The organism is Lacipirellula sp. (genome assembly GCF_965279485.1).
Classification (GTDB): domain Bacteria; phylum Planctomycetota; class Planctomycetia; order Pirellulales; family Lacipirellulaceae; genus Lacipirellula.
This window is the reverse complement of the sequence record NZ_CBDIIC010000002.1, coordinates 55786-286471: the sequence shown is the minus strand read 5'-3', so window position 1 is coordinate 286471 and position 230686 is coordinate 55786. Positions and strand designations below refer to the sequence as shown.

The 230686-nt window shown below is 62.4% G+C and carries 166 protein-coding genes (1 of these 166 cut by a window edge); 62 read left to right on the top strand and 104 right to left on the bottom strand.

From position 1 onward, the window contains the following. Positions 1-432: the 3' portion of a YbaN family protein gene (locus tag ACQY7R_RS08645; protein WP_428305207.1), read on the top strand. The gene continues 282 nt to the left of window position 1, outside the view; 432 of the gene's 714 nt are visible here — the last part of the coding sequence; its start codon lies off the left edge, out of view; it ends in the stop codon at positions 430-432. Between the two features lie 103 nt (positions 433-535). On the opposite strand, the gene ACQY7R_RS08640 is transcribed toward ACQY7R_RS08645, so the two are convergent. Beyond that, positions 536-3154 (bottom strand): hypothetical protein, encoded by a 2619-nt coding sequence (locus ACQY7R_RS08640; protein ID WP_428305206.1) that lies wholly within the window; start codon positions 3152-3154, stop codon positions 536-538. Between the two features lie 230 nt (positions 3155-3384). Here ACQY7R_RS08640 and ACQY7R_RS08635 point away from each other — a divergent pair, with 230 nt between their 5' ends. From ACQY7R_RS08635 to ACQY7R_RS08620, 4 genes are all read left to right on the top strand, one after another. After that, positions 3385-3717, top strand: a complete 333-nt coding sequence (locus ACQY7R_RS08635) for a TfoX/Sxy family protein (RefSeq protein ID WP_428305205.1) — start codon at positions 3385-3387, stop codon at positions 3715-3717. 349 nt (positions 3718-4066) lie between these two features. After that, positions 4067-4543 (top strand): hemerythrin domain-containing protein, encoded by a 477-nt coding sequence (locus ACQY7R_RS08630; protein WP_428305204.1) that lies wholly within the window; start codon positions 4067-4069, stop codon positions 4541-4543. A 166-nt stretch (positions 4544-4709) separates the two neighbouring features. Then, entirely contained in the window at positions 4710-5459 is a 750-nt protein-coding gene (locus tag ACQY7R_RS08625; RefSeq protein WP_428305203.1) for a UvrB/UvrC motif-containing protein, read from the top strand. Positions 5460-5842: 383 nt separating this feature from the next. Continuing rightward, the gene (locus ACQY7R_RS08620; protein WP_428305202.1) at positions 5843-6199 is read left to right on the top strand and encodes a carbon storage regulator; all 357 of its coding nucleotides are present in this window, start codon (positions 5843-5845) and stop codon (positions 6197-6199) included. Positions 6200-6284: 85 nt separating this feature from the next. On the opposite strand, the gene ACQY7R_RS08615 is transcribed toward ACQY7R_RS08620, so the two are convergent. Both ACQY7R_RS08615 and ACQY7R_RS08610 read right to left on the bottom strand, forming a co-directional pair. Continuing rightward, entirely contained in the window at positions 6285-8423 is a 2139-nt protein-coding gene (locus ACQY7R_RS08615) for an esterase/lipase family protein (protein WP_428305201.1), read from the bottom strand. A 391-nt stretch (positions 8424-8814) separates the two neighbouring features. Beyond that, on the bottom strand, positions 8815-9087 hold the full coding sequence (locus tag ACQY7R_RS08610; RefSeq protein ID WP_428305200.1) for a carbon storage regulator: 273 nt from the start codon (positions 9085-9087) through the stop codon (positions 8815-8817). A 458-nt stretch (positions 9088-9545) separates the two neighbouring features. On the opposite strand from ACQY7R_RS08610, the gene ACQY7R_RS08605 reads away from it, so the two are divergent. After that, positions 9546-10385 (top strand): DUF1570 domain-containing protein, encoded by an 840-nt coding sequence (locus tag ACQY7R_RS08605; RefSeq protein ID WP_428305199.1) that lies wholly within the window; start codon positions 9546-9548, stop codon positions 10383-10385. A 12-nt stretch (positions 10386-10397) separates the two neighbouring features. Next, the gene (locus ACQY7R_RS08600) at positions 10398-11333 is read left to right on the top strand and encodes an SDR family oxidoreductase (RefSeq protein WP_428305198.1); all 936 of its coding nucleotides are present in this window, start codon (positions 10398-10400) and stop codon (positions 11331-11333) included. 278 nt (positions 11334-11611) lie between these two features. Here ACQY7R_RS08600 and ACQY7R_RS08595 read toward each other — a convergent pair whose 3' ends face one another. Further along, entirely contained in the window at positions 11612-15241 is a 3630-nt protein-coding gene (locus ACQY7R_RS08595) for a S8 family serine peptidase (RefSeq protein WP_428305197.1), read from the bottom strand. A 550-nt stretch (positions 15242-15791) separates the two neighbouring features. Here ACQY7R_RS08595 and ACQY7R_RS08590 point away from each other — a divergent pair. The 3 genes from ACQY7R_RS08590 (at position 15792) to ACQY7R_RS08580 (ending at position 18280) form a co-directional block, all read left to right on the top strand. Then, on the top strand, positions 15792-16433 hold the full coding sequence (locus tag ACQY7R_RS08590; RefSeq protein ID WP_428305196.1) for a DUF2238 domain-containing protein: 642 nt from the start codon (positions 15792-15794) through the stop codon (positions 16431-16433). Continuing rightward, on the top strand, positions 16430-16897 hold the full coding sequence (locus ACQY7R_RS08585; protein ID WP_428305195.1) for a TspO/MBR family protein: 468 nt from the start codon (positions 16430-16432) through the stop codon (positions 16895-16897). Before ACQY7R_RS08590 ends, ACQY7R_RS08585 begins: the two co-directional genes overlap by 4 nt. 408 nt (positions 16898-17305) lie before the next feature. Beyond that, on the top strand, positions 17306-18280 hold the full coding sequence (locus ACQY7R_RS08580; protein WP_428305194.1) for a DUF4394 domain-containing protein: 975 nt from the start codon (positions 17306-17308) through the stop codon (positions 18278-18280). Positions 18281-18297: 17 nt separating this feature from the next. Here ACQY7R_RS08580 and ACQY7R_RS08575 read toward each other — a convergent pair whose 3' ends face one another. From ACQY7R_RS08575 to ACQY7R_RS08550, 6 genes are all read right to left on the bottom strand, one after another. Beyond that, the gene (locus ACQY7R_RS08575; protein WP_428305193.1) at positions 18298-19239 is read right to left on the bottom strand and encodes a DUF1559 domain-containing protein; all 942 of its coding nucleotides are present in this window, start codon (positions 19237-19239) and stop codon (positions 18298-18300) included. Positions 19240-19257: 18 nt separating this feature from the next. Then, the gene (locus ACQY7R_RS08570) at positions 19258-20508 is read right to left on the bottom strand and encodes a hypothetical protein (protein ID WP_428305192.1); all 1251 of its coding nucleotides are present in this window, start codon (positions 20506-20508) and stop codon (positions 19258-19260) included. Positions 20509-20612: 104 nt separating this feature from the next. After that, complete coding sequence (locus ACQY7R_RS08565) at positions 20613-21341, bottom strand: PEP-CTERM sorting domain-containing protein (RefSeq protein WP_428305191.1); 729 nt, start codon at positions 21339-21341, stop codon at positions 20613-20615. A gap of 102 nt (positions 21342-21443) precedes the next feature. Further along, positions 21444-22166 (bottom strand): PEP-CTERM sorting domain-containing protein, encoded by a 723-nt coding sequence (locus tag ACQY7R_RS08560; RefSeq protein WP_428305190.1) that lies wholly within the window; start codon positions 22164-22166, stop codon positions 21444-21446. A 378-nt stretch (positions 22167-22544) separates the two neighbouring features. After that, on the bottom strand, positions 22545-23153 hold the full coding sequence (gene rpsD / locus ACQY7R_RS08555) for a 30S ribosomal protein S4 (RefSeq protein ID WP_152099600.1): 609 nt from the start codon (positions 23151-23153) through the stop codon (positions 22545-22547). A gap of 469 nt (positions 23154-23622) precedes the next feature. After that, positions 23623-24963 carry a dicarboxylate/amino acid:cation symporter gene (locus ACQY7R_RS08550; RefSeq protein WP_428305189.1) on the bottom strand — a complete coding sequence of 447 codons (1341 nt, stop codon included), beginning with the start codon at positions 24961-24963 and terminating at the stop codon, positions 23623-23625. Here ACQY7R_RS08550 and ACQY7R_RS08545 point away from each other — a divergent pair. The 11 genes from ACQY7R_RS08545 to ACQY7R_RS08495 all read left to right on the top strand — a co-directional run bounded on the left by ACQY7R_RS08545 (position 24952) and on the right by ACQY7R_RS08495 (position 39295). Further along, positions 24952-25146, top strand: coding sequence for a hypothetical protein (locus ACQY7R_RS08545; RefSeq protein WP_428305188.1), 195 nt, complete (start codon positions 24952-24954; stop codon positions 25144-25146). The genes ACQY7R_RS08550 and ACQY7R_RS08545 overlap by 12 nt on opposite strands. A gap of 164 nt (positions 25147-25310) precedes the next feature. Further along, complete coding sequence (locus tag ACQY7R_RS08540) at positions 25311-26309, top strand: substrate-binding domain-containing protein (protein WP_428305187.1); 999 nt, start codon at positions 25311-25313, stop codon at positions 26307-26309. Between the two features lie 66 nt (positions 26310-26375). Then, entirely contained in the window at positions 26376-27935 is a 1560-nt protein-coding gene (locus ACQY7R_RS08535; RefSeq protein ID WP_428305186.1) for a sugar ABC transporter ATP-binding protein, read from the top strand. Between the two features lie 53 nt (positions 27936-27988). Next, positions 27989-29173: an ABC transporter permease gene (locus ACQY7R_RS08530; RefSeq protein WP_428305185.1), complete on the top strand. Its 1185-nt coding sequence runs from the start codon at positions 27989-27991 to the stop codon at positions 29171-29173. A 5-nt stretch (positions 29174-29178) separates the two neighbouring features. Beyond that, complete coding sequence (locus ACQY7R_RS08525) at positions 29179-30234, top strand: aldo/keto reductase (RefSeq protein WP_428305184.1); 1056 nt, start codon at positions 29179-29181, stop codon at positions 30232-30234. Continuing rightward, complete coding sequence (locus ACQY7R_RS08520) at positions 30221-31246, top strand: zinc-binding alcohol dehydrogenase family protein (RefSeq protein ID WP_428305183.1); 1026 nt, start codon at positions 30221-30223, stop codon at positions 31244-31246. The genes ACQY7R_RS08525 and ACQY7R_RS08520 overlap by 14 nt, the downstream gene beginning before the upstream one ends. Then, the gene (locus ACQY7R_RS08515) at positions 31246-32199 is read left to right on the top strand and encodes an N-acetylglucosamine-6-phosphate deacetylase (RefSeq protein ID WP_428305182.1); all 954 of its coding nucleotides are present in this window, start codon (positions 31246-31248) and stop codon (positions 32197-32199) included. Before ACQY7R_RS08520 ends, ACQY7R_RS08515 begins: the two co-directional genes overlap by 1 nt. Positions 32200-32257: 58 nt before the next feature. After that, entirely contained in the window at positions 32258-33559 is a 1302-nt protein-coding gene (locus ACQY7R_RS08510) for a PQQ-binding-like beta-propeller repeat protein (RefSeq protein WP_428305181.1), read from the top strand. 272 nt (positions 33560-33831) lie between these two features. Then, positions 33832-34998: a XylR family transcriptional regulator gene (locus tag ACQY7R_RS08505; RefSeq protein WP_428305180.1), complete on the top strand. Its 1167-nt coding sequence runs from the start codon at positions 33832-33834 to the stop codon at positions 34996-34998. A 118-nt stretch (positions 34999-35116) separates the two neighbouring features. Continuing rightward, positions 35117-36211: a TIM barrel protein gene (locus ACQY7R_RS08500; protein ID WP_428305179.1), complete on the top strand. Its 1095-nt coding sequence runs from the start codon at positions 35117-35119 to the stop codon at positions 36209-36211. Between the two features lie 42 nt (positions 36212-36253). Further along, complete coding sequence (locus ACQY7R_RS08495; RefSeq protein ID WP_428305178.1) at positions 36254-39295, top strand: PVC-type heme-binding CxxCH protein; 3042 nt, start codon at positions 36254-36256, stop codon at positions 39293-39295. Between the two features lie 87 nt (positions 39296-39382). On the opposite strand, the gene ACQY7R_RS08490 is transcribed toward ACQY7R_RS08495, so the two are convergent. From ACQY7R_RS08490 to ACQY7R_RS08480, 3 genes are read right to left on the bottom strand one after another with little or no spacing between them, the layout of a single operon-like run. Further along, the gene (locus tag ACQY7R_RS08490) at positions 39383-41362 is read right to left on the bottom strand and encodes a DUF4129 domain-containing protein (RefSeq protein ID WP_428305177.1); all 1980 of its coding nucleotides are present in this window, start codon (positions 41360-41362) and stop codon (positions 39383-39385) included. A 29-nt stretch (positions 41363-41391) separates the two neighbouring features. Then, complete coding sequence (locus ACQY7R_RS08485) at positions 41392-42699, bottom strand: DUF58 domain-containing protein (RefSeq protein WP_428305176.1); 1308 nt, start codon at positions 42697-42699, stop codon at positions 41392-41394. A gap of 35 nt (positions 42700-42734) precedes the next feature. Further along, positions 42735-43718: an AAA family ATPase gene (locus ACQY7R_RS08480; protein WP_152099587.1), complete on the bottom strand. Its 984-nt coding sequence runs from the start codon at positions 43716-43718 to the stop codon at positions 42735-42737. A 138-nt stretch (positions 43719-43856) separates the two neighbouring features. On the opposite strand from ACQY7R_RS08480, the gene dacB reads away from it, so the two are divergent. Beyond that, on the top strand, positions 43857-45308 hold the full coding sequence (dacB, locus tag ACQY7R_RS08475; protein ID WP_428305175.1) for a D-alanyl-D-alanine carboxypeptidase/D-alanyl-D-alanine endopeptidase: 1452 nt from the start codon (positions 43857-43859) through the stop codon (positions 45306-45308). A 239-nt stretch (positions 45309-45547) separates the two neighbouring features. On the opposite strand, the gene ACQY7R_RS08470 is transcribed toward dacB, so the two are convergent. Further along, positions 45548-46957 (bottom strand): cytochrome c peroxidase, encoded by a 1410-nt coding sequence (locus ACQY7R_RS08470; RefSeq protein WP_428305174.1) that lies wholly within the window; start codon positions 46955-46957, stop codon positions 45548-45550. 863 nt (positions 46958-47820) lie between these two features. On the opposite strand from ACQY7R_RS08470, the gene ACQY7R_RS08465 reads away from it, so the two are divergent. Beyond that, positions 47821-50607 carry a beta strand repeat-containing protein gene (locus ACQY7R_RS08465; protein WP_428305173.1) on the top strand — a complete coding sequence of 929 codons (2787 nt, stop codon included), beginning with the start codon at positions 47821-47823 and terminating at the stop codon, positions 50605-50607. Between the two features lie 665 nt (positions 50608-51272). On the opposite strand, the gene ACQY7R_RS08460 is transcribed toward ACQY7R_RS08465, so the two are convergent. The 7 genes from ACQY7R_RS08460 to ACQY7R_RS08430 all read right to left on the bottom strand — a co-directional run bounded on the left by ACQY7R_RS08460 (position 51273) and on the right by ACQY7R_RS08430 (position 60318). Continuing rightward, a complete protein-coding gene (locus ACQY7R_RS08460) occupies positions 51273-51680 on the bottom strand; it encodes a hypothetical protein (protein ID WP_428305172.1) in 408 nt (135 codons plus the stop codon). Between the two features lie 94 nt (positions 51681-51774). Further along, the gene (locus ACQY7R_RS08455; protein ID WP_428305171.1) at positions 51775-53127 is read right to left on the bottom strand and encodes a cellulase family glycosylhydrolase; all 1353 of its coding nucleotides are present in this window, start codon (positions 53125-53127) and stop codon (positions 51775-51777) included. Positions 53128-53353: 226 nt separating this feature from the next. Continuing rightward, the gene (locus tag ACQY7R_RS08450) at positions 53354-55693 is read right to left on the bottom strand and encodes a DUF4159 domain-containing protein (RefSeq protein ID WP_428305170.1); all 2340 of its coding nucleotides are present in this window, start codon (positions 55691-55693) and stop codon (positions 53354-53356) included. 85 nt (positions 55694-55778) lie between these two features. Continuing rightward, positions 55779-57017: a prenyltransferase/squalene oxidase repeat-containing protein gene (locus ACQY7R_RS08445; RefSeq protein WP_428305169.1), complete on the bottom strand. Its 1239-nt coding sequence runs from the start codon at positions 57015-57017 to the stop codon at positions 55779-55781. Next, on the bottom strand, positions 57014-58168 hold the full coding sequence (locus ACQY7R_RS08440; RefSeq protein WP_428305168.1) for a hypothetical protein: 1155 nt from the start codon (positions 58166-58168) through the stop codon (positions 57014-57016). The genes ACQY7R_RS08445 and ACQY7R_RS08440 overlap by 4 nt, the downstream gene beginning before the upstream one ends. Positions 58169-58529: 361 nt before the next feature. Beyond that, positions 58530-59561 carry an aldo/keto reductase gene (locus ACQY7R_RS08435; protein WP_428305167.1) on the bottom strand — a complete coding sequence of 344 codons (1032 nt, stop codon included), beginning with the start codon at positions 59559-59561 and terminating at the stop codon, positions 58530-58532. Positions 59562-60036: 475 nt separating this feature from the next. Next, positions 60037-60318 carry a hypothetical protein gene (locus tag ACQY7R_RS08430; protein ID WP_428305166.1) on the bottom strand — a complete coding sequence of 94 codons (282 nt, stop codon included), beginning with the start codon at positions 60316-60318 and terminating at the stop codon, positions 60037-60039. On the opposite strand from ACQY7R_RS08430, the gene ACQY7R_RS08425 reads away from it, so the two are divergent. Continuing rightward, positions 60304-60894, top strand: coding sequence for a hypothetical protein (locus ACQY7R_RS08425; protein ID WP_428305165.1), 591 nt, complete (start codon positions 60304-60306; stop codon positions 60892-60894). The genes ACQY7R_RS08430 and ACQY7R_RS08425 overlap by 15 nt on opposite strands. 165 nt (positions 60895-61059) lie before the next feature. Next, positions 61060-62226 carry a hypothetical protein gene (locus ACQY7R_RS08420; RefSeq protein WP_428305164.1) on the top strand — a complete coding sequence of 389 codons (1167 nt, stop codon included), beginning with the start codon at positions 61060-61062 and terminating at the stop codon, positions 62224-62226. 197 nt (positions 62227-62423) lie between these two features. On the opposite strand, the gene ACQY7R_RS08415 is transcribed toward ACQY7R_RS08420, so the two are convergent. The 3 genes from ACQY7R_RS08415 to ACQY7R_RS08405 all read right to left on the bottom strand — a co-directional run bounded on the left by ACQY7R_RS08415 (position 62424) and on the right by ACQY7R_RS08405 (position 66076). After that, the gene (locus ACQY7R_RS08415; protein WP_428305163.1) at positions 62424-63431 is read right to left on the bottom strand and encodes an N-acetylmuramoyl-L-alanine amidase; all 1008 of its coding nucleotides are present in this window, start codon (positions 63429-63431) and stop codon (positions 62424-62426) included. Between the two features lie 54 nt (positions 63432-63485). Continuing rightward, entirely contained in the window at positions 63486-64652 is a 1167-nt protein-coding gene (locus tag ACQY7R_RS08410; RefSeq protein ID WP_428305162.1) for a C40 family peptidase, read from the bottom strand. A 251-nt stretch (positions 64653-64903) separates the two neighbouring features. Further along, complete coding sequence (locus ACQY7R_RS08405) at positions 64904-66076, bottom strand: lactonase family protein (RefSeq protein WP_428305161.1); 1173 nt, start codon at positions 66074-66076, stop codon at positions 64904-64906. Positions 66077-66359: 283 nt separating this feature from the next. Between ACQY7R_RS08405 and ACQY7R_RS08400 the strand changes: the two genes are divergently transcribed. The 7 genes from ACQY7R_RS08400 to eutC all read left to right on the top strand — a co-directional run bounded on the left by ACQY7R_RS08400 (position 66360) and on the right by eutC (position 77751). Continuing rightward, a complete protein-coding gene (locus ACQY7R_RS08400) occupies positions 66360-67673 on the top strand; it encodes an MFS transporter (protein WP_428305160.1) in 1314 nt (437 codons plus the stop codon). 190 nt (positions 67674-67863) lie between these two features. Next, positions 67864-69516 (top strand): DUF1549 and DUF1553 domain-containing protein, encoded by a 1653-nt coding sequence (locus tag ACQY7R_RS08395; RefSeq protein ID WP_428305159.1) that lies wholly within the window; start codon positions 67864-67866, stop codon positions 69514-69516. Between the two features lie 19 nt (positions 69517-69535). After that, positions 69536-70867 carry a DUF1501 domain-containing protein gene (locus ACQY7R_RS08390; RefSeq protein ID WP_428305158.1) on the top strand — a complete coding sequence of 444 codons (1332 nt, stop codon included), beginning with the start codon at positions 69536-69538 and terminating at the stop codon, positions 70865-70867. A 49-nt stretch (positions 70868-70916) separates the two neighbouring features. Continuing rightward, a complete protein-coding gene (locus tag ACQY7R_RS08385) occupies positions 70917-74048 on the top strand; it encodes a glucoamylase family protein (protein WP_428305157.1) in 3132 nt (1043 codons plus the stop codon). Between the two features lie 215 nt (positions 74049-74263). Then, positions 74264-75586 (top strand): MFS transporter, encoded by a 1323-nt coding sequence (locus tag ACQY7R_RS08380; RefSeq protein ID WP_428305156.1) that lies wholly within the window; start codon positions 74264-74266, stop codon positions 75584-75586. Positions 75587-75589: 3 nt separating this feature from the next. Further along, a complete protein-coding gene (locus ACQY7R_RS08375) occupies positions 75590-76975 on the top strand; it encodes an ethanolamine ammonia-lyase subunit EutB (RefSeq protein ID WP_428305155.1) in 1386 nt (461 codons plus the stop codon). Between the two features lie 2 nt (positions 76976-76977). Beyond that, complete coding sequence (gene eutC, locus ACQY7R_RS08370) at positions 76978-77751, top strand: ethanolamine ammonia-lyase subunit EutC (protein ID WP_428305154.1); 774 nt, start codon at positions 76978-76980, stop codon at positions 77749-77751. A 327-nt stretch (positions 77752-78078) separates the two neighbouring features. Here the strand turns inward: eutC and ACQY7R_RS08365 are convergent, their stop codons facing one another. Then, complete coding sequence (locus tag ACQY7R_RS08365) at positions 78079-79269, bottom strand: Gfo/Idh/MocA family protein (protein WP_428305153.1); 1191 nt, start codon at positions 79267-79269, stop codon at positions 78079-78081. A gap of 116 nt (positions 79270-79385) precedes the next feature. Here ACQY7R_RS08365 and ACQY7R_RS08360 point away from each other — a divergent pair, with 116 nt between their 5' ends. Next, positions 79386-80321 (top strand): endonuclease/exonuclease/phosphatase family protein, encoded by a 936-nt coding sequence (locus ACQY7R_RS08360; protein WP_428305152.1) that lies wholly within the window; start codon positions 79386-79388, stop codon positions 80319-80321. A 219-nt stretch (positions 80322-80540) separates the two neighbouring features. Here ACQY7R_RS08360 and ACQY7R_RS08355 read toward each other — a convergent pair whose 3' ends face one another. The 11 genes from ACQY7R_RS08355 to ACQY7R_RS08305 all read right to left on the bottom strand — a co-directional run bounded on the left by ACQY7R_RS08355 (position 80541) and on the right by ACQY7R_RS08305 (position 93766). Then, positions 80541-81623: a PEP-CTERM sorting domain-containing protein gene (locus tag ACQY7R_RS08355; protein WP_428305151.1), complete on the bottom strand. Its 1083-nt coding sequence runs from the start codon at positions 81621-81623 to the stop codon at positions 80541-80543. Between the two features lie 72 nt (positions 81624-81695). After that, positions 81696-82367 (bottom strand): PEP-CTERM sorting domain-containing protein, encoded by a 672-nt coding sequence (locus tag ACQY7R_RS08350; protein WP_428305150.1) that lies wholly within the window; start codon positions 82365-82367, stop codon positions 81696-81698. Positions 82368-82601: 234 nt separating this feature from the next. Beyond that, a complete protein-coding gene (locus ACQY7R_RS08345; RefSeq protein WP_428305149.1) occupies positions 82602-82805 on the bottom strand; it encodes a hypothetical protein in 204 nt (67 codons plus the stop codon). 116 nt (positions 82806-82921) lie between these two features. Further along, on the bottom strand, positions 82922-83335 hold the full coding sequence (locus tag ACQY7R_RS08340; protein WP_428305148.1) for a response regulator: 414 nt from the start codon (positions 83333-83335) through the stop codon (positions 82922-82924). 400 nt (positions 83336-83735) lie between these two features. Continuing rightward, positions 83736-84764 (bottom strand): sigma-54 interaction domain-containing protein, encoded by a 1029-nt coding sequence (locus ACQY7R_RS08335; protein WP_428305147.1) that lies wholly within the window; start codon positions 84762-84764, stop codon positions 83736-83738. 282 nt (positions 84765-85046) lie between these two features. Then, positions 85047-85925: a DUF4041 domain-containing protein gene (locus tag ACQY7R_RS08330; protein WP_428308884.1), complete on the bottom strand. Its 879-nt coding sequence runs from the start codon at positions 85923-85925 to the stop codon at positions 85047-85049. Positions 85926-86929: 1004 nt separating this feature from the next. After that, positions 86930-88684, bottom strand: a complete 1755-nt coding sequence (locus ACQY7R_RS08325) for an FAD-dependent oxidoreductase (protein WP_428305146.1) — start codon at positions 88682-88684, stop codon at positions 86930-86932. 4 nt (positions 88685-88688) lie between these two features. Then, positions 88689-90539, bottom strand: a complete 1851-nt coding sequence (locus tag ACQY7R_RS08320; protein ID WP_428305145.1) for a sodium:solute symporter family transporter — start codon at positions 90537-90539, stop codon at positions 88689-88691. Positions 90540-90596: 57 nt separating this feature from the next. Then, positions 90597-91658 carry a Gfo/Idh/MocA family protein gene (locus ACQY7R_RS08315; protein WP_428305144.1) on the bottom strand — a complete coding sequence of 354 codons (1062 nt, stop codon included), beginning with the start codon at positions 91656-91658 and terminating at the stop codon, positions 90597-90599. Positions 91659-91733: 75 nt separating this feature from the next. Continuing rightward, entirely contained in the window at positions 91734-92669 is a 936-nt protein-coding gene (locus ACQY7R_RS08310) for a hypothetical protein (protein ID WP_428305143.1), read from the bottom strand. A 5-nt stretch (positions 92670-92674) separates the two neighbouring features. After that, complete coding sequence (locus ACQY7R_RS08305; RefSeq protein ID WP_428305142.1) at positions 92675-93766, bottom strand: anhydro-N-acetylmuramic acid kinase; 1092 nt, start codon at positions 93764-93766, stop codon at positions 92675-92677. A gap of 324 nt (positions 93767-94090) precedes the next feature. Between ACQY7R_RS08305 and ACQY7R_RS08300 the strand changes: the two genes are divergently transcribed. The 5 genes from ACQY7R_RS08300 (at position 94091) to ACQY7R_RS08280 (ending at position 100287) form a co-directional block, all read left to right on the top strand. Beyond that, positions 94091-95266: a substrate-binding domain-containing protein gene (locus tag ACQY7R_RS08300; RefSeq protein WP_428305141.1), complete on the top strand. Its 1176-nt coding sequence runs from the start codon at positions 94091-94093 to the stop codon at positions 95264-95266. Positions 95267-95787: 521 nt separating this feature from the next. Next, positions 95788-97038: a DUF4623 domain-containing protein gene (locus ACQY7R_RS08295; protein ID WP_428305140.1), complete on the top strand. Its 1251-nt coding sequence runs from the start codon at positions 95788-95790 to the stop codon at positions 97036-97038. 69 nt (positions 97039-97107) lie between these two features. Then, positions 97108-98637, top strand: a complete 1530-nt coding sequence (locus ACQY7R_RS08290) for a DUF4623 domain-containing protein (RefSeq protein ID WP_428305139.1) — start codon at positions 97108-97110, stop codon at positions 98635-98637. Positions 98638-98697: 60 nt separating this feature from the next. After that, a complete protein-coding gene (locus ACQY7R_RS08285; protein ID WP_428305138.1) occupies positions 98698-99756 on the top strand; it encodes a DUF1559 domain-containing protein in 1059 nt (352 codons plus the stop codon). Between the two features lie 48 nt (positions 99757-99804). Next, entirely contained in the window at positions 99805-100287 is a 483-nt protein-coding gene (locus ACQY7R_RS08280; protein ID WP_428305137.1) for a hypothetical protein, read from the top strand. A 119-nt stretch (positions 100288-100406) separates the two neighbouring features. On the opposite strand, the gene ACQY7R_RS08275 is transcribed toward ACQY7R_RS08280, so the two are convergent. From ACQY7R_RS08275 to ACQY7R_RS08150, 26 genes are all read right to left on the bottom strand, one after another. After that, positions 100407-101675 (bottom strand): PQQ-binding-like beta-propeller repeat protein, encoded by a 1269-nt coding sequence (locus tag ACQY7R_RS08275; protein WP_428305136.1) that lies wholly within the window; start codon positions 101673-101675, stop codon positions 100407-100409. 104 nt (positions 101676-101779) lie between these two features. Further along, a complete protein-coding gene (locus tag ACQY7R_RS08270) occupies positions 101780-101938 on the bottom strand; it encodes a hypothetical protein (RefSeq protein ID WP_428305135.1) in 159 nt (52 codons plus the stop codon). Between the two features lie 45 nt (positions 101939-101983). Further along, positions 101984-102955 (bottom strand): hypothetical protein, encoded by a 972-nt coding sequence (locus tag ACQY7R_RS08265; protein WP_428305134.1) that lies wholly within the window; start codon positions 102953-102955, stop codon positions 101984-101986. 415 nt (positions 102956-103370) lie between these two features. Continuing rightward, positions 103371-103670, bottom strand: coding sequence for a hypothetical protein (locus tag ACQY7R_RS08260; RefSeq protein WP_428305133.1), 300 nt, complete (start codon positions 103668-103670; stop codon positions 103371-103373). 347 nt (positions 103671-104017) lie between these two features. Beyond that, entirely contained in the window at positions 104018-104377 is a 360-nt protein-coding gene (locus ACQY7R_RS08255) for a hypothetical protein (protein ID WP_428305132.1), read from the bottom strand. 391 nt (positions 104378-104768) lie between these two features. Next, positions 104769-105482, bottom strand: coding sequence for a peptidoglycan recognition protein family protein (locus ACQY7R_RS08250; protein WP_428305131.1), 714 nt, complete (start codon positions 105480-105482; stop codon positions 104769-104771). Between the two features lie 177 nt (positions 105483-105659). Then, positions 105660-107609 (bottom strand): AAA domain-containing protein, encoded by a 1950-nt coding sequence (locus ACQY7R_RS08245; protein ID WP_428305130.1) that lies wholly within the window; start codon positions 107607-107609, stop codon positions 105660-105662. 25 nt (positions 107610-107634) lie between these two features. Then, a complete protein-coding gene (locus ACQY7R_RS08240) occupies positions 107635-109254 on the bottom strand; it encodes an arylsulfatase (protein ID WP_428305129.1) in 1620 nt (539 codons plus the stop codon). A gap of 36 nt (positions 109255-109290) precedes the next feature. Continuing rightward, a complete protein-coding gene (locus ACQY7R_RS08235; protein WP_428305128.1) occupies positions 109291-112179 on the bottom strand; it encodes a sulfatase-like hydrolase/transferase in 2889 nt (962 codons plus the stop codon). Between the two features lie 103 nt (positions 112180-112282). Further along, positions 112283-115321: a family 43 glycosylhydrolase gene (locus tag ACQY7R_RS08230; protein WP_428305127.1), complete on the bottom strand. Its 3039-nt coding sequence runs from the start codon at positions 115319-115321 to the stop codon at positions 112283-112285. A gap of 268 nt (positions 115322-115589) precedes the next feature. Then, on the bottom strand, positions 115590-117062 hold the full coding sequence (locus ACQY7R_RS08225) for a DUF1501 domain-containing protein (RefSeq protein WP_428305126.1): 1473 nt from the start codon (positions 117060-117062) through the stop codon (positions 115590-115592). 68 nt (positions 117063-117130) lie between these two features. Next, positions 117131-120376: a DUF1553 domain-containing protein gene (locus tag ACQY7R_RS08220; RefSeq protein WP_428305125.1), complete on the bottom strand. Its 3246-nt coding sequence runs from the start codon at positions 120374-120376 to the stop codon at positions 117131-117133. A 217-nt stretch (positions 120377-120593) separates the two neighbouring features. Next, positions 120594-122891, bottom strand: coding sequence for an ABC transporter permease (locus ACQY7R_RS08215; protein ID WP_428305124.1), 2298 nt, complete (start codon positions 122889-122891; stop codon positions 120594-120596). A gap of 20 nt (positions 122892-122911) precedes the next feature. Further along, entirely contained in the window at positions 122912-124237 is a 1326-nt protein-coding gene (locus ACQY7R_RS08210) for an efflux RND transporter periplasmic adaptor subunit (protein ID WP_428305123.1), read from the bottom strand. A 69-nt stretch (positions 124238-124306) separates the two neighbouring features. Continuing rightward, a complete protein-coding gene (locus tag ACQY7R_RS08205) occupies positions 124307-124804 on the bottom strand; it encodes a MarR family transcriptional regulator (protein WP_428305122.1) in 498 nt (165 codons plus the stop codon). Positions 124805-124883: 79 nt separating this feature from the next. Continuing rightward, positions 124884-126503, bottom strand: a complete 1620-nt coding sequence (locus ACQY7R_RS08200) for an efflux transporter outer membrane subunit (RefSeq protein ID WP_428305121.1) — start codon at positions 126501-126503, stop codon at positions 124884-124886. 400 nt (positions 126504-126903) lie between these two features. Next, entirely contained in the window at positions 126904-129381 is a 2478-nt protein-coding gene (locus ACQY7R_RS08195) for a glycosyltransferase (protein WP_428305120.1), read from the bottom strand. Between the two features lie 18 nt (positions 129382-129399). Next, positions 129400-129657, bottom strand: coding sequence for a hypothetical protein (locus ACQY7R_RS08190; RefSeq protein WP_428305119.1), 258 nt, complete (start codon positions 129655-129657; stop codon positions 129400-129402). 8 nt (positions 129658-129665) lie between these two features. Beyond that, positions 129666-130718, bottom strand: a complete 1053-nt coding sequence (locus tag ACQY7R_RS08185) for a hypothetical protein (protein ID WP_428305118.1) — start codon at positions 130716-130718, stop codon at positions 129666-129668. Positions 130719-130763: 45 nt separating this feature from the next. Next, positions 130764-133901 (bottom strand): hypothetical protein, encoded by a 3138-nt coding sequence (locus ACQY7R_RS08180; protein ID WP_428305117.1) that lies wholly within the window; start codon positions 133899-133901, stop codon positions 130764-130766. 2 nt (positions 133902-133903) lie between these two features. Next, positions 133904-135289 (bottom strand): hypothetical protein, encoded by a 1386-nt coding sequence (locus ACQY7R_RS08175; protein WP_428305116.1) that lies wholly within the window; start codon positions 135287-135289, stop codon positions 133904-133906. 27 nt (positions 135290-135316) lie between these two features. Continuing rightward, positions 135317-136462 carry an efflux RND transporter periplasmic adaptor subunit gene (locus ACQY7R_RS08170; protein WP_428305115.1) on the bottom strand — a complete coding sequence of 382 codons (1146 nt, stop codon included), beginning with the start codon at positions 136460-136462 and terminating at the stop codon, positions 135317-135319. A 114-nt stretch (positions 136463-136576) separates the two neighbouring features. After that, positions 136577-138157, bottom strand: coding sequence for an oligosaccharide flippase family protein (locus ACQY7R_RS08165; protein WP_428305114.1), 1581 nt, complete (start codon positions 138155-138157; stop codon positions 136577-136579). Between the two features lie 47 nt (positions 138158-138204). Continuing rightward, a complete protein-coding gene (locus ACQY7R_RS08160) occupies positions 138205-139923 on the bottom strand; it encodes an alkaline phosphatase family protein (RefSeq protein ID WP_428305113.1) in 1719 nt (572 codons plus the stop codon). A 35-nt stretch (positions 139924-139958) separates the two neighbouring features. Further along, the gene (locus ACQY7R_RS08155) at positions 139959-141650 is read right to left on the bottom strand and encodes an alkaline phosphatase family protein (RefSeq protein ID WP_428305112.1); all 1692 of its coding nucleotides are present in this window, start codon (positions 141648-141650) and stop codon (positions 139959-139961) included. Next, positions 141637-143025, bottom strand: a complete 1389-nt coding sequence (locus tag ACQY7R_RS08150) for a glycosyltransferase family 4 protein (protein WP_428305111.1) — start codon at positions 143023-143025, stop codon at positions 141637-141639. The genes ACQY7R_RS08155 and ACQY7R_RS08150 overlap by 14 nt, the downstream gene beginning before the upstream one ends. Positions 143026-144014: 989 nt before the next feature. Between ACQY7R_RS08150 and ACQY7R_RS08145 the strand changes: the two genes are divergently transcribed. Continuing rightward, positions 144015-144596 carry a sulfotransferase domain-containing protein gene (locus ACQY7R_RS08145; protein WP_428305110.1) on the top strand — a complete coding sequence of 194 codons (582 nt, stop codon included), beginning with the start codon at positions 144015-144017 and terminating at the stop codon, positions 144594-144596. A 75-nt stretch (positions 144597-144671) separates the two neighbouring features. Here the strand turns inward: ACQY7R_RS08145 and ACQY7R_RS08140 are convergent, their stop codons facing one another. Next, a complete protein-coding gene (locus ACQY7R_RS08140; RefSeq protein ID WP_428305109.1) occupies positions 144672-145613 on the bottom strand; it encodes a hypothetical protein in 942 nt (313 codons plus the stop codon). 242 nt (positions 145614-145855) lie between these two features. On the opposite strand from ACQY7R_RS08140, the gene ACQY7R_RS08135 reads away from it, so the two are divergent. Continuing rightward, positions 145856-146803 carry a hypothetical protein gene (locus tag ACQY7R_RS08135; RefSeq protein ID WP_428305108.1) on the top strand — a complete coding sequence of 316 codons (948 nt, stop codon included), beginning with the start codon at positions 145856-145858 and terminating at the stop codon, positions 146801-146803. Positions 146804-146829: 26 nt separating this feature from the next. On the opposite strand, the gene ACQY7R_RS08130 is transcribed toward ACQY7R_RS08135, so the two are convergent. From ACQY7R_RS08130 to ACQY7R_RS08100, 7 genes are all read right to left on the bottom strand, one after another. Then, positions 146830-148689 carry a PQQ-dependent sugar dehydrogenase gene (locus ACQY7R_RS08130; protein ID WP_428305107.1) on the bottom strand — a complete coding sequence of 620 codons (1860 nt, stop codon included), beginning with the start codon at positions 148687-148689 and terminating at the stop codon, positions 146830-146832. 42 nt (positions 148690-148731) lie between these two features. Further along, entirely contained in the window at positions 148732-150198 is a 1467-nt protein-coding gene (locus tag ACQY7R_RS08125) for a DUF1501 domain-containing protein (RefSeq protein ID WP_428305106.1), read from the bottom strand. A 15-nt stretch (positions 150199-150213) separates the two neighbouring features. Further along, positions 150214-153381, bottom strand: a complete 3168-nt coding sequence (locus ACQY7R_RS08120; protein WP_428305105.1) for a DUF1553 domain-containing protein — start codon at positions 153379-153381, stop codon at positions 150214-150216. A gap of 167 nt (positions 153382-153548) precedes the next feature. Further along, positions 153549-154826, bottom strand: coding sequence for a LamG-like jellyroll fold domain-containing protein (locus ACQY7R_RS08115; RefSeq protein ID WP_428305104.1), 1278 nt, complete (start codon positions 154824-154826; stop codon positions 153549-153551). Between the two features lie 92 nt (positions 154827-154918). Further along, positions 154919-157504, bottom strand: coding sequence for a PEP-CTERM sorting domain-containing protein (locus ACQY7R_RS08110; protein WP_428305103.1), 2586 nt, complete (start codon positions 157502-157504; stop codon positions 154919-154921). A gap of 190 nt (positions 157505-157694) precedes the next feature. Continuing rightward, entirely contained in the window at positions 157695-158147 is a 453-nt protein-coding gene (locus tag ACQY7R_RS08105; RefSeq protein WP_428305102.1) for a carboxypeptidase-like regulatory domain-containing protein, read from the bottom strand. Between the two features lie 37 nt (positions 158148-158184). Then, positions 158185-159309, bottom strand: coding sequence for a DUF1559 domain-containing protein (locus ACQY7R_RS08100; RefSeq protein ID WP_428305101.1), 1125 nt, complete (start codon positions 159307-159309; stop codon positions 158185-158187). Between the two features lie 423 nt (positions 159310-159732). Between ACQY7R_RS08100 and ACQY7R_RS08095 the strand changes: the two genes are divergently transcribed. The 3 genes from ACQY7R_RS08095 (at position 159733) to ACQY7R_RS08085 (ending at position 166046) form a co-directional block, all read left to right on the top strand. After that, positions 159733-160815 carry a GntR family transcriptional regulator gene (locus ACQY7R_RS08095; RefSeq protein ID WP_428305100.1) on the top strand — a complete coding sequence of 361 codons (1083 nt, stop codon included), beginning with the start codon at positions 159733-159735 and terminating at the stop codon, positions 160813-160815. A gap of 150 nt (positions 160816-160965) precedes the next feature. Continuing rightward, entirely contained in the window at positions 160966-162777 is a 1812-nt protein-coding gene (locus ACQY7R_RS08090) for a sodium:solute symporter family transporter (RefSeq protein ID WP_428305099.1), read from the top strand. A 5-nt stretch (positions 162778-162782) separates the two neighbouring features. Next, positions 162783-166046 (top strand): glycosyl hydrolase-related protein, encoded by a 3264-nt coding sequence (locus ACQY7R_RS08085; RefSeq protein WP_428305098.1) that lies wholly within the window; start codon positions 162783-162785, stop codon positions 166044-166046. Between the two features lie 61 nt (positions 166047-166107). Here ACQY7R_RS08085 and ACQY7R_RS08080 read toward each other — a convergent pair whose 3' ends face one another. The 16 genes from ACQY7R_RS08080 to ACQY7R_RS08005 form a co-directional block, all read right to left on the bottom strand. Then, complete coding sequence (locus ACQY7R_RS08080) at positions 166108-169719, bottom strand: CotH kinase family protein (RefSeq protein WP_428305097.1); 3612 nt, start codon at positions 169717-169719, stop codon at positions 166108-166110. A 292-nt stretch (positions 169720-170011) separates the two neighbouring features. After that, the gene (locus ACQY7R_RS08075) at positions 170012-170752 is read right to left on the bottom strand and encodes a PEP-CTERM sorting domain-containing protein (protein ID WP_428305096.1); all 741 of its coding nucleotides are present in this window, start codon (positions 170750-170752) and stop codon (positions 170012-170014) included. 88 nt (positions 170753-170840) lie between these two features. Beyond that, the gene (locus ACQY7R_RS08070) at positions 170841-172736 is read right to left on the bottom strand and encodes a PEP-CTERM sorting domain-containing protein (RefSeq protein WP_428305095.1); all 1896 of its coding nucleotides are present in this window, start codon (positions 172734-172736) and stop codon (positions 170841-170843) included. 63 nt (positions 172737-172799) lie between these two features. Next, positions 172800-173735, bottom strand: coding sequence for a discoidin domain-containing protein (locus ACQY7R_RS08065; RefSeq protein WP_428305094.1), 936 nt, complete (start codon positions 173733-173735; stop codon positions 172800-172802). A 98-nt stretch (positions 173736-173833) separates the two neighbouring features. Continuing rightward, entirely contained in the window at positions 173834-174241 is a 408-nt protein-coding gene (locus ACQY7R_RS08060) for a hypothetical protein (protein ID WP_428305093.1), read from the bottom strand. A 57-nt stretch (positions 174242-174298) separates the two neighbouring features. Continuing rightward, entirely contained in the window at positions 174299-175273 is a 975-nt protein-coding gene (locus tag ACQY7R_RS08055) for a DUF1559 domain-containing protein (protein ID WP_428305092.1), read from the bottom strand. A 450-nt stretch (positions 175274-175723) separates the two neighbouring features. After that, the gene (locus ACQY7R_RS08050) at positions 175724-177241 is read right to left on the bottom strand and encodes a hypothetical protein (protein ID WP_428305091.1); all 1518 of its coding nucleotides are present in this window, start codon (positions 177239-177241) and stop codon (positions 175724-175726) included. Continuing rightward, positions 177242-177814: a sigma-70 family RNA polymerase sigma factor gene (locus ACQY7R_RS08045; RefSeq protein ID WP_428305090.1), complete on the bottom strand. Its 573-nt coding sequence runs from the start codon at positions 177812-177814 to the stop codon at positions 177242-177244. Between the two features lie 539 nt (positions 177815-178353). Further along, on the bottom strand, positions 178354-178809 hold the full coding sequence (locus tag ACQY7R_RS08040; RefSeq protein WP_428305089.1) for a hypothetical protein: 456 nt from the start codon (positions 178807-178809) through the stop codon (positions 178354-178356). A 69-nt stretch (positions 178810-178878) separates the two neighbouring features. Then, a complete protein-coding gene (locus tag ACQY7R_RS08035) occupies positions 178879-179841 on the bottom strand; it encodes a DUF1559 domain-containing protein (RefSeq protein WP_428305088.1) in 963 nt (320 codons plus the stop codon). Between the two features lie 173 nt (positions 179842-180014). Beyond that, a complete protein-coding gene (locus tag ACQY7R_RS08030; protein WP_428305087.1) occupies positions 180015-180965 on the bottom strand; it encodes a hypothetical protein in 951 nt (316 codons plus the stop codon). A 27-nt stretch (positions 180966-180992) separates the two neighbouring features. After that, positions 180993-182459, bottom strand: coding sequence for a GDSL-type esterase/lipase family protein (locus ACQY7R_RS08025; RefSeq protein ID WP_428305086.1), 1467 nt, complete (start codon positions 182457-182459; stop codon positions 180993-180995). Positions 182460-182760: 301 nt separating this feature from the next. Next, on the bottom strand, positions 182761-183552 hold the full coding sequence (locus ACQY7R_RS08020) for a PEP-CTERM sorting domain-containing protein (RefSeq protein ID WP_428305085.1): 792 nt from the start codon (positions 183550-183552) through the stop codon (positions 182761-182763). Positions 183553-183842: 290 nt separating this feature from the next. After that, complete coding sequence (locus tag ACQY7R_RS08015; RefSeq protein WP_428305084.1) at positions 183843-184958, bottom strand: substrate-binding domain-containing protein; 1116 nt, start codon at positions 184956-184958, stop codon at positions 183843-183845. Positions 184959-185089: 131 nt separating this feature from the next. Then, complete coding sequence (locus ACQY7R_RS08010) at positions 185090-186898, bottom strand: alpha-L-fucosidase (protein ID WP_428305083.1); 1809 nt, start codon at positions 186896-186898, stop codon at positions 185090-185092. Beyond that, a complete protein-coding gene (locus tag ACQY7R_RS08005; RefSeq protein ID WP_428305082.1) occupies positions 186895-187740 on the bottom strand; it encodes a FadR/GntR family transcriptional regulator in 846 nt (281 codons plus the stop codon). Before ACQY7R_RS08005 ends, ACQY7R_RS08010 begins: the two co-directional genes overlap by 4 nt. A 156-nt stretch (positions 187741-187896) precedes the next feature. On the opposite strand from ACQY7R_RS08005, the gene ACQY7R_RS08000 reads away from it, so the two are divergent. Genes ACQY7R_RS08000 through ACQY7R_RS07970 form a run of 7 tightly spaced genes read left to right on the top strand, consistent with a single transcriptional unit; the run spans position 187897 to position 195005 of the window. Next, positions 187897-188658 (top strand): SDR family NAD(P)-dependent oxidoreductase, encoded by a 762-nt coding sequence (locus tag ACQY7R_RS08000; protein WP_428305081.1) that lies wholly within the window; start codon positions 187897-187899, stop codon positions 188656-188658. Beyond that, the gene (locus tag ACQY7R_RS07995; RefSeq protein WP_428305080.1) at positions 188655-189884 is read left to right on the top strand and encodes an enolase C-terminal domain-like protein; all 1230 of its coding nucleotides are present in this window, start codon (positions 188655-188657) and stop codon (positions 189882-189884) included. Before ACQY7R_RS08000 ends, ACQY7R_RS07995 begins: the two co-directional genes overlap by 4 nt. A gap of 9 nt (positions 189885-189893) precedes the next feature. Next, positions 189894-191522: a sodium:solute symporter family transporter gene (locus ACQY7R_RS07990; RefSeq protein ID WP_428305079.1), complete on the top strand. Its 1629-nt coding sequence runs from the start codon at positions 189894-189896 to the stop codon at positions 191520-191522. A 17-nt stretch (positions 191523-191539) separates the two neighbouring features. Next, entirely contained in the window at positions 191540-192523 is a 984-nt protein-coding gene (locus ACQY7R_RS07985) for a substrate-binding domain-containing protein (RefSeq protein WP_428305078.1), read from the top strand. A gap of 1 nt (position 192524) precedes the next feature. Beyond that, positions 192525-193274 (top strand): SDR family NAD(P)-dependent oxidoreductase, encoded by a 750-nt coding sequence (locus ACQY7R_RS07980; protein WP_428305077.1) that lies wholly within the window; start codon positions 192525-192527, stop codon positions 193272-193274. Between the two features lie 41 nt (positions 193275-193315). Then, the gene (locus ACQY7R_RS07975; protein ID WP_428305076.1) at positions 193316-194176 is read left to right on the top strand and encodes a fumarylacetoacetate hydrolase family protein; all 861 of its coding nucleotides are present in this window, start codon (positions 193316-193318) and stop codon (positions 194174-194176) included. Further along, the gene (locus ACQY7R_RS07970) at positions 194136-195005 is read left to right on the top strand and encodes an amidohydrolase family protein (RefSeq protein WP_428305075.1); all 870 of its coding nucleotides are present in this window, start codon (positions 194136-194138) and stop codon (positions 195003-195005) included. The genes ACQY7R_RS07975 and ACQY7R_RS07970 overlap by 41 nt, the downstream gene beginning before the upstream one ends. A 62-nt stretch (positions 195006-195067) precedes the next feature. Here the strand turns inward: ACQY7R_RS07970 and ACQY7R_RS07965 are convergent, their stop codons facing one another. The 4 genes from ACQY7R_RS07965 to ACQY7R_RS07950 form a co-directional block, all read right to left on the bottom strand. After that, the gene (locus ACQY7R_RS07965) at positions 195068-195853 is read right to left on the bottom strand and encodes a DUF1295 domain-containing protein (protein ID WP_428305074.1); all 786 of its coding nucleotides are present in this window, start codon (positions 195851-195853) and stop codon (positions 195068-195070) included. A 39-nt stretch (positions 195854-195892) separates the two neighbouring features. Further along, complete coding sequence (locus ACQY7R_RS07960; protein WP_428305073.1) at positions 195893-197119, bottom strand: class I SAM-dependent methyltransferase; 1227 nt, start codon at positions 197117-197119, stop codon at positions 195893-195895. Between the two features lie 68 nt (positions 197120-197187). Continuing rightward, positions 197188-198027 carry a DUF1365 domain-containing protein gene (locus ACQY7R_RS07955; protein ID WP_428305072.1) on the bottom strand — a complete coding sequence of 280 codons (840 nt, stop codon included), beginning with the start codon at positions 198025-198027 and terminating at the stop codon, positions 197188-197190. Continuing rightward, a complete protein-coding gene (locus tag ACQY7R_RS07950; protein ID WP_428305071.1) occupies positions 198028-199350 on the bottom strand; it encodes an NAD(P)/FAD-dependent oxidoreductase in 1323 nt (440 codons plus the stop codon). It lies immediately after the preceding gene. A 462-nt stretch (positions 199351-199812) separates the two neighbouring features. Between ACQY7R_RS07950 and ACQY7R_RS07945 the strand changes: the two genes are divergently transcribed. The 3 genes from ACQY7R_RS07945 (at position 199813) to fumC (ending at position 202840) form a co-directional block, all read left to right on the top strand. Beyond that, positions 199813-200454 (top strand): cobalamin B12-binding domain-containing protein, encoded by a 642-nt coding sequence (locus tag ACQY7R_RS07945; protein WP_428305070.1) that lies wholly within the window; start codon positions 199813-199815, stop codon positions 200452-200454. Between the two features lie 81 nt (positions 200455-200535). Continuing rightward, a complete protein-coding gene (locus ACQY7R_RS07940; protein ID WP_428305069.1) occupies positions 200536-200949 on the top strand; it encodes a DUF2177 family protein in 414 nt (137 codons plus the stop codon). 439 nt (positions 200950-201388) lie between these two features. Beyond that, the gene (fumC, locus tag ACQY7R_RS07935) at positions 201389-202840 is read left to right on the top strand and encodes a class II fumarate hydratase (RefSeq protein ID WP_428305068.1); all 1452 of its coding nucleotides are present in this window, start codon (positions 201389-201391) and stop codon (positions 202838-202840) included. A 104-nt stretch (positions 202841-202944) separates the two neighbouring features. Here the strand turns inward: fumC and ACQY7R_RS07930 are convergent, their stop codons facing one another. From ACQY7R_RS07930 to lepA, 3 genes are all read right to left on the bottom strand, one after another. Then, on the bottom strand, positions 202945-203349 hold the full coding sequence (locus ACQY7R_RS07930) for a hypothetical protein (RefSeq protein WP_428305067.1): 405 nt from the start codon (positions 203347-203349) through the stop codon (positions 202945-202947). Between the two features lie 14 nt (positions 203350-203363). Continuing rightward, positions 203364-203708 (bottom strand): hypothetical protein, encoded by a 345-nt coding sequence (locus ACQY7R_RS07925; protein WP_428305066.1) that lies wholly within the window; start codon positions 203706-203708, stop codon positions 203364-203366. Between the two features lie 281 nt (positions 203709-203989). After that, entirely contained in the window at positions 203990-205786 is a 1797-nt protein-coding gene (gene lepA, locus ACQY7R_RS07920; protein ID WP_428305065.1) for a translation elongation factor 4, read from the bottom strand. Between the two features lie 711 nt (positions 205787-206497). On the opposite strand from lepA, the gene ACQY7R_RS07915 reads away from it, so the two are divergent. Continuing rightward, complete coding sequence (locus ACQY7R_RS07915; RefSeq protein WP_428305064.1) at positions 206498-207664, top strand: XylR family transcriptional regulator; 1167 nt, start codon at positions 206498-206500, stop codon at positions 207662-207664. 62 nt (positions 207665-207726) lie between these two features. On the opposite strand, the gene ACQY7R_RS07910 is transcribed toward ACQY7R_RS07915, so the two are convergent. The 6 genes from ACQY7R_RS07910 to ACQY7R_RS07885 all read right to left on the bottom strand — a co-directional run bounded on the left by ACQY7R_RS07910 (position 207727) and on the right by ACQY7R_RS07885 (position 213869). Continuing rightward, positions 207727-208659, bottom strand: coding sequence for a DUF1559 domain-containing protein (locus ACQY7R_RS07910; protein WP_428305063.1), 933 nt, complete (start codon positions 208657-208659; stop codon positions 207727-207729). Between the two features lie 90 nt (positions 208660-208749). Further along, a complete protein-coding gene (locus tag ACQY7R_RS07905; RefSeq protein ID WP_428305062.1) occupies positions 208750-209178 on the bottom strand; it encodes a hypothetical protein in 429 nt (142 codons plus the stop codon). A 186-nt stretch (positions 209179-209364) separates the two neighbouring features. Beyond that, positions 209365-210345, bottom strand: a complete 981-nt coding sequence (locus ACQY7R_RS07900) for a PEP-CTERM sorting domain-containing protein (protein ID WP_428305061.1) — start codon at positions 210343-210345, stop codon at positions 209365-209367. A 103-nt stretch (positions 210346-210448) separates the two neighbouring features. Then, positions 210449-211654 carry a hypothetical protein gene (locus ACQY7R_RS07895; protein WP_428305060.1) on the bottom strand — a complete coding sequence of 402 codons (1206 nt, stop codon included), beginning with the start codon at positions 211652-211654 and terminating at the stop codon, positions 210449-210451. Between the two features lie 479 nt (positions 211655-212133). Then, complete coding sequence (locus tag ACQY7R_RS07890) at positions 212134-212973, bottom strand: sialate O-acetylesterase (protein ID WP_428305059.1); 840 nt, start codon at positions 212971-212973, stop codon at positions 212134-212136. Between the two features lie 17 nt (positions 212974-212990). Then, on the bottom strand, positions 212991-213869 hold the full coding sequence (locus tag ACQY7R_RS07885; protein ID WP_428305058.1) for a 3-keto-disaccharide hydrolase: 879 nt from the start codon (positions 213867-213869) through the stop codon (positions 212991-212993). A gap of 221 nt (positions 213870-214090) precedes the next feature. Between ACQY7R_RS07885 and ACQY7R_RS07880 the strand changes: the two genes are divergently transcribed. Further along, a complete protein-coding gene (locus tag ACQY7R_RS07880; protein ID WP_428305057.1) occupies positions 214091-215461 on the top strand; it encodes a hypothetical protein in 1371 nt (456 codons plus the stop codon). Positions 215462-215470: 9 nt separating this feature from the next. Here ACQY7R_RS07880 and ACQY7R_RS07875 read toward each other — a convergent pair whose 3' ends face one another. From ACQY7R_RS07875 to ACQY7R_RS07855, 5 genes are all read right to left on the bottom strand, one after another. Next, the gene (locus tag ACQY7R_RS07875) at positions 215471-216289 is read right to left on the bottom strand and encodes a dienelactone hydrolase family protein (protein WP_428305056.1); all 819 of its coding nucleotides are present in this window, start codon (positions 216287-216289) and stop codon (positions 215471-215473) included. 74 nt (positions 216290-216363) lie between these two features. Continuing rightward, positions 216364-217077 carry a 3-keto-disaccharide hydrolase gene (locus tag ACQY7R_RS07870; protein WP_428305055.1) on the bottom strand — a complete coding sequence of 238 codons (714 nt, stop codon included), beginning with the start codon at positions 217075-217077 and terminating at the stop codon, positions 216364-216366. A 60-nt stretch (positions 217078-217137) separates the two neighbouring features. Next, a complete protein-coding gene (locus tag ACQY7R_RS07865; protein ID WP_428305054.1) occupies positions 217138-218235 on the bottom strand; it encodes an SGNH/GDSL hydrolase family protein in 1098 nt (365 codons plus the stop codon). Beyond that, on the bottom strand, positions 218232-219635 hold the full coding sequence (locus ACQY7R_RS07860; RefSeq protein WP_428305053.1) for a hypothetical protein: 1404 nt from the start codon (positions 219633-219635) through the stop codon (positions 218232-218234). Before ACQY7R_RS07860 ends, ACQY7R_RS07865 begins: the two co-directional genes overlap by 4 nt. Before the next feature lie 53 nt (positions 219636-219688). After that, the gene (locus ACQY7R_RS07855) at positions 219689-221116 is read right to left on the bottom strand and encodes a sulfatase family protein (protein ID WP_428305052.1); all 1428 of its coding nucleotides are present in this window, start codon (positions 221114-221116) and stop codon (positions 219689-219691) included. A 496-nt stretch (positions 221117-221612) separates the two neighbouring features. Between ACQY7R_RS07855 and ACQY7R_RS07850 the strand changes: the two genes are divergently transcribed. The 7 genes from ACQY7R_RS07850 (at position 221613) to ACQY7R_RS07820 (ending at position 230641) form a co-directional block, all read left to right on the top strand. Next, positions 221613-223016, top strand: a complete 1404-nt coding sequence (locus ACQY7R_RS07850; protein WP_428305051.1) for a neutral/alkaline non-lysosomal ceramidase N-terminal domain-containing protein — start codon at positions 221613-221615, stop codon at positions 223014-223016. A gap of 27 nt (positions 223017-223043) precedes the next feature. After that, positions 223044-226040: a PVC-type heme-binding CxxCH protein gene (locus ACQY7R_RS07845; protein WP_428305050.1), complete on the top strand. Its 2997-nt coding sequence runs from the start codon at positions 223044-223046 to the stop codon at positions 226038-226040. A gap of 116 nt (positions 226041-226156) precedes the next feature. Continuing rightward, positions 226157-227524 (top strand): amidohydrolase family protein, encoded by a 1368-nt coding sequence (locus ACQY7R_RS07840; RefSeq protein ID WP_428305049.1) that lies wholly within the window; start codon positions 226157-226159, stop codon positions 227522-227524. A 146-nt stretch (positions 227525-227670) separates the two neighbouring features. After that, positions 227671-228606 (top strand): glucosamine-6-phosphate isomerase, encoded by a 936-nt coding sequence (locus ACQY7R_RS07835; protein ID WP_428305048.1) that lies wholly within the window; start codon positions 227671-227673, stop codon positions 228604-228606. 571 nt (positions 228607-229177) lie between these two features. Beyond that, entirely contained in the window at positions 229178-229525 is a 348-nt protein-coding gene (locus ACQY7R_RS07830; RefSeq protein WP_428305047.1) for an SIMPL domain-containing protein, read from the top strand. Next, positions 229522-229872, top strand: coding sequence for an SIMPL domain-containing protein (locus ACQY7R_RS07825; protein WP_428305046.1), 351 nt, complete (start codon positions 229522-229524; stop codon positions 229870-229872). The genes ACQY7R_RS07830 and ACQY7R_RS07825 overlap by 4 nt, the downstream gene beginning before the upstream one ends. 175 nt (positions 229873-230047) lie before the next feature. Next, a complete protein-coding gene (locus ACQY7R_RS07820; protein WP_428305045.1) occupies positions 230048-230641 on the top strand; it encodes a hypothetical protein in 594 nt (197 codons plus the stop codon). The last annotated feature ends 45 nt before the right edge of the window (positions 230642-230686 follow it).

Below are 230686 nucleotides of genomic sequence, written 5' to 3'. Positions count from 1 at the left end.
GGCGAAACGCTCTACTGCGTGCGGGCCCAGCAGTTGGCGACCGGTTGGCGCCGCGCGGCGCTCGTTTTGCTCACGGCCGTCGCCCTCCTGCTGGCGGTATTGGGCGTCTTGATTCCTGGGTTGCCGACGACGCCGTTCGTGCTACTGGCAAGTTACGGCTTGATGCGCACCTCGCGGCGGTGGCACAGATGGCTGCTTGATAGCCGGCTGTTTGGCGGCGTGCTGCGGGATTGGCATCTGCACCGCGGGATTGGCGCCCATGTGCGGGTGAAGGCGCTCGCGCTGCTCGTTATCGTCGTCTGCGCGACCTGTTTTTGGCCGACTACGCCGCTCGCCGTGAAGGCGGTCGTGCTCATTGGCGGTATGCTGGGCGGCGCTTACGTGTGGCGGCTGCCGACGGCCGTGATGCCGCGGCGTGCGGAGCGGTCGTAATACATGCCGCTGTTGCGCTTTTAGCCCCGGGCTCCGCCCGGGGGTGGAGTCACGCGCGACGATGTCTAACGGAGTGGTAACTGACCCCCGGCGGAGCCCGGGGCTAGGATGAGAAACGCCGTCGGATAAACAGCGGGGCGGCAACGAGCGCCAGGACCGCTGCAGCGGGTTCTGGGACGACCTGGATGCCGAAGTTCGCGTCGGCGGTCAGGCTGCTCGCGGCGATCGATGCGGTGCGGTAGTAGAGTTTTAGGCCGTTGAGGTCGAGCATCGAGCCCTCGTTGATGACGAGGTGGTCGACGTAGAGGGCATTCGGGAGCGCGCCCCCCTCCTGATTTTGAAACATGTCGACCAGCGAGAGCTGCGCAGGTTCCAGGCCGCCAATGACGAGCGTGTCGAGCGCGAAGTTTTTGTAGAAGCCGGCGAGCGTGGGGCCGCGGTCGGCGCCTGCGGTTTCGAGCGTGGCGACGAGGTCGCTGCCGCCTTCGAAGATGAGCGTTAGGTTGGACAGCCCGGCGAGTTCCTCGGCGTTCGTCGAATGGATGGCGACCTCGTTGGTCGTCAGCGCCGGGTACTCAAAGCGATCGAGTGGTTGCGGGCGGGTGATGTGGATCGTTGTGCCGGCGGCCGCGACGAACTGCGAGCCGCGACCGAACAATAATTCTCCGGCGACGGTGATGCGTGCATCGTCGTTAAGAATCGCCAGCGTTCCGGCAGGTTCAGCGTAAGGCGATGCGCTGCCGACGTGGAGGCGGCGGGTATGGAGGCTGCCGCCGGAGATCGTGTAACTGCTGTTGCGCCCGTTGAGCGCTACGGTTTCAGTGGCGACGACTTCTCCACCAGTTTGAATGAACGAGACGCGTTGATTGGAGTAGAGCTGATCGAGGTCGATCCGACCCGCCTGCAACCGGCCCCCATGCATCTCATACATCGGATGGGCGTCAGAAGTTGTAGTTAGTCGAGGCAGCCGCCCGTCGACTTCCGTGAGAATCGGCGGAGCAGCGCCCAGCGTGTCCGTGGTCGCATGTCCGAAGTTCATCATGTACAAGTAGACGGCGTTCAACTCGAGTGATTCGACGCTGACGGCGCCTCCCCGTTGCGTGAAGTTCGTGGTTAGCTCCTCTGGCGTGATCGAAGTGTACGGAGGCTGGTTGGTTTTAACTTCGATGCGTTCGGCAGTGAGCGTGCCGCCGCTGATTTCATAGCGGCCGTTGTTGACTGCGACCACGTAGGCGTCGACCGTCCCGCCTGTCTGGCGAACTAACCCGGGGATTGCTCCTGGCGTGTGGAATTCAAGGATCGGCCCGCCAGGCGTCGTGGGGGGAAGCGCAGGATGGAGCAGGATTTTGCCGGCGACGTTGATTGTGTGAGTCGCTAACGATCCACCGCGAATTGCCGTGCGATCATCTTCAACGGTTAAGACGCCGCGGCCGAGATTAACTTCGGCGCCGGTTTTCAATTCGAGGCCGAGTAGATTGATCGCAGCTTCTTCCTGCGAACTGGCGAGAAGCTTGCCGGCGACGATAGTGTGATCGGCGATTTGCCCCCAGCCCTCGACGGTGCGGTTGAGTGGAATCGCGAGGTCGTCGCCCGCGAAGTGGACGAGGCCTTGCGTCGAGAATTCGCCGATGCTGGCGAGGTCGAAGTCTCTTGGGAAGATCGTTAGCGAGTTGGCCCCCACGGTGATCTTGGCGTTCTCGGCATGCTGCGGTGCGCCGGCAAAGTTGACGATGGCGGCGCCAGCGTTGAGGGTCGCGCTGCTGCCGGCGAAGTCGATGTTCATGGCTCGCAAGCCTGAGGCGACTTCAAGCGTTCCTCCAGCGAAGTCGTAGCGGCCATGGGCGTCGATGTAGTCGGCTTGGAGCGTCCCGCCGGTTTGGCGACCTGCGCCTGTGGAGTTAATCAGGAGTTGCTCGGTTTCGAGCGAGCCGCCGGTGAGTTCGAAGCGGCCGCGAGAGGGGGCAGGTGTGGGCATGAAGCCCAAGGGGCCCATGCTTGTGACGCTCGTGGTCAACTGCGTGATGCGCGGATACTGAAAATCCGGAAACAACTGGTTGTACGAATTGTCGTATTGCGACGTCAAACCGCCGACGCTTAGGCGATATGCAATTTTCGCGACGCCGCCGCTTTGCCTGAAATAGCCCACGCCCGAAGTCCCGACGTCGGCTTGATAGAGATTCACGCGGCCGCCGCTGAGGTTGTAGTCGCCGCGGCCAAAGTCGTCGGGCGTCAGCAAGGTCCGGGGAGCGAGGGGTGGGTAGAACGAGCGGTCCCCGAGAGTGAGGTGGTCGCTCTGCACTGTGCCGCCAACTTGGTCGATCCGCCCGTAGCCACTCTGGCCGAGGAGGAGGTTTTGCGAGGCGACCGACCCGCCATTGAGCGTCATGAGGCCGACGGAGTTTTTGGCGCCGCCGAGAAAGGCCGAGCGCAGGTCGAGCGATCCGCGGTCGACGATCAGTTCGCCGGCCAGCGTGTTGCCGACCTGGAGTTGCCAGGAGAACGCGTTTCCTCCGTTGATGCGAGCCTTGCCGCCATTGTCGATGAAGGTCGAGTACGCATAGGGACCGGGGACGGGGAAGCTATTGGTCCAGTTGGCGGGCTCAAACCAGTCGCCGACCTCGGCGACGGGGCCGCGCCACGCAGTACCGTCTTGCGCTGCCGCCCGCCCGATGAGCAGCAGGAGCAATAATCCACAGAAAGCGAAGGAGGCTATAATCTTCATGATTCATCCGGAACTGCGGGAGAAGAGCGCCTGGAGTGAGCGAATCTCGGTCACGGGGCGTGCAGAGGCTGCGCGTTTCCCTTCCACCCGCAAAGGCAGATTGCGACGGCAAACCGCACGGAAAAATACGGCAAAAATTATTAGATACTTGCGTGACGGCTGATTGAGACGCAAAAACGACTGAAAATATCTGATTCCGCCGCAATGGTTGGGGAACCCAGGAAAAGACGATGGCCTACGACGAACTGCTCGCCCGCCGCGTGAGGCCGTTTCTGTCTGGGTATCCCGGTTTCTCTGAGAAGCGGATGTTTGGGGGGATGGCGTACTTTCTCGACGGGAATTGGTGCATCGGCATCTTTAAGGAGTCGATGGTCGTGCGCGTCGGGCTGGAAGCATACGAAGCGGCGCTCGCGGAGCCGCATGTGACGATCTTTGGCTCTGACGAGCGGCAGATGCGGGGCTGGGCGATGGTGGGGCCGCTCGGGCTGGAGGACCTTCCATCGATTCGGGCGTGGGTCGAGCGGGGCGTGGCGTTTGTGGAGACCTTGCCGCCGAAGGAGTGAGTGTGGCGGTCGGTGTTGCCAACGGCAACCGGAGGCGGTGTTGCTTGGCCTCATGTCGCTGCGCGACCCCTTCGCGCCTCGGCACTTTTTCGAGACGCTCAATTCCGGGCGTTTTCGATCGATGCTAGCGACTAGGGCTAGCGGCGCCTTATCTTGAACGTATCCGATAACTCGTGACCGTGAGCATGGACGGGACCGCTACGGCAGAGGCTTTTCAAAACTAGGCGTCGTTTTTGCTCCGGCGAAGGGGAGAACGCGACGCTAACTGCGTGGCGCGACGCCGCGTCGAGGGATCTACGGGAATAGATCGCTCGACCGTTGCTCGCTTGCCGCTAAGGAGGAATCGGCCATGTTGTCTCACTCGATGCGGAGCGATGCTCGCGCCGCCGCCCAGGCTGCGTGTCTGGAGCATCAGATTCTCGACCATGTGAAGCAGGCGCTGCGGGTGACGCTGCAGTGGAAGGCCCCGGCGTTTGGGCTGTCGCGTAAACTGTCGAGCGTGCAGTTCACCAGCAAGTCGTTCATGCGGCATCTGGACCGGATGATGGAGCTGGAGGAGGTCGAGGGCTACATGGAGGCGGTGCGGCATGACAAGCCGAACCTCGAAGCGCGTGTGCAGCGACTTGAACAACAGCACGACGAGTTCCGCGACTTGATCGAAGAGCTGCAACCGGAGGTGGCCGCGCTGGCCGCCCTGCCCGCCGCGCGGGCGCAGGTGGTGTGCCATCGGCTGATCGACTTCTTGAACCGCGTTGATCAGCACGACGCCGATGAAATCGAACTGTTGCAGCAGTCGCTCGCTTGCGACGTTGGGGGCGAAGGGTAATCCCCTAGTCTTTCCCATCATGCGACCTTCCAGACGCTGAAAAACAGCGGCCGCGAGGCCGGTCCGCGCGTGGCTCGCCTCCGAAGGGGGAGCAATCTACAATGTGAGTGGCCGAGACGCGTCCTCGGCGACCGCATCGTTCACTCCCTGAGAATTGTCCACGCCCATGCCTCGTTCGTCCCGTTCCAACAATATCGATCGCCTGCTGCGCGACTGGGCTTTCGAGCCCGGCCGGCCTGTCGTACGCCGCGTCGTCGGCGAGGATGGCCGCGAGCTGCTGCAGATGCGCGTTGATATGGGGCTGCTGCAGCTGGAGACGACCGCCCGACCGGACGGAGCGACGCCCGAGGGCTTTCCGACCTATTACGATTACCTCGTGTCGGCAGCTTTTCAGGAAGGAACCGAGTTCGCGCTGAACGCTGAGCGGCAGCAGGAAATCGATCGCGAGTTCGTGCAGTTCTACCACCGGCGGATCTGCTGGTTGAGCCTCAACGAATACGAGCGGGCTGCGGAGGACGCCGACCATTCATTGAAGCTGATGGATTTCAGCACGGCCAACTCAGAAGATCGCGATTGGGCGATGCTGCACGAGCAATACCGGCCGTTCGTGTTGTTCCACAAGGTGCAGGCGACGGCGCTTACGAAGCTGCAGGACGACGAGCCGGAGGCGGCGGTCGAGGTGATTGGCGCCGGGCTGCAATCATTAGCGGCGATCTTCGCCCGCCACGGCGCTGAGGAGCACTACGAGGAAGATCTGTTCGTGGTGAAGCTCCGCGAGATGCAGGAGTCGATCAAGTCGCAGTTCCATCTCGGCCCAACGCTGGCCGAGCAACTTGCTGATGCCATCGCAACTGAGCAGTACGAACTGGCGGCGAAGCTGCGGGATCGGCTGGCGCGGAAGGCGCAGCGGAACTGACGCTCTGTTGGGGAGCTAACCACAAAGGCTCAAAGTCGCGAAGGACGCACGAAGGGGGGAAGGATCATCGCCTTCGTCTTTTGCTTCCCAAGCTTTCTATCTTCGTGAAGTCTTCGAGTCATCCAGCCTTCGTGGTTCGTTTCTGTAGCTTGAGCGCGGCTCGCTTTGCCGTTTTTTCAAGTTCTTGGCAAATGTTCACCGGTTGGGTGTACACGCCCTCACCTTCGGTACTGCCAGCAGCGAACGTAACTCCTTATGCCGATTGCATCTCCCGCTTAACGGGCGACGCTCCTAGTGAATCGGCACGGGTAGTGCAATAGAGCCTTCCGTGTCAAACGCGGCGTGTCGGCCGCAGGAATCTCATCTACAAGGGAGTGTGTCTCATGTTGGTTCTCACCCGGAAGCAAGGCGAACAGATCAAGATTGGCGACAATGTGGTCATCACGGTGGTGCGGACCAAGGGGAAGGGAGTTCGTCTGGGGATTCAGGCTCCGTCGCACGTGCCGGTGTTGCGTGGTGAGATTGCCCGCGCCATCGAGGTCGAAGTGAACCAACAAGCAGAAGTCGCTGAGGAAGCGGTCGACGAACACGATGACGATTGCGACCACGACGCTTGGCCGTCGAGCGAGTTGTACACGGTCGTTCACGCGGCTGGCCTGCGGGTATCGCCGGGCGACGTGATGGGAGCTCGCGGCGGTCGCGGCTTGCTGCGGCAAATGGTGGCGGCCCGCGGGGAGTGAGCGGCGAATCACGACGCGCCTGAGCGGCGCAAAACGCGAGCATCCCCCCAGCGGGCTCGACAGTTGGAATGCACCTTGGGCTGAGTTATTTCGTCACCGTCGCCGGCAACGTTGCCACTGGCCCAGGCAGTTGCGGCGGCGATTGGCCGACGGGCGTCGCGACCTCGGCGTCGGCGTACTGCACCGCCCCGCCGTAGGGGAAGTTCTGCAGATCGGCGATGTGCTGCATCAGCACGCGGCGGACCTCGAGAATGCTCTGCGGGTGGCGGTGGACCGTCATGTGATCGGCGGGGACCACGATCTGCGAGGAGACGTGGTCGAGCTGGGCGCTGGCGAGCGAGACGACGCCGTCGCCCTCGCCCGAGAGCCACATCGACATCTGGTTCGTCACCCCTTCGTGCGGCGCCTGGCCGACGATGTTGTGGTACTTCACCCACGGACCGGCTGGGGCTTCGAGCAGCACTGGCAGGAACGTCGACTTCGGTGAGAGCGAGTCGATGCTGTTGGTGATGTTGATCGGCGCCGTGTTGCGGAAGTACTCGGGGTTGCGCGTGGCGAGTTCGGTCCGGCCATTCATTAGCGCCGTCGGGACGTGAATCAGTTTGCGGCCGAGCCACTTCGTGAAGTCGTTAGAGAACTCGCTGCCGCGGTGCGGCGTGCCGATGGTGACGACGCGGCGGATCGATGGGTTCGGGTCGAAGAAAAACGTCGAGGCCAGCTGGTCGCGGATTTCAGGATCGGCCTGCAATTCGGCGAACGGCTTGTCGCTCATCGTGCGCCAGAACTCGTTGCCACTGTTGACGGTTTGCAGCTTCGAGACGAGACCGCCCATGCTGTGGCCGACGAGGATCGTTTGATCGAGCGCCGGCGACTTGCGACCGGGATCGAGCTTGGCCCGCATTTGCACGAGGTCTTCGCGCATCTCGGCGGCGCTCTGCCAGAAGGGTTGGCCCGACGGGTAGAGGTAGAACCAGAACTGGTAGTGTTCGCGAATGTACGGATCGCTCCGCAGGTCGTTGAACATTTCCATCCAGGTGACGGGGCTCGACCAGAGTCCGTGGACCATCACCACCGGAATGCGGTCGCTGCGGTAGGGCTCGAGCATGTAGAGCCCGCTGACCTTTTGCACCTTCTCGGGCGTGAGCAGGCCGACAGTTGAAAGTTTGCTGTCGTCGAGCGCCGGCTGGCTGAGGTTGTAGGCCAGCGGCGTGCTGAGGTCGGTTTCAAGCGGCACGGTGACGCCGCCGGCGTCGACTTGAGTGGTGTCGAGTGGATCGTAGAGTTCGAGAACCGCGCGTAGTTTACGCTTCGGTTGCTTCGCATCGGCCACGGCGACTCCGCCCATTGTCGCCGACGTGGGAACGACGTCGGCGGATTGCTTCGCGAACATCGGATCGACGCGCAGGAAGGCGGTGACCGCGAACGAGAGATCTGGCGGGTAGAACTGCTCGGCCGGCTCGGGGTTTTCGTGCGGCTTGCGAACGGCGATGAGTGGCACGCCGAGGCCGAAGTTGTGGTAGTGGTTTCGCAGGCCGTTGACTTCGTAGTCGGAAACGAACTCGACGTGATCGAAATCGGCGGAATGCCAGCCGCCGCTCTTCAGCTGAATTTCTAGCTCGCAATCGTGCGCGCACGTTTTGATGCGTCGCGTGGCGCCGGGACGGAGCGGGGCTTCGGTTTGAGCGATGCGCAGTGTTCCTTCGAGGGCGGCGTTGTAGAGCTCGCACGCGCTGCGGAACTGCGGGTCGTAGGCGTTGCTCGCGGTGGGGTAGCCGTTCGCGAAGAGGTACTCGTAGGCGTAGAGCACCGACGAACCGTAGAGTTCAAGTGCGGCGGCTTTGTCGTGAGCGGCGTCGGCCTTCTTGCCGCCGACGTAGGCAACTTCCGCGAGGGCGTAGAGATTTTCGCGGTTCGGCTCGTTGCGGTTGATCGCGTTGAGTTCGACCAGCAACTCTGGCTTGTCGTTGAGTTTCTTCTCAAGGTCGTAACGCCGCAGCAGTTGCAGGGTGCGCGGCGTTGGCTTGGGGCCTTGCTTGGTGACGAGGCCGAGGGTGTCGGTAAGCGGATTGCGCGGCGTCGTGCGAAGCGTGACCCACTTGCTGCTGGTCGATGCACAGCCAGGAGCAAGGAAGATCGCGGCAGCCAACAGGTAAACGGCGAGACAAGTCGACGCGCGCGAGCGCGGACTGAGGCAGGTCACCGTCGGCTGTGCGGAGCACGCCATGGTCGGCATCGACCGGTTGGCAGGTGGCTCGTCGTTCCGCGATCAGGGTGCATCCCTGGCGCGACGCCGGCCCCCAAGAGAGGGGCGGGGAGAGTAGGAAATTCCCGGCAGGAACGTCAAGTTCGGCCTGGAAAAACAGCCTGAAAATCGAGCTCGCGACGCGATCCAAGGAGAGCGTCTCAGCGAGGCATAATCGCGCGCGAATGGGCGCTTTGGGAGAGATCGCTAGACCGCTAACCGCGGATGGGCGGCTAGAGGAACATCAGCGCACAAAAAAAGCCGTAGGCATCGCGCCACACGGCTCTCTTTGTGCAAATTGTCTTGCGAAACGCATCCGCGCCTCCGGGTGAAGTGAGTTGGTAAACCCAGATTCAAGCGGGGGGGCGAGATGCTAGCCCAGAACATGGGGCATCGAGGAGCCCAAGCCGAGGCGTTGGTGCGTGACCACGACCGGCGAACGGACGGGCTCTGACTCCAGTTCGAACTCTTCTTCGTGAATCTCGAATTCCATCGCAGCATCGCGGAGCTCACCGCGGAGGATCCGCACATTGCGCGGGGCCTCGACTGCTAGCGTCACGCGATTGCCGGCGACGCGGCGAACCTCAATGGTGATGTCGTTGCCAACGTGAATCTTTTCGCCAATCTTGCGGCTGAGTACGAGCATCCCTACTACCTCCTGAAACGAACAACAAAAATGGTGCGGCTTCCCTGCGGGCTGCCAAAGTTGTCGCTCCGTTGCGACGGATCGACTAAGTGCAACCGACATGCCAATAGGTATGATTGGTGGGGTTGAAGGTTCACTGTCACTTGAAACGAAGAATTTTCCGGGATTTTTGCATTTCCCCTCAAGCGGGGGTTGCCAAGCGGTGGATCGTTTCGTGCCACGTTGGTCGCAAAACGAGACCAAGGTCTAAGAATGGGATCGAAGTGACGAGTCCTAGCGTCGTCCCTCGGAAGCGCCGAAGCGGAGATTTTTCGGCGTTCGCACGGCTGCGGGCGACTTGGGTTGACCAGCGCTGGTCGACCAGTATACTCCCGCCCCCATCTCCTCCCTCGCCGTGAGAAGTCAGTGCTGGCGCCGATCGACCAACTTGAAACGGCAGTCTGCCGGCGGGAGGTCGCATGACTTCCAGCCTGTCGCGACGGCGATTTTTACAAGCGGCGCTAGCAGCGACGATCGCGACGCCGCTGGCTCGAGCTGCCGAGAAAAGCGAAGGTTGGGCAGATCGGCGAGTCTACGGGCCGTTCGTTTGCACCTCGGCGTTCCCGCTGCAATCGCTCGAAGGAGTGTTTGCTGAGCTCGCTCGGCTCGAATCGGAGCTGCATCGGACGCTAGCAGTCCCCTCGGCGCGGCAGACGGTCGATGTTTTTCTGCTAGCAGACGAGGCGTCGCATCGGAAGTTCCTGGCTCAGCTCTATCCCCAGGTTCCCTACCGTCGGGCGCTTTATGTCCGACGTGGCGGCCGCGGAGCCGTCTACGCCTACCAACACGCTGAGTTGCCGGTCGATTTGCGGCATGAATCGACGCATGCCCTGCTGCACGCGACGCTGCCGGAAGTGCCGCTGTGGCTCGATGAAGGGCTGGCGGAGTATTTCGAAATGCCCGAGGAGAGTCGGCCGCATGGCCATCCTCATCTAGCCCTCGTCCGCTGGAATTTGCGGCTCGGGATGCGACGGACCGTCGAGGATCTCGAGGATCGGCAAGAGGTAGGCGAAATGGGCAGCTTTGAGTATCGTTTCGCCTGGTCGTGGGTCCATTTCATGTTGCATGGGCCGGCGGCCGCCCATCGGACGCTGGTCGAGTACTTGGCCGACATTCGCCGCGGCGACCATGTTGGTCCGCTGTCGGCGCGACTGCGGACGGCGGTGCCCGATCTCGACGAACGGATGGAACGGCACTTCAGCAACTGGCGGCCGACGGCGTCATTGGTCGCTCACCGCAGCGCGCCCATCAGCGGCTAAGAAAGAATCGCAATGAAATACTTGGTCACCGGCGGCGCTGGGTTCATTGGCTCGCATATTGTGACGGCGCTCGTCGAACGCGGCGACGAAGCGCGGGTGTACGACAATCTCAGCACCGGCAAAGTCGAGAACCTCGCCCACCTCGGCAAACGCGTCGAACTGATGCAGGGCGATCTGCTCGATCCGAAGCAGCTCGAGAAAGCGGTTGTCGGCGTCGATGTGGTGTTTCACCAAGCGGCGATGGCGTCGGTGCCGCGGAGCCTGGCCGAGCCGGCCGCCAGCCACGCCGCCTGTGCGACGGGGACGTTGCACGTGCTCGACGCCGCGCGCCGCGGCGGCGTGAAGCGCGTCGTCTACGCAGGTTCAAGCAGTGCCTACGGCAACCAGCCGTTCATCGCCAAGCGCGAGAGCGATCTGCCGGCGCCGATCTCGCCCTATGCGGCCGCGAAGCTCGCCGGCGAAGGGTACTGCCAGGCGTTCGCTGCGTCGTACGGATTGGAGACGGTGGTGATCCGCTACTTCAACGTCTTCGGCCCGCGGCAAGATCCGAACGGCGAGTACTCGGCGGTGATCCCGAAATTCGTTGTGATGATGCTCGCCGGCAAGCGGCCGACGGTATTTGGCGACGGCGGGCAATCGCGCGATTTCACGTACGTCGAGAACATCGTGCTCGGCAACCTCGCGGCGGCGGCCTCGCCCGCGGCGAGCGGTCGCGTGTTCAACGTGGCGTGCGGCAAGCAGTACAGCTTGCTGGAACTGATCGCCAGCATCAATCGCGTGCTGGGGACGAAGATCGAGCCGAACTTCGAGCCGGCCCGCGCAGGCGACGTGCGGGACAGCCTGGCCGACATCACGGCAGCTCGCGACGTGTTGAAGTACGAACCGACGATTGACTTCGACGAAGGGCTGCGGCGGTCGATTGAGTACTACCGCACGTTGGTGAAGTAGTGGGCGAGGTACGCAAGTTGACGCCGGAGCGTTACTGGATCGGAACGCCAGCGGCGTTCAAGCATCCAGTCCGGGCTTGATCGCAGCGCGATCTACCCCGGGAACAATGACGAAGATTTGCTCGCCAACCCTGCAGGGGTTGCATCGATGCGCGGTCGCAGGCGCCATGGTTCAACCCCTTCAGGGTTGGGGCGAAAATGGCGGCCTGTTGACCCAGGGTAGATTGCTTTCGCAATCAACCCTGGGCTGGATGATGTAACGCCGTTGGCGTTCGCAGATCATTGGCCGACGAGTTTGAACACGAAGTCGGTCGTGCGGATGTCGCGGACGTTCACGCCGCCGCTGGTCATGTAGGCGGTGACGTTCTTGAAGCCGTTGGCCGAGTGGTTGAAGCCTAGGCCGCTCAGCGACGCCAACCGCTGCCAGACAAGCAGCGTGTCGTTGCCGGCCGAGTCGTAGAACTCAACTTTGTCCGTGCCGCCGGCGGTCGAGTTGGCGACCGTTTGCTTGAAGCCCTCGGCTTCGTTGTAGAAGTTGGTTCCCGTCATGATCCCGCGGACGGCCCCGGCGATGTAGGTGTCGTTGCCGATCGAGTCGTAGAAGTTCGCGAGATCGTTGCCGCCGAGTTCCGACACGGCGCGAACGCGGTCGAAATTGCGAACATCGTTCGAAACGATCGAGCTGGCGAGCACCGCGCGGTCGGCCCAGGCGTTGAAGACGTCGTCGAGCGCCGAGTCGTACAGCGTGGCCGTGTCGTAGCCGCCGGAGCCGTAGGTGACCGTGCGGTCGAAGCCTTCGGCCTCGCTGTAGTAGCCCGAGCCGGTGAGGATCGCCCGGAGGTAGCCCGCGATGAGCGTGTCATTGCCAGTCGAGTCGTAGAGGTCGGCTTGGTCGTCGCCGCCGGAGGTCGCCCACCCTTTCGCGCGGTCGAAGCCGCGAGCTTCGTTGGAGTAGCCCGTGCCGCTCATCGACGCGGTGGTCGGGCGAGCGACGAAGAGGTCGTTGCCGACCGAGTCGTAGAACGTCGCCGTGTCGTAGCCGGAAGAGGCTTGCGTGACGGTGCGTTCGAAGTTGCGAGCATCGTGCGAGAAGCCGTTGCCCGTGAGCGTGACGCGGTTCGACCAAGCGGTGAGGACGTCGTCGCCGGCCGAGTCGTAGAACTCGACGCGGTCATTGCCGCCGGCGTTCGCGTAGGCGATCGTGGCGTCGAAGCCTTCGGCCTCGTTGTAAAAGCCGGCGCCTTGCATAATGCCGCGGAGCGAGCCGGCGATGTAGACGTCGTCGCCGGCCGAATCGTAGAACGTTGCCGTGTCGTAGCCGCCGGCGGTAGCCCAGGCTTTCACGCGGTCGAAGCCGCGGGCGTCGTGCGAGAAGCCGGCGCCGGTGAAGGTCACTCTGTCCGACCAGGCCGTGAGCGTGTCGTTGCCGACGGAGTCGTAGAAGTCAACGCGGTCGTTGCCGCCGTTGACGGCTTGGGCGATGACGGCGTTAAAGCCTTCGGCCCAGTTGTAGAACCCGTTGCCGCTCATGATGCCGCGCAGCGAACCGGCGATGAAGACGTCGTCGCCGGCCGAATCGTACAGCGTGGCGGAATTGCTGCCGCCGTTCACTGCGTACGCTTTGACATTGCTAAAGGCGGCGACTTCGTTCGAGAAGCCGGTGCCGACCATCGTCACGCGGTTCGACCAGGCGGTGAGCGTGTCGTTGCCGAGCGAATCGTACAGGTAGGCGACGTCGGCGCCACCGCCGCCGCGGATGATCTGATTTTCGATGGCGGCGGTCGCCACGGAGAACGCGGCGCCGACGATCGACGCCGAGGAGGCGTAAACCGTGGCGGTTTCGTTGCCCGTCGTGCCGTTGAACGTGAACGAGTCGTTGCCGTTGCCGCCTTGGAAGGTGAAGGCCTTCGCCGAACTGCCGGCGAACTGATACTGCACGCCGTTGACGGTGACGTAATGGGTCGTCCCGGCGACGAACGAGAAGACGTCGTCGCCGCTGGTGCCGGCGACGGTGACGTTCGTTCCGCTCTGGCTAACAAGATTGACAACGCTTAGATCGATGTCGGTCGCGCTGCCGGTGACGCGGATGAAGTATTCGACGCCGGCGGTCGCTTGAACGTCGGCGCGGGTCGTCGCTCCGCTGTTCGTACCGCCCGCAATCAACTGCATGTTCGCGTTGTAGATCGCGGCGCTGGCGTTCGAGCCGGAGTATTGGCCGAGCACCGACAGGATGCCGGTCCGCGCTGCGGTGACTTTGAACCAGCGATCGCCGCCGATGACGACGTCGTCGTATTGGTTGAAGTCGGCGACGCCCCAATCGGTGAAGGTTGGCTGGACGTTGCCGCCGTTGCCCCCGTTCCCCCCATTGTTGCCGTTGTTCCCGCCGTTATTGCCGCCATTGTTTCCGCCGTTGCCGCTGCCGCCGAGACCCGCGGTGAAAGTGTACCGGCCGATGCCGGCCGTGGAGGTAATCCGGACCGCGTACGTTTGGCCCGCGGTGACGGCGAAGCTAATCGTGTTGCCGTTCTGCGTGGCAATCGTCTGGCCGTTGGCCGCGTAGGCTTGCCAGGACGCGACGAGTTCTTGCTTGGCATTCGTGACGTTGAACGAGACGTTGCCGGTGGTCGAAGCGGTGAATGAGAAGAAATCCGCGTCGGACGTGGTGTTGATGGCACCGTTGACCGTCGACGTGCCGACGATCGTGCCGATGTTCTGAGCCGTCGCTTGCGTCGAGCCGAAGTCGTCGGTCGGCATGAGCGCGCTGACGGCTTTCTGCAGATTGAGACGCTTGTACGAGAGATTGGTGGCGGCGTCGTACACCGTATCGGCGTTCGCCATCATGTGGTTGAAGATCATGTCCTGCGTGATGTTCGTCCAACCGGCGAACTCCATCGCCTGGCGAACGAGCACCGCAGCGCCGGCCACGTACGGGGCGGCCATGCTGGTGCCGGACATCGTCGCGTAGTCGTCGGCGACGCCGTTGTTGTTCCCCTTGTAGTCGGGAACCGTGCTGACGATGTTGCGACCCGGGGCGGCGATCGCGCGAGTGAGCCGCTGGCTGAAGTAGCTGAGCGAGCCATTTTCGTCGGTCGACATCACCGGGACGACGTATTGGCTCGCGGCCGGGTAGCTGAGACCCGGAGCGTTGAAGCTCGTGAAGCTGTTGCCGGCGGAGACGGCGATGAAAATGCCGGCCGACTCGAGCGCGGCGAACTCATCTTCGAGGTTCGCCCATTGCGGAATCGTCGCGGCGTTCCAAGAGCTAACGCCGAGCGACAAGTTGATCGTGGTGATCGGGTTTTCGAACGAGTTGCGATTCTGGAGCACCCACTTCAGGGCGTTCTCGACCCAGCTGAAGTAGCCTTGACCGGCGTCGTTGAAGACGCGAAGGCCGACGAAGTCGACGCCAGTGGCCACGCCGCTGTTGGGCGTGCCTGAGCCGCCGATGATGCCCGACACATGCGAGCCGTGGCCGCCGCTGGCGCCGTCGTCGTACGGATTGGCGTCGTTCTCTTCGGTGAAGTCCCAGCCGCCGACGACGCGATAGTTGGCGCCCAGCCCGCCGCCGAGCGCGTAGTGGTCGTAGGCGATGCCGCTGTCGATGACCGCGACGGTTTGGCCGCGGCCGGTGAGCCCGTAGCTCGATTGAACGTTGTACCAACCGGTAAGGTTGTGAGCGGCGGCGATCGCTTGCTCGATGTCGTGAACGTAATTGTCGAACGGAACGGCGTCTTCAGGGTTGATCCAGAAGTCGGCGTCGCCGATTCCGCCCGTTTGCACCGTTTGCTCAAGCGGCGGCGCATCGAAGTCTTGATGTTCGATGAGCGGATCGGCCGTCATCACGCGGCGATCTTCGAGTTGCTCAATGACGCCTAGCTGGCGGCCCTTACGCGTTTGTTTCCGTTCCATGACGCGACCCCTCGCGACGATGCATCCATGGTCTCGCTATTGCGATAATGGCGCACAAGTGCGCCGCCTGATGCGATCGATCGCTTGCTCCTGACGAACATGTGAAAAGTGAATCGACGGGGCCGCGGAGGGGGAGTCGGCCCTGTCTTGACGAGTGTTTGGTCCGACGGCAAGCGGCCAAGTTTCCCTGCGTGAGGGAGGGCTGCACGCCGACGTTCCAAGAAACTCTAAGTCAGGAAATCCCGGCTCGCCGTGGTTCCATCAACTTCCGCGTTCGCGCCTGCTGCGGCGTTGAGCGGGGGCAGCGTCGATTCACTGGCGTGATGAAGAACGTCCACGTTCCTTCCTCACGCGCTGCCTAACGGCTACGTCATGTTGCCGGGACGCAACCAATATACGGGTTGTGACGGGCGAAGTTCAGCGGTTGATCGGCTAAACTAATGTGCATTCGTCCATGCTGGCGCGAGGCGCGGCAAGCTTGGCAAACTTGCACGATTAGCCGTCGCCCCCGTAAGTTTACCCAATCGGCAGATCTTTCCAGGAGGGTTCGATGGCTGCGAGCAGCGTCAACTATCAGCTGGCCGTCGTGGCCGCGACGATGCTGTTGTTCGCGGCGTCGTTGTGGCGGCCGATTTACCCGGACCAGCAATGGCTGCAGCACATCCCGACGGTGCTGGCCCTGCCGGCGTTGCTGTGGAGCGCCCGGTGGCGGTGGCTTTCGAACGCGTCGTTCACCTGTTTAGCGATGATGCTAGCGCTGCATATCGTCGGGGCGCGGTGGATCTATTCAAACGTGCCGTACGACGAATGGTTTCGCGCGACGCTCGGGGGCGGGACGCGCGAGTGGCTGGGCTGGACGCGGAACCATTACGATCGGCTGGTCCATTTCGCGTTCGGGTTGTTAATGACGCTGCCTATCGCCGAGGCGACCGTTCGTTACGGCGGTTTGAGCGTCGCGTGGGGATTGGCCTGGGCGTGGATGACGGTCGCCGGCGTGAGCGCTTTGTACGAAGTGTTTGAGTGGGCGATCGCGATCATTGCAGCGCCCGACTACGCGGAGCAGTACAACGGTCAGCAGGGCGATTGGTGGGATGCGCAGAAAGATATGGCACTCGCCTTACTGGGAAGTGCGCTGGCGACGCTCGCGCTCGGTGCGGGTTTGCAACGTCAACGGCGGAGAACCACGGGATGAGTGAGCGACGATCGCTTCGGTACTGGACGCTGATTCCATTTGTGGCGCTGTGCGCCGGCGTGATTGCGTTTGGGCAGCAATTTTCGCCGGGCGAATGGTTCGCTTCGTTGAAGCAGCCGCCGATCGCTCCGCCGAACTGGATTTTTGGCGTTGTATGGACGCCGCTCTATTGCATGATCGCGGTCGCCGGCTGGCTGCTGTGGGAGCGGGCGGCGAATTCGTGGGCGATGCGATGGTGGTGCGTGCAACTGGGGCTCAACGCGGCTTGGTCATGGATCTTCTTTGGGCTGCACCGGATTGATGCGGCGCTGGTGGAGATCGTGTTGCTGTGGCTGGCGATTGGGGCGACGATTGTTACGGCATGGCGGCCGGTGCGGGCGGCGGCGTGGCTGCTGATTCCCTACTGGGGATGGGTGGCGTTCGCGACGGTACTCAATGGGTGGTACTCGGTTTTGAATCGCTAGGCGGCGCCCTAGCCCCGGGCTCCGCCCTAGCCGATGGGCGACGCGTACCGGAATGGCGAGCGACCCCCGGGCGGAGCTCGGGGCTAGAGGCGCAAGTTAGCCGTAGGCGCGCTCCGTCCACCGGCGGAGCCGGTGGCTTTTGCGGGAGCGCTTTCGCCGCGCTAACGTGGCGAGCCACACTGCTGGCGCCTCTGCGGAGGGGCGCCAAGAAATCTAGCCAGAATCTCTTTGCATCAACCCGCAGCGCGGCGATACGATGTCGGGCCGCGTGACGATCTCTTGCGGGCTGCATTCGCTTTCACGCTCGCCAAATTAAGGAGCCGCTCCTGAAGCGCATCGCTGAGTCAACGTTTTCGGGTCGAGTCGAAAATCGTTCATCAACGCCATTGCACATTCTGGAGCGACGCCATGATTCACTCTCTGCCCTTGCGGGCGATTCTCTGCAGCGCTGCCCTGCTCTGCTTCGTCCAAACGCACGCCAGCGCCCAAACGGCCTACGGAGTCGACGCGAACTTTACGCTGTTTAGCTTCGACGTCACCAATCCGACTTCGTCGACGACGATTGGCAACATTGGCTTCTTGCCCGAGGGGATCGATTTCCGGCCCGGGACGAATCAACTCTATGCGATCAACGTCGGTGAAACGACGACGCAGCTTTACACGATCAACACTGCAACCGCGGCGGCAACGCCCGTTGGCGCCGGCTTCGCGACGACTGGCGTCGACTACAACTTGGCGGGCAACCAATCGTTCGGGTTCGATTTCAACCCGAAGACGCTGCAAGCTGATTCGAGCATGCGAATTCGCCTCATTTCGAGCAATGGCGAAAACATGCGGCTCAATTCCAGCACTGGGCTCGTCGCGGCCGTCGATGTTGACCTGGCGATTCTGCCCAGCGGCGGCTCGCCGTTCGCCGACGCCGCGGCGTACATCAACAACATCCCCGAAGTCGGCGGCACGACGATCTTGTTCGACATGGATATCCGCAATAATTCGCTCTACACGCAGAATCCGCCGAACAACGGCTCGCTGAATCTCGTTGGCGCCTTCGGCGTGAGCATCACCAACGTGCAGCAAGGCATTGGGTTCGACGTGTACACGACGCCGGGGGATGCTGATCTCACGATCGGCGGCGATGCGGCGTACGCCGTGCTGAAGCGGCCTGACGCGCCGGTCAACGGGCCGACGGGCGCGTACATGCTCTACAGCGTCAACCTAGGGAATGGGCAGATTACGGGCGGGGCGCTTGTTGATGGCGGGCGGGATTTCACCGGCGGGTTCGCGATCGCGCCGGGCGTGCCGGAGCCGGCAACCTTCGCCCTGGCGATCGGCAGCGCACTCGTCGTGGTGAGCACGGCAAGAAAACGCAATGCGGCGATTTAGCGCGCCGCAGTCGACGATCACCTGATGCCAGCGATCACTTCTTCGTTGGCACGGGTGATCAGCGCGAACAGCGTCTCTTTGTCGATCGCTGTTTGCAGGAACTGGACCGAACCGTCGAGCAGCGCGAACTGGACGCCGCCGGGGTGATCGCTGCGATAAGTGGCACGGAAGCCGCCGTCCCAGCGGGCGCTGGGGTCGTTGAAGTTGTAACGCACGTCGGCGTTGGTATGCCCCCAGGCGTAGGCCCAATAGGCTTCGGCCCAACGGAACTCGCCCCACTTCGGTTGGCCGTCGACGCTGCAGCCCGAGTCCCAGATATACGATTCGAAACCAAAGTTCGTTTCGCCAATGAGGATCGTGTTCGACGTGCCGTCAGTGATCCGCTCGATTCCCAGATCGTAGACGTCGCCCTTGCGCGGGGGCGGGCTGGCGAACGCGCCGTCGAGTTGTGCAAACTTCGCGTAGTCGACGCGCGTGCTAATGACGTAGCTGCCGGGGCCGAGCTTTTCGCCGCAGTCGGTCATCGGGACTTCCCGCGGCAAATACATCGAGGGGCAGGTGTAATCCGGGAACGCAACGTTCGTAATCGCCAAGTTTTCCTTGCTAGCGGTAGTCTTGGAGAGGTCGTAGTTGGCGTAGAGGTTACCCTGCTCAAGATAGGGAAGCAGCAAGACCAGGGTGCTGCCGTACTGTGAATACGTATCGAGCGAGCCGCCTGAAATCAGGCCGCCGGGACCGCCGAGCACTTTCGGCGGCGGCAGCGTGTGATGACTCGATTCAAAATTGAGCGTCGCGAGCGCGATTTGCTTCAGCTTGTTAACGCAGTTCGTCCGCCGCGACGCTTCGCGGGCGGCTTGCACGGCGGGCAACAACAGTGCCACGAGCGTGCCGATGATGGCGATGACGACTAACAACTCGACGAGCGTGAAGGCGCGGCGACCGCGCGACATGCTTCCCATCGATTGGATCCTTCCGTGCTAGTTGCGGACTGCGAACGATCGGCGACGCCCAAACGCTGCGAGACCGAGCGTTCCGACCGCAGCAAGTGCGGCGGCGTGAGGTTCGGGAACCGCGGCGACACTGCCGAGGCCGTTGGGACCCGCGGCGAACGCGCTCTTCCAGGCGGCAAGATCCGCATCGTCGTATTGGCTGCCGTAGCCGCGTTGCCACGTGAGGAAGTCGCCGCCGTCAACGACGCCGTCGCCGTTGAAGTCGGCCGAGGGGGCTTCATTGAGAATCGTGACGGCAAGTTCGAACGTCGGGGCGTTGCCGTTTGGGTTCGGGCCGCTGGGATTGTTGTCGAGGAAGTAGTCGGGGTACGCGACTTCGCCGGTGTGGGCGAGCGGCTCGTGCAACGACGATAGGAAGAACCCGAGGTTGCCTGCCGCGAGCGAGTGCTGCAGGTAGCTCACGACGCCGGGATCGTTGAGATTGACGTCGAACGTCAGCTGCGTGCCGGCGCCGAGCATCGTGCCGGGGGCCAATTCGACGCCTTGCGAATCGTACGCCTTGCCGACGGCGAACGGCGTCGGGCTAAACTGCTCGGTCTCGTTGCCCGGCGCGGTGGCGCTGTAACCGCCGAAGATTGCGTTCTCGACGTCGTTGCCGGCGCCGTCGACGGAGTAGACTTGATATGGGCCTGAGAAACTGCCGGCAGCGATCGGCCAACGGCGATCGCCGGAGTTGAAGTACTCGGGGCCCGTCTCGCCAGCGAAGCCGAACGTTGTGTAGGCGCCGCCGAAGCCGACGCCCCACAGTTCGATCGGCTTGCCCGGATCGTCTGTGCCGCCGGTGATTTGGAAATAGTCGTCGGCCGTGCCGTCGTAGGCAATCTCGCCGATGTTGCCCATCAGCGTGACGGTCAGTCGGAGCGAGTCGATTTGATAGCGGCTTGGATCGAGCTTCGGAATGGTGGACGTAGTGTTCGTGGCCAGCAAGACGCTGCCGCGGCGCGAAGAGTCGTAGCCGTCGCCGCCGTAGAACTGGACGTTGCCGTCGTCGTCGACGTAGGAGTAGGTCGCGAAGCTAGAGCCGCGATCGCGGACCGAGCCCGAGCCGTTGGCGGTCGATACTGGATAGAACCACATCTCGATGTCGGGGTCGGTCGTCGCGTAGGCCAGCGATTGGGCGTGGCACCACGCAGGCGTCGCTGCGGCGCCGATGGCAAGGAGGCCGACTGTGCCCCAACGGCTGACGAACTTGGCGAATTGTTGCTTCAGCGAAGACATGAACGACTCCCTACCGAATCGAGATGAACGTCGAATCGAAATGAACTAAAAAGAGCCGCCGTCTCGCGGCAGACTGGCTGCCGCGAGACGACGACCATCGGCGCCTAGCGACGACGGCGGACCAACACCGTCGCGGCCGTGAGCGCCGCCCCTACCAAGGCGAAGCTGGTCGGTTCCGGCACGGCGGTGACCGAATCGGGAGCAAACCCGTTCACCGACCAGAGCGAATCGACCGTCATGTCGGAGATCGAAAGAACGCCGGCGCCGACTGGCGAGCCGGTGACGTTCACGGAGTAAGAAGCGGCGTTGCCAGGGATTTCCCACTTGGCCCAGAACTGTGCTTCTTGGCCGTCGGCGTTGACGCCGGTGACGTACGTCGGGGCGACGCCCGCGATGTTACCGAAGGCGAACAGGTTGGTGATGCCGCCGAAGCCGCTCAGGCCGTTGCCTTGGACAATGATCGTGGTGAAGCCCGTGCCGACCGAGCCGACCGTCGGGATGGTGAGCGTCAGGTTGACGTTCGCCGGATTGGTGTAAACGTTGTTGCTGCTCGAGACGATGTCGCTGGCGTTGTTCTGCGCGAGCAGCGGGCCAGCGAGCGAGCCGGGGTTGATCGACGGCGTGCCGTTGATCACGTCGGGAGTCGGGTCGGGATCGCCGACGTTCAGCGGCGGGTTGCCGTCCCACGAACCGTTGCCCCACCCGAAATAAGTGGTGTTGGCGGCGCCGCGGAAGCTCGGGGCGATCGGGCCGGTGGCGAAGTTGATCGATTCAGCGCGAACGACGGTCGCGCTCATGGCCACCAAAGCGGCCAACAACAAAGTGTTCTTCACGAGGTCTACTCCAGTAGGGGAATAAGAGGAAAACAATTCAGGAACAGCAGGACGCCGTCGACGAGCGAAGCGTGCGGAACGGCGCCCTGCACTGTTTCAGACTTAGCTGCGGCGCGAATTGCGACGGACGGCGAGCGAACCAACGAGACCGATCGCGGCGAGAGCAGCGGTGGCCGGTTCCGGCACGCCCATCGGCGTGAAGGCGCCGGTTTGCGTGTACGTATCGACCGCGATGGCGTCGAGGCTCATCGAGCTGGCCGAGGCCTTGAACGTCAGCGAGTAGGTCGACGGGTTGAAGCCGGCCAGATCCCAAGCGAACAGGTTCTCGGGAATCGCGCCCCCGAGCAACTCGTGCGAATAGGTCGGAGCCAGCAATTGATTGCCGCCGTCATAGCTGAGCAGGACGCTCGTAAAATCGAGCAGGCTACCTTGGTTCTGAATCTGAGCGACGAAGCGGCTGTTCCAGCCGGCGCCGAGGTTGTAGTTGGGCACAGTGACGGTAAAGCTCGTCGGAGCCGAGAACGAGTAAATATTTCCGCCGCCGGTTAGAAATGCGCCGGCGGTGTTGCCGACGAGCAGCGAACTGGCGCCCGACGAGCTGCCCGACGCGGGGAAGCTACCGGCAACGTCCGGGGCGTTGCCCGGCGTGCTGTAGGCGTCGGTGAAGACTTCCCACTGAGCATGCACCGAGTTGGCGGCGCCAAGCGACCAAGAGTCGAAGGGCGAGGTCGAACCGTTGGGGACGACGAACGAGGTGGGAACGGCAAACGCCGTGCTGGCGCAGAGAGCCGCTGCGGCGACGAGCGCCGCGATTGATTTCTTCATGAGAACACTCCAGGGTGAAATGTAGTGATATGGAAACGTGGAAAATTTCACTGGGGGGCAAAGCGCAGAGGGCCGGGAACAGCAGGTTCCGGGGCAGCGCAGACGACTCGCAGTTGGAGTCGGAAGAACGTCCGCAGGGGCGGACGCTAAGGATGGAGAGACGGCTCAGCGCTCGGGCGAGAATCCAATACATTGCTGGGGCTGACGTTCAATCGCAAAGATGCGGGCGTTGAGTTTGACGGCTCTCCTTTTTAAAAATTTATAGATCGAAAAATATGTAAAATGTACGGTTTGTCTGACTAGCCTGTTTTGGGTTCTCGGAAGCCGTAAACTCGAGGTTGAAAAGCCGCCAGCCGTTGGCTGGCGGCTACCGGCCGACTAGCGCGACAGCAATTCGACGACCATCTGCACGTTCACGGGCAGCGTGACGTCTTCCTTCGCGGGAAGGCGAGTGACGGTGATCATCAACCGTTCCGAGTCGACGTGGAGCCAATCGGCGGCTTGGCCGTCGAAGGCCGCCAAGTTACCGCCGTAGAGGTCCGTGAGACCGCCGCGACGCTTCACGTGAATGACGTCGCCGACGCGAACAGTCATCGAAGCGACGTCGCAGTGCCGGCCGTTGACGGTGAAGTGGCCGTGGCAGACGCCTTGTCGGGCCTGAGGACGCGTCTTGGTGAAGCCCGCCAAGCGGACGACGCTGTCGAGACGACGCTCGCACAGCACGAGCATTTGGGTCCCGGTGTCGCCTTCAGCATGCTTCGAGTGTTCGAAGACGCGGCGAAGTTGGCGTTCGCCGAGGCCGTAGTAGTACTTGATCTTTTGCTTTTCACGCATCGACTCGCCGTACGTCGACATCTTGCGGACCGGCGGGGCCATGCCCGGAGCGTTGGGGCGACGATCTGAGGCCTTCGCGGCGCCGGCGCTCTCGAAAATCATGGCGCCGAGACGGCGGTTGATGCGAGCCTTCGGACCGGTGTAACGCGACATGTCGATGATCCTTCAAGTACGGGGACGTTGTGTGGGGCGCCGGTCGTCAGCGTTACCTGCAGCGGGCAGTGCTGGGACCGAGCGGGTTTTATGTGGTGACTGGCGGTTGAACGCTGCCTGCAGCGAGTCGCAACCTAGGCGGAGAATGCTGGCAGCTCCGGTGGAGTGCAAGCGGGTCGCCTGGAATCGCAACTCAGCGGTGGCTCTTCGTCAGTCGCTGTTCTTGCCGTGGGAGCTCGCGAAGGGGTTCAACCGCGGCTGAACCTTCGCTCCGTGGCTGGCAGACGACCGAAAGGCGTGCTGGCTGCGGTTGGTGAGATCGAGTCTCAATAGCAATAGGATATGAGAATTGAGATCGGCGTCAACGGGTGATTTAAAAAGTTTCCAGGTTTTTTAAATCGGTTGGCGTGACGTTGGGCTGCAAGCGGCATCACGCACATCGGCGAGAAATAGCGGAGGTGCAAAGGCGCTACCGTTTCGCTTCGGCCCGCTCTTCTGTAGCGGCAACGCACGCCGCGAGCGTGAGATCGCCCGTGACATTCAGCGTCGTGCGGCACATGTCGAGGACGCGATCGACGCCGAGGATAATTGCGACCCCATCGGGCGGAACGCCGACCGAGCGGAGCACGACGACAATCAGCGGGATCGAACCACCAGGCACGCCAGCGGTGCCAACGCCGGCCAAGACCGACATTAAAACCACCGTCAGCTGCTGGGAGAGGGTGAGTTCGACGCCGAAGACTTGCGCCAGGAACAGGACGACGACCCCTTCGTAGAGCGCCGTGCCGTTCTGGTTCGCGGTCGAGCCGACGGTAAGCACGAACCGGCCGATTTCCGCCGGAATCCCTAGCTTTTCGTTCGAGACCCGCAGAGCGGTCGGCAGCGTGGCGTTGGAGGACGACGTGCCAAACGCGGTCAGGATGGCATCCTGAGCATCGCGGAAAAACTTTACCGGGCTGCGGCGAGCGAACGTCTTCAGCGCTAGTGAGTAGACGACGAACATTTGGATGCTGAGCGCCAGCACCACCGTCAGCACAAACCAGAGGAGCGTCACAAGGATGCCGCCCCCCATGCGGGCGGTCATTGAGAACATCAGGCATGCGACGGCGTATGGCGCTAATCGCATCGCGAAGCCAATGATGATCATCGAGGCGTCGAACAAACTCTCTAACAACGTCACCGTGACGGCCCGTTTCGATTCTTCGACCATCGAGAGCGCAACGCCGAAAATCAGGGCGAAAAACATCACGGCAAGCATGCCGTTCCCCTTCGAACTGCCGTCGAGGGCCCCCGCCATTTCCTGGATCGGATTCTCAGGAAGCATGTCGAGCAAAATCTGCTCAAGCGGCTTCTTCTTGTCGGCGCTCGCTAGTTTGTCGTCGGCTTCGGTCGAGTAGGCGGCCTTCAACTGGGCCGTTTGGTCAGCGGAGAGCCGTTTGCCAGGCTGGATGAGATTGACCATCCCGATGCCGATCGCGACCGAAGTTCCCGATAACAGCAGTGTGTAGAGAAGCGAGGTGAGCCCAACGCGGCCGAGCCGCGTGAGGTCGCCGATGCCGAGCACGCCGAGGACGAGCGCCGAGAAGACGAGCGGCAGCACCACCATCAAGACGAGCCGCAGGAAGACGCGGCCGAGCGGATCGGCGACGTGGATGGCCCACCATTCGAGCGTGTCGTGAATGCCGTTGCCGTTCGCGTCGATCGTGGCGACGTTCGCCGCATCGGCCGGAACGCGGAAGCTGAGATTGCAGGCGATGCCGAGCGCGGCGCCGATCAGCAGGCCGAGGAGAATTTTCGTATGAAGCGCCATGCCGCCGGGCGCGTGGTCAGCGGCGGCGCCGCGGGAATCGTCAGCCATCTGGATCGCCAACCTTGGCTTGAGTGGTGGGTGGCCGACGTCCATCGCCTGCGGACGCCGATCGTGCGGGTACGAGACGCCGCGCGTCAGGCGCCGCTTAGCCTGAATCGCGTCTGTCTCGTCGGAACAAGGTAGCGGAGTTTTGGGCAGATTTCCAGGCAATGGCGGCTTGTAACATCATTGGCGGTTGCTTCGTACGCCGCCGTAAGCGATAGCCAACGGCTTGCCGGGGGGCTAAACTTGCAGTTCGCTGCTCTTCCTTCTTCTTTACGCTCTATTCCGCAATGTGGGAGCTCTCTGTGAGTCATCCTTCTCGAACAGCTTCGCTGGCGATGGCGCTACTGCTAGCCGCGATCCTCGGTTGTTCCAAATCTTCCGCGCCAACGGACGCGCCGGCATCAACCACGTCCGAGGCGGGCAAGGCAAAGCGGACGATCGTGATGATTCCGAAGACGACGCAATCCGCCTTCTGGAACGCAGTGCGTCGCGGCGGCGAACAGGCGGCGAAGGATCTCGACGTCGAGTTGCTGTGGAAAGGCCCCGGTAGCGAGAACGATCGCGCTGGCCAGAAGCAGGTGACGCAGCAGTTCACCAATTCAAGCATCGACGGCATTTGCCTTGCACCGACCGACAGCAAGGCGCTCGCCGCCGAGGTGCGTAGCGCGACGGCGAAGGGAATTCCGGTGCTGATCTTCGACTCGGCGGTCGAGGGCGAGGTAGGCAAAGACTTCATCAGCTTCGTCGCCACCGATAACACCAAAGCGGGCGAACTGGGCGGTAAGCAACTCATGGAACTTGTCGGCAAGGGGGGCAAGACGATTTGCTTCCGCCACATGGAGGGTCACGAGAGCACGTCGAAACGTGAAGATGGCGCCATCGCGGAGATGAAGGCGGGCGAGGCGGAGATTTTGGTGGACGACCGTTACACCGGCGCGTCGCAAGGCGAAGCGCAAACGACCGCGCTCAACATGATTGACGTGGTGCGGCAGGCCGACGGCGTGTTCGCCTCGAATCAAACAGCGTCCGAAGGCGTCCTCAAAGCGCTGCGAAAGACGAATCTGGCGGGCAAAGTAAAGTTCGTCGGGTTCGACAGTTCTCCGGAGCTTGTCGCGGCGCTCCGCGCCGGCGAAATCGACGCGCTGGTCGTGCAAGATCCGGTGAAGATGGGCTACACGGCCGTGAAGCTGATGGTCGACCATCTCGACGGCAAGCCGATTGAGGAGCAGGTCGTCACCGACGTGCGGATCGCGACCAAAGAAAATATGGAGACCCCCGAAATCAAGCCGCTGCTCGATTAGTTTGTCGCCGCTCGCGTCGTTTGCATTACTGGTGATCGCTTTCAACCCGCCCTCGCCCGGTTCCGCATGTCCGCACCTCAGGCAACGCCGCGGTTGATGATGTCGGGTGTCCGTCATCGCTTTGGCGCGACGCATGCGCTGACGGGCGTCGATCTGAAAGTCTACGCAGGCGAAGTTCATGCCCTGGTCGGCGAGAATGGCGCCGGCAAGAGCACGCTCATGAAGGTGTTGAGCGGCGCCCTCGTTCCTGATGCGGGCGAGATGGAACTCGACGGCGTCGCGTACCGGCCGCAATCGCCAGCCGACGGGCGCGCGGCCGGCATCTCGATGATCTACCAGGAATTGTCGCTCGCGCCTGATCTCACAGTGGCGGAAAACATTTCGCTAGGCGTTGAGCCGACGCGCGGGCCGTTCGTCCGGCGGCGGGCGCTGCGCGAGCGGGCGGCGGCGGCGCTGGCCGAGATCGGCCGCCCGGAATTGCCGCTCGATTTGCCCGCCGGAAAGCTCTCGGTCGCTGAGCAGCAACTGGTCGAGATCGCTCGCAGCGTGGCGATCGGTTGCCGCGTCCTCGTACTCGACGAGCCGACGAGCACGCTGCCGGCACAAGACGTCGAGCGGTTGTTCGCACTCATTCGTCGCTTGCGCGAGCGCGGCCTGGCGATTGTTTACATTTCGCACTTCCTCGAAGAAGTCAAAGCGGAGTGTGATCGGTTTACTGCCCTGCGAGATGGCCGCACGACTGGCAGCGGCTCGGTGAAGGAAACCCCCGTCGATCGCATCGTGGCGATGATGGTCGGTCGCGAGGTAAAGGATTTGTATCCGCGCTCGGCGCGGACGCCAGGCGAGACGGTTCTCAGTTGCGAGAAGCTCGGCGGCGTGGCGAAGCCGGAATCGGCGACGCTCGAACTTCGCCGCGGCGAAGTCGTCGGCATCGCCGGCATCATCGGCGCAGGACGAACTGAACTGCTGCGGGCGGTGATGGGGCTTGATCCGGTGCAACGGGGAACCGTTCGCGTCGCCACGGTCGACGGTTGGCAAAACCCGAGCGAGCGCTGGCGGCAAGGGATGGGACTCGTTAGCGAGGACCGCAAGTTCGAAGGGCTCGCGCTAGAGCTTTCGATTGCCGAGAACATTACGCTGCCGAAGCTGTCGGGATTGACGCCGCGCGGGTGGGTGACGCCTGCCGCGCAAGCCCGTGCGAGCCGGCCGCTGATCGATCGGCTGGGGATCAAATGCCATTCGCCGCGGCAGCAGGTGGGCGCCCTCTCCGGCGGCAACCAACAGAAGGTTGCCATCGCGCGGCTGCTCCACGCCGACGTCGACGTGTTGCTACTCGACGAACCGACGCGCGGTATTGACGTGGGGTCAAAGGCGGAGATATGCCGGCTGATCGACGAACTTGCCGCGGGCGATCCAGCTCGCGGTCGCGCGCCGCGGGCGGTGCTCATTGTGAGCAGCTACTTGCCGGAATTGCTCGGACTGTGCGATCGGATTGCCGTGATGTGCCGCGGCCGGTTGGGGCCGGCGCGGCCGATTGCTGAGTGGACGGAGCACCGAATCATGTTGGCCGCGACCGGAGCGAACGAGTCAACGGAGCTCCGACGCGAGGCGGTTGCGGCGTCGTGATGTTGCGAGACTTGATTGGCTAATCGATTTACGACTGGAACCTGAAGACCCGTATGCCTGCCGATCCGCGCCTGCCGACGAAACTCCGCTCGCTGGTTGATCAACTGGGACCGATTCTCGCGCTCGTCGGCGTCTGGTCGCTGTTTGCCGCAATGCGGTGGGACATTTTTCCGACGTGGGAGAACACCCAAAGCATCTTGCTGCAAACGGCGGTGATCGGCGTTGCCGCCCTTGGCGGGACGATGGTCATTATCTCGGGCGGGATCGATCTCTCGGTCGGTTCGCTGATCGCGCTTGTCTCAGTAGTTGTCGCGCTTGTGCTGCGGCGATTGCTCGGCGGAGAGGATGGTTCGGCGGCTGTCGGCGAGTACGCCGCATCGGCGATCGCCGCGGTCGCTGGCGTGGGCGTCGCGGCGGCGTGCGGGCTCGGCATCGGCACGATGGTGATCGGACGCATTGGCCGTGTGGCCGCGATCGTGGCGGGCGCACTCGTCGGCGTGGCGGCGTGGAGCTACGGCCTCAATCCGTGGGCGGCTATCGTGCTCGCGGCGGCGGTGGCGGCAGTGGCTTGGTGGGTCGATTCACGCATGAATATCTCGATCCCACTCACCCCGTTCATCGTGACGCTCGGCATGTGGGGCGCGTTGCGTGGAGCGGCGAAAGGGCTGGCCGACAACTCAGCCGTTTATCCGCCGCCGACGCCGCTCAACAACTTCATGCGTTTCCCCAGCGCCGCGATCGACGCCTCGCTCATTTTGCGTCCTCACCAATGGTGGTCGCCGGGCGTTTGGATCTTTCTCACCCTCGCGGTCGCGATTGCCGGCGTGCTGCGCTACACGCAGTTTGGTCGGCACCTTTATGCGATCGGTTCGAATGAGCAAACCGCCCGCCTCTGCGGCATTCATGTGGAGCGGACAAAACTAAAACTCTATGCCTTCGCGGCGGTGCTGACGGGCGTCGCGGGCGTGCTGCAATTCAGCTTCGTCGAGGTCGGCGACCCGACGACGGCGCAAGGGTACGAACTCGCCGTCATCGCCGCGGCGGTGATCGGCGGCGCCAGCCTGTCTGGCGGCGTAGGAACGATTCTCGGCACCGTCGCTGGCGCTCTCTTGATGTCGACCATCAACAACGGCTGCACGAAAATCGGCCTTGAAGTCTGGATGCAGGAGATTGTCACCGGGGCGATCATCGTCACCGCCGTCGCGCTCGACAAACTGCGGCATCGCGCCGTGCAGTGATCGCCATGGAATACCGCGAACTCGGCAACACGGGGGTCGTCATGCCGCGGCTCGTGTTCGGCACGAGTTCGCTGGGCAACCTGTACGAAGCCGTTCCCGCGGAGACGAAGCTGGCGATTTGCCGCGAATGGTTCGCGCACTGTCCGACGCCGGTGGCCATTGATACGGCCGGGAAGTATGGCGCTGGGCTGGCGCTCGAGACGATCGGCCGCAATCTCCGCGAGTTGGGCGTTGCGCCCGATGACGCTGTCATTAGCAACAAGCTCGGTTGGATGCGAACGCCGCTGCGCGGCGCGGAGCCGACGTTCGAACCGGGCGTATGGGCCGGTTTGTACTACGACGCCGAGCAACGGATTTCGTACGCCGGGATTAACGAGTGTTGGGAGCAAGGGTGCGAGTTGCTCGGCGAGCCGTATCGGCCGCAGCTCGTCTCAGTGCATGATCCCGACGAGTATCTCGCAGGGGCGGCGAGTGAGTGTGAACAGCGACGCCGTTTCGACGATATTCTCGAAGCCTATCGTGCGCTCGGCGAGTTGAAGCAGCGAGGCGCGGTGCGGGCGATTGGCGTCGGCGCGAAAGATTGGCGCGTCATCGAGGCGATCGAAGCGGAGACGCCGCTTGATTGGGTGATGCTTGCCAACAGCCTCACCATTTACCGCCATCCGCCGGAGCTTCTTGCGTGGGTGACGTCGCTGGCGGCGAAGAGAATTGGCGTCATCAATTCCGCCGTGTTCCACGCTGGATTTCTCGTTGGCGGCCGTTACTTCGATTACCGCCTCCCCTCGCGAGCAAACGCTGAGGATGAAGCAGCGTTCGCGTGGCGAGACCGATTCCACGAACTCTGCCACGAGTGGGACGTGCCGCCGGCGGTCGCTTGCGTGCAGTTCGCGCTCCACCTTCCGGGCGTCGAAGCGGTAGCCCTCAACACGAGTGCTCCAACGAAGATTGTGGAAAATTTCGTCGCCATTGAAGCAACGCTGCCCGACGCATTTTGGTCAGCGGCGCGCGAATGCGGCTTAATCTCGATTCTCCCCGTGAGGATGACCGATGCGAGCGATTGAAATCAGTGCGCCAGACGTGGTGAACCTCGTCGAGCGGCCGCGCCCGACGGCCGGCGCGGGCGAAGCGCTGTTGCGAGTTCGCCGGGTGGGATTTTGCGGTACCGATCTCAGCACGTTCCGCGGAGCGAATCCGCTCGTCCGCTATCCGCGCGTTCCGGGGCATGAGATTGGGGCGACGATCGAGCAGCTTGGCCCCGGCATCGAGGGCGATTGGCGCGTCGGGCAGAATGTACTCGTCATTCCTTATACGAGCTGCGGCGCGTGCAGTTCTTGCCGTGCGGCTCGCCCCAACTGCTGCGCGCGGAACGAAACGCTCGGCGTGCAGCGCGACGGCGCCATGGCGGAGTTCATCGCCGTCCCCGTCGCAAAGTTGCTGACTGTTCCTGGGCTCTCGCTCTGCGAGCTCGCCCTGGTCGAACCGCTGACGATCGGCTTCCACGCCGTCGCGCGCGGCCGCGTAACGAGCGACGACGTGGTCGCGGTGATTGGCTGCGGGGCGATTGGCTTAGGAGTGATCGCCGGCGCCGCCGGCCGCGGGGCGCGGGTGATCGCCGTCGATGTCGACGATGCAAAGCTCGCGCTCGCCGTGCACTGCGGCGCGACCGACGTGGTCAACTCGTCGCAACTTGACCTCCATGCAACCTTGCAAGCCCTCACCGGTTCGCACGGGCCAAGCGTGATCATCGAAGCGGTCGGCTCGCCGGCAACATTTCGGCTGGCGGTCGAGGAGGTCGCGTTCGCCGGTCGCGTTGTTTACATTGGGTATGCGAAGGCGCCGGTTGAGTACGACAGCAAACAGTTCGTGCTCAAGGAACTCGACATCCTCGGTTCGCGCAATGCGTTGCCGGAGGATTTTGCCCGCGTGGCCGCGATGCTTGAGCGGAAGCAATTTCCGGTGGAGCAAGTGGTGACGCAAGAAGTCGACTTCGCTGGCGTGGCGGCCGCCTTCCAGCAGTGGAGCGACGCCCCGGCAACAGTGACGAAGATTCAGCTCGTAGTTGGCGACGATTAATGACCCGATTAGAAACTTCCGCAGCGATCGGCGACCGCTTTTTCGATTTGCAAGTCAACGGTTACGCCGGCGTCGACTTTAATGGCGACGAATTTTCGAGCGCGGAACTGCACGCCGCTTGCGAGGCGATGCGCGGCGATGGCGTCGAGCGTTTTCTGGCGACGATCATCACCGACGACCTAGCGATAATGGCCGGCCGGCTGCAGCGGGTCGTCGCGGCGACCGCGAGCGACGAGCTTGCCGGAAAGATGGTCGCCGGCATTCACGTCGAGGGGCCGTTCATCAGCCGCGAGCCGGGCTACGTCGGCGCTCACCCGGCGGCGGAAGCGCGGCCGGCGACGCTCGATGCGGCGAAGCGACTCCTCGACGCCGCGAGCGGCATGGTGAAGCTCGTCACGCTGGCGCCTGAGCAAGACGCTGACGGCCGCATAACGGCATGGCTAGTTTCGCAAGGCGTTGTCGTTTCCGCGGGACACTGCAATCCGTCGCTCGACCAGTTGGAACGTTCGATTGACGCGGGGTTGTCGATGTTTACCCACCTCGGCAATGGCTGCCCGCTGCAAATGCATCGACACGACAACATCGTGCAGCGCGCGCTGGGGCTGGCCGATCGGTTGTGGCTTTGCTTCATCGCCGATGGCGTCCACGTGCCGTTCGTGGCGCTGCGGAATTATCTGCGGCTCGTCGGCCCCGAGCGGGCGATCGTCGTGAGCGACGCGATGTCTGCCGCCGGCAAGGGGCCGGGGCGGTACATGTTGGCTGGGCAGGAGGTGGTCGTCGACGAGCAACTAGCCACGTGGGCGGCTGATCGTTCGCACCTCGTCGGCTCAGCCTGCACGCTACGGCAGATGTCGAACAATCTGCAAACGGAGCTTTCCATCAGCGCGCCTGAAGTGGCGCGGATGACGCACGCGAACCCGCTGGCCGCCCTTTCTCTGGCAAGCAGCGGCTGACTTCGCTAGGTTGAACGCGTCCCGGATGCATCCCCGCCCTTCGCCACGGAGTCTTCCGATGAGATTCGCCGCCCTTCTGCTCGCTATCGCTTGCGCTTCCCCTGCCCTGGCCGATCCGTGGCCGCAATGGATGGGCCCGCAGCGCGACAACATTTGGCGCGAGGAAGGGATCATCGAAGAGTTTCCCGAAGGAGGCCCGAAGATATTGTGGCGGGCGCCGATTGCCGGCGGCTACGCGGGCCCGGCCGTGGTCGATGGCCGCGTGATCGTGATGGATTACGTCACCGGCGACGACGTGAAGATCGCCAACTTCGAGCGGAAAGCATCGAGCGGCACGGAGCGGATTCTCTGCCTTGACGAAGCGACCGGCAAAGAGCTGTGGAAGGTCGACTACCCCGTTGCGTACGACATCTCCTATCCAGCCGGGCCGCGCTGCACGCCGACGGTCGACGACGGCAAGGCGTATTGTCTCGGCGCCGTGGGCAATTTTCACTGCATCGACGTGAAGAGCGGCAAGGTGCTGTGGAAGAAAAACTTTCCCGCCGACTACAGCACGAAAACCGCGCTGTGGGGCTACGCGAGCCATCCGCTGATCGAAGGCGATACGGTGATCTGCATCGTCGGCGGCGAAGGGACGCATGCCGTCGCGTTCGACAAAAACACGGGCAAGCAGAAATGGGCTGCGCTCACGGCGCCTGAGCAAGGTTACTCGCCGCCGACGATCGTCGAAGCTGGTGGCGTTCGCCAACTATTGCTGCTGGCGCCGAATGCCGTCACCTCCGTCGATCCTGCGACTGGCGAAGAGCATTGGTCGGAAGAATATGTCGCCGACAATGGGTCGATCATCATGTCGCCGGTGCTGGCGGGTGACTTGCTGTACATCGGCGGCTACTCGAACAAGAGCTTGCTGCTCAAGCTCGCCGCCGACAAGCCGACGGCGTCGATCGTCTGGCGCAATAACGGCCAGCAGGCGATCTCGCCGATCAACGTACAGCCTTACGCCGAGGACGGAATTCTGTACGGCTTCGATCAGAAGGGAACGCTGCGGGCGGTCGATCTCGCCGAAGGCAAGCGACTTTGGGAAACCTCGGCGCCAGTGAGCGAGCGGCCCGCCAACTCGGGGACGGCGTTCATCGTTCGGCATGGCGATCGCTGTTGGATGTTCAACGACAGCGGCGATCTACTGATCGCGCGAATCACGCCGGAAGGTTTTGAAGAACTCGATCGGGCGCACGTCATCAAACCGACGAACGACGCATTTGGTCGCGACGTCGTCTGGAGCATGCCGGCGTTCGCGAACAAGCGGGCGTACATTCGCAACGACGAAGAATGCATTTGCGTCGATTTGGCGAAGCCGTAAGCAGGCGTTCTGGTTCGCCCCGCTTCTAGCCCCGGGCTCCGCCCGGGGGTGACGCAACGTACCGCACCGTCTTCCGGTGTGGAAGCTAACCCCCGGGCGGAGCCCGGGGCTAGGGATCGCCTATTGCGCCGCGGAAATTGCCACGTCCCGCATGGGCTCGTTCTGCGCCGCCATCTTGAGATGCATCGTAATCCTTTTAAGATAGGTGCTGGCGACGGTCCGGCGTAACGATTCGTCGTGTACGCTAAAACTTCAGATTCCGGCAGGCGACCATGCAGCATCGGCAAGAAGTAGCACTCATCATCGACCCCAGCTCCCCCTACGATCGCCGGATCGTGCGGGGCGTGGCGGCCTATGTTCAGCAAGCCCAGCGCGACTGGTCGCTCTATGTGGAAGAGGACCACATCGATCGGCTTCCCGACTTGAAGGCGTGGGGGGGCGACGGGATTCTGGCGAACTTCGACGACCGTCGCGTCGCCGCGGCAGTGACAAGCCTCGGCGTTCCGGTGGTCGGCATTGGCGGCGGCTATGGTTATTACGAAGAGAACCCGCAGATCCCCTATGTGCGGACCGACAATCGGGCCATCGCTCGCATGGGAGCGCAGCACTTGATCGACCTCGGCTTCCGCCAGTTCGCGTTCTGCACTGAGCCGCCGACCCGGGCCAACGGCTGGGCGAAGGAACGCGCCGAAGCCTTTTGCGAGGCGATCGAAGAAGCCGGCTATCCTTGCGAGCACTTTGCCGGCAAGCACAGTCCCGCGAAGGAATGGCGGCTGTCGCAGGCCGCGCTGCAGAAGTGGGTGGCGAAGCTTCGCACGCCGATTGGGATCATGGCCTGCAACGATGGCCGCGCGCGGCATTTGTTGCAAGCCTGTCGATTCGTTGGCAAACGCGTGCCGGAAGACGTGGCGATCGTGGGCGTCGACAACGACGACGTGATGTGCGAGCTGGCCCAGCCCCCGCTTTCAAGCGTCGAGCAAGGCGCCATGCGGGTCGGCTTCGAAGCCGCGGCGCTACTCGACGATATGATGCAGGGTAAAAAGCCGGCCCAACAGCGGACCGCGATTCCGCCCGAACGCGTTGTCGCGCGGCACTCGACCGACGTGATGGCGGTCGCCGATGAGGAAGTCGCCGAGGCGCTCCGCTTCATCCGGCAGAACGCTTGCCGACCGATCAACGTCCGCGACGTGCTCGACATGGCGCGGATGTCGCGTTCGACGCTCGACGCCCGCTTCCGCACGGCAATTGGCCGCTCGATTCACGCCGAAATCCGCCGCGTGCAAATCGAATCGGCCGAGCGGCTACTGATCACGACGACGATGCCGATCAAAGAAGTCGTCCAGCGGGTCGGCGTTTCGTCGGTGCAGTACTTTACGGCCATGATCCGCAACGCGACCGGCAAGACGCCAGGCGAAATTCGCAAGGGGGCGCTCCGCTAGTTGCCTTTAATCAACCAAAACTGGCGCGTTTTGAAATTGAAAAACAAAATCGTGACAAGCCACGTCATGTAACATCGAATTGCATCGCTTAGATCATCTTTTCGGAGAACTTTCGACCGTGACACAACCAACGACTTACCGCTTCTCTTTTGGGCCATGGAACATCAGCGAAGGCGCCGACCCGTTCGGCCCGATGGTCCGCACGCCTTACTCGTTCGAGGAAAAGCTCGACTGGTACCGCCCGCTCGGGTTCGAAGGGGTGCAGTTTCATGACGACGACGCCGTCGAGAACATCGACGACCTCGATGCGAGCCAAGTAGCTGCCAAGGCTCGCCAAGTCGGCCAGATGCTGAAGGATCGCGGCTTGACCGCCGAGTTCGTCGCCCCGCGGCTGTGGTTTGATTCGCGCACCGTCGACGGCGGCTACACCTCGAACAGTCCTACCGACCGGCAGTACGCCCTCGATCGTTCGCTCCGCACGATCGACGTCGCTCGCGAACTCGGCACGCCGAACATCGTGCTGTGGCTCGCTCGCGAAGGTTCGTACATCCGTGAGTCGAAGAACGCCCGCGTCGCGTACGACCGGATCCTCGACGCCGTCAACGCGATGTTGGAATACGATCGCGAGTGCCGCATCTGGATCGAGCCGAAGCCGAATGAACCGACCGATCATGCCTACGTGCCGACGATCGGCCACGCGCTGGCGATCGCCTATCGCTCGGTCGATCCGAGCCGCGTGAGCGGGCTCATCGAAACGGCCCACGCGATTTTGGCTGGCCTCGACCCGGCCGATGAAATGGCGTTCGCCTTAGCGCACGACAAGCTCGCGAGCGTCCACCTCAACGATCAGAACGGCCTGAAGTACGACCAAGACAAGTGCTTTGGTTCGGCGAACCTTCGCTCGGCTTTCAACCAAGTCCGCGTCCTCGAAGAAAACGGCTTCGGCCGTCGCGGCGAGTTCGTCGGCCTCGACGTGAAGGCGATCCGCACGCAGAAGCAGGACAAGTCGACGGCTCATCTGACGAACAGCCGCAAGACGTTCCTGCATTTGGTGGAGAAGGTCCGCACGTTCGATCGCGAGCTGGAACAACAGCTGATCGCCGAGCGGGATTACGAAGAACTCGACGCGTACATCTTGCGGCACCTCATGGGCGTAAGCGACGATGCGTTGCCGGCGATTGAGTCGGCACGCGAATATAGCCAGGCGAAGTGATTCGCTCCGGCTTTCCGTCGCAGTCCTCGTCGTGAAGTTGCTATGAAGAATTCGACGCAGTTACTACGCGCGTTCCGCGCGGCCGTTTCGACGGCTGCGTGGTGCGCGTTTTTCGTTTCGCTCTTCTTCGTCTGCGCCTCTGCGCGGGCTGAGAGTGGCGGCGATACGCTCGATCCCGCGCCGGCCGCGCAAGCGAATGACGAAATCGTCGTTCCCGACGGTTTCCGCACGACGCTCTTCGCCAGCGAGCCCGACGTGCAGCAACCGATCGGCATCGCGACTGACGAGCGGGGCCGGCTGTGGGTGGCGGAGAACTACACCTACGCCGACCAGGCGACAAATTTTGATCTTACGAAACGCGACCGCGTGGTAATTCTCGAAGACACCGACGGCGACGGCCGCGCCGACAGCCGGAAGGTGTTTTGGGATCAGGCGCAGAAGCTCACGAGCGTCGAAGTCGGCTACGGCGGCGTGTGGGTGCTGTGTGCGCCGCAGTTGTTGTTCATTCCCGATCGCAACCACGACGACGTTCCCGACGGGCCGCCGGAAGTGGTGCTCGATGGCTGGGACGCGGCGGCGATTCGGCACAACATCGTCAATGGTTTGCGGTGGGGGCCCGATGGCTGGCTTTACGGGCGGCATGGCATTCTTGCGACCTCACGCGTCGGCGCACCCGGTGCGAAGGATGACGAACGGACGCCGATCAACGTTGGCGTCTGGCGCTATCATCCGACGCGCAAGGTGTTCGAGGCGGTTGCTCATGGCACGACCAACCCATGGGGTTTTGATTTTGATCGCCACGGCGAGATGTTCTTTATCAACACCGTCATCGGCCACCTATGGCATCTCGTGCCGGGCGCGCACTACGAGCGGATGTATGGCGCCAATTTCAACCCGCATCTCTACGGGCTCATCGGGCAGACGGCCGATCACTTTCATTGGGACACGGGCGAACATTGGAACGATATTCGTCAGGGGGTGAGCAACACGACCTCCGAAGCGGGCGGCGGGCACGCCCACAGCGGGCTGATGATCTATCAAGGCGATAACTGGCCCGCGAGTTATCGCAACCAGATGTACACGCTCAACTTCCATGGCCGACGGCTCAACGCCGATCGGATCGAGCGCCGCGGCGGCGGTTATGTCGGCCTGCATGGCGACGACATGTTCTTCGTGCAAGACGAATGGTTCCGCGGGATCGATCTCATTTCCGGCGCCGACGGGGCGGTTTACATCGCCGACTGGTCGGACACGGGCGAGTGCCACGAGGCCGACGGCGTGCACCATGCGTCGGGGCGAATTTATCGACTGGCCTACGGCGAGCCGAAGTGGCCGGGGAAGATTGATCTGCGTGAACGCAGTGATGCGGAACTCGTCGAGCTACAACTCCACGCGAACGATTGGTACGTGCGCAAGGCGCTGCGTCTGCTCGCCGAGCGGCATGCCGCCGGGCAAGAGATGGGCGCCGCGCGCGAGGCGTTGTTGAAACTTTACGACGCGCAGCAGAATGAAGTCCATCGCCTGCGGGCGATGTGGTGCTTGGCGGCGATCGGCGCCGCGGACGAAGCGTGGCTGCGGGAGCAACTCAGTGAGTCGGACGAACATCTGCGTGTGTGGGCGATTCGTTTGCTGGCGGACCAGGAGACGGTTGACGCGGCGACGCTTGCCCGCTTCGCGGAACTCGCGGCCGGCGATTCGTCGGGGCTCGTACGGCTGTATCTCGCATCGACGCTGCAGCGCTTGCCGCACGCCGACCGTTGGCCGATTGGCGCCGCACTCGCCGCGCGGCTCGAAGACGCCGACGATCGGCAGTTGCCGCTGATGATTTGGTACGGCCTGGAACCGACGCTGCCGGCCGCCCCGGACCAGGCGATCGCACTCAGCCAACAGCCGTGCCTTCCGCTGGTGCGGCGGCACATTGCGCGACGGCTGACGAGCGAACTCGAAGCGAACGGCCAAGCCGTGACCGCGTTGGCGGAAGTGGCCGCGGCGTCGAACGATAAATCGCTGCAACTCGACATCCTCCGCGGCATGGGCGATGCGCTGCAAGGTCGACGTCGCGCGCCGGCGCCCGCGGGTTGGAACGCCCTCTCTGCTCGACTGTTCGCTGCCTCGGACGCCGACGTGCGGGACGAGGCGCGGCGGCTCGGTGTGATCTTCGGCGATCCTCAAGCGATCGCCGAGCTTCGCAAGATTGCCGCCAACCCACAAGCAAACGTCGCCGAACGAAACAACGCACTGCGGGTGCTCACCGCCGACGGCGGGCCCGAGACGCTCACGCTGCTCCAGACGCTGCTCGATGATCCCGCCGTGGCGAACGAAGCAGTTCGCGGCTTGGCCGTGTACGACGATGCGGCGGTTCCGGAACTCGTGTTGCAGCGTTACGCAGCACTCGACGCCGCTGGCAAAGAACTGGCGATCGACACGCTTACGTCTCGTGGGAACTACGCAGCGGCGCTACTGGCCGCCGTGAAAGCGGGAGCGATCGACCGCACGGCGCTCTCGGCGTCGCACGCACGGCTGATCGCAGGGTTCAATGACGCCGAACTGACGCAGGCGCTCGAAGAGGCGTGGGGCGCCATTCGCTCCACTCCCGACGACAAACGAGCGCTGATCGATCGACTGCGCGTCGCACTGACGCCCCGCAAGCTGGAGCAGGCCGATGCGAGCGCGGGCCGCGCCTTGTTCAACAAAACCTGCAGCAACTGCCACGTGCTGTACGGCGAGGGGAAGCTTGTCGGCCCCGATCTCACCGGCTCCGATCGCGGCAACGTCACGTACTTGCTGGAGAACATCGTCGACCCGAGCGCTACGGTGGGGACCGAGTTCCGCACCTCGGCCGTGCTGCTCAGTAGCGGTCGAGCCCTCTCGGGCGTGATCGTCGGCGAGACCGACAAGACGCTGACGCTGAGAACGGAGACGGAGGAGATTGCCGTCGATCGCGACGACATCGAGGAGATGGTTCCGCAGGAGCTGTCGCTGATGCCGGATGGGTTGCTGACGCAGCTGACGGACGAGCAGATCGCCGGTTTGTTTGCGTATCTGTCGACGAAGTCGCAAGTGCCGCTCGCGGAGAAGCCCTAACCCCGGGCTCCGCCCGGGGGTTGGCCACCATCTCGTTTCGCGTCGCCCCGTGTTACGTAACGCGAGCCCGGGGCTAGACTGCGTCGGTCACCGCGCCGACTGCATGAGATGCCACAGCTGCCGCAGCCCGGCGGCGGCTTCGCGCGAGATGCTGGCGGAAGCGTACGCGGCCGCGCTGTAAAGCTGCAGCAGCCGTCGCGCTTCCTCGTGCAGCGGCGAAGCAGGCGGCGCCGCTAGTCGCACGAACTCTTGCGGCGTCTGCTCGGGCGAGCGGGCTTGGCCGCGATCGCCCGACCAGGCTTCGAATGCCTCGAAGGTGTAGCGGACGAGTTCATTCGGCGGCGTCTGCCGATCGCGGCCGCTGAGGAACGGATCGGTGTACTCCGAGAAACTGCGCCGCGGCGGCGCCTTTGGTGCGGAGCTTTCCGCGTCGTTGCCGCCCGCTGCCGCCGGCTTGGCGCCGAAGAGCCGAGCGATCAGATCGCGAATCATCTGCACGATCTCGAGGAACGCCCGCACGATCGCCGGCCAATTCCGCCACGCGAAGTAGGCGATGGCGACGCCGAGCAAGATGTAGGCGATCATCTTCACGATGTCGGCGAGCGAGTTGCTGAGCGTCCCGAGAATTGCGGAAAAGTTGGGCGGTTGCATCGACGGCGACGGCGATTCGTTTGGCGTGCTGCCTTGTTCCGACTGTGGCTCGGCCGGCGATTCGCTCGGCTGGCTTGATGCTTGAGACGCGTCATCCGGCGAGGACTGCGATTGGTCGGCGGTCTGTTCTCGCGATGCGTCTCGTTCGCCCTGCGTTTGGGCCGACGACGACTCGCCCTCCCCTGCCCCGTCGGCATCTTCAGCGGGAGACGATTGCTTGGCATCTTGCCGCGGCTCGCCGTTGGCGTCACCCTTCGACGAACTCTCTGCGCCTGAAGACGAATCTTTCGCGTCTTGCTGTCCCTGCCCCGCCGGCTGCCCTTCCCCCGGCTCGCTGCCGGCGGTTGATTCGCCGGTTTGGGCGTCGGGCGAAGCTTCTCCGGTGGCTTCGGCATCTGGTTGATTGTCGCTGGTAACTTGCTTCTCCGCCTCGTCGTCGATGGTCCCTTCGCTGCCGACGCTCACCGCCGAGGAGGATTGGTCGTTGCGCGAACCGAGACGCCACGGCGGTTGCGCCGCCGCGTACTCTGCTGCCGGTCGCGGCAACAGTGCGGCGGCGAGCATCACGACGACAATGAGGGCCGCACCCATCGCGACCCACGTCGCCGCCATCGGTGCCGGCATCTCAACGTTCCGTTGCCGTAGATAACGCCGCAAGCCGAGGAAGCTGGTCGTCACGAGCAGCGACAGGCCGGCCGCGACGTACACGGCAAGCAATCCGAAGGCGTACTGCCGTCGGCCGAGGTCGCTGGCGGGAATCCAGTGTTGGCCGATGCCGAACAGCGGCAACGCAGCGAGTGAGAAGTAAAGCACCCACAGCCCCGGCGTGTGGGGACCAGTTCCGGCGCTGGCGAGTCGCTGCCACCAACTCAACTTGGGCGTTTCGCCTTCCGTGGGATCGTTGAAGAGTTCGTTGGCGTTCGCTCCGCGCGCGGCGAGTGATTTCGTCGCGGCTGGAACCGTCGGCGGAGCGGCCTCGGCGGCGTTCTCCGGCGGATCGAGCCCGACGCGCCCGAGCAACCCTTCGCCCGACGAATCCTGGTCGTCGTCGATAACGGTGCAGTCCCACGTCAGCTTGTGCGACGCCCACCACACGGCGGAGAGCAGGCAGAGGTTCACCAGCCAGCCCAACGGGCCCGTGTGCTCGACAAACTTCCCGAGCGCGATGAACATCAGCAGCCCCATCGGCAAGCTGAACATCGCAGCCCGCTCCGACCCCATTTCGATGGCGATCCGCGCAATCAACACGGTGGCGAAGACGAACAGCGCGAAGACATAGTTCAGCCGCCCCGTGTAGTTGCCAACGTACAGCACCTCGATCAGAAAAAAGACCAGGCTGCCGACGAGCGCCATCACCAGCGCAGGGCTGATCGCGATGGCGACGTAGTCGGCGTTGGTCATACGTAAGCGAGGCATCGGCGTCGAACAGCACGTGTGAGAGCGAGCTATCGCAACAGGCACTTGAGACAGACTTGGGGAATCGCCGCCCGATCGCGGAGTTGCCGAACGTCGATCTGCTCGGCAATCAGCGGCCCGGCAATCTGAGCGTAATCGTATTCATTGAACGTGTTGACGATGGCCGTCACCGCAAACCCGCGGCGGCGGAGCGTGCCGAGGGCGATCGCCGTGGCGGGCGTCACGTGCGAGAGGATCGCGATCACCGTCGCGCTCCGCGGCAAGCGGCTCGTCACTTCGAACACCAGTTGCGAGAATGTGAGGCCGTCGGTCTTCTCCACTCGCGCGAGCGTGCGGAGAATTTGTTGCAGCTGCGTGTTGCTGCGGCCGGTGGGGACGACGACGGGGCGGAGCCGGTCGCTGCGATCACGCATGCCGGCGGCCTGGGCAAGCTCGCGGCTGCGAAGCTGGTCGTGGCTCCAGCCTTCGGTCCGAATGCGATCCGCCGCATCGCGGCCATTTGTGGCGAGACCGACTTGCTGGCCCATTTCGCAGACGGCGTCGGCGATCGACGCGGCGGCGGTCACGGCGAGCTCCGAGCGGACCGGTTCGTGCTTGGGGTCGTACGATTGTTCGTGAAAGTCGAGCAAGATCGTCACGCCGGCCACCGTCGACGGTTCGTAAATTTTGCTATGGAGCGTCGCCGTGCGGGCCGTGGCGCCCCAGTGGATGCGGTTGAGCGGATCGCCCGCCTGGTACGCGCGGACGCCGGCGATGCGCGTGGGGTCTTCGAACAAGCGGTGCGTCATCCGCACTTCGCCGAGCGGCCGCCGCGAGGCGACGTCGAAACCGGCGAGCGGCACCACTTCCGGCAGGGCGAGCAGAAAATGGGGAGCGGTGAGCACGCGGTAGCGGCGGTAGAGCCCGAAGACGTCGCCCGTTTCCGCCACCAGCGGGCCGATCTGGTAGTAACCGCGACGGTTGCACTTCAGCTGGTAGAGCAGCGTCTTGCGCCCCCGCCCGCGGAACGAAACGAGTTGCAGCCGCCGGCCAGTGATCTGCAAATTTGGCGTATCAAACATGAGCGCCCGCCGCGGCAGCAAATCTTCGAGCAGCAGCCACGGTACGGGGAACCAGCTCTTATTTTCGAGCACGGTGACGATCGCGATCGTTTCGCCGATCTTCACCTGGTCGCGACTCATCTCGCGGGTGGCGGAGAGTTCGCGCGACCACAGGTTGGCGAGCACTCGACTCAATGCGATGACGCCGATGAGGGCGTACATCGCGTACGCGAGCAGCCCCAGGCCGAGCAGCGCGGCAACGACCAGCAGCATCGCAGCGCCAACGAGCCATCGCATGGGGAGATTCTCGGGGAGTGATCGCGGGGAGCAGGCTAGCGCGCCGCCGGTTCGAGCACGGGGGCCTTCGTTTGGTCGAGGACGTCGGTCAGGATCTCGGCGACCGTCACGTTTTGCAGCCGGCTTTCGGGCTGCAAGATGATGCGATGCCCGAGCACGGCCGGCACGATCTGCTTCACGTCGTCGGGCTCGACGAAGTTGCGGCCGCGAATCGCCGCGACTGCTTGCGAACTGCGGTACAGAGCAATCGACGCCCGCGGACTGCCGCCGAGTCGCACGTCGTGATGGCCGCGGGTGGCGTGGACGATCTCGGTAATGTAGCGGCGAATCTTCGGATCGACGTGGACCGTTCGCACGGCACGTTGGCAGGCGACGAGCTGCTCGGCAGTAATGACGGGCTGCAGCTTGTCGAGCGGATGCTCGCGCTTGAGCATCTCGAGCATTTGCGACTCTTCGTCGAGCGACGGGTAGCCGAGCGAGAGCTTGATTAGGAATCGATCGAGCTGCGCTTCGGGGAGCGGAAAGGTCCCTTCGTGGTCGACGGGGTTCTGCGTCGCGATGAGCAGGAACGGCGGCTTCAAGCGGTGCGTTTGGCCGTCGATGGTGACGGAACTTTCCGCCATCGCTTCAAGGAGCGCCGCCTGTGTGCGCGGCGTCGCGCGGTTGATCTCGTCGGCGAGCACCACCTGCGCGAAGATGGGGCCGGCGCGGAACTCGAACTCGCCCAGCTTCTGATTAAAAATCGAGCCGCCGGTGACGTCGGTCGGCAGCAGGTCGGGCGTGCATTGGATCCGCTTGAACTCGCAGCCGACGCTGCGGGCGAACGCTCGCGCGAGGATCGTCTTCGCCACGCCGGGGACGTCTTCAAGCAGGACGTGTCCTTCGCAGAACCACGCAACCAGGGCTTGAACGATCTGCTGCCGTTTGCCGACGACGACCTGCTCGACGTTGGCGATGATCCGCCGGCTGACCGCCGTGACGTCGAGTGAGCGCGGTTTTTCTGCGGGATTCTCAGCCACCGTTACGGTTCCGTAGGAGAGGCAAAATGGTCTCGCGGCGACCCTTGTAGCTTAACTGCCGCGGGGTCGGCGAGATACACTGGAGAGGTCGGGGCGGCCGATCCGCTCGGGAGTTCGCCTGGTTCGTGGGAGTTGCCGATGTTCGTCCGTTTGTTGTCTGCTGTTTGTTTGTCGCTGGCCGCCTTGTTGTCGACAGCCTTCCCACTCCACGCCGCCGAACCGCTGAGCGCGGCCGAACTGCAGAAGCGGCTCGATGAGGTACTCGGCTCTCACCCGACCGCCAAGCGGACGACGGTGACGCTCAAGGTGATCGACCTCGAGACGGGGGAAACGATCTACGATCGCGGCGGCGATCGGCTCCAAGCGCCGGCGTCGAATCTCAAGATTTACACCTCGGCGTGCGCGCTCGATTTGTTTGGTCCGGAGCACCGGTTCAAGACGATCGTCCGCACCGATGGCGACGTCGTCGACGGCGTGCTGCACGGCAACTTACTGCTGATCGGCGGCGGCGATGCGATGCTGACGAGCAAGGATCTCCGCCAGCTTGCTAAGCGCGTCGTCGGGAAACTGGGGATCAAGAAGATCGTCGGCAAAGTGGTCGTCGATAATTCTCGCTACGCTCCGCGGTTGAAGGGGCCAGGGTGGATGTGGGACGACGAGCCGGCGTACTACAACATGTCGGTGACGCCGCTAATGGTCGACTTCAACGTCCTCACCGTGAAGCTGATGCCCGACAGCGAAGGGTTTGTCTACGCAAAACTCGACCCGCCGTCGGTTTCGCCGGAATTGTTTAGCGTCGACGAACAGACCGCGTACGGCGACGCCCTGGCGACGCGGCGGCCGTATACGGAGGCGATCGAGTACCGCGGCGATCGGAAGCTTGCGGAGTCGCAGTCGGTGCAGATGACGATGCACGACCCGGGGCCGTGGGCGGCAGGGATGTTTACGCAGATGCTGGCCGACGAGGGGGTAGCCTTTTCAGCTCCCGCCAAGGGCGCTGCCCCGCCGGCGCGAGCGGGCGTCGAGCCGCGGGAACTGGTCCACGAAGGGCCGACGCTCGCCGAGACGCTCAAGCATTTCAATCATGTGAGCGAGAACGCCGTCGGCGAGGTGCTGCTCCACGAGATCGCGATCGCGAAGGGGGCGAAACGGCCCGATTGGCCGCAAGGCGCCAAGGCGATCAGCGATTGGCTCGTTGAGACCGCGAAGCTCGAACCGGGCTCGTTCCGGATCGTCGACGGCTCGGGGCTCTCACGCTATGACCTCATCACTGCCGATTCAGCGCTGCGGCTACTGAAGTACCTCAACGAGAGTGAGGACTTCGAGCCGTTCTTCCAGTCGCTGCCAACGTCGGAGGTGAAGCTGACGGACGCCGACCTTGAGGGAGCGAGCGACCAGTCGGACGCGCCGCGCGTCTCGGCTAAGGGGGGGAGCATGTCGAGCGTCTCGACGATGTCGGGTTACTTGCGAACGCTCGATGGGCGGCGCCTCGGCTTTTCACTGTTGGCGAATGGGTTTCTTGGGAACAACCAGCCGGTGTTTGATCTGCGGCAGCAGGTGTGGCGGGAGTTGGTGAAGTACCAGCCGTAGCGGTTGGCGGCGTGACAAGTGCGCTTATCGGCCCCAGGAAAATTGAACCTTGAGGTCCCCTCCCCTTGAGGGGGAGGGTTAGGGAGGGGTGACGGAAGCGGGTACCAGAGTTCCACCCCCTCCCCAGCCCGGTGCTACGCACGGACTACCGCCTGCGCTCGATCGCTGCAGGCGACCGTGCTCGTTGCTCCCTCAAGGGGGAGGGAGCAACAACATTTAGTTGGGGGCGACGATGCGTTTTAGCTGCGCTTGAGCCGCCGGTGGAGCGGGGCCAACGCGAGGGCCGCCATCGTGAGGATCGCGACGGCTGAGGGCTCGGGAACTGGCGCGGCGGTGGGAATGTTCGAGCCGACGAAGTCTTCCCACGACCGGCCGAGGTTCTGCTGCCAGACAAGGAAGTCTTGGCCGTCTGAGTCGAGATCTCCATCGGCGTCGGCCCCTGCGGTGGCGCCGAAGGCGGTCTTCCAAACAGCGAGATCGGCGCTATCGACTTCGCCATCGTTGTTAAAGTCGCCCGGCAAGTCTTCGAACGGATCGCTGAAGAGTTCGTTGTTGAGGAACGATTGGTCGGTCAGCGTCTTTAGGAAGGCGACGAGCGCCGCTTGCTGGGTCGCGTTGAAGTTCGGACGGTACGGTTGGCCAGTGGCAAGAAAGTTATCGCGCAGACGGAGGTCAAGGAACTGATTATCCTGGACGCCGCTGCTGTAGAACTCGACCACTTGCTCGAGCGAGGTGAAGCGGCCATCGTGCATGTAGCCGTCGCGGACTTCGGAGTTGCGAAGCGATGGCGTCTTGAAGGTGCCGTTGCCCGCGCCGAGGTCGGCGGAGCTATCGGCCTTGAGACCAATGTTGCGGGGGGCGTCGCCGATCTGAGCGTTCGACACATGGCAGGTGCTGCAGCGGCCGTCGCCGTGGAACAGCGTGGCGCCGAGTTGCTCTTGCGCGGTATAGCCAGCGGCGGCGTAGTTCGGGGCCCCGGGAACGCCCAATTGCACGGCCTGGTCGAACTTCGATTGGTACGAGACCATCGAGCGGACGAACTGCGAGAGGGCCTTTGAGATCTTGTCCGACGTGACCTCCGGGGACCCGAAGGCATTTTGGAAGAGCGAGGGGTAGAACTTCGTGGCGGACAACTCGGCCGTGAGCTGCGTGAGGTTCGTGCCCATCTCGACTGCGTCTTGGATCGGCATCAGCACTTGAGTCTCAAGGTTGGCGGCCCGCTGATCCCAGAAAAACTTCTTCGGAGCGTAGTAAGCGGCGTTGCTGAGGCCCATCGAGTGGCGGCCCGTGTGTCCGCCTTGAAACCCGGTGCTGAGCTGGTTCGGGTCGGAGAAATCGTGCTGCTGCTGATGGCAGGAAGAGCAGCTCAGGCCGTCATTGTGCGAGAGACGCTCGTCGTAAAACAGCACGCGACCTAGCGTCGCGCCGGCGTTGGTGAGCTGGTTGTCGACCGGCGTATTGTTCATGCTCGCGATCGCGCCCGCCTTGAAATATTGCGGTAGGTCGTCGATGGCGTACTTGCGATAGTTCGCCGTCGTCGGCGGCAGAGCCGGGACGCCGGGCGAATCGGCGCGGAGGGTGGCGGCAACTCCGTTGAGAACGGTCAGTGCCAAAAGCGCAAGCAATAGCGGGGCGCGACGTTGGGACATAGCGGTTCCAGCGGGCAACGCGGGGGTGTGCGGATGAGCGCACAACGACCCTGGGGAGAAGCTCTCTGTTCTGTTCCGGGCGTTGCGCCCTGGCCAGGCGAGAAACCGGCAAGCGGGGGCGGCGCAACATGTCCATATTACTGGTAGCAGCGGCTGGGTCAACATGAATGAATTGGTTGGAAATAACCTCAGTCGGGGCTGAGAAAACTGGGGGCGAAATGGCCTGCGATTTCGCTGAACCGCGGGGCCGACTCGGGGCGACTAGCACCAGGCGCCTCCAGCATTTCTCTCACTTCTGCGCAACAGGCTCGCGGATTCTGGTCGTGAACGGCTGCCGCGCGATATCGCGGGCTCGCCGTGCCCGGTTCTCAGGTCGCTGGGCGCAGATGCTGGTTGCTAGCGCTGTTCGCGACGCGATTCGCCTCAGCGATGGCAACTACAGGGTGTTCTCGTTGCTGGGAGCGAAGTGGCACGTCGATTGCGTTCAGCGATCGGCAACCTAGCTCGCTTCGTTCAGCCTTGGCGCCATGCGACCGGCACAGCGGCAGCGAGCCCTCTGAAAAAGCCTACCGCGGCCAACGCGGCGGCGTTTGTCTTCTTTGTTGCGCGGCGAACTGGAAAGCCGGAAGCGCGCTCTGTTTCCGGCGGATGTTTGCATGACGCACTTCTTCGCGCAGTCGACGAGCGGGGGCCTGTCGACTGCGCGATCTTTTTCAGCCTCGTCTGAGCGCTGTTGCGGCATCGCTTGTTAGGTGCGTTTCCAGCCGAACGACGCTGCGGCTCGTCGGCAGTCTACGCGCGGGGGCGACTGCGCTCTCGGCGACGAACTATCAAATACCAAACCTTTCTGGGAGATGGCAAATATGAAACGAAGAATCACGTGGCAGGCGACCGTGTGGGGCGCGATGGGAGTGGCGGCGGTGTCGCTGGGCGATCGGCGGCAAGCGGCGGGGGCCGACTTTGTGCCGACGAGCGGGACGCAAGCGTGGAACGACGCCAACAACTGGGGACCGTCGCCGCCGCAGCCGTTTCCGAACGGCGTCGGCGCTGTCGCGATTCTGCCGGCGCCGACGGGGGCGCTGACGATCAACCTCGGGCAAGCGATTGAACTCGATTCGCTCACGATCAACAAAGGAGTGCTCGTCACCGACGTCTCCCCGACGACGATCGTTGGCTCGGCGACGAACACGCTTACCTTCAGCGGCACAGGGTTGGTGTCGAACAGCAACTCGGCCGAAGGAACGGGGCTGAGCGTCGTCGATGCGCCGCTGATTTTTAACTCGCAGCTCACCATTTCGCAGTTCGACAACGATTCGATCCGCTTCGCCCAAGGCTTCTCGGGCGCCGGCAACTTGTTGATCAACCGCGGCACGAGCGGCACGGGGGACGTCATTCTGGGGGGAGCGGGGACGTACGCCGGCGGTACGGTGATCGGCGGCACGGGCGGCGCCAACTACACGACGGTGCGGTTGAATAACGTCAACTCGATCCCTGGCGGCCTCGGCGCCACCGGCGGGACGAGCAACATTGCACTGAACGATGCATCGGTGCTCGGGCTGGGCGCCAGCGACTTGAAGCGGAGCATCGGAACGGGGCCGGATCAGATCCAGTTCAACAATGTCGGCACCAACGGCTTTGCGGCCTACGGGGCGAACCGCGTCGTCAACTTCGGCGGCGCCTCGGCGCCGATCGTCTGGGGCGATGCGGGAGCGACGTTCGGGGAGCTGACGTTTGGTTCGACGACGGCGACCCACACGGTCGTGTTCGAGAATCCGCTCAACATCGGCGCGGCGAACCGCACCATCCGGACCTACGAGGGCCCGGCGCCGATCGAAGCGCGGATCACGAGCGAGATCAGCTCGAACAGCGCGGCGACGCTCACTAAAATGGGGCCCGGCGCCCTCGCCCTCGCGGCGAAGAACACCTACACGGGGCCGACGATTGTCAACAACGGCGCCCTGGTGCTTGAGCACGCCGAAGCGCTGCCGGCGACGACCAACGTGACGCTGCGAGCGGGTGGTTTGCTTGGCCTCGTGATCGGCGACTACAACGGCACGCTCGGCACGGGGCCGGGCCAGTTGCAGTTCACCACCGGCAACGGCGGCTTCGCGGCGTTCAGCGGGAATCATACGGTGACCCTCAACGGCGGCGCGGGCGTGGCGTGGGGCCTGAACAGCTTCGCGGCGAACAATTTTGTGCTCTCGGATGACAACGCTGCGGGCACGATCACGTTTACCAATCCAATCGACCTCGGTGCGTCGACCCGCGTCTTGGCGATTCGCAACGGCACGGCCGACCTCGACGCGCGTCTCACGGGCGTGATCAGCGGTTCGGGCACGCTTAACAAAACGCAGCCGGGCAACGTGGAGTTCGCCGCGGCGAACACTTACACCGGGGCCACGCAGATCAACAACGGCGTCGTCATTCTCACGAACGCCAACTCGATCCCCGGCGGGGTCACCGGCGGCAACATCGCGAACATCCAGATCACCGCCAGCGGCGGCACGATCGGGCTGGGAGCGTCGGACTTCACCAGCGGCATCGGTACGGGGCCGGGACAGATTCAGTTCGGGGCGACCTTCAACGCCGGCTTTGCGGCCTACGGCGGCAATCGCAAGGTGAACATCGGCGGGGCGAAGGCGCCGCTCGTGTGGGGCGACGGGTTCGTCTCGGGTAACTTGCTGTTGAGTGCTGGCGGTTCGGATGGAACGATCGAAATTGAGAATCCGATCGACCTCGCGGGAACGGCGCGGACGATCAACGCTCGCAACGGCACGGCGGTCGTCGACTCCGTCCTCAGCGGCGTGATCAGTGGCACGGGCGCTCCCTTGACGAAGGTGGGCAATGGCTCCCTCGCCCTCACCGCCGCGAACACCTACGACGGCGGGACGATCGTCGACCAAGGGCCGCTGTTGGCCAACAATACGACCGGCTCGGCCGTAGGGACCGGCGACGTTTCGGTGATCGACGGCGGCACGCTGGGCGGTACTGGCTTCGTTGGCACGGCTGGCGACGCGTCGAATGTCTCGGTCGTTGCGAACGGACGGATCAATCCGGGCGTGACGATCGGCCAGTTGACCGTCTCGGGCAACGTTGGTTTCGGAACCGGATCGTTCTTTGACATCGACCTCGATGGCACAGGCTTCGACAAGCTTGCCGTTAACGGCGCTGCCACGCTAGACGGCACGCTGAACGTCGTCGTGCCGACTGGTTTCGTCGCGGCGACGGGGGCGACGTTCCCCATTCTCACCACAACTGGCGGTCTGGCGGGGACGTTTGCCGCCATCACCACGAACGGCGCCAATACTTGGAGCGTTCAATACGGCGCCAACTCGGCGACGTTGGTCGCGGGAGCGGCCGCGGGATTCGCTGCCGACTTTGATCTCGATGGCGACGTCGACAGTGCGGATCTCGTGCTGTGGAAGACGAACTACGGACTGGCTGCAGGCGGGACGAAGTCGACGGGCGATGCGAACGGCGACGGTAAAGTCGACGGCGCCGACTTCCTCGCGTGGCAGCGGCAGTTCGGCAGCGGCGTTGCCCTACCGACGACGACGGCCGCGGCTGCGGTGCCGGAACCGGCGACGTGGGGGCTGTTGGCCGCGGCGGCAGCGGCGTTGCCGTTCATGCGGAGGCCGCTTCGCAAGTAACTGTTTTGCGAAAAGATGATGCGGGCCGTGGAAACGGTCTGCAGTAACCGAGCGCTTGATTGGGGCAAGCGGGCCACGATGCCTTGTAGGCGGGTGGCCCGCTTGTTTTTTTCGCGAGACGCCGGGTACGCGCGGCGAAGGGCGTCATGGCGCTTCTAGCCCCGGGCTCCGCCCGGGGGTTGCACCACGCGCGACGATGCCTTCCGGAATGGAGGCCGCCCCCGGGCGGAGCCCGGGGCTAGACGTTTGTTGGATGTCGTTTCGCGTCGCCTGCGGATGGAAATACGCATTTTAGGCGACACTACTCAACTCGTTGCATTGCAATAGCTTAAGCGGCTTTTTGAACCGTTCTGCAGGCGACAAGGCGACATTAAGATGCGACATCAACGTGATCGTCAGGCGACGTCTGCTGAGCGTGTCGTGCCTGACATCGACTCCACCTTCGCAGCGATCGCTAGTGAGCTGGGTTGTCAAAGAGCGCAGCGCCAAATGACCGCCGGCGCGGTTGGCGGGCGGTTGTTTGGATGTGTTCTAATGTTCAGTGTAGCGAGTCGGGTGGCCAAAAGCAATTTCCGATGTAGAAAATCCGGTGCGATGGCGGCCGTTGTGAGTCTCCGGTTTGAAGAACCGCACACTCGCCATCCCCCGGTTTGAAGAATCGGGGGCTAAACGGCGGGGCGGCGGGAGAGGTGTTCGCGGATGGCGAACCAGAGCATCATCGCGGGGATGATGGCGAGCGGCCAGTAACTTGTGGGCCACAGTTCCTTGCGGGGGATGTCGGGGCGCAGCTGGAGTAGCGCGGTCCAGGCGACGAGGCCGACGATGCCGATCGCGGCGAGCAAAAGCTGAATTGCTGTGTGAGCGCGAAGACGCTCGCGGCGTCGCCAGAGGGCCCAGCCGATGGCGTTGAGGATCACAAATCCCGCGAACCAAATCACGGAGACTTCTGGCGCCGAGAGGAGCATATAAAGGGCTCCGCCGAGCAGCCAACCGGTGCCGCCGAGTTGCGCGCCGAGCCAACCGCCGGCGTTCCACTGGAAGGGGCTGCGGTCGGCGCTCGTGGCGAGGTTCATCGCGTAGCTCACGAAGGTTGGATGGGCGTCAATGCGGGGCAGTAACCTTTGTAGCCGTGAGCTTTCTTCGGTGATAGCGTCGCGTGCGGCAACATCATTCGGCGTGGTGAGCGACCCCCGGGCGGAGCCCGGGGCCAGGGGGACGCAGGCTCGCCGCGCTGAGGAGCGCGAACGCTAGGAGGATGCACGTGCTTGGTTCAGGGACGGCAGTTTGCGTGCTTGTCGTGGCCGCTACGGCATAGCGTTGCCATAGTAAGAAGTCGGCGCCGTCGACGCGGCCGTTGGCGTCGCCGTCGGCGGCGAGGTTCGGGGCCGTTTGGCCGAACTGCGTGCGCCACAGCGCAAGATCGTCGCCATCGACATGGCCGTCGAGGTTGTAGTCGCCGGTGATTGGTGTTGTGGAGCCATCGGCGAAGAAGGGTGCGAGCGTCGCCATCGCGGGGCGGTCAACCGGATTGCCGCTGTTGAGGTTCGTTGGTTCGAGCGTGAAGCGGTATTCTTGCCACCAGGGGCCGGCGGCCCACCAAGTCCAGCCGAGCCAGACGTCGTCGTTGTCGGCGACATGCTGCAGCATGTTCGTGATTGCTTCGTCGCCGATTTGGCCGGCGGCTGTGCCAAACGTGGCGTTGGCGGCAGCGAACTCGCCGAGGAAGCCCCGGCGGTTGTTTGTTTTGAGCCACTGCGTGAAGCCGGCGAGGCGTTGGGCGCCGATCGTGGGACTGACGATCGTGTCGCTTGTTCCCGAGCTGTCGCTGTCGAGATATTGGTGGACGTCGTAGGCGTAGTTGTTCGCCGGGTCGACAACGCCGAGCATCACCGAGGCGTTGGGCGTGCCGTACCAGTTGTCGCTCCAGCTGTGGGCGCCGGTCCAGGCGTTGCCGGGGACGAGGATCAGGTTTTGCGCGCCGGCAGTGCGGATGGCTCCGATGGCAGCGTTCGCGGCGGAGAGCCACTGTTCGGTCGGCAGCGAGTTCGGCTCGTTCATCAGGTCGAAGATGACGTTGGGGTTGTCTTTGTATTGCGTGGCGAGCCGCGACCAGAAGTCGGCGAACTGGGCGTTGCTCACCGACCCGCCGCCGATGACATTGCCGTTGTAGCGAGCGTAGTTGTGGGGATCGAGGACAACATGGCCCCCTTGCGACGTGGCGTAGTTGACGAACGCGTTGAGGCGGTTGAGCTCGGTGGCGTCGAACGGCGCCGAGAGAGAACGCTGCAGCCGCTCCCAGCGAAACGGCAGGCGGAACGTGTTCATGCCGCGGTCGAGGAAGTATTCGACTTCGTTGTTGTTCGGGTAGATGTAGTGCGTGCCGTACGTGCCGGGGAGCGAGCCTTCGCCAAAATCGGCGCCGGCGAGATTGACGCCGGTGTAGGAGATGGCGGCAGTTGATCGCGCGGCAGGGAGCAGCGCCGCGGCGATGACGAACAGGAGAGTGAAGGCGAATCGCATGGTGCTGCTCCGGCGTGGTGGTGCGGGCATTTTACCCGATTGGTGCGCGGAGGGGGCGTGATTGTCAGCTATCGGATGACTGCGGTGGTAGTGTGCAGCGAGTGGGTGGCGGCGCTTTAGCCCCGGGCTCTGCCCGGGGGGGCGTTGCGCGGGGCTACGCGTGCCGGTATGGATACCGACCCCCGGGCGGAGCCCGGGGCTAGGGAGCCGGCGATGCATTCGCGCGTTAGTGGATCGCGTAGAGGAGGGCGTTGAGGCTAATCCGCGCCGCGTCTTGGCGGGTGTAGCCTTCGCATTGCGGGGCGGCGCCTTCGAGCGAGCAACTGAGGTCGTGCGGCGAGAAGATAATCACGTGGCGGCCGTCGATCGTTACCGCTTCGAGTTGCGGCGGCTCTTCTGATTCGATGCTCGCGACGCCGCCGCTTTCCGCATCGCGCGTTCCGCCGGAGTTGCGGCGGCGCGTCACTTTGGCGAGGTCGTAGCCGCCGTACTCGGTGGTGAACAGCGGATCGTCGGCGGAGATCGGCGCGAGGGGCGATTCGGGGAAGATTTCTTTCAGTTCGGTGCGCAGCGAGTCGGTGAATTCTTTGCTCGAGCAAATCGCGTCGGCGAGGACCGTGCCGCCGCGTTCGACGAACTCGCGCAGCCCTTTGCGTTCGGCCGGCGTTAGCGTGAACGCCGTGCGGCCGTGGAACATGAGAAAATTGTTGCTGAAGAGCGTCGGCGAGGAGAGCGACACTTCTTGCGGCACGGCGATGATGATGCGGAGATGGTGGTCGGCGAGGTGGAGCAGATTGCGGAGCGCGCCGGGGGCGCCTTCGCAGCCGCCGGGGTGGAGGATGTTCGCGATGCGGATTGTGCCGCGGGAATCGTCGGCGTCGTCGCCCCCGTCCGGCGTCGGCACGGCGGGATCTTTGTAGCCGACTTCGCGATTCGTGGCGTACGCGAGAATGTTCAGGCCGAGCGTCTCGGCTTGTTCGACTCGCGCGCGAACGGCTGGCGGGTAGCTGAGCTCGCGATTGCGGCCGAGGAGTTCCCAGCGGCAACCGAGATCGTCGGGGACGTAGACGACCGCGGTGCGGCAACTGACCTCGACGCCGTAGACGGGAGGCGCCGTCGTCGGATCGACGGGGCGTTCCATCCGCCAGATCGGATGGCTTGGCGGCAGCGGGCGGAGTTTCGTGTCGGGGTTGGGGAAGAGTTCGGCGATCAACTCGCGGACGCCGGCGTCGAAGCCGCCGCCGAGGCACGATTGGTCGAAAAACAAAAAGCCGCCGCGATCGACGTACATGCGGAGCTTTTCTTTTTCCTCAGCGGTGAACTGCGGCGCGTCGTGGCCGCTGATGTAGAGGACGGGCGTTTGGAGGAGGTCTTCGACCGTCGCGGGGCCGATGTCGACGACTTGGTGCGCGAGCGGCAGCTTCCACTCGCGCTCGACCGAGGCGACGAGGTGGAGCAGCGCGCCGCGATGGCGACGCCAATCGCCGACTGGTTCGTGCTTGACGTGCGCGAGCACGAGCGGGCGGCGCCCCTTCGCGAGGAACATCAAATAAAAACTCGTCGGGACGCGGAGATCGTCGAGATGTTCTTCGTCGAGATCGGAAGGCCACGAGCCGTCGGGAAGCTGCATGCCGACGATGACTTCGGCGCCTTCGCGGTACCAATCGTGATCGCCGATGAAGCGCTGTGCGGTGATGCGGCCGACGCGTTCGAGTGCGAACATATAATAGGAGTGCCAGTAGTCGACGCCGGGGTTGCGATTGACGGAGAAGTTGCGGCGGAGCCACGACATGCCGAGGTCGACGCTTTTGTTGGGTGTTTGCGGATTGCAGCAGGAGATGGCGTCGCCCTGCACGCGGGCGTCGGAGGGTTCGAGGCGTTCGCTGGCGGCGAGGACCGAGGCGATGCCGGCGGCGGTCATGCTGCCGGTGCCGGGATAGTCGGGGCCCCAACCCCATGAGCCGTCGGGATTTTGTTCGCGGCGCCAATAGTCGAGGGCGAGCCGCCAGGTTTCGTCGGTGGCGGCGACGCCGACGCGTTCGGCTTCGTACAGGGCGAGCATCGCCATGTGGGTCATCGAGTTATCGGTGTGGTCGGGCGTGCCAAGGGTGGGGATAGCCCACATGCCGGACTGGGCGCCGTCGCGGATTTGGTGATCTTCGAGCCACTTCACATTGCGTTCGATGAGCAGGCGATCGCGCTCGGGCTCAGCGGCGCAGAAGACCATCGTCTGCAACGATGCGGTGTAGGTGGCTTCGGGGCGGAAGTTGCGGAGATACTTGAGGGCTTTGGCGACGGCTTCGTCTTTGGGGTCGCAGCCTGCTTGAAGCAGCGCGAGCGTGGCGAGGGGGGTGAGGCCGCCGGCGTAGAGGGCCCGCTCTTCCCAGGCGCCGTCAGGGAGCTGTTGCGATTTGAGATAGCGGACGCCGCGGGCGATCGCTTCGTTGACTTGGGCCGAGGTGATGCCGGCGGCGTCTTGAGCTTTGGCGTTGAGAGCGAGAGAGTTGGCGAGTACCGCGATGAGGAGCGGGAGCGTGGTGAGCAGGCGTGGGGAGAATTTCGTCACTAGGGGACCTGCTTTTTCTGGGAGTCGGAATTGCGTTGACCGCGCATCGCGAGAATTTTCGCGAATGAAGAATGTGTCTTTGTAATTATTCGCGTTGATTCGCGGGATTCGTTTCTGCTTCAGGTTGATTCTTCGAAAGTGCGGCCAGTGCGTTGAGGGCGAGCGTCGTGGCGACCAGCGGGTCGTCTTCGCGCATTGTGGAAGCTAGATTTGCCCACGTGCCGTCGTCGCGTTGGCGGTAGAGCAACTCGTTAGCGAGCGCGTGGGACTGGCGGCCGAAGTCGGCTTCGGGGTACGCCGCCATCGCGTGGACGAGCGACGCGGCATAGTAGTAGTACAGCCCGTCAGCCATTGCTGTCGAAACTTCGTCCGCTGCGAAGCCGGGGACGGCGTCGACGTTTGGGTGGGCGTTGAGCCACGCGATCGCGGCGGCGACGTGCGGATCGTCGTCGGCGAGGCCGCAGGCGCGGAGGGCGAGGAGGCCGTCGGCGGTGGTGGTGCCGTAGGAGCGGGCGATGAACGGGGCTTTGTCGTCGGCGGGATCGTTGGCGCCGGCTTTGTTGAGTTGGTCGAGCGGGTCGCTGAGAAATGCAAAACCGCCGTCGGCTTGTTGGCGGCGGGCGAGGAACGCTTTCGCGCGAGCGAAGGTTTCGGGATGCTCGGCCGCGACGGGTTGCAGCGCTTCGAGCGCGAATCGCGTCGTCGAGACGTTGCTCGTACGGAAAGAGCTGGGGTCGGTCGGATCGCCGCCGACGAGCCCCCAGCCGCCGACGTCGTCGGCCGTGGCGAGCTTGTTGGGGAGCGGTTGCGTCACCTGGGCGGCGACTAGGTACGCCTGCATCTTGCGGATCGCAGCTGCGTGCGGTTCGCGCTCGGCGGCGGGAAGCTGGTTGAGGGCGATGAGCGTGAGGGCGGTGGCGTAGGTGGGGTATTCGTCGGCGCCACTCGCGTCGCGGACGTGGCCGGCGGGGGCGAGGTTTTTGAGGAGGTAGGAGAGTGCAGGTCCGAGCGCGGCTTGCGGTGGCGCCCCGGGCGCTGACGCTTCCGGCCCGCGCGTATTTAGTTCTGCGAGCGTGGCGGCGGCGAGGGCGGTGGCGCCGGGGCCCGCGTTGAGTTGCGTGTAGCTTGTCGATCGCCAAGCGCCGTCAGGATGTTGTTGCGCGACGAGCCACCCGGCGCCGCGATTGATGGCGGCATTGATCTTAGTTGCCGACGCGGCGATTGGCGGAGCGGCCTGCAGCCTGTCGGCGAGAGGAAGGAGCGCAACGAGCCACGCCAAACGCGTTGCCGTCGCCACGATTCCCCACCGGCGATCAGCGCTCATAGATTCGAAATCGAGAGGCAGTAGTTCGGCGCCTGGAGCGTCAGCAGCGCGGCGGCGGTGCAGAAGGTGCGGTTTGTGATGCAGTGGTGGCCAGTCCAGCTGCCGTCGGGGTTTTGCGTTTTGATCAGGCCCTTGCTCACCAGCGGATACCAGGTGACTCCTTCGCCGTCGGGCGATTGCAGCAGGCACTCGCTTACCAGGAAGAACGCCAAAAATTCTTCGCCGCCGGCTTCTTTGAACGGGCGTTCGTCTTTTTGCGCGGCGAAAATCGTTCGCTCCAGCGATTGCTTGTAGAGGGGATCGTCGCGGTGGCCCATCGAGTAGAGGACGCGGATGGCCGAGGCGTTCTTGTAGAAATCGTGCATCCAGCCTTCGTGGCTGGAGTTTTTGGCGCGGAGCTTTTTGAGCAGTGCTTGGCCGACGAGTTCGGCGGAGGCGTCGACTTTCAGGCCGCAGGAGGCGGAGTTGCGAAGGCTTTCCCAACCGAGCACGGTGCCGAGGACGGGCGCCCAACTTTCGTCGCCCCAGGTGCCGTCGGCGCCTTGGGTGTCGCTGATGTCTTTCACCAAGCGTTCGAGCGTTTTGTGGACTTCGCCGTCGACTTCGCCGGTCTCGCCGATGATCTCGCTGAGGAAGACGGCGGCGAGGAAGCGGTCGGCGTTGAGGCCGATCTTGTGTTGCACGAGCGTCGTGCGGCTATGCGGACGAGCGCCCGACGGGAGCGCGTCGGCCATATTGAGCACCGCGTCGAGGACGCGACGGAGCTCGGCCGAGTGGGGGCCGCCGTACGGAGTGTTGCCTTCGGCGAGGAGCGCGAGGCCGAGCATTGCGGTGCAGCTGAGATCGGGCGGGTAGTTGACGTCGGCGCCGATCTTGCCGTCTTGCCGCATGGCGCCAAGCAGGAACTTCATTCCCTTGTCGATCGCTTTGCGGCCTTCGGGCTCGATGGCGACCGGCTGGAAGCTGCCGAGGCCGCCGCCGGCAGCGGGGGGCGCCTTTGCAGCGGTCGCTTCCGCAGCAGCGGGTTCGGCGGGAGCCGATTCAGCGGCGGCAGGTTCCGGGGCTTGCGCCGAGGCGAAGGGGAGATTGACCGAAGCGCCGGCAGAGAGGGCGGCGATCAACAGCGGGAGCAGTGCGTGGCGGCTCGGCATTCTGACGACTCGCAGCAGTCGAGGAACGAGGCGACTCCATTTCCGTAGCCCCATTGTACGCAAGTCGGGCGGCGGGGAGTCTAGACCACAATTTTTGCGGGCGGGAGCGTGCAGATTACGGGCAATCCGCGGCGGGATGCGTTGCGCGGATCGACTGGGGTGTCGCTAAATGCGGCTTCGCACCCTAAGTCGAAAGGATTAACCGCCAAGGACGCCAAGAGCGCCAAGGGAATGCGGGGAATGCGTTGAAACCGCCGATGGACGCAAATGAACGCAGATGATTTTATTGGCGTTCATCTGCGTTCATCGGCGGTTCCACCTATTTTGCTTTTCCTTGGCGCTGTCGGGCTAAAAGCCCAACCTACACCGGCTTCGGGTTGCGTTCGACGAAGAACCGTTGATGCCAATAGGGGTACGCGATCGGCGTTTCGCTCGCGGCGTCGAGCTTCGCGACTTGCTCGGCCGTGAGATTACAGCCGACGGCGGCGATGTTCTGGCGGAGTTGCTCTTCGTTGCGGGCGCCGATGATGACGGTCGAGACCGACGGCCGTTGCAGCAGCCAGTTGAGCGCGATTTGCGGAACGGTTTTGCCCGTTTCCTTGGCGACTTCGTCGAGCGCGTCAACGACTTTGTACACCTGCTCCATCGGGACCGGCGGGCCGGCATCGTTGGCGGCTTGGCTTTGCAGGCGACTTTGCTCCGGCAACGGCTGGCCACGGCGGATCTTGCCGGTGAGGCGGCCCCAACCGAGCGGGCTCCAGACAACGGCGCCGACGCCTTGATCGATGCCAAGCGGCATCAGCTCCCACTCGTAGTCGCGGCCGACGAGCGAGTAATAGGCCTGATGGGCGACGTACCGCGTCCAGCCGTGGCGATCGCTCGCAGAGAGCGACTTCATCAGGTGCCAGCCCGAAAAATTCGAGCAGCCGATGTAGCGGATCTTGCCGGCGCGAACGAGGTCGTCGAGCGTGTGAAGCACTTCTTCGACAGGCGTCTTCGCGTCGAAGCCGTGGAGTTGAAAGAGATCAATGTAGTCGGTGCCGAGACGCTTGAGGGCGGCCTCGACCGACTTAATGAGGTGGAACCGCGACGAGCCGACGTCGTTGGCGCCTTCTCCGCTGCGGAACGTCGCCTTCGTCGAGATGAGGACTTTGTCGCGGCGGCCATGGATCGCGGCGCCGAGGATCTCTTCGGCCATGCCTTTGGAATAGATGTCGGCCGAGTCGAACATGTTCAGCCCCGCGTCGAGGCAGACGTCGATCAGGCGAGTGGCCTCTTTGACGTCGGTCTCGCCCCACGCTTTGAACAGCTCGGTGTTGCCGCCGAAGGTGCCGGTGCCGAACGTGAGGGCGGGGACGTTGAAGCCAGAGTGGCCGAGGCGACGGTATTCCATAGCGGGGAGCTCCAGAGGCGGGAGTGAATGGGCGGGAATCTATTTTTGCGGCAACGCGGCGGAAGGACCAGGGCGCCGGCAGTCAGTGCGGGAAGCAGTAGCCGCCGGTCAACGACCGGCCGGAGCGGAAACAAATGAGGAATGCTAAATGGGGAATGGGGAAGGCGGCTGTGAGCGGTTGAATACTTAGTCCTGCCACATTCCGCATTCCCCATTCGACATTCTTTCTATCACCGCTCCGGCGGGTCGTTGACCCGCGGCTGCCGGGGAATCGTTACAGGCCGCATGATCTGGCGGCTTGCGACGGCCATTCGTGAGCTACGGTTTCGTAACGCCCCATGGGGCGCCGCTTTTCAGTAACTCATCAACGGGCCGAATCGGCCCACCGTGGTTCCACTCACTCTTTTGATTTGCCGCATCGTCGGCGCAGGGGGAAATCATGCTCAGACGCGTTCCTCGTTACACGTTGGCCGCTTCATTCCTGGGGGCGACGTTGTTCGCGGCGACAGTGCAAGCTCGCGGCGGTGGTCACGGAGGCGGGCACGGCGGAGGCCATGCCGGCGGACACCATGGGGGCGAGCATCACACCGAGCACCATGAAGAGCACCACAGCGAACATCACAGCAGCGAGCACCACTCGGGTGAACATCACGCGGATCACCATGCGGAGCATCACGATGCGGATCACCATGCCGAACATCGCGATGATCACCGCGGTTGGCATCACGACGCCCAAGGTTGGGTGAATGGTCGCCATGGCGTCGATCGCCCTTTTTCGAACGAGTGGTATGCCGGCCATGTCGGAGCTTGGCGCAACAGCTATCTCGCTGGCGGCTTGTGGGGTTGGGCGGGCCTCGACACGGTGAACTCGTGGCTCGGCTGGAACACCTACGACATCAACAACACGGCGGCGCCTGAGTCGAATCAATCGATCGTCACCAGCGTCGGCGCGTCGCCCGTCCTGTCGGCCAACTATGCCGAACCGCCGGCAAACGGCGAGAACGCTCCGGCCGGCGATTGGTTGCCGCTCGGCGTGTTCGCGCTCGAAGCGCCGAACGAAGGGGGCGAGCAACTCGTGCAGCTCGCGCTGCGTCGCGACGGCACGCTCGAGGGGGTTGCCTATGCGAAGGCGACCGATGAGAGCTCGAACCTCACCGGCGAAGTCGATCGCGAGACGAACACTGCGTACTGGAAGGTCGATGCGAATCAGAAGGTCGCGTTCTCGGCGCCGCTAAAGACGCTCACCAGCGGCGAAGGACCCGTCGATGTGACGCTCGCCGATGGCGAGAAGCAGACTTGGACTTCGTCGCGGTTGAAGCAACCGGCGGAGTGATTTGGCGGTGGCTAGGCGTTCCGCTTCTAGCCCCGGGCTCCGCCCGGGGGTGATGTGACGCGGGTCGACGCCGAGCGGAATGGTTAGCGACCCCCGGGCGGAGCCCGGGGCTAGAAGGAATCAAGCAACGGACTTATCTGAAACTTTTCTTGGGGTGAATTAAAGATGTCGAAGAAATCAATCGGAATGACGCTCGCCATGGCTTGCTTGGCAGTGGTCGTTGTTGTCGCGAAGGCTGAAGCTCGCGGCGGAGGCGGTGGTCGCGGCGGCATGGGCGGTCGGGCATTTGCCGGGGGCGGCGGTGAGTTCCGCGGCGGCGACCGAGGACTCGGCGATGCCGGCGGTTTGGATCGCGGCGATCTTGGCCGTGATCTGGGCGATGGCCTCGCTGGCGGCGACCGGCTTAACGGCGGGCTCGACGCGGGACGCGATGCGTTGGGTCGCGATGGCGCGCTCGATGGCGAAGGAGCTCGCCCGCTGGCTGATGGCGCCCAAGGGGAACGGCAACTTCAACAATTCCTGGGGCTGCCGGGCGAGGGAGCGCGCGGCGTTGGTGATCGCTTGGCTGGAGATGGTTTAGCGGGTGAACGTTTAGCGGGCGAACGGGGCGCCCTTGACGGCGACCGTCGCGGCGAGGCGTCGGAGCGGGCCAACGAGCTGCGCGACAACGCGCAGGGCTGGGTGAACCGGTTCAACACCGGCGATGAGCCGTTCTCGCACGGCTGGTACGCCAACCATCCGAATGCATGGCGCTACGAACATCCGAACGCCGACGCGTGGGCGGCGGCGAGCTTTGCCGCCACGACGGCGTGGATTGGCGCCACGGCGTACGACGACGGCGGCGTGAACACGACGACCTACATCGACAACAGCTCGGCGGATGACGATACCACGGCCGAAAGCGTCGACCCGCAGTCGACAGTCGCCGCGAACGTAGGGACTGATGGGGCTACGGATGCCGACGGCGATTGGTTGTCGCTGGGCGTCTACGCCCTCGAACCGCCGGCTGGCGGCGAGAAGGAACTGATGCAGCTGAGCGTCAGCCGGGCCGGTGAGATCAAAGGCGTGTACTACAACGCCGACGACGATCTGTCGGAGAACGTTACGGGGACGATCGACCGGACGACGCAGATTGCGACCTGGAACGTCGTCTCGACGCCGGAGTTGCAGTTCTCGGCGTCGCTCAAGACGTTGACGTCGCCGAGCGGCGAGGTGAGCGTCGCCACGCCGAACAGCGGGGAGCAGACTTGGTACACGGCGCGGTTGCAGGAACCGCAAGGTGCGACGCCGGCGACGCCTTCGTCTTCGGAAGAGGTGATTGGTACGCCGTAAGACGCGCTGCGGGTTGGTTTAATAGGTTTAATAAGTTAACGAAAACGGGGCCAGCCGTGAGGCTGGCCCCGTTTGTTCTTGCGCTGGTGCGAATTCGACTCTAGCCCCGGGCTCCGCCCGGGGGTGGCGTTGCGTATCGCGACCGTTTGCCGGCATGGTTGCCGACCCCCTGGCGGAGCCAGGGGCTAGGGAGCTCATTACTTCTTCATTAGCTTCTGCGCGCCGCCGATCACCTTTTCCCAATCGAACGCCGGTCCCGGGTCGGTCTTGTTGAGCTGCACGTGGTAGTGGCCCATCACGCCTTGGTAGGCCTTCCACTCTTCGTCGCTCAGCTTCTTCGAGACCAGCTTCCCGTCGGCATCCTTGGGGTAGTCGCAGTTGATCTTTGGGAAGATCTTGCAGAGAGTCGCGGTCAGCTTGATGAGCGATTCGTATTGCTCGGGCGTGAAATCGTACTGGGCGAGATCTTGGCCTTGGATGTTGCCGACGATCAGTTCTTGCCGGGCGGGCTTGCCGACGAACGACGGAGTGCGGACGCCGAGTTCGTCGTAGGCCTTCGCGGGGCGGAGGCGAATTTCGCCGCCGTCGGTCGCTTCGTACCACTTCATGAGCGCGTCTTTGTTCTTCACGCCGTAAGCGCCCATGTTGGCAATTTCGATGCCGATCGAACGAGCGTTCGAGATCGTGGCGTGGCGGGCCCGTTCCTTGAGGTCGAGCGTTTGGTAGATCGTGCCGTCGACGTCGAGCATGAAGTGGACGCTCAGGTTGCGGTGATCGTGGAGCACCTTGAAGCAGGTTTCGCTCACCGGGCAGACGTCGTAGTGCAGGACAAACTGATCGACGGTGCGTTGCAGCAGCGGCAACGGCCAACCGCCGCCGCGGACTTCTTCGATTTCAACAGGAGCGAGCCCTTCGGTGCGGATGCCGTAACGGGCCGGGCCGTTGGTCGCCATCTCCGGCAGCTCCTTGATCGTCTCTTCCCAGGTCGATTTCTCGATCGGCCCGAAGCGGCGTTCCGTGCGGTAGGCGTCGTAGCCTTTCGGGTCGGTCCACAGGACGACTGGCGCCGTCGTGTGGAAGAGCTGGCCGCAGACCATGATTTCGTCGCCAGTTCGTTCAATTTGCTCGCCGACTTCGGCGGCGTGGAGTTGAACGGCGAACGTGAGCGATGCTGCGGCGAATAGCGCGGAGGCGAGGTAACGCATGGCGAGACTCGATCGAGTGAGGTGGTTGGCTTGTTTAGTCAAAAAATTCCCGAATTACTCCCACAATCGCCGCCCGAAGGCGAACGAGGCGTGGCGGGCGCGGTCGTAGTTTTTGTCTTCTGGATTGAAGCTGTTAATGACGACCACCGGCGAGACGGCGTGGATGAATTGGTCGTCGCCCAGGTAGAGGCCGGTATGGCTGATCTTTCCCTGCGGGTTGACGAAGTAGAGCGTGTCGCCGCGGCGCATCGCGGCCCGCGACCAGCGGGTGCCGGTGAGTTGGCCCATATGGACTTGCTGGCTCGCGTCGCGCGGCAGGCGGACGCCAGCGTTGCCGAACGAGACTTGCACGAGGCCCGAGCAATCGACGCCGCCGGAGGTTTTGCCGCCCCACAGGTATTCGGTGCCGAGGAGCTGCTTGGCGTTGGTGCACACGACGTCGATCTTTTCTCGCGGCGTGTCGCGAATGTCGCTGACGGCGACCGGCACGCTCACTTCTTCGCCGGTCGGCATCAGGGCGACATGGTTCTCGCCCTCGGTGCGAACCCACTTCAATCGGGCGCCGGCGGGGAGCGTCACCGCGTCGCCCGACTTTTGATCGGTGCGAACGCAAACGCGCGGGCCGGCGAGGTACTCGGCGAACGCCGCTTCATCGACCGGCAGGATATCCTTCGCCGCCACAAAGCCGAGGTAGCCGTCGCCGCCGTGGACGAGGTAGTGGTCGTCTTCCAGCTGCATCAGGAAGAGCGATTCGCCGAGGAGGCAGTCGGTGACGACTTCCTTCTCGGCGGGTTCGGCGTACGACAGGCTATGGGGCGACTTGATGATGCCGAAGCGTTTGGCGCCGAGTTTTTCCGACGGCATCGTCGCGACTTCGTTTTTGACGGGCGAGAAGCCGAGCGACTTGAAGAAGGCGTCGAGCGCGTTGCGGGTTTCGGGGAACTCGACGAAGCCGGTGAGGCGCACGCCGTTCTCGCCGACTGGTTCGCCGGCGACGGCGAACGCGCAGAGGCGGGCGTCGTTGGCCATGCCGAGGCGGAACGAATCGACGTACTGGCGGATGCGGGCTTGGCTGCCCTTGAGGTCGGGTTCGATCTGCGTGGCGAAACGCTTGATGACCGCCGGGTCGACGGGGCGTTCAGTCGGCTCGGCCTCTTGAGCTTGAGCGGCGGTCGCCAGGGAAAGCAGAACCAGACAGTTCGCCAGTGCGAAACGATGCATGCGTCAACCTCGCTGCGTGTCGATGGAAGACTCCTCCCATAAAGGGAGGGGCTCGCCGGAGAAGACTCGCGGTGAGCGGCCTTTCCGTTGAGTTCACACTTCGAGCTTAACCAACTGTGCGGCGAGGGGACAGCGCTGCGGGATGACGTAACGCGTTGAGGGGGCGAAGTTTGCGTAGGAGCGCCAGCGTGGTGCGCGATACCGTGATTGTGGGCGTCGCGGCGACGCGCGGTAGCGCACTGTTCATGCGATTACGGCACGAACTTGATGCAGACCGGCATCGGCGTTTCGATCGCGTGATCGGTTTGCGTTAGCTTGCCGGTGGCTTGGTCAATCGCATGGACGACAACGCGGTTCGAACCTTGCAGCGCGGCGAGCAGAAACTTGCCGCTGGGATCGATGTTAAAGTTCCGCGGCGTCTTGCCGCCGGCGGGGTGTTGGCCGAGCGGCGTGAGCTTGCCGGTCGTCGCGTCGATGGCGAACATCGCGATCGAATCATGGCCGCGGTTCGAGGCGTAAACGAATTTTCCGCTGGGGTGGACAACGACTTCGGCGCAAGTGTTCCCTTCGACGCCGCCGGGAGGGAGCGTCGTTTCAGTTTGCAAGGCCTTCAACACTCCCTGCTCGGCGTCGTACGCAGCGGCGACGAGCGTGCAGTCGAGTTCGTTGACGACGTAAACCCACTTACCGTTGGGATGAAATGCCAGATGACGTGGGCCGGCGCCGGGGGCCGTTTGGAACCACGGCGTCTCGTTCGGCGTGAGCGTTCCCTTCGTCGGATCGAAGCGGTAGACGAAGACCTTGTCGGCGCCGAGGTCGCAGGCGAGGGCGAAGCGATTGGCCGCGTCGAGCTTGATCGAGTGGGCGTGCGGACCTTCCTGGCGGGCGGTGTTCGGGCCGGACCCTTCCTGTTGCATGACGGAGCTCGCGGGTTGTAGCTTGCCAACGGCGTCGATCGGCAGGACGGCGACGGTTCCGTTGCCGTAGTTGGCGACGAGCGCGTGCTTGCCCTCTTTGTCGAGCGAAACGAAGCACGGCCCCGTTCCCTCGGTTGATTCGTGGTTGAGCAGCGACAGCTTGCCCGACTCGGCGTCGACGGCGAACGCACTGAGCATGCCGCCGCGCGTGGCGCTGTAGTCGCCGATTTCGTTGACGGAGTAGAGAAATTCATCGTTCGCGGGGAGCGCCAAGAACGACGGGTTCTTCGCTTCGCCGACGAGGCCGAGCAGTTTCAGTTCGCCGGTGTTCGGATCAAACGAGGCTTGGTTGATGCCGCGGCCGCCGTTTTGGGTGTAGGCGCCGATGTAGACGCGCATCGCGTCGGCGGCTTGGCTGGTTTGGCTGGTTTGGCTGAGGAGGCTGGCCAGAACGGCCATCGCCATGAGGGAGAGCGTTTGTTTCGAAGCGGTGCGAGTCGACGTCATTATCTGTAAGCCTGCCGCGAGGTGAATGGAGCGAAGAGGGTAGTCGGCGTTGACGACGTTATACGGTTCGCAGCGCTCGCTCGCAAACGTGACGTTGCATGGGGACGCAGCGTTACGCGCGCGACACCGTCCGGTCGTTTTGCTCTCATTCGCCGATATTCGGGCGAATTTTGCATTCGGTCGACGTAGAGAGGCCGTTACCGGCGGAGTACCATCGACTCACCAAGCGGCCAACTTCTTCTCAGCTCATTTTCCGCACTGGCTCCAGGACGACTCCAGCGTCATGCTCGCGACTGCCCCTGTGGATGCGCCGAACGAAACCGCACCGCCGAGCGCGGCGTCCGGCGGAAACGTTCGCTGGAAGATTTGCGCGCTGCTCTTCTTCGCGGCGATGATCAATTATGTCGACCGCGCGGTGTTCGGCATTCTTAAGCCGACGCTCATGAACGAGCTGAAGTGGGACGAGGAAATATTTGCGAACGTGACGGCGTCGTTCACGTTTGCCTACGCGCTCGGCTACGGCTTCGCGGGACGGGCGATGGATTTGCTCGGCGTGCGCGTCGGCTACGCGCTGTGCGTCGCGGCGTGGAGCGCGGCGGCGATGGGCAACGGGCTGGTGCGGACGGCTCTCGGTTTTAGCTTCATGCGCGGGGCGCTCGGCTTGGCGGAGGGGGGGAACTTTCCGGCGGCGATCAAGTCGGTGAGTCAATGGTTTCCGAAGCGCGAGCGGGCGCTCGCGACGGGGATTTTTAATTCGGGTAGCAGCGTCGGAGCACTGGTGGCGCCGATGATGGTGCCGTGGATCACGGAGAACTACGGTTGGCCGGCCGCGTTTTACGCGACGGGGTTCCTCGGGTTCATTTGGCTCATCTTCTGGTGGAAGTGGTACGAATCGCCCGAACGCCACCTGAGCGTCTCGGCCAGCGAACTCGCCTACATCCAGAGCGACCCGATCGATCCGCCGCAGGCGATCTCTTGGCTCGAACTGTTGCGCCACCGGCAGGTGTGGGCGTTTATTGTGGGCATGTCGCTCAGCTCGCCGATCTGGTGGTTTTACCTGTATTGGGCGGCGGGATTTTTGTACGAGCGGTTTGGATTCGACCTCAAAAATATCGGGCCGCCGTTGGTGGTGATCTACGTCTCCGCCGATGTGGGGAGCATCGCCGGCGGGTGGCTGTCGGGATGGTTGCTCAAGCGGGGTTGGAGCTTGAATGCCGCGCGGAAGATCACGCTGCTCGTCTGCGCGCTGTGTGTCGTGCCGGTCTTCGGAGCGGCACTGGTGACGAACGGTTGGATTGCGGTGGCGCTCATCGCGCTCGCGGCGGCGGCTCATCAAGGGTTCTCGGCGAACCTCTACACGCTCGTTTCCGACATGGCGCCACGGAAGGTGGTGAGCTCGATTGTCGGCCTCGGCGGGATGTCGGCGGGGTTCGTGGGGATGGGATTTCAGATTGGCACGGGGTACGTCCTCGAGCATTGGAAATCGGGCTACCTGGCGATCTTGGGCGTCGCGTCGGTGTCCTATCTTGTGAATGTGCTGATCATTCACTTGCTGGTGCCGCGGCTGGAGCCCATGCGAATCAACTCAGACGCATAGGGCGGCCTGCGAATAACGCGTATGGCCGCCGATCGGCCGGGCGTCATTCTTTTCCCAATTCGCGCCGCTTCGCGTGATTCGCGGGCTCGTTTTTCCGCCAATCGTGGCCTCCGCCGGGCGAAGAACGCTATACTGGAGCCGTTCACCCGACTTTGGGCATGCCCGGAGCGCCACGGAGGCCGCGCGGTTCATGGCGTCGCTTTTCTATACTGCTATCAAACGCAGCCGCATTTGCTGGCTGGCGGTGGTCATTGGTTTCGCAGCGCTCGGCAGCGCGTCCTCGGCGCTGGGCGATGATGGCAAGATTGCCACGCCGTCGGCCGATGCTGTACTGAGCGTCGACGGTCGTCAACTGCGGATGACGCAGCGGATCGACGAACTGTTGGCCGCGGGGCAAGCGAAGGCGGGCGTGACGCCGGTGCCGCTGGCCGACGATGCGGAGTTCTTGCGGCGGGCGTCGCTCGATCTGACCGGCGTCGTGCCCCGGGCGTCGGAGGTTCGCGTTTTCTTGGCGGACGAGCAGCCCGACAAGCGGCAGGCGCTCGTCGACCGGTTGCTTGCGTCGTCGCGGCATTCGACGCACATGGCAACGACATGGCGGAATCGCATTCTGCCGAGCGGCGCCGATCCATCGCGGGCCCGCGATGCGGCTGCGCTGCAGAAGTGGTTGCGGACGCGGTTTGCTCGCAACTTGCGGTACGACAATCTGGTCGGCAGTTTGCTGCTCACCAACGGCGGCGACGAAATCGGCCCTGCCCTTTACTACCAATCGCACGGCGTGGCGCCGGAGAAGGTCGCTGCTAGTGCGGCGGAGTTGTTCCTCGGCGTGAAGTTGCAGTGCGCCCAGTGTCACGATCATCCTTTCGCCGATTGGTCGCAGCGGGAGTTTTGGGGGCTGGCCGCATTCTTCGCGCGGACCGAGTCGCCAGGCGCTGGCATGGGAATGCAAACGTCGTACAAGCTGGTCGACGTTCCCCGCGGCGAGGTGAAAATTCCTGAGTCGGAAGAGGTGGTGCCGCCGAAGTATCCGCGCGGAGAAGAGCTCTCGACCGACGACGGCACGACCCGCCGTTCGCAATTGGTACTGTGGCTTACGTCGCGCGACAACCGCTACTTCTCACGGGCGGCGGTGAACTGGGCCTGGTCGCACTTGTTCGGCGAGGGGCTCGTCGATTCGCTCGACGATTTCGATGACACGCAGGAACTCGCCGCGAACGAGCAACTGCTTGTTGAGCTGGCGGACTATTTTGTCGAGTCGAAGTTCAACCTGCAGCAGTTGTGGCGGACGCTTGCGAACACTGAGGCGTATCAGCGTTCGAGCGACTACGAGGGGGACAAGCCGCCGGCGCGGGAGTTATTCGCGGTAATGCTGCCGAAGCCGCTGACGCCGGAGCAGTTGTACGACAGTTTCATGCGGCTGGCGCCGTCGCCCGAGCAAAGTTACGCCGCCGGGCGGACGCCAAACGAAATGGCGGCAATGCTCGACGAAGATCCGAACCGCGTCGAGTTCGTCCGCCGCATGCGTCCGCCGCCCGGCGAACCGACCGAGTACCGCGCCGGCACGCTCCAGGCGCTGATGTTGATGAACGGGCAAACGACCTCGCGGGTGACGGGGCCGCAGGAAAGCCGCTTGCTCGGCGCCATCAGCGCGCCGTTTCTCAGCGACGCGGAACGAATCGACGCGTTGTTCCTCTCAACGCTCGCGCGGTTGCCGAACGAGGAAGAGCGAGCGCTGTTCGTGGAAACGCTGAGCGAGACGAAGAGCGACGAGGAGCGGCAGCAGGCGCTCAGCGATAGTTTTTGGGCGCTGCTGAACAGCACCGAGTTTGCGTTTAATCACTAACACGTCGACGGACTAACCGATGCTCAATCCACTCTGGCAGCCCGATCGCCGCGAGATGTTTCGGCATCTGGGATTGGGGGCGATGGCGACGACGTGCGCGAGTTGGTTGCCGGCGCTGGCCGAGCAAGTGGCGGCCGACCCGCGGCGGAAGCGGCATTGCATCTTACTGTGGATGAGCGGCGGGCCGACGCAGACCGACACGTTCGACATGAAGCCGGGGCACAACAACGGCGGCGAGTTCAAGGAAATCGCCACGCGGGCGCCGGGGCTGCGGTTCAGCGAACATTTGCCGAAGCTCGCCGAGCATGGCGAGCGGATCGCGGTGATTCGCTCGCTCACCACGAAGGAAGGCGACCACGAACGCGGCACGCACCTCGTTCGCACCGGCCAACCGCCGATGGGCGCCGTCGCGTATCCGTCGATCGCGTGCTCGCTCGCGAAGGAACTAGGCGAGACGGCGGAATCGTCGCTGCCGAATTACGTGAGCGTGGCGCCGACGCTGCAGATCAGTCCCGCGGCGTTCGGGCCGGGGTTCCTGGGACCGAGTTTTGCTCCCGCACTCGTCGGCGGCAATGGTGCGCCAGGTGGACCGACGGCGGGCAGCAAGTTTGCGGCGCTGACGCTCGACGATCTTGAACTCCCGCGCGGCGTCGGCGAAGCGCAAGCGATGCGGCGGATGAAGTTGTGGAACGCGATGGAAACGCGGTTCCTGAACGATCATCGTGCGGCGTCGTTCAACGATCACCACGCCCTCTACCGCAAGGCGGCCGACATGATGCGGCCCGAGGTGCGGGCGGCGTTTGATTTGTCGCGAGAGCCCGATGCGGTCCGCGAGAAGTACGGGTCCGGCATGTTCGGCCAAGGCTGTCTGCTGGCTCGCCGGTTGGTGGAGCGCGGCGTGCCGTTCGTCGAAGTCGCGCTCGGTTCGGGCCTCGGGTGGGACACGCATGCGGACAATTTCAAGTTGGTGAAAGAGCTGTCGGGCGAACTCGACGCGGGCTGGGCGACGCTAATGACGGAGCTGAGCGAGCGCGGGCTGCTCGACAGCACGACGATCGTTTGGATGGGCGAGTTTGGCCGCACGCCGGTGATCAACTCAATGGGGGGGCGCGATCATTTTCCGAATGCGTGGTCGTGCGTGCTGTCTGGCGGCGGCGTGAAAGGCGGGCAAGCGTACGGGAAAACGAGCGCTGACGGCATGACTGTCGAGGAAAAGCCAACCGTGATTGGCGACGTGCTGGCGACGGTGAGCGCCGCTCTCGGCGTGCCGCCCGATACGGAGAACTTTGCGATGGGCGAGCGGCCGATCAAGATCGCCGAAGGAACGCCGATTGCGGAGTTGTTGGCATAGCGCGGCGTCGTTCTTACTTATTTCGCTTTGATCCGACGAAGGAATCGATGTGCCCCGTTTGTTGCGATGGTCGCTGATTGGCTACTTGCTCGTGGTCGTCGCCGGTTGTGCGGAGAAACAAACGCCGGCAAAGGCGCCGCCAGCGCCGACCACGAATTCCGCCAAGGCGAAAGCCGCTGCAGCGACCGCGAAGAAGCCGCCCGAAGTTGAAGTTGCGGAGGCGGCGAAGGCAGTCAACGACGACAATCCCGGCGCTAAACCGGCCGCCGCCGACGCGCGCGCCGCGGACAAGGCAAAGCCGACCGCCGAAGCTCGGCCAGAACCCGCAAAGAAGGAAACGGCGAAGTTGGCGGAGTCGGCGAAGGAGTCTGCAAATGCTCCCCCCTCCCCTCCTCCGCCGCCGGAGCGGATCGCCATTCTCACGCCCGGCGGACCGTTACTGGTCGACGTGACGATGACGCTCGACGGCCGGCCGTTCAACGAAGCATTCGAAGCGCGAATCGACGCCCTCCTCACCGCGGCCGATAGCGACGGCAACGGTGAACCGACGTGGAAGGAATTGCTCGACAATAAAGCATACTTCGAGGAGCAGTCGCCCGGCCGCCCTGAGATGAGCGCCCGCGAACAGCGCGAGGCGATTGACGAATACGATCTCAACGAAGACGCCCACGTCGATCGTCGCGAGGCGGCGAAATGGCTCGGCCGCGATGGCCGTACGCCTGCCGCGGCATTCAAGATTCGCAGCAGCCGCGCGTATGTGCCGAACGCGCGGACCACATCGCGGGTCTGGCAGTTCCTCGATCGCGATGGCGACGGCGAACTGTCGGCGGCGGAACTGACCGGCGCCGGGCAGGCGCTGATCGCTCTCGACGCCGACGACGACCAGTCGCTGACGATGGCGGAACTCGCGACGCTCCGCGAACAACTCATCGGGCAAAATGGCGGCGCTAGCGACGAATCGACCCGCGACGCGGCAATGCATTTGCAGCCGGGGTACGTGATCGAGCGGCTCGATTATTTGCTGCCCGATCTCTACTCGTCTCACCAGGCGCTCAGTCCGGCGAGCTTCGCCAGCTTGCCGAAGCTGTTCGCGCAGCTTGATAAGTCGGGCGAGGAGTGGCTCGATCGCGACGAACTTGATCGCTTGCGGACGATCGATCCGCATCTTCGCATCAAGGTTGACTTCGCGACAGCGACCGGAGATCGGCCCATGGAGGCGGGGACGGCGGCGGTGACGCTTGTCGATCATCAAGCGGAACTGAAGACGCTCGGAACGCCGCCGGCCGGGCGGCTTGATTTCGATCTCGGCGGCACGCGGCTGGCATTCTCGGCGACCGATGCGTCAGGGGCGAACTTTCGAGAAATGGGCGGCAACGCCGCGGCGGAACGCGATCAGATCGAACTCTTCGTGCACGATCGCGAAGATGCGTTGTTCGAACTAATCGACGCGAACGGCGACGGCCGGCTCGGCGCCCGCGAGATGGCGATGTGCCGCGAGCGATTGTCGGCCCGCGATGCGAACGGCGACGGGGCGCTCGCGGCGGGCGAATTGCCGTACGCGATGATCGTCGCCTTCGTGCGCGGAGCGACGGGCGGCGACGATCAGTTCTTCTTGCCGCCGCGCGTCGCGGCGCCGCAGGAGAACAAGGCGCCGTCATGGTTCCGCGCGGCAGACTTCAACGGCGACGGCGATGTGAGCCGGCGAGAGTTCCTGGGTTCGCCGGAAAAGTTTGCGGAACTCGACGGTGACGGCAACGGGTTCATCGACGCCCATGAAGCCGTCGAGGCCACGCCTGCGGCGCCTGTATCTGAAGAGGCGCCTGAGTCAACGAACGAAGTGCCTGTTCCGGTCGATGCGAACTCAGGCATCGACTACGAGTTCACTCCGAGCGATATCGCGTTGCTCGATGAGATCCAACGGGGCTGTTTCAACTACTTCTGGAATGAGATCGGCGAGCCGAGCGGGCTAGCGAAGGATCGCCGTACTGCTCAAACGGCAAGCATTGCGGGAGTCGGATTTCAGCTGGCGTCCTTGCCTATCGGCGTTTCGCGCGGCTGGATCAGTCGCGAGGAAGGAGAGGCGCGGGCGATCAAGGCGCTGAAGGCGCTGCGCGAGCGGCGCGAAGTTCGGCGGGAAGGCGTCTATTTTCACTTCGTGGAGGCCAACTCGGGGGGCGTCTACGTTGATTTCAAGAACGAAGCGAGCACTGTCGATCACGCATTACTGTTGGCGGGAGCCATGACGGCGGCCAGCGCCTTTCCCGGCGAGGCGACGCGGCTAGTCGATGAAATCGGGAAGGAGACGAACTGGCGCGCATTTATTGATCCGAGCACTGGCTTTCTCAGCATGGGGTGGCAGCCTGTCGATAATCGTTCGGTCGATGGGCCGGGCAAGCTCATTCCCAGTACATGGCAAGCAGCGAGCGATGAGGAACGGCTGATCTATTTTCTCGCGACGGGCGCCGAGAATCCTTCCTACGCGATGCCGGCTGAAGTTTACTACCGCTTGAAGAGAGAGTTCCGTTCGCATCGCGATCAGACGCCGTTCATCGCTTCGCCGAGCGGGACGCCGTTTACTTATTTCTTTAGCCACTGCTGGATCGATTACCGGCGTTGCGGCGTCGACGATCCGCAACGCTGCGGCGTCGAGGCGCCGGGCGTCGACTGGTTCGAGAACTCGCGGCAGGCGCTAGCGGTGCATCGGAGCCGCTGCTTGGAACTGGCGACGACGTACAAAACTTTCGGCAACGAGCGGTGGGGAGTGAGCCCCTGCATGGGTTTCGAAAATGATCGCGAGACCTACCTGGTCCAAGTGACGACGCCCAATCTTGCGGAAAGGGACGATTGGCGCGGCGGCGTCATCGCCCCTTACGCGGCTGGCTGCTCAATTATGTTCACCCCTGCGGAGAGCTTAGCTGCGATGCGCGCGTTCCGCGATCTCAAAGACGGCGACGGAAAGCCGCTCGCATGGCGCGATCCTTCGCGCGGCGGATACGGATTCGTCGATAGCTTCAGCTTGGCGCCGCCGCGAGCTTGCGACGACAACGTTGCCATCGATGCGGGGCCGCTGCTGATCGCCATCGAAAACGCTCGGAGCGGGTTAGTGTGGAAGTTGTTCAAGGAACATCCAGTTGCGAAACGGGCAAGCGAGCAACTGCAACTCAGGCCTTTCGACAGCTAGACGATCGGCATCGTCCTACGCGAAATCTTCACTTAGCAGATCGATTCAGCGACGGCATCGGACTGTTTCCGCATTCTTGGCCCAGCAATTGCGCACCGACATCGTCGCGGCGGCGGAATTGTTTGGCACTCGTCGGGGCCGCGGGTATCATCGCGGTCGCCGAGCGCTCGTCGCATCGCCGTCGTCGACTGATCAGGACCTTGCAGGAGCGCCCGTTGAATCCTCGATACGAACTGTGGCGGCGGATCACCTTCGGCATCACGTGGCTCATCTACGCCACCTTTTACTTTACGCGGCAGGCTTTCGACATTGCCAAGCCGGCCTTCGAAGGCTCGGCAGTGAGCCTCACGCGCGATGAGATGGGGCGCGTCAATTCGGTCTACTCCACCGTCTATATGCTGGGGCAGTTTGCGTTCGGTTCGCTCGGCGATAAGTACGGGCCGCGCATCGTATTGCTCTTCGGCATCGCGCTCAGCGTGTTCGCGGCGATCGTGGGCGGGTTCTCGCTGACATTCTGGACCTTTATCATCTTGGCCGTGCTGCAGGGCGTGGCTCAGTCGACCGGTTGGAGCAACGTCAACAAAACGATGAGCGCCTGGTTCTCGCTCCGCGAGCGGGGCCGCGTCGTCGGTTGGTGGTGCACTTGCTATTCGCTCGGCCCTGCGATCGCGCTGATGTTCGGCGGTGCGATGATGCGGTTGTTTAGCAGCGAACGGACCGACGCCGACGGCGCGCCGCAGGTCGTGGAATACTGGCCCGCAGCGTTTTGGAGCGCGGCGGCGGTGCTCGGCGTCGTTGGTGTGCTGGCGTGGTTTTTGCTGCGCGATCGGCCCGAAGACCTTGGCTTACCGTCGATTGAACAGTACCACGGCGAGCCTGAATCGCTCCTGGATGATGAGTCGCCCGCTGAACCGGCCCCCGAAGGCTCGTCGGCGATCATTCGCGAAGTGTTGAGTTCGCCGAGCATTTGGCTGCTGGCGATCTCGTACTTTTGCGTGAAGCTAACGCGTTACGTGTTCATTTTCTGGGGGCCGCTATACGTTAAGGAAAGCCTCGGCAGCGACGCCTCGACGAGCGCGTTCACGGCGGCGGCGATGCCGATTGGCGGCGTCGTGGGGGTGATCGCGATCGGCTATGTGAGCGACCTGCTATTTCAATCGCGGCGGGCGCCGGCGGCGATGTTGTCGCTGCTCGCGACGGCGGGCGTGCTGCTCGTGGGGCTCACGCAACTGGAAAGTGCGTGGGCGATGGCGGCGTTTTTCTTTTGCGTCGGCGCGTTTTTGTTCGGGCCCGATTCGGTGATCTCGGCGACGGCGTCGATGGATTTTGGCACGAAGCGCGGCGCGGGGACGGCGATCGGCTTCGTCAACGGCGTCGGTTCGATTGGCGGGATCTTTGGCGGATTTCTGCCGGGGATGCTGACGAAGGGGGACGATTGGTCGCCACTGTTCCGCGTGCTGCTGATCGGGCTCGTGCTCTCGGCCTGCGTGTTATCGCCCCTCTGGCGCCGGAAGCCACCTGCAGCGAAAACGGCTTAACGCATGAGTACCTACCACATCGCTGCCGCCCACCGCAGCTACACGTTCCACTCGCTGAAGGAACTGTTGGCGAAAGCGACACCCGCGCGCAGCGGCGACTACCTCGCCGGCGTCGCGGCGGAGAACGATCGCGAGCGCGTCGCCGCGCAGATAACGCTCGCCGACGTGCCGCTCACGCGCTTCTTGGAAGAACAGCTGATTCCGTACGAGACGGACGAAGTGACGCGGCTGATTGTCGATTCTCACGATCGCGAGGCGTTCGCCCCGGTCGCTGAGTTGACGGTTGGCGACTTCCGCAATTGGTTGTTGCGTTATGAAACCGATGTGGAGACGCTTGCCGAACTCGCGCCGGGGCTGACCCCGGAGATGGTCGCCGCGGTCAGCAAGATCATGCGGAACCAGGATCTCATTCTGGCGGCGAGCAAGTGCCGCGTTGTGACCCGCTTCCGCAACACGCTCGGCCTGCATGGGCGACTGGCGATTCGGTTGCAGCCGAATCACCCGACCGACGATCCGGCGGGGATCGGCGCGTCGATCCTCGACGGCCTGTTGTATGGTTGCGGCGACGCCGTCATTGGGATCAATCCGGCGACCGACTCGGTTGACGCGGTGATTCGGCTCGTGATGATGATCGACGAACTGATTCAGCGATACCAGATTCCGACGCAATCGTGCGTGCTTGCCCATGTGACGACGCAGATGGCGGCGATCGAGCGTAGGGCGCCAATCGATCTTACCTTTCAGTCGATCGCGGGGACCGAGGCGGCGAACGCGAGTTTTGGCGTCACGCTCACTCTGCTGGAGGAAGCTCTGCACGCGACGCGCGAACTCAACCGCGGCACGGTCGGTGACAACGTGATGTATTTTGAAACCGGCCAAGGTTCGTGCCTGTCGGCCGAAGCCCATCACGGCGTCGATCAGCAGACGCTCGAAGCGCGGGCCTATGCGGTCGCGCGGCGCTATGAGCCGCTGCTGGTGAACACCGTTGTTGGCTTTATCGGGCCCGAGTACTTGTACGACGGCAAGCAGATCATTCGCGCGGGGCTTGAGGATCACTTCTGCGGCAAGCTGCTTGGCCTGCCGATGGGATGCGACGTCTGCTACACGAACCATGCCGAGGCCGACCAGGACGACATGGACAACCTACTAACGCTGCTCGCCGCGGCGGGGTGCAACTATTTCATGGGCGTGCCGGGCGCTGACGACGTGATGCTGAACTACCAGTCGACTTCATTTCACGACAGCCATTACTTGCGGCAGCTGTTTGATTTGCGGCCGGCGCCCGAGTTTGAAGAGTGGCTTGAGGCGATGCAGATCACCGACGACGGGAGTCGCTTGCTGCCGATTGAGGGACAGCACAAGTTGCTGGGAGGCGGCGAGCCGCGCTAGCAATGTCTGAGAACTTGCCCGAGAAATCAAACTCCGTCACGAACGACCCGTGGTCTGAGCTGCGCAGCGCGACGAGCGCACGCATCGCCCTTGGCCGCGCGGGCGGGAGCCTGCCGACGCACGAATGGCTCGATTTCAAATCCGCCCATGCCGCGGCGCGGGACGCCGTGCATGTGGAGTTCGACGCCGAACGATTGGCGGGCGAGATCGCGGCGCTTGGCGTGCAGACGTTCATCGTCGACAGCGCGGCCGGCGATCGAGCGGAGTTCCTGCAGCGGCCCGACCGCGGGCGCCGGCTAGCTCCCGCATCGCAGCAGTTGCTCGAAGGGTTCGTAGCCCCGCCGGAGCGATTTGATTTGGCGATTGTGGTGAGCGACGGGCTGTCGGCGCTCGCCGTCCAGACGCAAGCGGCGCCGCTGCTCGCTTCGCTGTTGCCGTTGCTACGGGCCGATCGTTGTCGCGTGGCGCCGATCGTCGTCGCCCGTTTCGGACGCGTGGCGCTGGAGGATCAAGTGGGGGCGCTGCTGGGAGCGCAGTTGGCGCTGATGCTGCTCGGCGAACGCCCTGGGCTCGGTTCGCCCGATAGTCTTGGGGCCTATTTGGTTTACGACCCTAAGTTGGGCAACACCGACGCCCAACGGAATTGCGTTTCGAACATTCGGCCCGAGGGGCTGCCGATTCCCGCCGCGGCTGAGACGATTCGTTATTTGCTGAACGAATCGCGGCAACGCCAGCTGAGCGGCGTGCAGCTAAAAGACCAGCGCGTCCTGCAGTAACCGCGGGGCAACGCCCCGCGGTTGCTTACGCCGAAGGCGTTGAATATCGGAGCCCGGGGTCGCCGCGCTAGCGGCGCACCCTGGGGACAATCGTCGACAAGCACGGTTACCCCCACGGGGTTACAAAACCGCCGCCGCCAAAGCTGGACGTTGTGAAACCCCGTTGGGGTATCACTCTTGAAATGGACCTTCAACCCAGGGTGCGCTGCGCGACCCTGGGCTTTGTTGTGGAACGCCGTTGGCGTTCTCGAAAGCTGTGGGGGCGTTCTAAGGTCAGTTGATTCCGCTCCGACGGGTCGTTGACCCGCGGCTACGGGAATGCGAACGCTACTCGCGGCGTTCGGAGATCTCGCCGGTCGCTTTGTTGCGGACGATGAGCTTGAGACTGCCGTCCATCATCCGCTCTTCTTTGAGAAGGATGTGCTCGGCGTCGTAGTCGCGAATCGCGGCAACATTTACGGACGACGCGGCACCGCGCCAAATCGGCAGTTCTACCGGCGCCCACTGACGTGACGCCAGCGAGGCGTACGCGGCGTCGAGAATGGCGTTGACGACGTAACCGTCATAGAAGGTTTCACGTGGGGCGCGGCCATCTTCGATCGCGTCAAACATGTCGGCGAACATATCGACGTAGCCGAGCGCTCCCGGCTCGTCGCCGACGGGGAAGAGCCAACCGGTGGCCGACTCGGCTTTCTCGGCGACGTAGCCCGACTGCCCGATCGCGGTGAACATTTCGAGCCCAGTTCGCAGCCAATGGTTGAGCCAGATCGTGCCGTGGGTGCCGGCCACTTCGTCGCGAAGGTCCATGCCGCCACGAAAGGTCCAGCTCACTTCAAACTGACCGACGGCGCCGTTTTCGAACTTCACCAGCCCCACGGCATGATCTTCGGCGTCGATCGGATGAACCTGCGTGTCGCCCCAGCACATCACTTCGACGGGGCGAATCTCTTTGCCGATAAAGCTGCGGGCGATTTCGACGCAGTGGCAGCCGAGGTCGATGATGGCGCCGCCGCCGGAGAGTTCCTTGTTCCAAAACCAATCGCTGTGGGGACCGCCGTGCGTTTCGCGCGAGCGAACCCACAGCACCTTGCCGACGGCGCCGCCGCGGACTGATTCGAGCGCGTGCAGCGTTTTGGGCGTGTAGCAAAGGTCTTCGAGATAACCGTGGAAGACGCCGGCCCGCTCGACCGCTTCGAGCATCCGCCGCGCCTCCGCGGCGTTGCGGCCGAGCGGCTTGGTGCAGAGAACCGACTTGCCAGCCTCGGCGGCGGCGATGACGGCGGCTTCGTGCAGGTGGTTCGGCAGGGCGACGATCACCGTGTCGGTGTCGTGATCGCGGATCGCATCTTCCATGCTGGTGGTGAAGCGTTTGACGCCCCACTCGCCCGCGAAGGCCTTCGCGCGGTCGTTCGAGCGAGAGTAGACGACTTCGACGCGATCGCGGCCGCGCCGTCCGTGCAGCGACATCGTGTAGAACATGCCGATGAGGCCCGTTCCGAGCAGCGTGATCCGGCGCATTTCAAATTGCTCCGCAAGAAAAGTAGACTATGGGGCGCCGCCCGTCGGGTTCGCCGCTCGCGGCGGGCGTGCGTCACTAGGATACAGCCGGGACTCTTCATCGGGAAAGACAAACCATGCCGCTTGCTCGGATTCTTCCTTCAGCGCTGCTGAGCGCTGTTCTGCTCGTCGCTGCCCACGTCGCGCACGCCGAATCAGTGCGGGTGATGAGCTTCAATATTTGGGTTGGCGGCGAATCGGGCGGGCAGCCGACCGAGCAAACCGTTGCGGTGATCAAAGCGGCCCGCGCTGACGTCGTCGGCCTACAGGAATCGCATGGGCGCGAGCATGACGGCGTCCGCCGCGACGCGGCCGCACTGCTGGCGAAGCAACTCGGTTGGAACTACTTCGACCAAGGCGATGACGACACGGGCGTCATCAGCCGTTACAAGATCGTCGGCTCGACGCCGAAGAAGTGGGGCGTTGAGTTCGAGCTGCCGACGGGCGAGCGGTTCTGGCTGTTTAACGCCCACTTCGCGCACGCCCCCTATCAGCCTTACCAGTTGCTGAAGATTCCGTACGCCGACGCCCCGTTTCTTGAGACGGCTGAAGAGGCGGTGAAGTCGGCACGCGACGCTCGCGAGTCGCAAGTGAAGTCGATGCTGGCCGAAATTGAAGCAGTGCGCGGCGAGGGGAAGCCAATTTTCATCACTGGTGATTTCAACGAACCGCCCGCGCTCGATTGGACCGAAGCCGCGCATGCCGTTGGCTTGCACCCGGCGGTGGTCTGCTGGCCCGCGACCGCGATGCTGCAGGAGGCAAGATTCGTCGACGCTTATCGCACGCTCTACCCCGATCCGGTGCAGCAGCCGGGCTTCACGTGGACGGTGCTTACAGCAGAGGATGATCCGGCTGATCACCACGATCGCATTGATTTTGTGTTCGCCACCCCGAAAGACATCGAATTAAAAAGTGCCGAGATTGTGGGGGAGCGAAGCGAGCGGGCAGACATCGTCGTCACCCCCTACCCTTCCGATCACCGCGCCGTAGTTGTGGAGGCGGAACTGAAGTAGCTGGGTTCGCCGCTCCTACATTGAGTTGTTCGAAGCCAAGCATAACGAAAACGGCCCTGGCCGCAGGCGAACCCGCGGCCAGGGCAATTCACAATTTGAGTTCTCTGGCTCCCTCCCCCTCAAGGAGAGGGAACCACCTAGGTGCGTTTTTAGAGCCTCCGGCAGATCGCTCTTGAGATAGCTTCTCTGCCGGAGGCCGAAATCAAGCTGAGGCCTCGCTCACGTGATCGACTGCCGCCGCCAGGCGATCGCGATCATGCCGCAGGCGAGCAACGCGACGCTCGTCGGTTCCGGCACGTTCACCGTGTACAACTCGAACGCCAAGTCCTTCGAGAAGGTACTGATCGGCGGGTAGGCGGCGTTGTTGTTCGCCGGCCCGTCGGCGAGGTCGACGTACTTCTGCGGCAGCATATTCTGCTGATCGACCTGCGGCGAGAGGTAGCCGGCGGTCGTCGGCAAGATGCGGACGTCGCCCGCCACCGAGTCATCCTGGAAGTGCCACACCGGCGTGCCGATGCCGACTTGGCCGACGACCGTTTCGCCGGGCGAGACGTTCGGCGAAGCAAGCGGGTTCTGCTGGGTGTAGTCGCGATTGTGCCAGCCCCATTGCGTCACCGGCGTGAGGCTCGCATTCGGATTGCCGGCCGGGAAGCTCAGGCCTGGAACCACGTCGACCATCGCCACGATCTTCAGCCAGTAGACGGTGTCCTTCTTTTCCGGGAAGTCGAGATTGAGGTGCAGCTCGGCGTTGTACTCGTAGAGCGATTCGCCCAGGATCGGATCCGGGCCGCGGATCAGCTTTTCGGCGAAGGTGCCTGAAGTCGGAGCGAGCGGATTGCCGGCCGGGTTGCGCTGCACGACTTGGTTGAGCAGCGGAGTGCCGGGGCGACTGAACGGCGTGTTCGGCCCCTGAGGGATGTCGCTCTCGAACGAAATGAGGAACTTGTTCACCGGCATCTGCGGGTCGATGAAGTCGTTCTTGTACGAGCCCCACCACTTCACGTGGACGACCGGGCTGGTGAGGTTGTCGGCGAAGTCGTCCGCCATGAACTTGCCTTGGTAGACCGACGGGATTTGTCCGGGTTGCTGCGTGAAGCCGTAGGCGGTGCTCAGCTCGTCGTGCCCCATGTAGGTGTTGACGGTGCCGTTGACGTCGGGAATCAGCGTGTTGATCATCGGCTTCTGCGTGAACTTTAGCAGATCGCGGCCCGGCAGCGGGTCGGCCGCGGCTTGCGGCAACGATTGAACGAGTGTGAAGGCAAGCGTCAGAGCGGTGGCGAGACCGTAAAACGTGGAACGCATGAGATCAGCTCCTGAGAATGAGTTTTTGTCGGCGTGAAAATGAAAAGGTCGTCAGCGGTAGCTCGCAGCGGTCTACAGAGACGTTGCCCTCCCGCGTCGCCGCAGCGCGACGATTCCCGTGAGCGCCATGCCGCCGAGCGCGATCGTTGCGGGCTCGGGGACGAGTTGATACGAGCCTACGACCTTGTCGACGCGGAGTCCGGTCGGTCCGCCGGCGTTCGAGACGAGAAATTCGATCGTATTGACGCCGATTTGAAACCCGCTCGTAATACTGAACGGGACGAGCGTCGTGAAGCCAGCGCTTAGTTGGCCGGTGGAGATGTTGTTGATCTCGATGTTCACCCCCGGATCGTCGGTCCCCCACAGGCCGCTGACGCTCACCGTGCTGAGGTTAGTGAGCGGCGGGAGCACGAACTGCGTCGCGTAGGTGTAGGCGCCGGCGGGGCCTTGGCTGTTGGCATTGGGCCCAATCCACCGCGAGTTCGGGTTGTTCGGCACCCATGGCCCGCCGAAGATCGGCCAGTTGGTATGGTCGACGGTTACCGGCACGCCGGTGGTTTGCGAGAGGGTGTAGAAGTAGTGGATGTCGGGGACGCCGATGCCGGCCCAAGCGTTGTTCGAGGGGTCCGTGCCGGTGTTGTAGATCGAGATGGGAACGGCATGCGCTGTTGACGGCAGGAGACCGACGGCGCTGCAGACCGCGAGCGCGGCAAGGAAGATGCGCGGAATTAAGCGTGGTGTCATGAGATCACTCCAAATTGAAGAGGTGACTTCTGTGGGAGGTGCGAGTGTTTCTCTCCCTTGCAGAGAGAGCAACTGAGCACGGGCGACCTAGGCGCCCGAGCGCAGGGCGGTAGGAGTTCTGCGAAGCAGCGGGGAGGGATTTGTTTTGTCGGCAACCGCATGAAGCGGAAAAGCTCGTAGCAGAACCCCTCACCCTGCCTCTCCCCTCAGGGGAGAGTAGTTTCGGCAACTCGCCTATTTGTCGCTCCGGCGCAGCGCACTCTCGCGGCGAGCTTGCCACGGCTGGCTGCGGCGACTGCTCCGATGCCGAGCGCGATCGCGGCCGACTGGCATCTGCCCATCGCGGTTGCGACGCAACTTCTGGAAGGTCGCTAGGTCGCCGGTGAGTTCGCCGAGTTCTTCTTCCAAATCGAACGGCAGGACGTAGGCTACGGTCATGAGTCAGTTCCTTTGCATGTGGCCTCGCTGAGCTCGCGAGACGTGGATGATTGGCGTAGTTTGAATTGTGTTGCTTGGCGGTTCAGCGGCCTCTGCAGGGCAAGGAGCCGAGACGCTTAACTCATCGATTGCGGTGCGCCTCGGCGAAGGGCCGCTCGTGAAACGGCGTCGCGACATAAGCGGAGCCAGGCGCCGTTCACCGGCTTGCAGAGATAAGCCGAGGCGCCGGCCGCGCGGGCGGCGAGTTCGTCTTCGAGCGAGTGCTCATCGGCAATCAAGAAGACGGGGCAGCGTTGCCCGCGCTGACGAAGCAGCTGTAAGAAGCTGACTCCCGACATGTCGGGGAGTCGCAGGTTGACCATCCAGAGGGTGGCTCGCGTGGAGTCGGCGTCGCGGAGCGCCGCATCGCCGGTCGTGTAGCGGCGGCAGGTGAGATCGTCGAAGCGATCGTCCGCGAGGAGCGGAGCGTAGTCTTGGGGCGCGGCGTCGACGATCGCGAGATCGTCGATGCGCCGAAATGTGGAGTTCATGAGCGTGCGTCCTTTCAGCCTCGTTGCGAGCGAGGCGAGGCGTGATGCCTGCGGGCGAGTTGAACGCTTCTGTTAAAGCATGCTGCGCGCCGAAACGATGCGACTGCGCGCGGAAGACGCGTAAGTTACTGCGCTGCCGAAGATTGCGCTGTTACGGTTGGAACGGCTCGCTTCGAGAGAGCCAACGCGGCGTCCGGAAGCGGAGAGAAGTCGTCCGAATACGGACGGGTGTTTGGCAGCGCCAAAGCGGTGAAAGCGTCCGATTATGGACAGGCACTGTGCGTAGTGAAGAGAATAGCCGCGGGCTCTGCCCGGGGGTGGCGCAACGAGCGGCAATGCCAACTGAAATGGGGGCCAACCCCCGGGCGGAGCCCGGGGCTAGAGTTGGCCGGCTCGCTCGTTACGCGAGGCCGTGACGCTCGATCTTCCGCAGGAGCGCCTGCCGGCTGACGCCGAGCAAGCGGGCCGCGGCCGCGCGATTGAAGTAGGTGAGTTCGAGCGTTCGCACAAGATGCTCGCGTTCCAACTCGGCGAGCGTCATCCAAGCGGGCGACGCTGGAAGAGGTGGGAGCAGCGGCGGAGCCGGTAACGCCGCGGCGAGCTCGTTGCCCGGCTCATCCGCGGGAAGCCCGTCGTAGTACTGCTCCTCCTCAAGCAGGCGTTCGATGCTGCGGCCAGTGATCGTTGGCTCGCTCGCTTCGATGACGCTTTGCTCGAGCACGTTACGCAGCTGCCGCACGTTCCCTGGCCATGCGTACGCCATGAGGGCGGCGATCGCCTCCAGCGACAGCGTGCAGCATGGCAGCCCCTCGCCCGCGAGTTGCTGGAGGAACGTCGCCGCGAGCGCCGGAATGTCGTCCGGGCGGTCACGCAACGCCGTCGCCTGCAAGTGGACCACATGCAAGCGATAGTACAGGTCTTCGCGAAAGCGGCCTTCGCGAACCTCGCGCAGCAAGTTGCGATTCGTCGCGGCGACAATGCGGACGTCGATCGGCCGACCGGCGTAGCTGCCGACGGGGGTGACGACGCGCTCCTGCACGACGCGGAGGAGTTTGGCCTGCAGCGGCAGCTCCATTTCGCCGATTTCATCGAGAAACAGCGTGCCGCCGTTGGCCGCTTGAAAACAACCGACGGCGTCGCAGTTCGCCCCGGTGAACGCTCCCGCGACATGGCCAAAGAGTTGGCTCGCCATCAGTTCGCCGACGAGCGATGCACAGTCGACTGGCACGAACGGCCCGCCTGCTCGGGCGCTGAGCGCATGGACTTCCCGCGCGACCAGCTCTTTGCCGGCGCCGCTGGGGCCTGTGATGAGAACATTCGAAGCGAACGGCGCCGCGCGCGCGATCTCCGCGCGCAACCGACACGTCGCCGCCGACGACCCGACGAGCCCCGATGTGTGCGGGGGGCTCGCCAACCGGCGCGCATTCATGAGCCCCTGCCCGGCGCCAATGAACTATTTTCGACCCTGGCGCCAAAAACGAGTGAGGACAAACGAGACGCGCCTCTGCGCTGCTCCTGCGCACGGGTCAGTGTAGACGTGTCGCGCCAATCGCCAAGCGTTTGGCAATAGAAATTCGGAGAAAGTCGCAGCGAACCGCTCGCGAACCGGGACGCATTGCACACGACCACGTTGGACTGGCGCGTCCAGTTGCATTGATGCAAGACGGCGCCGACCGGCAAGTAGCGGCGCCGTGGCCGAGTCGGGATTTCATCAGGCGCTTTGCAGCGCAACCTCGTCGGCAACGACGTGGAGCGGACACGCCTCGACGTCGATCGCCAACGTTTTCCGATACTGCTCCGCCTGGTGCTCGGTGACGAACGTCACTTCGGCATGAAGTTCCTTAACCGCTTCGCGAATCTCGGCTAGCGTTACGCGGAAAAACTCGCGACGCAAGTTGACTTTGTTCACTCGCCGCGCTGCGAAGTAGCGGTGAAGCTGGTTCTCAAGCTGCGGGGCATTCTCGCTGTAAATGAGGGCGTGGACGTCGAAGTAGAACGGCACCGACGAATCGCCGAGTTCTTCGACCCGTTCCAGCGGTTCGAGTCGCCGCGTCATGCCGATCTTGTACACCCCCTCGCCGAAGGAGCCGATGTTCGAGAGGACGTAGACATGGCCCGACTTGGTGAGTTGCGCCCGAGCGATCGCCTTCGCTTTGCGGTCGAGGGCGTCGCTGAGTTGCGTTTCGAGCTTGTGCACCAATGCCTGCATTGCTGCCGTTTGCTTGCCGGTTTCGTGAGCCAGCTCGGCTCGCGCTTTCTCGAGCGCCCGAAGCGCGACGGCCTCGTCCTTTTCGGCGGCGGCCTGGACCTGCTCGATTTCGCGCGCGACTTTCTCTTCTTCGCGAAGCTGTTCGCGAATTTGCCGCTGCTGTTCCTTTTCTTCCTGCTTCTTCTCCTGGTACTCGTGCGAGAGATAGAGTTCCTGCAGTTTGAGCTGTTGATAGGCGCTGGAGAGGGTGATTCGCTTGGTCTTTCCCAACTTGTTGATTTGGTCGAACGCACGCTCGATACGGGTTTCGAGCGCGGCGGCGTTGTTGTACTTCACCTTGCTAATGGCGGCGTCGCATTCGCCGTTGAAGGCGCGGAGCATGAGCTTGCACTGCTGCTCGACCATCTTTTTTCCCTCGCCCTTGCTGCCGTCGACGGCCCACTCGGTGTCGCACGTTGCCGCTGCTTTCAACTTGAGCATCGCCTTCTGCTCACCGCGGATTCGTTCTAGCTGCGTCTGGTAGCGTTCGGCAGAGTCGAAGTCATACTTCGGGCGGTAGAAACCGAAGGTCTGCAGTTCGCGCATTTCTTCGATCGCCTCGACCTCGCGTTTTAGTTCGGCGAGATAGTTTTGGGTGTATTCGACCTTCGCGGCGATTTCCGACGCCGAAGCGACAAGTCTGGCGGCAGCTGCAGTCCGCTCTAACCCCTGCTCCGCCGCGGCAAGCTCTTGGCGCTTCGCGGTAAGATGAGATTCAAGCTCGATCGCCGTGGCGAAGGTTCCGACGACTGCTTGCAACTCGGCAAGGCGCTGCTGTTCTCGGGCGACGTGCTGCCGGAGTTCCGTGGCTGTTTTGAAGTCTCCGACCACCGCCTTGTATTGCAGTACATGCTGTTTTTGTTGAGCGATGAGCGCCGCTAAACGCTGGGTTTCCGCCGCCGTGATCTCTTTCGCGGCGACTGCTTGCCGGGCCGCTTGCTCGCATTCCTGCCGGTACGCATCGAGGTCGATAATGTCGGCGTAATGCTTGAGATTGCCCCGCATCTGAAAGTAGAGGAAGGCGAACGTGAGCAGCGCGGTGAGGGAGAGCCCCAGCGCGATCGATAAGGCCATCGACATCGAGATCCTCAGCAAAAGCAGGGATCGCGCAGCCTTCGTCCGTGCGGTTATCGCGATCACTAGAGTAGTTGATGAGCCCGGCTTGTCGCCTAAGCCGAGTGTGAATCAACTCTAGTGCGGATTCGCTGAAACAGCAATTAAAAAGATGGTGTATTCTCGGTGACGCCAGGATGACTGGTGTGATCCGGCGAATTGGGCGTGGCCCTGCCCGTAGCCGAAGGTTTTACCCTATTGGCTGAGGCTGGCGCTCAGAAGCGCCTAGCCGTCTACTTCTTCGCCACTTCGCTCACCGCGTCCGCCGGAATCGTCCAATCGATCGGCGTCTTTTCCGCCACCAGCTTTTGGACTTCGTCGATCGACTCAAGCGCCTGTCGCGAGGTCTTGCCGGTCTTCGCCATGTAGGCGGCGGCGACGCCGGCGGCGGTGCCGGTCGACCATTCGGTCGGGTGGAGCCGCGTCGCCGAGTTGGCGAGAAAGCTTTGGGCCATCGTCTTGCCGGCGACGAGCATGTTCTCGACGCGGTCGTTCGTCAGCGACCGGAACGGAATGTAGAACGGCAGCGTGTCGTGGTACTTGTAGACGTACTTCGGGAACGTGAAGCCGGTGATCGGGTGGATGTCGGCGGGGTAGGCGCCGAGGGCGATCCGGTCGTCGAACTTCGTCCCCGTCCGCTCAGCGATTTCGCCGACCATGTCGTCCATCGGCAGCACGTAGCCGTCGAGGCCGATCGAGCGGCGGGTGTCGCGAATGTACGGCAGCTTCGCGAGACCGTGGCCAGTGCCGAGAACTGATGAGTTGAGCACGATCTGCTTCGGGTTGATCCCATTGGGGGCGTTGGCTTTGAACCATTCGTGCCAACCGAGGGCCCGCTCTTCGGCGCCGGCGAGGACTTTCACGTCGACGCCGCCTTGCCAGTCGTCGCGCGTCGCGGCGGCGTCGGCCTTCGAGGGGAAGAGGTAGCCGAACGGATAGTCGTTGCCGCCGTTGCCGACCTTGTCGGAGTAGCCCCAATTTTGCAGGCAGAGGTCGCCCGGCGCCGGGGCGCCTTTGCCGCGAATACGGCGATAGGTCCACACCTTTTCCCAGGCGTCGTCGCGGCCTTCATAGGTGGCGAAGCCCATGCGATCGAGCGGCACGTTGGCTTTCGGTTCGTCGGCGGGATTCTCGAGGAACTCTTCGACGAAGCAATAGACGGTCGCTTGTCCGCCGCGGTCGTCGCCCTCGAGACCGCCGTCGGTCGACTCGACGCCCTGCAGGTAGGGAGCATCGGCGAGCGCAAGGACTTCGCCCCACTCGGTCGCTTCGATGAAGACGGGCGAGCGCTTGGCGCCGGGGGCGGCGGCGAACTTCAGCACGCGCTTCGTGAACCGCGCGGAGTCTTCGGGCGAGTACCAGTCGGCGAGGTCCTGCGACGGCAGGCGGTCGTAGCCGTTGTGGAGGACGCCGGCGCGGGGCTTGCGCTCGATCGCGGTGATGGAAACAATTCGTTTGCCGTCGGGGCTCGTTTCGACGTTCTTCACCACCGTGTCGAGATAGACCGTCAGCTTGTCGCCGACCTTCGCTTGCAGCGGCTCAAGTTGCCTTACAAAGCTGTCGGGGCAGTAGCAAAAGCGGCTGACCCAGCAGTTGGCGGGATCTTCGAGGCCCTCCATCAGCGCGTGGAAGCTGGGCGTGATGTTCGCCGGCGTGCGTGCGACTTTGGCGACGCTGTAGGCCTCGGTGGCAGGCGACTTGGGTTGGATCGTATGCCACGCCTCGTCGACGGCGGGGACGCCGCTGCTGGTGAGTTGGCCGCCGACCCAGTCGGTCGGTTCAAGCAGCGCGGTGCGGGCGCCGCTCTCTGCGGAGGCGATCGCGGCGGCAAACGCAGCCGTCGAACCGCCGGCGATGACGACGTCGTAGTCGGTGAGATCGATGGTCCGCGGCGCCTCGGCGCCAACGGCGGTCGTCGCGAGGAACGAGTTCGTAAGCGTCGCCATCGCGGCGAGGGCAAGCGTGAGCGTGTGCAGCGAGCGAAGCATGGGTTCAGTCAATCTCCAAGCGATTCATATGCCAATCGAATAATTTGTAGAACGCGAGACCGCCTGCAGCGGCGGCGAGCAGCAACCCGCCCGCGGCCAGCCAATGGCCGACGGCGAGTTGTGAAAGTCCCAACACGCCGGCGGCAATCCACGCGGCGCCGACGATGGCGGCGAGGAGACCGCCGCGCAGCAGGCCGGTTGGCGGCGTTGGAAGTTCGAACGATGCGCCGGCGGCTTGTTGGTCGCGGATCATCTGCCGCACGGGCCCCCACATCCCCATCGGCCGGGCTCGCAAGTAAAACGAAGTCAGCGTTTCGTCGCTCTCCGGTTTGGTGAGTAGCGCCACCACGGCCCACAGCAACGTCGTGATCGCCATCGCAATGACGGCGTGGAGCATCGCCATCGCATCGGCGGCCGCTTCGCCCGTGGCGAGTTGCGCTTGCCACCAACTCGACTGCGGCAGCAACGAACCGAGCACGAAGTAGATGACGGGGCCGCCGATCATCGCGGCGATCCACGAGGCGAGATTCGCCCGCCACCACCACCATTGGGCCCAGTAGTAGGCGGCCGACGCGGCGAACATGCCGCTGATGACCATCGCAATTTGGAACAGCGAGTCGGAGGCGTACATCACCCACACGCCCGCGAGCAAGATGACGAGTGTGACCATCCGGCCGACCCACAAGACGCGCGGATTGCGGGCGTCGAGGATCGCGGCATTCGGGAACAGCTGACGCAATACGTCGTTGACGATCGTTTGCGAGCCGTAGTTCAGGTAACCGCTGATGGTCGACATGACGCTCGCCAAGGCGCCGGCGACGACGAGACCGAGGGCGCCAGGCGGCAGGTAGGCGGTGAGCATGCGGCCGTAAATTTGCTCACGGTCGCTGCGGGTGGCGTGGTAGAGGTCGGGTTCCTTCGCGAGCATTCCGAGCACGGGAAGCGTGATCAGCAGCAGCATGACGAACATCGCGAGCTGCCCCCAAATAGTGACCTTCGCAGCTTCGCGCGGCGTCGGGCAGGAGAAGATCCGCTGGCCATCGAGGTCGACGCTACCGCCACGGCCGATGGTGGGGATGATCAGCCACGCGACGACCAAGAGCGGGCCGAGGATTTCGTGCCCCGGCGTTGGCAGCGTGGAGAGAATCTCCGCATGCTCCGTGGGGTGGGCCGCGCGAATCGATTCGGCAAGCGGCTCGGCGCCGCCGGCTTGCACCATCACCGCGATGAGCAAGCACGCGCTGGCGACGATGATCACCGCTGATTGGAACACGTCGGTGATCAACACGCCCGCGAACCCTGACACCCAGACGTAGCCGGCGACCATCGGCACGACGCAGGCGAGCGTCACCCACTTGCTTTCGACGCCGAGCACCGGCTGCATGATCTTGTGCGTGCCGAGTAGGCCGGCGCCAATCCAGGGGACCATGCTCACGGCGACGGCGAACAGCGCGGTGTAGACGCGAACGAACTTGGCGCCGCGGCCACCGAAGCGAAGGGCGTAAAACTCCGGTCCTGTGCGGATGTTGAGTTGCCGCCACCGCGCGGCGAATAACATCGCCACGATCATCCACGCCAGCCCGAACCGCGATAGGTAGAACCACGCGACCGGCAGCCCGATCACCGCTGCCATGCCGCAGTAAAGCGGCGCCACGTCGGCGTTGATCGCCGTCGCCGCGTAGGAGACGCCGTTCATCCACGCCGGCACGCGCCGGCCGGCGAGGTAGTAGCTCTCTTCGTCTTCGTGCCCGGTATCCCACAAGCGATGGGCCCAAAGGCCGACGACGAGCGTCGTCGCCAGATAGGCGCCGATCACCAGCAGGTCGGGCAGATGGTTTTCAAGCAGTGGTGTCATGCGGCGGCGTTGCGTGCCGAGGGCGAGCGGCGGCCGATCGCGCCGCCTGGTATGCCATTATGCCTGGAGAGCGACCGGCCGCGGGAGGCTGCTGCGGTAGATGTCGTCGACGATGCGCTGAACCACCTCGCCGTCGCTGCCGGTGGCGCCGGTCACTTGGCGACTTTCCATGCTCTGCAGGAAGGCGGTGAGTTGATCGCGGTAGAGTTCGGCTTCAGGTGCTTCGAAGCGTTCGTCGACGAGCGCGCCGTCCCGTTCGCTCGTCACGGTGGCGTGATCGCCGAATAGCTCAAATGTCATCCCGCCGCGATCGCCGAAGAACCCCATCATCGAAACGGGCATCGCTTGCTCCGGGAAATTGCCGGCCCAAGCGACGTTGAGGTCGAGCGTCGATCCATTGCGGAATCGCACGAGGGCATGAGCTGCATCCTCGACGTCGCAGACGCCATCCCAATCAGGCGGGCCGGCCCACATCTCATTGTAAACGTACTCGCGCATCCGTCGCCCGAAGGTCGAGTAGACCTGCCCGTTCACGTCGACGACTTCAGGGTGGCCAAGAATCCAGAGCGACAAATCAATCAGGTGAACGCCGACGTCAATCAGAGCGCCGCCGCCGGAGATCGACTTCGTCGTAAACCACTTGCCAAGTCCGGGAACGCCGCGGCGAAGATGAAGGTGAGCTTGAGCGTGGTAAATCTCGCCGAGCCGCCCTTCGTCGACGATTTGCCGGGCAAGCCGACCGACCGCCGTGTAACGATGCGCGAAGCCGAGCTGCAGCACGCGATCGTTGCGAACCGCGGCGGCGTTGATTTCCGCACACTCTGCGGCGTTGAGGGCCATCGGCTTCTCGAGCAGCACATCCTTGCCGGCGTCGAGCGATGCGACGGCGAACTCGCGGTGGAGATGGTTCGGCACGCCGACGATGATCGCGTCGGTTGCCGGATCGTTGATCGCGGGAGCAATAGATTCGCACGGTTCGCCACCGAATTTTTCGGCCAGCGCGCGGGCCTTCTCAAGGTTGATGTCGACGACCCAGCGAACGGCCGCGCCGGCTTCGCGGGCCGCTTCCGCATGCTTCAGTCCGATGGCGCCGGCGCCGATGATTCCGAGTTGCTTCACGAATCGATGCCTATCTAGTGAGCGAATGATGTTGGTTTGGTGCGGTGGCCGGTGGCTACGAGCAGCATGGTAGTGCTAACGGCCGGCGGGCTGTGCGGCGTGGTGATCTTCGTGGGCTGCCGCGCTGACGGCGAAATGGGGAGCAGGTACCGCGTGCTGAACGCCGCTTGATCGCAAATCGACGAACGCATGGCAGGCTTCGTCGCTCATCGCCACGTCGAGAATCCGCCGCACCATCAGCGATTCACGACGATCGATTAGCGGTCGGCCGGCATCGAAGAAGTCGAGGATGCTCGCCGCCGCGTCGATGAACAGCGTGCCGCCGTCGACTTCGATCTGCTCGCTTCCTTGCTGCGTCGAGACGATCGCGCTGAACGGAATCTCAACCTCGGGGTTGAAGTCGATCAGCGCCGTGCGATTCCCGGAGAACTGCAGCAGCCATTGCGGATGGGCCTCCGGGCCGAGCCGCATGACGCGCTCCGCCTCGTGCCCTAGGCAACTCACCGCCAGTTCGACGGGATGGATGCCATACTCGGCGAACGTTGTGCCGGAGGAAAACACTAGCAAGCTTTGCACCGGCGAAGGAAGTTCACGGACGAACGCCTGCACTGCCGTCGTTCGCAACGCCGAAGTCGTCTGAGTCGGCGTGCGATGGGCGTCGGCTAGCGCGAAAATCTCTCGGGCTGTCGGCTCATCGGGGGCGAACGTCTTATCGACGAACGTCGGCTTTCCGTATGGAAAGACCGCCTCGCACATCTCAAGATGCAGCTCGGGATTCGCCGGGGCGAGGATCACGAAATAGTCGACATGCGGCGCAAGCGACGATACATCGGCGAAGTAGGGAAGGTTTCTCTCCTCGGCCCACGCGCGGCTGACCTCTCCCTCGATGGCCGTGGAGCCGACGACTTCGTACCCGCGCGCAGCCAGTGGCCCGCGAATCGCCTTGAGGTAAACCTCGGCGTGGTAGTTGTCGAGTCGGTAGTCGACGAATCCAATTCGTTTCGTAGCCATATGGTTTACTGCTCTTCCGCAGGATTGAACGTATGGGCTTGCGTAAGGACGCCCGCGCTGTCGGCCGAGCGGCAGCCGGTGGTCTCCGGCGTGGTGATTGGCAGCCGCTTGAGATGCCTCACGGCGAGCCAAGCGATCGACTCGGCCGACATCGTGTGTGGGTTGAGGCCGCGCTCCGAGACGTTGCGAACCGTCGCGAAGTGCTGCCGCAGCATGTGGCAGATGACGGGATGTTCGCTGCCGGGCCCGGTGATCCAGAGCAGGTCGGGTAAAGCAGGCAGTTGCTTCACCGCGCGCGCGAACGCTTCGACGGTGATCGCACAGAGCGTCGCGGCGCCATCTTCAACGCTGAGGCCTGCCACGTCGACGTGATCGAACTCGTAGCGGTCGGCGGCCTTCGGAAGCGACCGTGCGAAGAACGGTGAGTCGAGCGCCGTCCGCACCAACTCCTCATCAACGCGGCCGTCGCGCGAAACGCTGCCGTCGAGATCGTGCGGGATCTCGGCCATCTCTTGGACCCACTCGTTGAGCAAGCCAACGCCGGGGCCGGTATCGCCGGCGATGATCTCATTCTCTTCGCTAAGCCACGTGACGCTGGCGACGGAGCCGAGATGGAGCATGAGCGAAGGGCGCGGTTCATACGCCATGTGGGCCCAGTGGAACATCGCGACAAGCGGATTCCCCTGCCCTCCGGTCGCCATGTCGTGCCGGCGGAAGTCGCTGACGATCGGTAGCTTGATCGCCTCGGCCAGTTGCCAAGGGTTGCCGAGCTGATAGGTGAGCCCTTCGCTCGGGATGTGCCGTAGCGTGTGGCCATGGAGGCCGACGACCTCGATTCCCTTTGTCTGCTCAGGGAACTCAGTACACAGCTTCTCGAAGACCTGTGCGAGTTGTACGGTGAGTTGCTTCTCAAGCCGCAGGATCTCGGTGGTCGGCAGGTCGTTCTGCGTCGCTTCCAGAATCCGCCAGCGGAGCCGCTTGTCGTACGGCAGCGAAACGCCGGCGAGCGGAACGATCTCGTCCCGGCCATCGGTATCGATGACCGCCGCTTCGACGCCGTCTCCCGACGAGGAGGCGAGCAATCCGGCCGAACGCATGAGGGGAACTTGGGTCAAACCAACAGCCTTTCTGGAAGCCGTGACCGAGAGATCGTTTGGTAGTCTATCAGTCGTTTCGGGGGATCGCCTGAGGATCCGCGCAATCTTTTCCACTGGAAGCGCACTGCCATGGTATGCTGGAATTGGCCGGCTCGCACGGCCGCTCGCGCCCCGCATCTAGCCCCGGGCTCCGCCCGGGGGTGGTACTACGCAGGGCGACGATTACCAGAATGGTTGCCGACCCCCGGGCAGAGCCCGGGGCTAGGAACGAGGCAGCGAGCCGGGATGTACACAAAATAGGTGTATGGAATCCAAAGGGTCGTCATGTCGATTCTCGGCAGAAATCAGTTGCGACAGATTGCGGTGCTGGTCGAGACCGACAACAGCTGGGGGCGGAACGTCGTCCAAGGGGTGGCCGACTACGCGCGGAAGTTCGCCCAGTGGAATCTGCTGATCGATCCGCGCGACCAGAGCCAGGGGTGGTCGCTCCCCGATCGGTGGCATGGGGACGGGATCATCGCGCGGGTAAGCACGCCGCTCCATCTCGACGAGATCGCCCGCAGCGGCTTGCCGGCGGTCAACGTCGACAATGTCTTTGAGAACCAAGAAGGCGTCGGCCAAGTCACTACCGACGAGCATTCGCTGGCGGTGATGGCGCTCGCCCATTTCCGCGAGCGTGGGTTCGTCCACTTCGCCTACTTCGCTCCGCCGAGCCACGAATACTCGAAGAAGGGCGCCCAGGCCTTCTTCGCGGCGGTGACGGCCGAGGGGCACGACTGCCACATCTATCGCCCGGGCTACCGCGGCGGTCGGCGGATCAGCCGCGACGAGGAACATAACCGCATCCATCGCTGGCTCAGCCATTTGCCGAAGCCGGTGGCGGTACTTGCCGTCGATGCCCGCCGCGGCCGGCAGCTCGCGGAGATCTGCAGCCTGGAGCGGATTAGCGTTCCCGACGAGGTGGCCATCCTGGCGGGCGATACCGACGAGTTTCTGTGCAACCTCAGCTCGCCGCCGCTTAGCAGCATCGAGGTCGCCAGCCAGCGGATCGGCCACGAGGCGGCGATGCTGCTCGACCGGATGATGCATGGCGAGCCGGCGCCAAGCGATCCGCTACGGATCCAACCGGTGCGCGTCCTCGCCCGGCAATCGACCGACGTGTTGTCGATCGACGATCCGATGATCGTCCAGGCGTTGCGGTTCATCCAGACGCATGCTTTTCGCGGAATCTCGGTCGACGACGTGCTGCGCGAGGTGCCGGTCTCGCGGCGGTATCTGGAACTTCAGTTCAAGAAGCGGATCGGACGGCTGCCGGCGGAAGAGATTCGCCGCCTGCGATTGGAGCGGGGCCGCGACTTGCTCACGCAGTCGGACCTCTCCGTGGAGGCGATCGCCGCCGCGTGCGGTTACGCCGGGGCGACGCAGTTTGGGGTCGCCTTCAGGAAGCATTTTGGGAACACCCCCCTCGCCTTCCGGCGGCAATTGCTGCGGACTTCTTAGTCGCGGGCTGGCGGGCTCGAAGCCAAACCACCCGGGCGTGGCGCCCAGCCGTTCCCCTGCGAGTTCCCGCATCGCGGTGGCTCGCAAGGATCGGAACGGCGATTCGCCCGTTATGCTCAGCACTCCCTCCTAGTGAATTGCTGCAGGCCCAACGTTGGCGGCGGATTTCCGGGCGAATCTGCAGCGAGCACGCCGTGCGCATCGTGTGGAAAATATTGCGCGGTTAGTGTTTGTGGCGTTTTCGCCTCATTACTAGGATGCACGAAAGGCAATCCAGCAGGCGCCCGCCGGGGCAGAACGGCGAAGTGGCAATCGCCGCCGCGGAGAGTTGGATTTCCTTTTCGACCCAGGCTTTTCCGTCGAGCATTGGCTAGTTCTCTGACATTCGCCGCGGCGCGTCCGCGCCGTGCGTATGGCCAGCGAGCTGCCGACCAAGCGGATCGAGCATTGCGCCCGATCAGCTTGCTTCATCATGACGTTCATCTCTTGCGGTTCGGCACACTTCTTCGGAGGGCGAGCTAGTGAAGTCTCATCAAGCGGGGTTGGTTGCAGCGTGCGCTGCGATCTTGTGCGCGGCGTCGCCGGCAATCGGCGCGACGCTCACGGCGAAAACAAGCTTCGGCGGCGGCGATGGTTGGCGGGCTCCTTTTGAAGTGCTGAGCGGCGATACAGCCGCGAGCGCGAGCAGCGGCAACTATCGCTTCCTGGGCAACGCGGTCACGAACACCGCCGTCAATCCAGGCAACACCGAGCGCGGCTTCGCGTACAACCCGACGAGCGGAAACCTCCTCTTGGTGAGTCGCGGCACTGGAACAGATCGAGTTCGGATTCTGGATGGACAGACGGGCGTCGACAAAGGCTCGCTTGATTTGACGGGCGTTACCGGCGGCACCTTTGCGATGAACATGATTGGCGTCGCCGACGATGGCGCGATTTACATGGCGAACTTGGCAGGGAACGTGAACGACGGTCCTTTCAAAATCTACCGCTGGGCGAGCGAGGCGGCGGTGCCGACCGTGGCCTACATCGGCGGCGGCGCGGGCAACCCGGCGCCTCCTTTGGCCGGCACGCGATTGGGAGATTCGTTCGACGTCATCGGCAGCGGCGCCAACACGCGACTCGTTGCCGGCTACGGCTCGACCCCGTCGATCGCCGGTAGCAATGGCTTCGCGCTGTTTGATACGGATGATGGCGCCACCTTTACGGCCGCGAGCATTCCGGTCACTTCGAGCGCTCCGTTCACCGCCATCCCGAGCGGCGAGTTTCGCCTCGGCATTTCGTTCGTCGACAGCGATACGATCGTCGGCAAGTCGTCGATCAACCCGGCGACCGTCGTCGACATTAGCGGCGCGACCGCCGCGGTGAGCGCTCAGCACACTACCGATGGCATCACGCTGCGGCCGATGGATTTCGCCACGATCGCGGGTATTCCGGTGATGGCGATGGTCGAAGCAACGACGGGAACGACTGATCCCACCCGGTCGCGCATTTTCGTCTACGACATGAGAGACCCGTCGCTGCCGCTCGCGGAGCGTAAGCTCGGTCAAGCCTCGGCCTTGCCGGGGCCGCAGGCTTCGAACCCGAACTCTGTCGGCCAAGTAAAGTTCGGCGCGATCGTCGGCAACACCGCGACGATTTACGCGATGAGCACGAACAACGGCATCCAAGCCTTTGAACTGACGGTGATTCCGGAACCGACGACCCTCGCCCTCGCCGGCGCGGGCTTGTTGGGACTCGTGACGATCGCGCGGCGTCGCGCGATCGTTTGCTAAGAACTTGTTGAATTCAGCTTGCTTGCCAATTGGTCGGCCAGCATTGTTTGCATCAGGGAGATCAACTTCATGCGACTGGGCATTGCGAAGAGTGTGAAGGCGTTGAGCGCGGCGGCGGCATTTGGCGCCGTGTGCGGCAGCATGTGGACGGCGTCGGCGGCTACGCTCGCCGTTGATCTCAACTTCGGCGGCGGCGACGGCTGGCGGGCGCCCTTCGAAGTCATCGCCGGCGACGTCGCGGGCACCACCGCGCCCGATCCGGTGAGCGCCACCCCGGTCTACAAGTTCATGGGGAACGGCCTCTCGACGGCCAACTATCCTGCGAGCGCCATCAATCCCGGCAACACGGAGCGCGGGTTGGCGTTCAACGCGACGACGGGCAACCTGCTGCTCGTTAGCCGCGGGACCGGCGAAGATCGGATTCGCATCCTCGATTCCGCGACTGGCGCCGACAAAGGTTCGCTCAACATGACGGGCGTCGCTGGCGGTAGCTTCGCGATGAACATGATCGGCGTCGCCGACGATGGCGTCATCTACATGGCGAACCTCACCACCGATCTCAATGCGAGCGCCTACAAGGTTTATCGTTGGGCCAACGAAGCGGCTGTGCCGACCGTTGCGTACATCGGCGGCGGGGCCGGCAATCCCGCGCCGCCGCTCGCAGGAGCGCGGTTGGGCGATTCGTTTGACGTGATCGGCAGCGGCGCCAACACGCGGCTCGTCGCAGGCTACGGTTCGACGCCCGCGATTCCGGCGACCAGCGGCTTTGCCCTCTTCGATACGGACGATGGTTCGACGTTCACGGCCACCAGCGTGGGGGTGACTTCGAGTGCACCGTTCACGACGATCCCCACGGGCGAGTTCCGGTTGGGCGTGACGTTCATCGACAGCGATACCGTCATGGGCAAGTCGTCGATCAATCCAGCTTCCGTCGTCGACGTCACCGGCGCCAACGGCACGGTGGTCGCGCAACACTCGACCGACGGCATCACCTTGCGGCCGATGGATTTCGCCGTCGTCGACGGTCGGCCGCTGATGGCGATGGTCGAAGCGAGCAGCGGCCAGAACGAAGCCTCGCGGGCTCGTATTTTCGTCTACGACATGACTGATCCTTCGCTGCCGCTGGCTCAACGGAAGCTTGGCGAAGCAACCGCCCTGCCCTTCACCGCGGGTGGGCCGAACCAATTCGCGAACGGCAACTCCGTCGGCCAAGTGAAGTTCGGGGCCATCACCGGAAACTCTGCCGAGATCTTCTCCATGAGCACCAACAACGGCATCCAGAAGTTCACGCTCACGTTCGATCCGGTCGTGCCGCCGGTCGTCGACGCCGACTTCAACGGCGACCTGATCGTCGACGGGGCCGATTTCTTGATCTGGCAACGCGGGTTTGGGCTGTCGGCTCAAGCTGACAAATCGACGGGCGACGCCGACGGAGATGGCAACGTGAACGACGCCGACCTCGCCGCTTGGAAGACGCAGTTCGGAACCATCATCACGCCGCCGACGCCGGTGAGCGCCGTGCCGGAACCGGCGACGATTTGCTTGGCGGCGTTCGGCATGATCTGTCTGGCTGGTTTGCGGAAAAATCGTACGATCTAGTTTCATCATCCGTTCATCGAACGGTTCGTCGTCATTTTTTGTTATCGCCGAGGTATCTGAATGGAAGCCTTGCATCAGAAACGAATTCGCCGCTCGCGAACGCTCGCTGGTTTTACGCTGGTGGAACTGCTGGTGGTGATCGCGATCATCGGCGTGCTCGTGGCGCTGCTGTTGCCGGCCGTGCAAGCGGCGCGGGAAGCGGCGCGACGGGCGCAATGCAGCAATAATCTGAAGCAGATGGGATTGGCTGCTCAGAACTATGCTGCAGCGAAGAGTACGCTGCCGGCAGGCTACGATCGGACGAAGGAAGAAGCCGATAAAAGCATCAATTTTTCGAAGCGAGGTCTGTGGACTAGCCTCCTGCAGTACGTCGAAGGGCAGACGGCGTACAACCAGATAGTGTTCGACTACACTGCGAAGGCGGGCGGCAATCCTTATCTCGATCCAGCGAAGGATACGATTATTGATTCGTTCATCTGTCCGTCTTGGACAGATGCGAAAAACACTGCGTCGGCGCCGGCTGGGCAGGAATATCAAATGGGTGCACTATGCACGTATTCCGGGATCGCTGGGGCGATTCGCAATCGTGGTGAAACGCTGTTTCCTTCAGAGCAGGGGTTCGGCGATATCCCTGACAACGGTGCGTTGACGATGCAAATGGTTAAAGGCGCTGCTTCAAGCGGTCCGTTCGGCGGCGGTAGTGCAAAGAATCTCCTAATCGGTCGTGCGCGCACATTGAAAGAAATCACAGACGGGCAGAGCAACTCATTGTTGGCGGGCGAGTTCGTCCACCGCGAGTGTTGCTTCACTAACCTTATTGAAGAGGCTCCTGGAAACGTGCGGCCTTGGTATTTGGCTGGTTACAAAGACGGGCCCTACAGCATGAGAGTTGCGGAGACCTCACCTAACGCATGCGTGGTGCGCGATTCGAACAATTGCGCTGGGGCGTCTGGCTCCACCAAGTTCAATCACCTGCCCATGGGAAGCTTTCACCCCGGCATTACGCAGTTCGTGTTCATCGACGGCAGCGTGCATAACGTTACGGACAGCATCGAGTTGGAAGTGTACAAGGATCTCGCTACCGTCAACGGCGACGAAACCGTGAGCATTGCTCTCTAGTCGCAATCGCAAGTTTCCGTCAGCAGGTCATAGGAAGCATTGGTTTCAATGAGTGAACGTGCCGCTAGTTCAAGTCGACGGAAGCTAACTGCACATCGACTGACAATTGCTCTCGCTTTTCTTGCGTCCACTATCGTCGGTTGCGGCGCGAAGCCGGAAGTGGTTCCGGTGAGCGGCAAGGTGACGTACAACGGCCAGCCGTTGCCGTATGGGACGGTCGGTTTCCAACCGCCGCAGGGGCAGCCGTCCGGGGCGGCGATTCAGCCGGACGGAACGTTCAAGCTCAGCACGTTTGCGGAGTTCGACGGCGCGAAGCCTGGCTCCTACAAGGTGAAGGTCAGTTGTTACGCTTCGCAAAGCCCCTCGGAGCGGGCCAAGCCGCGCACTGGCGAATTCTCGACGGGAGCATCGTTGATTCCGGAGAAGTACGCGTTCGTCGATCGCAGCGAGTTGACCGCCGAGGTGCCGGCGGACGGGACGGATGCGATCGTGTTGGAGTTGACTGGGCCTGAGAAGAAGTTTCCTCAGTAGCCTTTCAGCTGGTTGTCTTTACGCGATGCGTTCTTTAGCCGCCGGCTTCGCCGGGGGGTAGCGCGACGTTGGCGCATCGTTGTCTCGAATGGTAGCCGACCCCCGGGCGGAGCCCGGGGCTAGGGGGCGGTGACGTCGAAGCTCCAGAGCGTGCCCCAATCGAAAATGTAGAGCTTACCATCGGCGACGACGGGGTAGGCCCACGCTTTTGATTTGCCGCGGTCGGGGGCGTTGGGGGGCGTGAAGCGGCCATGTTCGCGGTATTCTTCGGGCGTCGCTTCGACGAGGGCGACGTCGCCGTTCTCGCCGTGCAGGTAGAGCATGCCGTCGGCGTAGCAAACGCCGCAGGCGCCGATCGAGCGTTCCCGCCAGACAACGTCGCCGGTGAGGAACTCGACGCACATCACCGAGTCGCCGCCGGCGCCGTAGAGGTAGTCGCCGACCTGTACCGAGCCGCCGATCGCGCGGGGGAGCTGCGATTCAAAGTAGACTTCTTCGGCCTCAAATCCGCCGCCCTCTTTCGCGACGATCTTCACGAGGCCGCCGCCGACTTTGCCGCTGGCGCTGTAGATGTAGTCGCCCTGCACCACGGGGGTGGGGATGTTCGCCATGCTGCCGGCCGCGGTGCGATCGTAGCGCCACAGGAGTTCGCCGGTGGCAGCGTCGACGCCGACGAGTCCCTTCGAGAGGAACTGGACGTACTGCGGCCGGCCGGCGAGGGTCGCCTTCACGGCAGAGGCGTAGCCGGCTTCCATCTCGGCAATCGGCGTTTTCCAGACGAGGTCGCCGGTCGCTTTGTCGAGCGCGACGATGGTCGCGTCGTCGCCGCCGGGGGTGGCGATGACGAGGTCGCCGTCGACGAGGGGCGATTCGGAGTAAGCCCACACGCCCGGCTTGCCGCCGAAGTCGTTGCGGAGCTGTTTTTTCCAGACGATCTTGCCGGTGGCGGCGTCGAGGCGGACGAGATCGCCGTCGGAGCCGAGGGCGTAGAGGGCGTCGCCGTCGACGGTCGTCGTCGAACGGGCGCCAGGGTACGGCGGCATTTGCTTGGGGTTGCCGACGGCGCCGATGCGCTGCTCCCAAAGAGGTTTGCCGGTGGCGTCGATGCAGCGGACAAATTCATCCTCAACGCCGCGGCTGCCGACGAGGAAGATGCGATCGCCGACGACGGCGGGAGTGGAGTAGCCTTCGCCAAGCTCGTTGGCTTGCCAGGCAAGCGGCGGGCCGTCGGCGGGCCATGATTTGAGGAGGCCGGTTTCGGCGGAGTGACCGTTGCGCAAGGGGCCGCGCCACTGGGCCCAGTTGGCGGCGGGCGACAGCGTCGCGACGGCGGCGACGCCGCCGAGCGCGGATGCGATGACGATCGATTTAGCGAATGTGTGACGCATGGTCTCCTCCCTGGCGTATTCTCTGCTTCTCTGCGGGCCGGGCGATTGGTACGCGGCGCGAGCGTTATTCTACGAGCATTAACCCCGACCTCGCTAGGTCGGGGCTAGTTGGCGTTGGCAATGGTCGTCACGATGCCACAGCGATGGGTGGCATGTCGTCGCGGAGCGTCGACATGCTGAAGCACGCTGGAGTCTTGGCGAACGATCGTGCGGCGTGGTGCGCTGAAGGGGTCGGGGGCCTTTTGCCACTGGGTGCGTTCCACGGAATTGACGACCGCCAGTGGCAAAAGGCCCCCGACCCCGTTGAGCTACGCGGCGCGGCGGCGGTTTTGACGTCGCTTTTGTTGTCGCGTCGCTTGTGTCGCTTTCTTCGTTTTACGCGACATTAAGCGGTCGTACTTGTCGCGGTCTTTTTGGCGTTGTTCGTTTTGCATCAAACGCAGGCCCCAGTCGAGGAGTTCTTGGTGGCGTTGGGCGCGCTCTGCTTCCGTAGGGTGGGTGCTTGCACCCACCGTTGCCGTTTCGGGTTCGTTGGAGATGGCGCAGTCGATCGTCGTTTGTGGCGCTGGAGGTTGTTCGGCCAGCGGTGGGGCGACTTGCTCCTCGCTGGGCGTGGTGGGTGCGAGCACCCACCCTACGGTTGACGCTGAGTCATTGGGTTCTTGACGCGGAGCGTGGGAACGAGGTTGCGGCTGCGGCGCGGCGAAGGACCATTCGTCGGGGGTACCGAGGCCGTAGTTGTGGATCACGGGCGCCGACTTCACGCGTTCGCGGATGACGAGCGGCGTGTCGGCCATTTTCGGATCGCGTGGGCGGTCCCAGGGGCCGAGGCTCGGGAAGCAGCAGTCGAGCACGTGTTCGTAGGTTTTATCGAGGTGCTTGAAGAGTTCAGTGCGGGCTTCCTCCGGCGTGTTGGCGAGTGCGGTTTCCATCATGAGCCGCAACGCCTTCGTGACTTTGAGGCCGGAAGCGAGGTCGCCCCGTTTGCGGGCGTAGGTTTCGGGCTTGGTGCGCTCGAGCAGCCAGGCCGCGGCGCGCCAGTGGGTGCGCGCGGCCGATTCCATGAGCTTTAATGGGTCGGGCTTGGCGAGCTTCGCCATGCGCACTTCCTGGTCAAAATCTTCTTCTTCGCGGCGGTAGCGCTGGACCGTGCGGAGGGTGACCCCGACGCCTTGGGCGGCTTCGGCGAGCGAGTAGCTCTCTCTGACCAGTTGGCAGAATTTCACCTTCATTTCTTCGGTGAAGACGCGTTCGCGCTGGCGGATGTATTGACGCTGCATTGGAAGGTCCCCCTGTGTGAATGCGTTGTAGCCCCGGGCTTCGCCCGGGGGTGAATTGGTCGCGTTGGTTCGCGTCGTCCGGCGGTGCGCGACCCCCGGGCGGAGCCCGGGGCTAGAATGTGCACCTCGCGGACGCGAGTTCACGTTAGCAAAACTAGTGGCCCGGTTTCGACAACTAAATTTGGCCACCGCATATTTTTTTCGACGCGAGAGAAGGGCGCGACGCTGCTCGCCCCCGGTTTGAAGAACCGGGGGCTAAGGAACTGGATGCTTGGCCGATATTTGGGGATTGGCGCGGGGCGTCGAGAAAAGCGTTGCCACGCTGAGCGGGGGAACGCTTAGGAACTATGAAGGGCGACGCATTAGCAGCGCCGCTCCGGCGGGGGCGTTGCTCCGCGGCTACTCACGCGCTGCGTTAGCAGGGGCGATCGTGCGGCGAGAGGAGCGCGGCGAAGTGTTGTGCCACTTCGCTCAGAATACGCTCGGGGCAGGCGGCGTCGGTGACGGAGAGTTCTACGCGCGTGCCGTGCTCGTAAATTTGGAACGAGTGGAAGCTATAGTCGAAGTGAAGCCAGCAGATGCCGTCCTTGCAGGCGAACCACGTTTCTTCAGCGCCTTCGAGCCACGTGAGATGCTGACGGAGGCTTTGCCAGGGGCGGATGAGCGGCAACTCCGCGAACGTCCGCGGGACCGGTTCTAACAATTGGGCAACCATCGCACTCTCTCCGTTGGTGTCTTTAAGCCGTCTGCCGCGGTGCGATGAGTAGCCTGGCATCGCAGCCGCGGCGGACGACCATGTTTCCGTGGTAGCGTGAAGCGAACCACGTGCCAAAGCAGAAAACGTCTTGTTTTCTCGGGCCTTAGTGATTGTTGCGGCGGTATTGCCGCAAGGAAGTGATTGCGCGACGACCACGCGTCGCGCGGTGCGGGATGCCGAACAATCAGTTCAGCATTGAAGCAATATTCATGCTGGCGATGCGGCGACAAATGCTCGCGGAGCGCTTGACGAACGCGGCAAGCGTGCGTGAAGCATTCGGGGCGCCAGCGCGGAGCGAGAAAAAGTTACTTGGCCATCGTGGGGATGATGGGCGTTTGTTGCAGTGGTTGACCGTGGGGGGCGATCGGATCGGCGACGGGCGCCGAGAGGGAGCTCGTCATCGCTTCGTCGGTGATCAGCATCGATTTTGAATCGGGCATTTCCAGGCCGGAAATCACAGCGGCTGATTCGGGAGTTTGCTCGGAGTAGCTTCGAGCGGCGGAGCCGACGGTTGGTTGCGATGAGGAAGTTTCGGCAGCGGTTTTGACGGCGGCTGATTCGGGCTTTTGGCTCATGCCGCTGTGGCGATCGGGGCTGCAGCCGGTGAAAGCAACGCATGCGACGGCGAGGGACAGCAAAACAGCGAAGCGGCGAACGCGGCGCATGACCAGACTCCTAGGGTAGGTGGTTTGGCGTGCCAGAGTATCGCTCGGGCGGCGGCCGGAGCGACGGGCAAGGCGGGGTGTTGGGCGGGAGGCCGGAGCCTGCCGACAGCGTACCGGACGAGCTCGCAAAAAACTAGTCGATGCACGGGTGTGGTTGTCGGCAAGTGGGCTGCGCGCTTGCAGGCGCCTGCTGGGGAGAAGACTCTCGCAGAGGCGCGGAGGATTCGCTGAATGATGAGAGTTAGGTGAGCGGGATGAAACTCGATGATGCTGAGAGTGGCTTGTGGAGGTACACAGATTTCCTCGTGACTCTCTGCGTCTTTGCGCCTCTGCGAGAGATCCTTCTGTCTGAAACTATTGCGCGTCGCTCTGGCCGGTCGTTGACCGGCGGCTACTTTGCGGGGGACTCCGTGGCGGGCTTCTTCTTTGTGTCGAGGATCGATTCGGTGGGGCCCTTCGGCAACGGCTCGCCCTGCGTGATCTGCGGCTCCGCGCCGGATTGGAGTTGTTCGACCCAGCGTTTGAATTCGCCGGATTCGAAGTAGCGATAGAAATCGTCGCCCGGGCAGCTAGTGGACCCGGGGGCGGCGTCGCGGTGGGTGCGGATGTTGTCGAGTTTGATACCGTGCTGATCGGCGAGCCACGCGGTGAGGCGGACGGCCGACTCGAGTTGCGCGGGGCTGGGGCGCTGTTGGTTGAAGTCGCCCATCATCTCGACGCCGAGGTTGCCGGCGAGTTCGTACTTGGTGTTCGACTCGGGCTCGTAGGCAACGTCGCGGCCTTCGAAGATGCGGCCGTCGGGGCCGATGAGGAAGTGGTAGGCGAGGTCGGGCCAGTAGGTGTTGCGCGGCGGTTGTTCGATCTCGGGACGGCGCTTGCCCCACGCCTGCATGTTGCGGAGGAACTCCTCGGGCGTTTGGCTGTTCGTCCAGAGCACGCCGGCGTGGTGGATGGTGACGAACCGCGGCTTGTGCTTGCGGTTGTCGGGGATGGGATCGGGGGTGGACTTCCACTCTTCGCGGGTGACGATGTTCGCGGGGCGCGGGACCTCGGCGTGGGCGAAGGCTGGGGCGAGGGCGAGGAGGGTTAGGAGTAGGGTTCGCATGGCGGGATTATTGTTTAGGCGGGATTTGGTTGGCGGGTTCGAAGAATAGGACGCGGATTTTCGTACTAGCCCCGGGCTCCGCCCGGGGGTGGCATCACGCGCGACGATGACTACCGGAATGGAAACCGACCCCGGGCGGAGCCCGGGGCTAGGGTATGCGACGACCGGCGATCAATGTCAGTCCATCTCTTCCCACACCGTGTGGTACGTGTCGTGGGCTTGAAAATAGTCTAACAGCGCGGCGTAGAACGGGTTAGCGCCGAGGGTCGCACTGTCGCCGATCACGATCAGCTTGCGGCGAGCGCGGGTGAGCGCAACGTTCATGCGGCGGGTGTCGGCGAGGAAGCCGATTTCGCCTTGGCGGTTCGAGCGGACCAGCGTGATGACGACCGCTTCTTTCTCGCGGCCTTGGAAGCCGTCGACCGTGTCGATTTCGAGGTCGCGGTGCTCGGCGTGTTGGCGGAGCCAGCGGACCTGGGCGGCGTAGGGGGCGATCACCGCGATGTCGGCGGCGGGGAGGCCGGCGGCGATCAGGGCGTCGACCTTCTTGAGAACGAGGCGGCCTTCCTCAGGGTTGAGGCGGCTGAGGCCGTCTTCTTCCTGGCGTTCGTCGTAGTCGGCGCCGGCGGTGTCGATGTACTCGAGCGGCGTTTGCGTGAAGGGCGTGTCTTCGACGCCGACGAGTTCGTTGAGCGTGCGGGTGCGGACCGTTTCGTCGCCGACGAGCGTGCCGTCGTAAAACTGCTCCGATGAAAAATCCATGATGTGATCGTGCATGCGGTACTGCACGGTGAGTTGCCGCGTGATCAGCGGGCCGTAGAGTTCGACGAGCCGCTGCATCATGCTGCGGTCGTAGCCTTGCGCGGCGGCTGGTTTGGAGAGGACCGTCGGCGGGAGTTGGCAGTGGTCGCCGGCGAGCAGGACGCGGTTCGCGCGTTGCAGCGGAATCCAGCAGGCCGACTCGGTCGATTGGCAGGCCTCGTCGACGACGACCCAATCGAACGTGCGATCGCCGAGCAGGTCTTCGTCGATGGTGGTCGTCGCGCAGAGCACGTCGGCCGAGTCGAGGACGTCGGCGACGATGTCGCGTTCGAGGCGGCGAGCGTCGGCTTTGTGCTGCTTCGCTTCGCGGCGCCATTCTTGTTTGGCGGCGTAGGCGTTGCGCGAGCGGGAGTCGCTGTCGGCCTTTTTGAACAGGGCCTCGGCCGTGCGGTAGAGTTCTTTCACCCAGCGGGCGTGTTCGTGTGTTTCGACGAGCGCGTCGAGCGTGTGATCGCGGAGGCGTTCGGTGACGCGGGCCGGGTGGCCGAGGCGGACGACGCGGACGCCGGCGGCGAGGAGTCGTTCGAGCAGATTGTCGACCGCCGTGTTGCTGGGGGCGGTGGCGAGGATGCGGCTCCCCTCTTCGACGGCCTGGCGGATAAATTCGACGACGGAGGTCGTTTTACCCGTGCCGGGGGGACCGTGGATGATCGCGAGATCCTCGGCCGAGAGGGCGAAGCGGATCGCTTCTTGCTGCGACGCGTTGAGGTGCGCGGCGGGGGCGTCGGCGACGGGGTGTTCGTGCTCGGCGATCGGGGCATGGGGCTTGAACCGTGGCTGGCGATTGCGATGGTTTGTTTCGTCCATCGAGCCGAGGATGATTTGCCGCAATTCGCCGAGGCGGCCCTTCGCGCTGCTGACCGCCGCGAGCGCGGCCCGCTCGCGGTTGCGGGAGACTTCGTCGACGGCCATGTCGACGTCGAACCGCTCGCCGGTGATCCAGTTGTCGACGGCCACTTGGATCGAGCGGAAGTTGCGGGCGCTGACGACGCCGGGGTGGGGCTTCGCGTTGTCGTCGGGGAGCGGGGTGAGCAGCACCGGCGAGCCGACGCGGAGGCGGTTCCACGGCAGGTCGAGCGTGCGGTTGCGCTTCACCAGCGTGAAGAGGTGGCGGCCATTGAGGCCCGTTTGATGCTCTTCGATGACGAGGTCGAGGAGCGTTTCGCCGGTTCGCTCTGCCGTTTTGCGGGTGCGAAGCTGACGGCGCTCGGCCATGCGCTGGGCCTCGGCTTGGGCCTCGAGCTGCATCCAGCGGAAAAAGCGTTGGTAGTAGTCTTCGGACGGGATGGCTGTGAATTCCGGCAATGCTGAGGTAACGGTGCTGCCGGCGTCACTTGTCCTTGCGTTTGGCGCGAATCTCCGGCCAGGGGACGACGCCGCAGCGTTCGGCCCAGCGATTGTACTCTTCGGCGAGTTTGCGGGCGACCTCTGGGCGTTCGGCGGCGAGGTTGTAGTGCTCGCCGCGGTCGGTGGCGATGTCGTAAAGTTCCCAGCCGTTGGGGGAATCGGGGAGTTCCACCAGCTTCCAATTGCCTTGGCGGATGGCGCGGTTGCCTTCGTGCTCCCAGCAGATCGTGCGATCGGCGGGGGCCGATTCGCCGCGGAACATGTCGGCGATGTTGCGGCCTTCGAGTTGCTCGCGCTGGGCGGCGGTCGGTTGGGCGCCGGCGAGATCGAGGAACGTCGGGACGAGGTCCATGATGTGAGCGGGGCCGTCGACGATCTTGCCGTTGGCGTCGTCGGGAGTTGCCGCGGGCCAGCGAACGACGGCGGGGGTGCTGATGCCCCCTTCGTACATCGAGACCTTATGGCGGCGCCAGGGGGTGTTGCTCACCGTGGCCCAGGGGCGGCCGTAGCCCCAGAACGAATCGCGCGAGCCGAGCACGGCGTCGGGCTTGCCGCGGTGGGGGTCTTCGGCGGCGCCGCCGTTGTCGGAGAGAAAGATCACGAGCGTGTCGTCGGCGGCGCCCATCGCGTCGAGCTGCGCGAGGACGCGGCCGATGTTGCGATCCATCCGCGTGATCTGGGCGGCGTAGATTTCCATGCGGCGAGCCCACTCGTTGCGGACTTCTTCGGGCATGCGGTCCCACGCGCGGGCGTTGCCGCGATCCATCTGCGCCATCAAGTTGGTCTCGGGAATGAGACCGAGATTGATCATGTGGCGGCGGCGGCGCTGGCGAGACTTCTGCCAACCCTTGTCGTAGACGCCGTCATAGGCGGCAATTTCGTCGGCGTCGGCCTGCAGCGGCCAATGCGGGGCGTTGTACGGCAAGTACAGAAAGAAGGGCTGCTTCGTTTTGGCTTCTTTGAGGAACTCGATCGCGCGGTCGGTGAAGGCGTCGGTCGAGTAGAAGCCGTCGTGCGGCGGGACAAATTCCTTGTCGTCGAGCGCCATCGGAGCGCGGGGGCCGTCGCTTTCGCCGCCGTAGTAGTTCATGGCGCCGGGGATGAGGGCGAAGGAGCGATCGAAGCCGCGTTTGACCGGCCATTCTGCGGGGCGATCGCCGAGATGCCACTTGCCCGACATCATCGTGCGGTAGCCGGCGTCGCGGAGGAGTTCGGCGATCGTGGGCGTCGCTGTGCTGAGGTGGTCGTCGTACGAGGGACGATTCGCGGCGTCGCGAATCCACTTGGCGTAGCCGTCGATCATCGCGCCGACGCCGACCTGGGCGGGGTACCGCCCCGTTAAAATCGAAGCTCGCGAGGGGCAGCAGCGGCCGTTGTTGTAGAACTGGCGGAAGCGGACCCCCTGCTCTGCGAGGCGGTCGATGTTCGGCGTGGCGATTTCGGAGCCGTAGCAGCCGAGGTCGGAGTAGCCGAGGTCGTCGGCGAAGAAGACGACGATGTTGGGGCGCGGGGCCGCGTCGGCCGCCGACTTCTGGTCGGCGGCGGAGGAGGCGCGCGGGAGGAGCGCGAGGAGCAGCAACGCGATGATTCTGGTGGGAGTCATGTGCATGTTGATGCGTGCGGCGATGAGGAGCAAACGTTATTCGGCGTACGGAAAACGACCCGCGCGGGCGTCGGCGGGCATGAGGACCTTGTTGAGGTCTTCACCCTGTTCGGTGCGCCAGGCGTGGAGCTTCTTTCTCAACTCTGCTTTCTCGGCTGCGAACTTCGGATCCGCGGCGAGGTTGTGCAGTTCATGCGGGTCGACGCTTACGTCGTACAACTCTTCGGCGGGGCGGTGTTCGTAGCGATCGATCACCGCGGCGGCGGCCGATTCGTTGGGCGCCCGCTCGAGCCAATCTTTCCAATAGCGTTCGGTCGTCGGACCCTTGGTGATGTGGGTGACGTACTTGATGTGCGGGGCGAGGTTCTCGATGTACTTGAACTGCGGCGTGCGGATGCAACGCATGGGGGCCTGGTTCATTTCTTTGTCGCCGGTGTGGGCGGCGAAGACTTCGGGGCGGCGTTCGTGCGACTTGCCGTCGAGCACGTCGAGGAAGCTTTGGCCGTCGAGCATCGTCGGCGGCGCGGCGCCCGCGGCGGCGATGATCGTGGGGAGGACGTCGATCAGCGAGACCATCGCCGTAGTCGTCGCGTCAGGCTGCACGTGCCCCGGCCAGCGGACGAGCAGCGGCACCTTGATGCCGGCGTCGTAGAGATTCCACTTCGCGAAGGGGAACTGGGCGCCCTGGTCGGCAGTGAACATGAACAGGGCGTCGCCGTAGCCGTGCCGCTGCATCGAATCGAGCACCTGGCCGACTTCGGTGTCGAGCTGCGTTACGTCGGTGTAGTAGTCGACGCGGGTTTCGCGGAGCAAGGGGGTGTCGTGGAGCTCGGGAGGAATCTTGATGGCCGCGGGATCGTAGCCTTCGTTCTTCTTCCAGAGCGTGTGGGACGAGTGGGCGGTGACGATCAGGCAGAGGGGCTGCGCGCGGTCGTGCGTGGCGAGGAGTTCGTCGATCGCCGCGACGCCAAGGTCGGTCACGAGAACGTTGTTCACGCCCGGCGGCCGGACGTTCGAGTTCTTCAGGTACTCGAACGGGAACTGCGAACGTGGGCCGATGTGAGTTTTGCCGGCGATCACCGTGCGGTAGCCGAGGGCGTTCAGCAGCGCGGGGAGCGTTTCGACGCCGGGATTGATCGGGCTGTGATTGGCGTGGGCGCCGTTGCGAATCGGGTAGAGGCCCGTGTAGAGGGCGGATCGCGACGGCGTGCAGGTGGGCGAGGCGGCGAAGGCGTCGTCGAAGCGGAGCGATTGCCGCGCGAGTTGATCGAGCCGCGGCGTGCGGACGTCGTCGCCGCCGTAGGGGCCGATGTCGTGCCAACTGAGATCGTCGGCGACGAAGAGGATGACGTCGGGACGCTTCGGGGCGCTTGCCGCTTTGTCTGACGTTGCGTCAGCGGGCGCGGTGCTTGCGGGCGATGCTGGTGGCTTAGCTTCCGTCGAAACTCTCTCCGGCGAGTTGCGCCAGTTCTTCGGCGGCGTGAAGTCGGCCGGCTTCGGCGCCGTCGGCATCGCGTCGGCAGGCTCCGAACGGCGGAACGTCACCAGGTGGGCGCCGAGGCGGGCGGCGATATTCGCCTTCTGCTTGATGAGGTTGGTCGTCTCGTTGGGATCGCGGAAGACGTTGTAAAGTTCGACCTTGTGCTCGGGAGTGTGGTAGCCGCCGCGGCGAACGTCGGGGCCGACGATTTGTAGCTTCCAGCCGCGCGGACCGATGACGGCGAGCTGCTCGCGCTCCGGGCCGTTCTGGCCGTGGAAGAAAAAGAGGTTGCGCTTGGGCGGTTCGGTGACCGCGGCGTCGAGCAGCGGGGCGGAGAGATCGACGCCGTCGAGCGGCGGTTGCTCGTGCGTCAGCTGGGTCAACTCGGCCGGCGCGTCGATGAGCCCGAGCAAAGTAGGCAGCACGTCGATGTTCATGATCGGCGTCGTCACCTTGCGGCCGCCTTCGATGTGGCCGGGCCAGCGGACGGCGGCGGGGACGCGAACGCCCCCTTCGTAGACCGAGAGTTTGGCGCCATGGAGCGGGGCGTTGTTCTTGCGAATGCGGTCGATGCCGCCGTTGTCGCTGAAAAACCAGACGATCGTGTCGTCGGCGACGCCCGCTTGTTCAAGCTGCGCGAGGATGCGGCCGATGCCGTCGTCCATCGAGGCGATCAGCGCGGCGAGGCGTTGCTTCTCGCCCGGTTGGCCGTCATTCGGCTTGCCGTCGAGGTGGGCGAACTTTTTGAGGTACGACTCGGGCGCCTGCAGCGGTTCGTGCGGCGCCGTGAAGGGGACGTAGCAAAAGAACGGCTCCTCCCCTGCCCTGGCGTTGATGAACTCGCACGCGGCGTCGGCGATGAGGTCGGTGGTGTAGCCTTCGCGCGGCGTTGGTTCGTAGCCGACGTGCCAATCGATTTGGCCTTCGCGGTCGCGGGTCCAGTAGTCGGCGGCGCCGTTGTAGCAGCCGACGTAGTCGGTGAACCCTTGCGCGAGCGGGTGCCACTGCGGTTCGAGATGGCCGAGGTGCCACTTGCCGAAGGCGCCGCGATGGCGATAGCCGACGGCGGCGAGGGCTTCGGGGAGCGTGGTGAGTTCGGGCTTCACGCCGTACCGCTTCCAGGGGAAGACGACCGAACGGGCCATGCCGAGATGGAGTGCGTAGCGGCCGGTCATCAAACCAGCGCGGGTCGGCGAGCACATCGGGCTGACGTAGAAGCGGTCGAGTTCGACCCCTTCGTGCGCGATGCGGTCGAGGTGCGGCGTGGGGACGAAGCCGTTGTGGAAGCCGACCCCGTTCCAACCGAGATCGTCGGCGACGATGACGACGATGTTTGGTTTTTTGGGAGCGGGGGGCGTGGCTGGTTCGTCGGCGGCGCGCAGCGTGGCGGCGGGGAGCAGCGCGATGCTCGCGGCGAGGACGACGATAAGGCGGTGGAGGAGCACGGGGGACCGGAGGAGATGTGCTGGGACGAGTGGGATGGAAGCCTGTGCTTGGCGCTGGACTGGTCGCTTAAGCGACCAGTCCGAAGCGCGTTGGGGGTTCCTTTTAACTGGGGATGGCTTCGAAAAACTTGGTCTGCGTTTGCTTCGAGGCCTTCGCGCGGGGTTTTAGCGGTTCGACCGTCACGTCGCTGAACGCCGCTTCGGTATCGACGACGCGGAGGCCGACGCTGCCGCGGGCGAAGGCGTCGTCGTGGGCTTTGATCAGCTCCTTACCGTCGAGGTTGACGACAAGCTGATCGCCGCGGGCGACGACTTCGAGGCGATAGTCTTGGTCGACCTTCACGCCGGCCTTCGCTTCGGCGATCTGCCGCCAGTGGAGGCCGTCGGTGGCGCCGAGGATGACGCGGCCGCTGCGGGGGATGATGCCGGCGACGTAACCTTCTTGGGCGTCGAAGCCGACGGCCGGTTGCTGGACGCGGAATAAGATGCCCGCATCGCGGTCGCCGGAGACGATGCGAATCGTCGCGCTCGCGCGGAGGTTGCGCCACTCGCGATTGTTGAGCACGACCTTTTCGCCGCTGCGATAGGTGTTGACCGGCGCTTTCGGTTGCACGCCGAGGAAGAGTTTGCCGTCGTCGACGCGATACATCTGATGGTGGCCGAAGTAGCTCCAGCCGCGGAGCGAGCGGAACTTCGGCAGGCTGAAGGCGCCGCGATCGGGTTCGCTGGTCGGCGTGCCGCTGGGGACGTCGAGCAGTTGGCCGGCGTTCACCGGTTCGCCGAAATTGGGCCGGCCATCCTTGCCCCAGGTGAAGGGTTGCACGAAGACGGCGCGGCGCCAGCCGTCGTTGCGGTCGAGCTTCGCGTGGAAGACGATCCAGTCTTCTTTGCCGTCGGGCGATTTGACGAACGACGCGTGGCCGACGCCGAATGTTTGCTCGGTCCCCTTGAAGACCGGCTCGGGCACCTTCGTCCAATCCTTCGGGTTGAGCGGATCGCCCCCCTTCTTGAGTTCGAGCAGGCCGAGCTTGTAGGTCGGCTGCCATGAACTGCTGGCGGAGTAAATGATGAAGGTGCGGCCGTCGCGCTTGAGGATCTGCGGGCCTTCGTGGAGACCGCGCTGGTCGGCTTGCTCGTTGACGCGTTCCCACAGGTGGTCGGCGTTGTGGCAGAGTTGCACCCGCTGGCCGACTTCCCACGGCGACTTCATCGGGGCGATGTAGAGCCACTGTTCGTCGTTGTCGGCAGCCCAGCCGGACCAGATGAGGTACCGCTTGCCGTCTTGTTCGAGCACGGTGGCGTCGATCGCCCAGTTGTTGTTTTTCTTTTGCTCGGGATCGTCGCCGGTGTAGATCGGGCCGCGGATTTCGTACGGGCCGAGCGGATCGTCATCCTTCGATTCGAGGACGTAGCTGAGGTGATTCTTGTTGTCGCCGTCGTCGGCGGCGAAGTAGATGTACCAACGGTTGTCGAGGAAGTGGATTTCAGGCGCCCAGATCTCGCGCGAGTAAGGGCCGGTCTCGGGGGCGGTCCAGACGACTTGCTTCGGGCCGAGCTCGGTGAGGTCGTCCGAAATGTGGAGGGTGATCGCGTGGTTGCCTTCGGAGGCGCAGACGATGTACTTGCCATCATGCTGGATGGCCCACGGGTCGGCGCCTTCGAAGATCGGATTGGTGAACTGCCGCGGGGCGTCGGCGTTTTCTGTCTTCACCGGCACCGCGGTGCGGTACCACTGCAGCAAATCGCCGCGGAGGCTGCTGACGGCGTCGGCCTGTTGCTCGGCGACGTTGCGCTGTTCGTTTGGATCGGAGGCGAGGTCGTAGAGCTGCGGATCGCTGCCGTCGTATTCGGTGAGAAGCTTCCAGTTGCCGGAGCGGATGGCGAGATCGGGCAGATTGCCGCCGTCTTGGCCGGGACGATCGGGGGGACGAACCCAGTAAAGAGGTTTCGTGCGTTGCGATTTTTCGACGCCGAGGAGCGCGTCGCTGAGGACTTCACCGTCGAGCTCGACGTTCTCGGGCGCCTTGGCTTGCGCGATGTCGAGGAGCGAGGCGACGACGTCGACCGACGAGATGACGGTCAAGTCGTTCGTCGTGCCGACGGCTTTCTCGTCAACGAAGCCGGGGCCCCAGACGATGAAGGGCTCGCGGATGCCCCCTTCGTAAAGGTTGCCCTTGCTGCCGCGAAGGTCGCCGGCGGAACCGGCGCCAGGTTCGAAGCCGTTATCGCTGGCGACGATGATGATCGTGTTGTCGCGGAGTTTCGCGTCGTTGCGGATGAGGTCGAACAGCGGCTTCAGCTGGGCGTCCATGTGTTCGAGCACGCCAAGATAGAGCTCGCGCTTACTGCCGTCGCCGCGGAGATTCTTCGGGGGGTGGAGCGGCGTGTGGACGTCGTTCGGCCAGAGGTTCACATAGAACGGCTTGCCCTCGGCCTGGGCTTGCTTGATGAACTCGATCGCCGGTTCGACGAAGGCGGTGGTTTCTTCAGCGCGTTCGACCCAGCGGACGTCGCCTTGGCCGAGCTTTTCGCTGGCGAGGCCGAGGGGGAATTTGACGGAGGGCTTGCCGTCGTAGTTGTTGAGGAGCGGCACGATGCGGTCGCCCATGCCTTCAAACTGGGTGAGCGAAGCGTCGAAGCCGTAGTCGCTGATTGGCGGGGCGACGACGTCGCGGCCGCCGCCGAGGTGCCACTTGCCGAAGTGGCCGGTTGTGTAGCCGACCTCCTTCAACATGCGGGGAAGCGTGGGAGCGGCGGGATCGAGCCAGTCGCGCATGCCGCGGCGGGCGTTCTCCTGGCTGGCGGCGATGTAACTCATGATGCCCCACCGCGACGGATACTGGCCCGTCATGAACGCGGTGCGCGACGGCGAGCAGATCGGCGCGTTGACGTAGAACTGCGTGAACCGCAGGCCTTCGTCGCTGAGCTGGTCGATGTTCGGCGTGCGAGCGCGGCTGTCTTTGAAATACGGAAAGTCGGCGAAGCCGGCGTCGTCGATGAAGACGAACAGAATGTTCGGCCGCTCGACCGGCGCGGGCGTCGACGCCGTGGCGGCGCTAACGCTGCGGGAGTGGGCGAGGACCGAAAGAACGAGCGCGGCGCAGGCCGCAATCCACCGACCGAGGGGAGTCTTTGAAGGCACGGAAAACCTACTGTCGAGCTGTCTGAGGGAGGAGGCCGCCATGGCCGTTGCCTGATACAGACAGGATAACTGAGAAGCGCGGCGAGGACGACCGTTGCGGCGGTGCGGGGCGCTTGGGGGCGGGCATTTTCGGGGGATTTCTTTACGCACTTTAGCCCCGGGCTCTGCCCGGGGGTTGCGCACCATGCCGAGGGAACGTTGCCCGTACTTCACGCCGACCCCCGGGCGGAGCCCGGGGCTAAGGGAACGTGCACCGGCGATGTGCGCGCTACGCGAGCAAGTCGTTCACGACGTGGCCGTGGACGTCGGTCAAACGGAAGCGGCGGCCTTGGTGTTTGTAGACAAGTTGCGTGTGGTCGACGCCGAGGAGGTGGAGGATCGTCGCTTGCAGGTCGTGGACGTGGACGGCGCCGGGGGTGAAGGCGTCTTTCGTCGGCGTGAGCGGGGCGCCGTCGGCGTCGACGATGTTGTAGCCGTAGTCGTCGGTGGCGCCGTACGACATGCCGGGCCGCACGCCGCCGCCGGCCATCCACACGGTGAAGCAGCGGGGGTGATGGTCGCGGCCGTAGTCGGTCGCGGTGAGGGCGCCTTGCGAGTAACTCGTGCGGCCGAACTCGCCGCCCCAAATGACGAGCGTGTCGTCGAGCATGCCGCGCTGCTTGAGATCTTTTACGAGCGCCGCGGAGGCCTGATCAGTTTCGCGACACTGCGAGCGGATGCCGGCGGGGAGGCCGCCGTGATGATCCCAGCCCTGGTGGTAGAGCTGAATGAAGCGGACGCCCCGCTCGGCCAGGCGGCGGGCGAGGAGGCAATTCGCGGCAAACGTGCCGGGAGTGCGACTGTCGGCGCCGTACATCTCGAACGTCGCGTCGGTTTCTTGCGAGAGGTCGGTCGCATCGGGGACGCTCGTTTGCATGCGGTACGCCATTTCGTACTGCGTGATCCGCGATTCAATCTCGGGGTCGAGTTCCTGCTCGAACTGCAGCCGGTTGAGGTCGCTGAGCTTGTCGAGCATCGCGCGGCGGCCGGAGCGGCAGACGCCGTCGGGGTTGCTGAGGTAAAGGACCGGTTCGGCGCCGGGGCGGAACTGGACGCCTTGGAACTTCGAGTCGAGGAAGCCGGAACCCCAGAGGCGGGCGTAGAGGGGTTGGTCGCCCTGGTTCGCGGTGACGAGGACGATGAACGAGGGAAGGTCGTCGTTCATCGAGCCGAGGCCGTACGAAAGCCAGGCGCCCAGCGAGGGGCGGCCGGCGATTTGCGACCCGGTTTGGAAAAAGGTGATCGCGGGATCGTGATTGATCGCCTCGGTCCACATCGACTTGACGAAGCAGAGGTCGTCGACGATCTCGCGGTGATGCGGCAGCAAGTCGCTGAGCCAGGCGCCTGATTGGCCATGCTGAGCGAACTTGAACTGCGAACCGGCGAGCGGCAGCGACGATTGCTGAGCACTCATGCCGGTGAGCCGCTGGCCGCCGCGAACTTCGGGGGGGAGTTGCTCGCCGTTCTTTTGGTTGAGGAGCGGTTTGTAGTCGAAGAGGTCGTGCTGCGCGGGGCCGCCCGACTGGAAGAGGTAGATTACGCGTTTTACTTTTGCAGGGAGCGGGGCGGCGGCAGTTTGCGCGGGTGAATCGGCGAAGCCTTGTTGTGCCAGGAGCGAAGCGAGCGCAGCGCCGCCGAGGCCGGCGGACGTGGCGCCGAAGAAATGGCGGCGGGTGAGCGCCTCGAGTTGCATGGGTGGCATAGGCATTCGTTGCTTTGAGTGGGCAGTAGGCGGTGGGCAGTAGGCAGTTCAATGTCCGACCTCTGGCCTTACCTCTCATAAATCGTTGCATCGAGATTGAGGATCGCTTGGCACGTGACCGTGAGCGCGGCGAGTTCCGCGGGGGGCGTCGCGGCGTCGGGTTTTGTTTCGCCGAGCGCAGTAAGTTGCGCGGCGGAGTCGCCGTTGGCGTCGGCGTTGAAGCTGGCGAGTTGTTCTTGGTAGAGATCCGTCAGGAGCGCGAGCTCAGCGGCAGTGGGCGGACGGCCGGCCAGTCGCATGAACGCGGCGGCGATGCGGTCACGCGGGCCGGCGTGTTGCTTGGCGACTGCCGAGGCGAGCGCTCGGGCGGCTTCGACGAACTGGACGTCGTTCAGCAACACTAGTGCCTGCAGTGGCGTATTCGTGCGGCCGCGGCTGATCGTGCAGACCTCGCGCGACGTCGCATCGAAGACGAGCATGTTCGGCAGCGGGGCCGTTCGCTTCCAGACCGAGTAGAGCGAGCGGCGGCGGAGGCCTTCGCCCGTCGATTGCGTATACGCGGGCGACATGCCGTTCGATTCGCGCCACAAGTCGCCGCCGGGTTGGTAAGGGTAGACCGGCGGGCCGCCTGGTTTGTCGACGAGCAGTTCGCCCGCGGCGAGCGCGAGGTCGCGGATCTGTTCAGCCGAGAGACGGCGGCTGGGGCCTCGCGCGAGCAGCAGGTTGTCTGGATCGCGCTCGCGCAACTCGGGCGTCGTCCGCGAATCTTGCTGATAGGCGGCCGAGCTGACGATCTGGCGGCAGAGGCGTTTCACGTCCCAACCGTGGGCGACGAAATCGCGGGCGAGCCAGTCGAGCAGCTCGGGGTGCGTTGGCGCGGTTCCCTGTCTGCCGAAGTTGTCGGGCGTCGTCGAGAGGCCGTGGCCAAAGAAGTTTGCCCAGAGGCGATTGACGAAGACCCGCGCGGTGAGCGGATGGTCGGGCGCCGTGAGCCAACGGGCGAGGCCGAGACGATTGCGCGGCGCGTCGGCCGGAAACGGCGGCAGCATTTCGGCGAAGACGTCGCGGGTGACGCGGGTCTCGTCGGTTTTGGGGGCGTCGTAGGCGCCGCGCGGCAGAATGTAGGCGGGACGCGGCTCGGGGAGTTCGTCCATCACGCTGACTTCGTGGATCGCTTCTTGCACGGCGACATACTCGCGGCGAGCCTCGCGAAGTTTCTCGGCGGCGGCGCGGGCGGGGGCGTCGTGGGCGGAGAAGTAGTAGTCGCGCTGGTCGGCTTCGTCTTTAGCTAAGTCGTCGCTTGCGGCAGTTGCCGACGAGGTATCGTCCTCAGTTGCGTCATCGTGCAGCAGCGCGATTTCGTACGGCGTCAACGCGCGAGCGTAGATTCGCAGTTCGTCGAATTCGCCATCCTTGAAACCGCGGTCGCGGAAGCGTTCGCCGAGGGTGAACGCGCCGCTGCCGTAGGTGGAGACGGCGACGCTCTTCTGAATTCGGTCGCGAAGGATAGTCGTTTGCAGTTCGCGGCCGTTGAGGTAGAGCCGCAGGCCGGCGGCGCGGCTCGAACCATCGTACGTGACGGTGACATGTTCCCAGTCGGCGGCGGCGACCGGTTCGGCGGCGCGGACGCCGATTGCGTTGCCGGGCCACACGCGGTAGAGACGGGCTTCGAGAATGCCGTCGGCCAGCATCAAATCAAAACCGTTGTAACCGACGTCGGTGCCGAAGGTTCGCTGGGCGACGACGACGGGCAGTGGATTGCGGGCCACGTCGCGGAGCCAGAGGTTGAGCGTGAAGGGATCGGGGCGATCGATTTTTAGGAGGTCGGGGAACGTGACGCCGTGGTCGCCGTCGCAGCGGATGGCTTGGCCGGCGCGGCCGGGGACTTGGGGGAGGCCGTTGGCGTTCTTAGCAGCGTTGTCACCGTCGAAAGTGAAGTGGGCAACGAGGTCGGGTATGGTTCCTCTCCCTTGAAGGGAGAGGTCAGGTGAGGGATTTGTTGCGCTGTTTGTTGCGCTGCCTCCAACGGGACTTGCGGCGTCGGGAATCCCTCCCCTTGCCCCTCCCTTCGAGGGAGGGGGATTAGTAGCACGCCAAGCGGCGAATCGGTCGCTGCCTCCTGTCTTAACATCAACAAAATGCTGCTCAGCATTCTTGACCGCAGCGATCGCCTTCGCCAACTCTCGCTCCTGCTCCGCCGTCGGCAGCAGCAACGTCGGCGATGGCACCTTCGACGAGTGGTCGTACATCCCGTTCTCGTCGATCGAATTGAAGAACGCCGAGATGGAGTAGTAGTCGCGGGCGAGGATGGGGTCGTACTTGTGGTCGTGGCAGCGGGAGCACTCAAGCGTGAGGCCGAGCATCGCGGAGCCGAAGGTGTGGACGCGGTCGGCGGCGTTTTCGACGAGCCATTCCTCGGCAATCGAACCCCCTTCGTTCGTCATACGATGCATGCGGTTGAACGCCGTGGCGAGAATTTGATCGCGCGTCGGATTCTCGAGCAGATCGCCGGCGAGTTGCCAGGTGAGAAACTGGTCGTACGGTAGGTTGTCGTTGAAGGCCCGCACGACCCAGTCGCGGTAGGGCCATTGCGTGTTGAGTTGATCGGACTGATAGCCGAACGAATCGGCGTAACGGGCGGCGTCGAGCCAGGCGACGGCTTGGTGTTCGCCGAAGGCGGGGCTGGCGAGGAGGCGTTCGACGGCGGCGTCGAGCGCGGCGTCAAGACCGCCGGCAGCGACGGCGGCTTCGAACGCCGAGACGTCGGCAGGCTTCGGCGGCAGGCCGGTGAGGTCGAGCGACAACCGTCGGAGCAGGCGGAGTGGATTAGCGCGCTCGGCGGGGGCAAGTTGTTCGGCTTCGAGCCGCGCGAGCACGAAGCGGTCGATTTCGTTGCGCGGCCAATCGGCGCCCGCCACTTCGGGAAGCGGAACCTTCGCCGGCAGCGGGCGGAAGGCCCAGTGCTCCGTGTACTCGGCGCCGGCGGCGATCCAGTCGCGAAGCAGCTGCTTCTCCGCGGCGGTGAGGGCGAGATTCGATTCGAACGGCGGCATGCGGAGCGATTCGTCGTCGCTCGTGATGCGGGCGATCAGTTCGCTGCCGTCGGGATCGCCTGCGACGACGACCGACTCGATGGCGCCGGCGCGGGTGTCGAGCCGCAACTCGGCTTCACGCCATTCGCCGTCGGGGCCGTGGCAGAAGAAACATTTGTCGGAGAGGATCGGGCGGATGTCGCGATCAAAGTCGGGCGTCGCGCCGGATGCTGCACCGCCGGTTAGTAACACGGCGACCGCGATCAGGCAAGTTCGGAGCAAACGCCGACATCGCGGCATGCAATGAGAGCTGCTCGACGTTGAACCGTGAGTGGGCATCGGCGCCTGCGAGAGAGGAGTGGCGGTACCCTCTTATTCTCCGCCGAAAGCGAGGGAGGATGCAAGTTCGTTGCGACGTATTCCCTATGCAGAATAGGACGTTCGCGCTCGGTGGGCATTGCAATTTCGGAACCTGCCGCTGCAGAACTCACACGGCGAGCTATTCGTAGCGGAGCGCTTCGATTGGATCGAGCCGCGAGGCCTTCCACGCGGGGTAGAAGCCAAACGCGACGCCGATGGTGGCAGAGACGAGGAAGGCGCCGATGATCGCAGGGAGCGAGGCCTCGACGGGCCAGCGCATCGCGAGCCAGACGGCGTACGACGCCGTGCGGCCAAGGAGGATGCCGATGGCGCCGCCGAAGACGCACAGGACGATCGCTTCGATGAGGAACTGGCGGAGGATGTGGTGCGAGCGGGCGCCGACCGCCATGCGGAGGCCGATTTCGCGGGTCCGCTCGGTGACCGAGACGAGCATGATGTTCATGATGCCGACGCCGCCAACGACGAGCGAGATGAGGGCGACGATCATCAGCAGGCCCCCCATCATCTCGGACATCGATCCCATCGCTTTGACCATTTCGCTCATGTCGCGCAGGTTGAAGTCGTCGGTGCCGCCGGGGCGGATGCGATGGCGTTGACGGAGGATGCTGGTGATTTCGTCCATTGCCGTGGGAATCTCCGCGGCGGTGCGGGCCTTCACCGAAATTTGGTCGATGTTGGTGAAGCGGACGGGCTGCGGCGTGTTGGCGAGCTGCGTGGCCGATTGGACCGGATAGAGTTCGGTTGAGCCGGGGTAGAGTTCGTTGAGCGAGTTGACTTCGGTGGAAGAGGACGAAGTCGCGGCGGTTTCGGCAGCGGCGGAGTTGTCGGCAACGCGGTATTTGATGGTCGTCCAGGGGGCGAGGATCGTGTCGTCCTGATCCATGCCCATCATGTTCGAACCCTTACGGCCGAGGACGCCGACGATACGGAGCGAGACGTTCTTCACGCGGATGTCTTCGCCGATCGGCGACTGACCATCGAAGAGCTCCTTCACCAGCGTCGTGCCGATGACGCAGACCTTGTTCGCGTTGCGGACGTCGCGATCGGAGAACATTTCTCCTTCTTGCATTTGCTCCCAATCGCGGATTTGGAGGTAGTTCGGCGTTGTGCCGTAGACGCTCATCGGGATCCAGTTACGGTTGCCATATACGACTTGGCCCTGAATCTGCACGACGGGCGCGGCGGCGGCGATTGCCGTCGCGTCGCGGCCAATCTCTTCGGCGTCGCCGGGGGTGAGCGTGAGGAGCGTGCCGGAGCCGAAGCTGATGCCGCCACTGGCGGCGGCGCCGGAGCGGACCATGATGTTGTTGGCGCCCATCGTCGACATCGTGGCCATGAGCGACGTGCGCGAGCCTTGGCTAATTTCGACCATCGCGATGACGGCGCCGACGCCGATGATGACGCCGAGCGCCGTGAGCGCGGAGCGCATTTTATTGCGTCGGAGAGCGGTGAACGCGGTCCGCAGCGGGCCGGGGACGAGCGAGGTTAGGCCGAGATGAATCTTCGAGACGGCGGGAGCGGCGGCTGCGGGTTTTGGGGCTACCGCGGCGGCGACTGTTTTGGGTCGCACCGCCACGGCCGTGCCGCCGGCGGATGCTTGGATGAGTTCGCTCTCGGGTTCTTCGATGGCGGCGATGGCCGCGGCTGGTTGTAACCGTTCCGCTGCGGGAACGCCGGCGTCGATTCGTTCACGCGCGGGGCGTTGCTGTTTCGTGACGTCGATTGTGCGGCCGCCGTGATCGTCTTCGACAATGAGGCCGTCGACGACGCGGATGACGCGATCGGCGTACGCGGCGACTTTGGGGTCGTGCGTGACGAGCATCACCGTGAGGCCGGCGGCGTTGAGCTGCTGGAACATCTCCAGGATCTCGACGCTCGTTTGCGAATCGAGATTGCCAGTCGGTTCGTCGGCGAGTAGCAAGGCGGGTTGATTGATCAGCGAGCGGGCGATCGCGACACGCTGTTGCTGGCCGCCCGACATTTGGCTGGGGATGTGGTCGAGCCGGCTGCCGAGGCCGACGCGTTCGAGGAGCGAGTGAGAGCGTTCGAGGGCTTCGCGAATCGGGGGCGCCGTCGTCGAATAGTCGAGCGGCATTAGCACGTTGTTCACCGCCGTGGTGCGCGGCAGCAAATTGAAACTTTGGAAGACGAAGCCAAGTTTCGCGGTGCGGACGAGCGCGCGGTCGTTCGCGGAGAGCGAGCTGATTTCCTGTCCGTCGAGCCAGTACTTGCCCGAGGTGGGACGATCGAGGCAGCCGAGCACGTTCATCAGCGTGCTTTTGCCGGAGCCAGAGGCGCCCATCAGCGCGACGAGCTCGCCGCGTTCGACGGTAAACGAAATCCCCTTGAGCACGGGGACGTCGATTTCGCCGAGGTGGTAGGTCTTCGTGATGTTTTCGAGCCGCAGGAGCGACATGCAAAATCTCCGGCTCGGCGTTAGCTGCGCGGTCTGGAACGAGGCATCTTCGGAGCGAACGGGTTGTTCACTTGCTCGGCGGCGCCGGCTTGCTGTTCGCCGAGGACGACTTCCATGCCGGGTTTCAGTTCGTCGCTGATGACTTCGGTGCGCGAGCGATCGCTCGCGCCGATGGCGACTTCAATCGGCGCGATCCCCTGCCCTTGCCGGATCCAGACCGTTTCGCGATTGTCGGCTTTCGCTGACTTGGGCGCTTGAGCCGACGCGGCGGCGTCAGCGGGAAAGTTCGCGACCAATTCGGGACGCGGCGTGTAGCGGAGTGCGGCGTTCGGAACGGTGAGCACGCCTTCGCGGCGGTTTACCTCGAACGTGACGTTGGCGGTGAGGTATGGGAGCAGCTTCAGATCGGAGTTGTCGGTGGTGATGACGACCGTGTAGACGACGACGTTTTGCGTCATCTTCGCGTTGAGCCGGACCTGCGTCACTTCGCCGCGGAAGACTTCGTCAGGCAAGGCGTCCACGGTGAAGCTGACGGGGGTCCCTTCTTTCAGGCCGCCGATGTCGGCTTCGTTGACCGACGCCCACACTTGCATGCGGCGAAGGTCCTGCGCGATGAGAAACAAGCTGGGGGCGTTGAAGCTGGCGACGACCGTTTGCCCGATGTTGACGCGGCGGTCGAGGATGGTGCCGTCGACCGGCGACTTGATCACCGTGTAGCCGAGGTTCGTCTCGGCAAGTTCCAGTGCGGAGGCTTGTTGGGCGATCGCCGCCTCGCCGACGTCAATGTTCGCCTTGGCGACTTCGTAGTTCGATTTGGCGAGCACGAAGTCGGCGTCGGAGATGCCGCGGATCTGAATTCCTTCGTCCTTGCCGGTCGCCGAAATGCTTTTTACCGACAGATTGCGCAGCCGCTGGGCCCGCTGCCATTCGGCGTCGGTCTGGACGAGCCGCGCCTTCAACTGCACGAGGTCTGCGATCGCGCGAGCGTGGGCGGCCTTCGCTTGGTTGCGTTGAGCGCGGTAGACCGCGTCGTCGATGACGGCGAGGATCGTCCCTTCCTTCACCTCGGAGCGGTAGTCGACTGGCTTGCCAGCGAACTTTGGGTCGGTTTCGCCGCGAGGATCGAGGCCGAAATGTTTGATACGTCCCACGACCTGCGCGCCGACGTCGATCACTTCCTCGGGTTCGAGCGTGCCGGTTGCCTCGACCGTCAGTACGAGATCGCCTTGCTCGACGGCGCCGGTGCGGAAGGCAATGGGCACGCCGGCCGACTGGTAGTTGCCGTAGAGCTTGACGCCGACGGCGGTGAGCACCAGCAGGAGCGTGATGGAGAAGATGGTTTTCATGGGTGATTCCAATCGCTTCGATTTCGATCGCGGCGAATCTGGTGGTCGGCAGGAGCTACGTCGAGTCGCTTATTCGGCGATCGTGGCGCAAGCTTGCTGAAACAGCCGGAGGCCGGCGAGCAACTGCTTGCGAGCGGGAACGTCGAGCGTCGTGAAGGCGGCGGCGAGGCGTTCGTGCCGGACCTTTTCGCGGGTTTGCAACGCTCGGCGGCCGCGCGGGGTAAGGACTAAACACCGGACGCGCCGATCGGGCTCGCTCGCTTGCCGAGCGACCATGCCGGCCGCTTCGAGGCGGTCGGCGATTTGCGTCATCGCGCTGAGCGAAACGCCGAGTTTGCGGCTGAGCTGCGACATGGAGAGCGGGCCGGCGTAGAGCGTCGTGCAGACGTGCAGTTGTCGCAGCGGCAGGTCGCTGGTGCGATCCTCGACATAGAGCAGGTCGCGGACGACCGACATCAGGAGGGCGTCGGCCTCGCTGACCTCGGGGGAACTGGCGGCGCCGCGAGGCTTGGCGGCGGGGACGCGTCGGGCCGGCAAGCGCGGAGCGACGACAGTGGAGTGTTTCATGCCCCTATATTATTCATGGGCATGAACTATTGCCAGACGAGGGCGATGCTGGCAGACCCCGATTGCGGGCAAACGCGGCCTATTCGACCGTCGGCGGCAATGGCAGCGGCGCGTCGGTTGCAGGGGCGGCGCCGTCGACCGCGGCTTCAGCCTCTGCGTTGGCGTCCGCTTCGACTTCGGCGACATCCTCGTCGGCGGCAGCCGGGCCGGCGTCGGCAGCGGGCGGCAGCGGTTCGGGCGAGAGGATGCCTTGCTTATCCGGAACCGGGGCGAGGCGAATCTGCCAGCCGCCGCCAAGGGCGCGGTAGACGTCGACCAGGCTGAGGGCGATCTGGCCGCGCGATTGGGCCCAGAGGTCGAGCTGCTGAATGAGCGTCTTTTGGATGACGGCGTAGCGATTGAAATCGACGAGGCCCGCTTCGTACTGGGCGATCACCACGTCCAGTGCGAGCGTCGAGTCTTGCACGCTGAACTGCAAATTGCTCGCGCGACCTTGCGAGTTGAGGAACGACACGATTCCGTTTTCAACTTCCAAGTCGGCGCCGAGCACCGTGTTCTGGTACGCCGCGACGAGGGCCTGGAACTGCGCCTCCTGGAAGCGGACGTTGTTGCGGATACGGCCGTAGTTGAGGATGTTCCACTGAAACACCGGGCCGACGCTGCTGTTGAGCGACGAGCTTTTGAACAGGTCGGAGAGATTCGCGGCTTGCCAGCCGAGCGTGCCGGTGAGCGACAGGGCCGGGTAGAAGTCGGCGGCGGCGATGCCGATGAGTTCGGCCTGGGCGGCGGCGGTCCGTTCAGCACGCCGCACGTCGGGGCGACGACGGAGCAAGTCGGCCGGGATGCCGACGACGAGGTAGTCGGGCGTAACGGGGATGTTCGTGTCGGGGTTGCGATCAAGCAGACGCGAGAGGTCTTCGACCGGCATGCCCATTAGCACGCAGAGGTTGTTTTGCGCTTGGCGCTGCTGGGTTTGGAGTTCAAAAATTTGCGCGCGGCTTTGGCGAAGATCGCTGCTCGCTTGGGCGCGATCGAGATCGTTGATGGCGCCTTCTTGCAGTTTCCGGGTGATGAACGTGAGGACGTCTTCTTGCACCCGGACGACGCGGCTGAGCAGGCGGATCCGTTCTTGCGAGGTGCGGTAGTTGACGTAATTCGTCGCGACGTCGCCGAGTAGCGTCACGAGCACCGCGTCGTAATCTTCGATCGTCGCATCGAGCGTTGCCTCGGCGGAAAGCACCGCGCGGCGGAAGCGGCCCCAGAAGTCGAGTTCCCAGGCGAGGCTGAAGCCGGAACTCCATTGGTCGAAGAAGTTGTCGTTGACGCCAAAGCGGCGGTAGCCCCCTTCGGCCGCTTGGAATTGCGGAAACATGTTGCCGACGGCGAAGCCGAACTGGGCTCGCGCGGCGAGAATGCGGAAGCCGGCCTCGCGGAGCGTGAGGTTCTGGTTGTTCGCGTTCTGGATGAGCTCGTTGAGCGTCGGATCGTTGAAGATGGTCCACCAACCGGCGAGATCGTCCTGCTCGCTGCGGACGCGGCGGTCGTCGGCGTCGATCCACTGCGGTGCAATCGCGGCGGCGGGGCGGGCGTAGTTCGGGCCGACTTTGAAGCCGTTTTGGATGTACTCGCGCGGGCGAGTGCAGCCGACGCCGAGCGAAAGGAGCAGCGCGACGACGGTGGCGTGGCGGACTGGGAGCATCGTCGGGCTGACCTGTGGCGGGCGAAATTCCGGCGGAGCGCGGAGTCGTCGAAGCGGGGACGCGGAAGCGTCGAAGCCACGGCGACTCGTTGCGTAACGGAATATTCGTCACGACTGCTACAGGGGCGCCAGTGCGGGCGGTACGGCCGGCAAAGTCGCTGCAATCGACACGGCGGGTGCTAGCGTTGCGAGGGGCGCGGAGAAGTGCTAACGGTGAGGTCCTCTCCCCTTGAGGGGGAGGGTTAGGGCGGGGTGATTGGAGCGGGTACCAGCGTTCTTCCCCCCTCCCCAGCCCGGTGCTGCGCACGGACTACCGCCTGCGCTCGATCGTCGCTGGCGATCGTGCTCGTTGCTCCCTCAAGGGGGAGGGAGCCAGAAGACCAGAAGAGTAGAAGGCCCGCTAAGAAGTTGGAGTTGCGACTGAGGTCTCGATGCGGCGCAGCGAGTTGACTGCAACAGGGGCGATTGCCGTCGATGCCGCGACGCCGAGGGCTTGGCCGAAGTTAGCGACGGGATCGCAGGCGGCGAACCATTCTTGGAAGACTTGCAGCGAGCCGGCCTTAAGCGCGTCGATGCGTTCGGGCTCGGTCGCTTTGAGGAGCGCCTGCTTGAGGGCGCCGAGATTCTCCGTCGGGAACAGCTCGCCATTGATATCGCTACGGACGAGTTCCGGCGCGGCACCGACTACGTCGGAGGCAACGATCGCGAGGCCGGCGGCGGCGGCTTCGACGACGACGACGCCCCACGGTTCGTGACCGCTGGGGAGCAGCATCAAGTCGCTGCAGGCGTAGAGCGCCGCGAGGTCTTGCATGTCGTTGACGAAGCCGGTCCAGATGATGCGCGCACGGAGGCGGTCGGGAACCAGTTGCTCGACCTCGGCGCGGAGCGGGCCGTCGCCGACCATAATCATGTCCCAATCGGGGCGGAGGGCGGCAACCGCCAGGAACGCGCGGACGGCGAGGTCGGGGCGTTTGGCGTTCATCATCCGCGCGGAGAAAATAATGCGGCGGCGTTCGGCGGGCAGATTGAACCGCTCTCGTACCGCTGCAATTCGTTCAGCGGATGGGTGTTGGAATAGCGGCACATCGGGGATGAACGGCCACATGTGCGACGGCTTCGACTCGCCGCCGTAGCGGTGCAGCAGCGCGAGGCCATGTTCGCCGCACGGCATCAGGCCGGTCGACCAATTGACCGCGCGGCTATAAACGGCGCGTTTCAGCAGGCGCTTGAGCGGGCGGTGGTTATCGCTGCAGATGTTGAAGTCGCCGGTGAGGAAGCACTCGACGTTGTTCCGCTTGCACCAGCGGATGATTCGTAGACGGCCCATGTCGCCGCAGCCTTGGATCAGCACCGTGTCGATGCGGTGTTCCTTGAGCCAGCGGATGATGCGGCCCCCTTTGCGCCATTCGCGGAACGAGAACCGCATCATCGGTTGCTCGTTGGTCGGTTCGCCGCGGCCGAACTCGACGGCGCGGATCGATTCGGGAGGCATCAGGCCGCCCCAACGGCGGTAGGCGTTGCTGTGGGTGGTGACGGTCCAGAGCTCGACCTGCGGGTAGGCGGCGACGATCTTTTCGTGGAGTTGGACTCGGTACGGCGGGAGCGAGTTGGCGATCACCGCGACGCGACGTTCGACGGTTTGCTTCGGGGCGGCGGCGAGGGCGAGCTTGCGAATCCGCTGCTGATCGGCGGGATCGCTCGACGCCTTCTTTTGCATGCGGGTCCCTTCGTCGAACCCGTACTGCTTGAGCGAATACCGGCGGACGCCTTCTTCGTCGACGTCGACGCGGAGCCGCTGCCACGGGTGCCAGCCCCACGGTTCTTCTTTAATGCGGTACTCCAGGACGCGGATCGCTTCGGCGATGGCGTTGAACGCCGTCTCGTCGCTACCGTCGGCGCACTTCACATGGTTGTAGAAGAGGCCTTCGCGGGCGTTGCCGTTGAGTTCTTTGTCGCAGATCAGCAGCACGTCGGACTTGGTGCCGGCGGCGAGTTTGGCCCAACCGCTGGGGACGCGGAACGTGCCGTCGAAAAAGGGGACGTCGACGAAGTCGCCCGCGGCGCCGCCGTCGGCGGTGACGGCCACGACGCCGCGTTGCCGCAGCAGGCGGTAAAGCTGAATGATCGCTTCGATGTCGTCGATGTAAAAGACGTTGGCGCCGGCGCGACGGTCGGCTTCCATCGCCTTTTTGAGGGCGAGCTGGACGATCGGCGACGTGGCGCTTTCGACGCAGCGCGAGGTGCGGTAGCGGAGCTGGACGAGATTCTCTCCGGGGAAGAACTTGGCGAGGCCGGCGGCGAACGTTTGGAAGAAATTGAAGTGGAAGCCGACGATCACGAGGCCGCGTTCGCGCTCGGCGCCGGGGAGTGCGGCGGCGCTTTCGGGGCTGCATTGCCACTGCATGTCGGCGTCGCGGCCGTCGCCGGCGTGAAGGCTGAAGACGCGGACGCGGGCGAAGCATTCATGCTTCAGCAGCAAGTGGCGGCGGAGGATTTGCGAGACGGAAACATTGACGCTGAAGAAGGGATGCATCCGCGCGATCGCTTCGCGGGCCGAACGCTGGGCGCCGACGAAGGTGAGTAGCCAGTGGATGTTGGCGGCGCAGCGAACCCAAAGCATGCCCCAGCGCGGCCCGAGCGCGCGGAGCATCACGTGATGCGGGACGTAGAGCATCCAGAGCGCGGCGCTGAGGCCGACCGTTTGCAGCGCTTCGCGAGTGGCGGCGGCGCTCTTCCGCCAGCGAGCGACGAAGCCCCCCTCGCTAGGCGCAGTAGCGGCGACGCCTTCGCTCAGCGTCGGGTGTGTTTCTACGTTCGCGTTCACTGCAATGGCCTTCGCGCTTGAGTCGTCGTCTGCGGATTCTTGGTCGTTGTTCATGCGCGGGGCGGCTAGCCCTTACGCTTGCGGTTCGAGAACGCGGTTCAGTTCGTCGGCCAACTCGCCGAACGTCATGTTCGCCATCGCGGGGCCGAGCTGCGAGGCGTCGATCTTCGGGCCAAGCTCGTCTTCGAGGTAGAACAAGAAGTTGATGACGTCGATGCTCTCCTGGAAGAGGTCGACGGCCTTCGTGTTCGCGAATTCTTCGATCGTCCCCGGGGCTTCCGCGGCGGTGAAGTTCGCTTTCATCGTTGCCAGGATGGCGTCTCGATCCACGGGGACTCCTAGCGCACGCGGCGCACTCTGCCGTAAATGACGTTGAAACCGGCGCCCATGGTGAGCAAGTTGACGGCAGAGCCAACTTCCGCGGCGGCGGCTAGTTCTTTCAACACGAACAGGATGCTGACGCTGCTCATGTTGGAGTTTTCACGATAGTGGGCGACCGAGGGCTGGATGGAATCCTTCGGCATTTTGAGTTCCCGCGACAGCCGCATCAACAACGCGATGCCGGCGGGATGGATCGCCCAGCGAGGTTCGTCGCGCCAGCCCGATTCGGCCTGCAGCAGCGCCTCGGCGACGGTTTGCTTGACGTCTTTTTCAAACGTCGCGTGATCGCGAAGGCGGAAGCCGAAGTAGTCGCCGTAGCCCCAGCGGATGAGGTCGAGGCCGGTGTCGGCGAACTGCTGGTATTGGAACTCTTCGAGCGAAAGCGCGGTGCTACCGACTTCGACGTTGTCGGAAACCCACAGCGCCGCGGCGCCGTCGCCGAACGTGCAGTTGCCTTGCCAGGTGTCGAGGTCCGTGGTGTGGACGTTGATGAGCGTCGTCGGCAGCTCGACTGCGGCGATCAAAATGTGGCGGAACTCGGGGCCGAGCGAGCGGGCCAGGTTGAGTGCCTTCGAGCTGCCGGTACAGCCGACGTTGGCGAGGTCGACCATCATGCTGTCGCGGCGAACCGTCGGGCCGAGGCGTTCGGTCAAGCGGTAGCTGAGGCCTGGCATGACGTTGCCGGTGGAGGTGGTGGTGATCAGGGCGTCGAACTGGACGCCGGCGGCCACGGCGGCGGGGCGAATTTGCGCGGCAAGCTGCTCGAGCGCCGCATCGGCGCCTCGTTCGTAGGCTTCGGCGTGGGAGCGGAAGTCGCTGAGGGCGAGCGGATCGGCGACGACGCTGCGGCGGCTGCGCTCGCCGACGAGTTGGAACTTTACAAACGCCCGCACCTCTTCCTGCGACTCGGCGGGAAGCGCGTCGATCGCGCGGTTGTAGGCCTGGGCGACGCGTTCGTTCGTCCAGACTTCGCCAACCGGGGCGGTGAAGATTTCGTTGATAAATCGCATGGTCGTCTCGGCCGCGCGGGGCGCGGAACGGGTGCAGGGCAGCCGTTAGTGGAGGAAGTACTCAGCAGCCATTTGCCCCGATTCGTCTTCTTGCACTTGAATCGGAGCCGGGCGGTGGTTCTTGTCGCGAACCATGAGCGCTGTCGCAAAATCTTCGCTCACGACGTCCATGTGGTGGCGGAGGTATTCGGAGACCTCGCCGTCGTTCAGTTTTCCTTGGGCCATTCGCATGGTGCAGTACCAGATGCGGTCATTCTCGGCGAACAGTTTTTTTACCTGGTCGATATTGTGGAGCATGATGGCGCCGCTGCGGCGATCGCGGGGCGACTCGGTGCTGTCGCCGATCGTGGCTTGGATGATCAAGCGGCTTTGTAGCCAGTAATCGACGGTGCGCGTTTCTTCGCCCTGCTTCACCTTGTCGAACACGAAGTTGAAATTCGTCGTGTGCGGAAAGATGGAAATGACGACGTCGCCTTCTTGGAGATGGTCGTGCAGATACTTCGTCGGCTCGTCCCAGTCGGGGATGCGGAGCTGTTTGACGTCGAAGGCGGCGCTGGCGTAGCGGGTCATTTCCGCGGTGCGGACGGTCCAGCCGCTGCAGAGCGCGACGGCGATCGCGACCGAGAGGAACGCGACGGCCTGGGCGTACCAGCGGTAGGCCTCGGGGAGCTTGGTCGAGCGAAGGTACTTCAGCAGCGCCTCGGCGCCGGCGACGACCACGGCGGCGGCGATCAGCATCAGGATGCCGATGAGGTGGCAGGCATAGCGATTCGTGCGAACGGGGAGGAACGCCGACATCATTTCGGCGTTGACCACGAGGCAAAAGAGCGAGAATCGCAGCGGGGCTCGCCAGCGGTGGTTGATCGTGAGAATGAACCCGATCGCGAGCGCGATCATCGGTAGGAATGCGTCGCGGGTCCAGGCGGAGTTGATCAGGAAGTAATCGTGTTGAAAGAACGGATAGCGCCACATCGCTTTGATGGTGAGCGAGCTGATCCCTTCGCCATACCAAAGCCGCTGCGTCTGCTGCATGATGCGGTGGGCGTTTTGCGCGATCACCGAGGTGACGAGCACCGTCGACGCGATGTAAAGATGCGGCGACGCGAGCAGCGGGTAGAGGTGACGGCGGCGATGGAAGAAGACGGCGAGCGCCAGGCCGAAGCCGAACATGCCGGTTCCTTCCCAGCTGAAATACATCGCGATGAAGCTGATGGTGGCGGCCCACATCATCGGCACGTTCGGTTTGCCTGTGCCGCGGATTGCTTCGTAGGTGCAGTACATCGTCAGCAAGCTGAAGAACTGCACTTGCGACAGGTAACGACCGAAGTCGGCGAAGCCAATCATGTGGGGCGAGAGCGCGAACAGCACCGCCGCGACGGCGCCGACGTACCCGTCGAACCACTTCCAGCCCATGTAGCCGATGATCAGCAGCGTGAGCATCGACCAAATGACGGCCGGCACGCGGATCACGAGCAGCGGATCGTCGAAAACAAGTTCGGCGATGGCGTTGAAGAAGTAGCAGAGCTCGTTCGTCGCGGCATAACCGAAAGGAATGTCGGGATGGACCTGACCGCCGGGGAAGCCTTGCGTGAAGACGGTTTCGGTGAAGGCGTAGACGGTGACTTCGTCGTGGTGGATCGGTTCGGCGGTGAGATCGCGGAGGCGGAGCCAGAGGGCGAGGACGCCGAACGCGGTCCAGCCGATGATCGAGGCAGTCCACATCGCTCGCGAGCTGAACGTGCGGCGGAGCGCCGGGCGATCGGCAAGCGATTTGACGGAAATAAGGGCGAGCAGCAGCAACCACTGCGCGGCGACACCGATCCAGATTGAGTAGAGCCACACGGGTCGATAAACGTCGTGCCCGGCCCAGCGAAAATCCCAGGTCATCAGCGCGCCGCTGCAAGCGGCAAGGGAACCGACAAGCAGCGGGAGGAACGGCAGCGCAACGGGAAGCGGTTCCGCAGCGGCGATGTATTTTTTCATTGCGGCGAACACGCCCAAGCTGCCGAGGGCGCCGAGGAGGCCGCTGCCAAGAATCCAGGCGGCGTGGATGGCGCCGCGCTCGATCCAAAAGGCACGGGTGGGGTCGAGGATGCCGAGTTCGCGGACCAGCGACCGGGGCGGGATGCCTTGGTAGCCGATCTCGGGTTTGCATTGCTGCCACTCGGCGGCGGCGAAGTCTGGTTCGAGCCAATCGCTGGGGTAGCCGGCAGCGCTGCTCCAACTGTCGTCGGTGGCGAGGTAGGTGCGCTGCAGGTCGGCGGTTGTTGTCTCAAGATCGGCGAGCAGGCGAGGCTTCTCGCCGGGAGTTTCGGCCATCACCGAGATGACGTTGCGGCCGCGACGCAGCAGCGGGCTGACGTCGAATGTAAGTTCGCGGGCATGCTTCGATTGTTCGGTGCCGAGGCCGAGCTGATCGCGCGACAGGAGATTGCCGTTGAGCGCGATCCGCTGCGAGCCGTTGGTGAGGATGCGGAGCCAGCCGTCGCGGGGCGTGCCGGTAACGTCGAACTCGGCGGCGAACGCGGCGGCGCCTTCGGTGGAACTGGCGGGCGAAATCCACTTCGCTTCGCGCGGGTGGGTGATCGAGCGATGGGGGAAGTCGACCTGGCAGCGCCACTCAGCGCGTTCGCCGGCAGTTGGTTCGATCCAATGCTTATCTTCGAACTCAGTCTCGAACCAATAGGGGCCGTTGCGTTCGTAGATGCCGGCGGCTTTCCAGTCGTGGAAGTCGCCGAGGTCGCGGACGACGCCGTCGGCGAAACGGCATTCGCCTTCGATCGAAACGCTCGGCGGCCGATCGAGCACGAGCTGCGCGACGTGGATCGCGATGCTGTTCTCCCCCGCGTGCATTAGCGGGGTGACGTCCATCACGATGCCGGTGTTGCGACCGAAGCCGACTGGCTTCGAGTAGCCGGCGCGGCGACCGTTGACCCAAACCTCGATCACGTCATGGCCGATGAGCTTGATCCAAGCTTGCTCGGGTGCCTCGGTAAGCCGCCAGGTACGGCGGAGGTAGAGGTGCTTTTTGGGTTCGTCGTCGGTCTGTAGCGTAAGCGGTTGGACGTCGCCGGAGACCATATACTCCGGCGTGGGCGACGGGTTGAACGTACGGAAGCCGAAGTCGCCGACGGCGATCGCGAATCCAACCAACAGGAGTACCGCAAGGGGGCGCGAGCTCATCATTACATGCCGAGGCGGCCCTCTTGAGCATGTAGGTTGACGTACTTCGGCAAGTGGAAGATATCCATCGCCATGCTGTAGAGACGGCGGGCGCTGGTGAAGTCGCCGCTTTCGAAATAGGCGTCGCCGAGGGCGCAAGCGAAGTCGCTGCCGACGAAGCAGTCGCCGACGTCGCGGAGCTCTTCGAGGTAGCGAGTTTCGATTTCTGGAGCGCGTTCCGGAGCGGAGCCAAGCACCGTCACGGCGTACGCGACCCAGTAGCTCGGCTTCCAGGGGGCAATTTCGGCGGCTTCGCGCCACGCTTTTTCGGCGGCGCCGCGCTTGCCGTGGGCGCTGAAGCCGGTGGCGGTGTGGCCCATGATTTCCGCGAGCAGCGCGCGGGGAGCGGCGGCGCTATCGGCGTCGACGAAGGGGGCGAGCTCGTTGCGGGCGCGATCGACGTCGGCAGATTCCAGATACTCCGAGGAGACGAAGTAGGCGGCGTAAGGGCTGTGAACGAGCTGGCGATAGTCGAGCCGGCCGCGAGATTCCCAGTAACGCTTGGTGAAGCCAAGGGGGGGCATCGACTGGCGGGCGAGTTCGAGCGCGTCGGCGGCGGCGACAAAGTCGTTTCGCTCTTCAAGCAGTTCCGCCTGGGTCCAGTGATATTCGGCAACCCACCGCGGCCAAGTGGCGGCGAATGCGAACAAAGCGCCTACGCCGACCCAAACGCCAGCGTAGGCGAAACGACGCTGCCAGTTGGTGCGGTTGGTCGCAACAGCGCCCATGATGGCGGCGCCGATGAGCCAGGGACCGTACATCCAGTAGTTGAGCGGCACGAGCAGCGGGTGCGTCGGTGCGAGCAGATCGATCTTGCCGGTTTGCCCGCCGAAGGCCTGCATGCGATCGGGAGCGCGGACGGTCATCAGGTCGGTGTGCTCCATCCGGTAGACGGTGCGAAGCATGCTGCGGCCGCGGATTTCGCTTTCGAAGAACTCGTAGAGGCCGGGGTGGTTCCAGAGCGTCACGGCGAGGGCCGGGATGCTCACGGCGATCAGTAGCCCGAACAGATGCGGCATCCAGCGCGGGCGAATGAATGCCACCGGAATCGCGACGAGCACGATGGCGAGCATCGGAATCGCGATGCTGTCGACGCGCCACTCACGCGGGGCCTTGGCGACGTATTCAGGCAGGAATCGCGAACTGGCCGAGTTGTTCCACGGGATGTGGGGGCCGCGGAAGTCGCGACTGACCGACGACCGCAGCCAAGGGCCGGTGATCAGAATCAAGCAAGTGACAAGCACCGTAAACGTCAGACCGCGATTCGACAGCGCAGCGCCAGCGCACCAGCTAAACAGCCGGGCGTACAGGCTCCAACAGGCGATGAAGAATCGTTTGACGTAGTTCATGCGGCGAGACGGGGGGGCAGCGACGACTTAGAAACCGGACATACTGGCTTGGGCGACGTTGCCTTCGCCGCGGCGGGTCCAACCGCGCCAATCGGCGTTCACGAGGTCGTCTTCTTGCAGCGAGTCGTGCCCGTAAATGACGACCTCGTCGCCGATTTCGAGGCCTTCGAGGATTTCGACTTCGCCCGTGCCGATCGTTTCGCCGGTGCGGACTTCGCGAATCTTGGCCTTGTCTCCTTCGAGGATGAAGACCATCGCCTTCTTTTGCTTCTTGATGAGGGCGACGGCGGGGATCGACGTGGCGCCCGGCTTCACCGACTTCACGCGGGCGAAGCCCGAGATGCCGGCCTTGATGCGATTGCCGGGGTTGGGGATCTCAAGCATGATCGGCAGCACGCGAGTCTTCGTGGAGACGATCGGCGCGATGCGGATCACCTTCGCTTCAAAGGTTTCTTGCGAGAAGGCGTCGAGTTCAACTTCCGCGGTTTGGCCGACTTGGAGCGAATCGAGGCGTTCCATCGGGAAGTCCATCTGGACGTAAATGGGGTCGAGATCGTGAACGACGGCGACTATGGTGCCGTCGCCGACGCGCATCTGCGGGACGACGTTGACTTCTTGGATCACGCCGTCGATCGGGGTGATCATCTTGCAAAGCTCGAGGTCGCGCTTCGACATGGCGAGTTCGAGCTGAGCCGTTTCGTAACCGACTTCGGCTTCGGCGACTTCGAGCTCGGTGATCGCCTGACGCTTGTTGAGGCCCTTGTAGGCTTCAAGCGTTTTGGTCGTTTGGCGGACGGCGGCTTCGCGTTGCCGGACGGTGTGCTCGAACAGCCCGGGGAGGAACGTCACGAGGACGTCGCCCTTCTTCACCTCGCCGCCTGCTTCGCAATTGACGTCGAGGACTTCGCGGTCGATCACCGACGAGGAGCGGAGCGGGATGGTCACGGTCGCCGATTGGGCCGGGAACGTCACGGCGGTGCCGCCGATCGTTTCATCGAAGTCGCGGGCCGCCACTTTGATGGTGCGGACGGGGATCGGCTTGCCGCGGTGACGGGCGGCGTCGGGATCCCAATCGGCCATCGCGTCGCGGGCACGCAACTGCCACAGGCCGATGAGAACGACGGCGCAGCCGAGCAACAGCAATCCACTGGTCCAACGGATGAATGTCTTCATGAGGGAGATACTCCAGAATCCTTTACTCCCGCGTCCGGGAGGGTCTAAATGTCGGTGTCTTTCGAATGTGCTCGATCGAGATTTTTATTCGTTTGTCTGTCGTTGTACGAAGCGTTAATTCGGAATCGCGTCGGCTGTCTCGGCGACTGCTACAACGGCGGCAGGTTCGAGGCTGGCGACGATGGCTGGTTTGCGGAGCGAGCGCCAGATGCGCTGCAGATCGGACCAGGGAACGATGCCGCTGAAGAGCGCCACGATCGCGTAGACGACGCCGCCGGCAACGCCGGCGATGATCACGCTTAGCAGCGAGGCATCGTGATTAGCGTAGGGCCACATGATGAGCGTCATCGCGATGGCAGCGGGGGCTGGACGGAGGAAGTCGAGCCAGTTGGGCGATTTGACGCCGAGGCGGTGGAGGGCCAGCGCTCCGCCGATGCCGAGGGCGATCTCGCCGAGGATGTTGCCAATGCACGCGCCGTAGAGGCCCCATAGCGGAATGAGCGCCGCTTCGAGACCTAGCTTCACGGCGAGCGTCCAGCAGATGAGCCGCCAGTAGGCCTTTTCGCTGTCGAGCGCGGTGAGGACGAAACGGAGCTGGGCGTTGATGAAGATCAGGCCGGTAGACCAGATGAGAATCTGGAGCGGGCGGGCCGCATCGATGAAGTCTTCGCCAGCGGTCGCGAGGATGATCGGCTGGGCGGCCATGCTCAGGCCGATGCTGATCGGCAGCGAGGCGGTCCACAGAATCTTCGTCGTTTTCACGAACAGGCGATTCACGGCGGCGAGGTCGACCTGGGCCGCGCGGCTGAGCATCGGGAACGTCACCGAGACGATGATCTTCGGCAGCAGCTGCAACGGCTGCAGAGGCCGGGCGGCGATGCTGAACATGCCGACGATCGCCTGCGGCTTGTACGCGGCGAGGAGCAGCGTGTCCATTTGCATGAGGAACTGCCGAATAACGTCGCCGGCGCCGAGCGGGATCGATTCAGTCCACCAACGTTTGATGATTTCACGGTTCAAGCGGAAGCCGGCGCAGTCCCATTTGGTGAGCAGCGTCCACCAGATGATGATCGCGGCGATGACGTTGCTCGCGGCGTAGGCGATGAAGGCGGCGAGCGCGCCGCCGGTCGACGGGTGGACCCACAGCCAGACGAACACGCAAAAACTGCACGTCTGCACGACGCGGGCGAAGTTTTCGTATTCGAAGCGTTCGAGCCCGCGAAGGGCGCTGGCGGCGAAGTCGAGAGCATGCCGCGACCACATCGCTGAGGCAGCGACGATCACTACCGCGAACGACACGCGGTCGGTGAAGAACGACATCCAGGGGACGGCGACTAGCATGAACAACGTCGTCGAGACGCAGCAAACGACGCAGAGGACGCCGAGCGACTCGGGGATGATCGTCTTCAGCCGCTGTGGATTGCGGGCGACGTGGCGAGTGAGGACCGTGGTCGTGCCCGCGTCGGCGATCCAGTGAATCACCGCGGAGATCGAGAAGATCGTGAAGAACGTGCCAATGGGCTGGGCGCCCAACCGTTGCGCCATGACGAACAGCGCAAGCATGTTCGAGGGAACGATGAGGATCGTTCCCACGGCGTTGAACGCGCTGTTGCGCACGATGCGGCCGAGGCCCGATTCGTGCGCAGGCGCGACGGTCGGTGAATCAGACGCGATTGGTGGAACGGAACGGCTCACGTGGCACTCTCAGCGAAGAAACTAAACGTCGAACAGCGGCGAATCAATCAATCGATGTAACCGAGCGCCCGAAGGCGTTCGTTGATCACGACTTTGTCATCATCCGTGTACGAGGCATCGTCCTCTTCCGAGGCGGCGACGACGCCGGCAGCCTCTCCGACTGCCATGGGGGTCGCCGCGGCGCCTTCGAATATTTCGATCAGCGCCCGGCCATCCATGTCCGCCGGCGTCGGTACCCCAAGGAGGTGCAAGATTGTTGGCGCCACGTCGATGATGCGGGCGCCGTCGACAGTCTTTTCCGCAATCACTTGCGGTCCTTCGGCCAAGAAAATTCCATTGTCGCGATGGCTTCCCGATTTGCCGGTGAAGAACGCGGAGTTTTCCTGGCGATGCGGGTCGAGCTCCTCGATCCAAGCGAGGGACTTGCTCTTGGAGCTGACGCGGAAGGCGTAGGTGTAGTTTTGGTGCGTCGCCCATTTGACAACGATGTCGGGCGCTTCGTCGAGGCAGGCGCCGGAGTAGACTTCCTCGCGGCGGTAGGCCTTCTCGACCATCGGTTCGCCGGTCTGCGGATGCCGCCACGCTTCGAGCTTTGCGATCAGCTCGGTGCGGAGGGCTTCGTACTCGGCGCCGGGCTCGACGGTGCCTTGCGGCTGGCGCCCCTTCAGGTTGATGCGGAGCGCCGGGTAGTAAGGGTTCTCTTCGAAGAAGGCCTTGGTTTGGCTCCAGTCGATGATGCCGTAGCGGACCTTGGCTTCGATGCCTCCGAGCTGGGCGCGGGCGAAGCGTGAGAGGAACTTTTGGATCGAGTTCGGCAGCACGGCGACGGCGCGGAGCTTGAGCGCGTCGAGCCGTCGCGACATCCAGCGGGCGAATCCGCCGCGGAAGCCGAGTTGTCCCTGTTCGCGAAGCCAGCAGTTCGGGTAGACGACCGCGTTGCTGACGCCGCCGAAGCCGTGGTCCGACATCATCATCAGCGTCGCGTCGTACGGCAGCAGTTCTTTGAGCTCGCCGAGTTGACGATCGAGTTCTTGGTAGACCCGCAAGATGCTGTCTCGCATCGAGGCGGGTTCGGCCGTGTATTGCGGCGAGCGGGGATCGCAGTACTTCCAGAAGTGGTGGGCCGAGCCGTCGGACTCGCCGAACAGGATCATCGCGCAATCCCATTCGTAGTTCTGCATGAGGTACTTCGCCGTCGCGGCTTTGCGACCGATGACGTCGATGATCTTTTGAACGGCGGCTTCCGCCCTACCCTGGTTGATTTCCTGGATTGGGAACGAACCGATCGGGTGGCCGCCGAGTTCGCGGTCGAGTTCGTCGTACATGCTGCGGGGATACATGCCGCGGGCGTCGAGCTTCGAGCTACTCCCGCCGAGGCCGGCGGCGTCGAAGCCGCTGAGCATGACGCCGTTGACCGGTTCCGGCGGGAAGGTGCACGGCAGGGAGATCGAGATGACGCGCTTGCCGGCGTCGCTCAGCAGCTTCCAGAACGAAGGCGCCCGGCGATTGCCGCCGTTGACGAATTCGAGGTCGTACGTGCCGGGGCTTTGGCGGGTGAAGTCGTAGATGCCGTGCTTCGCGGGGTTCTTGCCGGTCATGAAGCTCGACCAAGCGGGGAACGTCATCGGCGGCAGCGTCGAAGCGAGTTCGCCATGGGCGCCGTTGCGATAGACTTCCGCGATGTTCGGCAGCTTGCCTTCAGCGATCCACGGTTCGACCAAATCGAACGTGGCGCCATCCCAGCCGACGATGAAAACACGACTCATATCTGAAATTCCTCTCGGGCCGCCGAGTGCGATGGCTATTGGATGTATCCCAAGGCTTGGAGACGACGCGCGATCATCTCCGATTCGTCTTTCGAGAACCCGCGCGGGGCGTTGTCGACTTCGCTGACGGCGCCATCTTCGGTCGATTCGTAGCGAATCGGGTTGGCGGCGAGGAAGTCGGGATCAATCGCCTCGACCAGGACCTTGCCATCCATGTCGTCGGGAATCGGCAGACCCATTAAATACAGGACCGTCGGGGTCACGTCGACGATTTTCGCGTCGGAGAACGAAAATTCGGGCGAGATCGGCCCGCCGCTGATCATGAAGACGCCGTCGAGACGGTGCGATGCGGCGAACTCGACGCCCCCTTCGAGCGGCGTGGTTGAACGCTCGACGTTCGGCAAGCCGGTGGCGGCGGGCATGCTCTGGTCGAGCAAGAACCCATCGGTCCACCATGCGGGTAGCAGGTCGGGCGCCTTGCTGGAGTGCGGGCCGTGGTAGAGTTCGCTGGGGCGTGCCAAATGCGTGATCACCGGCTCGCCGGTTTGCGGATCGACCAGCGAAAGCATGATCTGCTCGATGCGATCGCGGAGTTCCGCGACTTCTGCTTCGTCCAAATCTTGCAGGCGATTGAGCCAAATGGCGGGGCTGGAGCGGTACGCTTCGTTGACGTAGGCGCTCGTTTCAGCCCAGTTGATTTGCGTTTCATCGAGCGTTTCGAACCACGTTCGCAGCCGCGGCAGCATGCCGGCGATGCGGCGCTTCGCGTCGGAGGAAAGCGTCGAGCGGATCATCCGGTCGAGCCAAGATGCGAGCGCTTGCTTGAGCTTACCGGGGGCTGAGCTCTCGACGAATTTCAGCAGCCCGGCTTCAGCCAGGATTTGATTGACGCGAACGCGGACGTTCGACATCGGGCCGAAGCCGTGGTCCGACATGATGACGACGATCGTGTCGTCGTCGCACTCGTCGAGCAGGATGCCGAGTTGTTCGTCGCAGTGGACGTAGGTGTCGAGGATCGCGGTGCTGAACTTCTCGGCGCCGGCTGGATCGTGCTTGTCGTGCGACGCATCCATGAAGTGCCAGAAGTGGTGCTGCACCTGATCGGTCGAACCAAAGACGATCATGCGGAAATCGCAGGGGCGTTGCTCTGAGAGCAACTGGAACGCCGTGGTGCGATCGCGTTCGCAGGCGAAGATGTCGTCGAGTTGGGCGCGACGGCGTTCGTCGGTCCGCATGTTGCCCAGATGCTGCTGATCGATGCGGTACTTGATGCCCGCCATCTTCAGCTCCGAGCGAACCTCGACCGGATACATGAACGCACTGAGGTCGTGCGGCGTGTCGAGGCCCGAGATCAAGAAGCCGTTGACCGGTTCCGGCGGGAAGGTCATCGGGACGTTGACGATGCCGACGCGGCGACCGTGGCGGCTAAGGCAGCCCCACAACGTCTCACCGTCGCGGTAGGAGGCGTTCGTGAATTTGAAGCCGTGGTTTTCGTCGGGTTCGATGAAGTCGAACAGGCCGTGCTTGCCGGGGTTCTTGCCCGTCATAAAGCTCGACCAGGCGCATGGCGTGATCGGCGGAACGGTCGACTCGAGCGGGCTCTTAGCGCCGCTGCGCATGATGCGGGCGAGGTTCGGGAGTTTCCCTTCCTCGATCCACGGCAGCATCAGGTCGAACGTCGCGCCGTCGAGGCCGACGATCAGCACTTTATAATTAGGCGAGTGCATCTAGATTCATCTCCTTCGCTTCACCATCGAACGCCGCGAGTTCGTCAAGTTGTTCCATTTCCGTCACGATTCGAGCGGGACGCGCCGCGATCTCGTCCCAGCGGCGCGTCGTCTGCAGCAACTTCGTGTAGACGTTGCAGAGTTGTTCCGCCGCGGCGCGGCGATCGTGACGCGCGCGAACGAATTGGTGGCCGCCGTCGGCGATGCGGTTGCGGAGTACGTCGTCCTTCAGGACTTGCACTAGCGCATCTCCCAGTGATTTGGGAGTATCTTCCGACGCCAGCCAGATGTGCTCGCCGTGCGACAGCCGGCTGCACGAGCTGGCGTACATGACGCACGGCCGCTTGGCCGCGAGGTAGTTCAGTAGCTTGATGGGGAACCCTGGCGCCTTGGGCCGCGGGACGACGGCGAGATCGCACATCGACAGCAGCTTGAGGCCGTCGTCGAGCGAACGAGGGACCATCATCATGACGTTGTCTTCGATGCCGAGGGCCCGGGCATGCTCGCGGAGCACCGTTTCACTTTCGGCATTGGGGACGTTGGTGAGCAGGAGCAGCTTCGCCCGCGGGAGGCGGGGCAGCACGTGGACCATCGCTTCCAGCAGCAAATCGAGCCGTTGGAACTGGTCGATCACGCCGGAGTAGAGAATCACCGGCTCGTCGGTGAGATTGAAGGCTTGGCGGAGCGCCTGACGGTTGCCGACCGGCATCGCGTCGAAGTTGACGCCGAAGTTGAGGACCGCTTCGGTACGCTTTTCCAGGCCGCGGGCGTAGAGGAATTCTTGCAGATTGACGCTGTGGGGAATGCAGCAGTCGCCGATGCGGGGAACGGTGCGATCGAGCAACCACGCGAGGCCGTTCGCCAGCCGTTTCGAGCGGAAAAAGTTGTAGCTGGCCAGTTCGTCGCCCATCGCGTTGTGAGCGCTATAGACGATCGGTTTGCGAACGAACGGATGGCAACAGGCGGCCACGAGCGCGGCTTCATAGCCGTGGGCGTGGATTAGGTCGACTTTGTGACGCCGCAGGACTTGCAGCGTCTTGAGCACCATCTGGAAATCGTACAGCGGCCGGTATTTCGTCGGCCCGACGGTGACCGTACGTTCGCCGGTCCAATCGGGAATGCGGTGGAGGTGCACGTTGCGCAGCGGCAACTCTTCGCCGATGTGGTAAGTGACGACGTGGACTTCGTGTCCCCGCTCGGCGGTCGCTTCGACGAGTTCGCGAATCGAGCCTGGCGTCCCGTGATTGGCGGGAAAGGGGCACGCGGCGAGCACGCAGACTTTCAGCGGCGGCTCGGCGACGACGTCGCTGTTCGAGCGATCGACGGCTTGGTGCGACCGAGCAATTTTTTTCCGGCGACGCAACGTGTTGATCATGACTCGCGCTCCATATTGGTTGCGGAGGATGAAGGCGTCGATCGACGATCGACGCCCGCGATGCGTGAGGCGTGAAGAAGCAGCGACGTCTGAGTCGGCGCAGAGTGGCGACGCTCAGAACGAGTGGGACGTGAAGCCCAAGCACGAACGCCTGCGGAAGGCTCGTAAATCCGCTGCGCAGAATCTAAATAAGACTCGACGCATGGAAATACCTGCTCCGAGGCGTAGACGCGGACGACCCGAAGGGGGCGCTGTCCGCTTCTGTGGTGACGCAACGAGGTCACGGCACTACCTTCCGCAAATGGGATCGGCGTGAGCAAAACGATGTAGAAATGGACTGGAACCGCGGAGCGGCGCGGCGACTACTGACGAACGAGTAAGCCGACTGATCGCTGGAGATCGTTCGGCGGGTTAGGTTAGGGACGTGAGCTTGAAGCCGGTAATCGCGCGTCAGTGCGCAGACGTTAGAACGGCGTAACGCTCACATGCGGGGGGATGGTGGTGCCTCTTCCCAACCAAGCAGGGGCTCATTGAACAACATTGCAGAGTCAATAGCAATAGTTCGCTTGCGAAGAAAGCAAACGTTGCGCCAGAAAGTTCAGATTGGGCGTTTGCACTACACCTGCTGGACGCGCAACGACCAATTCAGTTAGCGCTTGTTCATCACCCCAATAGGGATCCAGGTCGCGAGTGTCTCGCTGGGCGGCGAATCTGCTCACCGAGCGAGCATTAACTGCCGCGAGAGTGCGCGATCGATCGCTTGCAAAACACTTGCACCAAGCTCACGAGCGAGTACAACAGCGAGAAAGATTTCTTCGCTCCCTGAAAGCCACGACTAGGCATATCACTTGCGGGCGGCATTGCGGCCACGCGAGATGCGGATGAAGCGCGGGGGCGGCGCTAATCACTATATCTTTAGTGGTTTATGGCATTGCGACGTAAGTTCGAGTGCCGATTTGTGATCCGATCGATTTCACGCTGAGATAATTATGTCGACAGCCACCGCCGAGTTTCTGACCATCGTTTCAGGTCTGCCCCGTTCCGGAACCTCGATGATGATGCGCATGCTGGAGCATGGCGGACTCGAGGTAATGACCGACGAGATCCGCACCGCGGACGACGACAATCCGAACGGATACTACGAATTCGAAGCCGTCAAAAAAACGTCAGAAGACGCCTCTTGGCTGGAGGGCGCGAACGGCAAAGCGGTCAAAATGGTGTACCGCCTGCTGTACGATCTGCCGGCCGACCGGAGCTACCGCGTGTTGTTCATGCGGCGGGAACTTGACGAGATCTTGGCGTCGCAGCAGGTGATGCTCAACCGCCACAGCGCAGGCGACGCGGTTTCGCCGGAGATGATGGCGAAGCTGTTTCGCTCGGAGATCGAGCGGTTTTACGACTGGGCCGCTAAGCAGCAACATCTTGAACTGATCGACGTGAACTACAACCAGATGCTCGCGAATCCCGCGGCTGAAATCGGCCGGGTGAACGAGTTTTTGGGCGGAGTCTTGGACGCTGCGGCAATGCAAGGCGTGGTCGATGCGTCGCTCTATCGCAATCGCAAGGAGTAAAAGAAAACGGCGGACCGCGCGAGCAGCCCGCCGTTTCGAAGATTTTCAGTTTGTTGCGATTTCGACTGCGAGCGCTCAATCCATCGCGTTGAACTCGTCGCCTTGGTAGATCTTCAGCCAGCTCGCTCCGGCGCGATTGGCGATGGCGAGCGCGGAATCGAAGTCGCCGCCGAAACGAGCGACGGGACCTCCCTCGCCGTTCACCCCGGCGACGGAAGGACCGACCATCTCGAAGCCAACCCGGCAGCCGCGGCGAGCCATCGCGACGACGATGGCGTGGTGCGGCGCCGATTCCTGCGTGTTTGCCTTGAGGGCGCAGTGCGAAACGTTCGCCTGCATTGGGTAGGTTTGGTAGAGGTGGTTGAAGACCGCTTGCGTGATCGATCCGTCCTTGCCGCCCGGGGCGATCCCGCCGTCGGAGATGAGGCCGCACTGCGGGAAGGCGGCGCCATATTGGTTGACGCACTGCATCCACGCGAGGGCGACGTTCTCGGGCCGGTAGGAGGGATGCTGCAGCAGGCCGTCGGCGAGGTGCATTTCGAGCGAGCCGGCGGGACCGCGGGTGGGGCCGCTGAGTTCAACGCCGACGAGGTTGCCGTCGCGACCGTAACGTTGGCCGAGCATGGCGACCATTTGGCCGTGGGCGGAGAGCATTTTCGAATCCCATGGCAGCGGCGCCGACTTGAACAGCGGCACGCCGAGCCAGAGGGGCGAGTTGTTGCCGGTGTAGATGGCAAGAATGTAGGCTTTGCCGAGGCGGCGGGCACGCGCCGTTTGGGCGTCGAGAAACTTCCAGTTATAGACGCCGGGGGCCGGATTGAGCGACGACCACCGCTCGCGGATAACGATGCCGGTAAACGCCGGCGAGGCGAGCTTCACATCCTTGATGTTTTGTGAGCCGACCTCCTGCATCACGAAGTAGCCGGCTGGTTGGCGGACTTGAGCAACAGCAGAGAGCGGAGAGAAGGCGACGAGAGATCCGATAGCGAGTGCAGCGCAAGCGAACAATTGCTTCATCATAGATCCTTCCAGTTCCTGTACCGTGAGGCGGCCGGGCGGAGAAGAGAACGCTGAACTGCCCGGGGAGGCGAATTCTATGCAGGACCCATCGCGGGGCGACGTTCGATTGCGGCAGTCCACCTCAAGAATTCCAGATTGAGCGATTTACCCCCTCAGGTGAGGGGCGTTTTTAGGCTGAGCGACTGGGGCAGCGGGCCGCCGCGGCAAGTGTCCATCTCGCACCAATTAAAGATATCACCATGACTAAAGCAATGACTGCAATGCTGGGCTATCTGACGGCGCTCGCATGCGTCGCTTCCACTGCCGGCGCTGTCGCCGCGGAGGGAGGCAAGCTGCGGATTCCAGCGGGCTATTTCGCACTGCAGCCAGGCGATCCGGCGGTGCTGCAACCGGGGAATCGTCGGGTGATTTCGGCAGAGCAGCTGGCCCTGCCGCATGTGGCGGGGCTGACAATTCGGGCCCGCTGGAAATGGCTCCAGCCGGAGAAAGGGAAGATCGACCTCTCGTTCCTTGAGGAGCAAGTGAAGCGGTGCCACGAGGCGGGCAAGCCGTACAAGTTGCTCGTGATGACCGGGGCCGGCTGCGCGCCGGAGTGGATCCGCGGAGCGTGGTACCGCGGGGCGCCGGTTCCTTGGTCGCCGGAGCTGGCAGCGAGCTACGGCGAGTTGGTGAAGGCGCTCGGCGAGAAATTTGCCGATGACCCGCTGCTGGTCGGCGTCCACATCACGGGACCGACCTTTCCGAGCGCCGAGATGCACCCTGCCCCGGGGATTGTGCAGGTCGCTGGGTACAGCGATCGCGCGATGATCGACGCTTGGTCGCGCTCGATTGCTGATTACGCCGCGGCGTTTCCCGACACGGCGTGCATCCTGTCGATCAGCGTGCGGCCGCCGGCGAACCGGTATCTCGGGCAAGTCGTCGCTGCCGGCAAGAAGGCGCTCGGAGCGCGATTTACGCTGGAGCACAACGCGCTGAAGGCGTCGACGCAGCCGATGGCTCCGCACCACTTGTTCATCGCTCGGGAGGCGAAGGCTGGCACGCGGGTCGGTTTCGAAATGGTCTCGGCCGCCGCGAACAGCGCCCCGCGGTTCGGTTCGAAGGATGTGATGGACGGGATCGCGGTCGGCAAGGCGGCTGGCGGGACGTACTTCGACGTTTACCCGCCGGATCTGGCGAACTTGCGCTGAGGCGCGGTTGCCGCGAAACTTAAGCTTCAGACGAGCGCGATCTGAGAGGCGCGGCGGAGTAACAGCAGCCCGCTGGCCAAGAGCCAACAACTGCTCGGCTCCGGGACGGGCGCTCCGTTCAAGAGTGCGGCAAGGTCGAGGCTGCCGGCGTTTTGATGGTGTGTCGTGAGGATGTACCAATCGAGCAGGTTCGTCTTGCCATCCAGGTTGACGTCGCCGTGGGTGTAGCGGTCGTAGTTACTTGCCCAGCCCGTGCTTTTCCAACCGGCGATGAACGCAGCGACGTCGTCGTTCGCGGGGAGACCGGCGCCGTTGCCGTTGACGACGCCGTCTTGATTGACGTCGCCGACAATCTGGTTGAGCGGATTCGACGGGGCGACAAGTTTCCAGATGCCGCCGTCCGTCTCGCCGGCCGTGCGGTTGAACAAATCGAGTCGATCGGGGCCGACTAGCAGATAAAGTTCGCCTTGGGCGTCTTCCGCGATGCTCCAAATACGGTCGGGCAGCGAGACGCCGGCGGGGAGTTCGAGGTTGAACCGAAACATCTGGTCGCGGGAACTCGCCGTCGAGGTGGCGGGATCGCCGTAGTAGATGTCGACGACGTTGGTCGGTTGCCCTCCGTTGTTTTCGCCGACGTCGGCGAAAACGTACTTGCCTTGGAGGCCGGGGATGGCGGAGCCGTGGTAGACTAAGCCGCCGACGATGTTCGTTGATTCACTTTGGCCGTTAAGGTTGTGGTAAAGCTCGAACATTGGCGGAACGGCGCCAGCGGCTCCGGCCACGAGATCGGGGCGTTCGACGCGGGTTCCCTCGTACGCGCCCCAGCCATAGTTGCCGCCGTTGGCGACGCGATCGATCTCTTCACGCTGCCCCTCGCCGACGTCGCCGACGTAAACAGCGCCGTTCGTTTGGTCGACGTTGATGCGATAGGGACTGCGGAAGCCGTACGCGAACGTCTCGGGGAGGGAGGTCGGATCGCCGTCGGTGACGCCGAAGTTGTTGGCGGGAATGCGATACTGGCCATTCTGCCCACCGATCGGACGCGTGTCGCCGGGGAGGCTGATTGGATCGATGCGGAGGATCGAGCCAAAGATGTTGGACGGATCTTGAGCGTTGGTCCACCGGTCTTGTTCGAAGGCGCTCCCTTCAGTGTTCGGGAAAGCGTTGCCGCCGCCGTCGCCGCTGGTGACGTAGAGCGTGCCGTCCGGGCCGAACGCCATGTCGGCGAGCGTGTGGATGATGCCGGGGCGGGCGGCGCGGAGGATCTCGCGCTTCGTGACGTTGACGCCGGGAAGCAGCGTCGTTCCCGCGGCGACCGCCGAGGGAGCGACGGCCCACTCCGTCAGCACGCTGTCGACGACCGAATCGGTGCCGTCGTCGAAGTCGCCAGGGAAGACGTCGGGGAGTTCGCTGGTGATCGTGTAGAAGCGCCCATACCCAGGCGACAGCGGATTGAGGAAGCCGGGGTGCGCGGCGATGCTCGTGTTGCCGATTTGGCGGAAGTCGGTCACCTCGCCGCCGGTGGTGCCGATGATCGGCGGAGAGTTTGAGTTGTAGGTGTCGAGATACGCCCCCGCCGCGAGCGTGCCGTCGGCTTTCAGGAGTCGCACATGCCCGCTGAGGGTGAGCACGAGTTGCCGGCCGTCGCCGAGCGGCGTCATGTCGATGGGAATCATCTGATTGCGGGCGTTCACCGTGTTGCCGGTCAGCACGCCGTTGAGGCCGGTGGCTTGCGGCTGGAGCCGCACGGTGAGAGATCCGTAGGGAACGGGCGCCACTTGCCCAAGCGCGGGCGACGCGAACGCGAGGCAGCATCCTAGTAGCAATGGAATGCAGGCCGCCTTGACGACCTGCGAGCGTACGGAGATCGGGTGTAGAAGACTCATGGCGTCCCTCGTGATGGAACCGGTTTGTTCGCTGGCAATGCGCTAAGCGATCAAATCATGCACAACCTTGCCGTGCACGTCGGTCAGCCTAAAATCGCGACCTTGGAATTGATAAGTCAGTCGCTCGTGGTTGATCCCGAGCAGGTGCAGCATCGTCGCATTGAGGTCGAACACCTCGACCGGCTTGTCGACGATGTTATAAGAGAAGTCGTCGGTGGCCCCGTAGGAGAGGCCTCCCTTGACGCCGCCGCCGGCCATCCAGACGGTGAAGCAACGCGGGTGATGGTCGCGGCCGTACGACTCGGCGGTGACTGGGCCCTGCGAGTAGGCGGTGCGGCCAAACTCGCCGCCCCAGACGACAAGCGTATCGTCAAGCAAGCCGCGTTGTTTCAAGTCTTTGACGAGCGCGGCCGAGGCCTGGTCCGTGTCTTTGCATTGCTGCGCGAGATTGGTCGGCAGCGCGTTGTGCTGATCCCAACCCATGTGGTAGAGCTGCACGAAACGTACGTCTCGCTCCGCGAGCCGACGGACCAGCAGGCAGTTGCGGGCGTACGAGCCAGGCTGATGAACGCTGGGGCCGTACATGTCGAGAATGTGGGCTGGCTCGTCGGAGATATCCGTCAGCTCGGGAACCGAGGTTTGCATCCGGAACGCGAGCTCGTACTGTTCGATGCGGGTCAATGTTTCGGGATCGCCCGACTGGCTGTAGGCGGCCTTATTGAGCGTTGCCAAGCGATCGAGCATGTCGCGTCGCAGCGCGGGAGAGCAGCCGGCGGGGTTCGCCAAGTAGAGCACCGGGTCGGCGCCGCTGCGGAGTTTGACTCCTTGGTGGCTTGTGGGGAGAAACCCGCTGCCCCACAGGCGATCGTAGAGGGGCTGATCGTTGGCTCGTCCCGACGCACGCGACAGCATCACGACAAAGCTCGGCAGGTCGCGGTTGAGCGCTCCGAGCCCGTAGGCGATCCACGCGCCAATGCTAGGCCGCCCCGCGAGCTGCGAGCCCGTTTGGCAGAACGTGATCGCGGGATCGTGATTGATCGCTTCGGTGACCATCGACTTGACGATGCAGAGATTGTCGGCGATGGCGGCGGTGTGCGGAATCAGTTCGCTGCACTCTGCGCCGGCGGCGCCAGATTTCGCGAACGCGAATTTGGAGGGGACCAGCGGAAAGCTGCTTTGGCCGGCCGTCATCGTCGTGAGGCGCTGCCCCATGCGAACGGAGGCGGGCAATTCTTGACCAGCCAAGCGCTGCAGCATCGGCTTGTGATCGAACATTTCGATCTGCGACGGCGCCCCGGACTGGAACAAATAAATCACGCGCTTGGCGCGGGGCTGGAGCTGCGACCCGGCGAGGGCCGGCCCGTTGGTGCCGTGACTCGCCGTGAGTTTGGCAGCGAACGCCTGATCGCCGCCTGCGAGACACTGCAGCGCGACGGCGCCGAGCCCGACGCCGGCTCCGCCCAGGAAGTGTCGACGATTGCATTGCTGCACGCGTTTGATGGTTTCCATGCGTCGATTCGTCGCTTAGTTCTTGGTGATCGTTTCGTCGAGGTTGAGCAAGATGCCGCTGAGCAGCGTATGGGCGGCGAGCTCCTCGGTGGCGACGCCGGTTGCTACGGTCGATTCGCCATGCGCGATCATCGACTCCGCGGCGGCGGGATCGCCGCTCATCGCCCGGCGGTATTCTTGAAGTGCTGCCAGCAACTCCGCTGATTCTTGAGGCCGAGGTTCTCGACCGGCGGCCAAGCGGAACCCATAAGCAACCCGGCGGCTGTCGTCGCCCGCTTCGGCTGCGAGCATCCGCGTCGCCAGTTGCCGCGCCGCCTCGACGTACGTCACGTCGTTGAGCAGGGCTAGCGATTGCAGCGGCGTGTTCGTACTCGAGCGGCGGGCTTGGCAGATTTCCCAGCTTGGAGCATCGAACGTGGCCAGCGACGGATGAGGAACCGTCCGTTTGCGGTAGACGTACAGGCTGCGCCGGTAGAGGTCGCTGCCGTGGACTTGCACGTAGTCTTCGTGCGCTCCGCCCGCCAGTTCTTCCCACAATCCGAGCGGCTGGTAAGGCATCACGGAAGCGCCGCCAACCTTCAGGTTCATCAGGCCGCTGACTGCCAAGGCGTTGTCGCGAATCATTTCCGCTGAAAGCCGGAACCGCGGCCCGCGGCTGAGCAGGCGGTTCTCGGGATCGTTGGCGTAAGAATCATGCGGCGCGTCGGACGATTGCTGGTACGTATCGCTGCTGACGATGAGCCATTGAAGACGTTGCAAGTCCCAGCCCGATTCCACGAGCTCAACCGCCAACCAATCGAGCAACTCGGGATGCGACGGCGGTTCGGCCTGGACGCCGAAGTTTTCGACCGTTTTCACGAGCCCGACGCCGAAGAATTGCTTCCAGAGCCGATTCACGGCGACGCGAGCGGTGAGCGGGTTCTCCGGGCTGACGACCCAAGCCGCGAGCCCGAGTCGGTTGCGCGGAGCCCCTTCTGCGAGACGCGGCAAGAACGCGGGTACGTCAGGCGTTACCGACGGCTGGGCGTCGGGTTGATCGTAGACGCCGCGCTTCAGCACGAACGTAGCGCGCGGAGCGGCCAACTCTTGCATGATCATGGCGGTGGGCAATTTGCTTTTGAATGCGTCCCGATCCGCCCGATTGGCGATAAGACTCGCCTCGGTTTGCTGAAATTGATCGGCGGCCTCTTCCGTTGAAGAGCCCAAATAGAGATCTCGCAGTAGCGCGAGGCCGTGATCACCCAGCGATGCGCCGCGTGTGTTGAGTTCCGCCAACTGCGAGGCGATCGTTGCTTGGATGGACTTGCCATGAAGCGCTTCCGAGAAGAACGTCGCCCCCCGCAGCTGGCCGTCGAGTGGGCGTTCGACCAATCGGCGTCCCAACCGTAGCGGCTGCGCCACGGCAAAGTTATGACGTAGCGAATCGCGTTCAACGTCGACCGCCGCTGGCTTGCCGTTGACGTAGAGTTTCACGCCGCAAGCGTTGCTGCTGCCGTCGTACGTGACGGCGACGTGGAACCATTTGTTCTTCGGCGGTCGCTCGCGGGCGAGAATTTTGATCGATTCGTCGGGCCAGCGATGGATGAGATGGCAAGCGAGTCGATCGTCTTCTAGCACGACGAGATCGGCGCCGCGAAAATCGGCTCGATCGTCCATCTGCGAGAAGAGCGTCCCCTGCCCTGTGAGTTTTACGAAGGCCGAGAAGCTAAACGGCGTTCGCGCATCGAGCTCGACGAGGTCGGCATACTCGGCGACTTCCTGGCCTTTGAACGTCGCGGACAATGCGGACCCGTCGGCGTTGAAGGCCGGAAGCGCCGTTGTGTTGGCGGGGGAAATTGACGTGCCGTCGGGCTTACGCACGACAGCGTTCTCCTCTAGCGGAATGGAAACGCTTGCTGCGGGAGCATCGGCAGGCTTCTCAAGCTTCGTTCTCCATTGTGCGAACGCTTGTTGGATGGCTGGCTGTTCTGTTTCAAGCTTCGCCTCCAGCCGGGCAATGGTTCGCTCGAATTCGTCGATGCGGCGCTGGTCGTCTGCGGTTTGGACCGTCATCAGGGGGGCCACGTTGCCGCGCTGCTCGGTGTTGACTCCCTTTTCATCGACGCTGTTGAAGAATGCGTAGAACTGGTAAAACTCGCGCTGCGAGATCGGATCGTAGCGGTGGTCGTGGCAGCGGGCGCAGCCCATCGTCAAACCGAGCGCGGCAGTTGAGGTCGTCTCGACGCGATCGACGACGTTCTCCACGCGCCACTCTTCGTCGATCGAACCTGCCTCGGTGACTGTGCGGTGATTGCGGTTGAATCCCGTGGCGAGCTTTTGGCTCGGCGTCGCGTCGGGCAGTAGATCCCCTGCGAGCTGCTCAGTGAGAAACTGGTCGTATGGCATGTTGCCATTGAAGGCCGCGATCACCCAGTCGCGCCAGGGCCACGACTGGCGTGCGAAATCGTTCTGATAACCATTCGAGTCGGCGTAGCGGGCGAGGTCGAGCCAATCGGCGGCCATGCGTTCGCCGTAGTGGGGCGACTCCGTGAGACGATTGAAAAGTTGCCGCGCGGCGTCGGACGATTCGTTGGCGACGAAGGCGTCGATCTCCGCCGGGGTCGGCGGCAGGCCGATCAAATCGAACGTCATGCGGCGGATGAGTCGCTCGCGACTGGCGGCAGGCGCCGGCGAGAGATTATGTTCCGCGAGCTGCGCTTGGACGAACGCATCGATCGGATTGGGTATGTTCTTTCCGTCTATCAGGGGAAGTTCGGGCCGAACCGGTTTCACGAACGCCCAATGCGAGACGTGGGGGGCGCCTTGGGCGACCCACTTCTTCAGCAGGTCGATCTCTTGCGGTGACAGCGTTTTGCCGCTTTCCGGCGGCGGCATCTTCAGTGATTCGTCCTGGGCTGTGATCCGCTCGATGAGCGCGCTGGCCGACTCATCTCCTGGCACGATTGCAATCGCCCCGGAGGGGAGTTCACTGCGGGCGGCGTCGCGCAGGTCGAGTCGCAGGCCGCCTTCGCGGGCCGCTTCATCGGGGCCGTGGCATTTGAAGCAGCGGTCGCTGAGGAGTCGCTGCGCCTGACGCGCCAACTGTTCGTCCGTGCTGTGCGCTGCGGATATGCTCGTATTGAGAACCGCCAGGAAGGCGAGCGAGCTGCAGAGGAGTACGAAGTGTGAGCGACGCTGTTCCATAAACGCAATTGGGCGAGGCGGCGAACGGCTTGTGAGTCGATCAGGAGAGGCGAGGCGACGCGGCCCATTGTAGGCTCTACGACCGCGGAGACAAAAACGCCAGCGTGGGCAAGGCGAAGGTCTCGCCCACGCTGGCAACGATCAAATCGTTTGTAATTGACAATTCGCTAGGCTCGTCGCCGGCGCATCCTCGCTGCTGCAGCAACGCCGATGGATGCGAGCGTCAACGTGCTTGGTTCGGGGACAGGTTGGGATGCCAACAGCGCGGCGATGTCGAGGGAACCCGCATCGACGTGCGCCTTCGCTAGAATGTACCAATCTCGCAGATCGGTGACGCCGTCGAAGTTCAGATCGGCATGCTGCGTGCGCGTGTTCAAATCGCCGACGACGACGCCGTTGACGCGCTGCGTGTACCGATAGTTGGCGATGAACTTCTTGACGTCGTCGTTGGCGCTGCCGGTGCCGTTGCCCATGATGAGTCCGTCGCCCGTAACGTCGCCAATCGTCAGGCCTTGCTGCGCGATGAACTGATTGTCAACGCCGAGGTTAAATGCCCCGTAGTTGGCGCCGGCCGTCTGCGAGGCGTTGTTTCCTGAAACGAGCGCCTGGAAATCGTCCAGCTGGCCTTTGAAATAGTTGCTTGCCGTGACGGTATCGCCGTCACTCGTAACGTCGGCGCCTAGGACAAACGCTTTTTCCGCCGTGGTGGCTCCGTTGCCGTAATACCCGCCGACCTTCGCCGTGACGGCGATGCCGTTGACGTACAGGGCGGAAGTCGCGCCGTTCGCATAGTGCATCACGTGCGACCACTGGTTCAACGGGACGGCCGCCGAGGAGACGACCTCAAGGCCGCCTGTCAGGCCGTCGGTGTTCAGCGCCCAACGATTGGCGCCTTGAGCATCGGCGACAATGGAGATGCCGAACCGAAACGTGTCGCGAACGACGCGTTGCCGTTGGCCGGCGGCTGCGGCCGCAGTGGGGCGCACCCAGCCTTGCACCGCTCTGGTGAAGAGCGTGTTGTAGCTGATGGTGTCCTGGTAGGGATCGTCGCCTTGCGTCGGATTGCCGAGTCCGAGTCCGCGGAGATTGTCGTCGACGCCGTCGAACTGCACGCCGAGCGAGCCTGCAGCAGCGCCGGGACGAGCGAGTCCTCCCGCGCCGACGTTGACGTAGATCGGCGCACCAAAAGGTTCGAGGTCTTGAAACGTCGGCAGCGTCGTCAGCAGGCCAGCGTGGTCGAGCGTGAAACCGCCGTGATCGCTGCCCGCTCCGCTGCCGACGGCGGCGCTCGCGACGCCGTTTTCCGTCGAGAGCGCTGAGTTGTCGCCGAGGCGATAGTCTCGATCGATAGTCGAGCCGTGAGTTTCGATGGCGATGCCTGCCGCCGCCATCCAGGCGAGAGCGGCGGCCTGCCACTTCCATGTTTTAAAGCATGAGTTGGTCATGATGAGTATCTCCCCAATAGCTTGCGCTACGCGTAGTTGTGAAAAGGCATAATGACGCAGGGCGCGAACGGGCCGTTCGCGGGCAAGCAGAGTTAGCGACGGCGGCGAATGCCGACGCCCCAAGCCGCCGCCCCCACGGCGACCAGGGCGCAGGCGGACGGTTCAGGGACGGCGGCCGCAGCTGCGAGGCTGGCGGTCGTCCCGAAGCTTCCTTTCCAGATCGTGAGATCGGCGGCATTTACCGCTCCATTGCCATCAGCATCGCCCTGCCCTTTCGTCGCTCCCGTGGTGAGGCCGAAGCCGCGCTGCCAGCGGAGGAAGTCAGCGCCGTCGACGTCGCCGTCGACGTCGAAGTCGGCCGGCAAGCCGGTGGCGGTGACATACTCGACGAGGCCCTCGGTCATAATCCCGTTGTCGAAGCTGTACTGGAACTTGAGGTCCTGCACGCCGCCGACGGTTTTGTAACCGCTGCCAAGGGAGAGCGAGGCGCCGGTGTTCACGACCGATCCGCCGGTGAGATACGCTTCGGTCAATAAGTTGGCGTCAGAGGCGCCGCCCGCTTCCCAGCCATTGCCCGATCCGTTGCCTTCGGGGAAACCAGCTTGGCCGCCGAGACCAGTCCACGCAGCGTTGAGCGATCCGGCTGCGCTGGAGATTTGATAGCCGTCGAGCGAGACGGATTGCGCCGCCGTACCGCTGTTCTTCAGCGTGATTGCACCGGTTGACGTGTTGACCTGCAAGACTAATGGCGCCGGCCCTTGAACGAAGCGGAACTCGTGACCGCCAATATTGTTGACGGAACCTGAGGCGGACATCTCGTGGATCGTCATTTTCACGGCGACGTAGCGGCCGGAAAGTTGCGTCATCAGCGGGTGTTGCTTGATCGTCGAACCGAGCGGATCGTCGAATTTCACCGTCGCTTGCGGCGCCGTGGCCGGCAGCACGCCGGCGAAATCGACGTTCGAGAACCAAAAGTCCATCGTGCCGATGCGATCGGCTGTCGCGATGGAGCCCGATCGCTGCGCAAAGGCGATCCAGTTGGCGTTGATCGACGCGCCGTTGTCGATGAAGACGTTCATCGGGCCGACGCCGACGCCGGCGTACTGGGCTTGGGCGTCGGTGTAGGCTTTGACGCCGAGGTCCGCCGGAGTGAGCGCTGCGTCGGTGAACATGTTCGAGGCTTTGTAGTCGCCGTTGAATTCCGAACTGGCGGTGACTGCCGTTGCTGGATTCGCCGGAACTGGCACAAAGGTGAACGTTTGCGCGTTCGCTTGGTTGCCGCTGAGTCCTACGGAGCTGGCGACCACCAGCGCCGCCAGTGCACCGGCGACCTTGCGGCGGCGCCGCGTGAAGCAAGCGGCAATGCCGATACCGGCCGCGAGCGCCAGCGTGCTCGGCTCGGGAACGGCCGCAATAGCTGCTGCGAGCGCGCCTTGACCGTTAACGCCGTCAAAGGCTTTTTCGAACAGCCGGAAGTCAGCAATGTCGGTATCCATGTCGCCGTCGAGATCACCTTGTTGATAAGTGAGAGTCAAAGAAGAGCCTGCATCGAACGTATTTCCCATGGCGGCGCGGAACAGCGGCCAATCGGTCGCATTGATCGCGCCGTCGAAGTTGAGGTCGCCGACTTTATAGGCCTGCCCGCCGTTGCCGGTGTATTCGACCGCGATGGAGATGAACGTGCCGTCGGACTTGAGCGCTTCGATCGCGACGTCTTCGTAGGGGCTTTTGCGCCAGACGTTGCCGAAATTGATCGATCCGCCGTTGGCGAGCGTGAGGCCGTTGCCTCCCGGGAGTTCCGCTTCGCTAAGACTGTTGAAGGCGGTAGGGGCGGAGAGTTCAGTCCAAATGTTGGCGTCGAGCGACCCGCCGCTGTTGCCGTCGCCGGCGTCGGCTACCGAAATCCAGTTGGCGGCGTTCAGCGAACCATGGTTCGATTGGATGTCGTAGGCGATGAAGTTCAGCGGCGTGCCGACGTTGTTGCTAAGCGTCGCGATGCCGGTCGCGCGATTGATCGTGAGGACTGGGAATGGCGCCGCGGCTCCGCCGGCGCCTGCCCGCACTTCAGTCAGCAGCAAGAAGTCATTCAGATTGCTGGGCCCGTGCGTGATCTCGAACGACTGCACTTGTCCGCGTTGCGTCGGATTGAGCAACGAAGTCACGTCGTAGCGACCGTAGGCCGAGCCGTTGGCGTTGTTCGCGGCTTTCGCAGTGACGCCGGAGTACTCGAGCGAGGTCCCAAGCAGCGTACCGCCGCCAGCGGATCCGCCGGGCGCGTTGTAGAAACTGATCGCTAGCGCCTGATGCCGACCTTGCTCCGCTCCGGCGTAGTCTGAGCGCCCCCAGATGTCGATGAAGTCGAGCGTTTGTCCCCCAGTCAACGTGACGTCTGTTCGCCAATAGTTGTCGGCGTCGTTGTTCGCGGCGATGAAGAGCGTGTCGGCGCCATTCCAGGCGGTGGTGGGTAAGAAGCCGGCCGGCACGTTCGCGTAGTCGACGAAGTTGACGTTCGGGTTGTAGGTGAACGGATCGTTTAAGAGATCGATGGGGAAGCTCACCGTCGTGGCTCCGCCCCACGCGGCTCCGCCGCTAGGATTCGTGAGCGGCACGGCTGTCGCTGCGTCTGCCGCGCGATGCGACGCGGCCAGTAGCAACAACGCGACGAAACCTCGTTGCAAGTGACGTACAGAGCGCGGCCTGGCTCGCCAAGTCATGGTTGGAATCTCCGATGAGGTAGACAAGGTGATCGAAACGTGGCGGCAACTCAACAACCGACCGTTGGGCGTCGGGCGTGGTAGCCGGTGCGGCGACTGACGGCATGGCGTCGGAAATTCACCGCGAAATAGGGCGGACACAAGGGCGAACGTTCTATTTCTTTAAGTCGAGGGCGAGAAAATTGTCGCCATCGGCGGAAATCGTGGCTTTCAATTCGGACGAGTCTGTTGATTCGTATTGCTTCGGAAGCAGATTCTTTGGCGCTCGCGTGATGTGCGCTTGCGCGGGGAGTTGCTCAAGCTTGGTAACCGTGAGCGCGTAATTGCCCGGCGTCATGCCAGCTTGAGTCGTGCGTCCCTGATCGAAAATTGTTGAGACTTCAAATTCGCCTGATTCGTCGGTCGTGGCTTGTGCGGGAATACCGGTCGTGGAGTCGTTCTTGGGCGCAAAGGAGACGATTGCGGCGGAGACGGGCGCACCTTCGAGCGTGACTTTCCCCGTGACTGGAACCGTGGCCGGCGTTGCGCTCTTCCGGCCGCATCCGGCGGCAAGGACCACAGCGCCTGCACAGGCGAGCAAGCAAATCTGATGTGAAAAGCGAGTCATACTTGATTTGAATGCGTCGAGACTCAAGGCATGGAGGCTAGTTGGCGAGCGACACGGCTTCGCCGTCGGAGCGGGCGCCGAGGCGTTGGTACGTTGCGTAGTCGACGTCTTCGCTAAGGTAGTGAGCGGAGCCGTCGCAGTAGACGAAGTTCACGCCGCCGGGATGACGGGATTTGAAGCCCATCGCGGCGTTGAAGTCTTTCTCCCAATCGCGGCATTGGGGAACTGCGCTACCGCCGCCGCCGCCGCGTCCCCCGCCCGATGCGTTTTTATAAACTTCGGGATCGGTGCTGAGATTTAACGGCGCCGTCGTCGCAAACCAGAGGCCCTCGGAACGAGTCCAGCCGTTGACCCACTGATAGCCCGACCAGGATGGAATGATCTCGCCCATGGCGATCGTGTTCGACGTGCCGTCCTCAATCTCACGCAACTTCGCAGCCCAGTTGCCGCGGCCGAACGGGCCGGAGATGTGGGCGGGTTCAGAGCAATCAGCGCGGGTGTTACCTTTCCCAGAGCCGTTGCATGCGGGAACCATGTTGGAAGTGGTGTTGAACCAATCTTCGCCGTCGTCGTCGAGGTCGTAGAGGGCGCCGCCATCGGGCACGAGGTTGCTCGTGTGCAGATTGCAGTTGCCGAACGTTCCCATGATCTGAGCGCCAAGCGACCCCGCATACGACGTGACGGCCACCAACTGCCCTGCGCCGGGAAGAGTTAGGAGATCCGTTAGGCCCTCGCCGTTTTGCACGCCCGTTTTGTGGTCTGTGGGGCAAGCCAACGATGCGAGCGGAAGCTGGCTCAGCTTGACGCCGTTTACCAACTGGTCGCCGGGAACCACCGGCGACTTGGGATCGAGATTCACGGCGTTCGTCAGATTGGCGGCTTCGATGTACGGCGCCATCATGACGAGATGCGAGGCCAGGTCGCGTTTCTCTTCGCGCCCGTTTGCATACTTCGTGACCACTTGCTCGTTTTGCGGGAAGCGTCCTTTGGCCGACTCGTGGTTTAACAGCGCGAGGCCCAACTGTTTGAGATTGTTGGTGCACTGGGCTCGTCGCGCGGCTTCTCGCGCGGCTTGGACTGCCGGTAGTAAGAGTGCCACCAGGACGCCGATGATCGCGATCACGACGAGAAGCTCAACCAGCGTAAATCCGCGACGTGTCACGAAACGCTCCTTTTTCGCTCGGCGATTCGAGCGATCTACGAATGGCTTGAGAGGTGGAAGGGCGAACAATTGCCGGCACGGCGGCTGGCGAGTGAGATCGATATCAAAACGAAAAGATGATGCAACAACTATTGGCAAGCTGCCGAGGCGCGAAGGCGTTTGGAAAAGATGATTGCCTTACGGGAAATTACGACTCGTGAGGGCTAAATTAAGAACATGGGCGTGGTGAGTCAATAATTTATAGTGTTTATTTGACAAAAGTTGATGTATCAACTAGCGTCGCGAGCAGCAGCGGTTGGTGACGTCACTTGCCAGCCGGCGCTGCCGCTCATCGCAAGGTTCCAGCAGGCTTCGCTTATGTCTCTTCCTTCACGACCAGCGTCCTCCCCGGCCGAGCTTCATGGGCAGGAAGCTCGTAAACCGATGCATCGCTACATTTTCGACGAGTTGGAAAGCTCGCTTCGCGCTGGCGTCATTGCTCCGGGTGATCGTCTGCCAACGGAGTCGCAGTTGTCGAAGAAATACGGAACGTCGAGGACAACGGCGATTCGTGCGCTACGCGATCTGGCCAGTGCGGGGCTTGTGCAACGTCGTCAGGGTTCCGGTACCTACGCCGTCGATATCCCGTTGCCATCGCTGAGGTCGATCGCTTTCTGTTCGCTCTTCGTGAGGGAATCGTCGGAACTCGGCTACGTCGAGGGGCTCATTCAACGCCACCTGGCAGACATCGCTAGCGGTCACCAAGCGACGTTGCACGTCCAGTGCCTGCCGGCCAACGGGAGAACGATTCGAGATTCGATGCGTTTGGCGGCCGATGCGCTGGTCGCGAGGAAGATTGCCGGTTGTCTTTACTACCCGGCCGAATTGCCGCAAGAGGACATGGATTGCAACCGCATCGTCGTCGACCGCTTGCGCGAAGCTGGAATCAACGTGGTGCTCATTGATCGCGACATCGTGTCGTACCCGCAGCGCAGCGAGTTCGTCCGGATTGGTTACGACAACCGCCGCGGCGGGACGCTTGTCACCAACCATCTCCTCGAAGTCGGATGCAAGCGGGTGGCGTTCGTTGGAATTCCTGAAGTGTCGACGGCGGTGCAAGATCGTCTGGCGGGATACAGCGAGTCGCTACAGAACCATGGTCTGGCCGCGTCGCCCGACCTGATCTGGTCGACTGATAGCCCGACCGAGGCCTTTTGCAAACAACTGTTGAAGCTGGGACGTCCCGACGGCATCGTTTGCAAGTCAGACCGCTTCGCGGCGATGTTGGGGCGGCATTTGACCTCACTGGGAGTCAAGATTGGCCACGATATCAAACTCGCCGGTTTCGACGACGATCCCATTGCAAGCTTTCTGCCTGTGCCGCTCACCAGCGTGCGACTGCCCGCTCGACCATTCGCCGAGGCTGCCTTCGAAGCCGTGTTGCCGCAGGTCGAGAGCATCGGGAACGTTCGTCGTCAGGTGATCATCGACTGCGAGTTGGCCATTCGCGCGTCGACAACCGGCTAAGCTCGACTTCATTGGCCCCGACGCTCCTGCATGCTTCTCTTAATCGTCGCCGCTCCCCGATAAACAAAACTTGCGGCTCGCTCGCTGCCGTCGATTCTGCTAATCACTCTCGTCACCGATTCGCTGCTTCGCCACACTCATCGGTTTGCCATGACTCCCCTGGATGGGATCGCCGTCGCTCTCTACTTCGCCGTCATTGTCGGCGTCGGGCTATGGCAGCGTCGTCGAACGGCGGCGACATTGGAGGCGCACTTTCTGGGAGAACGGCGGATTTCTTGGCCGTTGCTTGCGCTGAGCGGGGCCATTTCAAACTTCGATTTGACGGGGACGATGTGGATCGTCAGCGTGCTTTACACGCTCGGCGTTCAGGCGTGGTGGCAGCAGTGGATGTGGGGCGTGGCGCTGCCGGCGTTCGGGCTGGCGTACATGGCCAAGTGGGTGCGAAGGTCGGCCGCGATCACCGGCGCCGAATGGATGATTACGCGCTTTGGCGACGACGCCGCGGGGCGAGCGGCGCGGTACGCCTATGCGTCCGTCGCCGTGCTGTTCACCGCGGGCTCCGTCGCCTACGCCTTGCAGGGAATGATTAAGTTCTCCGACTATTTCTTCAAGGAAGAGATCGCGCCAGCGACTTGGAGCTATCTCGAATCGATCGTCGGCGTCTCCCCGTCGATCTTCGTTTCGCTGGCTGTGCTTGGCGTGACGACCGCCTATGTGATTGCCGGCGGCCTGTACAGCGTCGTCGCGACAGACGTGGTTCAAGCGATCGTCCTGACGGCGTCGGCATTGATCATCGCCGGCATTGCCTACGCGCATGCGACGCCGCAGTTGATGGCCGAGCACGTGCCGTCTGACTTCGCCGATCTGACGCCGATGTGGCGGCTGACTGGTTGGCGGCTCGCGGAACGTCCGGACCTCGCTCCTTTCGGTTGGTTCGTTATCGCCTGGGTCGGCAAAGGGTTCTTGACGAATGCCGGCGGCCCCGCCCAGATGTACGACTTTCAGCGATATCTCGCCGCTCGCTCGTCACGCGATGCGTGCAAACTCGCGGCGGCGTGGCCGTTCTTCCTGGCGCCGCGCTGGGCGATGACGATGGGGATCGTGCTACTGGCGCTCACAAATCAGACGCCGACGAACGATCCAGAGCAAATCATGCCCGCGATATTACGAGATTTTCTCCCGGCGGGAGTCCGTGGATTCGTGCTGGCCGGATTGGTCGCGGCGTTCATGACGACGTTGGCGGCGACGGTCAACAGCGGTGCAGCCTACCTGGCGACGGATCTCTACATTCCGCTCGTGCGATCGGCCGCGTCTCGAACTCCGATGCTTGCCGTGAGCGGCGCAGCGACGCTGGCGATTGTCGTGCTGGGAGCCGTCGCCGGAGTCTATTCGAGTTCCATCGATGTGATTTGGAACTGGCTCCAAATGAGTTTCGTTTCCGGCTTGGTCATTCCCAATTGCCTGCGATGGTATTGGTGGCGGCTGAATGGTTGGGGCTACGCTGCGGGAGTCCTCACCGGCAGCATCTCGTCGCTGCTCTGGCTGTTAGCGCCCTCGCCCGGCGACTATTATGCCTTCTTGGGAATTGCGGCATGCACGGCGATCGCCAGCGTCGTTGCATCGCTGCTCACCGCGGCAACTCCTCGCGCTGTGTTGGTCTCGTTTTACGAAACGGTTCGCCCGTTTGGTTTTTGGCGACCAATCGCTCGCGAATCGAGGAAGTCGCACCTGGGTCTGTGTACTGCAGAACTAGGCGTTGCACTGACGCTCTTCAATCTATTCGTCGGAATCTGTGGAGTGACTGCGCTCTATTTACTCCCGATGTATCTGGTTGGCCGCTGGCATGTCGAGGCTATGACATGCGGAGTGGTTTTCGTCGTTGTGATCTGCGTCCTGAGATACTCCTGGTGGCCGATGCTGCCGGCCGACACGCCCCTTACCGCAAGCGAGCATCGAGTCTGACTGTGATGACAATCGCTCTCATGAGATTTGGCTTCTGCTCGCTGATGCTGCTGATCGCAGTTGAGCGGTCGTGTGCCGATGGTTGGACGCCGATCTTGCGCGTTGGTTCAATCGATCAGTCGATCGACGATCTCAACGTCATTCCCCTCAGTGGATTCAACGTTGCTTTCGATCACCTTGAACAGCCGCTGCGTCCGGAACAGTGGCCGCATCTGCACCCCGGCGTTCGCGATGTGTGGGCGGGGTCGCGCGGTTATCTGCTGAGGACGCCCGTCGCGACGCCGCGGCGGTACGGGGTCTATCGGATTCGCATTGGCGTACTCGGCGCGCACCCCTACCAGCCTCCGCGACTGCGAGTCACTTTCGGGCCATCCGCCAGCTGGATTTTAAAGGCCCCGTCTGGCGCTGATATTTCGCGTCAAACGGAGCGTCTCGAATACCTTTCTCCTGCCGTGGCGGAATATCTCATCGCAGGACAAGACCTGATTGACGAATCAACGATGCTCGCGATCGAATCGATCGACGACGGGTCATGGATCGTTTACGACGGGATCGAGATTGACTGGATCGACGCCCCGCTTGCTTCGGAAGTCGGCGTCGACTTCCACAAGGAATCGGCGCGGCTCGTTCACCGGACGCCCGATGGACCGCGACAGCAATTTCGCCTCACGCTTGATCTGCGGCGGGTGTCGACGCCGCTCAATCTGAAAATCGTCGACGCTGCAGGAAGCGTATGGAGTGAAGCAACCCTTGGCCTCGATGCGGGGCAAAAGCGATTCTACGGGCCGCTGACGGCCGACCTCTCCATCCCCGCACACGAGAAAGCTCAGGATCTGAAGTTAGAGATCAGATCGGACAACTTTCAGAAATCATACGATCTACACTGGCCAGGGTATCGTCCGATTGAGCTGTACGTCGTCCCTCAAGCCCATTTCGATAACGGTTACACGCACACAGCCGACCAGGCCGTTGCGCGCAACGTTGATAGTCTCTCTCGAGCGCTTGCATTCGGCGAGAAGTATGAAAACTTTTCGTGGACTAACGAAAGCTCTTACATCTTGCAACGTTGGTGGCAGAACGCCAATCCCGCAGATCGCGATCGGCTCGTCGACCAAGTCCGTAGCGGCCGCGTCGGGCTCGACGCCGGCTGGGTGAATCTTCTCACAGGGCTGCCGAACGACGAAGGGCTGCACCGGTGGCTGTACTGGTCGGGCAACTTTGCTCGGGAGCATCGGCTTGATTTGAAGACCGCGTCGCTCACCGATTCGCCGAGTCACGTCTGGTCGCTCCCGACCATTCTGGCGGGGAGCGGCATCGAGTTTCTCTCGATTGGCAGCAATTCTGATCGCAGCGACTTTTGGAAATTTGGCGCCGATCGCGCGTATCAACCTGTCTGGTGGGAAGGCCCGGATGGCGCTCGAGTGCTGACGATGGTCCACAAGCATTACGCCGAGGCGACGACGGTTGGTTTGACGATGTCTCTGGAAGCCGCCGAACAACGGCTGCCGGGTTATCTCACCTACATCTTTGACAATCCTGACGCAAAGGAACCATATCCTTACAACGTCATCCATCTGCACGGCGCTTACTTTGACAACGTGCAACTCGATGAGAACCTGCCCGCCGTCGTTGAGCAGTGGAACGCGAAATACGAATGGCCGCGCTTGATTCTCGGCACGAACGCTGATTTCTTCGAGCGGCTACGCACTGAAGCCGCCCAACATGCTCCTGTCGTGAGGGGAGACCAAGGCGCCTACTGGGAAGATGGCGCTGGCTCGAGCGCTGCGGAAACGAAGCTCAATCGCGACAGCGTTCGCCGACTCGTGTTGCTCGAAGCGTTGCTTGCGGGGCTCCATGCACAAGGCAAGATTCGCGACTATCCCAAAAAGCTCATAGACGAGGCGTGGGAGAACGCACTTCTTTACGACGAACATACTTGGGGAGCGCACCACAGCGTGTCGCTTCCCGATGATCCGCAGACGCTCACGTTGTTTGCCGTGAAGGCGGGCTATGCGATGAAATCGCGCCTGCTCTGCGACCAACTGCAGAAGATCGTCGACGAGGGGCTCGCGTTTACTGGAAGCTGGGAACGCGATCGTCGCAACTCAGTGGCTCCTGAATCTGATGCTCTTAGCTTCCGCTCGGGCTACCTCGCTGTCGACATGGATCAGACGACTGGTTTGATTAGGTCGATCCGCCGCACAGACGACGGCCGTGAATTCGTCGAGCGTTCGCCCGCTGGGGGCAGCGTCGACGCCGCAAACTCGTCTGGGTTTGGCCAGGTTTTGTATTACGCAAAGCAGCGCGGCTATCCCCCCAGCGGAAGCGACGTCGCGACGGGATCGACGCTTTCGACGCCAAAGCTGATTGATATCCAGCGGAAAGAGCGATCGATCGTCTCCCGCTACGAGCATGAGATCTTGGGAATCGTCGAGTTGGAGGTGTGCGTCGCTGCCGACTCGCCGGACATTCAGTGCGTGCTACGCATGAAAGGCAAGCGGCCGGTTCGCGAGATGGAAGGCGTTTACGTCAGCTTTCCGTTCGCATTCAAGCAGCCGCAAATCGACTACGAAGTCGGCGGCGCCACCGTGCAAGCCGGCCGCGACTGGATGCCGCGGGCGTGCCTCGATTGGTTCAGCGTGCAAGATTTCGTGCGGTTGCAAGGTCCGAAGACAGGCGACGACGTCGTCTGGTCTTCGCCGGATGCGCCGCTAGTCTCTTTCCAGGACGTCAACACGCACAAGAAGTTGGAGTCGCTACCGATCGAGAATGGCAGGATCTATTCGTATGTAATGAACAACTACTGGCACACCAACTACCAGGCCCAGCAAGGAGGTAATTTCGAGTTCCGCTACTTTATTAGTTTCGGCAGAAAGACTTCACTGGCGCAAAGTTCGCTTCGCGCCACGCGCTGGTCGCCGGCAATTTGCGACGCGTTAAAGGGCTTCGTTGACATTGGCTCCGAAAACATCCGTATGTCGTCGTTCAAGCGAGCCGAAGACGGCGATGGTTATATCGTGCGCATTCGCGAAGGCAATGGTGAACACGGCGACGTCAAGTTCTCGGTCCCCGCGCTTGAGGAGGCCGGAATCGCGTCGGTTGAAGTCGTGAGCGGCATCGAAGGCGCGCACATGCATCCGCACGGCCAGACCTCAGCGAAAGGCACGGAAGTGTCGACTCACCTCCATCCTTTCGAAGTTCAAACTCTACGCATTAGGCCTGGCAAGCGTGAGTCTGATAGCAACAAGAAGCAAGCGACGGCGTCGTAGCGTAACGATCGCGCGACCGGCCGCTCTCATGCGGCCGCACTTTTTAACCTGCGCATTTCGATTATAACTTCGGTGCGATGCCTGTAAGCAGGAAGTCACTCAAAGCCGCCAGCTTTGCTTCGTCTCTTTCGGATGCGCTAGACTCTTCGACGTCTTTGAAGAGCTTGCTAGAGGCTCCCTGAGAATGAGAGGATAGAACGCCCTCATGCCGATGGTTCACAGCATGGGCACGCACGTCGTCGTTGAACGCCGCATCGCGGGCCGAATGATGAGCGACGTCTTGCGTCTGCCTCGCCGCGACGTCTGCGTTCCACGCCCGTGATTGCAGGATTGCGCTGACTCGGCTGAGTGCAGGCGTCGAAGAAGTTGCGGCCGCCACGACTGTGTCGCCGTTGTCGACTTCCAACGAAAGCGGCGCCATGAACGAAGCTTCCGTGACGTACGAGTTCAAGCTAACTGGCGCGCTGACCGACATCGCAGAAGCGGGCGTCGCCGTCGTTTGGCCGAACTGCGTCTTCCACACGACCAAGTCGTCTTGGTCGACGTCCAAGTCGCCGTCGGCATTGCCCTGCGCTCGGGTTGAGCCAAGCCCGTATCCCCGTTGCCACGCCAGGAAATCGCCGCCATCCACGGCGCCGTCGCTGTTGAAATCAGCGGAGACGGCGACTGGAGTAAATGTCGCAGCCGTCAGCGCGCTCCACTCGCCGTTGCGGAGGATGCGGGCCTTGACCAGCGTTGCGCTCGACAGCGGAATGTTGCCGGAGAAAACCTGCGCGCTCGCTGCATTGACGGCGCCGCCCACAAGTCTCGGATCGCTGCCGTCGGTGGTGTAGTAAATCGTCCCCGGCGACCCGGTGTTTCCGTTCTGCACGGAGAGAATGCCGCCGGCGGCGATCGTGCCGCCATGCTGCCGGAGGTTGTTGACGAGGAACTCCGGCGCCACGGCGTTGGGGTAGAGCGAAGCGGCCTTCCATTGATTGAGGACGATACCGTGCCGATCGCGGAAGTAGGTTCCCAGCATGTAGTTCAGCTGGTTCTGCCATTCGATGTTCCTGGTCCGCGGGACGGTGACATGCTGGTCGCCCCACCGTGCCGACTCGGCCGGCATGGCGTCGTACACTCGATCCGCAAGCTCCGCCATCCGCGCCGCCGGCACGTTGTTTTGGGGGTTGTTCGGATCGTACGTCGGACTGGCGGGATTGACGTACAGCGCGCCGCCGTTGAATAGATGTTCGTGAATTCGATCGGCGAATTGCAGGCGGAATTCTTCGTAGTTGCGCAAGATGCCGTACGCTTGTGCGGCGCCGGTCGACATCCCCAAATTGTTCTCATTGATGCTGGTGCGGTCGCTGAGGTCCAGCGAAATCTCGTTATCCCAAGCGAAGAACTTGAAGCCTTCGCTTTCCGGACCGCGGCGGCGGTTCGCGTACCAGTTACGGTCGGGCCAGTCGTTGTTCCCGCCGTAGTGATTGAGGATCATGTAGTCGATATAGTTGGCGACGTCGAGATAATCCTCCTGGTTGGGGTTGTCCAGGCCGTTGGCAAAATTTCCTTGCAGATTCTGGTAGGCGGCGTTTTTCGCTGCGGCGCCCGAGGCGGAACTCACGGCTTGAGCGAGTGCAATCATCGTGTTGTAGGCGTCGATCGATCCGTCGGCCAAGCCGTCGTGATTGACGACGTCGTATTCTTCCTTCTCGCCGCCAAGGGTCTCCGCAGCGAAGGAGTCATCAGGACGTTCACTAGGGTTGTAGAGTCCCCAGTAGAGGCCGTTGATGTAGAGGTGGACCACGTTTCCGCGCGCCGATGGATTTCCCATCGCTGCTTGCGTATCGCGGAACCACTGATCGCGGGCGTAAAGCGGGTCGCCGAGCGCGCCATCCCATCCCCAGCCATCGTTGAAGTGCGGGCGGATCACGATTGTGTCGAACTTGGTCACGCCATCTTCACCGAAGAGCGGGTACTCGAGCTTGCCGGCGCCATACTCGTCCTTGAATAGCAACCGCAAGGCGTTTTTCTTGGAGAGCGATCGAGACGCGGCGCCGTGAATCCGCAGGCCGGCGTCGATCTGAAACCCTTTCGTGCCGTCGGCATAAATTAGTTCCGCAGAGGTCGGCCGTTCCCACGCCACTCCCTCGCCGCCAACGTTCGAGTAGATGCCATTAGGGCCGAAGAAGTCGGCGTTGTCGAGCGTTAGCGACAGCGTTGGGATCGCTTTGAGGCTGTCTTCAATCAGCGCCGCGTAAACTCCGCCGAAGAGATCGTTCGGGCCAATGACGTCGGGATCCATGCCATAGTCGGCCACCCGGCTGCCCCACGTGCCTGGAAAGCCAGCGGCGAGAGCCGACTGTTGGGTTTGGTGAATGACGTCGCTGGTGAAGATGTACGTTTGCGTGTCGATGTTGGTCGGCGCGTAGCCGAGCTTATACGCCGCCGCGCGAATGTTGCTCGTCTTGTTGATCAACAGCGACCCGGTGTAGAGGAAGCCATTGATAATATTCAAGTTGGCGTCGACGGCCGGCGCCGATCCGTTGATCGTGTAGACAATCTTGGCGCCGGCGGTCGGCGTCGAAATCTCCAAGTTGAACGGAGTTGAGTAGAAGCCGCGGTCGACGCTGAAGGCGGTATCTTCCACGATTCCGGTGAAGATCTGTCCGTTCGCTGCGCCAGGCGTCGGCGTTTGAAAGTATCCGGCCACGATGGGCGTAACGACTTCCGCAATGCCGCCGGTCAGCTTTGGGATCATCAGCATGTCGCTGCTGCCCGATTGATTTAGCGCATGAATCGCGAGCACGTTGGCGCCCTGCTTTAGCTCGCTCAACTTGTTGCTGACGTCGAAGTTCACGTAACCAGCGAGCACGACCTCGTCGCCGCGCTGGCCGGTGGCAATCGAGTTATAGGCCAATGAGCCGGGAGCATTCGAAGAGGCGATCAGCGTGCCATTGAGATACGCGACGAAACCGTCGTCGTAAATCATGCCGAGATTTAACGTTTTGAACGAGCCTGGGTTTGCCACATTGAAAGTGAACCGCGTGTACGCCGTGGTCGTCGTCGACGGTACGGTCACGTCGATGAGCGACGTGAACTCGTTCGCGCTCCCCGGCGACGCTTCGTAGCCGATGCCGGCCGTTCCGAGCGACCAGGCGCTGTCGTTGTACGCGGTCGTCCGCCATACCGCATCGGCGCTGTTATTGACGGGGGCTAGATAGCGCATCGGAGTCGTGTCGTCGACGAGCGTCGTCGAACTCGACGACATCGACAGGCCGTAGGAGATGTCCGTCTGCTGGGACGGCGTCTTCGGTGCGAACTGCTGCACGATGGTCGTGCCGTTTGGCTCCACGAGCGCTAGATACTCGCCGTCGGCGGAGATCTTGAAGTTCGTATGGAGTTCGCCCGGGGGATGGGACGCGGCCTTGTCGGAGGCGAAGACGATAATCGTCGACTTCGGAGCGATGATCGTTCCCGCCGGGAAGGCCCACTGCGTCAGGGCGGTGCTTTTGTCGGTGAGATAATAGCCACTGACGTCGGCGGCAGTCGTGCCGTTGTTGAAGAGCTCGATCCAGTCGGAGGAGTCGCCGTCGCCATCCTTGATCGAGTTGCTGTTCGAGGCGAGCAGTTCTGTAATGTAGACGTTCGCCGCGAGAACTTGGCGAATCTCCAGTTGCTCGAATTGCAACCGACGACTGCCCCGGTTTGCGGCTGCGAATCGACTTTCCCGCCGTCTGTTCCAAACGTTGCCAAACATGCCGAAAGCTTTCGTGAGAACTCAATTGAAGTGTGATGCGAACGTTGATCGCGGCGCCGATGAATCGCCGCCGTAGGCCGGAGATGGCGTTGAGGATGAGAATCGCTTCAGCGTAACCCAGATCAGCGGAGAAAATGCTTTCAAACGAAAAAAATGCCAGGGCCGGCCCGCCCCCCAAAGACAGGCTGACCCTGGCAGCAACAGCGAATCGAATGGTTTGTTGCTACTGCTTGCGACGCTGCAGCAACAAACATGTTCCAGCAACGGCAGCCAATGCCATCGTTGCCGGCTCTGGGACGCCGACGCCATAGACGTCGAGCTCCGTCGTGCCCGTGAATCCGTTTTCAACGCCCGGAAAGTCGAACCGAATGTGCGATACTCCCGTGGCCAAGAACGGTAGCGAGTCGTTGAATGTTTCAATTCGATGCGAGACGGCAAACTTGCCGCCCGAGTTCGGCTGAGGAATTGCCGAGTTCACCGAAGGAGGCGAGGCGATGAGGTCGAACGTCACGCCGTCGGTCGACGTCCAGATGTTGTAGTGCTGCTCGTCACGACCGGTGTCGGCCCATCCCCCGAAGGACACAACGCGCGTGATGTTATACTTACCGCCGAGAGCATAGGTGACCGACTGTCCGCCTGAGCCGCCGCCGGTAGTAGCGTAGCCGGCGTGGTTATCGGAGCCGGCCCCTGCCCCGACGAACGTGCTGATGGAGCCGTTGGTCAACGCTGAAAGGCCTTCAGCGCCTTCTTGCTGAAAGTCACCAGGCCCGGAAGCAATTGGCAACAAGCCGTTGATCAGGTCGCTCGGCGATGGCCCGCCCGGTGCATGCACCGGGTTGAACGGATCTCCCACCGCGCCGGCCGGAATGCCCGAGACGGTGTGCGAGGTATGGATGACGCCCGCGTGAGCCGCTCCCGTAAGGCCCATGGCGCAGCAGGCGCCGACGAAGAATTTCCAACTCATGAGACGTTTCCTCAAGTGGTGACAATTTCAATTGGTTGCGGCGTGAAGGTCGTCGCCCCCGTCGACAACCGTCGCCGCCGAACTCCGCTCAGCGCGATGTGCCGACGTTGCGGCGCGAGCAAACTGCCAAGCCTATCGCTCCCAACCCAATCAACGCGAGCGTCGCCGGTTCCGGAACAGCTGCGGCGGTTGCCGTGCTCGGCGTGACGCTTTGTCCGAACTGCCGCTGCCAGATCAGGAAGTCGGCGCCATCGCTGTCGTTGTCGCCGTCGGCGTCGCCTGCTGCGCCAGTTCCAAAGGCGCCCTTCCATACGGTCAGGTCGAGTCCATTGACCGTGTTGTCGTGGTTGAAGTCGGCAGCCAAGCTGGGCGTCGTGAGCGTTCCATAGACGACGACTCCCTGCCGGAAGGCCGACTCGCCGGGGAAGAGGTATTCGAAGACCAAGTCTTGCGTTCCGCCGGCGCCGACGGTTTTGAACATCTGGCCCATGGACAGGAACGTGGCCCCGCCCGCCATTTGCGAAGAGCCGGCTGGCTTCAGTTCCGCGAGTTGATTGACGCTCGCATTCGACTCACGCCAATCGCCGCCTAAGCGGTTGTCGTCGTCTAGGCTCAGCCACTTCCCGTTCGCCGGCTGCAGCGACCCGCTGGTCGAGGTGATCTTGTAACCGTCGATGTTCACGGAAAGATTCGACTGATTCAAAACCTGGGCATTGCCGGTCGCCGGATCGACGACGAGCACCAGATTGTTGTGGCGTTTCGTACCGGTGTAGTTGATCAGCCCCTGCGTCACCTTGCCGTCCGGGGTGTAGTATTCGAACGTCAGGTCCTCCCACTCAACGCCGAACTGCGTCGCTGCAGGGTAGGCGAAGGCATTGCCGATTGCTCGCGGCGTCGCGGAAGTGATGGCCGTCGAGCCCGTGGGCTTCAGCTCGATGAGTTGCTTAGACGTGCCGACTTGCGGCGACCGCCGCCAGTCGCTGACGCCCTGGGCTTGGAGGCTGTTCCAACCCGCCGGTGAAAGAGAACCTTGGGCCGACTTGATCGCGTAGCCGTCGATCGAAACAGTCCCAGGGCCGGTAGCAATCGACGCGGCGCCCGTGCTGCGATTGACATTCAGCACAAGTTTCTGAGCCACTGAGACGCGGCCGTACATTCCGTTCGTGCTGCCGCCGCCGGCGACCGTGTTGAACTCGTAGACTTGGCCGAATGGCAGCGCCGGAGCTGCGGAGGCGTCGATCGACGAGAATTGCCCAGCAAACGACGACGCATCGATCAGGTTCCAGCTGTTGCCGAGCGTCGGCGTCACGCCGCTGAATTCCAGCTTCAGCTTGCCGCCGAGATTTGCCACGTTCGTCGATTTGAGCGCCGAGTGCGTGGCACCAGTGATCTGGGCGGTAAACGTGCTTTCCGCCTGGAAGTTCACCGAAAGCGCCGAAAGATTGACGTTCGGCCCGATGACGCGCAGATTGCGGCCGAAGTTGGCCGCGAACCCGACGTTCACTGCCGTGACGCCGGCTCCGGCGCCGCCGAGGGTGATGCTGCTCGCCGGCGCCCCAGTGAGGTACAGGTTTGTCGCGACGTTCAACGTTCCGCCCGGCTGAACGGTGAGACTTCCCGTTCCCATTGCCGCGTAGCCGACGTTAAATTCGCCGCTCGTGGCGGGGCGATCGACAGTCGTTAGCGTGCCGCCGTTGCCGATCACGACGGTCCCGGTGTTTCCATCTTCTTTCGCGAGGATCACCTGGCCGGGCTGAAAGGGGATCGCCGAGGTGACGTTGGCCGTGCCGCCGTTACTGACGTTCGCATATTCGTCGAAGCCGACGCCATCGGGGAGTTCACCAGCGGACCAATTCGAGCCGACGGCCCAATCGCCGTTGGTTCCAACCCATGAGTTGGCCGTGCCTTCTTGTCCGTTGGCTGTGCGGCCCCATCCGACGCACAGCAGCAATGCGATCAGAGAGATGCGAGTGCAATAGTTCATATGAAGAGCGCCCTTGTAGGGAGAATCTTTAAGAAGTGGATTCGTGCAGGCGTAGAGAGACGCTCAGCCTCGACGGCGACGCGCACTGAGAAGAGCCAAGCCGGCGCCGGCCAGTGCGAGCGACGAGGGTTCCGGAACGCCGAAGTTCGCGGCGAGCGCAGCCACTTCAGCCGGGACGCTTGTCTTCCAAAGCCGGAAGTCGAGGACGTCGACGACGTTGTCGACGACAATGTCGCCGTCCAAGCCTGGCGACGAGGGAACCTTGGAGAAGTTGTTGCTGATCACGAAGAAGTCGTTAATGTCGACGACGCCGTTGCGATTAGCGTCGCCAGGCGCGAATAGTTGGTTGCCGAAGACGTCGATTTCGGTGTAGCCCGTGTAGCCGTTTTCAACGCTCAGGAACTCGACCTTGATATTCGTGACGTTGACGGCAAGGTTCGGCAGGGCATTTTCAGTGAACGCCGTTCGCTGCGAGACAGGCACCGGCGTGGCGGTGGTTTGCCCCGGGCTGTTGTCGTAGGTCGTCAGTAACGTGTAATTCAAGCCCGCGTCGGTCGAGGTCAAGATGTTGTAGTGCTGAGCATCGCGGCCGCCGTCGTTCCAACCGCCGTAGATCACGATGGACGACAAGTTGTAGACGCCTCCCAAGGCGTAGGTCACCGATTGGCCGGGGCCAGCCGTCGCGTAAGCGGCGTGCGGGCTCTCTGCGCCGCCGTTGCCGTATGCCGTCTGCACGGAACCATTCGTCAACGCGGCAACGCCGGTGGAGCCTTCTTGTTGGAAGTTGCCAACGCTGTTACTTGGCAGCTTGCCGTTCAGCAGATCGGTGATTGAAGAACCGCCCGACGGAAACGTCGGCGTATACAGACCGGTGCCTCCCTCCGGGCCAAGATTGAATTCGTTATTGGCGACAATGGCGCCAGATGCTCCGTTCGAAGCGATAGCGAAAATCGCTGTGCACACGGCAAGGCGTAGGGAGTACTTCTTGGTCTGCGGCATGATGATCCAACCTCCAAGGCGAGTAAGTTGATTCGTGAGGAGTTGAAGAGGCGAGGCTCGAGTTTCCACGAGCCGAGTGCAGGTGAATGACGGGCACGCTACTTCGTCTGCAAATCGAAGTTGTGCTCGTTGTCGCCGGGTTTGACTTCTAGCGTAAGCGTCGTGCGATCGTTATATTCCGGCGGCAGCGTCTCCTTCATTACCGGCCGCACGGGACTATCGGCGGTGCTATATAGTTTTTTCTCACCAACAACCTGAGGGACGCGGATGGCCACCCGCGACGTTCCCGTCGACGCTTGGACCGTGTACTTTCCGTCGAGGATCTTACCGCCGCTGGTCGGCGACTGTCCGTCGACCGGGCTGAACGCCACGGCGCCTGCGGCCACAGGCTGACCGTTGACGGTGATGATTCCGGTCACCTCGCCGCGATTGGGATCTTGGCTTCCGCAGCCCATCACGCAAGCCAAAGTTGCGATCGGAACAATTCGACGAACGTAGTGCATCATGGGCATGATGATCCCAAAAAGTGGAATTCGAGGCAGTAGACGAGTGATCGTAGAACGTTAATTGGAAGAGACAGTTTCGCCGCCGTTCATCGTGCCCAGCGCCTGCCAGACAAGAAGTGCGATGCCGTCGCTGTGGAATGCCACGGAACCATCGCAATTCAACGCGTTCACGCCGCCGTTGTGTCGACTGCGAGCGGCATTCTCTTGCTTCCTGTCTTCGCTCGCAGCGGTGGCCGGCATCGCCGGATCGCCGTTGTCTTGAAACCAGCCATTCTTGATCAAATCAGGAGCCGACGAGTTCGGCGTTTGCAGCGTATGAAAACGATGCACGCCTTCATTGTTGTGAATGTCGGCGCGCCAATCATTGTCCTCTGGACTTGTCGGGATCAGGTACTCCGACATCATCAGCGTGTTGCTCGTACCGTCCGTGATTGATGCAAACGAGGTGTCGAGCGGTTCCAACGGGCGGCCATTCACGTGCGAGAAGGGGGCGATGCCAGGAAAACCAACAAGCTCGCTGTCTCGGAATGCGCCGCCGAAATTCGCATTCCCCCAGTTAACGACGTAGTTGCCCCGGCGACGCTGATACGTGCCAGAGATTTGGTCGGTGCCGGTGACGTCGCTGGGGCAGTAGTACAACGCCACGAACTGCCCTGTCAGTCCATTCATGGTGCCGGTGATGGTCATGGGCGGAAGTTCGAAGTCGGTCTTCAAATCGAACTGACGCGCTAGGTTTCCCTGCTCAATATACGGCCATAGCCGCACGACCCAGGTCTGCCGGACTCGCTTGGTGGGCAGATCGTACGAGGTGCAGCCATACGGCAGTCGCTGCTGGGCGTCGTGATGCAATTGCATCGCCAGTCCCCATTGCTTTAATTGGTTGACGCACTGCGAGCGGCGCGCGGCTTCCCGTGCTGCCTGCACCGCGGGCAGCAGCAACGCCACGAGCACGCCAATGATGGCAATGACTACGAGTAGTTCAACCAGCGTGAACGCTGAGTTTGAGCACTTCCGGTATGTGCGCATTTTCATCGCGATCCATTCAATGGATGATGTGAACGCCGTGCAATGACGAGATTGCGATTCGACGAGCGAAGCGGCCCGCGTAAACGCGACGAGACGGCGACGACCCGATTAGCGGCAGCTGCAGAAAAGTGAAAAAATGGACGACCGCTGCATTAGCGTCGCGATCAACGCGAGCTTCGTCCGGGGTGCCGAACGAAGCGATTGGCATGTTCCGAGGATGACCAATCGCCAATGTAGCTCAGTAACTGCCTTCTCTGTTTCGATATACGGCAACTCGTGCCTAGCTAACCGAGGCAAAGGGCCCGCAAGTCGAGTACGTGACTTCTCGGACTAGTTGCCATCGATCTGCTTACCTTAATTCATGACGAGAACCTGCGTTCTTTAACGCACAATGTTAAGAATTACTCACATAATCTTCACGCTGCCGAACGCACCTAGCGTCGGATGCAGAAAAGTTTACAGCCGATCGACGATGGGTGACGGCTCGATTTCGCAGCCAAAGGCTTGCCACTCGACGCGAAGTCCCATCGGATTGGGCGACTCAGGATTGTCCGGATGCGAGGGGGTATTGAACACGTCGACTGAGATGACGTTTTCGCCCTCGACGAATCCATCGAGGATCTCAATTGTGTGGAAGCTTTCAAAATCGTGGACGTCCCACGTGGTGATCCAGCGATTGAAGTTTACCGGCTTGCCATTGATGCGCAATTCGCCGATCGAATTGTCGACTAGGAATGAACCGATGATGTAGACGGTGGCCGGATCGTAGCCCTTCAGATTGAAGCGAGTCTCAAACGTATGCGTGGACGACGTCGGGATGCCGGGCCAAGCGTCTCTTTTGACGGAGACCCACTGCGAGCCATCGGGCATATTGTCTAGATAGCTGGGATCGCCTCCCGTAATCACCGCCGGGTGCGGGTACGGGCCGTAGGCAGGATCGCCCGCCGTCACCGTCCAGTGCGGATCGTCCTGGCCTACCCCGAGCGAGATTCCTGTGTTGCGCAGTTGGATCGGTCGCAGCGGCCGGAAGCGCTTCAAGCGGCTCACGAACCGATCGCTCTCTGCGAGAATTTGATTAATAGTCGCTTGAGGCACGCTCACGCGAATAGCTTCGCCGGCGTTGAGCAGCATCGACGACTGTTTTGGACGATGCGTCTTCATTGGCTCGGCTAGCACTTCGCCTTCGAGCACATGCGCTTCCGCAATCCCCGAAGGCCCTGCCGACACGGCAAAGCGGGTTCCCAAGTCGGTGATGCGTAGGCCCTTTGTGTCGACGACAAAACCGGTCGCCCACTTCGCAACCTCCGCGGTCAAGTCGCCTTGTTCAAGGTAAACAAAGTCGTCGGAACGCAATCTGATCGTGCAGGGAGCTTTGAGAACGATTTCCGCGCCGCAGGCCATGCTGAGCTGTGCAGCACCGGTAAGTAGTTCCAACCGCTGATGCTCTTTGAGCGTCTGCCCTTCCTCCAAAGCCAAGGACTGGCCCCAGGTGGCGTTCGTCAGCCGCGTGACGCAGGCGACGGTTTGCGGCGGACGCAGAATCATCTGAACGCCGCCCATTCCCATCGAAGGCCGCTCTTGCCGGACGTGTGGATCAAACCAGTATGATCCTCCCACGGCCAGCAGCAGGCTGGCCGCCACGACGAACACGGCTCGCCATCTCGATATTTGCACGCCTTGCGGCTTGCTCGCTTCAGGGTTGGCGACGACGTTCTGTCGCGAAATTGGCTTGCGCGGTCTGATCCGAGTTTGCTCGATCCCCTCGATGGCTCGATCGAAAGCCTGGGAAGACGCGACGACGGCGTCGATGTCGGCGTGTAGTGCGCTGTATTCGAGGATCAATTCGATCGCCGAATCGCCGTGGGTTCGCGCAATTTGTTCAATCCTCGCCAACACTTCGGGCGGGCAAGCATCGTCCCACTGCAGGCTCAGTAGGCGGAATAGCTCATCGGCGTCGTGGCGTGGCAGCGGCATCTAGCGGTTCTCCGTTGCTAGGGTTCGCTGGACGCAGCCGAACAGATTTTTGCGGATGCGGTAAATCGCCTGATAAATTGACGCGACCGTGCGGCTCTCTGTGACGGCAATTTTCGCGACGTCGTTGTCCCCCGCGTAGCATCGATTGATGAGACTGCGGTCTCGCGGCGGAAGTTTCTCCATACAGACTGCTAACGCTTCCATTCGAGTCGCGTGGTGCTCGGGGCCCTGCGGACGGTAGACTTCTCGCAGGGAATCGAGGATTTCGTCACTGAAGTAGAGATGCTGTCGCCGCCGCGACCGAATAAAATGCCGCGCCGTAAGGTGCGCGACGCGGGTCGCCCAGGCGGCAAAATTCGTTCCGGGTTTGAATTCCGCAAACTTACTCCACAGTACCATCGTGGTTTGCTGGTAGACGTCTTCCGCATCGGCCCGGTTTTGCACCAGGGCGTAGATGAACACGAACAGGTCGCGATGGCTCTCGCGCAGCAGTTCCGCAAACAGATTGGCGCTTTCAGCTGGCCAATCGATTTCATCGGGAGCATCTGATTCAACGGACGATTTCTCGACCAAAGCGATACGCTCCGCTTGCGGAATCAAGCGCAGAAAAGTGGGCTCTCAGGCATCGTCGCACAATGAGTACTCCTTGCCTACCAAGGAACATGGCGATCAATTGCCTACTTTAACTGTCTTTCTTCCAATAATTGTGAAGATTTCCGAGGGCCTTGAGCGTTCCACCGAAAGGCAGCAGGCTGGATGGCTGTCTGGGACTTCGTCCGGGAACACCTTTGCTGATGGCAGGCTCATGCCACGAAATGCATAACATTACTGCCAGATGACGCAGACGCAGGGGCGATTGAAGCCTGCCGAGTGATGCTCGGGCAATTGAAGACGGGTGGAAGTCGCTTCCGTGCGGCTCCGCTTCAGATTGCGGGGCAGTGCCCGGTCTACTGCCATGCGCTGACCGGCTCTCGGATGCGGAGCCGATCGTTCCGTTAGTGAGGGGATATGTCCCAGCGCTCGCGTCGTTCGGGCGTTGCGGGTGCGAGCAGCGATGAAGCCGTAGCTTCAGGCATGTTCGTTTTGGAAAGCGACGAACAAATAGCGCTGGCCTATTTTGACGTCAGCTTCAGGTCAATCACGTTCTCACCCGCCAATACTTGCTCATGGAGGCTCGACGTTTCCGGCGTGGTGTAACTAATCGGGACTTTCTCCAGCGCCTGGATCTGCGCCAGCGTCATTCCGAACGAGGGCTGGCCGCTACGGTAGGAAATCGTCACGACGTAATTCCCCGGCTTCAATCCCTCGACGCCGCCCGACGATTGCAGCGTGTAGGAGCCGTCGGGACGCACCTTGCCGTAGGCGAGAGGGCCGGACGTCTCGGGGACGAAGACGATCGCGCCGCCATCAAGCGGCTTCCCATCCAAAGAGACGCCGCCGCTCACCGTCGAATAATCGCTCTTGCTGCAACCGGACGTCGCCAAGCACGTCGCCGCCGCGACCAGCAGAAGCGTGGCCGCAGTCCTAGCGCTATTCACAACGAGCAACAGGCGATGTTCGGAGGGCATTCCTACGATCCTTCTCAGCATGAAATTGCGGCGTCGCCGCAGCGGGCATTGGGAGCAGCGGTAAGGCCGCTAATTAGCAACCTCGTCTCCGGCCTTCGTGGATAGAGCTTGATACAGGTTGTAGTCCATCTCCCCCTCGTAGAACCGAACGCTGCCGTCGGCCATTGCGAATTGCGCGCCTCCGGCATGTCGACTGCGAAAGCCGAACACATCCGGATAATCTCGCGGCGTAGGCGGTTCGGGCATGTAATTCATTCCCGCATCAGTCGCCATCCACGAGCCGTTCGAATAGAAGGCCGCGGAATGCGCGTTGTATTCCGGCAAGTCCTCGCCGATGAGGAACGTGTTCGAGGTCCCGTCGGTGATCTGCTTCACCGACACCGGCGTGACGTAGTTCGCCCGGAACAGAATACCGCCGATCGGCGCGGTTGCAGGGTTCTCGCTGCGAATGCCTTTCCATATTCCATAGCACCAGGCGCTTCCGGCATTTCCTTTGTAGTTCGTGAGCGTCACAGGAATGCCGGCAGTTCCTTTGTCGTTGGACCACTGAAATTGCGTCTCGTTCGGGATGCCCGATGTGCCGTCGGAGGGGCAATGAATCAGATCGAGCGGAGTCTGCATGAGTTGACGCATCGCCGGCGTGTTACGAGCGATGCCCTGCTGGCTTCCGGACATCGCGCCGCCGCTATCGGGGTCGAATCGTCCCTCGAACGCTTGCGCGTTCTTAAACTGATCGTAGAGTCCCTGCTGTTCGATGTAAGGAAACGTTGACACGATCCAGCTCGAACCGTTTTCCTTCGCCGGCGTCGCTTGCGGCGAGGAGCCGCCGAAGCCGTCGTAACTCCGCGGGAATACCTTCATTGCGCTCTCGTGATTGAGATTTCCGAGAGCCAAGTTCTTCAAATTGTTGACGCACTGTGAACGCCGCGCGGCTTCGCGGGCCGCCTGAACGGCCGGCAGCAGTAGCGCCACAAGGACGCCGATGATCGCGATCACGACGAGCAACTCAACGAGCGTAAATCCGGAGGCCAAAGTTGCTGCTCGGATATTCGCTCGTGATTGATTGCTTTGGACTGCTCCTGACATTCGCTGACTCCTGAGATGGTTGGCCATCTAAATCACTCAATCACGTTGAAGAACCGATGCTGATTTGCCGAAGGCAGTGTTCCGGAACGACGCGGGACGGCGGACTCTTAGGACGTCCACTACGACCGTCGACGGCGCGCCAACCAGCCGATCAATCCCGCAGTTGCGCCAAGCGCAGCGGCCGCAGGCTCGGGCACGCTCGCCACTGCGACAGCGGCCTGCGGCGTACCGAAGTTGGCTTTGATCGCGTCCAAATCGGCCTGCGTGTACTGCGTGCCGTAACCTCGCTGCCAGAGGAGGAAGTCGGCGCCGTCGACGAAACCGCTGTGGTCGAGATCGCCGGTAATCGCATCGACCATCCGCAGCTGCATGCCGTTGAAGGCGCCGGAGCTCCAGGTGTTCACGAGCAGACCGTTGTAGCCGGGGTCGATTGAGAAGGTGATCGTAGCGATCTCGCCGTTGGCCTGCGTGACGCCGTTGCCGCCGATCGTGATCCCTTCCATATAGCCGATTTCGACTGCCGGCGTGTTCTGATTGAGTTCGTCGAAGACGCCGGTGAATGCCGCTTGCTGGAACTGTAGCGGGAACGTTTTGCTGACGCCCGAACGGTCGTCGAGCATGAAGACCTGCAACTCATACAGTTGGCCGGGAACCAAGTTCACAACCCCGTAGCCGTCGCCAAAGTTGACGTTGCCGTTGTCGACGTTGTAGATCTGCGAATCGGCGAGCGTGTCGTAAGCTCCTCCCGAGGTCCAAAGATTCGAGTCTGCGTAGCCGTCGCCGCCGTGGTAAACAAACGATGCTTCGCCAAACGACTCGGCCCCTTCGTGGTAAGCGCCAGGTTGCGTCCCCTTGAACAGCACGCCGTTGATCATCGTGCTGACGCCGATGCCGTCGACGTTGGCGTTGAGCAGATTGACCGCGTCAACGAGCGTGCCGCGGGTCGAGACTTCCGAACCATTGACGAAGTCGGTGATGTCGTGCGAGACGCCGTTGAACGTCGCCGCTCCGGCCGAAGACGCGAAGAGCGCGACGCTGCATGCCAGACTAACGATGGGGAGTCGTTTCATGCTGAGACTCTCTTTCTATGAAGTTGTTCAGTGCGAGAAAAGTGATTTGGTTTGCGTGCGGACGAACAGGCCGAGGCCGAGGATCGCGGCGCCGAGCGAGATCTCGGCTGCTGGTTCGGGAACTGCCGCGACGTTGGCCCGCAACTCCCGGATGTGGAGGAAGTTGTTCGCGGTGAGACGAATGAACTTGGCCCCGGCGAATCCCGCTCCGCCGTTGTCGAAGGCGTGCGTTTCGCCTAGTTGCGTCGGATCTTCGGCGAGCGTGGTCGTGAACAGAACGTCGGTTCCGTTAGCTCCGAGAACTTGCAGAACAGTTCCCGTAAGCCTCGCATCGGAGACCGCCGAGCCGCCGTCGAGCGATCCGCGGTTGACGATCTCGATGTTGGCGAGGTTGTACGTATTGTCCAGTTCCAGTGTGAAGACGTCTGGCGCGGCGGCGTTGCCGCCCGAGCTGCCATTGAAGTCGCCGTGATTCATCGTCGTCAGATCGCCGTCGATCGCGCCGAAGGCGTAGTGCCCGAAGGATCCGTCGACCGAGTTCGTCCAGGAAGCGACGCCACGCGGAGCGACGTTTGGGAAGAAGGCATCGGCCACAGGCGTGGCGTATTGGTTGACAAATGGTTGGATTGCGTCGGCCCAAGCCTCGTAGCCGGCGGCAGTGAAGTGGACGCCGTCGCCGTTCATGTTGGCGTTAATTGTGCCGTTGGCGTTGCGGAACAGTCCGGCGAAATCGAGGTAGTGAAGCTTCGGATTCGTATCGAGGTCGAACGCTTGCTTCACCAGCGTGTTGGCGGCATTGGCGGCGACGCGATCGGGATCGGCGTTGTTCAAACCACGGAGCGTGCTGAGCGTGAGGATGTTCGCATTGGGGGCGTGTTCCCGGATCGCCTGCACCGTGGCCAGCACGCCGTCAGCCACCTCTTCCGCCGTGTGAGCCGGCCCAACATAGTCCGCGGCGGGAAAGCCAGGATTTCCCGTCGGCGCGAAGAGATTGTTCGTGCCGATCATGAGCACGATGAGGCCCGGATTGAGGTTGTCGAGTTCGCCGTTCTCAATGCGGTAAATGAGATTTTGCGTTTGATCGCCGGCGATGCCGAAATTCAGTGCGCCGTACTTGCCGAAGTTGTGTTCCGGCGACTTCCAGGAACTGGCGCCGATGCTATTCACCTGCCGGCCGCCGACGGCGCCCCAGCCTTGCGTCACCGAGTCGCCGAGAAACACGAGACCCGCGTACGAGCGTTCGGCGCCGAGCGTTTTTGTGTGGTCAAATTGCTTTTGCCATGTGTCGAATCCACCCCCCCAACCAGCGGCGCCGGCGAACGATGCGTCGTTGGCGTCGAGTCGGAGCGTTGCTTCGAACGAATTCGCGCGGGGGCTACCGGGGCTGCGGTCGGTGAAGACAAGATTATCGATGTAGTTGGGATCCGCGTTCGCCGGCTGTGCGAGGCATCCGCAGGTCGCTAGTGCCAGCGTCAGAGCGCGCAGAGCCGCCAAGCCACTACGCGAGGGCGTACCGTTCAAGAAAACGTTATGTGGCAGATTGCCGTATTGCATTCGGTGAAGACTCGATGAAGAGCCGGAATCGACGGAGTGCCGCTCTGTGATCCCGCTCAGTTGAAAAGAGCCGCCAAGCTCTCGTCGCTGCGCTCAGCAGCGACTTGCTTTTGCAAGTTCCGTAAAAAAGTTCCGCCAAACTGGACGCCAGCGACGACCGCACGTGTATCGCGATCGTCGCTGGACGCCGCTGCCCCCGTGCCTCTCGGTAGGCCAGCACCGACCGAGAAGCTTGGTTACGCTATGCTTTCTTCGTCTGCCGCTTTCGCAGAAACAGCCCGAGCCCCGCGAGTCCGCCCAGGGCGAGCGTCGAAGGCTCGGGAATCGCACGCAATTGCATGCCGTTGATGGCGCCGTTATCCCACGTGTTAACGAGTAAACCGTTGTAGCCGGCGTCGATCACGAAATTGACCGTCGCAATTTCGCCGTTTGCTTGATGGACGCCGTTGCCGCCGATCGTGATGCCGCCGATGTAACCAATTTCCACGGCGGGCGTGTTCGGATTGAGTTCGTCGAAGTTGCCCGTGAACGCCGCTTCCTGAAATTGCAGCGGGAAGGTTTTGCTCACGCCCGATCGATCGTCGAGCATGAACACCTGCAACTGATACCGTTGGCCGGGGACGAGGTTGATGACCCCGTAGCCGTCGCCGACGTTTACGTTGCCGTTGTCGATTCCGTAGAGCTGCGAATCGGCGAGCGTGTCGTAGGCCCCGCCCGAAGACCACAAGCCGCTGTCGGCGTAGCCATCGCCGCCGTGGTACACGAACGAAGCGTTTGCGAACGACTCGGCCCCTTCATGGTACGAACCGGGCTGCGTTCCCTTGAACAACACGCCGTTAATCGTGGTGCTGACGCCGACGCCGCCGACGTTCGCGTTCAGCAAGTTCACGGCATCGACCAGCGTGCCGGCGGTCGAGACCTCGCTCCCGTTCGAAAAATCAGTGATGTCGCTCGAGCTGCCGCTAAACGTCGCTCCCCGTACAGCCGGCGCAGCGATCACGCAGACGCCCAGCAATGCCGCGACGGAACTCAAGAAATGCCTGTTCACGAGTCACCCCCAAAGAAGAAAAACATGAAGAAAAGAAACCGCCCATCGAGGAACTCGATTCACGCGCCGCGAACCAAGTTCCGAGAAAAGTCGCCACTTCGACTGCCTGCGCCCCGCCAAAGACTCTACTAATTCATTGCAATTCTCATCGCCAAAACCGTCCATTGCAGTGACGGCGTGAGGGATTGCACTTTCGGACATTTGCCTTGTTTCTCGCCACTCTCCACCACGTTCAAATAGTTGTCTCATCACGGGTTGCCGCAGTCGGCGTCGCATCATCGGTACGCGGAAGGCGCGATGCCGACATGGTTCTTGAATGCTCGATAAAAAGTCGAGTAGTCCGCGAAGCCGCATTTGAAAGCGATTTCGTCGGCTGTGAGCGGAGTTTCTTCCAGCAAGCGCTTGGCGGCGCTGATGCGAAAATTCAGCAGCACCTGGTACGGCGACGCCATCCCTTGCTGGCGGAAGAGCCGGCCGATCGTCCGCGACGAGACGCCGCAGGCCGACGCGATTCGCTCCACCGTGAACTCGCGAATCTGAAAGTGTTGTTCAATCGCCGCTAGTGCGCGAGCGACGACCGGGTGTGCAGCCGTCAAACTCAATTCGGTGCTGGCGCGCACGACCACGTCTCCCGGCGCGACCAACACGGCGTCGGCGGGCGGCGCCTCGCCTTCCAGAATGCGGCTGAGCAACTGCGCGGCTTGTAGCCCGATCTTGCGATGGTTGACCTCAATGCTGGAGAGCAGCGTGCGGCCCCCTTCGCAGTGAAAGGGATCGTTGTCCGTCCCCAGCACGGCCAAGCTCCGCGGAACCTCGATCGCCTGATCTTCGCAGTAATTGAGGACTCGGCGAGCACATGCATCAGTGACGCAGAAGAGTGCCGTCTTCGATGGCAACAGCTTCAGTTCCGCCAACTCGCTCCCGCTGGCATCGCCACGCGGCGAACTGAGGATCAATTCGCGCGGCGTGTATCCCGCATCCTCAAGGGCATAGCGGTAGCCGCGTGATCGGTTCTGCGAATAGTAGTGACTCGGCACATCCGTGCAGTAAGCGAACGATCGATACCCTAGCCCGAGGAAGTATCTCGCCGCCAGGGCGCCGACGGCGACGGCGTCGGAACGCACTCGCGCGATGTTCGGGCAATCGTGAATACTGTTGACGCAGACGACAGGCGTCGCGAGCGGCGGATCGCTCGGCAGCCCTTCCGCGCCAATGAAGCCGATAATGCCGTCAGGCCTCGATGCAAAGGCTTCTTCCCACGAAAGCACCGGCGAACCTTCCGAACGGAGCAGCTTCCAATCGGGCGAAGTCCGCGCAAAATCCTGCACCCCCTGCAGAATCGAGAACCGCAGGACGACCGATTCCTGAAGTGCCAGGGCGATGTTTTTCATTGGCGTCTCAGCAGCTACCCCAGGCGCCTCTTCGCTTCCAACCCCTGTCCTGCCCAGCAATGCAGTCTCGCGCGGCGGCAGGCACGGAACGTGCGCCGCTGGAGATGATGCAAGTTGGGAGGTCAGTTGACTCATGACGAGGGAGTCGGCGTCTTGGGCTGCGGTGCAAACAGTCGAAATTCGTTAATCGTCGGCCCATCCGTCGCATCGAGAATCTGCAGCCGCACCCGGCGTGCGGTAATCGGTTTGAACTCGATCGTTTGTTGCGATCCGATCGCGGTTCCACGGTGGACGGTTTTCCAGCCATCGCCGTTGTCGTATTGCAGTTCAAACTTCTGGATGCGTTGAAATTCCTCTGGCTCGTCGATCTTGGCTTGCGCGACCACCGTCGGTTCTGTGAAGTCAACTTGCAGCCAAGCGTTCTGCACGTTTCCATCGGCGGCCCACCGGGTTTTCGAATCGTCGTCAAACGCCCGGCTGGCGTCGTAAGCACTCTCATTCTGAAAGACGTTCGAGGCCGACGACTTCTGCTCGTAGGCAAGTGACCCGCTCCTCAATCGCACTGGAACCGGCGTTAGGGACAGAGCCGGACCGTCGAGCGTCAATTCAATAACCGTCGCGATCTCAGCGCGATCGGCAGGCGATACATCGATTGAGATGCCGTCAGAGGTTTGCTTTACGACGGCTTGGCCGCCGCTGCGAATCTTCGACGCATTGATCTGGCGATCGATGGCGGGTAGTTGCAGCGGCCCCACATCGGGCCAGTTCATCACGAACAAGTAGACGGTGTTTCCTTTGCAAGTCGCAGCACCCCAATCGCCGGGCATGAATGGTCCGCCGCGCGTACCGTAGATGCCGTCGCCGTACTTTGCGAGCCATGCTCCCATTTCTTCGAGCCGCGCGACTTGTCGAGGTTCAATCCGACCGTCTGGCATCGGACCAACGTTGAACAAAAAGTTTCCGTCGCCGCCAGCCGTCTGAATGAGCGACTGCAAGCATTGCTTTAGGGGCTTGAGATGGTCGTTCGGCTTCCACGACCATTGCTCGCAGATCGTCATGCACGTTTCCCACGGCATGTCGCGATCAAAACCGCCGATCCGCTGTTCGGGAGTATCGTAGTCGCCCGCAATGTGCAGGCCGCGGGCCGCCTTTTCTGCAGGCGAAATCCGCGTTTTGCTCACGCGATTGTTAATCACCAAATCGGGCTGGATCGCTTTCAGATAGTCGTACAAGCCATTGCCGTACTCTAGCGTCCAAGGGTCTTCCCAGTCGCCATCGAACCACATCACGCCGAGCGGTCCGTAGTTGTCGATCAGTTCCTTCGTTTGATCTTTGATCAACTGGTAATGCTGCGGCATGTTCGGGTTCGCGCTCTTCGCGGAGCCCCCTGGCGACGCCAGCGGGTAGTCAATTCCGCGCCAGTCGGGGAGCGAGTAATAGGCGCAAAATTGAATTCCTTCGGCCCGACAGGCTGCGGCAAGTTCGCCGACGACGTCTCGTTTGAACGGCGTGGCGCTGATGTTGTAGGGGTCGTACTTCGATGGCCACAGGCAGAAACCGTCGTGGTGCTTCGTTGTCAGCACGAGGTACTTCATGCCGGCGGTCTTCGCGATTTTTGCCCAGGCGACGGCGTCGAACTCGGTCGGATTGAACTGCTTGTAAAGCTCGTCGTACTCCTCCGCGGGGACCTCCTTCCCGCGGGACCAACCGATTTCCGTCCCCTTGAGCGCGACCGGTCCCCAGTGGATGAACATGCCGAACCGCTTGTCTTGCCAAGCCTTGATCGCGTCCGAGGTAACCTCAGCTTGCGAAACTGCCGGCGCTTGCGCTGCAGGAGCGACTTCCGCGGCCTGCAGAGGCGCAGCGGTCGCCGACGTGAGCGCCAAAAGCCCAATCACGCACGACCAGAGCACGCGTTGGTAGCCAGCGGGAACGCTCATGTCGCCCCCTTTCGCTGCTTCGACTGCAACGCTCGGCGTCCATGCGGCTGGTGCGTTCGCGACTCGTCGGCAGGTTTGTTGCCGGCGAAGTCTGCGTGCGGGTTGTTGCCATCGTCTGTGGTCGGGGTCGTGGCCAGATGATGCAATTCTTCCCAACGCCCCCTAGATCGCGACACATGGCTTCGCGCCGCTTCGCGCGCCACTTCAGGCCGTCCCGACTTGATCGAGTCAACGATGACGCGGTGTTCGAGCATCGTTTCGTTCCGCAGGTGCTCGCTTGAACGGTACGAATCAATGGCGAATCGCACGTATCGGTCGCGGAGCGCCGCCCCCAACGATGCAAACAGTTCGTTGCCGGAGGTGCGCAGCAACTCCATGTGAAAATCGATGTCGAGAATCGCGAATTCCTCGATGATTCGCGCGGCGCTCATGATTTGCAGCTTGGCGTCGAGTTGTCGCCAAGCTTGGCCCTCGCGATCGGCCGCCGCTTTCGCCGCGGCGTCGCCTTCGATCGCCATGCGAAGTTCGAGCAGATCGGCGAACGTGCGATGATCGGCGGCTAGCACCGAGTAGGCGTTGAGCGCCATCGACACATGCTGCAATTCGCCGCCGGCGACATAGCTGCCGCTGCCGTTGACGGTTTTGAGCAGTCCGCGACCTTGCAGCCGACGAATCGCTTCGCGAACGAGCGTGCGACTCGCGCCGAACTGCTTCCGCAGGCTCTCTTCAGAGGGAAGTTTGAAGCCGGTGGGCCACTCGCCCGAGAGAATCCGCTGGTTGAGGAACTCCTCGATTGGCTGGCTAGCACTCGGGGCAAGCGCGCTGGCATGATCCTGTAGCATAGGTAAGCACCTCTCACCGTAGCGGCGAGCGACTCAAGTCGGTTTCGAACGATCGCTGAATAGCTGTTTTGTTGACAATTCAGTCGGGTAGTGCCTATTCTGACGGCTGCTCGACTTCTCTGCTCATCCTAAACCTGTCCTACAGGTTTTGCAACCATGTTGCTGACGAATCAAATCATCCTGCTTACCGGCGGCGCTGACGGCATCGGCCGAAAGTGCGCGCAGGCCTACGCAGGGGCTGGGGCGAAGGTCGTTATCGCCGACCTGTCCGACAACAAGGCGTCTGAAGCCGCTAACGCACTCGGTAATGAGCATTTAGGCCTAAAGTGCGACGTTTCGCAGGGCGACCAGGTCGAAGCTGTCATCCAGCGCGTGCTGGCAAGGTACGGCCGGCTCGACGCCATCCATAACAACGCCGGCATCGCCGGTCCCTCGACCGCGCTGCACGAAACCACCGACGCCCAGTGGGATGAGCTCCTGCGGGTCAACCTAAAGAGCATCTACTTCACGACCCGCTTCGGCATCAACGCGCTGACCGAATCCCGCGGCGTCATCCTGAACACCTCCAGCATGGCGGGCGTCATCGGCCAGGCCGCTCACGCGGCGTACGCTGCGACCAAAGGGGCGATCAACGCACTCACGAAGTCGATGGCGCTCGACTATGCTCCGCTCGGCATTCGCGTCAACGCCATCTGCCCAGCCGGAGTCTGGACGCCCATGCTGCGGCAATGGGCTGCCGACCAGCCCGATCCCGCATCGATGGCGGCCTACCTCGACGCCATTCATCCACTCGGCCCCTGTCCCGAAGGGGACGTTGTGGCTGATGCGGCGTTGTTCTTACTTTCCGAGAAGGCTCGCTTCATCACCGGGCACATCATGCACCTCTCCGGCGGCGCCGAGTTGGGATATCGAAGGTGACCATCGAACGCATCAAGGTCACGGACGCACGCTTTCCCTTTGGGGGAGGAATGGGCTCCGACGCGATCCATCGCACGCCGGTCTACTCGTACGCCGTTACCGAATTAGCGACGATGGGGGCGACAGGCGTCGGGCTGGCCTTCACGCTGGGCGACGGCAATGATTTGGTCTGCCGAGCGGTCGAGCATCTAACGCGCGAACTCGTCGGCCGCGATATCGAAGATGTGATGGCCGACTTCGGCGCCCTGCAGCGTTCGCTCGCCAACGATGAAAAATACCGCTGGCTCGGTCCTCACAAAGGAGTTGTTCACTTAGCATTGGCCTCGATCACCAATGCTTGTTGGGACTTGTGGGCCAAACGCCGCGGCGTCCCTCTGTGGCGATTGCTGCTCGACCTGTCGCCTGAACAAGTGGTCGCCACGCTCGATCTGTCGTATCTCGAAGACGCCCTCACGCCTGCCGAGGCCATCGACATGGTCTGCTCGCAACAGGCGACAAGGTCTCAGCGCGACGACGTCTTGCAGCGGGGCTACCCCGGCTACGACACCTCGGTTGGCTGGTTCGGCTACGACGACGAGCGGCTACGCGACAATTGCCGGCGCTCGCTCGATTGCGGATTCCGCGCGCTGAAGCTCAAGGTCGGATCTGCAGAAATGGAGCGCGATCTACGCCGCGTCGAAATCGTCCGCGAGGCAGCCGGTGCCGACATCCGCTTCATGGTCGACGCCAATCAGCAGTGGTCGTTACCGCGGGCGTTGGAGTTCGGCCGTCGTACGGAACATGCCAATCTCTTTTGGATTGAAGAGCCGACCCACCCCGACGACGTCTTCGCCCATCAAACGCTCGCCCGCGAACTCGGGGCCCACAAGATCGCCGCGGGCGAGCATGTCCCCAATCGCATCGTGTTCAAGAACTATTTGCAGGCGGGTAGCCTTGGCTTCTGCCAAGTCGATGCACTGCGGGTAGCCGGCGTCAGCGAATTCATCGTCGTTAGCATGCTGGCGAAGAAGTTCGGCGTGCCTGTCGCCCCTCACGTCGGTGATATGGGCCAACTGCACCAGCATCTGGTGCTATTCAATCACATCGCCCTCGGGCACGACGCGCTCTTCCTCGAATACATCCCTCATCTGCAACAACACTTCCGCCACCCCTGTTGCGTTGAGCAGGGCGTCTATCGGACGCCGCAGGAAGTCGGGGCGAGTTGCGATCTCCTCTCGCTCAGCTGATTGCCATCTATGGGCTTGATCGACCTGATTATCGTCGTGGTCTACCTGCTCGCCGTCGTCGCGGTCGGCTGCTGGTCGAGCCTACGCAAGTCGAGCGAAGAGAGCAGCGCAGGAGCGGCGAGCGAGTACTTCCTCGCCGGCGGAACGCTCCGCTGGCCGATCATCGGCATGGCGCTCTTCGCGACGAATATCTCGACGGTCCATGTGGTCGGGCTCGCTGAAGCCGGGTTTAAGTCGGGCCTGTTGATGGGGAATTTCGAGTTGCTGGCCGGCTTCACGCTGATCTTGCTCGCCAACTTTTTCGCGCCGCTTTACATTCGTTCTCAAGTGGTGACGCTTCCTGATTTTCTCGAGAAGCGCTACTCCCGTCCCTCGCGCGACGTGTTGGCGATCGTCTCCGTCGTTTCCGCCGTCTTCGTGCACATCGGCTTTTCGCTCTACACCGGCGCTGTGGTGATGAACGGCATCGTCGGCGTCGATATCTCGCTCGTGTGGAGCGTCATCGCGATCGCGCTGCTCACGGGACTCTACACAATCCTCGGCGGTTTAACTGCGGTCGTAGTGACTGAGTCGTTGCAAACAATTGTTCTCCTCGCAGGGGCGATCGTCATTAGCGCTGTTGCTTGGGTCAAGGCGGGGGGCTGGGAAGGAATTCACGCCCACGTGCCGGCAACGCATCTCTCGCTGATTCGCGCCGCCGACGATCCTGACGGATTACCCTGGTACTCGCTCGCCCTCGGATATCCGGTAATCGGGATCTGGTACTGGTGTACCGATCAAACGATCGTGCAGCGCGTACTGGGAGCAAAAGATGAGAATCACGCCCGCGTCGGAGCGCTCTTTGCCGGCTTCATCAAGATCCTGCCGCTATTTATTTTCGTCGTCCCCGGAATTGCCTGCTACTCACTCGTGCAGCAGGGAATAATCCCCGCGGAGAAACTCTCCCACACAGAGCAAACCTACGCAGTGCTCGTGCAGGAACTACTGCCTGTCGGCGTGAGGGGCCTGATGGGCGCCGCCTTACTCGCCGCTGTGATGTCGACCGTTTCGGGCGCCCTTAATTCGATTGGCACGCTGGTGAGCTACGACATGCTCAAACGTTGGCGACCCGAGACTAGCGATCGCGCGTTGGTTTCCGTCGGCCGTTGGTCGTCGTTCATCGCGTTGCTGATGGCGATCGCATGGTCGCTGACGCTCAGTCCGTCAGGAATCTTCCAGTCGATCAACGCGATGATCACCTACGTCGCGCCGCCGATCACATGCGTCTTCCTATTCGGCGTTTTCTGGCGCCGCGCCTCCGCGCCAGCCGCCTTCGCAACGCTCACGCTAGGCTCGCTCGTCGGCGTCATGCTCTTCATGTTGGAGAAGTTCAAGGTTGCGTGGTGGGTTGATCTGCTGAAAGCGCAGCACATTGATTTCTTGCTGATCGGCGTCTTGCTGTTCGTGCTTTGCACGGCCATCATGGTGACCGTTTCTCTCGCTCGGCCACACGTTCATACGACCGATAGCGAGCGCCTCGTTTGGCGGACGCCGTGGGAGCCGTTGGAGTTCCGCGGTTGGCCCGGGATAATGAATTACAAATGGCTGACCGCCCTTCTCGCGGCCGTACTGGCAGCGGTTTACACTCTTCTCGCTTAGTCTGCAGAGCGATTCCCATGCGAGCATTCAGCCTCCTCACATACGCCGCTACCACCGCCGCAATAGCTTTGTTGAGCGTCGTGCCGGCCAGCGCCGCCCCGCCTGCTGGTGCAGCGAAAGGCGAAAACGCGAAGCCATTGCGGCTGGCGTTCATCACCTGCACGATCGACCAAAAGTTCTTCGATCCAGTAAAGCAAGGCATGCGCGACGCCGCTGCGGCCATGAACGTCGAGTGCGATTTTCTCGGCACTGCCGGCGTCGACGTTCCCGCACAGATTGCAATGGTGCGAAAAGCAGTCGCCGACGGTTACGATGGGATTGCCCTCAACATTATTGATGCGGAAGCGTTCGACGAAGTCGTTGCGGAAACGATCGCGAAGGGAGTGCCGGTCGTCAGCTTCAATGTCGACGATCACGTCACGCCCAACGCGCGGCTCGCGTCGGTGAGCCAACAGTTCGAAGCGGCTGGCAAGAAGCTGGCCGCGCTCGCTCTGCCAGAGATTCCGCAAGGCGCTCACGTTCTGCTGACCAAGCATGACGAAGGGGTTTCGGCCCTCGACGAACGGAGCCGCGGCATTCAAGCAGGATTGAATTTAAAGAGCATTACCTGGACCACCGTTGTCACAGGCAACGACGCGGTCGCCGGTGCGAAAATTGTGGCCGATGCGCTTCGCCAGCATCCAGAAATCCGCGTTATTCTCAGCTCTGGCCAAGCGGACACTGAAGCCGCCGGCCGCGCGTTGGAGGCTGACTTCCCCGGCAAGGAGTATTGGGCGGCTGGGTTCGATATGTCGCCGAAGACGCTGCAATTGATCGAAGCGGGACGGATTCGCTTCACGCTTGATCAGCAGCCGTATGCCCAAGGATTTTACCCGGTGGTGCAGCTCGCATTGAATTTGAGGTATGGCCTCACGCCGTCGTCGCTCGATGCTGGCGCCGGCGTGATTGACAAGCATAACGTCGCCGAAGTCAAACAGCTTTGCGAAGAAGGATACCGATAGGATGCGAACGGCGGTTATCACTGGCGGCGGATCGGGCATCGGCCGCGCCATCGCGCTGCGACAAGCGAAGGCTGGCGATCACGTCGCCGTGCTGGAGCGCGAGCTCGTGACCGGTGCGGAGACGGTGACGCTTATTCAAGCAGCCGGCGGCTCAGCTGAAGCGATCAGTTGCGATGTCAGCGATTTCGACTCGACCACTGCGGCATTCGCTCAGCTTGAGCGGGTCGACTTGCTGATAAACAACGCCGGCGTCGCGCATGTCGGCAACGTTGAGAAGACTTCTCCCGAAGATTTCGAACGCCTCTTCAGCGTCAATGTCCGTGGCGTGTACCATTGCCTCCACGCAGCGATTCCGAAAATGCGGTCGCAAGGGGGCGGCGTGGTGCTCAACATGGCGTCGATTGCCTCGAAGATCGGCATTCGCGATCGCTTCGCCTACTCGATGACCAAAGGCGCCGTTTTTTCGATGACGCTCTCGGTCGCTCGCGATTACGTCGGCGAGAACATCCGCTGCAATTGCCTGTGCCCCGCGCGGGTGCACACGCCCTTCGTGGATGGTTTTATTGAGAGAAACTATCCGCCCGCGGAGCGTCAGCAGGTCTTCGAGACCCTTTCTGCCTACCAACCGATTGGCCGCATGGGGTGGCCGGAAGAAATCGCCGCACTCGCTCACTTTCTACTTTCCGACGAAGCCGCGTTTATCACCGGCGCCGCGTACGACATCGACGGCGGCGTCACGCAACTCCGCTAAGCTAGCCCGCGACCACTCACTTCTAACCTTGCCTCAGGCCGATGAAGCTCACGCGCTACCATCAGAATACCCGCATCGTCCCGGGGTTGTTTCTCAATGACGATATGATCGTCGACGCCAGCTCATTTGGCGCCGATTGGAACGAAGAGTTCTTTGCAACGGACGGCCTCTCGCGCTTGCGTGTATGGTTGGCGAATGAATCGGCCACGGCGCCGCGCGTGAATTCCGGCAAAGTCCGTCTCGCCCCAGCGATTGCCCGCCCCTCGAAAATTATTTGCATTGGCCTCAATTACGCCGACCACGCCCGTGAAACGGGCGCCACGCCGCCGGCGGAACCTGTCGTTTTCTTCAAAGCGACCACTGCCTGGGCCGGGCCGAGCGATGATCTCGTCATTCCCAAAGGTTCGTTAAAAACCGATTGGGAAGTCGAGCTCGCCGTAGTGATCGGCAAGCGAGCCAGCTATGTGACCGAGGCTCAGGCGCTCGACCATGTCGCTGGCTACGCTCTGCATAACGACTACTCCGAGCGCGCCTGGCAACTCGAAGGGACCGGACAGTGGGTCAAAGGAAAATCGGCCGACGGCTACGCCCCGTTTGGTCCGTACATGGCGACACCCGATGAGATTGCCGACGTGAACTCGCTCCGCCTGTGGCTCCACGTCAACGGCGTTGCCAAGCAAGATGGCAGCACGTCGAATCTCATCTTCCGCGTGCCGCACATCATCAGCTACCTCAGCCAGTTCATGACGCTATTGCCAGGCGACGTCATTTCCACAGGCACGCCTGCGGGCGTGGGGCTCGGCTTCAAACCGCCGCAGTATTTATCGCCAGGCGACGTCGTCGAACTCGGCATCGACGGTCTTGGCACGCAACGACAAGCGGTGGTGGCATACGGTGATTGACGCCCACCAACATTTCTGGCGATACAACGACGAGGAGTTTTCCTGGATCACTCCCGCCATGGTGGTACTCAGTCGCGATTTCGAACCGGCAGATCTGCAACGCGAAATGACAGCGGCCGGCGTCGAGGGCGCAATCAGCGTGCAGGCGCGAACCTGCTTGGAAGAGACTCACTACCTACTGCAAGCGGCCGCCGGTAACGACTTCATCCTCGGCGTCGTTGGCTGGGTCGACTTGAAGTCGCCCGCGGTCGATGCCGATCTTGATCGCTACGCCAATCATCCAAAGTTCAAAGGGGTTCGCGAGATTTGCCAAGGCGCGCCCGATCATCGGTTCTTCACTGACCCTGCATTCAACGCAGGCATTCGCGCGCTAACGAAGCGAGGTCTGGTCTACGACTTGCTGATTTTCGCTAATCAGCTGCCTGCTGCAGCGGCCTTTGTTGATTTGCATCCCCATCAGAAGTTCGTGCTTGATCACTGTGCGAAGCCTGCCATCCGCGGCTCGGAACCGTCGGAAGACTGGCGTCATCAGCTGAGTGAACTTGCTCAACGTCCGAACGTCGCCTGCAAGATTTCCGGCCTCGTCACTGAGCTTTGCCATCCGGCGTCCAATTGGAACCTCGAACTCTTGCGCCCCTATTTCGAAACGGTGCTCGACGCCTTCGGCCCCGATCGCGTGATGGTTGGCTCCGATTGGCCGGTATTGAATGTCCGCGCATCCTACGGGGGCTGGGTGGGCGTGCTTCACGAGTGGCTGGCAGAGTATCCGCGAGCCGTCAGCCATGCGATCGCAAGCGAGACGGCTCGGCGGCTATATGGCTGCAGCTGACGGATTTGAAGCGTGGAACGCAGAGGGCAGCCTGCACCAGTGATCTGGCCTACAGGTTCTACTCAGCTATCTTTGGGACGCCAAGGAAAAAACGCGTTCGTTGTTCGCTTGTAGTTATCGTAGTCGGGACGACGATCGCCAATTGTCGATTCCAACAACGACACGCCAGAAACTCGCAGCAGTAGAAGCGACATCACAAGCGGCGACGCAATACTCCAGGCCGCGCCGGCAGATGCTGCGATCAGGTAGAGTCCCCACCAAACGCAAAAGTCGCCGAAGTAGTTCGGATGCCGGCTGAACCGCCACAGTCCTTGGTCCATGACTTTGCGTTGATTCCCCGCCGCCGCTTTGAATCGCGCCAACTGCAAGTCTGCCGCCGTCTCGTACGAGATGCCGAATACACATAGTGCGATGCCGATAGCGGTTATCAATTGAATTGAGACCTCGCTTGCACTCCACAGCGTGGCTTGCACTGGCAGCGAGATAAACCATATGAGTACGCCTTGCAGTAAAAAAACGGTGAGCAAGCTGATCCACCAGAATCTCTCGCCATGCTGCCGGCGCATTTCGGCGTAGCGGCGATCTTCATCCTCTCCCCACTTCCTCCATGTGAGATATCCGGCGAGACGAAGTCCCCAAATCGTCACGAGTCCCAGGATGGTCCAATCGCACCAACTGATCTGATCGACGAGGCACGCTGTCAGCCATGCGACGAAGGCGAATCCGGCGCCCCAGAATTGATCGGCAATGCTGGCGTCGCGTTTCCACAGTGAAACGATCCAAAGGAACAGCGTCAGTAGTAGCAGAACGGCGAGGTTGAGCAGCAGGATTTTGGTAGCCGAAGGCATAAGGGGAGCAACTTCCCAGCGATACGTTACCGGAGAACATCAGCGATCGGTCTTGCCGTTCGTTTGCTGAGCCTTGGAACTACCAATCCAATGCAACGGGTTTTCGCGATACTGCGGTTTGGCAAACACCAACTGAAGGAGCCCAATGCACGACTCGTCAAACGCCGCTTCGCAGTAGCAGAGGTAATAGTTCCACAATCGGATAAACTCTTCGGAGTACCCGATGTCGCGCACAGCGGGCAGCGCTTGCGTGAACGCATCTCGCCATGCTCGCAGGGTGCGTGAGTAATGCGGTGCAAAGTCCAGGGCCTCCGCTAGCCGCATATCGGTCGTCCTCGCTACCGACGCAAGCATGGCGCCAAGCGACGGCAGGCAGCCGCCTGGAAACACGTAACGTTGGATGAAGTCGACGGACCGCAAGTAGCGTTGATAGCCGCGGTCGGGCATGACGATCGCCTGAATCAGACACGCTCCGTTTGGCCGGAGTAGTTGGCTGCACCTCTTGAAGTACTCATCGAAGTACTGATGGCCGACGGCTTCCACCATCTCGATGGACACAAGCTTGTCGAAGCGACCGCTCAAGTCGCGGTAGTCGGATTGCAGGATGGTTACTTGATCCGCTACACCGGCTTCGTCGATGCGTTGCTTCGCAAGTTCGAACTGCTCCCGGGAGATCGTGGTGGTCGTGACATGGCATCCATAGTTCTGGGCTGCGTAGATGGCGAAGCCCCCCCACCCGCTGCCGATTTCGACGACCTCATCCCCTGGGGACAGGTTAATGCGGCGGCAGATGCGATCGAATTTCTCGACCGACGCCTCTCGCAGAGACGACGACTCGTCGCGAAATAGCCCGCACGAGTAGGCCATGGTGTCGTCGAGCCACAACCGGAAGAAATCGTTGCCCAAATCATAGTGGGATTCGATATTCTTGCGACTGCCGCTCCGAGAGTTGCGTCGCCACCAGTGGTAACAACGGTGGAACTGCTGAACGACGCTCGCCACGCCGCGGTCGAGTCGACTGGCGGCTGATAGATCTCGCGCGAAGATTCGGAAAAATGTCGTTAGGTCGCTGCAATCCCAGTCGCCCTGAATGTAGGATTCTGCGACAGCTAGACTTCCCCCCATGAATGCTCGGCGAAAGAACTGCGTCCGATGGATGTGCAACTGGGCCTGCAATTCCGTGCCTTCTCCTAACAATACGTCGCGGCCATGCTCGCGAAGCGTGATGGAGCCGCTTTTAATTCCAGAGAGGGCATTCGTCACCATTCGGCGAGGAAATCGCTCAACCCAGGGAATGCGCGTTGGAGCTAGTGCGTGTGAGGACGATACAGTGCTCATAGTACAACGTTGACCTCGTCGTTTTCCTGGGCGCGCGATTCAGCGTCTTGCTCCCCACGCATCGAGTCAGTTGCCGTGCGAGGGTGTGGTACGAACGAAACTCGCCGCCACCAAAGCTTCAGCGCCTGCCAATAGATGGCAGCGATGACGCGCTGCGTCATGAATGGATGTAGGGTCAGCGCGCGAGACAGATTGGCTCCAGTGATTTCGCGTCGGTTCAACGACAAACTAGCGGCGAATGTAGGCGCATCTCCGTCGCCTGATCGTGGCCAGTTCTCGATCTGGAGCCGTAACATTGTGCCCGGCGTCGTGAGCTGGAAACGGTAGTCGTAGTCCATATGCAGAAACGGAGAGACGTGGAGTTGCTTCCGCGTCGTAAACTTGAAGCAGGAGGCTGAGTCGCTGCCGGCAGGACAGTCAATCACGTACCAGTGACGCTCTCCCCACGGCGTATTGCTGACTTCCGCAACAACGACTGCCAGTTGGCCGTTCTCATCAAAACAGTAGTAGAGGCTCAGTGGATTGAACGCATAGCCGAAGCAGCGAAATTGCGTTAGTAGGCGAACTGGGCCGCTGAGAGGGCGGTCAGTTTGAGCGGCTGCGAAGGATCGCACTGAATCAGCGAGTGACTCTCCTGCGGAACCCAGGTAGTCCCTTCGCCGGAACCACGCCACGTTCGGTCGATCGCAAGACCACAACCAATGATGCGTGAACAACTGCGGCAACTCGTCGAGATCGACGTACATCATGTACAGTCGATAGCGAAACGTGCGATCGATAGGCTCGTTTCGCCGATGAACCACCAGGCCTTCGTAGATGCAACTATGCCTAGCCATTCAATGAAGCCCGTTCATCGAGTTCTCATTGTTTGTTAACTCAGCAGATTCTACGTTGCACGGGATGCTTGCCGCTCGGCTTTCCCGCTCGATGGCCGCGACGACTTGCATCGCGCTCACAACGCCGTCTTCGTGAAAGCCGTTGCCCCAGTAGGCGCCGCAAAACGAAGTGCGGTTCGAATTCAAAAGTTCGGATTGGCGCGATCGGGCGGCGGCCCGCCGGTGATCGAATGTCGGGTGATGGTAAATGTACCGCCCGAGCACCCGCTCCTGCGCGATTTCGGATTCAGCGTTGAGCGTCACGCAGAATGTATGTCGCGACTGTAGCCTCTGCAGGATGTTCATGTTGTACGTAATGACTGGGGGGCTCGCTTCAGCGCCGCCGACACGGCAATTCCAACTAGCCCACGCTCGTCGTCGTCTCGGAAGAAGCGACGCGTCTGTGTGAAGAACCGCGACGTTCGAGACGTAAGGAAACGCGGAAAGCGTGTTTCGCTCAAGCGGAGTCGCGTCGTTCCCGAGAATGCGGAGCGCCTGATCGCTATGGCACGCGAAGATGACGTGGTCGAATGTTTCTTCACGAGAGGAACGGCTGCGTAGCACCACGCCCTCGCGCGTCCGCACGACAGATTCCACTGGCGAGTTCAATCGAACTCCTGCGGCAAAATTTGCCGAGAGTTTCTTCACGTAGGTGTGCGATCCGCCTTCAATGACGTACCAGGTCGGCCGATTGCGCAGCGACAGCAATCCATGATTGCGGAAGAACTCGATCACGAACGCGACTGGAAAATCCGCAAAACGTCCTCTTGGACAAGACCAAATGGCGGAGCCCATCGGAAGCAGATAGTGCTCGGCGAATGCTGAAGAGAACCGATAGCCGTTCACGAACTCTCTCACCGTTTCGTTGACGACGCTGCGGTGAGCGGCCGACGACGTCACTCGATTAAATCGCACAATGTCCAACAGCATGCGATGAAAGCTGGGACGCAGCAGGTTGCGTTTCTGCGCGAAGAGCGTTCTCAGCGAATGGCCGTTGTATTCAAGGTGTGCGCGGTCGTCCCTCACGCTGAAGCTCATCTCGGTCGGCTTGGCGGCGACGCCGAGTTCCGCGAGAAGTTTTGTGAAGTTGGGGTAAGTGCGATCGTTAAAGACGATGAAGCCCGTGTCGATCTGGTGCCGTTCGTCACCGATTTCCACGGCGACCGTATTGATGTGCCCCCCCAGGTAGGAGTTGGCTTCGAACAGCGCAACGTGATGCGCAGCGGCCAGATGATAAGCCGCAGTCAGCCCCGAGATGCCGCCGCCAACAATTGCGATTCGCACGAGAGTCCGAACTTTGTAAGAATAAATCGTTCAAATCGTTCATTTCGTTATATTCAACTGGCAGAGCTAGGGTCAAGCATGCCCCCACGGCGGTGGAAATAGCAACCTAATTTTCAGCTATAGAGACGCTGCGGCTCTTGGAAGAAGCTGGACCAATTTCGTAAATCTCGTTAAAATTCGTCCATATCGGTCATCGATGATAGAGAGCTGGACGTGTCAAATTTCGTATCGCCCCTGCTGGCGGCTCAAGCCTTTGGAGTCAGCGAATCATCGCTCAAGCGATGGTGCGATCGCGGCTTGATCCGTTCGCAGCGCACCGCTGGGGGGCATCGTCGACTGGCCGTGCAGGACGTCGTCTCCTATTCCCGATCGTCTGGACAGCGGTTGGCGCGGCCAGAACTGTTGGGCCTGCCGTCGACTCGAAAAGCAAGCGTTGACGCACTAACCAAGGAAATGAGGCACTTGCGGGAGTCACTCACGCAAGGGAATACAGAGAAGTGTTTCGAGACCGTGGTCGGTTTGTATGCTCGCGGACATCGCGTTAGTGAAATCTGCGACTTGGTGATTGCTCCCGCCTGCCGCGAGATTGGCCATCAATGGGAATGCGGCGAGATTGAGGTCTATCAAGAGCGGCGGGCGTGCGAACTCTGCCTGCAGACGCTTGCCGAAGTCTCGCGTCTCGTGCCGCCAGCCAAGGGGCGGGCGCCTATAGCAATCGGAGGATCGCCCGCAGGAGACCCGTACGGCTTGCCGACGCGAATGGTTGAGCTAGTGCTGCGTGAGCAAGGTTGGCGATCGCAATCGCTGGGCTCATCGCTGCCGCTTGAAACGCTGTTGGCCGCTGTTAACGATTTGCAGCCTCAGTTGCTGTGGATTAGCGTGTCGCACCTCTCGAGCAAAGAACTATTTCTGGCTAACTACCGAGCGATGTTCGAACAAGTGAAAGATCGCGTGGCGGTGGTCGTCGGAGGGCAAGCACTGGACGAGTCGCTGCGACGACAGATGGAGTACGCCGCGTACTGCGACAACCTGCAGCATCTTGAGAACTTTGCGGAAATTCTGAAGAACTCGTCGCGACCGAGACGCCGCAAGGCTGCGCGATAAGCGATGAGCAAGGGCTAGTGGCTTCGCTCCCAGGAACGTCGCCGCGATTCATCGACGGAAGCGTACCGAAGGGATTGATCGATGCAGAGCTTAAAAATTTTCGCAATTGTCGCCCCGGTGTGTATGGCCATCGATTTGCTATGGCTGGGCGTCATCATGAAAGACTTCTACAGCAGCGAGCTAGGCGAACTTGCTCGCCGTCAGGCGGGCGGCTTGTCGCCACGCTGGCCTGCCGCAATCCTGGTCTACCTATTGATTCCAGCGGGCATCGTTATCTTCGTTCGTCCGCTCCTGCAGGTAGACTCAAGCTGGGCGCATACGGCTGGAATCGGGGCGCTGTTCGGCTTCATCGTTTACGGAGTGTACGACCTGACGAATCGAGCCGTGCTGGAGAACTACTCGCTAAGGCTAACGATCGCGGACATTCTATGGGGCTGCGTTCTGTGCGCGCTGACGTCCTGCGTCATGCGTGCAGCCATGCGGTGGATCGCTTGATGCTCATTCAATGCGTGGGCTATCCGCGGGAGGGAAGACTCGATCGTCACGGCGACTAACTCCGTACGGCAGCGAGCGGTTGAGTTCCGTGAGAAGACAGCCTCCGCCGGCGCTAAACAAACGAAGGAATTCGATCAGAACGCCTTCGCTAAATTCGAACGGTTCCGTCCACGCGTCGAGTAGGCCGAGGCGCTAGCGGAATTGCATACGCAGTGTGCAGATGCCGAATTTGAGTATGAGGCAAGCGACGACGGGAAATTGACGACGCTCGAACGCAAAGCAAACTGAGCGTCGCTCCAGCGTCCGCCCGCTCTCCGCACCCGTGCCACTACCCTCGTTCGAAGAGCCGAGTGATCCCGCGTTGGCCAATCGATCGAAGTTCGATAGATTACGGCCTCGCGACACATGAACTTGCTATTCGGCACGGGGAATCTTGATAATGGAACCACCGCACCCAGTCGTGGTCGACGTCCCGATTGGTATTCTCGCGACAGGACTCCGTCGCGAGACAGATTCAATGGGCGCCATCGACGTGCCGGCCGATCGGTACTGGGGGGCGCAAACTCAGCCTTCGCTGATCCATTTCTCGATCGGCGATGATCACATGCCGAAGCGCGTGTATCACGCCTATGGTTACGTCAAGAAGGCCGCGGCGCTGGTGAACACGTCGGCGGGGCGACTGCCTGCTTGGAAAGCCGAGGCCATTGTCAAAGCCGCGGAAGAGGTGATCGCCGGGAAGCTTGACGATGATTTTCCGCTCTACGTTTGGCAGACTGGTTCCGGCACCCAGTCGAACATGAACGTCAACGAGGTGATCTCGAACCGAGCGATCCAGCTTCTAGGCGGAGCGCTGGGGAGCAAATCGCCGGTTCACCCCAACGACGACGTCAACATGGGGCAGTCGTCCAATGACAGCTTTCCAACGGCGATGCACGTCGCTGCGGTCATGGAGTTGGATGAAGCGCTCATCCCTCGCGTTGAAGCGCTGACGAAAGTCATCGAGGCCAAGTCGCAGCAGTGGATGGGAGTGGTCAAGACGGGACGCACTCATCTGCAAGATGCGACGCCGCTGAGCGTTGGGCAGGAATGGTCTGGCTACGCGGTGCAACTCCGCGATGCTTTAGCGCGGATCATCGCCTCGAAGGCGGGGATCTATCAGTTGGCTGCGGGCGGGACGGCGGTAGGCACCGGGCTCAATGCGCCCCAAGGCTTTAGCGAAGAAATTGCGGCGAAAATCGCTGAACTGACAGTTCGGCCGTTCGTCACGGCGCCGAACAAGTTCGCAGCGCAAGGGTCGCTCGACGCGATCGTCTCCGTCATGGCAACCGTCCGCGGTCTGGCGGTGGCGCTAATGAAGATTGCCAACGACATGCGCTGGCTCGCTTCGGGCCCGCGCTGCGGCTTGGGCGAATTAATTCTACCTGCCAACGAGCCGGGCTCGTCGATCATGCCGGGTAAGGTGAATCCTACGCAGTGCGAAGCGATGGTGATGGTGTGCATCCAGGTGATCGGCGACGACAATGCCGTCGCCTTCGCCGGGAGCCAGGGTAACTTCGAATTGAATGCGATGCGGCCGATCATCATCAACAACACACTGCACGCGATCCGCATTCTCGGCGATGCCTGCGAGAAATTCCGGCTCTATTCCGTCGAAGGAACTGAGCTTGACCGCTCCCGCATCGACGCGATGGTTGGTCAGTCGCTGATGCTGGTGACGGCTCTGTCGCCAGTAATCGGGTACGACAAGGCTTCGAAGATCGCCCATCTGGCCAACGACGAAGGACTCACGTTAAAAGCGGCTGCCTTAAAAAGCGGATTCGTCAACGAGAAGCAGTTCGACGAAATCGTCAATCCGGCGAACATGGTCGGTCACGGCGTGGCGGGCGCGTGAACTGCGATGAGATAAATGCGAACTCGCACGCTCGAAAGGCGCAGGTCGTCGCTGGGCAGACTCCTGCGGTGACGCCTAAAGTCACTTGCTTCCCTCGAGCGTCATCACTCAACGCGATACGGCGGCATGTTCATGACCGGCCGCGAAAATCCCCAAGATGCGGCCAACGCATCGGCCGCCTCTTCCGGATCGAGGATGTCGTTCCACGGGCCGTTTCGTAAGTACGCATGAGCGAACTCATGCGCGATCACGTAATGAGCGAATGACTCGTCGCAGTTGGAGAGTCGCGGTCTGAGCACGACGCTGCGACTGCTGATGCCGGCATCGCATGGGGCGGCCATGAATACCGACGAGCCCTCGCCGGGAACGTAGTTGTCTAGGGAGACCGTAAAGGAAGCGTCGGTGACGAAGTCTTGTTGAACGTCCGTCGGCAGCGCATTGAGCACCAGCAGGACGCGTTGCGCCAACGGTTGGTAATGCTCGAATGATTGAAGGTAGGCGGCAAACATTTTCGGGCGGGCGTTTAGAGATGCACTGGAACGTGACGGATTTGCTCGTTCTCAAGCGGCGGTGGCGGAGGATCAATCCACGGCATCACCTGTTGCTCGTCGTGCATTTTCGAAACGCGTGATTTGAATTCGCGAGTTAGTTTGAACAACACGTCCCGCTCGGAACTGCCGCTGGCGGCAATTTCGCCCGCTTCGCCGCCGGCCAGGTTCGCGACGCGACCGCTCATAGAGCCGTCTGCGGTTTTGCACACGTAGATGATGCATGAGAACGCCGGCACGGCGGGCTTGGCGTCGCCGGTGATCTCAAGTGGTTTGGGGCCGTCGGCATTAGCCCCGCCTGGCCTTGATGGCGTGGTCATTCTTATAAGTCCGATCTTCGAAGTCGTCTGATCTACGCGCCTGGTTTGCATCACGCAGCACGCGGGTGGCCCCGACACTCGGCTGCGGATCGCGTCGCACTTGCCAAAGCGTTGCCGGCCGCGTGTCGGAGTCGCGCCAGCGACAGGAGGCATAGAGCCTTGACGCTGGCTCGCCTCTTGTTGCCTGCGGCGACACCGACACGCTGGCGTTCATGCGTTGTCGGTAGGCGACGGCATGTGCGCCAGAGTGTCGGTGCCACCCGTGGTGCTACTTGCGTCATCTAGTCGTCCTCGGCACGCAGCACCGCGATAAACGCCTTTTGGGGGATGTTCACGCTGCCGAAGAGCTTCATCTTAGCTTTGCCCTTCTTTTGCTTCTCAAGCAGCTTTTTCTTGCGCGTCACGTCGCCGCCGTAGAGTTTCTCCGTGACGTCCTTGCGATACGGGTCGACCGTGGTGCGGGCGATGATTTCGCCGCCGATGGCGCCTTGAATCGGGATCTTGAATTGATGCCGCGGAATCTCCTTGGCCAACTGTTCGCAGTAGTGAAGCGCCCGTGTGCGGGCCTTGTCGCGGTGAACCAAGTAAGAGAGCGTGTCGACCGGCTCTTTGTTCACCAGAATGTCGACCTTCACCACGTCAGTTTGGCGGTATTCGATCGGCTTGTAGTCGAACGAGCCGTAGCCTCGCGTCAGCATTTTTAGTTTGCCGTAGAAGTCGAAGAGGACCTCGCCGAGCGGCATCACGCTGGTCACTTCCATCCGCTTGGCGGACAGGTAGTCCATCGTTTGGCTTTCGGAGCGATGCTCGCGGCAAAGTTCCATCACCCCGCCGACGTACTCTTCGGGAGTGATGATCGAGGCCTTGATGTACGGCTCGCTGGCCGACTCGATCGACATCGGATCGGGCCAGTACGTCGGATTGTCGACTTCCATTTCCGAGCCGTCGCGCAGCCGCAGCTTGTACTTCACCGAAGGAGCGGAGATGACCAGGCCGATATCGAACTCGCGCTGCAATCGCTCTTGGATCACGTCGAGATGCAGCAGGCCGAGGAATCCGCAGCGGAAGCCAAACCCCAGCGCCGCCGAGCTATCTTTCTCGAACGTGAGCGCGGCGTCGTTGATCGAGAGCTTTTCGAGCGCCTTGGTGAGTTCCTGATACTCGCCGGTATCCATCGGGTAGATCGACGAGAAGACGACCTGCCGTGCCGCCTGATAGCCGGGGATCGGTTCGTCGGCTTGCCGATCGAGGAGCGTGAGCGTGTCGCCGATTTCGATGTCTTGCACGCTCTTGACGCCGGCGACGATGTAGCCGACTTCGCCGGCGCTGAGCTGCTGACGCGGCACGAGTTGGAACTGGTTGTAGCCGACCTCGTCGACCTTGAAGTCGCGATTCGCGTGCATGAAGTGGATCGTATCGCGCGGCTTGAGCGTCCCCTCCATCACGCGGCATTGCAAGATGACGCCGCGGAACTTGTCGAAGTGGGCGTCGAAGACGAGCGCCTTTAATGGCGCGTCGGGATCGCCGGTTGGGGGCGGCAGCTTTTCGACGATGCCTTCTAGGACTTGGTCGATGTTCACGCCGTTTCTGGCGGAGATCGGAATCGCAGAGAACGGATCGAGGCCCAACTCGGCGTCGATTGCTTCTTGAGCGCGGTCGATGTCGGCGGAGGGCAAGTCGATCTTGTTGATGATCGGCAGCAGTTCGAGGTTGTGTTCCAGCGCCATGTAAAGATTGGCGACCGTCTGGGCCTCGACCCCCTGCGACGCGTCGACGACAATCAACGCCCCTTCGCACGCCATCAGCGAACGGCGGACCTCATGCGAAAAATCGACGTGGCCTGGCGTGTCGATGAGATTCAGCAAGTAGTCTTTGCCGTCGAGAGCGCGGTAGTTGAGCGTGATCGTGTTGCTCTTAATGGTGATGCCGCGCTCGCGCTCGATGTCCATCGAATCGAGCATCTGCTCGTGGAGATCTCGTTGCGAAATTCCACCGCACTGCTGGATAATGCGGTCGGCCAGAGTCGACTTGCCGTGGTCAATGTGGGCGATAATGCAAAAGTTCCGAATGTGTTCCATGACACTGTTTTAGCAAGATGCGCCGTCATGGAGCAGTGGCATCGGAAGGCGTCGACGAGGAACGGAGAGGTAAATGTGAGGCCCCTTCGAGTGGTTGAGACTTGCTGTGACTGGCGACGTTACTTCACCGCCAGCCGTTTCTTAAGGCAAAATTTATGACCCTGCCGACGGTGCAGTTTGACACTTGAGATTGATCGGGTAGCTCCGGGTAGGGACGCCACTTTGGCGGTGCTCAACGATCAGCCAAGATCAGCGTAGGGTTGAGCATGACGACCGTCGTGCAATCGAATTGAGTAATCGTCGTCGCAGCATTGAGAGAACAGCACTCATCGCTGAGGCTTTCCAGCTAGGGCGACGATCGCTCGCTGGCCATGCAACTTGCGAAATTCCCACAGCCGTACCTAAGACTACTTTCGCTTGGCTCGGCGCGCCCTTCGCCCGCGTGGTTGTATTGGATCGTCTATATGGGGTGTGGTTGATTTGCCAAGAAGTTACGCGCTCTAGGCGACTGACACCCTCGGTTACCACATCTTTTACGCTTTTTGCGCCAACCCGTACAACGGCTTTCGCGGCCACGCCGCCCCGAGACGTATGATGCCGGGCCGCGAGCAGCTCGCGTAATATATTGCAAACAATTTTCAATATCTATTACTGCAACGGCCCCAGCGCAAAGGTAGAAATGGGCATTCCGAGGCGGCTGAGCGATGGGGCATGACGAAGAAATTTGAAGTCGCGTTGATTATCGACCCAGGTTCTCCCTACGACCGTCGCATCGTGCGCGGCGTGGCGGAATACGTCCACCGCGTCCGTCGCGAGTGGTCGATCTATGTGGAAGAGGATTTAATTGATCGACTGCCCGACCTACAGGCGTGGGGAGGCGACGGGATTCTCGCCAATCTCGACGACGAACGGATCGCTGCGGCGGTAATGAGCCTCGGCATTCCGGTGATTGGCATTGGCGGCGGGTACGGTTTCTACGAACACCATCCTGAGATTCCCTACGTCCGCACTGACAATCGGGCGATCGCGCGGCTGGGGGCCAAGTACCTGCTGAACCTAGGCTTTCGCCGGTTCGCCTTCTGCAACGAACCGCTGACAAAGTTCAATGGTTGGGCGAAAGAACGGGCCGATGCATTTGCAGACGTGATTCGTGAAGCGGGATTTCCGTGCGACGTCTTTACCGGCCGACACAGCCCGGCGAAGCAGTGGAGGCAAGCGCAAGCCTCGCTGCAGGAGTGGCTTGCCAAATTACCGACGCCGATCGGAGTGATGGCGTGCCACGACGGCCGTGCCCGGCACGTACTGCAGGCGTGTCGTACGCTAGGACTTCGCGTTCCAGACGACGTGGCGATCCTGGGCGTCGACAACGACGACTTAATGTGTGAGTTGACGAGGCCTCCGCTATCGAGCATCGAGCAAGGAGCGCTCCGCGTCGGCTTCGAAGCGGCGGCGATGCTCGATCAGCTAATGCAGGGGAATGAGCTCACGCAGCCGCAGCTTTCCGTGCCGCCAGAGCAAGTGGTAACGCGGCAATCGACCGACGTGACGGCGGTCGCTGATCCCGATGTTGCCGAGGCGCTTGAGTTCATTCGACTGAACGCCTGCAAGCCGATTCATGTAAGCGACGTCCTCGACCTCGCCCGTATGTCGCGCTCGACGCTGGAAGCGCGGTTCCGCGAATCGATCGGACGGACGATCCACGCGGAAATTCGCCGCATTCAGCTAGAGGAGGCCCAGCGGCTATTGATCACGACTAATATCCCGATCAAGGAAGTCGTGCAGCGCGTCGGGATTTCTTCGGTGCAGTATTTCAATTCGGTCGTGCGAAACGCGACGGGGCAAACGCCGGGGGAGATTCGCAAGCGAGCGCTGCGGTAGCTCGGCAATTAGCAGATCTTAATTCCGAAGCCGCTTTGGACTCCGGAAGTTGCCCCGCACCTTCAGTTAGCGCTGTTGGGTTCGTCGCCTGCAGTCGAGGTCAAACTCCGCCACACTTCCAGTGCGACGTCATCGCTGTAGTTTCTGACTGAGCCATCGGCCAGCAAGGAATTCACGCCTCCTGCATGGCGGCTGCGGGAGGCAAGCGTGCGAGTATTGCTGTCTTTCGACACCGACGTGAGATTGACGCACGGCGGGTTCAACGGTTCGGTGGTCGTCGTGATGCAGTTCGAAGCCATCACGTCGGCTTCGGTTGAGTTGGGCGTCAGCCACCCCGTGAACGACCCGCCGTCGGAATATCCAATGATTCGCCCGCGCAGATCGTTTCCTTGCCCTTGGATCATTTCACTCACTAACAGCGTGTTCGAGAGGCCGTCAGAGATATGCCTAAACTCGGCGTAGCCCATGTATTTGCGAGTTCCGTTGGGGTCGGGGTCGAGAACATTTCCGAAGGGCGCTCCGAGAAACAGCACATTGCCGACGTCGTGCTGCCCAAATGTCGTATTGCCGTAGTTCGCGGCGTAATTGTGATTTGCCATCGGCTTATTGTTAGTAATCGTCGGTGCGTTCGGAAAATCAGATGGGCAGGTGTACGTTCCGATTCGCGTCGTCATGAAGATTTCGTTCTTCGCATTCGTGTATGCGGTGCCCGCCTCATACGTTCTGGCAAAGTTGTCCTGCTCTAGGTACGGCAGGATTGCTGCCGCCCAGGTCCCGTAGCAACAGCCTTGCGTCCCCTCGGGCAGATGGCCTTTGGCGTCATGATGCAGTTGCATCGCTAGGCCAACTTGCTTGAGGTTATTGAGGCACTGAGATCGTCGTGCCGCTTCGCGAGCCGCTTGCACGGCTGGCAGCAACAGCGCCACCAAGACGCCGATGATGGCGATAACGACCAGCAACTCGACCAGCGTGAAAGCACTGTGGGAACGTTTCATGTGCAAACCTGATAGCTATCGTTGAATCGACGTGTGCCGCCAAGCACTTCGGGTGACTTTTAAGAACCTTAACTACGCTGACGGGTCGAACTACTTGCTTGTTAGAGCGAAATCAAACACGTTCTTTCCTTCCGCAGTCACCTCAGCGACGAGCGTCGAGTTGACGTTGTACTTCTTCGGAAGGGCTTTGTTTTTTAGCTTGGCGACGGCAGCCTCGAACTCGGGCGTGCCCGGCGAGATGTCGCTCGGCGGCAGTTCGGCGTCGCCGACGATCGCCACGGCGTAAAGCCCCGGAGTGATCTCTTTGTTCGCCTGCGTCGCATACTTGCCTGCTGTGATCGTCGCGCCCGCTTGCGTTTGCTGGCCGCTTTGAGGCTCGAATGTGATGTAGCCCGACGCTAGCGGCTTTCCATCAAACGAAACGTTGCCAGTGAGCGGTTTGCCTTCCGGCGTTGCTTGGCTGCAGCCCGCGACAAAAACTATCGCGATGAGCGACGCAGCCTGTAGCTTCAGAAACATCAACGTTGCATCCGCTCCGAAGACGCCGGCTAGCCGAAACGCTGGCACACCCAGAACTGTAGTGAACTTCTCGTATGGTCGACGGCTTGTCATTGTTGAGTCTGCCGAATGTCTTCCAATAACTTGCAAACCACCCCATGCTTACGGCCAACTCTTGCAGCTGGCCGTAAGCATGGGGACTTACGGCTAACGACGTCGAGAGGCGCCGAGCGCCGCCACGGCTCCGAGGACCGCCAAGGCAAACGTCGCGGGCTCCGGCACGAGCGCCGGCGTCACGTCGGCGAAGGTCGGACCAACGCGCAGTTCATCAATCTGCAGGTCGCCCGGCGAGAGCTGATCGCCGCGAAACCAGAAACTATTGATGTTCGCCACGTCGGCCGGTCCGATCTGTGCGGTCACCGAAGGCGTTCCCGCGGGCGCCCCTGGCGTCGGATTGATCCAGAGGCGTACTTGGTCGTCGGTGGTAGTTCCAGTGAGATGTTGGTATTCCATGACCAATAGCAGTTCATCGCCGACGGCGTACGACTGCGAGAGATCCCAGGCAGTTGTTGCGGGCGTCAGGCCAGCGTTATGTTTCACGATGCCGAGTTGGTAGTTGCCTGTTTGGACGTTCGAGCCGTCCAGCTCGCGGCGAATGCGAATTTGGCCTGCAAACGCCGTTGCGGTCGACATGCCGCCGGTTCCGGTTCCTAAATGGAATCCCGCGATAAAGGCGCCCATACGATTGGCGTCGTTCTCGGCGCCGCTGACTAAAGTCACCCAGTTAGTCATTTTTAGCGTGAACGAGGCAAATAGGCTGCCGTCGTTCTTAGTCGCGTTGTAGGGGGCGCCGGGAAGATTGATTCTGGCGTAGTTGCCGTTCGGCAATCTTGGCAAGGCCAAGCTATTACCGGTTGCCGCCTGCAAACCTGGGAAGCCAAGATTGCCCGCAACGATGACCGAGGTATCGCTGGCCGCGGCCGGCGGCGTCGGCGAGGTCGGGTCTAGCCAAGGTTGGCTGGCGGCGACGTTCGTTTGAGTGACGATCCGTTCGCCAACCGTGTAGTCGAAGCCATCGTAGAGAATCAAGGCGGCGGATGATGGCGCGGCCATCGTTAGCAAGGCTAAGCAAGCGGCGCCGAGCGACGAACGTCGCCAAGGCGTGACGCAACGATTGATATGCAACATTAGCGACTCGCAAGTAGGGGTGTTACGCAAGATGCCAAGCGTCGTAGCGATTGCTACGGCGCGTTCTCATTCGTCATTGCCGCCACTTCAACGTTGGCTCGATTTAAGCTTTAACCTTCACGACTGCTTGGCCGCGACGCACCGTCGCTAGCGACAACAATCCGCTCGCGGCGAGTGCCAACGCATAGGGTTCCGGCACGGCCGCCACTGGCGTTGGGCTCAAGGTTTGGCCGTACTGAGCTTTCCAGCGCACCAGATCGTCGGCGCCAACGCCTGCAGAGGAGTCGTTCGGCAGCGGCGTCGCGGAACCAAACTGCCGTTGCCAAAGCAAGAAATCGGCGCCGTCGACGATGTTGTCTTGGTTGTAGTCTTCAGCCAAGCCGGCGGGAGCGGCCACTGGGGTCACATCGGCGAAGCTGAGGCCGACGCGCAGTTCGTCGACGGTCATGTCGCCCAGCACGGCCGTATCGCTACGGAACCAAAAGCTGCGAATCACCGAGAACCCGCTTGCCAGGACGTCGGGATTGCCGACGCCTGATTCGAGCGTCGCCGGCCCCGGGGCTGCTCCGGGCGTGGGATTGATCCAAAGGCTCGCGACGTCGTCGTCGGTCGTGCCCGTGTTGAACTTGTAGTTGCCTACAAGCAAGATTGTGTCGTTCACGCCCCATGACTGCGTCGTGTTCCAGGTCACCGTCGTGCCCGTGCCGAACGAATTATTCTTGACGATGCCGAGTTGGTATTTGCCCGTCTGCGTGAAGGTCCCGGGCGTGCTCTCAACGATCTCGCGGCGGATGCGGACTTGGCCGGCGTAGGCTGCCGCCGACGCCATTCCTTGTGAAGTCGTGAGGGGCCCCCAATGGAAACCGGCGAAGAGTCCGCCGAGACTCTGCAGATCGATCGCTTCCTGATCGGGGCGTTCAGCGACGTTGTTGAGACGCATCGTGAACGAGAAGAAGAGCCCGTCGGGCGTGTTCGTGTTATTCCAAGAACCGGCCCCCGAGGCGAGTGGCAGCGTGAGCCGCGAGATGTTGCCGTTGGGCGAACGCGGCACTGCGAGACTTCCGCCGGAACTCGTCGCCAAACCAGGATATTGGAGATTACCTTCGGTCACGAGTTGCGTGTCGGAGGCGCCGACCGGCTGTGCCGGCGAGCTGGGGTCTTCCCAATTGGTGCCGGCAGGGCTCACCTTGCCGACGATGTGCTCGCCGGTGGTGTAGCTGAACCCCTCGTACAAGACCGGCGCGGCCGAGAGGGGCGCGGCGACGGCGAATGCCCCAAGCAAGCAGGCTAACGCGAACAGCTTCATCACGATGCTTTCCAGTTGTTCTTCAGGTAAAACGTTGCACGAAGAAGTAGGCGAGGCGGCAGTGTAGTCGCGGATTATGACCCTGCGGTGAAGACTCTTTGTTTCGTCCGCCTCTTTCGTGGAGGCAGACGATTTGGCTAAGTCGTCCCATTCGCTACGAGCAAGGCGGGGCGACTCAGTAGCCCCTCGTTTACGACTTCCCTCAGGGGCAAAAAACACGCCGTAGATCGATTCTTGTCGCCGCTAAAATTCATTTCCAACGCTTTCGAGAGATCCCACAAACTGCTTACGCGATGTCACAAAAAGTAAGGGCGCGGCTATGGCAATGTTGAAATGCCATCTGAGGCGTCGTGCACAGTTACTGGGCAGGCCGTGACGAGCGACGCCCAAATCCAAGGCATTGCGCGGACTCGCAGAGACTTGGCAGTGAAGGCATTTTGCAGCGCGTTTAGCGCAGGCAAAAAAGATGCTTGTTTTGTCTCTTATTTAAGAGAGCGTTTATCGCTCGTGGATTCGTGCACAGCTTCTGCATACCGCCGCCCGAATGTTTTTAGCGACTCTGCATCGAAGTGAGTCTTGTCGCCTTGATCTTCAAGACCTGCTGAAGCAGCAACGGCGACGTGCGGGAGTGCGGACGGTAGTGCGTGCAACTGACGGTTAATCTCATCAGTTTGCGGGTGTGCGTCGCTACGGAAGCGGCCGAGTTCGCCTACGACGAACGGCAACTCAGGTTGATCCAGGTCGCGGCGAAAGTCAGTGATGAATTGAGTGAGCCTTGTTCCATACATTGGCGCAAGCTTGTCTGTGGAGTCAGACTCTCCCTGATGCCAGAGAACTCCCTTCAGTTCGCCAACGTGCTGGCCTAGCCGTGCACGGGAGAGCGACGCATTGTAGAGCTTTCCGCCGCGCGACCATTGGTCGAGTCGCGTGCCGCCGGCGGCGCATGGAATCAGTCCGATCGTTGCGTGCGGGGCGCGCTCCAGCATCGCCTGTGCGAAGTCGATCCCCAGGCCGACGCCCGCGATCGATGGCTTGTCGAAGTGAAGAGGATGCGCCGCAGGCTGCCACTCGTTGTTTGCATCGAGCATGTAGACGCCGCCAACCGGTTGCCGGTCTGCAGCTGTCATCTTGCCGCGACCAGCCATGTTCGATTGGCCGAGCAGCACATAAACGTGAAAGTTCTCCTTCGCGACTCCCGACGGAGCGGCATGTTCACCGACGCATTTGATCGAACTAGTTCCCACAAAGCAACATGACAGCAGCGCGCAGAACAGGCCTCGCAGCATCAATTGCCGGCGGAATGAGTCGCGGTCAGTCATCATGTCCCCACGGCGTTCGCCTACTGTTCAGCCGGTGCAGGAGCCGGCCCGCCGTCGAGCGGATGCAGCTCCCAACGACGGAAGAACACTTCGGCCAGTTCCGTTTGCAGCTGAATCTGCCCGCTCGTCGGCGAGGCGTTGGAAGCTTCGTTGACCTTCACGCCATTGACGAACGTCGTGATTCGGTCGCCGTCGGCGAAAACGTCGATGCGCGTCCACTGCTGGCCAGGGCTATCGACGTCGTGCGGACCGCGAAAACCCTTCTCGTCCTTCCAGTCGGGATCGCGCTTTTGCCAGTTGATGCGGCGGCGGTTTGCGGTGCCGTAGGTTTCCATCTTGCCGTCTGGATCCCAAACCACTTCGCCGTCGCGATCGAGCGAAACTGGTGCGGTGAGTGACAGCGGAACCTGCTCCCCAGCTTCGTCCTTGCCGCTAACGAACACAAAATCGCCGACGCCCCCTTCGATAATTTGGACTTCGATCGAAGGCTTCCAAATTCCTTGATAGCCGCCATCAACACCGTTGCTGTGGACGAGCAGCCCCGTGTCGCGGGCGGAGTTCTCGCGGTCGCGCCAAGTCTTGTCGCCCCACTTGTACTCGAGGACGAGGTGATAGTTCTTGTAGGCTTGATTGGTGATCAGGCTACCGAGGCCGTCGCCGGTGACGTGAAGTAAGCCATCGGTTATGCGGAAGACTTGCTCCGGGTCGCTGCGTCCCGCGTCTTTGAGCCAGATGTAGCAATCGCCCAGCGTCTTGCCGTCGAAGAGAATGATCGGCTCGTCGCCAGGCGTGATCGCCTCGCGCGTCGCGCTCGGCTCGCTCGCCGGCGCCGCTTGCAGCGACGTGGTTGTCGCCACGGCGAGGATCCATGCTGCGACGATGAAGGAATGCTTTCTCATGGGAGCGAGTCGTTACTAAGTGATGGAGCCGAGCGTCGCCGCACGGTTTGTTCGACGTAGCGAGATCATAACGGAGCGCGCCACACGGCTCGCAAGATGTTGGAAATGTTTTAAGACAACTTGCAAGGTCGATCGCAATTCCTGGGGGCAAACGAACGATCTGGCCGTTATGCTCCGAAGTAGTGACGTCGCCGTTAGACTCAGTTTGGAGCAGAGCTTGCGTGAAAACGAAACTTCACTCACTTGCCGCCATCGTCGTAGCGCTGATGACGTGCCTCGCGGCTAGCGGCGGCGCTGCGGAACTCCGCATCGCGCAATTCGCAGTCGATGTGACGCCGCCGGTGGGAACGCCGCTTTGCTTAGGCTTGGTGCCGCGCGCCACGGGCGTCGACGATCGTCTCACGGCCCGCGGCGTGATTTTTCTGCCGGAAGGGCAGACGCCGGTGGCACTCGTGGCCGTCGATTGGGTTGGCATCGCCAACGGGAGCCACGAGCGTTGGCGCACTGCCATCGCGAAGGCTTGCGGTACGACTCCCGATCGCGTTGCCGTGCAGACGCTTCACCAGCACGACGCGCCTGGTTGCGACCTCGGCGCTGAGGAACACGCCGCCTCAGCAGGCCTGGAGGGAGAGTTGCTCGACCGCGATTTCTCGCTTAACGCGATCGAAGGCGTGGCAAAAGCTGCCGAGCAGGCGATCGCCATCGCGCGGCCTGCCACACATTTTGGATACGGACAGGGGCCCGTTGAACGAGTCGCCTCCAATCGGCGAATCTTGGGCCCCGACGGCAAGGTGGCCGAGCAGCGCATGTCATCGGCGGGCGAGAGATTGCGTGAACTTCCCGAGGGAACGATCGATCCCAATACTCGCGTCGTAAGCTTTTGGAACGACGACAAACCATTGCTAGCCCTCACGTACTACGCCACCCACCCGCAGAGCTATTACCGCACCGGTAAAGCGAGCGCCGACTTTGTCGGTATGGCACGCTCAGCGCGCGAAGCGGCGCTCCCCGACGTCTTCCACATCCACTTCAACGGCGCCAGCGGCAACGTGGCCGGGGGGAAGTACAACGACGGCACGCCGCCACGACGGACGGAACTCGCCGAACGCCTAGCAGCTGGTCACAAACGAGCCTGGAACAACATCCAAAAGACGCCGCTCCGCGATCTCGAGTTTGACTGGAAATCGCTCGAAGTGCAGTTGCCGCTCGCAGCATGGCTGCAGCGCGATGAACTCGAACAACTGCTGGCCGACAAGTCGGCGCCGTTGATCGATCGCCTGCAAGCGGCGCGGGGCTTGTCGTACCTCGACAGGAGCGAAGCTGGCCGGCCCATCGTGCTGAGCCGCTTGCGAATCGGCCCCGTCGACCTGCTGCACCTACCCGGCGAGCCGTTCGTCGAGTATCAGCTTGCAGCCCAAAAGCTGGCCCCCACGCGGTTCGTCTGCGTCGCGGCGTACGGGGATTACGGGCCCGGCTACATCGGCCTCCACCGCTCGTACGCCGAGGGAGGGTACGAAACGGGTCGGGCGTCGCGAACCGCGCCGCAAGTGGAAACGACACTGATGAGCGCGATTGAAGAACTAACGCGCTAACGCCAACCGCTAGTAGGTCTTCAGAAGCTCTTTCCAGCGCTTCCAAGCCGCCTCGCGGGCTGCTTTGTTTTCCGGCGTGCCGGCAGGATCTTGTCCGTGCCGCATGAAGCCATGCCCCGCCCCTTTGTACTTGAGCGGTTCGAACGTCTTCTTTGCATCGGCCATTAGCTTCTCCACGTCGGGAATCGACATGTTGATGCGTGCGTCGTTCTCGGCGTAGTAGCCGTACACCGGCGCCGCGACGCGCGCAACGCCTGCCGCGTCGATTGGCTCGTAACCGTAGAAAACCATCGCCCCGCTTAGCTTTGGATTCTGCGTCGCGTAGCGGAGCGACTGCCCGCCCCCCCAGCAAAACCCAGCGACCGAGACGGTCCCCTTGGCAGCTGGCAGTTTGATGACGTAATCGGCCGCCGCTGTGAGATCGGCCTCGATCTGTTCCGCCGGCAGCTTGGGGATCGCTCGCCGTGCGTCATCAATGCTGGCGAACGTTTCCGTTCCGCCGCCGCCAGGCGCCATCTCCGAGAGGAGATCTGGCACGATGGCGATGTAGCCCGCCTCCGCAACCTGATCCGCCATGCTCCGCATCCAATCGCTCATCCCCGAGATGTCGTGGATGAGCACGACCGCGTGGGCCTTCTCAGCGACTTCGGGATAGGCGACGAAGCACTCGACGTTGCGATCGCCGTGGGTGACGGTGACGTACTCCATGTGCCGCGGCGACGCCTCGATCGCCGCCTTGGCCCACTCTTGAGCACCGGCCAACGGCGCGCACGTGAGCACCGCGCAAGCGAGAATTCCCGAAATCCAACGGCGGCGAACGATCAACATACGACTACGAGCTCAGGGCAAAGTAGGAGTGGCAAAAGCGACGCTGCGAGTCGCCTCAACAATCGGGGGGGGGCCTACTCCACCTTCTCGCCCGGCTTAATTTCCCGGATGCGAATGTTGCGGTAGCGGACTTTGTTCCCTTCGTCGAAGTGCTTCATGTTCTCCACGGTCGGGTGGACTTGCAAGCCAATGTACCCCGAATCGGGCACCCCCTTGGTCGTCTCGGCCGTGTGCTGGAAGTCGGTGACAAGGTCGCCGTTCAACCAGAAGCGAATCCGCGACGGTTCACCTTCGATGCGGATTTCTCCTTCGTTCCATTCCTTTTGCTTGAACGATTTGATGCCGTCGGGGCTTTCATGGACCATCGACTGCGTCCACGGCAGATAAATCTTGCCGAACTGTCCGTCAGGGCGATTGTCGAGCGTCACTTGGTGACTCTTGCCATCCTCGCCCATGCGGAGAAAGACGCCGCTGTCGCTCGGGTAGTCCATGTTCACTTCGAAGCGGATGATGAAGTTGTCGTACTTCTTCTTCGTGGCGAGAAAGCCCCCCTTGTCGGGCGGAAATTGCTGGCCGACGATGACGCCGTCGACGACTTCCCACTTGCCGCCGACGTGGAACGTTGGCACGCCGGTGTGGGGCCACCAACCGTCGAGCGTCTTGCCGTCGAAGATCGAGACGAACCCATCTTCGCTCGGGGGCGACTTTGCTTCGTCGGCATGGCAGGTGCAAGCGGTCACGACCGCCAGGAACAGAGCGGACGCCAAGAGGCGGTAAGAAATCGACATGCGAAAGTTCTCCGTTTAACGTGCAACCGCCCAGTGGGGCAGTCGGATTACAAGTTCAGGTTAGCGAGGTTGCAAAGCGTTTTTGATCGCAGGTTCCAAGTCATCTGCCATGCTCATGAATCCCAAGTCGGTCGGATGCGTCCCATCGACGGTAGCGTCGCCGCCGTTGGCCGCCAGGTCAGAGCCCGCGACGAAATAAAGCTGCGTATCCCCCTTGGCCAGTCGATCTTGAATGATCTTCTCAACGACGCGATCCGCGGCAGCGACGCGCTCAGCCCGCGCGGCGAGTGCCAGCGAATCGGCGTACCGCGGCCCGCCCACCAACAAGATGGGCGTCGTCGGCCGCTTTGCGCGAATGATCTCCAGAAATTTTGGCAGCCGTTGCGCGGCTTGCTGGGGGAAATTGTTTGGCAGCGGATCGATGACGTAGAGCGCGGGGTCGAGTTCCGCGAGCAGATCAGCCATTTCCGGTTCTAGCCGGCCGTTGCCGGAGAACCCGAGATTGATCACGGGTCGCTCAAGTCGACGCCCCAAGATCGCGGGATACGCCATGCCAGGTCGCGACGCGCAGCCACCCTGCGTGATTGAGGTGCCGTAGAAGACGATCGGCGGCCGAGCGTCGGGCTTATCCCATGCGAATGATGCGTCCTGCGGAATGCCGAGCGCGAGCGACCCCACGCCATTGTAGAGCGGCAGGTACACCCGATACCGCTTCTCGCCGTTGCCAAGACCGACGGCGAGCATTGCTTCGTTAGTGGGGAACTTCGTCGGTCGTGCAGTCGCTACGAATTGCCAACGTTCCCCTTGCCGCACGTAAAGATCGACGCCGCTCACGCCCGTCGCCGGCATATGCGGCTTTGCAAGCTGAGGCGAGAGGAGCGTCCACCGCACCGCCAGCGAACCGGCGTCGGTCGTGAACTCAACGCTCATCCCGGCAGAGTCGCGCGAAAGCTTCCAGACTGGCGGCCGAACTGCTTTCTCAGCGACCGCTGGAAGGCGGTCGAATGGAGAGGCAGTCTTATTCCACCCCTTCCCTGCAATGAACTCCGTTTGCAGTTGATGCCAACTCAGCTCGGGCGGAGCAGCAGAAGCGTCCGAAACCAGCGAAGTTGCGAACAGCAGCACGCCAACGGTAGCGATTATTGGTAATAACTTCATGGCGCCTGCACCGTTTGCGGAACGACGACGCCTTTTAACTGAGCCAATTGCTTGGTCGCCGATTCGATCAATCGTTCGCCTGTGCCGGGGGCACAGCGCGTGGCGAGCACCTCCCGCGACCCCTCGGGGTACGACTTCAAGTTAGGGACGTAGCCGATGGCGCCGTTAGCTAGCGAGTGAATCATCGTGTAGCGGAATGGCGAAGCGTTCTTCAGGTTCATCCCGAGCTCGACGAACATTTCGCCGGGCAGCCCGACCCACGCCAACTCGTTGCCGAGCGCGATCACTTCGACGTCAGCTTCAAACGCCAGGCGATCGCCATCCGGCACGACGTCGACTTCACCATCGAAGTAGCGGGTCGAATTTTTCATCCGCACCCGCAGCACGGCGGTCTTCTCGGGATGGTAGTCGCACAATACCGTTTCGTGGCCAACGCGTAGCGGGGCGTCGCGAAGCGGTTCCAGCTTGGGGTAGGCTCGGAGCGCGGCGGCCGCGATGATCGTCCCGATGCGGGTCGTTTCGTGGACGCCCTTCTCGCGGCGGAAACGATGCGGATCGCTCAGGTCGTAGTGATTGACGTTCCCCGACGCCCCGCTGCCCCAAAAGACCAACATTTGCTCGCCATGAACCGCCTGCAGCATCCGCGAAACGGCGGCCGCCATGTCGGCCGACGGTTGATCGATTCCTAGCGTGTCGAGATGGATCGAGAAGTTCACCATGACGGCGAGCGGCTTTCCTTCACGGTTCTTGAAGGCCACCAAGCCAACGCTCGGGTCAGTCGGCCCCGCCGGACGTAAGACTTCGCCAAGTCGGTGATCTTCCCCTTTGAACGGATTGGCAGCCACCGTTCCGTCGCGCAGGTAGTAGCGGCGATTAAAACTCACAGAGTCTTCGACGCCGTAGCCGGCGTACGCGGTCGCCTCTTGCAAGTCAGCTTCGGCTGTCTTGACGCTTTCAGCGATCTTGGCCGGCAAGGCGGCGACGTACTCGGCGGCCTTGCGTTTCGCCTCGTCGTCGGCCTTGCCGAGGTACTTCAGCCGAATCTGCGGCGCCGTATGGGTGTGCGTTGAACTAATGATGACGGCGCCCGGATCGACGCCGGTCGTTTCGCCAATCAGCTTGCGAGCTTCCTGCGAAAGCCGCAGTGGCAAGCTGGTAAGATCGCAGGCCACGAGGGCCGCCTTCACTCCCCCCTGCTCTAGCACAACGGCTTTCACCTGCAACGGGTCGAGCGCTTGCCCCGCAAGCTTCACCTCGAACGGCGGCCGTTGCGGCGTGAGCATTGGCGTGCCGATCGGCGGCGTGATGTCGACGGCGGCTCTGCCCACCCGCAGCCCTTCCGCGTTCGCGAGCGCCATGCTGATGCATAGTACGAAGCAAAACGTCAGCAATTTTGTCATTTGTCGCATCATCTTGTTGTCGCTTCCGACGATTGTGGCAAAGCAAAACAGCGCTAGCGCGAGGCGGTTGATTCCAAGAGCTGCTTGAGCTCGCCCTTCATCTCCGCTAGTTCGCCGGCAGAGTCTGGATTATCAACGAGATTGTGAAGTTCGTATGGATCGCTCTGCAGATCGTACAACTCATCCATCCCTTGCTGATCGGTGAAGTGGATGTATTTCCAACGTTCGCCGCGCACGGCCTCGTATCCCATCTGCTTCATGCGGGGGAACACCGTGTCGGAGAAATACTCCACGAGCACAGCATGCCGCCAGTCGGCGGGATCCTCGCCCTTCAGGAGCGGTAGCAGCGAGCGCCCTTGGTATGCCGGCTGACTATCCCCGCCCCCCAGCTCGACGAACGTCGGCGCGAGGTCGATCGTTTGCACGAGCGGCGCCGGCTCGCTCGCGGCGGCAATGAGCGGCGGATATCGCATGATCAGCGGAATGCGAATGCTTTCTTCAAAGGCCAAACGCCGCTCAATGCTCAGGCCATGTTCGCCGTAGAAATAGCCGTGATCACCGGCCACGACAATGAGCGTGTTGTCGAGTTCGCCGCTCTCCTCAAGCGCCTTCACAATCTCGCCGACTCCCTCGTCGACGGCTTTGAGCATCCGCAGGCGATTGAGAATCACCGTGTCGCTGCTGCCGGTTTCGGGGCCGAGCGGCGGCAGGCCGTCGATTTTCTGCTGCAGCGCCGGCTTGTCGGTTGGCGGCACGCCGGCGCTGGGGCGGCGCGTAATTTTCGCGTCGCTGTAGAGTTCCTTGTGGCGAGGTGCGGGAATAAAGTTCGACAGGGTCGGATCTGATAGCTTGCCGTCGGGGCCTTGGTAGGTTTCGGGATGAATCGCCTTGTGCGAGAGGTAGAGCATGAAGGGCTTCGCGTGCTTGGCACGGAGAAATTTGACGCTCTCTTCATTCAGCACGTCCGTCACGTACCCGGTCCGCTGCACTTCCTTGCCGTCGTCGTTGACGACCGGATCGAACGACGTCCCCTGCCCTGTCAGGCAAAACCAGCGGTCAAAGCCCGGACGCTGGGTGTTATCGTTCCCCATATGCCACTTGCCAACATAGGCGGTCTCGTACCCCGACCGCTGCAGTTCCTGCGGGAACGTCTTAAGGCGGTGACTCTGCTCGCTCCGGTCTGTGTTATCTGTGATGCCATGCACTCGGGCAAACTGCCCCGTGAGAATGCTGCCGCGACTCGGCGAGCAGAGGGGCGTCGTGGCGAAGGCATTCTGGAACTGCGCCCCTTCGCGAGCGATGCGGTCGATGTTCGGCGTGCTGACAAAATCGTTGCCGGCGCAGCCCAGATCATCCCAGCGGAGGTCGTCGACCAAAATGAAGACGATGTTGGGCGCCGCGAACCCGAGCGTCGGGTGCAGCAGTACAAACGCCAACGTCGCTCCAAGAATTCTCTTCCACATCGTTCGCCCTTCTCGCATGGTATGGAATCCAATACTCGCGTTTCGATTGCCCGCCTTTCGTAGAATCGTCGCATCAGTCTCGTTTTTCAAGTCGTCGTCGCAGGCCGTCCCGGCGGTCGAAATCGCTGTCCGCAGGCCCAGTCTAGCGAGATCGCACGCCGCGTCGCCTGAGCGTTGAAGGGAAGTCGAAAACGTTTTGCAAAATATTGCAACCTGCGTTTTCTACCAACTCGACGCGCGGGGAGTAGACTGAGACCCATGCGACGAGCGTGCAATCGAATCGGTGCACAGCCGCGCAGATTATTTGCCTTCCGCCGTGAGGTTCGATTTGTCGACAACCGACGCTTCAATCGCCGCCGTTTCCTTCGCCGCCGCGCCCGCTCTGCCACGTTTTTATTTCTGTCTGTCAGTTGTGGATTCCTCAACGGCCAGTTCCGCTCAACGGCAGTCTCGGCGGGGCAGCACGAGACGCGGCGACGGTCGGTCCTTGAAAGACCGACCGTCGCTGTTTGCTGTGATTGTCCTCGCTCTGCTCGCCCTCTGCTCCACCAGTTCGCCGGCTGCAGCGGACGACTCCGAATCGATTTCCATCGGCCTGGCGGTCGTCGACGTCACGCCGCCAATCGGCCACCGGATGAGCGGGTACTTTTACGAGCGATTGAGTACCGGCACGGCGAACCCGTTGCAAGCCAGGGCGATTGTCTTCAAACAAGGGAGCGAGCGGTTCGCATGGGTATTTTGCGATTTGGTAGGCGTTCCCGCCTCGTTGACGTCGCAGGTGCGCATGGCAGCCGAAGCCGCCACAGGCATCCCGGCCGAAAAGGTGGTGATCGCCGCCACCCATAGCCATACAGGTCCGCTCTACTTCGGAGCACTACGCGACTATTTTCACGAACAAGCGATCGCGAAAACTGGCGTCGATAGGCACGAAGCGATCGACTACTCCGCCGAACTGGCGAAGAAGCTCGTCGAAGCGATCGCCGTTGCGAGCCAGAGCATGCAGCCTGCGGAAATCTCCGCATCATTCGCTACGCAACGAGATCTCGCATTCAACCGCCGTTACTTCATGAAGAATGGCTCGGTCATCACGAATCCGGGCAAGCTCAACCCCGACATAGATCGTCCCGCTGGCCCCACCGACGTCGAGCTCGGCCTGCTCCAATTTCGTCGTAATGGAGAGCCATTTGCCGGCCTAACAGTGTTCGGGCTGCACCTTGATACGACCGACGGCACCGAATACGCGGCAGATTTCCCTTTCTACCTTGAACGAGATCTGCGACGCACGTTTGGCTCGCAATATATTTCGATCTTCGGCATCGGCCCCTGCGGCGACGTCAATCACTTCGACGTCTCGCACGATCGCCCGCAGAAGAGTCATGAAGAAGCAGAGCGGATCGGCGCAACGATCGCCGCCACGGCGCTGAAATCCCTAGAAACGGCCCAGCCGCTCGACAAGCCAGAACTTGGTTTCGCCTACGATAGGATCGAAGTCCCGTTCCAGCAATTCACTGCAGCCGAAATTACCGCGGCGAAGGAGAACCTTTCAAAAGTTGGAACGCGCGAAATGCCCATAATGGAGCAAGTCGCAGCAGTCAAAATAGTAGGCGTTAACGACTACGGCGTCCGCTCGCTGCCGGTCGACGTGCAAGCGTTTTGCTTGAGCGATTCCTTGGCAGTCATCGCGCTGCCCGGGGAACTCTTCACGGAACTTGGGCTCGCAATTAAGCAGCGTTCCCCTTTCGCGAAGACGCTCGTACTTGAGCTGTGCAACGACTACCCCGGCTACATTCCGACGCGCCGGGGATATGCCGAAGGAGGGTACGAGCCGACCTATTCAAAGCTGGAACCAGGCGGAGGCGAGCATATGGTCGACGCTGCCGTGGCGTTGTTGAAAGAATTGAAAGGAACAGAGAAGTAACGCTTCTCTCGCTGCCTGATGCTCGCGATGGAACAACAACGTCGATTGTTCGCCCAACGACGGCCTCGCCATGGCTGGCGGTGGTTCGCTGCGCTAGCGGTGCTTTTACTATCTGATCAGGTCGACGCCAGTGAACCGCTAGCTCCGGAAGCCGCGCTCGTCGATTTCCGTCTTCCGGACGGCTATCAGATTGAACTCGTCGCTGCGGAGCCGGAGGTAGTCGATCCCGTCGCCGTTGCTTTCGATCCGCAAGGACGGCTGTGGGTGGTCGAAATGCGGGACTACCCGCTGTTGCCCGAAGGCGGAAAACCATCCTCGTGCATCAAGATTTTCGAAGACAAAGACCACGATGGCCGTTTCGAATCGGCTCGCGTCTTCGCAGATGGCCTGCTTTTTCCCACTGGCTTGCAGCTGTGGGGCTCGGGCGCCTTCGTGACGCTCGCGGGCGAGATTGCTTACTTCCCAGATGATGACGGCGACGGTCGAGCCGACAAGAAAGAGACCTGGTATCAAGGCTTCGCCGAGCTCAATGAGCAACTCCGCGCGAATCATCCGACGCTCGCCGCCGACGGCTGGATCTACGTGGCGGGGGGACTTCGCGGCGGGCAGATCAAAAACCTACGCCTACCCGACGCGCCGTCCCTCTCCATCAATGGTCGCGACTTCGCTTTCAATCCACGCACGGGTGAGTGTCGCGCTGTCAGCGGCAACGGCCAGTTCGGATTGACGCTCGATGATTTTGGTCGCCGCTTCACCTGCAGCAACCGCAATCCGCTGATCGAAGTAATGATCGAGCAGCGCTACCTCGATCGAAACCCGAAGCTCGTCCTGTCGCGCATCGTGCAGGACGCCGCCGCTGCTGGGGCGGACTCCCGCATCTTTCCTCGCAGTCGAGCAATCACTACGTCGGCCCAGCACTCCGGGCAGTTCACAGCCGCGTGCGGAGTCGAACTGAATCGCGGCGGCGGAGCGCTGCCGGACGCAGCGGCCAACGACGCATTCGTCTGCGAGCCAACGGCAAACCTCGTGCATCGCGAGCGGGTGACGTCTGACGGTTCCACTATGCGGGCTCGACCGATCGACGACAAGTCCGAGTTCTTAACGGCTACTGATGAGTGGTTCCGCCCAGTGAACCTCTCCATCGGCCCTGACGGTGCACTTTATGTCGTCGATATGTATCGTGCCGTGATCGAGCATCCGGAGTGGATGCCGCCGGAACTTCGCAATCGTCCAGATATGCACGATGGTCGCGATCGTGGCCGCATCTACCGTATTCGCGCCGCCGCGCCGCGAGCTGGAAATGCGATTCCAGAACCACTTACTTCGAGCGTAGCCGACGAACTCGCGTCACTGCTCGAATCACCCAATCCTTGGATTCGCGACACGGCGGCCAGAAGACTGCTGGAACTCAACGACGCCAGCGTCTTGCCCACGCTCTCGACGCTCGCGCGTGGGAGCTATTCGCCGGCCACTCGCTACGTTGCGATGCAAACGCTCGTCGCCATGGGCGGCATGACGCCGGCGATCGCCGCCCAGGCGCTGGCTGATTCATCGCCGGAAATCCGATCGCTTGGGCTCACTCTGTGCGAACCATTTTTAGAACATTCTCCCGAACTGGCGCGCCAGGCGATGGAGCTTGCCAGCGACGATGACGCCCGCGTGAGATTTCAAACGGCGCTCACCTCCATGTTTCTTCCCGCCGCCGAAGCGCTGCAGCCGCTCAAACAAATCGCAGCGGCCAGCGGCGACGACCTTTGGATTTGCCGCGCCGTCGCCTTGGCTTCACGGGAGTTAGCTTCGCCGTTGCTGCTGGCTCTACTCGATCAGGCATCGCCGCAACTTGCTGGGCAGGATGACGTTGCTGTTTCGCCGACGCTTTTGCGAGAACTGCTGCCAGCCATCGTTGCCAGTGGGAACGTGGAACAGGTCGCCGTCGTATTGGAGCGAGTCGACCGCGTGAACTCCCCCACGGCCCGCATGTTGTTGGAAGCTGCGAACGACGCCCTGCAACTCCACGGAACCAGCCTGCCAGCCGCGCTCGCGTTAGTTGCCGAGCAGAATAAGTCAGCCGTCGAGGCAAGTTTGCGCTTGTTCGACGAAGCGTTGTCCGAGTTCTCGACAACTACATCAGACGCCTCGGAACGCATCGCCGCAGCCAAGCTCTTGCGGTTCGATTCGCGGCCGACAACCGGCGCGGCGCTACTGGAAATACTCCAAGCGTCGCCACCGCCCGAGATCCAAACGGCCGCCATCGCAGCCTTGCAATCGCAAGCGACGCCCGCCGTCGCCGAAGCGATTTTGTCGTTGTTTCCCGAGCAACTTCCCGCGATTCGCCGTGCCAGCCTCGATTTGCTCTGCACACAGCCCGCATGGACGTCGCAACTGCTGACGGCCGCCGCAGACGGGGCGATCGAAGCGGCCGACATCGATCCTGCGCGCCGATTGCAGCTGATGCAGCACGCCGACGCCGATATTCGTCGCCAAGCGGAGCAACTCTTCGCCGCGCAACTGAAGAGTCGCGAAGAGGTTATCAGCCGGTATCAAGCGGCGCTTGAGCTGACCGGCGATCCCGGGCGTGGCCGCGAGGCGTTTGCTGTGAATTGTGCGAGCTGCCATCGCGTCGGCGATCAAGGAACTGCGATCGGCCCCGACATCGGCGACTCTTCGATGAAGACCTCCGCGCAGTTGCTCACCGACATCCTCGATCCCAACCGAGCGGTCGATGCCAACTTCGTGAACTACGTCGCGCTCACCTACGACGGCGTCGGTCATAGCGGCATCATCAGTTCGGAAACGTCAAGCGGCATCGTCCTGCTCGGAGCCGACGGCAAGCAAGTCGCCATCTTGCGAGAGGACCTTGAGTCGCTCACCAGCGGAAAGTCGCTGATGCCCGAAGGGCTCGAGCAACAACTCGATCTACAAAAAATGGCCGACTTGCTAGCGTTTCTCAAAACATGGCGTCATGCGGCTGAACTGCAAGCGGAACGTCCTGCGAAGATCGGCAGCGCGGCCATCACCCCTTAAACTGGATAGCATTGTGCGTAGTCAACGATGGTTTTGAGCACTACTATTTCTGCGCGTTACGCGATGATTCGATGAGTTCGAAGGATGTACGAGGATCGATTCAGGCGGATGATACGATGAATTACTTACGAATCACTTTTGTAGTCGCATTAACGGCGTCTCTCGGCGGTGCTGCCGGCGATGCACTATCAGCCCCGGCGCTGCTACGCGGCGGAAAAGTCCTCGTCGGCGATGGCAGCGTCGTCGTCAATGCTGACGTCCTCATCGAGGGCGATCGCTTCGCCTTCGTCGGATCGCAGGGTCGGAAGGACACTCCTACGGACGCGGACATCGTAGATGTCACCGGTAAAACGATCATCCCTGGATTGATCGCCGCGCATGCCCATATTGGTCAGGTCGACGGTCTGGAAAACGGCTCGGCAAATTACACACGAACTAACATTCTGCGGCAGCTTAAACAGTACGAAGCGTACGGCGTGACGACGCTCGGGTCGCTAGGGTTGAATGCGCCGCTGTTCTACGAGTTACGCGACAAACTACATGCCGGCGAACTGCCCGGCGCCGACATCTATGGAGCCGACCGCGGCATTGGCGTCGCCGACGGCGCCCCGCCGGCTGGGGCAGTCAAAGTTAGCGAGGAGCAGCTCGATCGACCCGCCACTCCCAAAGCGGCGCGAGCCGCTGTTCGCGCATCGGTACAGCGGGGCGCCGACCTCATCAAGATCTGGGTCGATGATTTCCGCGGCAGTCTGCCAGTAAAAATGTCGCCCGAGATCTATGCGGCCGTCATCGACGAGGCCCACGCTCAAGGGCTGCGAGTCGCCTCGCATGTCTACTACCTCGAAGACGCGAAGCGACTCGCCAAATTAAAAGTCGATGTGCTGGCCCACGCCGTCCGCGACCAACCTGTCGACGCCGAATTGATCAAACTGCTCAACGACAACAAGATCATCTACATCCCCACGATCGGCGTCGACGAATCAGCCTACATTTACGCCGATCGTCCCGAGTGGATGGGTACCACTTTCTTCCAACACGCGCTACAGCCTGCACTGCGCGAACAATTCGATAGCGCTAGCTGGCGCGAAGGCATTCTCGCGAACCGCAAGCTCGCTGATAGCCGAAAGGCGGTCGCCATGAATCAGCAGAACTTGCTCGCCCTGCAACGGGCCGGCGTACGACTTGGTTTCGGCTCAGATTCGGGCGCGAATCCGGTCCGCATTCCAGGCTTCGCCGAGCATCGTGAACTCCAACTTCTATGCGAAGCCGGGCTGACGCCGCTCGAAGCATTGCAAACCGCCACCGTTAACGCCGCGGCGGCGTTAGGACTCGACGATCGCGGCGCGATTGTCGCCGGCAAGCTAGCCGACTTCGTCATCCTCGACGCCGACCCGACCGAAGACGTCCAAAACTTCCAATCGATCGAATCCGTCTGGCATCGAGGAAAAAAAGTGAGCGGCGCCATCGAAGAATTTCAACCCTAGAAGAAGCCCGCCCAATTCCTATCGCGGGGGCGCAGCGTGCCCCAGCCTTTCCAGAAATCCACTACCGCCCCTCGCCAATATCCACTATGTCTACGATCTCAACTCCTCATCTGAAGCGACGACGCGACGCCGTAACCGAGGCGAGCATGACACGACCGCTCAGCAAAGTCGCTCCCGATTGGTGGGACTACACGACTCTCGACCCGGCAATCCTCGCCGACGCGGCCCGGTTGAACGAGCGCACGCTGAAGGGGCTCGCGCGGCCAGGCTTTACAATTCACCTCTACGACACTCTCGAAGAGTTTTACCTTGCCGAAGCGCTTGAATACATCGACGCTTGGCGACAAAGTTCTCCGGACAATCCGACGGGCATCTGCGGACCAATCGGGCCGACCGAGCAGTTGCCGCTCGTAGCGCGAATCGTCAACTCGATCGAACTCAACCTGAGCAAGGTCGACGCTCATTTCTGGGGCATGGACGAATGGGTCGAAGCGGGACGGCCTGTCGGTATTGACCACCCGCTGAGCTTCGCTCGTGCAGACATGGAGCTATGCTTCAACCGCATCGACCGCAAGCTGCGACCGCGTCGCGAGAACATCCACTTTCCCACCGGCGACCTGAAGGTGTTCTCGGATAGCTTCGATCAGTTCCGCTGCGCCGTGATGCAAGGAGGCCAAGGCGAAGTGAAGCATTGGGCGTTCAACGATCCGCTGCCGCGCAGCGGTAAGTGGAGACACGAACCGCCGCCAGCCGCGGAATATCGCAAACTGGGCGCACGGATCGTCGATCTTCATCCGATGACGGTCATCCAGAATGCGCGCACCAGTGGCGGCGGACAGGTTGCCAGCATCCCGACGAAGGCCTGCACGGTTGGACCGCGCGAAACCTGGAAGTGTGATCGCGTTAGCATCTGGCAAGCGGGCTGCCACGACAACCCCTTTGGACAACGGCTGACGGCGCTGATGGTCTCGAAGCGGCTCGTGTGCACCTCAGTGCCGATGTCCCTCCTTGCTGACCATAGCGACGTCCATTTTCACTACTTGCGGTCAGGCCTGGGGGCCGTGGAATCTGCGATGCACTAGACCGGCCGAATATGTCGTTTCGCGATCCCCAGTTTATGCGCGACTCGGGCGACTGAACTCGCTGCGGAGCTCCCATCTCACGTGGCGGCTGAGTGGCTGAGGCACAGCCAAATCGTCGCCCGAGAGAACTACTGACAAGTACGGGCGCCGACTTCGAGAGGTCCGCAAGGGCATCTGCACCGGCGGTGCAGTCAGCATCAGCAGCTGTAGAGGGCAGTACCGAAGAGTCTAGCGGGCACGCCGACTCAGAAATTACTAGTCAAAACGACTCGTTGCGTCAGTGTACTAGTGTCCAAGTGGGCGGCACAGCACTCGAACAAACCGCGAATTCCTCGAAGAAAACCATAGTAGAGGTAACGACCGACGCGCCAAACGACGCGCAGACGATCGAACTCGCCTTGCTTGCGAAATGGTGGTCATCTCTATCCCCAATTACACGCGGAGAAATGCTGAAGCTTGCCATCGCTGATAGGTACTCGACTTGAGTGCATGCAACTCCGGCCAGTAGACTGATCGCGGAAGAGGTTCGGGTATTCACCGCACTGCTTTGGTAGGAAAAGGATCAGCGCGCATGGAAGCACAGCAATACGTCGAGATAACTGGGGAGGGGAAATTCACCGAGACTGCGTCCCAGTTCGTCGCCGAGGTTACGGTTGAAATTCGAGCTGCGAAAAAGGAGACAGCGCTCACCGAGGCGGGGGAGTATTGGAAAGAAGCTGTTGCCCATCTGCGAATGAACGGGATCGCAGACGAAGAGATCGTTGAGGGCGGCCTGAGCTGCCTAACGCCGTGGTACTCGCGTAAGAATGTTGGCGAAACAGCCTCTCGCACGATAATTCTAAAAGTTAAAGACTTTAGTCGGCTCAGCAGAACGCTCGAATCACTCGAACCGTTGCGTGGCAACGAAAGACCTCCATGAGTGTTGACCTTAGGCAGCCAGTGTTCGATTCGGAAAGCAATATTCAGTCTTTTGCGCTATCAGCGGCCTACGACGACGCTAGGACTAAGGCTGAGTCGCTCGCCAAGCAGATGGGCGTCATACTTGGCGACGTGTTGCGAGTGGAAGAGGGGCCGTGGTCTCAGCGTAGGTCGGGCTTTGGCGGCGACTATGATTGGAACGGAGATGGCGGCCGATTTGGCGTCATCATGGGTGCACCTGCGGCCGTAGCCGGAAGCGCCTCGGTGGGGGGCGATGAGTTCAGTCCGGCCAATCCGAGTCGCGACATTTGGGTGAAGTGCAAAGTTAGATTCGGTATCCGCAATTAGTCGCGACTGAATTGAGCCAAATCCCACCGCCCTGCCCTGCTAACGTACCGACCACCCGTTGTCGTCCAGCCAGTCGACACCGGCTTCGGCAGATTGACGTTCGTTGAACCGAGGGATTTGCTAGAATGTGTGTTTCATTTACGTCCCGAATACCGGACCAGCGAACAGTTGCCAAATGACTATCCGAGGAATAGTTATTCTCGTCGTCGGTCTTTTGCTGAGTGATTCGGCGGTTGGGGAGTTGCTACAACTCACCAGCGGCCAAGCTCTGAGACTGGACTTCGAGCTTCATGGACCCTTCGATCAGGAGCCTGATGTTCTGTTTTTAGGCTTTGACAATAGTGTGATCGCGAACTCCGTAGGTACTGTGTCTTTTTCGCTATACATCGAATCGAAACTGCTTGGTGTCACGGTGAATTCTTTGGTCGGCCAGATCAATGGCCCCGTCGGCTTACACCCCGCTGGTCTATGGAAGTCCTCGATGAGTTCATTTACTTCCGGGACACCAACGATTGTTGACTTTGGTTCCGCATTCTCTGGCTACAGAACAGGTAGAATTGAGTTGGCCATTGAATCAGGCGATCTCTTATTCAATCCAGAGGGCTTACAAGTGGTGTTGGTGATCGCAAATGACTTCGCTGGCGGCACTGTCGTTGAGCCGCTGCCACGAATTACTTCTGTCGCGATAGTTCCCGAACCCGCAGGTGCGTTGCTCGCCATGCTGGCGCTTATCGGCTTAGCATCGCTTCGCCACCGGGCAGTCGCCTGATCGCCAATTTGTCCCCACTCTTCTCCGCCAGCTACAATCGCGCTC

What these genes read in the sequence shown, in the direction of transcription:
- ACQY7R_RS08640 (WP_428305206.1), bottom strand. Translation starts at nt 3,154, where the DNA reads ATGAAGATTATAGCCTCCTTCGCTTTCTGTGGATTATTGCTCCTGCTG.
- ACQY7R_RS08635 (WP_428305205.1), top strand. Translation starts at nt 3,385, where the DNA reads ATGGCCTACGACGAACTGCTCGCCCGCCGCGTGAGGCCGTTTCTGTCT.
- ACQY7R_RS08630 (WP_428305204.1), top strand. Translation starts at nt 4,067, where the DNA reads ATGTTGTCTCACTCGATGCGGAGCGATGCTCGCGCCGCCGCCCAGGCT.
- ACQY7R_RS08625 (WP_428305203.1), top strand. Translation starts at nt 4,710, where the DNA reads ATGCCTCGTTCGTCCCGTTCCAACAATATCGATCGCCTGCTGCGCGAC.
- ACQY7R_RS08620 (WP_428305202.1), top strand. Translation starts at nt 5,843, where the DNA reads ATGTTGGTTCTCACCCGGAAGCAAGGCGAACAGATCAAGATTGGCGAC.
- ACQY7R_RS08615 (WP_428305201.1), bottom strand. Translation starts at nt 8,423, where the DNA reads ATGGCGTGCTCCGCACAGCCGACGGTGACCTGCCTCAGTCCGCGCTCG.
- ACQY7R_RS08610 (WP_428305200.1), bottom strand. Translation starts at nt 9,087, where the DNA reads ATGCTCGTACTCAGCCGCAAGATTGGCGAAAAGATTCACGTTGGCAAC.
- ACQY7R_RS08605 (WP_428305199.1), top strand. Translation starts at nt 9,546, where the DNA reads ATGACTTCCAGCCTGTCGCGACGGCGATTTTTACAAGCGGCGCTAGCA.
- ACQY7R_RS08600 (WP_428305198.1), top strand. Translation starts at nt 10,398, where the DNA reads ATGAAATACTTGGTCACCGGCGGCGCTGGGTTCATTGGCTCGCATATT.
- ACQY7R_RS08595 (WP_428305197.1), bottom strand. Translation starts at nt 15,241, where the DNA reads ATGGAACGGAAACAAACGCGTAAGGGCCGCCAGCTAGGCGTCATTGAG.
- ACQY7R_RS08590 (WP_428305196.1), top strand. Translation starts at nt 15,792, where the DNA reads ATGGCTGCGAGCAGCGTCAACTATCAGCTGGCCGTCGTGGCCGCGACG.
- ACQY7R_RS08585 (WP_428305195.1), top strand. Translation starts at nt 16,430, where the DNA reads ATGAGTGAGCGACGATCGCTTCGGTACTGGACGCTGATTCCATTTGTG.
- ACQY7R_RS08580 (WP_428305194.1), top strand. Translation starts at nt 17,306, where the DNA reads ATGATTCACTCTCTGCCCTTGCGGGCGATTCTCTGCAGCGCTGCCCTG.
- ACQY7R_RS08575 (WP_428305193.1), bottom strand. Translation starts at nt 19,239, where the DNA reads ATGGGAAGCATGTCGCGCGGTCGCCGCGCCTTCACGCTCGTCGAGTTG.
- ACQY7R_RS08570 (WP_428305192.1), bottom strand. Translation starts at nt 20,508, where the DNA reads ATGTCTTCGCTGAAGCAACAATTCGCCAAGTTCGTCAGCCGTTGGGGC.
- ACQY7R_RS08560 (WP_428305190.1), bottom strand. Translation starts at nt 22,166, where the DNA reads ATGAAGAAATCAATCGCGGCGCTCGTCGCCGCAGCGGCTCTCTGCGCC.
- rpsD (WP_152099600.1), bottom strand. Translation starts at nt 23,153, where the DNA reads ATGTCGCGTTACACCGGTCCGAAGGCTCGCATCAACCGCCGTCTCGGC.
- ACQY7R_RS08545 (WP_428305188.1), top strand. Translation starts at nt 24,952, where the DNA reads ATGAAGCGCCATGCCGCCGGGCGCGTGGTCAGCGGCGGCGCCGCGGGA.
- ACQY7R_RS08550 (WP_428305189.1), bottom strand. Translation starts at nt 24,963, where the DNA reads ATGGCGCTTCATACGAAAATTCTCCTCGGCCTGCTGATCGGCGCCGCG.
- ACQY7R_RS08535 (WP_428305186.1), top strand. Translation starts at nt 26,376, where the DNA reads ATGTCCGCACCTCAGGCAACGCCGCGGTTGATGATGTCGGGTGTCCGT.
- ACQY7R_RS08530 (WP_428305185.1), top strand. Translation starts at nt 27,989, where the DNA reads ATGCCTGCCGATCCGCGCCTGCCGACGAAACTCCGCTCGCTGGTTGAT.
- ACQY7R_RS08525 (WP_428305184.1), top strand. Translation starts at nt 29,179, where the DNA reads ATGGAATACCGCGAACTCGGCAACACGGGGGTCGTCATGCCGCGGCTC.
- ACQY7R_RS08520 (WP_428305183.1), top strand. Translation starts at nt 30,221, where the DNA reads ATGCGAGCGATTGAAATCAGTGCGCCAGACGTGGTGAACCTCGTCGAG.
- ACQY7R_RS08515 (WP_428305182.1), top strand. Translation starts at nt 31,246, where the DNA reads ATGACCCGATTAGAAACTTCCGCAGCGATCGGCGACCGCTTTTTCGAT.
- ACQY7R_RS08510 (WP_428305181.1), top strand. Translation starts at nt 32,258, where the DNA reads ATGAGATTCGCCGCCCTTCTGCTCGCTATCGCTTGCGCTTCCCCTGCC.
- ACQY7R_RS08505 (WP_428305180.1), top strand. Translation starts at nt 33,832, where the DNA reads ATGCAGCATCGGCAAGAAGTAGCACTCATCATCGACCCCAGCTCCCCC.
- ACQY7R_RS08495 (WP_428305178.1), top strand. Translation starts at nt 36,254, where the DNA reads ATGAAGAATTCGACGCAGTTACTACGCGCGTTCCGCGCGGCCGTTTCG.
- ACQY7R_RS08490 (WP_428305177.1), bottom strand. Translation starts at nt 41,362, where the DNA reads ATGCCTCGCTTACGTATGACCAACGCCGACTACGTCGCCATCGCGATC.
- ACQY7R_RS08485 (WP_428305176.1), bottom strand. Translation starts at nt 42,699, where the DNA reads ATGCGATGGCTCGTTGGCGCTGCGATGCTGCTGGTCGTTGCCGCGCTG.
- dacB (WP_428305175.1), top strand. Translation starts at nt 43,857, where the DNA reads ATGTTCGTCCGTTTGTTGTCTGCTGTTTGTTTGTCGCTGGCCGCCTTG.
- ACQY7R_RS08470 (WP_428305174.1), bottom strand. Translation starts at nt 46,957, where the DNA reads ATGTCCCAACGTCGCGCCCCGCTATTGCTTGCGCTTTTGGCACTGACC.
- ACQY7R_RS08465 (WP_428305173.1), top strand. Translation starts at nt 47,821, where the DNA reads ATGAAACGAAGAATCACGTGGCAGGCGACCGTGTGGGGCGCGATGGGA.
- ACQY7R_RS08460 (WP_428305172.1), bottom strand. Translation starts at nt 51,680, where the DNA reads ATGAACCTCGCCACGAGCGCCGACCGCAGCCCCTTCCAGTGGAACGCC.
- ACQY7R_RS08455 (WP_428305171.1), bottom strand. Translation starts at nt 53,127, where the DNA reads ATGCGATTCGCCTTCACTCTCCTGTTCGTCATCGCCGCGGCGCTGCTC.
- ACQY7R_RS08445 (WP_428305169.1), bottom strand. Translation starts at nt 57,017, where the DNA reads ATGAGCGCTGATCGCCGGTGGGGAATCGTGGCGACGGCAACGCGTTTG.
- ACQY7R_RS08440 (WP_428305168.1), bottom strand. Translation starts at nt 58,168, where the DNA reads ATGCCGAGCCGCCACGCACTGCTCCCGCTGTTGATCGCCGCCCTCTCT.
- ACQY7R_RS08435 (WP_428305167.1), bottom strand. Translation starts at nt 59,561, where the DNA reads ATGGAATACCGTCGCCTCGGCCACTCTGGCTTCAACGTCCCCGCCCTC.
- ACQY7R_RS08430 (WP_428305166.1), bottom strand. Translation starts at nt 60,318, where the DNA reads ATGGCGACCATTCACCCAACCTTGGGCGTCGTGATGCCAACCGCGGTG.
- ACQY7R_RS08420 (WP_428305164.1), top strand. Translation starts at nt 61,060, where the DNA reads ATGTCGAAGAAATCAATCGGAATGACGCTCGCCATGGCTTGCTTGGCA.
- ACQY7R_RS08415 (WP_428305163.1), bottom strand. Translation starts at nt 63,431, where the DNA reads ATGCGTTACCTCGCCTCCGCGCTATTCGCCGCAGCATCGCTCACGTTC.
- ACQY7R_RS08410 (WP_428305162.1), bottom strand. Translation starts at nt 64,652, where the DNA reads ATGCATCGTTTCGCACTGGCGAACTGTCTGGTTCTGCTTTCCCTGGCG.
- ACQY7R_RS08405 (WP_428305161.1), bottom strand. Translation starts at nt 66,076, where the DNA reads ATGACGTCGACTCGCACCGCTTCGAAACAAACGCTCTCCCTCATGGCG.
- ACQY7R_RS08400 (WP_428305160.1), top strand. Translation starts at nt 66,360, where the DNA reads ATGCTCGCGACTGCCCCTGTGGATGCGCCGAACGAAACCGCACCGCCG.
- ACQY7R_RS08395 (WP_428305159.1), top strand. Translation starts at nt 67,864, where the DNA reads ATGGCGTCGCTTTTCTATACTGCTATCAAACGCAGCCGCATTTGCTGG.
- ACQY7R_RS08390 (WP_428305158.1), top strand. Translation starts at nt 69,536, where the DNA reads ATGCTCAATCCACTCTGGCAGCCCGATCGCCGCGAGATGTTTCGGCAT.
- ACQY7R_RS08375 (WP_428305155.1), top strand. Translation starts at nt 75,590, where the DNA reads ATGAGTACCTACCACATCGCTGCCGCCCACCGCAGCTACACGTTCCAC.
- eutC (WP_428305154.1), top strand. Translation starts at nt 76,978, where the DNA reads ATGTCTGAGAACTTGCCCGAGAAATCAAACTCCGTCACGAACGACCCG.
- ACQY7R_RS08365 (WP_428305153.1), bottom strand. Translation starts at nt 79,269, where the DNA reads ATGCGCCGGATCACGCTGCTCGGAACGGGCCTCATCGGCATGTTCTAC.
- ACQY7R_RS08360 (WP_428305152.1), top strand. Translation starts at nt 79,386, where the DNA reads ATGCCGCTTGCTCGGATTCTTCCTTCAGCGCTGCTGAGCGCTGTTCTG.
- ACQY7R_RS08355 (WP_428305151.1), bottom strand. Translation starts at nt 81,623, where the DNA reads ATGCGTTCCACGTTTTACGGTCTCGCCACCGCTCTGACGCTTGCCTTC.
- ACQY7R_RS08350 (WP_428305150.1), bottom strand. Translation starts at nt 82,367, where the DNA reads ATGACACCACGCTTAATTCCGCGCATCTTCCTTGCCGCGCTCGCGGTC.
- ACQY7R_RS08345 (WP_428305149.1), bottom strand. Translation starts at nt 82,805, where the DNA reads ATGACCGTAGCCTACGTCCTGCCGTTCGATTTGGAAGAAGAACTCGGC.
- ACQY7R_RS08340 (WP_428305148.1), bottom strand. Translation starts at nt 83,335, where the DNA reads ATGAACTCCACATTTCGGCGCATCGACGATCTCGCGATCGTCGACGCC.
- ACQY7R_RS08335 (WP_428305147.1), bottom strand. Translation starts at nt 84,764, where the DNA reads ATGAATGCGCGCCGGTTGGCGAGCCCCCCGCACACATCGGGGCTCGTC.
- ACQY7R_RS08330 (WP_428308884.1), bottom strand. Translation starts at nt 85,925, where the DNA reads ATGCTCCGCGCCTTCAACGGCGAATGCGACGCCGCCATTAGCAAGGTG.
- ACQY7R_RS08325 (WP_428305146.1), bottom strand. Translation starts at nt 88,684, where the DNA reads ATGCTTCGCTCGCTGCACACGCTCACGCTTGCCCTCGCCGCGATGGCG.
- ACQY7R_RS08320 (WP_428305145.1), bottom strand. Translation starts at nt 90,539, where the DNA reads ATGACACCACTGCTTGAAAACCATCTGCCCGACCTGCTGGTGATCGGC.
- ACQY7R_RS08310 (WP_428305143.1), bottom strand. Translation starts at nt 92,669, where the DNA reads ATGGCTACGAAACGAATTGGATTCGTCGACTACCGACTCGACAACTAC.
- ACQY7R_RS08305 (WP_428305142.1), bottom strand. Translation starts at nt 93,766, where the DNA reads ATGCGTTCGGCCGGATTGCTCGCCTCCTCGTCGGGAGACGGCGTCGAA.
- ACQY7R_RS08300 (WP_428305141.1), top strand. Translation starts at nt 94,091, where the DNA reads ATGTCGATTCTCGGCAGAAATCAGTTGCGACAGATTGCGGTGCTGGTC.
- ACQY7R_RS08290 (WP_428305139.1), top strand. Translation starts at nt 97,108, where the DNA reads ATGCGACTGGGCATTGCGAAGAGTGTGAAGGCGTTGAGCGCGGCGGCG.
- ACQY7R_RS08285 (WP_428305138.1), top strand. Translation starts at nt 98,698, where the DNA reads ATGGAAGCCTTGCATCAGAAACGAATTCGCCGCTCGCGAACGCTCGCT.
- ACQY7R_RS08280 (WP_428305137.1), top strand. Translation starts at nt 99,805, where the DNA reads ATGAGTGAACGTGCCGCTAGTTCAAGTCGACGGAAGCTAACTGCACAT.
- ACQY7R_RS08275 (WP_428305136.1), bottom strand. Translation starts at nt 101,675, where the DNA reads ATGCGTCACACATTCGCTAAATCGATCGTCATCGCATCCGCGCTCGGC.
- ACQY7R_RS08265 (WP_428305134.1), bottom strand. Translation starts at nt 102,955, where the DNA reads ATGCAGCGTCAATACATCCGCCAGCGCGAACGCGTCTTCACCGAAGAA.
- ACQY7R_RS08260 (WP_428305133.1), bottom strand. Translation starts at nt 103,670, where the DNA reads ATGGTTGCCCAATTGTTAGAACCGGTCCCGCGGACGTTCGCGGAGTTG.
- ACQY7R_RS08255 (WP_428305132.1), bottom strand. Translation starts at nt 104,377, where the DNA reads ATGCGCCGCGTTCGCCGCTTCGCTGTTTTGCTGTCCCTCGCCGTCGCA.
- ACQY7R_RS08250 (WP_428305131.1), bottom strand. Translation starts at nt 105,482, where the DNA reads ATGCGAACCCTACTCCTAACCCTCCTCGCCCTCGCCCCAGCCTTCGCC.
- ACQY7R_RS08240 (WP_428305129.1), bottom strand. Translation starts at nt 109,254, where the DNA reads ATGACTCCCACCAGAATCATCGCGTTGCTGCTCCTCGCGCTCCTCCCG.
- ACQY7R_RS08225 (WP_428305126.1), bottom strand. Translation starts at nt 117,062, where the DNA reads ATGCCACCCATGCAACTCGAGGCGCTCACCCGCCGCCATTTCTTCGGC.
- ACQY7R_RS08215 (WP_428305124.1), bottom strand. Translation starts at nt 122,891, where the DNA reads ATGTCGCTCCTGCGGCTCGAAAACATCACGAAGACCTACCACCTCGGC.
- ACQY7R_RS08210 (WP_428305123.1), bottom strand. Translation starts at nt 124,237, where the DNA reads ATGAAAACCATCTTCTCCATCACGCTCCTGCTGGTGCTCACCGCCGTC.
- ACQY7R_RS08205 (WP_428305122.1), bottom strand. Translation starts at nt 124,804, where the DNA reads ATGAAACACTCCACTGTCGTCGCTCCGCGCTTGCCGGCCCGACGCGTC.
- ACQY7R_RS08200 (WP_428305121.1), bottom strand. Translation starts at nt 126,503, where the DNA reads ATGCTCCCAGTCCGCCACGCCACCGTCGTCGCGCTGCTCCTTTCGCTC.
- ACQY7R_RS08195 (WP_428305120.1), bottom strand. Translation starts at nt 129,381, where the DNA reads ATGAACAACGACCAAGAATCCGCAGACGACGACTCAAGCGCGAAGGCC.
- ACQY7R_RS08185 (WP_428305118.1), bottom strand. Translation starts at nt 130,718, where the DNA reads ATGCGATTTATCAACGAAATCTTCACCGCCCCGGTTGGCGAAGTCTGG.
- ACQY7R_RS08180 (WP_428305117.1), bottom strand. Translation starts at nt 133,901, where the DNA reads ATGAGCTCGCGCCCCCTTGCGGTACTCCTGTTGGTTGGATTCGCGATC.
- ACQY7R_RS08175 (WP_428305116.1), bottom strand. Translation starts at nt 135,289, where the DNA reads ATGAACTACGTCAAACGATTCTTCATCGCCTGTTGGAGCCTGTACGCC.
- ACQY7R_RS08170 (WP_428305115.1), bottom strand. Translation starts at nt 136,462, where the DNA reads ATGAAGACATTCATCCGTTGGACCAGTGGATTGCTGTTGCTCGGCTGC.
- ACQY7R_RS08160 (WP_428305113.1), bottom strand. Translation starts at nt 139,923, where the DNA reads ATGAGTCGTGTTTTCATCGTCGGCTGGGATGGCGCCACGTTCGATTTG.
- ACQY7R_RS08155 (WP_428305112.1), bottom strand. Translation starts at nt 141,650, where the DNA reads ATGCACTCGCCTAATTATAAAGTGCTGATCGTCGGCCTCGACGGCGCG.
- ACQY7R_RS08150 (WP_428305111.1), bottom strand. Translation starts at nt 143,025, where the DNA reads ATGATCAACACGTTGCGTCGCCGGAAAAAAATTGCTCGGTCGCACCAA.
- ACQY7R_RS08145 (WP_428305110.1), top strand. Translation starts at nt 144,015, where the DNA reads ATGTCGACAGCCACCGCCGAGTTTCTGACCATCGTTTCAGGTCTGCCC.
- ACQY7R_RS08140 (WP_428305109.1), bottom strand. Translation starts at nt 145,613, where the DNA reads ATGAAGCAATTGTTCGCTTGCGCTGCACTCGCTATCGGATCTCTCGTC.
- ACQY7R_RS08135 (WP_428305108.1), top strand. Translation starts at nt 145,856, where the DNA reads ATGACTAAAGCAATGACTGCAATGCTGGGCTATCTGACGGCGCTCGCA.
- ACQY7R_RS08130 (WP_428305107.1), bottom strand. Translation starts at nt 148,689, where the DNA reads ATGAGTCTTCTACACCCGATCTCCGTACGCTCGCAGGTCGTCAAGGCG.
- ACQY7R_RS08125 (WP_428305106.1), bottom strand. Translation starts at nt 150,198, where the DNA reads ATGGAAACCATCAAACGCGTGCAGCAATGCAATCGTCGACACTTCCTG.
- ACQY7R_RS08120 (WP_428305105.1), bottom strand. Translation starts at nt 153,381, where the DNA reads ATGGAACAGCGTCGCTCACACTTCGTACTCCTCTGCAGCTCGCTCGCC.
- ACQY7R_RS08115 (WP_428305104.1), bottom strand. Translation starts at nt 154,826, where the DNA reads ATGACCAACTCATGCTTTAAAACATGGAAGTGGCAGGCCGCCGCTCTC.
- ACQY7R_RS08105 (WP_428305102.1), bottom strand. Translation starts at nt 158,147, where the DNA reads ATGACTCGCTTTTCACATCAGATTTGCTTGCTCGCCTGTGCAGGCGCT.
- ACQY7R_RS08095 (WP_428305100.1), top strand. Translation starts at nt 159,733, where the DNA reads ATGCATCGCTACATTTTCGACGAGTTGGAAAGCTCGCTTCGCGCTGGC.
- ACQY7R_RS08090 (WP_428305099.1), top strand. Translation starts at nt 160,966, where the DNA reads ATGACTCCCCTGGATGGGATCGCCGTCGCTCTCTACTTCGCCGTCATT.
- ACQY7R_RS08085 (WP_428305098.1), top strand. Translation starts at nt 162,783, where the DNA reads ATGACAATCGCTCTCATGAGATTTGGCTTCTGCTCGCTGATGCTGCTG.
- ACQY7R_RS08075 (WP_428305096.1), bottom strand. Translation starts at nt 170,752, where the DNA reads ATGAGTTGGAAATTCTTCGTCGGCGCCTGCTGCGCCATGGGCCTTACG.
- ACQY7R_RS08070 (WP_428305095.1), bottom strand. Translation starts at nt 172,736, where the DNA reads ATGAACTATTGCACTCGCATCTCTCTGATCGCATTGCTGCTGTGCGTC.
- ACQY7R_RS08065 (WP_428305094.1), bottom strand. Translation starts at nt 173,735, where the DNA reads ATGCCGCAGACCAAGAAGTACTCCCTACGCCTTGCCGTGTGCACAGCG.
- ACQY7R_RS08060 (WP_428305093.1), bottom strand. Translation starts at nt 174,241, where the DNA reads ATGATGCACTACGTTCGTCGAATTGTTCCGATCGCAACTTTGGCTTGC.
- ACQY7R_RS08055 (WP_428305092.1), bottom strand. Translation starts at nt 175,273, where the DNA reads ATGAAAATGCGCACATACCGGAAGTGCTCAAACTCAGCGTTCACGCTG.
- ACQY7R_RS08050 (WP_428305091.1), bottom strand. Translation starts at nt 177,241, where the DNA reads ATGCCGCTGCCACGCCACGACGCCGATGAGCTATTCCGCCTACTGAGC.
- ACQY7R_RS08040 (WP_428305089.1), bottom strand. Translation starts at nt 178,809, where the DNA reads ATGCCCTCCGAACATCGCCTGTTGCTCGTTGTGAATAGCGCTAGGACT.
- ACQY7R_RS08030 (WP_428305087.1), bottom strand. Translation starts at nt 180,965, where the DNA reads ATGAAACGACTCCCCATCGTTAGTCTGGCATGCAGCGTCGCGCTCTTC.
- ACQY7R_RS08015 (WP_428305084.1), bottom strand. Translation starts at nt 184,958, where the DNA reads ATGAAAAACATCGCCCTGGCACTTCAGGAATCGGTCGTCCTGCGGTTC.
- ACQY7R_RS08010 (WP_428305083.1), bottom strand. Translation starts at nt 186,898, where the DNA reads ATGAGCGTTCCCGCTGGCTACCAACGCGTGCTCTGGTCGTGCGTGATT.
- ACQY7R_RS08005 (WP_428305082.1), bottom strand. Translation starts at nt 187,740, where the DNA reads ATGCTACAGGATCATGCCAGCGCGCTTGCCCCGAGTGCTAGCCAGCCA.
- ACQY7R_RS08000 (WP_428305081.1), top strand. Translation starts at nt 187,897, where the DNA reads ATGTTGCTGACGAATCAAATCATCCTGCTTACCGGCGGCGCTGACGGC.
- ACQY7R_RS07990 (WP_428305079.1), top strand. Translation starts at nt 189,894, where the DNA reads ATGGGCTTGATCGACCTGATTATCGTCGTGGTCTACCTGCTCGCCGTC.
- ACQY7R_RS07985 (WP_428305078.1), top strand. Translation starts at nt 191,540, where the DNA reads ATGCGAGCATTCAGCCTCCTCACATACGCCGCTACCACCGCCGCAATA.
- ACQY7R_RS07980 (WP_428305077.1), top strand. Translation starts at nt 192,525, where the DNA reads ATGCGAACGGCGGTTATCACTGGCGGCGGATCGGGCATCGGCCGCGCC.
- ACQY7R_RS07975 (WP_428305076.1), top strand. Translation starts at nt 193,316, where the DNA reads ATGAAGCTCACGCGCTACCATCAGAATACCCGCATCGTCCCGGGGTTG.
- ACQY7R_RS07965 (WP_428305074.1), bottom strand. Translation starts at nt 195,853, where the DNA reads ATGCCTTCGGCTACCAAAATCCTGCTGCTCAACCTCGCCGTTCTGCTA.
- ACQY7R_RS07960 (WP_428305073.1), bottom strand. Translation starts at nt 197,119, where the DNA reads ATGGTGACGAATGCCCTCTCTGGAATTAAAAGCGGCTCCATCACGCTT.
- ACQY7R_RS07955 (WP_428305072.1), bottom strand. Translation starts at nt 198,027, where the DNA reads ATGGCTAGGCATAGTTGCATCTACGAAGGCCTGGTGGTTCATCGGCGA.
- ACQY7R_RS07940 (WP_428305069.1), top strand. Translation starts at nt 200,536, where the DNA reads ATGCAGAGCTTAAAAATTTTCGCAATTGTCGCCCCGGTGTGTATGGCC.
- fumC (WP_428305068.1), top strand. Translation starts at nt 201,389, where the DNA reads ATGGAACCACCGCACCCAGTCGTGGTCGACGTCCCGATTGGTATTCTC.
- ACQY7R_RS07930 (WP_428305067.1), bottom strand. Translation starts at nt 203,349, where the DNA reads ATGTTTGCCGCCTACCTTCAATCATTCGAGCATTACCAACCGTTGGCG.
- ACQY7R_RS07925 (WP_428305066.1), bottom strand. Translation starts at nt 203,708, where the DNA reads ATGACCACGCCATCAAGGCCAGGCGGGGCTAATGCCGACGGCCCCAAA.
- lepA (WP_428305065.1), bottom strand. Translation starts at nt 205,786, where the DNA reads ATGGAACACATTCGGAACTTTTGCATTATCGCCCACATTGACCACGGC.
- ACQY7R_RS07915 (WP_428305064.1), top strand. Translation starts at nt 206,498, where the DNA reads ATGACGAAGAAATTTGAAGTCGCGTTGATTATCGACCCAGGTTCTCCC.
- ACQY7R_RS07910 (WP_428305063.1), bottom strand. Translation starts at nt 208,659, where the DNA reads ATGAAACGTTCCCACAGTGCTTTCACGCTGGTCGAGTTGCTGGTCGTT.
- ACQY7R_RS07905 (WP_428305062.1), bottom strand. Translation starts at nt 209,178, where the DNA reads ATGTTTCTGAAGCTACAGGCTGCGTCGCTCATCGCGATAGTTTTTGTC.
- ACQY7R_RS07900 (WP_428305061.1), bottom strand. Translation starts at nt 210,345, where the DNA reads ATGTTGCATATCAATCGTTGCGTCACGCCTTGGCGACGTTCGTCGCTC.
- ACQY7R_RS07890 (WP_428305059.1), bottom strand. Translation starts at nt 212,973, where the DNA reads ATGATGACTGACCGCGACTCATTCCGCCGGCAATTGATGCTGCGAGGC.
- ACQY7R_RS07885 (WP_428305058.1), bottom strand. Translation starts at nt 213,869, where the DNA reads ATGAGAAAGCATTCCTTCATCGTCGCAGCATGGATCCTCGCCGTGGCG.
- ACQY7R_RS07875 (WP_428305056.1), bottom strand. Translation starts at nt 216,289, where the DNA reads ATGTTGATCGTTCGCCGCCGTTGGATTTCGGGAATTCTCGCTTGCGCG.
- ACQY7R_RS07870 (WP_428305055.1), bottom strand. Translation starts at nt 217,077, where the DNA reads ATGTCGATTTCTTACCGCCTCTTGGCGTCCGCTCTGTTCCTGGCGGTC.
- ACQY7R_RS07865 (WP_428305054.1), bottom strand. Translation starts at nt 218,235, where the DNA reads ATGAAGTTATTACCAATAATCGCTACCGTTGGCGTGCTGCTGTTCGCA.
- ACQY7R_RS07860 (WP_428305053.1), bottom strand. Translation starts at nt 219,635, where the DNA reads ATGACAAAATTGCTGACGTTTTGCTTCGTACTATGCATCAGCATGGCG.
- ACQY7R_RS07855 (WP_428305052.1), bottom strand. Translation starts at nt 221,116, where the DNA reads ATGCGAGAAGGGCGAACGATGTGGAAGAGAATTCTTGGAGCGACGTTG.
- ACQY7R_RS07845 (WP_428305050.1), top strand. Translation starts at nt 223,044, where the DNA reads ATGGAACAACAACGTCGATTGTTCGCCCAACGACGGCCTCGCCATGGC.
- ACQY7R_RS07840 (WP_428305049.1), top strand. Translation starts at nt 226,157, where the DNA reads ATGAATTACTTACGAATCACTTTTGTAGTCGCATTAACGGCGTCTCTC.
- ACQY7R_RS07835 (WP_428305048.1), top strand. Translation starts at nt 227,671, where the DNA reads ATGACACGACCGCTCAGCAAAGTCGCTCCCGATTGGTGGGACTACACG.
- ACQY7R_RS07830 (WP_428305047.1), top strand. Translation starts at nt 229,178, where the DNA reads ATGGAAGCACAGCAATACGTCGAGATAACTGGGGAGGGGAAATTCACC.
- ACQY7R_RS07825 (WP_428305046.1), top strand. Translation starts at nt 229,522, where the DNA reads ATGAGTGTTGACCTTAGGCAGCCAGTGTTCGATTCGGAAAGCAATATT.
- ACQY7R_RS07820 (WP_428305045.1), top strand. Translation starts at nt 230,048, where the DNA reads ATGACTATCCGAGGAATAGTTATTCTCGTCGTCGGTCTTTTGCTGAGT.